This window comes from Hymenobacter pini (genome assembly GCF_020421205.1).
GTDB lineage: Bacteria > Bacteroidota > Bacteroidia > Cytophagales > Hymenobacteraceae > Hymenobacter > Hymenobacter pini.
The window spans coordinates 114,698-343,878 of record NZ_JAIZZH010000005.1; the positions used below are offsets into that span (position 1 = coordinate 114,698).

Sequence of the window (229,181 nt, forward strand, 5' to 3'; positions counted from 1 at the left end):
AAGGTAAAACCGGGCCCCAGCCGGGGTAAGCTGTAGCAGGTAAACGGCCTGGCTGATGTTTCCATACGGATGGCAACGGACGCGCACCAGCCACCGACCCGATTGGTGCGGCACTGCCTGGATATCCTGCATGCTAGAAGCTACTGAATCAAACGAACACACGTTTTGTGGCAACAGGAGCTGCCCGCGGTACCGGACCTCGAAACTCAGTGTATCATACGAGGTAAAGATGAACAGATTGGTGGTTTTGCGCACGTGGTAGCGCAAAACTAGTGGGGCGTACCTGGAGGTATTCTCGGCTGTGAACTCAGACGTGGAGCAAGCCCCGAACACCAGTACCACCAGCAAGCCGCCCAGCAGCAGGCGGGCGCGCCACGGGGCCGGACGGGCAGAAGCTGATTTCGGCATAGCAACTGAACAGGATAAACGCGCAGGTTGGGCCCAAGATAGGACCTGCGCACAATTCGGCGCGGCCACAACTACCCGCCAAAGCTGCGCGTTACCTTCGGGCAGATTTTCTTTCCCCTGCCTTCCCGCTCATGCGCTACCTGCTCCGCAACTGCACCATTTATACCGGCTCTACCGTACTGCCCCATCATACGCTGCTCATCCACAACGGCCTCATTGAAGCGGTGCTACCCGAGGTAGCTGCCCCTACTGACGTGCCCACCGTAGATGGCGGGGGCCTGAACGTAGCGCCCGGCTTGCTGGATTTGCAGGTATACGGGGCCGAGCAGCAGCTCTTTTCCGTGACGCCCACCCAGGCGGCCCTAACTACACTTACCCAGTTTGCTTTCCGGCAAGGTACTACCGGCGTGCTGGCCACCATGCCCACCAACTCCTGGGATATGATGCGGCAGGCGCTAGAAGCCGGTCGGGAGTTTTGCCGGGAGCAACCAGGCCTGCTGGGCATTCATCTGGAGGGACCCTACATCAACCCGCTCAAGAAAGGCGCACACCAGGCCGAATTCATCCGGGAGCCTACAGTATCTGAGGTGGAAGAGCTGCTGCAGCTGGGTGGGGGAATCCTGAAAATGATAACGCTGGCCCCCGAAATGGCCTCGGCGGCGGTAGTAGCCCGCCTGCGCGAGGCCGATGTAGTCGTGTCGGCCGGGCACTCCAATGCTACCTACGAGCAGGCCACGGCGGGTTTCCGGCAGGGCTTTTCGGCGGCTACGCACTTGTTTAATGCCATGTCGGCGCTGCAGGGGCGGGAGCCGGGCATGGTGGGAGCGGTGTATGATTCGGCTACGGCCTACGCCAGCATTATTGCGGATGGAGTACACTGCAGCTACGACGCCGTGCGCATCAGCCAAAAACTGCTGCGGGAGCGGTTGTTCCTGATTACCGATGCCGTGACCGACAGCCAGCAAGGCGCTTATCAGTTCCGGCGCGAAGGCAACCACTTCGTGGATGCCCAGGGTACGCTGGCCGGCTCGGCCCTGACGCTGCCAGAGGCCATCCGCAACTGCGCGCGGCACGTGGGGTTGCCTTTGGAGGAAGCTTTACGGATGGCCTCCCTGTATCCGGCCCAGGTACTGGGCCTCGACCACGAGCTAGGCTACCTCAGCAGCTCCTACCGTGCCGATTTCTGGCTGTTTGACAACGACCTAACGCCGCACGCCACCGCCCGGGCGGGTGAGCTAACCTGGCACTAGCGCTTCAGATCATCTTCAGAAACGCTCCGGATGTTTGCGCTATCATCTGCTCAACTGCTTATGCGTTTCATTTTACTATTCGGGCTACTATTGCTGGCCCCGGCCGCCTGGGCCCAATACACAGTGCAGGTACAGGTGCGCGACTCCGTAACCCGGCAGCCGCTGCCGGCCGTGAGTGGGGCCATTCGGGGCACGGCGCTGGGTGCCTCTTCCGATGCCCAGGGCCAGCTCACTATTCCCAACGTACCCGGCCCCACGGTCGAGGTGGTGCTGAGCTTTATTGGCTATAAGCTGAAGACGGTGCGGGTGAATCTGCCCCAGTTGGCTCCGGCCACGGTACTGCTGGCCCCGGATGCCAATGCTCTGGATGAAGTAATAGTAACCAGCACCCGCACCAACTCACGCATTGAGGACCTGCCCACCCGGGTAGAGGTGCTGGGCGAGGAGGAGCTGCAGGAGGAAAACGCCATCAAACCCGGCAACATTGCCTCGTTGCTGGGCGATATTGCCGGCACCCAGATTCAGCCCACCCAGCCCACCACCGGCAACGCCGATTTGCGCATCCAGGGCCTGCAGGGCCGCTACTCGCAGATGCTGCGCGACGGGCTGCCGCTGTTTGGGGGCTACGCCGGCTCCTTCGGGATTTTGCAGGTGCCCCCGCTAGATTTGCGGCAGATTGAGCTGATTAAGGGCTCCAGCAGCACACTGTACGGGGGCGGGGCTATTGCCGGCCTAGTGAACCTCATCAGCAAGCAGCCCCGCCTGGGTAGTCCGGAGCGCAGCCTCACCCTCAACCAGAGCACCCTGCGCGAAACCAACCTCAACGGATTCGTATCGGGCCGCAACCAGCGGGTGGGCTACACCTTGTTTGCGGGCGGCACCCGCCAGCAGGACGTGGATGTGGATGGCGACGGGTTCACCGACGTGCCCCGCCTGCGCAACTTCACGGTGCACCCGCGGCTGTTTTACTACCCCAACCGCCTGGGCCAGCTGGCCGTGGGCTACACCAGCACCGTGGAGGACCGCCGTGGCGGCGACCAGCAGGTGGTGCGCGCCGGCCCCGACGCGCTGCACCAGTACTTCGTGACCAACCGCATGCAGCGCCACACCGCCGACCTAGTGTACACCCAGGACAGCGTGGGTGGCGGCAGCCTAACAGTAAAAGGCACCGCGAGCAGCTTCGATAGGCGCGTGACCACCAATACCGTGGGGTTTCGGGCCCGGCAGCTGTCGTATTTCTCGGAGTTGAGCTACCTGCACCGCCTGGGCCGGCAGCACACCGTGGTAGCAGGCCTGAACGTTAACGGCGAGCAGCTGCGGCCCCAGGATGGCCCTTCGGCCCTGCCGGCCGGCAACTACACGTATAGCACGGTGGGCGGCTTTGTGCAGGATGACTGGCAACCCGTGCCCCAGCTCACGGTGCAGGGCGGCCTGCGCCTCGACCACCATAACCAGTACGGTAACTTCCTGCTGCCCCGGCTGGCGCTGCTGTACCGGTTTTCCGAAAGCGTAACGTCGCGCCTCAACGGCGGCCTGGGCTACCGCGTGCCCGTGCCCTACGTGAACGACCTAGATGAGCGGGACTACCCGCAACTGCAGCCCCTGGTGGGCCTGCGGGCGGAGCGCTCCACCGGCCTGAACTGGGACGTGAACTATCAGCACCATGCTGGCGAGCTGACCCTGACTCTCAACCAGTCGTTCTTCTACACCCGCCTCAACTCCCCGCTGGTGCTGCCCGATTACGGCCTCACGCCCGGCAGTACACCGCTGGCCTGGTACAACGCCGGCCAGCCCGTGGTGAGCCAGGGCTTTGAAACCTACGTGCGCCTGCGCCAGGACGAAACCGAGCTGTACCTGGGCTACGTGTTTACGGACGCCCGCCGCCGCTATGACCCGGTGAACCCACACGTGGAGCTGGCTGCCCGCCATAAGCTGGCCGCCGTGGCCACCCAGGAGTTTACCGAGCACTTTGCCGCCGGCATTGAGGCCAGCTACACCGGCCAGCAATACCTTTCCGATGGCCGCCGCACGCCGGGTTACCCCATTGTGGCCGCGCTGCTGCGCTACACCCAAGGCCCGCTCACGCTGGTGCTCAACGGCGAAAACCTGCTCGACTACCGCCAGACGCGCCGGGAAAGCGTGGTTTTAGGCTCCCGCCTCAACCCCAACTTCCCCCAGCTCTGGGCTCCGGTGGAAGGGCGGGTACTGAACCTATCGGCCACGGTAAAGTTCTAAAACTTGCGCGGCCTTTCTGGGCAATTGAGTATCTTGGCGAAGAAAGCTGGTGCATCGGCTTACCCGTTGTCCTATCATTATGTATTTCTTTACCACCGTTGCCAGCAGACGTTGCGGCTTGCTATTCCTGTTGCTGATACTGGCCGGTGCGGCCCGGGCCCAGTTGGGCGAGCCGGGCCCTATGCCGGAGCAGCCTGCACCCTACGAATTCCGGCTTACGGAAGCATCTTTTGAGGAGGCCTACGGGTTTAATGATACTGCCCGGGCAGTTATCCGGCTATACTACAGCAAGTGGAACACCGGGCGCCGCATCATGCAGTTTGCCGGCTACCCAGTACCGTTGGTATCGGCCGTAGGGCGACACATGGGAGAAACCACCACCAGCTCCGGCGTCATCGTACCCAACGCTGGCACATATTACTACGACCCCTGGGTGGCCCCAGTGGCGTTCAGCCTGTTGGGCGTATCGGCGTTTGGTTTGGGCAAAGCCACCGCCTGGAACCGTCGGCAACTGTACACGGCCATCCGGCAGTACCGGCTCACGCATAAGCTGCCAGCCCAGGTAACAGCCCGGCTGCTGGCTCCTTATCTGCAGGCAGTGCAGCAGGATGGCTACGTGCCGTTGCCTACTGCTCCCGCTGCCGTACCGCCTCGAAAGTAAGAATGGCGGTGGCGGTGCTGACGTTCAACGAATCAATGGCGCCGCGCATGGGGATGATGATGGTCTGGTCGCAGGCTTGCATGAGCTCGGGCGTGAGGCCGTCGGCTTCAGTGCCCATTACCAGGGCCGTGGGGCCGCGGAAGTCGCAGGTGGTGTAGGGTACGGCCGCATCGGTGAGGGCCGCGGCGTACGTACGAATGCCGTGGCGCTGGCACCAGGCCAGCAGTTCGGGGCGGGTGGTGGCAATGGTGGGCACCGTGAACGAACACCCAATGCTGCTGCGGATGGCGTTGGGGTTAAACAAATCGGTGCGGGGGTCGCACACCACTACGGCCGTGGCCTGGGCCGCGTCGGCGGTGCGCAGAATGGCCCCCAGGTTGCCGGGTTTCTCCACGGCTTCCAGCACCAGCAGCAGCGGGTTGGTCGGCAAAGGCAGCGTGTCCAGCGTGAGGTGGGGCGGGCGGGCCAGGGCCAGCACGCCGTCGGAGCCTTCCCGGTAGGCCACTTTCTCAAACACAGCCTTCGACACCTCAAACCAGTCCGTAGGCCCGTTGCCGAATAGCTCCTGCAGCTGCTGCAGCCGCTGCGGACCGGCCAGATCGGAGCACACGAATAGCGCGGTAATGCCCACCCCGGCCCCCTGGGCAATGGTTAGCTCCCGCAGGCCCTCAATGATGGTGAGTCCCTGGGCCCGCCGCTCCGACGATTTCTGCTGCAGCTTCAGTAGGTTTTTGATGCGCGGATTCTGGGGGCTGGTAATGGGGTCGAGGGGCATGTGATGAGCAGTTGAGCGGCCGGCTGGAAAAGTGGGCAAAGATACGGAGGCCAACTTGCGCGGCCTACGGGCCGTTGTAGGCTCAACTATAGCCGCGGCAGTATCTTGCGGCGGTTATTTCGCGCGTTTTTTTGCTTCTGTTCTATGGGCCTCAAGCTCAATACCAAAATCATTCTCGGGTTTGTTATTGCTGTAGGCGTGCTGCTGCTCACCTCGGCCGTGGCCTGGTACAGCATTCAGCAGCTTGGCTACTACACTCGCCAGGTAGAGCACACTTACCGGGTGCTGGAAAGCGCCTCCAGCCTGCGCGGCCACCTGCGCGACGCCCAAAGCCAGGTACGCGGCTACCTACTCCTGAGCGACTCCACCTACCTGCCGGGCTTCGCCGAAAGCCGGACGTTGCTTGACGAGGATTTTGACGCGTTGCAACTCCTCACCTTGGATAATCCCCAGCAGCAGAGCCGGTTGGACACCCTGCAGCGCGGTTTGCGGGACGAAATGGTATTTCTGGAGCGTTGGTCCAAGCTGCCCCCTTCCACTGAGGCCGTACGCCAGTTGGTGCGCGAGGACCGGGTAAAGCAAATGGCACTTCGGGGAGTTATTGCCCGCATCCAGACGGATGAGAAGGTGCTGCTGAAGGAGCGCCAGCGGCGGCAGGATTTCTTCGAGAATACCACCCCGGCGGCCATCGTCATTTCGGCGGTGCTGGCTACCCTGATTGTGGCCTGGCTGTTCACCAAAATCAACCGGGAGCTGCAGGCCAACGAGGCCCTGCAGCTGGAACTGCAGCGCACCAACGCCGATGTGGCCCGCCGCATCAGCATCATTGAAGCCCTGGCTAACCGCGTGGTGGCGGGCGACTACACCGTCAAAATATCCGACCAGGAGCAGGACAGCCTGGGCAACTTGGCTACCTCCCTCAACCACATGACGCAGGCGCTGGACACCAGCTTCACGGCCCTGGAAAACCGCAACCGGGAGCTGGATCAGTTTGCCTACGTGGCCTCCCACGACTTGAAAGCCCCGCTGCGCGGGGTGGTAACGGTGGTGAAGTGGATTGAGGACGAGCTGCCCCACGAGCTCAGCCCCCAGATGCGCCAGTACCTGGACATGATGAAGGGCCGCCTGCACCGCCTCGAAGACCTGATTAACGGCCTGCTGGCCTACGCCCGCGCCGGCCGTACCGAGCGCAAACTAGAGGAAGTAGACGTGCAGCAGCTGGTAGCCGAGGTAACTGAATTGGTAGTTCCGCCCACCTTTCGGGTAGAGACGCCCACACCTCTGCCCGTGCTCCACACCGACCGCCTCAGCCTGCAGCAGGTGTTCACCAACCTCATCGGCAACGCGGCCAAGTACCACAACCGCCCCGATGGCCTTATCACGGTATCGGCCCGCGACCTGGGCTCCTGCTATGAGTTTCGGGTGCAGGACGATGGGCCCGGCATTGCCCCGCAGTTCCAGCAAAAGGTGTTTCTGATGTTCCAGACACTGCGCGACCGAAACACGGCCGAAAGCACCGGCATCGGCCTCAGCATTGTGAAGCGCATTGTGGAGGAGCAGCGCGGCACCATTCACATCGAATCCGAAGAAGGCCAGGGCGCCGCCTTTGTGTTCACCTGGCACAAATAAGCGCCGCGGCCCGGCGGTGCTGTGCTTGCACTAGCCGGCGCTTTCACCGTTTCATCACGCAGTGTTTCTTATTTCACTGCCTCACCATCTCACCTTTCCCGTATGCGCTCCGTCCTGCTCGTTGAAGACGACTTTTTTGATACCATGACGGCCCAGAAGGCCTTCGAGAAGTTCAATGTTCCCCACAAGCTGTACACGGCCTTTAATGGTCTGGAGGCGCTGGATTTGCTGCTGGGCCGCAACGGAGCGGAGCCCATTCGCCCCCTGCCTGAGGTGATTCTGCTGGATTTGAACATGCCCAAAATGAACGGCCACGAGTTTCTGGCCGAAATCCGCAACAACCCGGAGCTGCGGGATATTCCGGTATTCATCACTACCACCTCCGGCATGGATGTGGACCGCCTCAATGCCCAAAACCTGGGCGTCAGCGGCTACATCCTGAAACCCCTCGATTTTGAGTCCAGCTCCGATATGGTAGACAGCATGAACCTGCTGGAAAAGCTGCTCCGCTAAGCCCCTCCCCCACTCCCACCCGCCTCCCACCTATGCAACCCCTATTCGAAAACGAGCATTGTACTATTTATTTTGACGAGAGCGTGCCGGCCATCCATCAGGTGTGGCGGGGCTTTGCCTCGGGTGAGCTGCTGCGCGAGGCCCACGATGCCACCGTGCAGCAGGTGCGGGCCCACAAAGCACACTGCCTGCTGGCTGATACGCGGCAGATGCGCGTGATTTCGCGCACCGACCAACAGTGGATTACGGACAGCTACTTTCCGCGGGTAATTGCGGCTGGGTGCCGGCGCATTGCCATTGTGCAGTCGGAGGATATCTTCAACCAAACCTCGGTGCAGCACATCATGACCGACGTTATCAAGAACTCGCTGGTAACTGCCGAGCATTTTCAGACGGTGGAGGCTGGGCGAATCTGGCTACGGGAGAACTGCTAATTCCGCGCCCCATGCAACGCCGCTCGGCGGCCGAGGCCTCTCTCCTGTGGGGCACGGTCTTCGTGAAATAAGCGGGCGGCTACATTTGACTGGAAGAACTTGTAATATGGGCCGCTAACCGGGCACTTTCGGCCGGGCACCGTAGTTCCTCCGACAAGTTGGCCCCGGCCCGACAGGCAGTTCAGGCGTGCTCACAGTATCCTCACGCCCGGGGCTGATATTTCGTTCTTTCCGCCTTTCTTTATCCTCTATGTTGCTCCGCTCTCTCCCGCTTTTGGCCCTGTGCGCGCTGGCCGCCCCGGCCCTGGCTCAGCAGACGCCCCGCGAGCTGAACACGCTGCCCGGCGCCCCGGCTCCGCAGCCTGCTCCGGTTACGCCCGCGCCTGCTGCTCCCGCCCCAGCTCCCGTTACCACCGCCCCACCCGCCGACACCGTGCGTCGCGCCCTGGCCCCTCGCACGCTGGCCTCCCCCCCGGCCGTACCCGATTCAGTGCGCAGCCAGCAGCGGCAGGTGCAATTGCCACCCGCCAACACTACCCGCTACGCCGTGGGCCTAAAATCGGGACAGGTGCTGCGGGGCTACGATGTGGAGCTGAAGCAGCCGGTATTCGGCCGCACCTTTTTGCTGGTAGATGGCCAGCAGCGCCTCGATTTGAACGACGTGCGCTACTACGAGGACGAAAGCGGCTTCTACGTGCGCACCACCCTGCCCGGCCGGTCCAAGCGCGAAACCACACTCCGCCGCGACCGGGTGGGTCGCATCAGCCTATACTCCATCACCACGCAGCAGTACATGAGCAACCCCGGCGGGTTTAGCCCTTACGGCTACGGCCGCTACGGCGGGTTTGGCTACCCCTACGGCGGCTATGGCGGTTATGGTGGCTACCGCACGGTGCGTACCGAGTACTTCAGCAAGGATAACGGCCCCATCGAAGACCTGAGCATCCGCAACCTGCAGCTGGCCACCCAGGATAACCCCGGTTCCCAGCAGCTACTGGCCGATGCCCGGCGCTTTCAACGCATTACTACCCTCAGCTACGTAGGAGCCGGCGCGCTGTTCTTGGCGGGCACGCTTTCCAGTTTTAGCGGCAGCAACGGCTTTTCGGTGTCGCCGCTGATGTACGCGGCCATTCCGCTGGCTATTGTGCCGCTGGCCATTGGCGGCAAGTCACAGAACAGCGTGAAACAGGCCATTCTGCTCTATAACCGGGGGCAGCAATAAGGTTATCTGGTTTATGAAATGCAAAAAAACCTCAACTGTGGTTGAGGTTTTTTTATGCACTGTGCATACGCTTACCCCGGCACCTTTCAGCCTTCAACAAGCTGGATTGCGTAGAGAAGCAGGTGAATACAACCGCTACTCCCACCACCCTACCCGAGCGCCGGGAGCTGGCTTTATGGGTGCACGAAAAGCTCTGCGCTGCGTATGGCGCCCCGTTTGCGTTTTTCAGCACCAAAGACCCGCTCAGTGAGCTCATCAGCTCGTTGCTTTCCCACCGCACCCGCAACCAGGACTCGCACCGCGCCTACCAGCAGCTACGCGCCCGTTTCCCGACGTGGGAGCAGGTGCTTGATGCGCCCACGGCGGAAGTGGAGGCGGCCATCCGCCCGTGCACCTGGCCGGAGCAGAAAGCACCCCGGCTGCAGCAGGTGCTGCGGGAAGTGAGCAGCCGCTGCAATGGCCCCTGCCACCTGGAGTTCCTGGCCGATTTGCCGATTCCGGAGGCCCGGGCCTGGCTGGAGCAACTGCCGGGCGTGGGGCCCAAAACCAGCGCCGCCGTATTGCTGTTCAGTACCCTGCGTCGCCCCGCTATGCCCGTGGATAGTCACCATCACCGCGTGGCGCAGCGCCTGGGCCTCATTGGCCCGAAGGTGGGCGAGGCCGCAGCTCACGCCCAACTGGCTGCCCTATTGCCACCCGACTGGGATGCCCAGCAGGTGTACGACCACCACGAGGCACTCATGTTTCACGGCCAAAAGTGCTGCTATTTTCACACGCCGGCCTGCGGGCGGTGCGTGGTGCTGAGCCGCTGTCCGTTTGGGCAGGCGCGAGTCGGCAATTTTTCCCAACTTCCCGCTTCTTCAACTCTCCCGCTATGAAACCGACCTACGGCGTACCCGCTCTGCTTTCCGTATTCGTGCCCGGCCTGGGCCAGCTTATCAAAGGCCAGATTCTGAAAGCCTTTGTGATTTGGGTAGTAGGTGGACTGGTAGGCTTTTTTCTGTTCTGGACGGTTATAATCCCGTTCATTGTGTGGGCCTGGAACGTGTACGACGCCTACAACGACCCCGCCTAGCCGTGGCGGTGCTGCACCTGAAAGCCAAGCCCAACAGCCGCCGCACCCAGCTGGAGCGTGCCCCCGATGGCAGCCTGCTCGTACGCCTGCAGGCCCCCGCCCAGGATGGCAAGGCCAATGCGTGTTTGCTGGCGTACCTGGCCGAAGTATTTGGGGTGAGCAAATCTGGTGTTACGTTGCTGAGCGGGCACACGGCTCCTTTCAAAAAGGTAGAAATAGAAGGCCGCACCGATGCGGAACTGACGGCAGTTTTGCAGCAGCTGCGGCTGGCGTAGCCGTATCTTTTACCGAGCGTTTGGCGTTGAACGGGCACGCTGCCTTGGTGGCAGCAGCTACGGCTCCTTCTCTCCCCTCTTTCTATGTCGTTTTTTCCTACCTGGGCCGTGGCTGGCTTCTGGGGCCTGGTATCCGGCTCAGCGCTACTGCTGGGCGCGGCCGTGGGCTATTTTACCCACATTCCGCAGCGGCTGATTGCCGCTATCATGGCCTTTGGCAGCGGCGTGCTGATTTCAACGCTTTCCCTGGAGCTAATGGAGGAAGCCTACCGCAAAGGCGGCTTCGACTCCACGGGGCTGGGGTTTGTGGGCGGCGCGGCGGCGTACACGCTGGCGAACTGGCTGCTGGCCCGCTACGGCGCCAAGCACCGCAAGCGCTCCGGCGACCAGCAAACCCAGGAGCGCAACGCCGTGCAAAAAGGCCACACTGAGGGCAACTCCGCCGGCGACGACAACGGACTGGCCCTGGCTATTGGAGCGCTGCTGGATGGCATTCCGGAAAGTATTGTGATTGGCCTGAGCATGCTGGCTGGCGGGGGCGTGAGCATGGTAGCCGTGGTGGCCATCTTCCTGAGCAACCTGCCCGAGGGCCTGAGCAGCGCCGCTGGCATGCGCAAAGCGGGCCGCAAGCCAGCCTACGTGCTGGGCTTGTGGGCTGGCATAGCCCTTATTTCCGGCATTTCTTCGCTGGTAGGCTATTCGGTATTCAGTGGGTTCTCGCCGGAAGTGGTGGCGGCTACCACCGCCGTATCGGCCGGGGCCGTGCTGGCCATGATTGCCGATACCATGATTCCGGAAGCATTTGAGGTGGCCCATAATTTCACGGGGCTCATCACCGTCATCGGCTTTCTGGTTTCGTTTGTGCTGAGCAAGTTGGGCGGCTAAGCGTTTGCCTCTTAACCCTGAAAAAGACGAAGGCCACCGGATTCCCCGCCGGTGGCCTTCTACATAAAATAATCCCCTCATTCCTTCTCTAACCCACCAGCTGCCGAGGGGGGATCTGCCGCAACTTTTTCCGGAGGTTGCGACAAGAGCGGCTGATGTTTCCTTACACACTTTCCGGCACTACGTCGCGGCGGTAGGTGCGTTCAAATGCTTCATCAACGTGGTACGTGGACTCCTCGTGTTGGCTGAGGTCGAGTCCTAACTCCTCATCCTGGAGTTTTACGCGCAACCCAAAAATACGGTCAGTTATTTTCAATAAAATCCACGCCCCGACGAACGAGTACGAAATGACGATGAACAGGCCCAGCAGGTGGTAGCCAAAGGTGGTAAAGGTGCCGTGAATCAGTCCCACCTTATCGGCAAATACCCCCGTGAGCAGCATGCCCACAATGCCGCCCAGTCCGTGGCACGGAAATACATCCAGCGTATCATCAATGGTGGTACGCGAGTTTTGCCAGTGCACGGCGGCGTGGCTGATAAAGGATGCCAGTACCCCGAACAGGATGCTTTGCCCATAACCAACGTAACCGGCGGCGGGCGTAATGGCCACCAGTCCCACTACAGCGCCGGTGCAGGCCCCCACCGCCGTGGGCTTACCGCCCCGCACAATTTCAATCAGAATCCAGGCAATGAGGGCTGCCGCCGAGGCTAGGTTGGTGTTCACAAACGACAGCGCCGCCAGCTCATTAGCACCCAGCGCCGAGCCCGCATTGAAGCCAAACCACCCAAACCACAGCAGCCCGGTACCTAGCAGCACGTAAGGCACATTGGGCGTAGAAAACGAGGAAGGCCGCAGGTTGGCTGAGCGCCGGCCCAGTACCATTGCGCCGGCCAAAGCGGCTACCCCCGCCGAAATGTGCACCACGGTGCCCCCCGCAAAATCCAGCACGCCCCACTTGCGCAGGAAGCCCTCGGGGTGCCACGTCCAGTGAGCCAGCGGGCAGTAGATGAACAGGCTGAACAGCACCATAAAGGCCAGGTAGCCTTTAAACCGCACCCGCTCGGCAAACGAGCCGGTAATCAGGGCTGGGGTGATGATGGCAAACTTAAGCTGAAAAGCGAAGTATAGAATGAACGGGATGGTAGTGGCAAACGCCGGGTTGGGAGCCGTACCTACGTTGCGCAGCAGGGCAAACGTGAAGGGGTTACCGATAAGCCCGTGCCAGGAGTCGCCGTAGCAAAGCGAGAACCCCACAAAGTAGAACAGCACCGAAATAACGCCCAGCGCCACAAAGCTCTGCAACATGGTGCTAATCACGTTTTTGGGCCGCACCATACCGCCATAAAAGAACGACAGTCCCGGCGTCATAATCAGCACGAAGGCCGTGGCCGTGAGCATCCAGGCTACATCGGCCCCGTTAAGGGTACCGGGGGCGGCGGCCGGATGCGGTACCTGCACCAAAGCTGCCACCACTGACAGCAGTAACAGCACGCCCAGCGCAAACAAACTTTTGCTAGGTCGGACAGAAGCAGATGTCGGAGTCATCACAAATATGTTTTGGGGTTACCCTTCGTTTGTCATGCCAATATACGCTAACAATATAGTTTTATCCTGCATGCACCCTTTGTTTTAAGGTATCTGTTCTAAAATATGATATAATTTCCGTAATCATATATTCGTTCTTTATACCTATTTCTAAAAAACACCCATAAATAGAGATGATAGTCTATCGATTCACTGTGAGTCCATGCATGCAAGTTGATAGAGGCAAAACCGTAGCTTGCGGCTTCCATTAGCAGATATATCTATGGCGGCTTTACCCAACCCCTCCGATTTGCAACCCTTGCTCGATGCGCTGGCGTTTTCGCCTGAAAATGTTCCTCTGCGCCGTCACGTAGCTTCCTTGCTCAGGCAGGCCGGGCGGCTTGGTGAGGCGGAAGAACACTACCGCCTGGGTCTGCGCCAAGCCCCCGAGGATGAGGAGCTACAGCTCGGGCTGGCCGAAACGTACGCCGGTCTGCAGAAAACCTCGGCGGCACTGGTAGTGCTGGAAGAAGTGCTGCGCGCCCACCCCAACCACGCCCGAGCCCATCTGCTCCACGCCCGCGTGCTGGCCCGCGCCGGCGGACCGCCCGATGAAGCCCGGGCGGCCTACCAGCAAGCCTTGCAACTGGATGCCAGCCTGCGCGACGCCGCCCTAGATGAACAGTTGGGCCTGCGCCCGGCCGCCCAACCAGCCAGCGGCGGCGCTCCGGCCGACTACAACGCCACCCACGTTTCGGATATGGGGCTGGATGAGCAGGCGTTGTTTGCTGGGCTGGAAAAGCCCAAAATCACGTTTCAGGACGTGGGCGGCATGGAGGCAGTGAAGGAAGAAATTCGCCTCAAAATCATCCACCCACTCCAGTACCCCGATCTGTATAAGGCGTATGGCAAGGCGGCCGGCGGCGGACTGCTGCTGTACGGCCCACCCGGCTGCGGCAAAACGCATCTGGCCCGCGCCACGGCCGGCGAGGTGCAGGCCTCGTTCATTCACGTGGGCATCAACGACATTCTGGACATGTGGATGGGCCAGAGTGAAAAGAAGCTGCACGAGCTGTTTGAGCTGGCCCGCGTGCAGGCGCCCTGCGTGCTGTTTTTTGACGAGGTGGACGCTCTGGCCGCCAACCGCCACGACCTGCGCCAAAGCGCCGGCCGTACCCTCATCAACCAGTTTCTGGAGGAGCTGGATGGGGCCCGCAGCTCTAACGACGGCGTGCTGATACTGGCCGCTACCAACGCCCCCTGGCAATTGGACCCCGCCTTCCGCCGCCCCGGCCGCTTCGATAAAATCGTGCTGGTAACCCCACCCGATGAAACTGCCCGCGTGGCCATCTTGGAAGTGTTACTGCGCGGCAAGCCCCTGGCCGACAACATCAACCTCTCGGCCCTAGCTACTCAGACCGCCGGCCTCTCCGGCGCCGATTTGCAGGCCGTGGTAGACCAGGCCGTGGAAGCCTGCCTGCGCGAATCGATGAAAGCGGGCCGGCCGCAGCCGGTGCAGCAGAGCCATTTGCTGGCCGCGGCCCGGCAGGTGCGCCCCAGCACCAAGGAGTGGTTTGCCACGGCCAAAAACTACGCCCTCTACTCCAACGAAGGCGGTACCTACGACGACATCCTGACTTACCTGGGCATCAAAAAGTAACGGTGCTATGCGGCCCGAACCCCCAGCTACGCGGTGGCAGGATGCCGTGCAGAACCTGCTGGACATCAACCGGCCGGAGCAAGCTGAGCAGTTAGTCAGACAGCGGCTGGCGCACAATCCGCGGGAAGCGCTGGCTTACATCCTGCTCGGCTTTGCGCTGTACCGGCAAAATCGACTGTCAGAAGCTCGGGTTGTCATTCGGGAGGCGCTAGTGCTCGATCCGGCCGCCAGCGAGGCTTTTTATGTGCTGTTTCTGATAGAAGATGAAGCCGGGCAGGCCCCTGCCCGGGCCAGGGCATTGCGCGAAGCCCTGCGTCTGCAGCCCTTCAACCCGAAGTATCTGGCGGCGCAGGCGCAGCTTTACTTGCTCCAACAACAGCCCGCCGCGGCGCAGCAGGCGGCCGCGCGGGGCCTGGCCCACCGCCCCGACCATACTGGCTGCCTGATTGCGCTGGCCACTGCGCTGCACGAGCAGCAGCACTGGTCCGACTTAGCACCCGTCCTGCAGCAGCTGGTAGCCAGCCATCCGAACCTTCCGAAGGCGCACCAGCTGCTGGGCCGGGAAGCCATGCGGCAGAAGCATTACGCGGCGGCTCAGGCGCATTTTCAGGAGGCGCTGCGCCTGGCTCCTACCAATGCTACGGCCTTGCAGGGAGCTAGTCAGGCAATCCGCCGCCAGCTCTGGATTGGCCGGCTGGCCGTGTGGCTGGACACCTACCTGACATTCATATCAGAAGGCACCAAACAAAGGAAGCTGAAAGCGTGGGGCCACTTTCTGCTAATTCTGATTCCGCTGAGTTTATTGTGCATTCCGCTGCTACTGTTCATGGGTTTTGAGGCCGGGTACTGGCGGCTACACCCGCAGGTGCGACGGTTACGCAACCGCCCCGACCAGAACCTATTCTACGCGCAGCAAACACTCTGGCGGTACGGGCCGGTGGCGGCTTTTACGTTGTTGCTGCTGGCCTGGCTAACAACAGTTTTCTGGCTGCTGGTGTGGCTGGGTGTGCCGGAAAGCAGCCTAGGTCCGGGCCTCACGGGTGGACTTACCACGGTGGCTATGGCCATTTGGGCCGCTTTCAAACACGCTTCGAATCAACCATTGCCCGAAAAATCATCCCTGCGGAAGATGCTGGCAGCCCTGCTGGCGCTGGCCGTCAGTATCACGAGCGTAAGTTGGCCGGCAACCTGGCCTTACGGTCCGCTGGCAGTTCTGGGCCTCACCAGCTGGGCTGGGTTTTTGATTTTCCGCCAAACCCCGCCGCCGAAACAGTAGCCGCCGCTTTTGCCTTCTCCACCATGCATTCCACCAATATCTCTCAGCTGCGCCGGATTCAGGTTTTACTCCGTCAGTCACGCCCCGACCTAGCCGAAGCAGAAGCCCGGCGCCAATTAGCTCAATTTCCGGAGTCCAGCCAGGGGCAGGCGCTGCTGGGGCTGAGTCTGATTCGTCAGCACAAGCCGGCTGAAAGCCAGCCACCCGCCGAGCGCGCCGTGGCACTGGATGCACAAAACGACTTTGCCTTTTACGTGCTCAGCCTGTCCTGCCTGCAGAGCGGACAGCTACAGCCAGCCGCCCAACACATTGCCACGGCCTTGCAGCTGCAGCCCACCGTACCTGACTACCATTTTATTCAGGGCTCCGTGGCCTTTGCTGAAGGACGGGCGGAGGCCGCCCTAACTGCCGCCGACCAGGGTCTACTTTTTAATCCGCAGCACGTGCAATGCCTCAACCTGCGGGCCCGGGCTTTGTCGAGGCTAGCCACCGGGGCCGACTGGCAGCCTGAGTACCAGCAGGCGCTGCGTGAGGCACCTTTGTTTGCCCCCACGCACGTTAATCTGGGATTCAGCCATCTGGAGCACGCGCAATTTGAGCAGGCTGAGGCACACTTTCTGCAGGCTCTGGCGCTCGACCCAACCTCGCACGAAGCTCGGGCGGGTGTAGTATCAGCGGCGGTATCAAGAGCAGGACTAGCTCCCCGGCCCAAGCCGCTCAAGCCGTGGTTTGTGGAGGATAAACGCGCCGGCTTTTTGCTGATTGGCCCGTTCGTTCTACTTCTTCTGTTAACGCTTTACGCTGTGCTGGATGAGGTGGAAGCTGCCACTCTGCGGCAGTATGTGCTGCCGGTGCTGGCCGGGGCAGTGCTGCTTTTTCTCTCGCCGGCCCTGTTAATTGCCAGCTTCAAAACGCTGCACCTGAGTTGGCAGTTACTGCGGCCCGCCACCCGCCATGTGCTACCGCTCCCGTTGCGCCAGCTGCTGGTAGCTGAAGCCGGGGCCATCGTTGCATTCTATCTGACCCTCGCCGCGCTGCTGCTGCCGGCTGCTACTGTGGTGGCTTGGGTACTTGTAGCAGTAAGCCTGGCGGCAGTGCTGCTTGGCCAGCAGACGCTCGTCAGTGTGCGAGGCCGCCGCGCCGGTTACCTTTACGGGACAGGTTTACTATTACTGGCAGCAGTGCTGGCGGCGTTTCAACTGGAATATAGTTTCAGCAACCGGGCAGTTATGCTCTGGTTCAACCTAGGTATTTGGGTGTATCTGCCGGCGTTTTCCTATCTCGAATAACCGCTCTTTTGGGTTTTAAGAATTAAGATGAACTCTACCCAGTATATCAGCCGTGTGCAGTTGCTGCTCCAGCACAAGCGGCCGCAAGAAGCCGAGCAGGAAGCCCGCCGTCTGCTCCGCGACGAGCCCGATAATAGCTACCTGCACTGCCTGCTGGCTCTGGCCTTGCTGGAGCTGGCGCGCCTACCCGAAGCCCAGGCTGAAGCCCAGCAAGCCATCCACCTCGACCCCGAAAACAGCTTTGCCTTCTACGTGTTGAGCGCCGCTTTGCAGCGCCAGCACGAGCTACCGGCGGCCTTACAGGCCATCGAAGAAGCCCTGGCCCTAGACCCCGAGGATGCCGATTATCAGCACGTGCTGGGCCAAATCCGGTTTCAGCAGGGCCAGGTGCACGGCGCGCTGCGGGCCGCCGAGGCCGGCCTGCAGGCCGACCCCACTCACGTTGACTGCCTCGGTTTGCGGGCCCGCTGCCTCAGCCGCCTCGGCCGCCGCTCCGAAGCTGCCGCCGACTTCGACGAAGCTCTCCGGCAAAGCCCCTCCGACGCGGGCACGCACGCCGACCTGGGCTGGGTGGCCCTGGAGCGGGGCCGCGCAAAGGAGGCAGCCAGTCATTTCCGGGAGGCCCTGCGCCTCAACCCATCGTCCAACTATGCCCGTGAAGGGCTGGTATCGGCCCTAAAGGCCCGTTTCTGGCTATACAACTGGTTTTACCGCTTCATGGTCTGGACCCAGACGCTGAGCCCCAACATGCGGCAAGGCCTGTTCATTGGCCTGTTCGTATTGTCGCGCTTCGTGCCCGGGCTGTTGCCGCTGTATCTGGTGCTGGTATACATGAGCTGGTTTGCCGAGCCCGTATTCAACTCGCTGCTCCGCCTCAACCGCTACGGCCGCTTCGCCCTCAGCGAGGCCGATACGCAACATTCCAACAAGTTCCTGCTCCTCTCACTTAGTGGCTTGGCCTTGCTAGTAGCCGGACACTATTGGCCCGGCTTTGCGCTTACCACGGCCGGCGTTGTGCTACTAGGGCTGCTTTTCCCGCTGGTGGGCACATATAACCAGTGGCAGCCGAAGCGACGGCAACAGTCGAGGTGGTTTGGCTGGGCGCTGGCGGCCGTAGGTACGCTGGCCGTGGTGCTGGAGGCTATTGCCAGTCCCGGCAGCGGCACTGTTTTTACAGTTTTTCTGGGTGGTACGTTGGTATACATCTGGACGCTGGCCCTGCGAGGATAGAAGGTTTACCTCTAGCACGCCTCACAGAAGCAAAGGCGAAGCCTACCGCTTGTTTTGTTTTTAGAAACAAAGAGGCCCAGCCTGTTGCGTATCTCACCCTAGAAATCAAAAATGAACTGTCATTCTGAGCGAAGCGGGAAACCTGAGTTAGCTCTTAGTGAATAACCCAGATTCCTCACTTCGCTAAGGATGATAGTTCTTTCAGCCATCATTACTAAAAGGCCGGATGCTCACTCCGCAGCCCGGCCCAGCACGTTGTCTAGGTACTTCTGGGCCGAACCGGTATTGAGCAACAGAATCTGCTCCTCGGGCCGGATTTGGCCGGTACGCAGCAGGTGCCTGGCTGCACTCCAGAGCGCCCCACCTTCTGGCGCGACGAACAGCCCTTCCTGGTGGCTCAATTCCCGCATCCCGGCCAGCATCTGCTCGTCGGTGATGGCCAGGGCCAGACCATCGGATTCGGCCAGCACCTCCAGCATCAGCGGTTCGCCCAGCGGGCGGGGCACGGCCAGGCCGTTGGCAATGGAGGGCTGGCCCACGTAGGCGTGGCAGCTGGGCTGGCGGCCAGCGCGGGTTTCCACCAATGGGCAGCAGCTGGCGGCCTGCACGGCTATCATGCGGGGCAGCTTGGCATGGCGCGACAACCAGCCCAGCTCCTGCATTTCGCGCAGGGCCTTCCAGATACCAATAAGACCGGTGCCGCCCCCGGCCGGGTAGAGCAGCACGTCGGGCAACGACCAGTTGAGCTGTTCGGCCAATTCGTAGCCCATAGTTTTCTTGCCTTCGAGGCGGTAGGGCTCCTTAAGGGTAGATACATCAAGTAGCTCGCCGGCGGCATTCAGTTCCTGCACCCGGGCGGCGCAGTCGTTGATGAGACCATCCACGAGGTGTACCTCGGCGCCGTACCAGTAGCATTCTTCCTTGAAGGCCGTGGGCGTGTGGCGGGGCATCACCACCACGCAGCGCAGGCTGGCCCGGGCGCAGTAGGCGGCCAGCGCCACGCCCGCGTTGCCGGCCGTGGGAATAATGCAGCCCGTTGCGCCCAGCTCTTTGGCTTTCGATACCGCCATGCTCAGGCCCCGGGCTTTGAATGATCCGGTGGGGTTTTGGCCTTCGTCTTTGAGCAGCAGGCTACGTAGGCCGTGACGGGCGGCCAAGCGGGGCAGCGGCAGCAGCGGCGTCCAGCCCTCCCCCAGCGTCACGAGGTTGTTGTTATCCAGTAGCGGCAACAGTGCCCGATAGCGCCACATGGAGTTATCGGCGGGGTTAATAACCTCGGCGCAGCTTAGCGGCTCGCTTAGGTCGTAGCGGGCTAGTAGTGGCTGGCTGCAGCAGTCCGAAACACGTTGCAGGGTGAAGGCATCGTGGGGGGCATGGCAAGCGGCGCAGTGCAGCGCGTGCAGGCGGGATTGGGTAGTAATTTCGAGGGTGGTCATAGCGCAGAGTACAACGCAAAACTCTCCACTGCTTATGCCACAGGCAAACGCCTTCTTGGAATAGCCTATGCCTGTTTGGAATAATGAACTGTGTAGAGGCCCATATAGTTGGAGTCCCTCCACCGTTCAGTACAGACAACATCAGCGCACACGATTCCTCGCAGGCTCGGAATGACGTCCTGAGTTTACTCCTGCTTTACTGCCGTTGCGCGTTGCCGTAGTAGCGCCGGGCGAACTGCACGAAGGTTTTATAGGGCTGGTTGTTTTCGGTACCCTTGCGCTGCACGAAATCGAAGTGGCGCACTAGGTTCAGGTCGCGCACGGGCACTTCCACCAGCTCACCGGCGGCCAGCTCCTTCATCACCGATTGCCGGGGCAGGAACGCCAGGCAGGTATCTACCCGCACAAAGTTTTTAAGGGCCTCGGTGCCGCCCAGGCGCACTTTCACCGGCAAATCGGTAAGGCGGATGCCGTGGGTTTGCAGGGCTTCTTCCAGCACGGCCAGCGTGCCCGAGCCGGTTTCGCGCAGGGCTACGGGTGTACGGCGCAAATCCTGGGCCTCCAGCTCGCGGCGGTGCAGCGGGTTGCGGGCCGAGCACACGGCCACCACCTCATCGGTAAGCAGTGGCGTGTAGGTTACATTGCTGACTTTGTGGATACCCTCGATAATGCCCAGGTCGATTTCGTGCTCTAGCAAAGCCTTGAGGATGTTTTCGGAGTTGCGGTTTTTGAGCGTGAGCTGGGTGTGGGGGTAGCGGCCCAGGTAGGCCGAGAGCACCGGCGGAATAACGTAGAGCGAAATGGTGGTGCTGGCCCCGATTACCATCTGCTGGCGCGGCTGAAACCCGGGGCTCAGCTCGGTGAATTCCTGCTCCAGTTCGTGCTGCAGCTGCCGGGCCAGCAGCAGCTTGCGGTACAGCAGCTCGCCGGCCGCCGTGAGTTGCACCGCGTTGCCGAGTCGCTCGAACAGGCCCGTTTTGTAGTGCTCCTCCAGCGCCCGTACCCGCTTGCTCACCGCCGACTGGCTCAGAAACAGCGTCTGCCCCGCTTTGGTGAAGCTCAGCTGCCGGGCAACTTCCAGAAAAACTTCATGGGCGTGGGAAAGCATAGCTGTGAAGGTACGGGCCTAGCTGATTCTTGGGCGGGTTCGGAGTAGCTGGCGCGAGTGTAGCGCAACGTAACTCGTGCCAAGGCTTGCCGCGAGTTTTCAACTCACTCGCCAGCTCGGCTAATCCAAGTGGCGCAATACAGGCTTTTCGCGTCGCGGCAGTGGGTACACAGCCTCCTCTGCATGAGCACGAGTTGGTTACGAGGTGTGCTGCGCTACACTCACGTTAGTGACTCAATTGAACCGCTCAAATTGCAACGTGTAAAATTTTGTCATTTTAATTAGGATTATCCGCCGTAGTTCCGGTACTTTTCAGTCCATTAGCTATAGCGGATTGCAGATGGCTGCCGGATTTTTCAGCGCCCCCACCGCCCTGTTATCGGCCGTCTGACCACGGCCACTTTGTGTTTTATCTCTTACGGACTTCCCCTATGAGCACCTCCCTGCTGATGCTGACGGTCATTGTACTGGCCGTACTGTATCAGAACATCAGCAAACGGCTGCGCGACCTGACCGACCGGCTGCAGCAGCGCGAAGACGCCCACGTCGAACTGCAGATTACGGTGGAGCAGCTACGTCAGCAGCTGCTTCGGCTACCCCGCGCTACTGACGCGGCCCCAACGGCTGCCGCCCCAATTGAGGCCACCCCCGCGCCAGATGCGCAACGGGAACCAGTACCGCCAGTAGCCGCCGTTGGTACCGCCCCACTTGCGGCGGCGCTGAGTGTGACAACTTCAAGCGAGACAACACAAACTGTCCCACCCAAAATTGTTACACCTCCGCCGGCTGCAGCACCAGGCCCGGTGGTACCGCCCGTTGCGCCCGCATTACCAGCTCCGGCTCCGGTGGCAGCGGCTGTTACGCCCGCTCCGGTTGCCGCTACCCCATCACCCATTGCCGATGCGCCAGTGGTTGCCCCGGTTACCCCGCAGGTTGCCGGCCCGGCGCCGGCTTCTCAACCGGACCGGGTACCGACCTTGCGCCCCGTACCCACCCGCCCGCAACCCACCCAGCCCGCCGCCCCTACCTGGTGGGACCGGACCGAGCAGCTGCTGCTGGATAACTGGACGGGTGTGCTTGGGGCGGTGGTCCTCGTGACCGGCATTGGCTTTCTGGGCATTTACACGGCCCTGCGGGTGAGTGCCCCGGCCCGCTTCGGTATGATTACCGGCTTCGCGGCGGTGCTGCTGGGGCTGCACTACTACCTGCGGCCCCGGCCGTTTGCAGCGAAGCTGCACGTGTGGCTGCAGAGCAGCGCGGCGGCGGTGTTTCTAATTGCCTGCGTGGGGGCCGTGAGCGTACCAGGGTTGCGGTGGGCCGGGCCGCCGCTCAGCTACCTGCTGCTGCTGGCCGGCGTAACCGTGAACCTGTGGCTGGCCTGGGATGCCCGCCGGGAAACCGTAGCCACTTTACACGGCGTGCTGAGCCTGGTGGCTCTGGCCGTATTGCCGCATAACCTGCTCACGCTAGCGGCGGCGGCCGGCGTTACGGTCTTCAGCATTGGTATTACGTACCGGCAACGCTGGAAATACCAGTTGCTGCTGAGCATTCTGAGCTTTTTTGCCTTTCACCAGTATTGGTACCAGGGCTTTACCGAGGTAACAACGGGCGCGCTGCCCGTGGCAGTGCGGCTGCCCGCCATGGCGCTGGTGCTGCTGGTAGGAGTGGCGGGCGCCGTGGTGCAGTACCGCCGGGTGTACGCCACCGTCCGCTTCGATGCGCTGCTGTTTGCGGCCCACGTGCTTAACTGGACCTGCCTGGGCATCAACCTGTACCGCTACAGCACCGGCTCGCCCTGGAAAACCGTGCCGCTGGGTCTGGGGGCGCTGTTCACGTTCTGGGTGGCGCGGCGGGCCCGGCAGCTGGGCATCGGGTGGCTGTTTCGTACGGATAGCATCATTTCCCTGATGTTGGCCCTGTTTACCGCTTTTTCTTTGCAGGGCTGGCACGTCTCGGGCACGCTCATTCTGCTGTTTATGCTGTTGGAAACCATGCTGGTGGCCTTCGTGATGGCACGGGAGCAGGAGAAAGTGGTGTTTCAGGTGGCTTCGGTGGGGGCGCTGCTGGCCGGAATAGGGCTAGTATTGCTTAACCTGACGCAGCTCAGCACCTACACTGCGGCCGAGCTGCCCCGCAATGCGTTTCTGCTGCTGCTGGCCGGCTTGCTGGGCGCGGCCTATTACCTGATGCTCCAGCAAGCCCCTTGGCTGACGGAAGAAACAGAAAGCCGAAGCCGCGACATGCAGCAGACGTTCGGCGGGGTCGTAGGGGCACTTTATCTGGGTGCGGGTGCGCTGCTGGCCAAAGCCATTTTTGGCTTTGCGCAGCCGCCCTTGTTTGCCCTGCTGAGCGGTACGCTGGCGGCGACCGGGGCCGTGTTTGGGGTGGCGTGGTGGCTGCGGACCACGGGCGGCTGGTTTCGCACACTGCATCTGCTGTGCGGGCAGGCCTTGCTACTGGTGGTCATCCTCGGCCTGCACGAAGCGGGCTTGAGCTGGCCCACTACCTTGCTGCTACTATACCTGGAAACCCTGCTGCTGGCCGGAGCCTGTGGGTGGGCCCGCGAAGCCAACGCCTACCGTACCCTGCTGGGCGCGGCACTACTCAGTGGCCTCGTTTTCCTGCTGGCATGTACCGGCGCGGTTCGCGAGCTGGAAGCTGGGGAATTACACCGGCGCTTGCTACTGCTGTTTGCGGCCGGCCTCAGCAGCTCCGTACTGCTAATGCTGCCCGTGCTGCGCCCAACCTGGCAACGGCTGCTGACTCCCGCTCACAGTACTTCCCTACAACAGACCTTGTGCGGCCTTACGCTGCTGCTCTACCTGGGCGCGACGGGCCTGTTTGTGCAGGCCGTATTTGGACAAGCTCAACCACCGCTGGGGGCTCTGTTGGGCGGCGGCAGTGCGGCGGCCGGCTTGCTGTTCGGGCTGGCGTACTGGTGGCGCGGGCAGCGGGGCTGGTTCCGGCCGGCGCACCTGCTGCTGGGGCAGCTGGTGCTGGCCGTTAGTATGCTGGGGCTGCACGAGCTGGGGCTCAGCTGGCCCGCCACCGTTACACTGCTATATGCGGAGCTCCTACTATTTACGCTGGCCCTGGCCGGGCAACGGGAAACCGGCCTGTACCGGGGGCTGCTGCTGTTTACCATGGTCCTAGCCGCCGTGCTGCCCTTCCTGATCTGCCGCCTGGATTCGCTTATTGATCTGCAACGGGCGGCTTTGCTGGTGGGGGCGGCCCTGGCCACGGTAGCGGCCCAGCGCTGGCTGCACTGGCAACAGGCCCCGGTGCTCGATGCCGTGCCGCTTTCCGATGACCCGCAACACCGGGTGCGGCTGCTGGGGCTGCTGCCAGCCATGCAGCTGTTGACGGCAGGCGGCTTGGTGTACGAGCATACCTGGGCCGGCTGGGTAGCGGCGGGCCTGTTGACCGGTTTGCTGCTGGTGCGCCGCCGGTTTGCCGTTCCCGGCCTGTGGCTGGGCATAGTGCTGACTACTATTGGCTACCAACTGCTGCAATGGAACCATGCCCTGCCAACCACGGCAGTTTTTCAGCCGCTGCATGTGCTGAGCTACTTGGCGCCATTGCTGCTGGTGGCCGCTACGGGGCTGTTTACCTCGTGGTGGCCGGCGGCCGAACAGCAGGTGCGCGCACCGTGGCTGTATCTGCTGGGCGTGCAGGCTACGCTGCTCAGCTGGGCGGTCTTTGCCCCGCGAGCCGAGGCGTTACCGGTGCTGCTCTGGCTGTTGCTGGCGGCCCTGGCCGCTACCGCCGCCCATTGGGCCCGCCGCCACTACGCTACTCCCGAAGCCCTGCGCCGCGCCGGCTCCCCCGACCGATTCCTGCTCCACCTCACCTACGCACTACTTGCGCTGGGCCTGTTGGGCCACTTATACGTGCTGCTGGATAACCCGACTAACCTGTTGCCGGGACTGCCGGACCGCCGCCTCACGGCCGGCGCGGTGCTGCTGCTACTCGGAGGGCTGGCTTGGCAGCGGCCGCCCGCATCGGAACCGCTTTACCGTTCCTGGCGCTACCTGCAGCCGCTACTGCCCGAGGCACTGCTGCTGTTCGCCAGCTTCACCATCGGCTATGAAATCCGGACCGAATGGCTGCCTCTGCTCTGGGTGGCCGGGGCGTTCGGGCTGACGCTGGGCGGAGCCCGCCTGCCCTGGCGCCTGCGCCGGGTGCAGGAGTACGGGCTACTGTTTTTTGGGGCGGCGGTGCTGGGCAGCGGCTACGTTTCGCTGCGCTACCTGGCTCCCGGCCAGCTGCTCACGGTGCCGTGGCTGGTGTCGTTTGGGGCGGTGGCGCTGCTGTTTGCCTATGTGGCCGTGCGGTTGCAGCCCGACGCCGGACGCCCGGCCTACTGGCCCCCGGTACTGGTCCCCTTGGCCGGGCTGGGCCGCCTCTCGCCGGCCGTCCTTATTCCGCTGCTGCTCTACCCCGCCTTCGGGGCCCTTACGCTGCTGCTGGTGCAGTCCTTCGACCGCTCGGTACTCACGGTGCTGCTGATGATGGAAGTAGTGGCCGCCTTCGTGTGCAGCTTGTTGCTGCGCCGGCAGGATTTGCGATACGTGGCCCTGGCCGGTATGGCACTGAGCCTGGCCCGGCTCCTGTTCTTCGATATGCGCCAGAGCGGCACCATCACCCGGGCGGTAGTCTTCATTTTGATGGGGCTGCTGCTGCTGGGCATGAATGCGCTGTACGCCCGCTTCAAGGACCGGCTGGCACCGCAACCCATTGCTAACGAGCCTGAGGAACCCGAGCTTCCCTCCGACCCGCTTCCGTCGCTGGAGTAAGGCTGCCAACCACCAAGGCCCGGCGGGTACAGCTCGCCGGGCCCCGGTTGTCGGGCTATTTTTCAGGAAACTGATTCAGCCGCTTACAAGCCCAGAATAGCCGCGTATGCCCCGTTCACCACTTCGGCCATGCGCCGGAAATCCAGCGTATCGATGGTGTCGGAGGCTTCGTGGTAGTTGTCGTTGCGCAGAAAGGACGTGTCGGTGAGCATCAGGCCCTCGTAGCCGAAGTGCCAGTAGTTGCGGTGGTCGGAGAGGTTGGCCAGAGCAGTGCCGACGGGCAAATTGATGAGCTGCACATTGATATCAGCGTTGGCTTGCATCAGGTTGTGTACTTTTTCAGTGAGAGGCTCCTGACCGGTGCACCCTACTACCGTGATGAAATTGTCGGTGCTGGGGTAAAGGGCGGCCAGTTGTTGGTTAGGGAAGCGCTGTGAGCCGGGCTCGTCGCGGAAGTAGCCAATCATTTCGTAGCAGAGCATGGCCCGCACCGGCGTACCCGCCTCGTGCAGCGACTTGGCGTGCACGTAGCTGCCCATGTCTTCGGTGGCAAAGTAGGGCGGCTCCTCGTTGGGGTAGGCCACCAGCTCCACGCAGTAGCGCAACGGGGGCCGGCGGGCGTGCAGCAGCCGGGCCGTTTCCAGCAGCCCCGCCACGGCGCTGGCGTTATCGTCGGCCCCGGCATGGTCGCCGAACACGTCGTAGTGCGCGCCCACTACCAGGCGCGGGGCATCGGCCGGGCCCAGGCGCAGGATAATGTTGCGGTAGCGGCGGCCATCGGCCTCGAAGGGCTGCTCCACTACCTTGCCGCCAAGCTTGCTGAACTCGGCTTTGATGTAATCGGCGGCTTGGTTCAGCGACGCCAGATTTTCGTAGTTGCGGGCGGGGCGCAGCGAAGTCAGAAACTCCACATCAGCATAGAGGCGCTGGGGGTTGGCTTTAGTGGCAGGCATAACGGATGAAGAACGGACAGGACGCAGCACATAAAAAGCCAGCCCCACCACCAGTAAAAACGCAGCAAATACCCAATAGAAAGCGGGACGGGACATGAAGGCAATGTAATACGGTGCTGGCTTATGGAGCTATTTTGCCTACGCCCGGCCTCATTCCGGTGCACACGCTGTCTGGGTTTGGCATTGAGTGGGCGGAGGTGTTTGAGGGGGTGTAGGGCTATTCATCAGTATATTCCTCATCCTCTCCTGCCACAAGAGGGAACTGTTGCCAATCCCAATACGCCAACAGCTCTCGAATAGCCACATCATTTTCATTATGGAAGTGGTGACCATGAGGGTAAGGAAAATCAAATTCTTCCTGCTTATAGCCTTGATTTAGCAGTACAGTCAGGTACTTATCTATAGGACCGTAAGCATAGATAACGTTATGCTTATCGTAAATAATGAGTCCATCATTATTTGCATTACCTATCCAGACATGATGTCTCCCATCCGTCTCTATGGGTTCTTTAAAATCCAGGAAGAAGTCAACTAGTGCTGTGCGACTTTCTATAGGTGGAGACTGATACCGTCCTGATACAGACATCCCATCACGGGGCGTCACCAGCACATACAAAACAAAGTAAGGAGCATCCAGACACGCACTTAATTCCAGCATCATCTGAACTTGGTCAGTACTCGCTCCAATCTCCAAACGGGTGTAGTTCTCCGTTTCCTCTAACTGATAAATTTCCCCATAATTGTAAACAGATTCATTATTGAGAGCATCGAAGGCAGTAAACTTTGGCAGCATGGACATTTATTAATTATTCCCACTCAAACCTATACAAAACCTAGCAGAAACGCCGTTTCTCACTACCTTCCGGCGTCCCTTTAAGCTCCTCCCCTTCCATGCTATCGAAAACACTTTCCCGCCTGCCGCTGCTGGTGTTGCTGGCGGTGCTGTGCGCCTGCTCCAAGTCTGGCTCTGATGCCGGCCAGGACCCCAACGGTGAGGAAATAGACCCGTACCAGAACCTCGTATTCCAGTTTGCCGATGCCGTGGTGACGCCCGAGCTGCAGGACCACTGGGATACGGTGCAGGTAGTGAGCTTCGAGCCGGCCGTGCGCGGCAAATTCAAGTGGACATCGGATCGGGAGCTGATTTTCTCGCCCAGCACGCCCTTTAAGCCCAGCACCAACTTCACGGCCACGCTACGTAAGGAGGCGCTACCGGAAGGCAAGCGCAACGCCGAGCTACCCGAGAACCGCCAGAAATTCCACACGCCCTACCTGGAAATGCAGGAGCCGCAGGCGTTCTGGGGCCGCTCGAGCCGGGCCGCCGGCACCGCCGAGATGCGCGTGGAGCTGCCCTTTAACTACCCCGTAAAGCCCGCCGACGTGAAGCCCCTGCTGCGCGTGACCCAGGACGGCCAGCCCGTAGCCTTTGAGGTGAGCGGGGAGCCAGGCGAGGTGGTGCGCGTGAGCCTCAACCAGCAAGTACGCCCCGGCACACCGCTCACGGTGGCGCTGGCCCAGGGCCTGCACGCCGTGGGCAGCGACCAGCCCAGCACCGCCGACTACGAAACCCAGGTGACCGTGCCCGACCCCGAGGCCCTGCAGGTAACCACCATCGAAGGCTCGCTGAAAAACGCCGACCCGGTGGTGCTCATCACCACCAGCCAGCCCGTAACGGCCGCCGATATCCAGAGCTACCTCACCGTGTCGCCGCAGGTGGCCTACGAGGTGGAGGAAGTGGAAAACGGCGTGCGGCTGAAGGGCGGCTTCGAGGTGGGCCGCAGCTACCAGATTGGCGTGAACCAGGGCCTGCGCGGGGCGCTGGGCGGGATGCTCAGTGAGGGTGTGTCGCAGTCGGTGAGCTTTTCCGACGAGCGGCCCACCATCAGCTTCGGCAGCGCCGAGAAGGCCATGTACCTCGATGCTTTGGGCTCGCGCAACCTGGGCGTGCGCATCAACGAGGTAAACCAGGTGAAGGTGACCATTGCCAAGGTGTACGCCAACAACATCCAGCAGCTGCTGCGCGGCGGCAGCCAGTACGGCTACCCCGAGTACGACGGCGGGGAAAGCAGCGAGGAAGAAGGCGACGGCGGCGAGTACGTGGACCGCTCCTTCCAGTATTACGACGTGGAGAACCTGGGCAACGTGCTCACCGAGCGCACCTACACCGTGTCGGGGCTGCCGAAGGCGCAGGGGCTGCGGCTGCTGAACCTGAACCTGAAGGACCTGGAGTTTTCGGGCGGGCTGAAGGGCCTGTACGTGATAAAGGTGCAGGACACCGAGCGGCAGTGGCTGCAGGTGAGCAAGCTGGTGGCCGTGTCGGATATCGGGCTGATTGTGAAGCAGGGCAAAGGCGGCAGCACGCTGGTGTTTGCCAACTCCATCCGCAACGCCAAGCCGCTTGTCGGCGTGGAGCTGCGCTACATCAGCACCAACAACCAGGTGATGGGCACCGGCCTCAGCAACCACGAGGGCGTGGCCCGCTTCGACAGCACCGCCGCCAATGGCCGCTTTAAGCTGGGCATGGTGATGGCCCAGCAGGGCAACGACTTCACCTTCCTCGACCTGAGCCGCAGCCGCGTGGAAACCTCCCGCTTCGAGGTGGGCGGCCTGCAAACCAATGCCGCCCGCTACCAGGCCTTCCTCTACGGCGACCGGGACCTGTACCGCCCCGGCGACACCATCCAGACCAACACCGTCCTGCGCACCGACACCTGGCAGGCCCCGCCTAAAGGGCTGCCGGTGAAAATCCGGCTGCTGTTGCCCACCGGCAAGGAGTACGCCAGTCTGCAAAAAACGCTGAACGCGGCCGGCTCCTTCGAGGCCCGCTTCATCCTGCCCCCGGCCGTAATGACCGGTCTATACACCCTGGAAGTGCTGACCGGCAACGATGTGCTGCTGACGTCGCGCCAGCTGTCGGTAGAGGAGTTTATTCCGGACCGCATGAAGGTGACGGTGAAGGCCGACCGCGCCGTGGTGAAGCCCAGTCAGTCGGTTTCGGCCCAGATTACGGCCCAGAACCTGTTTGGCCCGCCCGCTGCCGACCGCAAGTTTGAAGTGGAATTTTCGCTGAAGGAAAAGGCCTTCAACCCCAAAGGCTTCGAGCAGTTCACCTTCGCCATCAACAGCGGGGAGCGGCGGCGCGGCAACTACGGCGACCTGGAATCGACGCCCATCTCCGACCGGTTCGAGAAAACCACCCGCGAAGGCACCACCGACGCCGCCGGCCGCGGCACCGCCACCTACCAGGTACCCGACTACACCGACCTGGGCACGCTGGAAGGCACGGCCTTCACCACCGTATTCGACGAAACCGGCCGCCCCGTAAACCGCTTGGCCACCTTCGAGGTGCAGACCCAGCCGGTGCTGTTCGGCATCCGGAGCGCCGACGATCTAGTGAGCACCGGCAAGCCGCTGGCCGTGCAGCTGGTGGCCCTCACGCCGGCCGGCAAGCCCACCCAGGCCCAGGCGCAGGTGCAAATCGTGCGTTTGCTCTGGGAAACGGTGATTGAGCGCCAGGGCGGCCGCTACGTGTACAACTCGCAGAAGCGCGAGGAAGTGGTGCTCAACCGCACCATTCCGGTGTACGGCAGCAGCACCTCCGATGCCAACCTGGGCTTTTCGCCCACCTACTCCGGCGAGTACGAAATTCGGGTGGCGCGGCCCGGAGCCAGCACCTACGTGGCCCGGCGCGTGTACGCCTACGGCTACGGCGACACCCAGAGCAATTCCTTCGAGGTGAACAACGAGGGCGAGGTGACCATTGAGGCCGACAAGCCCAAATACGAGCCCGGCGACGTGGCCCACCTGCTGCTGAAAACGCCCTTCCCCGGCCGCGTGCTCGTGACCGTGGAGCGCGACCGGGTGCTCGACCACTTCTACGTGACCACCGACGAGAAATCGGCCAAGGTGGACGTGCCCATCCGGGGTAACCACGTGCCCAACATCTACGTGACGGCCACCGCCATCCGCGAAATCAAGGACAACCGCCTGCCGCTCACCGTGGCCCGGGGCTTTGTGCCGCTGACGGTGGAAAAGCCCGGCGCCCGCCTGCAAGTCGCCATAAAAGCGCCCGCCCAAAGCCGCTCCCAAACCGCCCAGACAATCGAAGTGACCACCGCCCCCGGCGCGCAGGTGACGCTGGCCATGGTGGACGAGGGCATTCTGCAGATGAAGGACTACCGCACGCCCGACCCCTACGGCTACTTCTACCAGAAGCGCGCCCTGGAAGTGCAGGCCTACGACGTGTACCCCTTCCTGCTGCCCGAGCTGGGCACCAGCAGCACCGGCGGCGACGGTTACGACCTCTCGCGCCGCACCACGCCCGTGCCCAACCGCCGCGTGCGCCTGCTGGCCAAATGGAGCGGCGTACTCACCGCCGATGCCAGCGGCAAGGTGCGCTACAAGCTGCAAATCCCGCAGTTCAGCGGGGCCATCCGCATCATGGCCGTAGCCTACAAAGGCGACGCTTTCGGCTCCGCCGAACACACCATGCGCGTGGCCGACCCGGTAGTTATTTCCACGGCCCTCCCCCGCTTCCTCAGCCCCGGCGACACGATTGATGTGCCGGTAACGCTGACGAACACGACGAAAGAAAAGATGCAGGTTGCTGTGCAAAGTGAGTTGCAAGGGGCGTTGAAGTCAGCTCAGCTTTTGGTAACCACTCGTGCTCGTCCTATTGCAATGCCATCTGAACTTCAGACTTCTATTACGCTGCTTCCCGGTCAAGAAAGTAGAACTCTGTTTCATTTCGCAGCGGGTTCGGTAATTGGTAATGGCAGTGTAAAAATCATAGCAAGAGTTCTACCTAAAGTTCCCAACGGAACGTCGGTTGAAACCTTCACCGAAACCATCGAGCTACCCATTCGCCCCGCTTCGCCGCTACAGAAGCGCACGGGGGCGGGCGTGGTGGCGGGCGGTGCGGCCCAGCAGCTGAACCTGCGCACCGACTTCCTGCCTTCCTCTCTGCGGAGCCAGCTGGTGGTGAGTCGCTCCCCGATGACGGAGTTTGCCAAGGACCTGCGCTACCTGCTGCAATACCCCTACGGCTGCCTGGAGCAAACCGTGTCGGCCGCCTTCCCGCAACTGTACTATGGCGACCTAGCCGCCACCCTGGGCCAGAAGAACGGCCCAGTCACTAAGCACCAGGCACTGAGCACTAAATATAACCCGAATTATCATGTGCAGGAAGCCATCCGCAAGGTGGAAGCCCAGCAGATGTATAACGGCAGCCTCAGCTACTGGCCCGGCGGCGACTACGACAACTGGTGGGCCACAGCCTACGCCGCCCACTTCCTGCTAGAAGCCCAGCAAGCCGGCTTCGACGTGAACAAGAACGTACTCGACCGGGTACTCCGCTACCTGCAGGCCCGCGTCCGCAAGCGTGAAACCGACACCTACAACATCATCCAGACCGGCGGCGTGATTCAGCCCGTGACGCTGGCCAAGAAGGAAATTGCCTACTCGCTCTACGTGCTGGCCCTGGCCGGCCGCCCCGATGCCGTGGGCCTGAACTACTACAAAGCCAACCGCAAGCTGCTGCCCGAAGATTCGCGCTGGGTGCTGGCCTGCGCCTTCGCCCTGAGCGGCAACCAGCGCAGCTACCGGGAGGCGCTGCCCACCCGCTTCGGGGTGCAGTCTATAGCCGGCCGCCAGCTCGGCGACGCCTTTTCCTCCCCCATCCGCGACGAGGCCCTGGTGCTCAACGCCCTGCTCGCCGCCGACCCCGCCAACGCCCAGGTGAACGTGCTGGCCCGCCAGCTCAGCCGCCAAGTGAAGCAGGCCGGCTGGCTCAGCACCCAGGAACGCGCCTTCGCGCTGCTGGCCCTGGGCAAGCTGGCCCGCAAAAACGCCGGCAGCACCGTCACGGCCAGTCTGCTGGCCGACGGCAAGGCTATCGGCAACTTCTCGGGCAAGGACCTTACGGTAAGCAACGTGGCCAACCGCCAGCTGCAACTGCGCACCAGCGGCCGGGGCAGCCTCTACTACTTCTGGGAAACCGAGGGCATCTCGCCCACCGGCCAGGTGCGCGAGGAAGATGCCTACCTGCAGGTGCGCCGCCAGTTCCTTAACCGCAACGGCCAGCCCGTGGGCAGCACCAGCTTCCGCCAGAACGATTTGGTAGTCGTGAAAATCACCATCCAGTCGGCCGAGTCGGCGGGTGAAGTCAAGAACGTAGCCATCACCGACCTGCTCCCCGCCGGCCTGGAAATCGAAAACCCACGCATCGGCGCCGTGCGGGAGCTAACCTGGGCCACCGACGCCGCCCAACCCGACTACCTCGACGTGCGCGACGACCGAATCAACCTGTTCACCACCGTCACGCCCACCTCCAAGTCTTTCTACTACCTCTGCCGTGCCGTAAGCAAAGGCACCTTTAAGCTCGGCCCCGTCAGCGCCGACGCCATGTACAACGCCGAGTATCACAGCTACGCCGGCAGCGGCGTGGTGCGGGTGCGGTAACCCAAAAAACCTGTCATCCTGAGCGGAGCGAAGGACCTTACTACGCAGGAGTTTTACCCACGTAATAAGGTCCTTCGCTGTGCTCAGGATGACAGTATTGGGATTACGCTATATCCCTTCAAACACCTCCGCCCATTCCAACTCCACGCCGGGCAGGGTGGCTACCGGAATCAGGCCGGGCTGATAAAACTCACCCTGCAAGTCATATTCTCCTGTTTCGCCCAGCGTGTACACGACTATATTTTTCAGGCCGGGGTCCACCATCCAGTATTCCAGCACGCCGTTTTCCTCGTAGAGGTCGAACTTGGTTTTGCTGTCGTGGGCGGTGTTGCCGGGGCTCAGGATTTCGATAATCCAGTCGGGGGCACCCACGCAGCCGAATTCGTCGAGCTTAGCCGGATTGCACACCACGCAGAGGTCGGGCTGCACGACGGTGGTAATCTGGGCGTCGCCGTTGGGCGTGGCTTTCAGCAGCCGCACATCAAACGGCGCGGCGAAACCCTGACAGGTTTTACCACGCAGGGCGGTTCCGATAAGCGTGTTCAGCCGAAAGGACACTTGCTGATGGCGCACGCGCGGCGCGGGGCTCATCCGGCGCACTTTGCCTCTGATCAGCTCCACTGTTCCTTCCAACCGCCACGTCAGGTAGTCGGCGTAGGTGTACGTTTTGGTGAGGTCGAGCTGGGAAATATCGGTGATGACAGCCATAGTGACAGCGCGAAAGAACAGAACGAATATACGGTTCAAGGCCGTGTAAAGGCCCAGCATACCCCCGCTTCTGTTATCCAAACCCTACTCCCATCAACCAACAGGCCGGCCCCAATGGAGCCGGCCTGTTGGTTGAAATGCTACCCGGTGCTTATTGCAGCACGAGGCGTTGGGTGGTAACGGCAGCACCGCTTTTCACTTTGAACAAGTAGGTGCCCCGGGCCATGTTACCGGCGTCGAAACGTACTTGGTGCAGCCCCGCCTCTTCGGTGCCGGCTACCAGGGTGCGCACTTTCACGCCCAACGTATTATACACCTCCACACTCACCGGGCCGGGCTGAGCCAGGTGGTAGCTGATGGTAGTAGAGCCGCTGAAGGGGTTCGGGTACGCCACGGTGCTGCGGTCCAGCAGAGTAGCAGCCGTGGTAGCCGTAGTAGTGGTGCTGGCCGTGCCGCGGGCAGCGGTAGGCTGCGTTACGGCATCGTACTGCGGGAACGTGCGGCTCACGATGACGGCAAAATCGGCGCGGGTTACGTTCTGACTGGGCTTGAAGGTAGCGTGCAGCGTGGGCTGCAGGTCGTAGGGGCCCTGCTTGAGCGTATAGTACGCATTGATAAGGTTCAGATCCAGGGCAATGCTCACGTAGCCTTTCAGCGCGGCCGGAATCGAGCCTTCATCGTCTACTGCAATAGTTTGACCGTTTACCTGCACCGTGAGGGGCTGGTTGTTGCGGGCCAGGGCCTGCTGCTCGAAGCCCAGGCTCTGCACCAGGGAGTACGCCAACGAAGCCCGGTTTACCTGCGCATTGGGCGAGAACGTGCCAGTAGCCGTGGGCAGCATCACGCCGCCGTACTGGTGGAACCGGTCACGCTGGGCCGCGCCTTTGGCTACCACCGATTCCGTCAGGAGCACATCGGCGGTCGAGGACACGTCGGTAAACGAACGGGCGCCGCTGAAGGGCAGCAACTGCCGAATGCCCTGGCCCATCAGCAGGTAATCGGCCAGCTGAATGCGGGTAAGCGGGGCATCGGGGCGGAAGCCGTTGCTGAGGCCATCGACCAAGCGGTTGGTTACGGCCAGCTTAATGGCGGCTTCGGCCGGGTGGCCCACAATATCATTGAGATTTGTGGTGCCGGAAGCCGTGAGCAGCGAGATAGTACCGCTTACGGTTTCGGGCGCAGCTACCCCGCGTACACCTTCTACCTGCACCTTCCAGGTGCCCGCAACGGGCGATGCTACGGCCACACTACGGTCGGTGGTTAGCGTGAACGTGACGGGCGTGCCGGAGCTGTAGCGCACTCCGTTGGGGTCCAGCAGCACCAGGTTGGTCAGGTTGCCCGTTTCTCCCAGAATACCCTTCGACGAAATCTTTACTTCCAGGCTGTTGGTGCCGGCACTCACCGGAAACGACACGCTGTTACCCGTGGTAATAGCCGGGTTGAAGTTAATGGTGAACGGGACCGTAGTGGATTGAGCATTTACGCTGCTATTGAAGCGGCGGGCGGCGTTTACCGTGGAGCCATAAAAGCTGGAGCGGAAGGCCTGATCCACGGCGGCGTAGGCATTCACGTAGCCTGCACCCACTTCCCACGACTCGCGGCCGGGCATGTTGGTGGCCGTTTTCTGCAGCAGCTCCTTCACCTGAGCGGGGCTCAAAGAGGGCTTGGCTTCCAGCAGCAGCGCCACAATGCCGGCCACGTGCGGCGTAGCCATGGAAGTGCCGCTGCTGTGGGTGTAGAACGGTACTTCACTGGGCTGCAACACCTCAACATCCTGCTGCGCGCCCAACGACGAAACCGGGGCAATAGCGCGAGTAGACACCACATCAACGCCGGGCGCTACTACCACTGGTTCGTTCTTGAAGGTCCAGGTTTCGCCGTCCATCACAAACGTGCCTTGCTCGCCCCGCACGCCGCGTGAGGAGAAATCGGCCAGCAGCCCGTTCCGGTCGCCGGCACCCACCGAAATAGTCCAGGGCGCAATGGCGTAAGGGTTGTGCGTATCGGCACCGGGGCCTTCGTTGCCGGCCGCAAACACTACTACCATACCCCGGTCGTAGCACTTTTTGGTGGCCACGTTCAGCGGGTTGTTGGGGTCAAAGTCGCCGCTGCTGCCGAAGGAGTTGCTGATAACGCGGATGTTGTACTGAAACTGGTGCGTGAGGGCGTAGTCGAAGCCGCCCATAGCATCGAGCACCAACAGCGCTCCGCCCGAGCCGTAGCCCAGCAAGGAGGCCCCGGGCGCTACACCCTCATACTTGCCGTTGGAGCGGGCTCCGTTACCCCCCACCGTACCGGCGCAGTGCGTGCCGTGGCCGGAGTTGGTATCAGTGTTTGGCACGCCCTCAATGTACGTTACCGGCAGCAGGGTGCTGAGCGAGTTGAGGTTAGTAGAACCCAGCGTATTCTGCACCAGGTGCGAGCCAAACTTGATGTCCTCGTGGGTGCCATCTACGCCGCTGTCGTTGATGAGCACTCCTACTCCCTTACCCGACACGGGCAGGCCGCCGTTGCGGGCCGTCATCTGCTTATCGGTGCGCAGGCGCTTCACACCCGTCAGGTTGGTATCGTCGAAGTTGTAGTAATCGAGCTTTTTGTTGATGTAGAGGGAGCGAACTGCCGGGTTTTGGGCCAGTGCATCTACCTGGGCGGCCGTGGCAATTACCCCCGCCACCGGTAGGGCCTGCAGCGTAACGCCGCGCGTAATGCCCAACCGCTGCAGCAACGACAACTGAGCCAGGCCCGGTGCCCCACTACCATTAAAGGTTACAATTACCTGCGCCGTAGGATTGGTGGCAAGCGCGCTCCGCAGCTCGGGGTCGACGACGGCTTGGGCAAACGACGCACTGATGCCTGTGCCCAACAGCACCAGGGTGAGGTAGAACTTGTTTTTCATGTAGGGTTGCGGTAATAGAAAGGGAGTGAGTGAACGAAGGCGCAACTGCCACTGCAACTTGCAAAACCCACGCGCCCGACTGGCCAGTCTCCGGTGCGTAAAACGTCCTGCATGCAGTTCGTTGCTGTTGCTTCATCTACGCTGCCCTTAGGGGGCCGGATTTTTGGGCAATGAATATTTTTCAATAAAAAGCGTATTTGTTTAAATTATCCACAACAAAAACCACATATAACTACATAAATTCATTCTATAAATTCAAAAATTACTATTTACCAGCACCGTTGAGGCGTAGGTGTATATTTGAGCTATGAATCGGCGCTTCGCCTTTCGGCTTTCTGTGGGCTTGGGCCTATTGCTTTTGCTCCTGTTAGGGCTGGATATGGCCTTCCCGCTGCCGCCCGCGCCGTTGTATTCGCCCATTGTACTGGCCCAGGATGGCACCGTGCTGCACGCCTACCTCAACCCCACCCAAAAGTGGCGGATGAAAACCGAGCTGCGCGAGATTACGCCGGTATTGCGCACGGCCATTCTGGAGAAAGAAGACCGGTGGTTTCAGTGGCATTTTGGAGTGAATCCGGTGGCCTTGGTGCAAGCGGCAGGGCGCAATTTGTTTGGCCAGGGGCGCACCACGGGGGCCAGCACCATCACCATGCAGGTGGCCCGGTTGCTGGAGCCAAAAGAGCGGACTTTCCCGAACAAGCTGCTGGAAATGGCCCGGGCCGTGCAGCTGGAAGCCCATTACAGCAAGGATGAGATTCTGCAGCTCTACCTGAACCTAGTGCCTTACGGGGGCAACGTAGAGGGCGTGAAGTCAGCGGCGCTGCTCTACTTCCAACAGACACCCGACTATCTCTCCCTGGCCCAAACCGTCACACTGGCTATCATCCCGAACCGCCCGCGCGGGCTGGTGCTGGGCAAGAACAATGCGGCCGTGCTGCGGGAGCGGAACCGGTGGCTGCGGCGTTTTGGGGCGGCCGGGCTATTCCCAAAGGAAACCGTGGAAGATGCCCTGCTGGAACCCCTGGACGTGCAGCGCCACCCCGCCCCCACCCTGGCCCCGCACCTTTCGAGGCGGCTGGTGCGGCAGTTTCCGCACCAGGCCATCATTCGCAGCAGCTTGCAGCGCAGCAAGCAAAGCAAGGCCGAAGACCTGACCCTGGGCTACGTGCGCCGCCTCCACGAACTAGGTATTTCGCAGGCGGCTGTGCTGGTGGTGAACAACCGCACCCGGCAGGTGGAGGCATACGTGGGCTCAGCGGATTTCCGGGACTTCGGCAGCCAGGGCCAGAACGACGGGGTGGTGGCGGTCCGCTCCCCGGGCAGCACGCTCAAGCCGTTTCTGTATGCGCTGGCCATGGACCGGGGCTTGGTTACGCCCAAGCAGATGCTGCCCGACGTGCCCACCAACTTCCAGGGCTACCGCCCCGAGAACTTCGATAAACGCTGCAACGGGGAGGTGACGCTGGAGCGGGCCCTGGCCTACTCGCTCAACATTCCGGCCGTGCGCGTGCTTAACCAGCTCGGCGTACCCACCTTCACCGAGAAGCTGCAACAGGCCGGGTTTCAGAATGTGAAGCGTAACCGGGCGCAACTGGGCCTGAGCAGCATTCTGGGTGGTTGCGGGGCTTCATTGGAAGAACTGACGGGGCTGTACGTGACGCTGGCCGATGCCGGGCAGTACGCGCCCCTGCAGCTTACGGCTGGGCGGCAGCGTTCGGCTGGCACCTCGCTCATTTCTGAGTCGGCGGCTTTTTTGACTACCGATATTTTGGCCCAACTCACCCGGCCCGATTTACCGCTGGGGGCGGCCAGCAGCATGCATCTGCCCAAAGTGGCCTGGAAAACCGGCACCAGCTACGGCCGCCGCGACGCCTGGAGCATCGGCTACAACAAGCAGTACACCGTGGGCGTGTGGGTGGGCAACTTCAGCGGCCAGGGCAGCCCCGCCCTTACCGGCGCCGACGTGGCCACGCCCCTGCTGTTCGACCTGTTCAATGCCTTGGCCTACAACTCGCCCAACGACTGGTTTGTGCCCCCCGCCGCGCTGGACTTCCGGCTGGTGTGCGCGGAAAGCGGGCTGGTACCGGGCGAAAACTGCCCCAATCAGGTTATCGACTATTTCCTGCCCAACGTGAGCAGCGGGCTGCGCTGCCAGCACCTGCGCGAAGTATTGATGTCGGCGGATGGCAGCTTCACGTACTGCCGGGCCTGCGCGCCGGCAGCTGGTTACCGGCGGGAGCTGTACCCAAATTTGCTGCCCGAGGTGGCGGCCTATAAGGAAGCCCAGGGCATCCCGTACCGCCGCCTGCCGCCCCATAACCCCCAGTGCCAGTTGGTGCGCGGCGGACCGGAACTAGCTCCCACCATCACCTCGCCCACGGCCAACACCGAATACGTGCTGAACAAGCATGAGCAGCAACAACTGCTGCTCAGCTGCACTACCAACAGCGAAGTGCGCCAGGTGCACTGGTACGTGAACGACCAGTTTCTGCGGACGGCGGCGGCTACCGAGCGGGTATTTTTCCGGCCCCAGCCGGGCCCGCTGAAAATATCCTGCGCCGATGACCACGGCCGCAATACCGACGTGCTGGTAACCGTCACGGAGCTGGAGTAAGGCCAAAAATCTGCTTGTAACAACGTGCAGCAGCCTTTTTTGTGGATGCCATAACCTTTTAGGGCAGCGGCTGGTTTACCCAACTTGTATTCCGTCTGGTTCTGTTGCAACGTAGTGCTGCCGTGGTGTTCAGCCTCAGTTCTCAGATGAATACGCACTGTTATTAGCCGGTCCTTATCCACCCGCTGGCTGATTTCAGGCTCCGCTGGATGCATGCAGCCTACTCCGGACTGGCTGCGTCCATGGAGCAGCCGCTCTATCTACCCCTAGTGGGTCCCCAGCCCTATACCTACCGATTACGCTTCGGCGTAGCCGCTCTTCCTTCCATATGAAACACGTACACCAGACGCTTCGGCTTCTGTTGGGCATTTTGTGGCTGGCCCCTGCCTGGGCACTGGCCCAGCCCACGTCCCCCGTTTTGCCCGCCGATACGGTGCTTACCCTGAATCAGTGCCTGAATGTGGCCCTGGTAAATCAGCCATTAGTACGCCAGGCCCGCATCGACCAGGAAATTACCCGCTCCCAAAACCAGATTGCCTTGGCGGGCTGGCTGCCGCAGGTGGGGCTGCAGGGCACGGCGCAGCACTATTTTCAGCTGCCCTTTACCATCTTCCCCGACCCTACCACCGGCGTGCCTACTCCCCGCCAATTGGGCGTGCGCAACGTAACTACGGTGGGGCTGAGCGGCACGCAGGCCATCTATAACAATGATGTGTACCTGGCCGCCCGTAGCAAGCGGTTCAATAACCAGGCCGCTGAGCAGAACACGGTGAACGTGAAGATTTCCACCGTGTCGGATGTCAGCAAGAGCTTCTACGACGTGCTGCTGGCCCAGCGCCAGCTGGATGTGTTCAGCCAAGATATTGCCCGCCTGCAGCGTAATTACCGCGACGCCCGGGCCCGCTACGACACCGGCATTGCCGACAAAACCGAGTACCTGCAGGCGGAAGTGTCGCTGAATAACTCCCTGGCCGGCCGCAAGCAGGCCCAGGAGGCTATTAAGTCGCGGCTGGCGTACCTGAAGCAGCTGATGGGCCTGCCGCCCGAGCGCCGCCTGGCTTTGCTGTACGACACCCTGCAGCTGGAGTTGGAAGCCACCGCCGATACGGCTGCGGCCCTGAACATCAGCAACCGCATCGAAATTCAGCAGCTGCAAACCGAAAAATCCTTGCAGAACCTGACGGTGGATTACTACCGCTTTGGGTTCCTGCCCTCGTTATCGGCATTTGCCAACTACAACTCGGTGTTTCAGAACAACCAGGTGAGCGAGCAGTACCGCACGCGCTTCCCTAACTCCTATGCCGGCTTGCAGTTGGGCTTGCCCATTTTCACCGGTTTCCGGCGCACCCAGAATATCCGCCGCGCCCGCCTGCAGAATACCCGCCTCGACGAGGATATCACCAACACCCGCAACCAGATTAACACGGAGTACGCCACGGCGCTGGCCAACTATAAGGGCTACTACACGCAGTACGTGCTGGGCAAGCGCAACCTGGAAGCCTCCAAGGAAGTGTACAACGTCATCAACCTGCAGTATCGGGAGGGCATCCGGGCCTACATCGACCTGATTGTGGCCCAAACCACGCTGCGCACTTCCCAGCTTAACTACTATACCGCCCTGTTTCAGCTGCTGAGCAGCAAAGTGGACCTGCTGCGGGCCCGTGGCGAATTGTCTACTGAGTACTAAGAACGTCATGCTGAGCTTGCCGAAGCATCTCTACCGCTTCGTTGCAATGCTGATTAGTTAGCCAGAGGTAGAGATGCTTCGGCTGCGCTCAGCATGACGCACTGAAACACATCTGCTCCAACCACACTCTCCCCTTCCTTTCCGCTGCTCTTAGTTTTTGATATGAACAAGTACCTCCTCAGCCTCTCGTACGCCGCTGGTTTGCTGGCCCTGGCGAGCTGTGGCAAAAAAGAAGATGAAAAAGCCGCCGGTCCGCCGCCGGCCACGCCCGTAACGCTGGTGGACGCCCGCACCACTGAAGCGGTGTACTATGATGAGTACCCCGCCACCGTGGTAGCCCTCAACAACGTGGAGCTGCGCAGCCAGGTGGCCGGCTTTATCACGGGCATTTTCTTTAAGGAAGGCGACGTGGTGCAGAAGGGCAAGCCGCTCTATGAAATTGATCGGCGCAAATACCAGGCCGCCTACCAGCAGGCCCTGGCCGGTCTGCGTAGCACCCAGGCTACCGTGCAGAACGCTAAGGTGAACCTAGACCGGTACCAGCGCCTGGCTCAGCAGGATGCCATTGCCCGTCAGATTGTGGACAATGCCGCTACCAATTACGCTACCACCCAAGCCCAAGTAGCCGAAGCCCAGGCCCAAGTAGCCCTGGCCCGCACCGACCTCGACTACTCCGTAATTAAAGCGCCCTTTACCGGCCGCATCGGCATTTCGCAGGTGCGCCTGGGGGCGCAGGTGAGTCCCGGCACCACTCTGCTCAACACGCTCAGCGCCGAAGACCCCATGGGCGTTGACTTCGTGATTCCCGATACTGACCTGAGCCGCTTTGCCGAGTTGCAACGCCAGGGCGGTGGTCGTGGCGATTCTACCTTCCGCCTGGAGCTGCCCGATGGTACCCGCTACAACCAGCCGGGCCGCATTCTGGCCATTGACCGGGGTGTGGACCAGCAAACGGCCACTGTAACCATCCGAGTGCAGTTTGCCAACCCCGAGCGCAAGCTGAAAGATGGCATGAGCACCGTGCTGCACGTACTCAACCGGCAGTCGGGCCGCCGCCTGGTAATTCCCTACAAAGCCGTGGTGGAGCAGATGGGCGAGAACTTTGTATTTGTGGCCGGGGACAGCAGCAAGGCCGTGCAGCGCAAAGTGCAGCTGGGCCCCCGCCTCCGCGACCAGATTGTCATTATGAACGGCATCAAGGAAGGCGACAAAGTAGTAACTGAGGGCCTGAACCGCCTCCGCGACGGGGGTAAAATCACCACGGCCCCGCCCGCAGCGGCCGGTGCCCCAGCCGCCGGTGCGGCCAAGTAAGCAACTGAACGTCATGCTGAGCTTGCCGAAGCATCTCTACCTCTGGCTAGGCAACACTGCAACGAAGCGGGAGAGATGCTTCGACAAGCTCAGCATGACAGCCTGACGCACTACTAAGCACTAGGCACCACGCACTAAGCACTACAACATGATTGCAGAAACCTTTATCCGGCGTCCCGTCACGGCCATTGTTACCTCGTTGGTAATTGTGCTGGTGGGGGTGCTGGCCATCCTGAACCTGCCCGTGGGGCAGTACCCGGAAATTACCCCGCCCACCGTATCGGTGAGCGGCACCTATACCGGGGCCGACGCCCAAACCGTGGAGCAAACTGTAGCTACGCCCGTGGAGGTGCAGGTGAACGGTACGCCCGGCATGACCTACCTGCAGAGCAACAGCACCAGCAACGGGCAGATGAGCATGACGGTGAACTTCGAAGTGGGCACCGACATCAACATTGCCGCCCTCGACGTGCAGAACCGCGTGGGTATTGCCCTACCCACTCTGCCCCAGGAAGTGCAGCGCCTGGGCCTTACGGTGCGCAAGCGTAACCCCAGCATTCTGATGCTGGTGGCCCTGTACGCGCCCAAAGGCAGCCACAACACCACCTTTCTTGATAACTACGCCAACGTATTCATCAAGGACGCTTTGCTCCGCACTAAGGGCGTGGGCGACATTGTGAGCCGCGCCGACGACTTCTCGATGCGCGTGTGGCTCAACCCCGATAAACTCTCCCAGCTGGGCGTAACGGCCCAGGAGGTATCGGCCGCTATACAGGAGCAGAACGCGCAGATTGCCGCCGGCTCCATTGGAGCCCCGCCCGCCCAAACCGGCCAGACCTTTGAGTACATCGTGTTTGTAAAAGGTCGCCTCACCAACACCGAGGAGTTCGGCAACATCATCGTCAAAACCCGGCCTACGGATGGCTCGGTGGTGTACCTGAAGGACGTGGCCCGGCTGGAGCTGGGCAAGTTCAACTATGCCTCCAACTCCTTCGTGGATGGCAAGCGGGCCGCCTACCTTCTGGTGTATCAAGCCCCCGGTGCCAACGCCCTCGAAACCTTCGAGAATGTGAACAAGACCATGACGGAGCTGAAAAAGAGCTTCCCTACGGACTTGGATTACGTGGTACCCTTCGAGGCGGCTACCGTGGTGAAGGTGTCGATTGAGGAAGTACTACACACGCTTGTAGAGGCCCTGGTGCTGGTGGTTATTGTGGTGTACCTGTTTCTGCAGAGCTGGCGCTCCACCCTCATTCCGGTGCTGGCCATTCCGGTGTCTATCATCGGCACGTTCCTGTTCTTTATCCCGCTGCACTTCACCATCAACACGCTTACCATGTTCGGCTTCGTGCTGGCCATTGGTATTGTAGTGGACGACGCCATTGTGGTGGTGGAAGCCGTGGAGCACAACATGAACGAGCGGGGCATGAGCCCCCTGGATGCCACGCTGGCGGCCATGCACGAAATTTCGGCCCCGGTTATTGCCATTGCCCTCATTCTGGCCGCCGTGTTTGTGCCGGTGGGCTTCATCCCCGGCATCACGGGCCGTTTGTACCAGCAGTTTGCCATTACCATTGCCATTTCGGTGCTGATTTCGGCCTTCGTGGCGCTTTCGCTCACGCCCGCGCTGTGCGTGCTGCTGCTCAAGCCCCACAAGCGCGACGAACACTCCAAGGGCATTGACCGGCTGTTCTACAAGTTCAACACCTGGTTTGATAAGGTCACCAACAAGTACGGTAACGGCGTGGGACGCGGCATCCGCCACTCCCGCTTCGTGGTGATAATTCTGGTGTGCATTGTGGCCGGTACCGGGCTGCTGTTTGCCAATAAGCCTTCGGGCTTTATCCCCACGGAAGACGAAGGCCGCCTGATTGTGACCTTCAACCTGCCCGAAGCGGCTTCCACGGAGCGTACCGTAACCACGCTCAAGGAAATCATGAAGGAACTGAGCCAGGTGAAGGGTATCCGGCACTACGCCGGTCTAGGCGGCCTGAACGCCGTGAACTTCTCCTCCAAATCCAACAGCGGTACGGTGTTCTGCCAGCTGCAGCCCTGGGATGATCGCAAGGACAAAGAACAGCAGCTGCAGGGCCTGATTGCCACCGTGCAGCAGCGCCTCAGCCGCCTGCGCGAGGCCAACGTGGTGGTGATTTCGCCGCCCGCTATTCCGGGTTTGGGCAACACCGGCGGTTTCTCGTTTATCCTGCAGGAGCGCGAGGCCGGCGGCGACGTGAAGGTGTTTGACGCTAACCTCCAGAACTTCCTGGGGGCCCTGCGCAAACGGCCCGAAATTGCCGCCCCGTTCTCGTTCTTCACCGCCAACACGCCCGGCTACCAGCTTACCATTGACCGGGAAAAAGCCAAGAAGCTGGGCGTATCCATTTCCGACATCGGTACGGCCCTGCGCACCTACCTGGGCTCGGCCTACGTGAACGACTTTACGGTGTACGGCCGCAACTTCCGGGTAGTAACCCAGGCCGACAGCATGTACCGCACCGATATCAGCAACCTGGGCCAGTACTACGTGCGCAACACCTCCGGTGGTATGGTGCCGCTGAGCGCCGTAACCAGCTACAAGCGCACCGAGTCGGCTCCGCTGATTTCGCACTATAACCTGTTCCGCTCGGCCGAAATCAACGGCAACGCCGCCCCCGGCTATAGCTCCGGCGACGCCATCAAGGCCCTGCAGGAAACGGCCGCTCAGAGCCTACCCCAGGGTTATGGTTTCGAGTTTTCGGGCCTGAGCCGGGAAGAACTGCTGGCCGGGGGCCAGACGGTGTATATCTTCGCTCTGTCTCTGATTTTCGTATTCCTTTTCTTGGCGGCGCTGTATGAAAGCTGGTCGGTGCCCTTCTCGGTACTGCTGGCCGTGCCGGTGGGCGCGTTCGGGGCTATTCTGGCCCTCACCTTCCTGCCCAAACTCACCAACAACGTGTACGCCCAAATTGGTCTGATTACCCTGATTGGTTTGTCGGCCAAAAACGCCATTCTGATTATCGAGTTTGCCAAGGAGCGGGTGGATAAAGGCATGCCGCTGGTAGATGCCACCCTGGAAGCCGTACGCCTCCGCCTCCGCCCCATCGTTATGACCTCGCTGGCCTTTATCCTGGGCGTGTTGCCGCTGGTGTTTGCCTCCGGCGCGGGTGCGCAAAGCCGCCAAACCATCGGCTGGACGGTACTGGGCGGGATGCTCTCGGCTACGCTGCTGGCCATTTTCATCGTACCGGTGCTGTACGTGCTGATTACGCGCTTTGCTTACGGTAAGGAGAAGCTGGCCGAGCTGGAAGCCAACTACAAGCCCGATGAGGAGCACGGCGGCCCCAAAGAGGAAGGCCCCGGCGAAGGTGACCACTCAGCCGTGCCGCAACCGGCGTAGTAACTGGCCTGTTTGTAAATCATCAAAGTCCCGACAGCATCCGCAGTCGGGGCTTTTTGTTAGCTTATCTCACGGTTTGAGTGGCTCTCATTTAATATAGCTTACGAAATTCACTACCAATTTTTTGCCAGATACCCCGGTAATTGAACAGCCATAGTCGTCCTCTTCCATCGCACCGCAAGTAGGCTTGATCCAACTCTTTCCGGAGCCGAAGCGTATCGGCGGGCTGTTGCGGGCCATTGGCGGTTAATAGGTAATCCGGCGAGTCGCCATAGGCACTACCTTGGCTAGTGAAGTAGATTCGGCCGTTACAAGCACAGACATCGTGTAATTCATTCACTAACGTGGTTACTCCTACCACTTGCCAGCCCCTCTGGTTTCTCTGAAGTAATTGCCCCTGCTTCAGAAATTTGAACTGGTGCTTTGCAAAATAGAAATCGTCTGAAATAGTGTCATTCACCGTGTAATCAAGCTCGGGCAAATGCTGTACTGGCCGCCATGCGCTACCAATCTGGTCCTGCAACTGGTACACGGTTCCGCTATAGGTAACCACTTGTAGCCGTTGACTAGGCTGCGAGTAGATAGAATAAGGAAAGAATATCTGGGGGTCAAACTCGTGCTTAAACCACGTTTTCCCGAAATCAGTGGACAACATCAGGCGAGCATAATCCACCTCGTGTATGCCGCCCCAGCTGTCTAGGCCCCACAACACGCCCTGCTCGTCAATAGTCAGACTTTTGAAGAACACGAAATCAAGGTGGCTTTCTCTATCGTGGAGATGTTGCCAGTGGGTTCCACCATCCGTTGTCAGGGCCAAACCACCACCATGTTTTACGGCTATCAGCGTATCTGCCCCAACCGGCAGTAAATCCGATACCCCACCATTCTGATTCCGGGCGGGTTCCGTGAAAATAAGCACCTCGGAAGGTAAAGCTTCCTTTTGCTGCCTTTCACTTTCCTGACGAGTAGTGCAGGATACCGCTAGTAGAAATAAAGTTACTGCGAATAGCTGATTCATTGGGCGAATCCATTAGGCAAATTCATTTATTAAGCTTAGCAATCAGCTACATAGCCCCAGAACTTAACGAATGGTGATACCAGAATCTTGTCAGCCTGGTAGTAGCACTTGTAATAGATAAGGTACAGAATCAATCCTCACTTATACTTGCGCTGCGTGAAACTACTTTTTTTGGTTTTGGGGTTTGTTGCCCTGTCATCATTTATGGCTTCTGCCCAAACCCAGCCCGTATTACCGCTATATACTGGCCCGGTACCCAACTCCAGACCCAGCAAGGTGCGGGAGGTGGTGGAAAAACAGGCGGGCGGCAGCATCCGGATTTCCAACGTCACGGAGCCGACGCTTACTGTCTTTCGGCCCGCGCAGCCCAACGGCACGGCCATCATCATCTGCCCCGGGGGTGGCTACGCCCGCCTGGCCATGGACCACGAGGGCTACAATGTGGCCCGCCGCCTCACCGACTGGGGTATTACCGCCTTCGTGCTGAAATACCGCCTGCCCAACGCCGAAAGCCAACTGGACAAGTCTACCGCCCCGCTGCTGGACGCCCAACAGGCCCTGCGGCTGGTGCGGCAGCGCAGCCAGGAGTACGGCCTAAATCCTGCGCGCATCGGGCTGATGGGCTTCTCGGCGGGTGGGCACTTGGCCGCCACGGCTGGCACGTTCAGCGCTACGTCTGTCGCGCCTGATTTTCTCGTGCTGCTCTACCCGGTTATCAACTTCTCGGATAGTCTGGCGCATCTGGGTTCCCGCACCAATCTGTTGGGCGAATACCCCACCGCCGCTCAAATTCAGCTGTATTCCGCCGATGCCCAGGTAACGGCCCAAACGCCGCCGGTCTTTCTGGTGCACGCCCAGGATGATGCCGTAGTGAAAGTGCAGAATAGCCTGCGGTTTTACGAAGCCTGCCTGCACCACCAGGTGCCCGTGGAAATGCACCTGTACCCCAAGGGCGGCCACGGTTTCGGTATGCACAACACTACCACCAAAGATGAGTGGATGGACCGCCTACGCAACTGGCTGACGGCCGGCGGCTGGCTGCGCTAGAAAAGCTCCTCCCAACTGGCCTCTTGCCCATTCCACCACACCTGGGTTCCTGGCAAAACAGGCTCGGCACCTTCCTGGGTGAGCAGCAATGCGCGGGTTTCGGGCTCGTTGGGGCGGCTGATTTCCTCCACACTGGCTACTGCCATAGTCTGCTGGCCGTTGGGCAGCCGCAGTTGCACCTTTAGTGCCGTGTGCAAGTCTAAAAGTTGCAGCGTCGGCACCGCCGCAGTAGGTAACAACAGCACTCCTAAGCCTGTCAGAGAAAAACTTTCGGCTACCTCAAAAAGTTGTTGTTCATTCATTCCGTGGAATACGCAAAACTTGCTTTATCAGCCGTCTACGGGCCTTTTATGATGAATTACACTTGCTGGGTCTACTACCTAATTGCGGGTGCAGTTGAGCTAAACCTGAGGCTGGTTCTGGCCGTATTGGCATGGTGCTTGCAAAACCACGTTCAGGGTCACAACACAACCGGCCCGCTGAACCTAATATTCTCTCGACATGAAAAAGGTAAGTTTGCTTCTCGCCCTGGTTATGTTCTTCACCACCATTGCCAGCAGCTTTGCGCAGGACCGCAAGGTTAGCTCCAGTGCCAAAGGCGCCATCATTGGCGGTTTGGGTGGCGCTGCCGCTGGTGCCCTTATTAACAAAAAGAACCGTGTAGTAGGTGGCGCCGTAGGTGGCGTAGCCGGTGGTGCCATTGGCTACAGCATTGGCCGCAACGCCGATAACAAGCGCCGCGCCGAAGCGGCCCGCGTAGCCGCCGCCCGTCGGGCCGAAGCTCGTCGTGCCGCTGCGTACCGCCAGGGTATTGCCCAGGGCCGCAGCCAGGCCGCTGCCCGTGCTGCTGCCGTAGCCGCCGCTCCTGCCGCTACCGCTCCAGCCATGATGAGCAGCTTCTCGGCTCCCGGTGCCGCTCCTACCACGCTGGCTATGAGCTCGGCCTACCTGCCGAACACCGCCTATGGTGCCCGCGACGCCGCTTACCCTACGTCGGAAGTTCGTCGTAAGAGCTGGTAATCCGGTTTCCTTCGTTAGCTTCAAAGCCCAGGCCCCCGGGCCTGGGCTTTCTGTTCCCCTTGCTTTTCTCCCGTTCAGCCCTCACCTAACCTCTGTTCCCATGAAACCCATTTTTGGTTTTCTGCTAGCCGGCGCTGTGCTGGCTTCCTGCTCCACGCCCAAAGCCGATGATGCTGCCGCTGCTGTAAACGTGCAAAGCCTCAATCAGCAGTTCATTGGTGCTTGGAATGCAAAAAATACCGCTCAATTGGACACCCTGCTGGCCGACGACGTGCAATATGCCCAGGGCGCCACGCGCTTCAACGGCAAGTCGGAAGTGTCGGATAAATGGGTACGGGCCACGCTCGGCACCATTTCTAACCTAAAAACCTACACCACTTCCACCGGCACCGATGCTAATACCGCCTACGAAGCGGGCACCTTCTCTACCGACGTAGAGCCCGAAGGCCCCGGCCAACCCCGCGGCGAAGGTGAAGGCAACTTCATTCTGCTGTGGAAGAAGAATAAGAAAAATGCCTGGAAGCTCAGCTACGTGCAGCTCGAAGGCCTACCGGTGAAAGTGGCCAACTAGGCTACCTTTCCCCATAAACGACAAGCCCCGACCAGATTGGTCGGGGCTTGTCGTTTATGGTCACTACATTAATGGGCTACTAGTGGTCTTTCTGGCTGGAGTGGTGGCCGCCACTGCCGCCGAGTGCGCCCTCAATTTTGGTGGTTACCGTCCCAATCAACGAGTCTACGGTAGTCATCTGCTCTTTCTGGGCGAAGGCGCTGGGCACGGGCGGTGCCAGCTTCGGAACTCCACCTAGTGGGGCGGCCTTCTCAACGTGGAACTCGCCTTTGCCATCCAAGGACGGACCCTGCGTCCAGCGGCCGCCCGTGGTGGTTTCGTTGCCAATATAGGTGCTTACGAAGGCATAGTTGAAGCCCTGCACTTCCTCGCTCTGCGGGAAGCTATTAGGCACCGGCAGGGCATTCAGACCACCATTTTCTTCGATTACGGCCAGCCACTGCTGCTGGTGCATGGTGTCGCGGGCAATCAGGAAGGATAGGAAGTCTTTCATCCCGGCGTCATCCGTCATGTGCCAGAGGCGGGTGGCCAGGGTGCGGCCCGTAGCTTCGGCGGCCACGTTGCTGTACATATCGGCCACAATATTGCCGCTGCCTACTATCCAAGAGCCATTGAAGGGCACGCCGTTGGTATCCGTAGCCAGGGCCGCCATACCCGACGAGAGGATGTGGCGCGGGTCCATGCCACCCAGGATAGCGCCTACTACCTTGTCCCCGGCAAATTCCTCCTGCAAACTGGTGGGGGCACCTTCCAGGTTGAGCGCTACGGCCGTGGCCAGCATCTCAATGTGGCTGATTTCCTCGGTGCCGGTTTCCAGCAGCATGTTGCGGTATTTCTCGGGGCCGCGGGAGCCCCAGGCTTGAAACAGGTACTGCAGGCACACCCGAATTTCACCTTCGATGCCGCCAATGGCTTGCTGCAGCATGCGGGCAAATGCCGGGTTGGGTTTGTCAACACGGACTTTGTACTGGAGCTCTCTATCGTGGTAAAACATACGCTTAGGTGGTGATTGGTACTTCTACAGCCTGGCTTCCCCGTGAAGCAGACAGTAAGAGTACGCCTCCCAAACGCCTTATAACCACTCAATAACTACGGATTTCTCTGGTACCTTTTACGGATTTCGGTGGTATTACCACGTACAATCTCCGCCGTACCCAGGCTCCTTACAACCTTTCTGATGGCCGGTGCTCGTACTCTTCCCCATCATACACCGGGGCCATGTTCTGCTCTTCCTCCTCCGTAAACAGCCGGGACCGAATGAGAAACCGTACACCCAACGGAATTTCCAGCGAGAAGCTGGCCCCGCGGCCCTTCACCACGTCTATCGTGAGCTGGGTATGTTTCCAGTACTCAAACTGCGAGGCGCTCATGAAAAAGTCGCAGCCGTGAATCTGACCCAGCCACACGTCGTTGCTGCCTACCCGGAATTCGCCTTTAGCAAAGCACATAGGCGAGGATCCGTCGCAACAGCCCCCGCTCTGGTGGAACATCAGCGGCCCGTGCTCCTCACGGAGCAGGTCGATGGTAGCCTCGGCGGCGGGTGTTACCAATACACGGGCGGTAGGTTCGGTAGTCATAGAAAAGGCTGTTGAAAAATACCAGTACGTCATGCTGAGCTTGCCGAAGCATCTCTACCGTGCAACTAACTAAGATGTAGCATTGCAGTAGAGATGCTTCGACAAGCTCAGCATGACGTTCCTATTTTAGCGCAATCTGCTGTTCAGCCTAAAAGAAGCCCAGCTTCTGCTGGCTGTAGCTGATGAGCATGTTTTTGTTCTGCCGGTAATGGGCCAGCATCATCTTGTGGTTTTCGCGACCAAAACCGGAGGCTTTGTAGCCGCCGAAGGGCGCGCCGGCGGGGTAGTCGTGGTAGCAGTTTACCCACACGCGGCCGGCCTGAATGGCGCGGGGCACCTCGTACAGCTCGTGGGCGTCGCGCGTCCAGACGCCGGCCCCGAGGCCGTAGAGGGTGTCGTTGGCAATTTCCAGGGCTTCTTCCACCGTTTTGAAGGTCGTTACCGATACTACTGGCCCAAAGATTTCCTCCTGGAAGATGCGCATTTTGTTATGGCCCCGGAACATGGTGGGCTGGATGTAGTAGCCCTCGGCTAGCGCCCCATCTTCCTGCTGATACGCATCGCCACCGCAGAGCACCTCCGCGCCTTCGGCTTTGCCGATTTCCAGGTAACTCAGGATTTTCTCGAACTGGTCGTTACTGGCCTGGGCGCCCATCATGGTTTCCATATCCAGCGGGTTGCCCAGCTTAATGGCCTTTACGCGGGCAATTACTCGTTCGATGAACTCGTCATAAATGTCCTCCTGAATGAGCATGCGCGAGGGACAGGTGCAGATTTCGCCCTGGTTCAGGGCAAACATGACGGCTCCTTCGATGGCTTTGTCAAGGAAGTCGTCGTCGGCGTCCATCACGCTCTTGAAGAAGATGTTCGGCGACTTGCCACCCAGCTCCATCGTCACCGGAATCAGATTTTCGGCGGCGTACTGCATAATGAGGCGGCCCGTGGTGGTTTCGCCCGTGAAGGAAGCCTTCTGGATGCGCGGCGACGATGCCAGCGGCTTGCCGGCTTCCAGCCCGAACCCATTTACCACGTTCACTACCCCGGCCGGCAGCACGTCTTGCAGCAGCTCCATCAGCACCATAATACTCGCGGGCGTCTGCTCGGCGGGCTTCATCACCACGCAGCAGCCGGCGGCCAGGGCCGGGGCCAGCTTCCAGGTAGCCATCAGCAGCGGGAAGTTCCAAGGGATAATCTGGCCCACCACGCCCAGCGGCTCGTGGATGTTCAGCGACAAGGTGGTGGAGTTCAGCTCGGTGGCGGTACCCTCTTCGGCCCGAATTACGCTGGCGAAGTAGCGGAAGTGGTCCACGCACAGGGGCAAGTCGGCCAGGGTGGTTTCCCGGATGGGCTTACCATTCTCCACGCACTCCACGGCGGCTAGGTGCGGGAGGTTTTTCTCCATGATGTCGGCAATCTTGATGAGCAGATTGCTCCGCTCCGTGGCCGAGGTTTTGCCCCAGGTTTTGAAAGCTTCGTGGGCGGCATCCAGCGCCAGCTCGATGTCCTCTTTCGAGCTACGGGCCACCTTGGTGAAGGCCTGCCCGTCAATTGGGGAGATATTCTCGAAGTACTGGCCTTTCACCGGTGCCACCCACTTACCCCCAATAAAGTTGTCGTAGTGGGATTTAAACTTCGGCCGATCAACCAGCGTGGTGGGTTTTTCCAGGGTTTCCATTCGCAGTAGAGTTGGTGGGTTATTGGATAGGCCAAGCTAGGCCCCGATGAGCCGGAAACAACTCTACTATTCTCTCAATAAACCACGCTTATTGTCGCAACTTGTAAGTACTCACTTACTATAATCTGCAACTATATAGCAGCCCCGCTGGTTGACCACATACGGGAGAACAGTGGAGCTATTGATTTCTGGCTGAACTGTTTCTAGCTTTAGCTGCCGCCGGTTGGATGGCTGCTTACCCACTGCTCGGATGCCTCACCTCACGCTCGTAGTATGACTTATGTGCCCGCTCCCATTGCCCTCCGCCAGCCCGAGCAGCTCACTACGTTAGTCGAAAACCGGACGGTGTACACGCTGGAGGCTTTTGAGCTGAACGTGTTCGAAACGCACCGCACGGCCCACCAGGTACCGCTGAGTATGGGCCACGTGGTGCTGACCACCATGCTGCAGGGCAAGAAAGTGATGCACTTGCCCGGCCAGACGGCGTTTGAGTACCTGCCGGGCGAGTCGGTAGTGGTGGGCGAGAATGAGACGATGGTCATCGACTTTCCGGAGGCCGATGAGCAGCACCCCACGCAGTGCCTGGCCGTGGCCATTCCCACCGATACCATCCGCCAGACGGTGGACTTGCTTAACGAAGAACAGCCCCGGGCCGAGGCCCACCTCCCCTGGCACCTCGATACCCTGGAGCACGCGCACTTCCGGAACACGCCCGAACTCACCGGTACCCTGGAGCGCCTCGTGCAGCTCTCCCGCGACACCGGCCGGATAAAGGATGTGCTGGCCGGCTTTACCATTCAGGAAATGCTGGTGCGCCTCATGCAAACCCAGGCTCGGCAGCTGCTCTTTCACAACTATCAGCAGCACGCAACCTCCCACCGCTTCGCGGCCGTGGTGCAGTACATCAAGCAGCACCTCACCGAGCAGATTACCGTGGAAAAGCTGGCCGAACTGGCCTGCATGAGCAAAGCCACGTTCTTCCGGGTATTCAAGCGGGAGCTGGGCCTCACTCCCGTAGAATACATTATTCAGGAGCGCCTGCAGGAAGCCAAGCGCCTGCTGCGCAACCCGCTGGTAAAAGTGGCCGACGTGTGCTTCCGGGCCGGTTTCAACAACACCGCTTACTTCCAGAAAATCTTCAAGCAGTACGAAGGCGTCACGCCCGGCATGTATAAGCGCCAAGCGTTGGTGTGAGTAAGTGGCCGTCATTGCGAGCGAAGCGAAGCAATCCTTCCTGTTCAGGGTGCTCAACGCTGACCTAACGAAAAGCCCTTGGTGTTTGTGCAGACGTCAGGGGCTTTTGAGTAAATCAAGGGTTCATGCTTCGAATAGGAAGGATTGCTTCGAATAGGAAGGATTGCTTCGACTACGCCTCGCAATGACGTTCACTCACTTCCGCTACAACCTTCCGGTACAGTTAGCAGTTTCTGCTACTCATACTCACGCCGCCGCACACTACGTCCGGCGGTTTTTGCTTTTCATGAGAGAATCTATTGCTGAGGTGCAGCCCGTAACGGAACAACCCGTTACAACGGCTCGCATGGCGCCCGGACTGGTGTGGCTGATGGCCATTACCTGTGGGCTGGTGGTGGCCAATATCTACTACAATCAACCCCTACTGGCCGAAATCGGGCGCACGTTTGGCCTGTCAGAAAGTGCGGCTAGCCTGGTGGCCACGGTTACGCAGGTAGGCTATACGCTGGGCCTGTTGCTGGTGGTGCCCCTCGGCGACAAGCGGGAGCGGAAAAGCCTGACGCTGGCCTTGCTGCTGTGCTCGGCCGGGTGCATGGCCGGGGCGGCCCTGGCACCTTCCTTCGAACTACTGGCCGCCGCTAGCCTGCTGACTGGTATCTTCTCGGCGGTGCCGCAACTGCTGATTCCAATGGCAGCTTCGTTGGCCTCGGATGAGGAGCGGGGGCAGGTAGTGGGCAAAGTAATGAGCGGGCTGCTGATTGGGGTTCTGCTTTCCCGTACCGTGAGCGGGTATGTAGGGGCGCATTTTGGATGGCGCACTATGTTTTGGGTGGGTGCAGTCCTGATGATACTGCTTACCGCCATTCTGGCCCGGATGCTGCCCCGCAACCAGCCGCAGTTTGCGGGTAGCTATGGTAGCTTGCTCCGCTCTCTGGGCACGCTGGTGCGGGAGCTGCCGGTGCTGCGTCGCTCGGCCTTGGTTGGCGCGTGCATGTTCGGGGGTTTTAGCGCGTTCTGGACTACACTGGTATTCTTCCTGGAAAGCCCCGCCTATCGTTACGGTGCCGAGGTGGCCGGTCTGTTTGGCCTGATTGGAGCCAGTGGAGCCTTTGCGGCCTCCTTCGCCGGAAAATCCGCCGACCGGAAAGGGGCTGATTACGCCCTGAACCTGGGGATTCTGCTGTTCCTGGGAGCGTACGTGCTACTGGGCTTCGGCGGCATGTATCTGGCAGGCTTGGTTGTGGGTGTTATCATCCTCGATGTAGGCCAGCAGATGACCCACATTTCCAACCAAGCCCGCATTTTCAGCCTCCGCCCCGAGGCCCGCAGCCGCCTCAACACCGTGTACATGACGGCCTGCTTCATCGGAGCCTCCGCCGGTTCCTTCCTCGGCGGCCTCGCCTGGGACCATTTCCAGTGGCCCGGCGTCTGCGCAGTGGGCCTGGGGTTGGTGGTGCTGGCGTATCTGGCGAATCGGTTTTATGGGCGGGCGTAGTTTTAAGAAATTTATATCCGACCCTACTAAATGCTACTCCCTCAAAGGCACTCTAATTTTCTTACCCATGACTGTAACACCTGTAGTTAAAGCATAAGTAATTCCAGCCTGAGCAGCTGTATTACAATGCGTTTTTAGATTTTCAAAATTAAAATCACATAAAATAGACTCATACCATTTCTTAGCATCTTTAGACTCTTTTAAAAAGATAATATTTTGCAAATCAACACCCCAATCTACTCGATATACAGACGGAATGGGCAAATGAATTGTCACCCATTTCTCTTTTAGCACAGGATTGGATTTGTTTCGCAAATAGACTCTAATATCATCTATCCCTCCATTAAGTATAAATTCAAAAAACAAGGTCCATTCATTTAATGCTAAACCTTCTACTTTACCATCTACTATCTTAAAAGTTTCAGCTAATGAATTGGATATATAATTTGCATCTAAAATATTAGACACACCTATCACATATGAATGAACAGGTTGTATAATTATTTTCACAATAATCTCTTCAACATAATCAATGCCATAACTCACCTAGCAATCTGGTTCTACTTCAGCCGCCCCATACACACCTTTAGGCTCTCGCGCCAATGCGGAATGGCGAGGCCAAGCTCAGTTTTAGCTTTGGTTTTGTCCATCACTGAGAAAGACGGACGAGTGGCCTTGGTGGGGTACTCGGCGGTGCGAATGGGCACGGTGCGGGTGGGCAGGCCGCCCAGCTCGAAAATGGCTACTGCGAAATCGTACCAGGAGGTGACGCCTTCGTTGCTGTAGTGATAGATGCCATACTCCGTGCTGCCTGTTTGGATGATGTGGAGTAGGACTCCGGCCAAATCAATGGCGTAGGTGGGTGTGCCCAGCTGGTCCCAAATCACGCGCATTTCCTCCCGTTCCTTACCGAAGCGCAGCATCGTTTTCACGAAGTTGTTGGCGTACTCCGAGTACAGCCAGCTGGTGCGCAGAATGAAATACTGGCTGGTGTGCGGCGGAATTACCTGCTCGCCTTCCAGCTTGGTGAGGCCGTACACACTGATGGGCTCAGCGGGGTCAGTTTCCGTGAGCGGCTGGTTGCCAGTGCCGGCAAACACGAAGTCGGTGGAAACGTGCAGCAGCGTGGTGTTGAACTCCCCGCACAGGCGGGCCAGGTTTTCCACCCCGTCCCGGTTTACCTTGCGGGCAATATCCACCTCATCCTCGGCCTTGTCCACGGCTGTATAGGCGGCACAGTTGATGATGTACGCGGGCTGATGCTGCTCGAAAGTGGCACGCAGCACCTCGGGGTTCAGGATGTTGGCCTGCTCCTCGGGCAGAAACACAATGCCGGTGATGCCGCGCTGTTGCGCTACGTGTTGCAGACACTGGCCCAGTTGGCCGCTACCACCGAAAACAAGAATCGAACCCATAGAAATACTGAAGAGAAGCCGAAATGGAAGAACGGGCGCAAATTACGAAGCGCTATACGAAGTCAACATAACAAATCGAACGTCATGCTTCAGCCTCCGGCCTCTGCATGACGTTCTGCTATTTTCAAGACAGATTATGCCTCTTTCCAGCCTCTCCTACTCCGCTGCTGCCGCACCCGCTCCCAGAGCCGGGCCACCGGGCTGCACTGGGCGCTTGTTCCGGATGGGCTCGAAACGCTGCTCCCGGGGCTGTTTTTCGCTCAGGTATTTCCAGTAGCGCAACGGCATGTGGCGACGGTGCAGCTTCAGGTTTTTCCGCTCCGGAATGTTCACATGGTCGAAATACGCCTGCCAGAGCAGCTTGTACAGCGGCTCCCGCTCATCCAGTACCGTGGCCGACACGGCCGTGCTGCGCTGGGGCGCGGTGCCGGCATCGAACTGCACAATGTCGGTGCGGTGCAGGTCGTAGTAGAGGCCGTAGTGTCGGCGCCGGTCATAAATCAGCCAGCGCTGGTCGGCGTAGCGCTTGGTGAAGTGGGCCGCAATAAGCGGCAGCACATCGAAGTCGGGTTCAATGGTGGCGTGAAACAGACCGTCCTGGGTTTTCTCGAAGCGCACGAAAGCCTCCATGCGGTGCTTTTCCCGGTACATCTGCTGGGCCAGCCGCTGCACCCGGCGCACGTTGTCATCGGCGTAATGCTCCGATATGTCGCGGCCGGCGCGCATAGCCAGGTCGGCGTAGCGGAAAATAACCAGTTCCCGGTCGGGCTGCTCACTGAGGAAGGTGTGAAACAACCGGGTCCGCGCCTCGGCATCCATGTACTGCAATAAGCCCTTCCACACGCGGGCGGCGGTGGCCTCATCGGTTGCTACCTCCACTGGCTGGGCAAATAAGCCGCCCTGCACCGCACCCAGCGGCTGAATGCTGTTGGGTGCCGACTTCCGGTCGTAAATACTAAACAGCACTGACAGCAGCCCCTCAAACGTACCATCATAGGCGTAATCGAGGGGCGAGTTGGTGAGCTGCGGGGCAGGACGTTGCCGGACAGCTGGTGCACCAACTGCTCCCGCCTTTCCCGAAAATCGAGCTAGTGCCATACGTAAGCAGGGTTAGGTGATAATGGTGCCGGCGCAACCGTTTCAGGCCGCCTCCGACGACTGCGCGCTTACCTTGCCCCGTGCCTGGGCAGTTTCCCGATGCATCTGCTGCACCAACGGCAACAGATCAGACAGCTTGCAGCAACAGGCCACCCGGGCCACTTTCACGGGTTTTGGGGCGGAGGCAGTAGCGGCCGACGCGTCGGCAGCGCGATGAGAAACGGTCATGGTAGTTGAGTTTTCAGTTGCCGGTTATCAGTTGCCAGTTGCCAGTATAAACCTGACAACTCGTAACTGGCAACCGGTAACTCGTTTAGGAGGCTTGGGCGAATAGATCAAGTTGTTGAGTGACCAGGGCGGAGCGGACGGAGCCCGAACCGAAAAGAATCTGGCGGCGAATGGTCTGCTCGTCGTAGTCGCGCTTCTCCAGCGCCTGCCCGCGGCAGGTCAGGAAAAACTTGGCCCGCTTGAGCACCACCCCAAACTTGTGCAGGTGGTCGAGACTGAGGGGCCCGAAGCGGCGGGCAGCCACGATGCGCTTGGCCGAGCGCGCGCCTACGCCGGGTATGCGCAGAATCATCTCGTAGTCGGCTACGTTGATATCCACTGGAAACACGTGGCGGTTGCGCAGGGCCCAGGCCAGCTTGGGGTCAATTTCCAAATCCAGGAAAGGGTGCGCCGGGTCCAGGATTTCGTCGGCCTGGAAGCCGTAGAAGCGCATCAGCCAGTCCGTTTGGTACAGGCGATGCTCCCGTATCATGGGCGGCTGCGTTACCTGCGGCAGGCGGGCGTCGTCGGTTACGGGGATATAGCCGGAGTAGTACACCCGCTTCAGGCCGTAGCCTTTGTAGAGCTGGTCGGAGAGGTTGATGATTTGGAGGTCGTTTTCCTGGGAAGCGCCCACGATCAGTTGGGTACTTTGGCCGGCGGTAGCAAACTGCGGCACTTTCTTGAAGAGTGCCTTCTCTTCCTTATTCTGAATGATGCCGTCCCGGATCTGGGCCATCGGCGTCAGAATTTCCTCGTAGTTCTTCTCGGGGGCCAGATTCTGCAGGGCCATTTCCGAGGGCAGCTCGATGTTCACGCTCAGGCGGTCAGCATAGAGGCCCGCTTCCTGAATCAGCTCTTCCGAAGCACCCGGAATGGCCTTCACGTGGATATAGCCGTTGAACTTATGCTCCGTGCGCAGCTTTTTGATGATGCGCACCAGCCGCTCCATCGTATAGTCGGGCGAGGAGAAAATGCCGCTACTCAGGAACAGGCCCTCGATGTAGTTGCGGCGGTAGAAGTTCATGGTCAGCTCTACCACTTCATCTACCGTAAAGGCAGCCCGTTTCACATCGTTGGAGCGGCGCGACACGCAGTAGGCACAGTCGAAGATGCAGTGGTTGGTGAGCAGAATCTTCAGCAGGGATACGCAGCGGCCGTCCTCGGTGTAGCTGTGGCAGATGCCCATACCCTCGGCGTTGCCCAAGCCTTTGTCTTCGTTTTTACGCTTGCCGCCGCTGCTGGAGCACGAAACGTCGTACTTGGCGGCATCAGCCAAAATACTTAGCTTTTCCTGTATCCGCTGGTCGTTCATAGGGTACTTTCTCGGCTTAAAAATAGAAGTTTGGACATTGCCATCCAATATACTACAAGGCTAATTTTTTTAGAATTGTTCCCTATATACAAGAATTGTCGAGTATGCGCTTTGGGGGCTTTTTGCTAACAAAAAGGTAGCACACCAACTGGCCCGTTAGTGGCGTTGAAGCTCCAGCGCGTTGTATCTTGCCAGACTTGGCGCTGGCTACATAATGAAATATCTGTTCTGGCTTGGGGGGTTGCTGTTTTGTTGGGCCTGCACATTGCGTGCAGCCGCCCAAACCCCGGCCATGCCCACGCGCGACACCACCCGCCTCAGCAAAGCCCGCCCCGACTCCCTGCGCCGCCGCTTCGATGAGGAGCGCATGCTCAATACGTTAAAGGCCTACACCAGGCGCAAAACCATTGCGGGCAAAGCCGCTTCGGCGCTGTTCAACTTCACGGAGCGCCGCGAGGACCGAGCCGGGCTGGATGCCAAGCTGCTGGATCGGCAGTTTGACCAGCACAACTACAAAATTGTGCGGCGCATCAATATCCGCACGCTCGACGCCTTTGGCTTCAGCATTTCCGATACCACCCGGGTGCCGCGCAACATCCTGGAAAAAGCCGGCAACACACTGCACATCAAAACCACTAAGGCGCGGGTGCGGCAGGTGCTCCTGTTCCGGGAGGGCGAGGAGCTGGAACCCCAGGATTTATCGGAATCGGAGCGTCTGCTGCGCCAAACCTCGGAAATCCTGGACGCCCGCGTGTACGTACTGGAACGCTCTTCCACGGCCGATAGCGTGGATATTCAGGTAATTACCAAGGACATTTTCAGCATCAGCGGCTCGCTGCAGTTGCGCGACGTGCAGGCCGGTGTAATTGGGCTGCGCGACGTGAACTTTCTGGGCCAGGGCCACCAATTCCGCAACCGCCTGGAATACGGCCGCGGCGATGATGGGCCTCAGTCTCAGAGTTGGCGCTACTTGGGCAGCTACCTGGTGCCGTTCCGCAACTTCGTGTACGGGCAGGGCCGCTACCTGAATGAAACCCGCAACCGGGAGGCTGGGGTGCGCTTCACCCGTGACTTTTACTCGGTGAACACTCGCTACGCCGGGGCCCTAAGCTATGACTACTTTGACCGACTGGTGGCTATTGATGGGGATGGCTCGGAGGAATATCCCTACATATTCCGGCAGCTGCGCTACAACGTACAGGATGCTTGGGTAGGCCGGGCCCTGCGGCTGAAAAGCTACGATTTGGGCTACGAAAACCCCGGCCGCATGATTGTGTCGGCCCGCACCATTCGCACCAGCTTCAGCAAAAAGCCCACCCCTGACTACGAAAGCGCCGACCTGCTGCTAGGTACTATCGGCTACAGCGTGCGGCGTTATTACAAAGACAAATACCTGTTCGGTTTTGGCCGCACCGAGGACATTCCGACGGGGACGCTAGCCAGCTTCACGGCTGGCTACGAGTTCAACGAAGTGACGGACCGCCGCTACCTGGGCCTGCGCCTGGCCTACGCCGGCTATCATCCGCAGCGGGGCTACCTGTATTTAAATGGGGAGTTTGGCTCCTTTATCCGGGGACGTAGCAACGACTGGCAGCAGGGTATTGTGAACGGAGAGCTGCTTTATTTCACCCGCCTGTACCACACCGGCAACTACCAGTGGCGGCATTTCTTGTGGCAGCGCAACGCCATTGGCTTTAACCGCAGGCCCGGGGAGCAGCCCTTGGCCATTGACGGGGAACGGGGCCTACGAGGCTTCCAGCCCAACGGACTGCTGACGGGCACCAGCCGCGTTACGCTGAACTACGAGGTAACCATGTTCACGCCCGTATCCTTCCTGGGCTTCCGGATGGCGGCGCTGGCCTTTGCCGACGTGGCCTGGCTGAACGCCCGCACCCTCAACCGGGTACTCCCTTTTTCCGAGGCTCCTTACACCGGCTTTGGGCTGGGCCTGCGCTTCCGCAACGAGTACGCCGCCCTGCGCACCTTCCAGATTACGTTCGGCTTCTATCCGCGCGGCATGACCTCTCCCAACGGCATCCGCATCTTTGAAAACGCCCGCGCTTACTACGACTTCTCCGATTTTAGCTTCGGCCAGCCGGGCATTGTGCGGTATCAGTGATGCGCCGCCAGCCGGAAAAAATGGACGAGCAGAGTTGCTATCCGGGCGCTTATGCGGACTTTTGCCGGTGAAACAACCCGCCGATTGCCCGTACCTACGCACTTCGCGCCCGTACATGACGGCTGGCTTCGTTTTTCATTACTCTTCTTGACTTTCCGCCATGAACCTTGGTGACTTTAACGACCTGGAAGTAGCCCGCGAGGTGGATTTCGGCATGTACCTCTCCTCCGACGACGGCGACCTGCTGATTCCGCGCAAGTACATTCCGGCCGGTACCCAGGTGGGCGATGTGCTGCGCGTGTTTGTGTACCGCGACTCAGAAGACCGCCTCATTGCCACCACGCTGGAGCCGTACGTGCGCGTAGGGCAGTTTGCCGCCCTATCCGTGCGCGACGTGAGCAGCAACGGAGCTTTCCTGGACTGGGGACTGGAGAAAGACCTGTTCCTGCCCTACCGCAACCAGCGCCGCAACCTGCGCCCCGGCGAGCGGGTGACGGTGTTTGTGTACCTAGATGATACGTCTGACCGCATTGTAGCCTCCGCTAAGTGGGAGTGGTTCCTGAGCGACCAGCCCTTCCCTGGCAAAGCCGGCGACGCGGCCAACCTGTTTGTGGCTGAGGAAACCGACCTGGGCTATAAAATGATTGTGGACGGCACCCACCAAGGCGTGGTGTACCACAACGAGGTGTTCCGCCCCCTGCGCCTCGGGGATGTACTCACTGGCTACATCAAGCAAGTGCGCCCCGATGGCAAACTGGACCTGAGCCTTCAGAAACCCGGCTACGACGAAGCCCTGGCCGCCGCCGAAACCCTGCTCACGCACCTGCGCAACGCGCCTAACGGCCTGCTGCCGCTGGGCGACAAAAGCGAGCCGGATACCATTTACCGCCGCTTGGGCATGAGCAAGAAAGTGTTCAAGAAAGCCCTGGGTGCTCTGTATAAGCAAGGCCTAGTGCAACTGGCACCCGAGCATACCCAACTGCTACACGCCCAGGAATAAGCTGGCAATATTTTGCTAAAAGACCCCCGGCCCATTTTTGAAGCGGCTGGGGGCTTTCAGTTACTAATGGCGGCGTGTATCGGCAGACTGCTGCAGATTAACAAGCCAGTTTGTACTTTTGCCGGATAACCATTTGTACCATTTTGCATGAAGCAGTTGTTAGTAGGCGCCGTAGCGCTGGGGTTGGTAGTGGCAACGGGCGAAGGAGTACAGGCCCAGAGCCGCAAGAAGGGCAGCGCGGGTGCGGGTTATGAAACCGGTATTGGCCTGCGGGGCGGTGGCTGGTCGTCGGGCCTCACGTTCAAGCACTTCCTGAGCGGCAAGAACAATGTAGCATTTGAAGGCCTGCTCACCCGCGAGTATCAGGCCCGCGGCGGTCGGCTCACGCTACTGCTGGAAAAGCACCTACCTATTTCTGATTTCAAAGGCCTGCAGTTTTATTACGGCGCGGGCGGGCACATTGGCTCCTACCGGGGTCGGTATTACGTGTTGGATAGCCGTTTCGTGCGGGGCCGTAAGGAGCGGGACTTCTACTACGTGTATTACCGCGACGATACCAACTACATTGTAGGCGGGGCCGACCTGGTGTTGGGTCTGGAGTATAAAATGGAGGACTTGCCGTTCACTGTTGGCGTGGATTACAAACCCTTCTTCGAGGTATTCGACGGCTACACCGGCTTCTACAACGACGCAGCCGTGAGCCTGCGCTTTGCCTTCTAAGCATCCGGTTTCCGCTTCATAAAGAGGCGCTTTCACCTGTTGCTGATTTATATCGAAAACGGCTGCTTACTTGAGCAGCCGTTTTTATTTTGATTATTTTAAATATAAATTTTCCTGTAATATCCAGCAGTAAAGTTGTATATTCTGGTAAGCCAATGTTGGTAGCTAAGGCCCTAGCACTGCTCCGGCCACGCATTAGCTCAGTCGTATTGGCTTTTCCTTTTTTATCCGGTGCAGGAAAGCACTGGCTGCAACTGGCTTCGCACTATGAAAACACAGTGTTTACTGGCATTAGTAATGAGTGGCTTGGTGCTACCGGCTGCGGCCCAGCGGCTTCCTGAAGCGCTACACCAACCACACCCGGTTACGGCCACCGCTTCTCGCTCGGCGCGTACTACCGCCGCCCAACCTTGGCAGCAGGTACGCTACAGCTGGGATGCGCCGCAGGCGGCCTGGGTTCAGCCGTTGCTGGACCGGCTCACATACACTTCCTCGGGTCAGCTTGCCGAGCGTGTCACGGCCGACTCGGCCACGGCTACGGCGTTTCAGCGGGAGGTGTACAGCTACGACGGGCAAGGTAATTTGGTGGAGGATGTACTGCAAACCGGCAACGGAACTCCCTGGATAAATGAGTTTCGTTACCTCTATAGTTACGACGCCCGCCAGCAGCTAACCGAGCAGCTCAGCCAAACCTGGGCTAACGGCGCCTGGCAAACCACTGACGGGTACCGCTACCAGAACACCTATACCGGCCCGGCACTCACGGAACGAGTAGTGCAGCTCTTCAAAAACGGAGTGTTTGTGGATGACACGCGTTTCCAGTACCAGCTCAGTAATGGCCAGTGGAGCGAGGCCGTATCCCAGCATTGGAATGGCATTGCTTGGGTGAATGAGGAGCACCTTGTGGACCTAACATGGTACAACTGGGCCACGCAGCAACCGGCCGGTTTCCGGGTGCAGCAGTGGCAAAGCGCGGGCCAGTGGCAGGACTTTCAGCGACATGCCATCAGCTATGCCCCAACGGGCACGGTGGTACAGTTGATTGAGGAAGCCACTGCGGGCGGCTGGCAAAACCTCATGCGTTATACGCAGCCCATTGACGCCCAGGGTAACAGCACCGGCTTCCGGCAGGAAGATTGGGCCAATGGCATCTGGGTGCTTACCAGTGAGCAACGTGCGCAACTCCGCTACGATGCGCAAAGCCGCCTTATTCGCCGCACCGAGCAACTGTACGTGCCCTTGCTGGCCCAATTCGTCAACCAGCGGCGCACTAATTACAGCGACTTTCAGCTTATTACGCCTGCCGCTAGACCTATGCTGGCCACCCAACAGCTGCGGCTGTTCCCCCAACCCGCCACTGACATGCTGGAGTTGGAGGCCGATAATTTGACGCCGCAGGCCGTTACGCTGGAAATCCGCGCCGCTACGGGCCAGCTGGTGCAGCGCCTATCGGCCCAACTCCGGGCGGGCGAACTGCGCATGCAGCTACCGGTGCACAACCTTGTGCCAGGGTGGTACAGCCTGCATATACTCATGGGCCAGGGCTCCGCCGTACGAAGATTTATCAAGGAATAATCCACAAAAAAGCCCTGCCGAATACGATGGCAGGGCTTTTTGTGGAAGAGAGACAGTGTTACCGGACCCGATAATACCGATGTGGGCGGTAGTTGTAATACGGACGCGGAGCGGGCGTCACAGTTATCGGGCGCGGGGCTACCACTACCGGTGCGGGGCGGTAGTAAGGGCGGTACGGACGGTAATAGGGCCGATAGTAGGGACGCGGCTGCACTACTACATCCGTGGTAGGAACAGTGGCTACGCAGCTCGTCAGCAGAGAGCCTACTAACAGCAAAACGACCACCAAAACCGGAAATTTCAACAGATTTTTCATCGTCAGTGAAAGGCGTATCAGGAGCCGCTCTTGCGTGGAGCAGCTGAACTGGTAGTTAGACGCCGCTCACTGCGGGAGGTTTAACGCATCAGCGGCCCGGCTTGCTGGGAAACCGAGCCGCTGGGCAAAAGCAGGATAGGCAGGCTATTATTTCGCGCCCCGGTACTCGTCGTTGAGATGCTTGAGCACGGTACTGGTAATGTCGAGGTCTTTGCGGCCGTAGGCAATGGTACCACTGGGGGCGGCAATCAAAATCAACCGGTAGCCGTTGCTCTTGCCGTATTTTTCAATCTGCTTGTTGATGCGCTCCAGCACCTGCTGGGTCATCTTGGCTTCTTCTTCCTGGGCCTGGCGCTGCAGCTTTTCCTGCTCCTGGCCCACCTGCATCTGGCGCTGCTGCAGTTGCTGCTCGGTAGCGGCCCGCTGCTCCTGAGTCATGCTTTCGGCCTTTTGCTGATACTGCTGCACCGCCGTTTGGAAGCCGCGCACCAGCGTCTGGTTCTGGGCTTCCCAGCGGCGAGCCTTGGCCTCGAAGCTCTTGCGGGCGTCTTTCATGCCCTGGTAGCCGTCCAGCAGCTTGCCCGATTCCACGTAGGCTACCTTGTTGGTATCGGCCACAGCGGCCTCACTGGCGGGCTCCTCTTCCTCGGCAGGGGCAGTGGTTACGGTACCGGTTGAGTCGGTGGTTTGCACCACGGCAGCTGGTTTGCGGGCTGGGGTGGTTGGCTTGCTGGCAAAATGGAGGTAGAACAGTACGGCCACGGCAATGGCCAGCACGGCATTAATGGCTAGTTGAAGCGAATTTTTCATTCAGATAATGAGGAAACAGGAAGATTGCCGCAGGTTGGGCGGGCCAAAGTACGGGAAAGTTGCTGACAGCGCGACGGTGCACTTCACCAGCAGGTTGCACCATGCTTGACTAGTTGCTGGCAACCGGCCGCGTAGCTAATGGATTTCCTCCTCGCCGGCTTCCTCATCTTCCTCCGTTTCTACTTCGGTGGGCTTCGTAGGTTTCTCGTCGAAGGGCGCTGCCAGGTCGGTGCGACTGGGCGTCATGTCGGTGCGGCCTACGTGTACCAGCGCGTCGCCCTGGTTGACTACGGGCATGTGGTTGAGGCCGATGATATAGCCCGCCACCGGCGACTCCAGCCGCACGGAATGCTCGCCGTAGGGGTCGGCCACGGAGCCAAATATTTCCCCCTTCTCGATATACTGCCCCAGCTTTACCACGCTGCGGAACAGGCCGGCATATTTAGCCCGCAACCAGCTGGAACGCATGCACACCACCGTGGGCCGGGCCGGCAGTGCGGTTTCGGGCAGCATTTCCAAGTGATGCAGCACCCGCAGCGTACCGGCAATACCCAGGTCAATGCCCTCTTCATCCAGCCGCAACGATTCGCCGGTTTCGTACACAATAATGCGGCGGCCTTCCTGCATGGCGGTTTCGCGCAGGGAACCAGGGCGCAGGCCGGCGTGCAGCGTGAACGGCGCGCCAAATGCTTCGGCCAAGGCATCGGTTTCGGCATCCTGGTGCAGCAGGCAGCGGATTTGCGGAATATTGGCCCGCGCCGCGCCGCCCGTGTGGAAGTCAATGCCGTAATCAATGAGCGGCATAATTTCGCGCATAAAGCGGTGCGCTACGCGGCTGGCCAAAGAGCCGCGCGGGTTGCCCGGAAACGACCGGTTCACGTCCTTACCATCAGGCACCTCCCGCGAGAAATTCAGAAACCCGTAGATGTTGAGGATGGGGATGGCAATGATGGTGCCCCGCAGCGGCTGCAGCATGTCGCGCCGAATCATGCGGCGAATGGTTTCAATCCCATTTACCTCGTCGCCGTGCATACCAGCCATCAACAGTACCGTGGGACCCGGCTCCCGAGAGCGAAACACATGCACCGGAATATCGATGACGGTACCCGAGGGCAGCCGCGAAATAACCAGCCGCGTGAGCACCCGCTCGCCGGGCTGGATGGTAAGACCGTTTAGACAAAGAGGCTCGGGCGTGGTAGCAGGCAACGGCGGCGGCGTTTGGCCCAGGCCTCCAGCCCCGAACCGGTGAGGTAGTCACGAACAGAAGCGCCCTGCTGGAGCCCGGCACTGCGGTAGACCAACGGATATGCACCTTCCCCCTACCCTCTGCACCAGCATACCCACTTTGCGGTACCACTCAGGGAAGATAGGCGTTTTTTAATAGACCTACTGGCTACTCCGGCTGTACGTCGGCCTGCGTATCGGGCAAGGGCGCGGCGGCACTGATGCTGGCCGGCTTCTTGCCTTTTTTCTTCTTGGCCAGATCTACGGTGTACTCTATGATTTTGCCGGCAATATCGAGGCCGGTAGCTTTTTCAATGCCCTCCAGGCCAGGCGAGGAATTCACCTCCAGCACCAGCGGCCCCCGCTTGCTTTGCAGCATATCCACGCCGGCAATGCCCAGACCCAGGGCTTTGGTTGCCAGCAGAGCGGCGGCTTTTTCGGCGCGGCTGAGTTTTACTAAGGTGCCCGAGCCGCCGCGGTGCAGGTTGGAGCGGAACTCGCCCTCCTTGCCCTGGCGCTTCATGGCTCCTACTACTTCGCCGTTTACCACGAAGGCCCGCAGGTCGGCGCCTTTGCTTTCGGCAATAAACTCCTGCACAATGATGCGGGCCTTGAGGTTGTGAAAGGCCTCAATAACCGACTGCGCCGCTTTTTCCGACTCGGCCAGTACCACGCCCAGGCCCTGCGTGCCTTCCAGTAGCTTAATGATAACCGGGGCCCCGCCTACCTGCTGAATCATGGCCGGCACCTCGTCGGAGTAGTTGGTGAAGGCCGTTTTGGGCATGCCCACGCCCGCCCGGGCCAGAATCTGCATCGAGCGGAGCTTGTCCCGGCTGCGCACGATGGCCTGGCTTTCCACGGCGGTGCGCACCTTCATCATCTCAAACTGCCGCACCACGGCACAGCCATAAAACGTCACGGAGGCCCCAATACGCGGAATAATGGCATCGAAGTCTTCCAGCTTCCGGCCTTCGTAAAGGATGCCGGGCTTGCCCTTCTCCAACACCAGGTTGCAGTGCAGGTGGTCAACCACTTCGGCCTGGTGGCCGCGCTGCTCGGCGGCCTCTACCAATCGGGTGGTAGAATATAGCTTCGGCTCACGCGACAGGATAGCCAGTTTCATGGGGCAGGAATAGAGAATGGAAAGGAATACAGGCCGAAGCGCCCTGCAAAGATAGGCGGCCCCGGGGGCATGCTCCACGCTTTTTAGCGGGCTAGGCGCTGTTTTTTGTAGGAAAGATTGCGCCGGGCTACATCTACCACCAACCGCGCCTGCCGCAGCAGCACCCGCCCAATCAGCACCGGGTATTTCATATCGGAGCGGTCAGAAAGGGAAAAATCCGTCTCAAAATCTTCGCCAAACAGCCGGATGCGCGCCCGGATAACGTACCGCTCCTGCACGTCGCCGTTGGAGGAACGGATGTCGCGCAGGGAAAACTGCTCGAAGCGCATGGGGGTTCCGTCGAAGTTGGAGTGCGAGGGGTCCAGCAGCTGCACATGCAGGCAGGAACGGCCAGCCGCGTTGGTTTCCACGTGAATGTTGGAGCAGTGAATAGCCCCGGTATATGCGCCGGTATCCACTTTGGCCTCCACGCCCCAGAGCTGAAAATCCGGAAAATCAACCAATTCCCGCCGCCCTACTATTTGCTTCGGTCCGCGCTGCTTCATCAGGTGGTGCAATAGTGAAATGATGCGTTTGCCGTACTGCTGGCGCAATATGCACAAACGAAGCGGTTGCAACAGCCAGGGCCATTCACATAGGGGATTGGTTAGCAGAAATCCGCTTGACGGGAACGTCATAAAGCGCCAAAGCTTACGCAGGCCCCCGGCCACATCTGCCATAAACAAGCTGACGTGGTAGGGTCATGCATAAGCTCAGGATAACACATGTACTAACCAGAACGGTTGCCGCACCGGCAACGGGGCGCTATATCCGGTCGTCGCGCTGGCGCAGCAGGCGCTCATACTCCCGCTCAGAGAGCTGCGACTTGCCAAGGCCGCCGTACACGCCCACGCCGTTCATGAATACGCCAATGCCCCAGAACACCGTCGACCACACGGGCCACGGAATACCGCCGTGGCTATGGCGGTCCGTGAGCAGCCAAATCGTCCAGAGCAGCGCGTTGACGGCCACGTACGTGAACAGGTGAGATTTGAATTTGGCGCGGGCTTTTGCCATCCGCCACAGTTGGGGGTCACGAGCCGGGGTTTCCATGAGAGTAGGTAGCTTGAGTAGTATGATGCTGTAAACCTATGATTTCCCGCAGCATATCAAAACTCTATGTTTCCCAAGCGGTAGTTTAGCCGCCCTGAACCGTCGAAAGCGAGTACTGAACCGTAATGCAACCTCTACCCCAGCCGCGAGACGCCTCCGGATACGATGAACTTCATCACCTCGGAGCTAGGCAAATCCAGGTACGTGATGTTCTGCACGGGCACCAGCACCAACTCACCCGAGAAGTTGTAGGAGTGCGGGAAATACACGGCCAGCAGGTCGTCGCGGTGAATCATGGCCATGCTGGGCTGCGTTACGAAACCCATTTTAAAGGTCTGGTCCGTACTGCTCATGCGCACCAGGACCGGGCGGTTGAACTTCTGGTTGTCGCCGACGAAGGCGTCGAACAGGTCTTTGAGGCTGGAATAGATGATGCTCACCAGCGGCGTGCGGTGCAGCAGCCGCTCAGTAATAATCAGGAATGGCCGCACCAGAAACGATTTGGCCACGAAGCCCACCGCCGTTACCAGCGCCACGGCTACCACCAGCCCCAGGCCGGGCACGTCAAAACTCAGGCCGGCAAACAGCTCGTTGAGCCAGCGTAGCAGCGCGTACAGGATGTAGATGGTCAGCCCAATGGGGGCCACAATCAGAAAGCCGCTGAGAAAGTAGTTGAGGATGCGCCGCATGAAAAGATGAATAGGCCGGCAAGTTAAAACGAGTACCCCCGAAGCTGCGCTTCGGCCCGCATCAGAGGGTAATTACCTTCTTACGCGGACCGATGCGCAGCTTCGGGGTACAACTTTTGGTGGAGCTACGCTCGGTTACGCTACGTGCTCGGCCACTTCTTCAATGCGGTCCTTTACGCGCTGCATCAGCCACATGGGCGTGCTGGTAGCCCCGCAAATGCCCACGGATTCGGCTCCGTGGAACCACTCATCCTGCAGTTCCTGCTCATTTTCCACGAAGTAGCTGCGTGGGTTGGTTTTGTTGACTACCGAGAACAGCGCCTTGCCGTTGGAGCTTTTGCGGCCACTCACGAAGATGATGACGTCGTGCTGGGTGGCAAACTTGGCCAAGGCAGGCTCCCGGTTGCTTACCTGTCGGCAAATGCTGTCGTTGGCGTCAAAAGCATCCAGCGAGCCGCCAGCGGCTGTAATCCGGTCTTCTATCACCTGCTTCATGTGATAGAAACCGGCGGTACTCTTGGTAGTTTGGCTAAACAGCGTAACGGGCCGCGAGAAGTCAATCTGGTCCAGGTCCTCCTCCGTCATCACAATGATGGCCTGGTTGAGCGTCTGACCGGCGAGGCCGGTAACCTCTGCGTGGCCGGGCTGGCCATAAATTACAATCTGGCCGTTCTGGCGGGTGGTCGAGTCGAAAGCGTGTTTCACGCGGTTCTGCAGCTTCAGCACCACCGGGCAGGAGGCGTCAATCAGCTCGATGTTGTTGCGCAAAGCCAGCTCGTAGGTAGCTGGCGGCTCCCCGTGGGCCCGAATCAGCACCTTGGCGTCGTGAATTTCCTCCAGCTGTTCCCGGTCGATGATGCGCAGGCCCAGCGCGTGCAGGCGTTCCACCTCCATGCGGTTGTGCACAATATCACCGAGGCAGTATAGTGTATCCTGCTGGGCCAGCTCGTCTTCGGCCATCTGAATGGCAAACTCAACGCCAAAACAGTAGCCAGAATTTTTATCGATGATGACGTTCATGAGCTCCTTTACGTGGTGGAAGCACCGGGCCAATCTGGTCCGGTAAGACCGGGGATGCAGCGAATCCTGTGCCGCAATTCAAATGAAACAACCACAGGGCCGCTTTTGTCTCCGCTGATACGAGTAGTACGCGGATTAGCGACTACTTGGTAGCATTTTGGGCCCACTCAACCGCGGCCCGCGAGAATAACGAGGCCGATACCCGCTCCAGCACAAAATCTACCTGCTCGTCGATGAGCATATGAGTGGTATCGAGTAGCACGGCATCGGGGGCGCGTCGCAAGGGGCTTTCCGTGCGGGTAGAGTCGAGGTAGTCCCGTTTGCTGAGGTTTTCCACGATGTCTTCTACCGAAACCTGCTCACCCTTCACGGCCAGTTCTTCCTGTCGGCGCAGGGCCCGCGTGAGCACATCGGCCGTCATAAAAACCTTCACTTCGGCATCCGGAAAAACGGTGGTACCAATGTCGCGCCCGTCCATCACCACGCCCCGCTTGCGGCCCATACGCTGCTGCTGTCGCACCATGGCGTGGCGCACCGCCGGGATGCCCGACACCTCGCTTACGAGGTTGGAAATGCGCATTTGCCTGATTTCATCTTCCCGAATTGCCCCGTCGAGACACAATTCGTTGCGGCCGGTTTTACGATTGCGCTTGAAGCTGATGTGCATCTCGTGCAGGGCTTGCTCCACGCGGGGCAAATCGTCGAAGGCAATATCGTGCTCCAGCAGGTAGAGCGTGACGGCCCGGTACATGGCCCCGGTATCGATGTAGGCGTAGCCCAGCTCGGCGGCCACGGCCTTGGCCGTGGTGCTTTTACCGCAGGAAGAATAGCCGTCGATGGCAATGACGATTTTTCGCATGACAGATTCGCTGCTTGGCTCAGGCTGACGAAAAGGACTCACTAAATCCAGGTTTTACGGCTTGGCTTTACAGCCAGGCGCTCGGGTAAGCCCGCAAAAAACGTAGCAACCGACTGGCTCAGGCCTTTGGTCAGCTGCTCACTTACGCGGTAGAAAGGGTTAAAAAAATGCACGTCGTTGATGCCCACACCAGTGGTACCGTCGCGGCCGGTAGCCCATTCGCCCTGGTAGGTATGTACCATGCACTGGCCCAGAAAGCAGCCTAAGGCAGTAATCACGCCCTGGCGCTCGGCTTCTTTAATGGATGGGCGTTGCTGCTCGATAAACTCGGCGAGGCGCTGCACTGAGGCGGCATCATAGGTGTTCACGTGGAGCTGCTGGCGCACGGCTTCGGCGGCGGTTACCAGCGTAGCCAGAGGATTCTCGTCGGGCATACGAAATAGGTTAATGACTTTCGCAGGGACAGGGCAGCTTGCCGAATTTGGCTTTGCGCTTGATGGAGGCCGTTTTTTTCTGCTGCGGACTGCGGGCAGCACACCCGGCCGTTAGCAGGCCCGTGCCCCCCAGCAGGGCAGCCAGTAGCAAAGTCACAATCTTTCTCACGGCGCGGATTTTCGGCAAATATACGGTTCTTTACCCGTTAGCCGCCCGACAATAGTACTTTTCACTGAGCCCCGCCCCTACCCTATGTCCGCCGATTTTCAGCTCCGCTCCAATGTTATCAATCTGTTTGACAACACCATAGCCCCCGCTACCCTGCACGTAATCGGCGGCCGTATCGGGCGCATCGAGTATACCGGAGCTACGGCCCCCGATGCCGCGCTGCCCTACGCCCTGCCAGGCTTTGTGGATGCCCACGTGCACGTGGAAAGCTCCCTGCTGGTGCCCTCCGAGTTTGCCCGCCTCGCCGTGGTGCACGGCACGGTAGCCACCGTCTCGGACCCCCACGAAATTGGCAACGTGCTGGGCGTGGCGGGGGTGCAGTACATGCTGCGCAACGGCGCGCAGGTGCCGTTCAAGTTTTGTTTTGGGGCCCCCTCGTGCGTGCCGGCCACGCCCTTCGAAACCGCCGGAGCCGAAATTACCGCCCAGGATATTGAGTTGCTGTTCCGCGACCATCCCGAAATTGGCTACCTGGCCGAGATGATGAACTGGCCGGGCGTATTGAACCGGGACGAGCAGGTGATGGAGAAAATTCGGCTGGCCCAGCAGTACAACCGCCCCGTAGATGGCCACGCCCCCGGCCTGCGGGGCGAGGATGCTGCCCGCTACGCCTCGGCTGGCATCAGCACCGACCACGAGTGTTTTACAGCCGAAGAAGCCCTGGACAAGCTGGCGGTCGGCATGAAGGTGCTCATTCGGGAAGGCTCGGCGGCCCGCAACTTCGAGGCCCTTATTGATTTGCTGCCGGAGCACTACGAGAATCTCATGTTCTGCTCCGACGACAAGCACCCCGACACCTTAGTGCTGGGCCACATCAACCAACTGGTGCAGCAGGCCGTGGCCCGGGGCCAGGACGTGCTGCAGGTGCTGCGCGTAGCCTGTCGTAACCCCGTGGAGCATTACCGCCTGCCCGTGGGCCTGCTCCGGGAGGGCGACCCGGCCGACTTTATCGTGGTGGATAACCTGCGCGATTTCACGGTTCAGCAAACCTACCTCAACGGCGAGTTGGTAGCGGAAAACGGGTGCTCCCTGATTGACGGCGTACCCGTATCCGTCATCAATAACTTTAACACCAACCCCATACTGCCCACCGATTTCCAGCTGCCGGCGCCTCAGCAAGCCGCTACCATCCGTGTGATTGAGTGCTTTGATGGACAGCTTATTACGGCCCGCCACGATGTGCCGGCCCGCGTAGAAAAAGGCTTGGTGCTGCCCAACATAGCACAGGATGTGTTGAAGCTCACCGTGGTAAACCGGTACCAACCGGCCCCGCCAGCGGTAGCCTTCATTCAGGGCTTTGGACTGCAGGGCGGGGCACTGGCCAGCAGTGTAGGCCACGACTCGCACAATATTACGGCCGTAGGCTGCGACGACGAGAGCCTTGCCCGCGCCGTAAACATGGTGATTGAGGCCCGCGGCGGCTTAGCCGTAGTAGCCCCCGATGGCCGGGAGCTGATTTTGCCCTTGCCAGTGGCCGGCCTCATGTCGGACCAGCCCGGAGCCGCCGTGGCGGCTGCGTACACCGCCGTGGATGCGCTGGCCAAGGAGCTAGGCTCTACGCTACAGGCTCCATTCATGACGCTTTCCTTTATGGCCCTGCTGGTTATTCCCAGCCTTAAGCTCAGCGATAAAGGCCTGTTTGACGGCGAGGCCTTCCGGTTTGTGGAGGCCGTAGTGTAACCCATGTAAAGCAAAAAAAGGCGACGTTCCTGTACATAGGAACGCCGCTTTTTTTTGCTTTACACGGGTTAAAACCGCTTTTGCAGCAGCTTTTCCATTTTTTCCTCGGTGAGCGGTTTGGCCAGATACTCAACGCCTTCATACTGCGCCACGCGGGCCGTATCGGCCGCGTGCATCGACGTAGTTAGCACGGCCAGCACGGTCTTCTCGCGCACTTCCTCGGGCAGAGAGCTATAGAGCTTCAGAAACTCAAACCCATCCATGCCGGGCATTTTCAAATCGACGAATACCAGGTCCGGAGGCGTGGCGGCCTGCTCGTTGCCGGGGCCGCCCCATAGCTCCTGGTACGCCTGCTCGGCCCGAAAATACGTGAGCACCTGGTCGGCTACGTCTAACCGACTCAGCAGGCGGTTATTCAGGAAACACGTCGTTTCGTTATCATCCACCAGAACTACGGTGCGCAACTTCTTCGTCATATAGTAGAAAGAAGATCCATGAACGATTAGCTCCTATAGCCAGCCTTGCTCACGCATCCAGTCGTCGTTATAAATTTTGCCGAGGTAGCGCGTACCGTGGTCAGGCAGAACGATGACCATGGTGTCTTCTTCCTTCAGATGCTCTTTGGCATATTCCAGGGCACCGTGCACAGCTGAGCCGCACGACCACCCCACAAACAAGCCTTCTTCTTTGGCCAAGCGACGTGTCATCAACGCGGCATCCTGGTCGGTTACCTTGATGAACAGGTCAATAAGGTCAAAGTTTACATTTTTAGGAAGAATATCTTCCCCAATGCCTTCCGTTTTGTACGGGTATATTTCGTTCTCGTCGAAGATGCCCGTCTCCTTGTATTTCTTGAATACGGAGCCATATGTATCCAGGCCCACGGTTACCAGCGCGGGGTTTTGCTCTTTCAGGTACTTAGCCGAGCCGCAAATAGTGCCACCCGTGCCCACACCCGCCGCAAAGTGCGTGATTTTACCTTCCGTCTGCTGCCAAATTTCGGGGCCAGTGGTTTCGTAGTGCGCCGCCGTATTCGACATGTTGTCGTACTGGTTGGGGTAGAACGAGTTGGGTGTTTCCTCGCTCAGGCGCTTGGCTACCGAGTAGTAGGACCGGGGGTCTTCGGGGGCCACATCTACGGGGCATACCACTACTTCGGCACCCACGGCCCGCAGAATGTCCTGCTTTTCCTTGCTCTGCTTGTCGCTCATCACGAAGATGCACTTGTAACCCTTGGCAATGGCAGCCAGGGCCAGGCCCATACCTGTGTTGCCGCTGGTACCCTCAATGATGGTGCCGCCGGGCTGGAGCAAACCGGCCTTCTCGGCGTCTTCCACCATTTTAATGGCCATGCGGTCTTTCACCGAGTTGCCGGGGTTCAGGTATTCTACCTTTACCAAAACGGTGCCTTTAATGCCGGCCGCCAGTTTATTGAGCTTCACCAGAGGCGTGTTGCCCACGGCTTCTATAATGTTATTCAGGTACATACTGCGGGTGAGAGAGGTAAGTGGTTCTGAGAGAGAGGCCGCAAAGGTACGGATTCCGGACGGGAGCCGAAGGCTGGGTCCCGAAGTTTGCCGACGGTGGACCAACCGCCCGCTCCATAGCTCATAAGCGGCCGAAAAGCGCCTCCTGAGCACTATCCGGCCACCGCGCGCCGATAAATCCGCCATTCCCTTCGCCCGACAGGCAAAAACATCTACTTTTGCCCCGCCGCCGGCCCGGCCGCTGCGGCAGCATCCCACCCCACACATCAGCATCTTCCGCTAACCCCACTTCTTCTCATGAGTGTTCTGGTAAACAAGGATTCCAAAGTGATTGTGCAGGGCTTTACGGGCTCCGAAGGCTCGTTCCATGCCCAGCAGATGATTGAGTACGGCACCAACGTGGTGGGCGGCGTAACGCCCGGCAAAGGCGGCACCCAGCACCTCGACCGGCCCGTGTTCAACACCGTAGCCGAAGCCGTGCAGCAAACCGGCGCCGATACCAGCATCATCTTCGTGCCGCCGGCATTTGCCGCCGACGCCATCATGGAAGCTGCTGATGCCGGCATCAAGGTGATTGTAACCATCACCGAAGGCATCCCCACCAAGGACATGATTGCCGTGAAGGAGTACCTGAAAGGCCGCGAAGGCCTGCGCATGATTGGCCCCAACTGCCCCGGCGTAATGACCGCCGGCGAGTGCAAAGTAGGTATCATGCCCGGCTTCATCTTCCAGAAAGGCCGCGTAGGCATCGTGTCCAAATCGGGTACCCTGACCTACGAAGCCGTTGACCAACTCACCAAAGCTGGCCTAGGCCAAACCACGGCTATCGGCATCGGTGGTGACCCTATCATTGGCACCACCACCAAGGAAGCCGTGGAACTGCTCATGAACGACCCCGAAACCGAGGGCATCGTAATGATTGGCGAAATTGGCGGTGGCATGGAAGCTGAAGCAGCTCGCTGGATCAAGGAGACCGGCAACAAGAAACCCGTTGTGGGCTTCATTGCCGGCCAGACCGCCCCTCCCGGCCGCCGCATGGGCCACGCTGGGGCCATCGTAGGCGGTGCCGATGATACGGCTGCGGCTAAAATGGCCATCATGCGCGAGTGCGGCATCCACGTAGTAGACTCGCCCGCCGAAATTGGCGACACGATGCTGCGCGTGCTAGGCAGCAAATAATACCAGCTTTGTATTGAAAGCAAAAAGCGGCGCCCGGTACCAGGCACCGCTTTTTGCTTTTATGACTATTGGGCCGATTACCGCATGCTGATGAGTGGCGAAGAAAGCTTGTACAACCCTTCTGTATCAGCCATTGAGCGACTAATACCGTGCGTTGGCCATCATATTTAGGCTATTGGCCAGTAGCGCAAAAAAATAGCATAGATTCTTGGAGCCAGAACAATAACTTTGGAAACAACGGTGACGTTATTTCGCTACCGTTGCTCCGGCCCCGTATGAGAAAACTGCTATTCTGGATTTTCCTGACAGGAGTACTATGCCAGCTGCCCGGCTTTGCACGGGCTCAATCGACTGCGGGCGGCACTACGCCTTCTAGCCAGACGAAGAATACGCCGAAGTGGACTGCTGTGCTCACGGCTCATCCTGATGACTGGCAGCTGTTCATGGGTTCGGCCATCTGCGAGGAACTCAAGAACACGCGTCGCAAAGTTGTCTTCATCTGCCTGTCGGGCGGGCAGGCCGATATGCCCTCCGACAGCTATTGGCAGGGGCGCGAATCGGGCCACCGGGCATCCGTGCAACAAGCCGGCGATTTGCTTTCCCCGATAACGGCAACTAGCGTATCAGAAAAAGTAACGGTTAACGGCCATGCTATTGACACGTACCGCTCCCGTAACTCGGTAGCGTTTTACCTGCACCTGCCCGATGGTGGTGCGGGTGGCAAAGGCTTTGCGCGGGGCGGATTTCAAAGCCTTAAGCAGCTCTATGACCGAAACCTGCAACTCAAGCCGCTTGATGGAGCTGCTCCTTATACTTCCTGGGAGGATCTGAAAAAAACCATCCTGGGGTTGCTGGCGCACGAAGCTATCCTAGGGCAGCTTACCATGCACATTCCGTCAACGGACACGCGCTGCAACCCCGGTGACCATTCGGACCATTACATGGCTGGCTTGCTGGCTCAGCAGGCCATTGGTCAGTTAGAGTGTCGCTTTTTCCAGTACGTGGGTTACAACATCAGCAAACGCCCCGTTAATCTGACTGAGGCCCAAATTGCCAACCAGCGCCAAGTATACCGGGCTTATTGCCAGACGATGGTAGCGCAAGGGCAGGAAGACCCCTGGGATGCCAAGCACTTAGCGTTTGTGGGCCACCAGTACATGCAGGTAAAGCACCAGGCAGGCCCGCAGCTGCAACCGACTGCCCCCGTTGCTAGCCAGCCCGCTACCCCGGATATGGATGACGACCAGCTGCTAGACGCCTACGTGGTATTCCAGCCTCCGCATCCCAATCCATTATCAGTTTCCTCCCAGTTGGTATTCAGCCTGCCCATCCCCTCAGCCGTATGGCTCCGGGTGCTGGACTCGCAGGGTCGTGAGATTATGAACCTGCTGCAAGGCGACCGGCAGTCGGCCGGCCAGCATGAGCAATGGCTGGATGTGCAGCGCTTTCCGGCGTCGGGAATGTACATTGCGGAGCTTCGGGTGGGCAAGCACTTGTGGCGGCAACGGGTGATAGTAGCCCGCTAGCCTTTTACCGGCCCGGACCGAGTACTGCGCCGTTCACCTAGTTTTTCCGTTTATGCGTACTACGCTTGCCGCTTTCTGGCGCTGGCGCCCTTCTTTTCTTGCTCTACTACTGTTGGCCCTGCTGGTGCAGGCGCTGTTTGTGTTGCGGGCCTTTGGGGCGCTGCTACTGGAGCCCGGACAGCATTTGCTGGTAACCACCCAGGACGGAGCCAAGAACTACTACACATTTCAGGCATACATTCAGCAGCCTTGGCCGAACGGGCTGACGTGGTTTGGCATGATGAACTATCCCTTCGGGGATTACCTGTTCTTCACCGACAATACCCCTCCCCTGGCCGTACTGGCCCGCCTCTGGTCGCACTACGTTTCCGACCTGACTCCGCACGCGCTGGACGTGTACCATGCCCTGCTGCTCGTTGGCTTTTTTCTGAGCACTGCCTTGCTGGTTGCTATTCTGCGGCGGCTGGTAAAGCACTGGGGGCTGATTCTGGTATTTACCGTGGTACTGCCGTGGCTGAATCCGCAAACCAGCCGCCTGTTGGTAGGTCATTTTAACCTGTCGTACAGCTGGATTGTGCTGCTGGTGGTATGGGGCCTGTTGGGCCTGTACGAGCGGGCCCAAGCCAACCGGCCGCTTCGCCCCTGGACGCTGGCCCTGCTCCTTGGCTCCGTACTGGCCGGACTGATCCACTTGTATTATTTGCCGCTGCTGGCGCTTACGGTAGCTGGCTTTTTTGCCGCGTGGCTGCTACCCAAAAAGCAATGGCAAACCCGCCCGGCGCTGCTTGGCGTAGGCGCTCTGCTCACGCTGCTACCCACGGCTATTTGCTACGTGCTCGTTTTGCTCACCGACGGGTATCGGGTGCAACGGAGCATGCAGGCTACCGGCTTCAACTATGCGCCCTGGAAGCTGCAACTGTCGGCACTGCTGAAGCCGGGCAGCTACCAAACCGTGCATTTCTGGCTGGAGCCGAAAGGCCAGCCTACCTACGAATCGGTAGCTTACTTGGGCGCATTCGCCTTGTTTGGGTTAACGTTGGCGGGCGTAACGTGGCTGGTGCGCCGCCCCGCGGTGCAGGCCTTCTGGCACTCCTGGAAGGTAACGCCCGAGTGGCGCTTTCTGCGGCTGTGGCTGTTGGCCTCACTGGTTGGGCTGGGCGTCTCCCTGGGCACCGAATATGCCGTGGCCAACGACCAGTACATTTTCCAGAATTACTTCAGCGCGTTTTACTATCTGCAGAAAATCACCAAAGTCGTGACCCATTTCCGGGCAGTGGCGCGCTTTAGCTGGCCCTTCTTCTGGGCAGTTAACCTGCTGGTGCTGGTGGCGGTGGATTTCTGGCTGCGCCGAAGTAAGTGGAAAGGCCGCTGGGTGGTGGCCCTGGGGCTGGTTACGCTGGCCCTGCTGGATACGCGCGACACTCTGAAGCACTACCGCAAATCTTTATTGCCAAACCTGCTCACTAACGAGCAGACCTTTCCGGAATTGCAGCCGCTACTGCGGGGCCTGCAGCCGGCTCAGTACCAGGCTATCTTGCCGGTACCATTCTTTCACGTGGGCAGCGAGAACCTGGAACTGACGGTAGACGATGACAATGCGCATTCCCTGCATGCCTACGAGCTGGCACTCCGCACCAATCTGCCACTGATGGCCAGCAAACTCTCGCGCACTCCCGAGGAGCATGTGAAGCAGCTACGGAGCATTTTCGACGCGCAGGGCCCTATTCCACAACTTCGGCAACAGTTACGGCAAGCCGGCAAGCCCGTGCTAGTGCTGCTAGACGAGCGGTTTTACACCGGAGCAGACACCACTTTCAAATACCAGCAGCACAATCCCCTGGCCGAGCAGCTCATCCAGTCCGGAGCCACCTTACCGCAGCGGCTCCAACTCACGCCACTGGCCAGCAGCGGCACGCTACGGCTGTACCGCTGGGACGTACGCTAACTGCCTAGTCCCGCCGCCGACGGCCGAGGATACGGATTAGGTTGGTGGTTTCGGTGAGCAGAATCCGTGGGTTAAGCCGCGAGAAAATAATTCCGGGCTTCAGCTCCACCACTTGGGGAACTACGCGCAGGTGTTTCAGGCGCGAGGCCAGTAGCAACAGCTCCAAATCGAAGAGATAACGCTGCGTGGTGGTGCGCAAGAACAACTGCCGCCCCGTTGTGTTAAAGCCTTTGAGTCCGCACTGGGTGTCTTCCACCGGCAAGCGCAGTACGTGGCGCGTTACGCGCCGTAGCAGCTTAGATACGCGGCGCCGGGCCGGAGGTACCTGCGCATAATACGCGTCGTCGCGCACGCCCACTACGATATCAGCGCCCGACTGTACCAGCAGCCGATACACAGCCGCCATACTGTGTTCTTGGTAGGGGAAATCAATATCCGTGAACAGGCAGTAGGGTTCCTGTACCTCGGCCATGCCTTTACGCAGAGCGTGCCCCTTACCGTGGTTGTTGGGATAGGCGAGGTACGTAAACCGATCCGTCAGCGCGTTCTGCAGCAGCTGAATATCAGCTTCCGTTACGGCGGCTTCAGCCCCATCATTCACAACGTACAAATGCACCACTACATGCGCTGGCAGTAGCCCTTGCAGCCGTTGCAGGCTGGTTAGAATGTTGGCGGCCCAGTCGTCGGGGGGTCGGTAACAGGGCAGCACTATGGCCAGCGTGGAAGAAGGCGCCGGGTGGGAGAAGGGCATAGGGAAAATGCAGAAACTGCCGTAAAAATACAGTTCAGCTTTTGACAATCGGCAGAAACCGGCCAGTGGGTATGGTGGCTGGCTTAATCTACCAGAATTCCCTACAACCGATTACTTGCCCCCGCTCTGCCCGCCTACGTTCACCACCAGCCCAAACTGAAACACTGAGTTGGCCGCTTTCAGGTAGCGCCGGTGCCGCAGCCCAAAGTTGCTGCCGCTGATGAGTTGAAAATCAATGGGACCCACCAAATTGACGCGGGTGTAGGTAATGGGCTCCAGAAATACGTTATCCTCGGGCGAGTGAGGCTGCCCGTCGAGCCGGAAGTTGGTGAGCGTAACGTAACTGGCGCGCAGGGCCGTGCCGTAAGTCACGGGCCAGTCGCGGCCCAGCACGTGGTAGGTTTTCTTGTCCTTGGAGGTATAGTTTACTTGCACGAAATACTTGTCGAGGCTGCCTTCCAGGGTGCGGGTAATGCCCTCGGTGGGGGTGCGCTCCACGCGCTTGGTGTGACCCAGGCCGTAGCCCCCGTACACCTCCAGCACCCGCTTATCGCGCAGGCGGGTGTAGTAGCCCAGGCCCAGCTCGCCGAAGTCGTGGTCTTCGGCTCGTTTCTTTTTATCAGTATGCAGAAAGGAGGCCGAACCCATCACGCCCAGGTGGTCCGACACGGCATAGGCCCCCTGCACGGCGGTGTTCTGGCTGAAATTGGTGTGTAGGCCTCCGCTCCACTCACCCTTCTGGGTAAGCAGCGGCACCTGGGGCGGCGGCGGGAAATACAACGACGAGCAGCCCGCCAGCAGCGGCAAAACCAGTAGGAGCACAGCACAGCGAAGCAGGTGTAGCATAGGCAACCGGAAGTTAGAGAGTTGCCCCCAAAACGTCGGCATCGGGGTTTCGTTGTGCAGCTTTCGGGCTTAGCTCAGCAGTTTGCGGTGCCAGCGCGTATAGAAGGTGAGTAACTGACCTGCAGCCAGCTTATTTCCTCCGCGTTTGCCCATGCCCCGTCCTACCCGTTTCGACGCTATTATTATTGGTTCCGGCCAAGCCGGTAACCCGCTGGCCACTGCCCTGGCCGATGCCGGCCGCCGGGTTGCCGTTATTGAAAAATACCTGTTAGGTGGCTCCTGTATTAATTACGGCTGTTCACCCGTTAAGGCGCTGCTGGCCTCGGCCGAGCGGGTGCATCAGGTAGCCACGGCCGCCGACTACGGCATTAAAGCCAGTGTACCCAAGCCCGACTTCAAGGCTATTGTCGCCCGCAAAAACACCATCATTCAGCACAAGCGCGACGGGGTGCGCAGCAACTTGCTGCGGGAGCACAGCAACATCACCGTACTCATGGGCGAGGCTAGCTTTACCGGGCCGCGGGCGGTGCGGGTAGTATTGAACACCGGGGGCGAGCAGCACCTTACGGCCCCGCTCATCTTCATCAACACGGGTACGCGCGCTACCATTCCTCCCATTGAGGGGTTGGTAGACAGCGGCTACCTCACCAATGTTGAAATTCTGGACCTCAAGCAGTTGCCCGAACACCTGCTGATTCTGGGTGGGGGCTACATTGGATTGGAGTTTGGGCAGATGTTCCGGCGCTTCGGTAGCCGCGTAACGATTATCGACGCGGCCAAGAATCTGCTGGAACGGGAAGATGACGACGTATGCCAGGCTATGCGCACGCAGCTGGAGGCCGACGGGGTCGAGTTTGTGCTGGAAGCCGAGGCGCGTCGCGTGTCGCGCAATGCTGATGGTGAGTACACCCTTACGGCCAGCACACCCACCGGCGAGCGGCGCCTGCGGGGCTCCCATCTATTAGTGGCCGTGGGCCGGGAGCCCAACTCCGACACCCTGAATCTGGAAGCAGCCGGCGTAGCAACCGACGAGCATGGCTATGTGCTGGTAACCGAGCGGCTGCAAACTAACGTGCGCGGCATCTACGCCCTCGGCGACGCCCACCCCGGCCCCCAATTCACCCACCTAGCCTATGACGACTACCGCGTAGTGCGCGACAATATTCTACACCGCAAGCGTCGCTCCGCTAAGGCCCGCCCCCTACCCTACGTAGTATTCACGCAGCCCCAGCTGGGCCGCATCGGGCTCAGTGAAAAGCAGGCCCGGCACGAAAAGCTGAATTACCGCGTGGCCACTATGCCAGTGCGCGTGGTAGGCCGAGCTCAGGAAACCGGCCTGACTACTGGCTTCATGAAAGTGCTGGTTGATGAGCGGGACCACGTTATCGGGGCTACCATTTTTTGCGAGCAAGGCGGCGAAATCATGAGCATGCTGCAGCTGGCTATGGCCGGCGGCCTCACCTGCGACGACCTGCAGAACACCGTATTTGCCCACCCCACCTGGGCCGAGGCCCTCAATAACCTATTTGCTAAGCTGACGAAGGCTAAGTAAGTCGCTTACTCTTTGAACAGGTGCGGGTAGATGACCAAGCCCATTGAGGTAAACAGCCGGCCTTCCTTAGTATCCCGGATGCGTTCATCGGGCGAGGGCTGGCGCCGTTCGTCGGGCGAGTAGGAAAGGCTGGTCATTAGTTGCAGCTGCAGCCAGGGGAGCACGCTGGGGTTGCGGAAGCGCACGAACAGCATGGGCTCGGCGCGCACCATGTAACGCAGCGGAATGGGCTGGCCCGCATCGGTGAGTGTTCGGAAGTTCACCCGCGACACCCGGAAGGCCCCGCCGGCACTCACAAAAAGGCCCTCGTAGGCCGCGTACACCTCGCCGTGCAGCTTGCGAAAACGGGCATCGTAGGTGCGGGTGCGCACCGTATCCCAGCGCGGCTCAAAGCCCCCATCCACAAACCGCCGCCCGCTGCGCCCACTTCCGTAGCCCACCATCGTGCCCAGCACCCAGTCACCGGCCAGAGGGCGATACACACCCACCGCGCCTTCTAGCTGCCGGATGCGGAAGTACGAGGAGTCACCGCCCCCGGGCCGCAACCCGCCGGCCGCCCGCACTACCACGTATTTTAGCGGCGAGTAAGCCGCCGAGGCTTCCAGGCGGCCGTTGAGGTAGCCACTAGCCACTACTTCGGCTTCACCCCGCTTCTGGATGGTGGGGGCCGCCGGCTGCAGCGGGGCGTATACCGAGCAGCTGGCCAGCACCACCCCTGCGGCTGGTATACTGGCGCGGCGCAGCAGCTTTCCTGCGTAAACTTGTAGCATATGTCTGACGGCTATAGCCGACAGAGCCCGTTTGCCGCACCAGGGTTGCATCCTCTGCTCCTGTCCTTCTCCTATTTATGCCGCACTTCAACCTTTTCCTCGCCCTGCTCCTGGCAGGTAGCGTAACCGCCTGCCAACTTGGTTCATTCACTACAAACCCTGACTCGGCAGCCGCTCCAGCGCAACCCACAGCCAGCGCGTCAACCACGCCCCAACCCGTGTACGCGGGCACCTACACCGTGCGGGATTCCACAGACTGTTCGTTGTCCATCACCATCACCCGGCAAGGCCCGGGCTACGCGTTTTCCTGCTCCAATGGCCGCACTGTGCAGGGCACGGTGGAAATTAGCGAGGAAGCGGACGGTACATATTTCACCTTCGTCGGGCTGAAGGGCGACGACCCGGAAGAGGACATACCCGCACTCTGGCAGGACAGCGTGTTGCTTATCCAGAACTATGGCAACTCCATGAACGAGTACACCCGGTTCAGTAACTGCGAGGCCAAGTATCTGGAGCTGTACCGTCGGTAGTACCCACCAACGACAACCGCCCCCGTAGCCGAAGCTGCGGGGGCGGTTGTCGTTAAAAAGGCAGTCGGTTACTTGGCGTAGGCCACGGCGCGCATTTCGCGGATTACGGTGATTTTGATCTGACCGGGGTACTGCATTTCCTTCTCGATTTTCTGCGAGATTTCGTAGCTCAGCTCGGCGGCGCGTTCGTCGGTTACGTTCTCGGCGTCCACCATCACGCGCAGCTCGCGGCCGGCCTGAATGGCGAAGCACTGATTCACGCCCTTGAACGAGTTGGCCGTTTCCTCCAGCTGCTTCAGGCGCTTGATGTAGCTTTCCATCATCTCGCGGCGGGCACCGGGGCGCGAGCCACTGATGGCGTCGCAGGCCTGCACTAGGGGCGAAATCATGGCCGTCATTTCGATTTCGTCGTGGTGGGCACCGATGGCGTTAACCACATCGGGGTGCTCCTTATACTTCTTGGCCATTTCCATGCCCAGGATGGCGTGGGGCAGTTCAGGCTCCTCGGTGCTCACTTTTCCAATGTCGTGGAGCAGGCCGGCGCGCTTGGCGTGCTTCACGTTCAGGCCCAGCTCGGCGGCCATAGTGGCGCACAGGTTGGCTACTTCGCGACTATGCTGCAGCAGGTTCTGGCCATAGCTGGAGCGGAAACGCATGCGGCCCACCATCTTAATCAGCTCGGGGTGCAGGCCGTGGATGCCCAGGTCGATGATGGTTTTCTCCCCGATTTCGACGATTTCCTCGTCAATGTTCTTGCGGGTTTTCGCCACAATCTCCTCGATGCGGGCCGGGTGAATCCGGCCGTCCTTCACCAGCAAGTGCAGGCTCAGGCGAGCCACCTCGCGGCGCACCGGGTCGAAGCCTGAAATGATGATGGCCTCGGGCGTGTCGTCCACGATGATTTCGACGCCGGTAGCGGCTTCCAGGGCCCGGATGTTACGGCCCTCGCGGCCGATAATCTTGCCCTTCACGTCGTCCGATTCAATGTTAAACACGGATACGCAGTTCTCAATGGCGTGCTCGGCGGCAGTGCGCTGGATGGTTTCCAGCACTACTTTCTTGGCATCTTTGGTGGCCGTGAGCTTGGCCTGGGCCACCACGTCCTTGATGTAGGAGCTGGCCTGAATCTGGGCTTCGTTGCGGAGGCTGTCTACCAGCTGCTCGCGGGCTTCGTCGGCGGTGAGGCCCGAAATAGTTTCGAGCTGGGCAGTTACCTGCTGCAGCTTGGTTTGCAGATCTTGGCGGGTTTCTTCCAGCTCCTGCTCTACTTCCTGCTCGCGCTGCTCCAGCTTAGCCAGCTGAGTTTCCAGAGTAGCTTTGCGCTTCTCTTCCTGGGCTTCCAGCCGCTCGCGCTGCTGCTGCGCCTGGGTTTCAATCCGCTCCCGGGTGGCATCCAGCTCTTTTTCCTTGCGCTGAATCTGCTCCAGCTGCTTCTGGGTGGTTTGGGTGAGCTGCTTGATGCTCTGCTCCTGCTCCACTACGGCGGCGCGGCGCTCGGTCAGTTCCTGGTCGAGGGCCTGCTTCTGGCGGCGGCTTTCCTGTTCAAATTCCTGCTTGAGGGTGCGGAATTTATCTTTCGACTGCTGAATCCGCTCGTCGCGGGTGCGGGTGGCCTGGGCTTCGGCCTCGGCCAGCAGCTGCTGGGCGCGGGCTTTAGCGTCGGCTTCGTGGTCCTGCCGGGCTTTGCCAGCCAGCAGGCGCCCCAGCACCACGCCTACCACAAGGGCAAGCACGGCAGCCAGGACAATATAGAGAGGTTCGGACATGAGCTATAAAAGGGGGTTAAAAGAGAAACAAACCCATAGCTCCGTAGAAACGCCAATGCCCGCGCAGGCAGCGGGGCCGTTTGCCCCACCCTGCTCGGGCTGAACTTTCGCGCTGCTGGTAGCCGCAGCTATACCAGCACCACTCCCCGCAGTAGCTCGTCGAGGCGCGTGAGGCGCTCGGTCAGAGCCGCATCGGTCCCGTCCTTTTCCTTGCTGACCTTGAGGCGGTCAGCCATTGTCGATAATGCAATCATGGCCAGCAGGTCCTGCTTGTCCTGAATGCCGTACTGTTCCCGAAATTCCTTCAGCCGCTCGTTTAGCAGCCGGCCCGCCAGACGCAGGCGTTCCTCATCCTGGGGGCTTACCCGCATGGGATAGTCCCGGTCAGCAACGCGGATTTTAATGGATAATTCGGTCATCAGTAGCCAGAGGGCGGTGGGGGTAGCGTGGGGTTGGTGGTTACTCCTTCAAATAGGCAAGGCACTTATCTATTTCGCGGATGTATTCGTTGAGGCGAAGTTTCAGCTCGTTGACATTGGCCGGTTCCCCGGCTATGGTATTGACAAGTTTAGTGATATTCTCCTGATTCTGGAAATCCTTCAACTGCCGCTCCCGGTCGCGCACGTCGGCCTGGAGTTGCTGAATGGTGGTCTGCGAATCGGCCAGCTCCTCGCGCAACTGCTGATAGGCAGCCACTAAGGTGGTTACCTGCCGCTCTAGGCGGTCGAGTTGCGCAAGCTGCTGGGTAGAGGCCATTTTTTAGGAAGTTTCTGGTTTCTGGTTGCTAGTTTCTGGTTCGTGTAGCCATTAGAGCCTGAGGCGAGGTTTCGTGCAACCTTCAGGTTAGTCAGCTGATTGACAATTGGCTGCTCAACCTGAACGTCTAAACTAGAAACAAGCAACCAGAAACCAGAAACTTATTTCCGAATCAGGGCGCCGGCCTGCTGCTCAAACTGCTGAATGAGGCGCGTCATCACTTGGTCAATGGCTTGGTCGGTGAGGGTTTGGGTGGGGTCCTGGAGCAGGAAGCTCACAGAGTAGGACTTTTTGCCTTGGCCCAGGTTGTCGCCCTCGTACACGTCGAACACGTTCACCTGCTGCAGCAGCTTTTTCTCGGTGCGGCGGGCAATCTGCTGGAGCTGGTCGAAGGTCACGGTTTTATCCACCACCAACGACAAGTCGCGACGCACTTCCGGGAACTTGGGCAGCTCGCGGGCTACCAGCGCGTTCTTGTACTTGCGCATCAGCCAGTCCCAGTCCAGCTCGGCGTACCACACGGGTTGGCTCACGTCGAGGCGCTTCAGAATGGCCGTTGATACCGCACCCAGTTGGGCTACCGGCTGGTTCTGGGCCAGCAGCGTGAGGCCACCGGCCAGGTATGGGTGCTGCACCGGCTGCGAGGTGGGCTGCGGGAATCCCAGCGAGGCCAGCACCTGCTGCACCGCGCCGGCCAGCTGGTGGAAGCCGCTCTTCTCCGATTTCTGCTGCCAGGTTTCGGCGGCGGTGTTGCCGGTGAAGTAGATGACCAGCTTGTTAAACTCCTCGTACTGGCCGCCGGCCTTCTGGCGGTAGGCTTTGCCGAACTCGTACAGCTTCAGGTCGCGCTGGCGGCGGTTCACATTGTGGCGGATTACCTCCAGGCCGCTGTGCAGCAGCGTGGGCCGCATGATGTTCAGCTCGGCGCTGTTGAAGTTGAGCAGGCGCACCAGCGTCTCGTCCTTCTCCCCTTCCTTCTCGAAGTACAGCGAGTTGGTGATGGAGTTGGTAATGATTTCCGAAAAGCCCTGGCCGCTGAGCAGGCGGGCCGTGTTCTGGCGGATGATTTCGGGGTCGGGGTTGGGGAACTGGGCCAGGTACGTAGCCGAGTTGTGGGGGCGCAGGGCCACGTGGTTGTAGCCGTAGATGCGCAGGATTTCCTCAATTACGTCAGCCTCCCGGGTCACATCCACCTTGTGCGGCGGCACCGACAAGATCCATTCGACGTGGCCGGCTTCGTCGGTCAACTCTTCCGCAATGAGGATATCGAGGTCGGTGAGGATCTGGCGGATGCGCTCGGGGGCAATGAACTGGCCCACCAACTTCTCCACGCGGGGCAGGCGCAGGCGCACCGGCGTGTGGCCGATGTGGGTGGGGTACTCGTCCACCACGGGAGCGGCCACGGTAGCGCCGGCCACTTCCTGCAGCAGCAGCGCCGCCCGCTTCAGCCCAATAAGCACCATGTTGGGGTCGGTGCCCCGCTCGAAGCGGAAGGAGGCGTCGGTTTTGAGCTTATGGTCCTGTGATGTCAGTCGAACAACACTGGGCTCGAAATAAGCACTCTCGAGAAATACACGAGTGGTAGAATTTGTCACACCTGAATGAGCCCCTCCAAACACGCCAGCTAAAGCCATTGGTGTTCCAGAACCATCAGCAATGATCAAATCACCGTAATTCAGTTCTCGCTCAACCCCATCCAAGGTGGTCAGCTTATCCCAAGCTTCTGCCCGCTTCACGCGCACCTGGTTGCCGCTGATCTGGTCGGCGTCGAAGGCATGCAGGGGCTGGCCCAGTTCGTGCAGCACGAAGTTGGTCACGTCCACCACGTTGTTGATGGGCGAAAGGCCGATGCTGCGCAGGCGGCGCTGCAGCCACTCGGGCGAGGGGCCCACCTGCACGTTTTCGAGCAGCAGACCGGCGTAGCGCGGGGCAGCGGCGGCATCTTCCAAGGTTACCGTGATGGGCGCGGCGGCCGAAGCCGGGGCGTGGAAGCCGCTGATGTCGGGCAGGTGGCAGGGCTGGCGCAGCAGGGCGCGCAGCTCGCGGGCCACCCCGTAGTGCGAGGCGGCGTCGGCGCGGTTCGGGGTCAGGCCGATTTCCAGTACCGAATCGGAGCCCAGGCCGAAGTACTCGGCGGCGGGCGTGCCGTTGGGCAGGTCGGTGGTAAGCACCATAATACCGGCATGGCTCTGGCCCAGGCCAATTTCATCCTCGGCGCAAATCATGCCCTCGGAGGCCAGGCCCCGGATTTTGGACTTCTTGATTTTGAACGGTTCCCCTTCGGAAGGGTGCAGCACGGCTCCGTCGAGGGCAACTACTACGCGCTGGCCGGCGGCCACATTGGGGGCACCGCACACAATCTGACGGATGGTGCCGTCGCCCACATCCACGGTAGTTACGCTGAGCTTGTCGGCGTCGGGGTGCTTTTCGCGGGTGAGTACCGTGCCCAGCACTACACCGCGCAGGCCGCCAGGTACGCTTTCCAGCTCCTCAATACCTTCTACCTCCAGCCCGGAGCCGGTGAGCAGCTTGCCAATTTCCTCGGCGGGTTTATCGGTAGGAATGAGGGTACGGAGCCAGTCGAGGGATATTTTCATCAGTTGGGAGTTGCAGGTTGTCGGGTGGCCTGCTGTGGGTTGTCAGGTGCCGGACAGCAATGCTCTACTGATATCTAGCGCCTGACAACCCGCAACGGGCCACTGCTGACAAAGGTACGGATTCGGGCGGGCGGCGGAAATGGTAACAGTGGGAACTCCGAACCCCAATCCGCGCTTTGCCCTAATACAGCTGAACAGATGATGCGGGAAGCGGGGCATTTGCCGTACTTGCGCCGGCATTGCTGGTTGTCTGGCGGTTGCTATTCCCCTCATTTCTTTCTGCATGAAAAAACTCGTACTCTGGCTGCCAGCCCTGTTGGCGGGCGCGTATTCGGCCAATGGGCAGGTATTTGTGAAGAACGCCGGGCCGGCTCCTACTACCGTTTGCTACGCTTCTGCTGAAGACCAACACTCACGCCTACCGCTGCCCGCCGCCTTTGTGCAGCAGAAAAATACCGGTCAGCGGCGCGCCGGTGCGGCCCGCATCGAGGTTACCTATTCTGGCTTTACGCCACAGGCCCAGGCGGCTTTCCAGTACGCGGTAGATATCTGGCAGTCGCTGCTGACTTCGCCCGTTACCATCCGGGTGCAGGCTACCTGGACGCCGCTGGGTGCCGGGGTGCTGGGCTCGGCCGGGGCCACTGCGTACTACTCGGACATTAGCAGCTCCGTGCGCAACGGAGCAGCGTACCCGGTGGCACTGGCTGAGAAACTCAGCGGCCGGGACCTGAATCCTGCTACCGAGGCCGATATTAGCGCCCGGTTCAGCAGCAGCTTCAACTGGTACTACGGTACCGATGGCAACGTACCCACCGGGCAGTACGATCTGGTTTCGGTGGTGCTGCACGAGCTGGGCCACGGGCTGGGCTTCATTGCCAGCACGGGCTACAGCAACGGCCAGGGCGGTTACGCCACGCCCCCGTCCGTTTTCGGCACCTACATCGAAAACCTCAACAACGAGCCGCTCATCAACAACCCCACGTACCCGAATAGCTCGAAGGCGCTGGGTACCCAGTTTACCAGCGCGCAGGTGTATTTCAACAGTGCCCTGGCCAAGAGCGTGAACGGCGGTGTCCGCCCGCGCTTGTACGCCCCCAGCACGTATTCGGCGGGGTCCAGTATCTCCCACCTCAACGAGAGCACCTACCCGGCTACCAACATCAACTCGCTGATGACGCCGCAGATTGGCGCTTCGGAGGCCATGCACAACCCCGGGCCCATTACCCTCAAGATGTTTGCGGAAATGGGCTGGTTCAATACGGCCATCCGCCACACTCCCCTCCCCGATACCGAAACCGCGCAGGACTTCCCAATAACGGCCCTTGTGGAAAGCGACGGTACCATTACCCCGGGCTCGGTGAAGCTGAATTACAAGATTGACAACGGAGCCCTCACCACGGTAGCCATGGCGGCCGTGGTCGGCAACCAATACCAGGCTGTTATTCCCAACCCGGGCCTGAACCACACGGTAAGCTACTACCTCACGGCGGCTGACAACGAAACCGGCCGGACGTATACCGCTCCGGCCCAGTATCAGCCCATACTGAACAAGGCCGATGTATACAGCTTCGTGGTAGGCCCCGATCAAACGGCTCCTATCGTGCGCCACCGCGCCCCCACGTACGTGTTTGCCGACCAGCTACCTTACCAGTTTGTGGTGCAGGCGACGGACAACCTAGGCGTGGCCAGCGTAACGATGGAATACGCCGTTAACGGTACGTCCCGGCCGGCGCTAACCCTCACCCGCCAGGGCACGTCCAGCACCTACACCGGTTTGTTGAGCACGGCTGCCGGGGCCCTGACGGCCGGCGACGTGGTGACGTACCGCCTAGTAACCCGCGACGCCGCCAAAACGACCAACCAAACGCTGACGCCCGCCAGCGGTACGCAAACCGTGAACATTGTCAGCTTTAAGCCCGCCCAGGCCAGCTACCTCAACACGTTCAACAGCACCGGCCCGCTTGATTTTGTGGGGGAAGGGTTCCAGATTGCGCAGCCCGATAATTTTACCAATCCGGCCATCCACTCCGTCCATCCCTATACCAACGATTCGACCCTGATTTACCAGATGCTGGTACCTATTCGGATGACGGATGCCGATGTGCTGCTGACGTTTGATGAAGTGGTGCTGGCCGAACCCGGCGAAGCAGGCAGCCCCTACGGCAGCCCCGATTTTTACGATTACGTGGTGGTAGAAGGCAGTGCCGATAAGGGCCTTACCTGGAAGCCGCTGGCCGATGGCTACGATTCCCGCCTACAGACCGACTGGCTGGCCGCCTGGAATGCCCAACTCACCGCCGACGGCAACTCGACGGCGGCGGGAAGCGCTAGCCTGTACAAGCCCCATTCCTTCAACCTACGCTCCGTGTTTCAGCGCGGCGACGAAGTGCGGCTGCGCTTCCGTCTGTATGCCGATGCGGGAGCTAATGGCTGGGGTTGGGCCATCGACAACGTGAACGTGCAAACGGTGATTACCAGCACCGCCGCTCAGCTGCAGAAAGCCGGCGGCCTGAGCCTGTACCCCAATCCTACCACGGGCCGCTTCACGCTGAAAGCCACGCTGCCTGCTGCCACTGCCGGCCTGGAGCTGCTGGTGCGCAACAGCCTGGGCCAGGTAGTATACCGCCAGCCCGTAGCTGCTCCGGGCGGCCAAGTGAATGCCGCTGTGGATCTAACGCACCTAACCAGCGGCCTGTACCAAGTAAGCTTGGGCACGCCCGCTGACGCCGCCTTCCGCAAAGTATTGATTCAGCGCTAAGCCTGCGCTTCACGCTTACCTAACGATGGAGCCCCGAGAAACAGCTTTTCTGCTATCAGCAGGCGGGCTGTTCCTCGGGTCTCCGGTGTTGTGGCGGGCGTTAGGTTACTTGTAGGCTTTCTCGCCAGCCTTAATTTCCACGGTCAACCGGTTATCGGCTGGAGGTACGGGGCACGCGTAACCGTCGGCGTAGGCGCAATAGGGGTTGTATGCTTCGTTGAAGTCCAGCACTACTTCGGTATCGTCGGCGGCGGGCAGGGGCGCGTCGAGGTAGCGGCCGCCGCCGTAGGTGGCAAAGCCGTTGGTGCGGTCGGTGAAGGGCACAAACAGCGTGGTGTCCTTGCCATCGGCTTTCAGAAACAGGGTGAGCTTGTACTCCTGCTTGTCCAGAATAAAGCTAGCCCGGCCCCAACGCAGGTACTTATCGGCCTTACCATCAGTAAGCGGCATTTCTACCGTGTCGCGCTTGGTGAATGGCTCCAATTGGGCCTCAAAGCGGTAATCTGTGTTGGGGGCGTAGTATTTCAGGCTGTCGAAGGTCTGACGCTGCTCGGAACTCAGGGGAGAATCCTCGGCCCGACGGAAGCCGGTGTTTTTGGCTTCCCGGGCCTTGCGCAGCCGGGCGGCGTACTGGTCGTCGTTGAAGAGAATATCCTTGGCGAAATACCCGAACACGAGCAGCAGACCAAGGGCAATGAACAATTTAGGATTGAGACGCATAGCGCAAAAGTACGGCGAGAGTTCCGGCTTCGTAGCGCGCAGCTCCGCTTCGCGCACGTGCGGAGCGAGTACGGGGCGTGTAGTGCTTATGCGTGGGGACTCGCCGGTGGCTCGTGCGCGCAGCTCTGCTTCGCGCACGAGCCGGTATGCTACAGCATGCTTTCATCGGCGAAGCTGTAGTAGCCGTTGTCGGTGTAGATGAGGTGGTCGAGGATGGGCAAATCCAGGAACTGACCGGCCTCCTTGAGCTTACGGGTGAGAGCAATATCGGCGGCCGAGGGGTTCTTGTTGCCGCTGGGGTGGTTGTGCACCAGAATAATACTGCTGGCCAGTTGCTCCAGGGCCTCCTTAAAAATCAATTTAGGGTCGGCGACGGTGCCGGCCACCCCACCCCGACTGATGCTCACGGTGCGCATTACCACGTTGGCCCGGTTCAGGAGTACCACCCAAAACTCTTCGTGGGGTAAATCCTGCAAATGGGGCCGCACCACGCGGTAAATGTCGCGGGAGTTGGTGATGGTGGGGCGGGCGGGGGCGTCGGCTTCCTTGCGGCGGCGGCCCAACTCCAGGGCAGCTATAATGGTAATGGCTTTGGCTTCTCCTATCCCCTTCTGGCGCATGAGTTCTTTCAGAGAGAAGCGGGCCAGGGTGTTCAGGTCGTTTTGGGCGGCGTTGAGCACCAGCTTGGCTACATCTACGGCCGAGAGCTTGGCGGTGCCTGAGCCCAGTAAAATAGCCAGCAGTTCGGCGTCCGACAGGGCGGCGCGGCCCTTCTGCATGAGTTTTTCGCGGGGCCGATCTTCCTCGGCCCAACTCTTGATGCCGAATGCCGTTGGCGTTTCGTAGGGCTGAGCTGGGGTGCCCGGCTTAGCAGGTAGTTGGATATTTTCGGTCAGATTGTCAAACTCTTGCATAGGGCACCGTTGTTGTTAGCTCCGGAAAATAAAGCAAAAACCCCGCAACCCCGTCTTACCCTGTAGCAACCCGCTCCGAAACATGTTCTGGCAGGCGGGTTGAGTTGTTTCTGTATGCGTAGTCCTTCCTTTTTCGTGTTCTTTCTGGGCCTACTGGCCGTGGCCGAGTGGTACGGTTTCCAGGCGTTTCGCACTGTTTTTCAACACGCCGCACCGGGCACCCGGCGGCTGGTAGCCCTGCTGTACTGGGTACTGTCGGTGGGTATTTGGGTGGTGGGTTTCTGGGCCATCCGGAACCGCCACGAGCATCCTTCTTTCAAATCCTACCTGGGCGGCCTGCTATTGGCCGTGTTGGCCGCTAAGATTGTCATTCTGATTCCGCTGTTGCTGGAAGACCTCACCCGCCTGGCTCGCTGGGCCCTGCAGCTGGGCAGCCGCCCGGCCGGCAATGCCGGCACTAGCATTTCGCGTAGCGAGTTTCTGAGCAAAGCGGCGCTGGTATTGGGCGCTATTCCGTTCGTGTCGCTCATCTGGGGCATGGCCAAGGGCGGCACCGATTACACCGTGCGCCGCGTAACGCTGCGGTTCCCCAACCTACCCGCTTCGTTTGATGGGTTTAAGCTGCTGCAGATTTCTGACCTGCACACGGGCTCCTTTCACTCCAAGGAGCCACTGCAACGGGCTGTCAAAATCATCAACGACCAGCAAGCCGACCAGATTTTCATGACCGGCGACCTGGTGAACAACTACGCCACCGAGGTAGAAGAGCACATTGATACGCTGGCCGGCATTCAGTCCAAGCTGCCCATCTATTCCATTCTCGGCAACCACGACTATGGCGACTACGTGCCGGAATTTAAGGAAGACCGTTCTTTGTGGGAGGCCAACCTAGCCCGATTGAAGCAGAATCACGCCAAAATTGGTTGGCAATTGCTGTTGGACGAGGCCCGCACCGTGGAGCGCAACGGGGAAAAAATTGCCATCCTGGGCGTGCAGAACTGGGGGGCTCGGGGCTTCGCGCAATACGGCAACTTAGCCAAAGCCCACGCTGCTGCCGATGCTGATGCGCCGTTCAAAATCCTGCTCAGCCACGACCCTTCGCACTGGGATGGGCAGGTGCACCAGTATGAGGATATTGACCTGACGCTTTCGGGCCACACGCACGGCATGCAGTTCGGCGTGAACCTGCCGTTTCTGAAGTGGAGCCCGGTGCAATACGCCTATAAGCAGTGGGCGGGCCTATACCAGCGTGGAAAGCAGTACTTGTACGTGAATGCTGGCTTAGGCTTTATCGGCTACCACGGTCGGGTGGGCTTCCTACCCGAAATTACAGTATTTGAGCTTCGGCGCGGGTAACCGTCTGACGTGTTGCATGCTACAAAAAACCACTTCGGAATACCGAAGTGGTTTTTTGTTTGCCGCAGCGGTAACCGGCTGAGCTTGCACTCCGTATAGCTCGCATTAGATTTTTCCTACCCTCTTCTCTCCCTTCAACTTTCTCTCAAGCCATGAAAAAGACCCTGTTAATGCTTTCCGCCGCCGCGGCTTTCCTGATGGCCTCGTGCTCGGAAAATAAAACCACGGATACTGCCACGACGACCTCGCCCGATGGCATGACCACAACCACTACGACCACCACGCAGACCTCCTACACGCCGGAAGCCATTGAGCGCCGCGCCGACCGGATGGCCGCGGACATGGCCGCCAAAATGAAGTTTGACGACGCCACTCGCACCAAAGTGCGCACCGTGTACGTAACCCGTGGCCAGCGCATTGCCGAGCTGCAGAACAAATATGCCAATGATACCACGGGTATGGCTGCTGCCATGCGCGGCGTATACACGGATACCGACGCGGAGATGAAAACCATCTTCACCGACCCCACGCAGTACTCAGCCTACGAATCGAGCCGGACCGATTACTACGACGACCGGTACATGGATGACAACTCGATGTCGAGTTCGTCGGATATGTCCTCGGATACGTCCAACATGAGCACGATGTCCAGCTCATCGGACATGAGCAACACCTCGGGTAGCATGGAATCGGGCACGAGCGTGAGCAAGATGAAAGCTAAAGCCGAAGACGGTAGCAAAATCAAGGTAAAAGATAACGGCAAGGTTAAAACCAAGGACGCCGACGGCGAGAAAACCAAAATGTAGGTTTAGCCGGCTTTTAGCCTCAGCACAGAAACGCCACGCCCTTACAAGTGTGGCGTTTCTTTTTTGCGCCGGAAGTGGGCTGCAACGTTGGGGAGCCTTTTTGTCTCCTTTCCGCGTTGCTTGGTCGATAATGCGCGGAAGCCGGTAGGTTTTCTGGGGTTATCCGGCCGGAGTGCGTTAGTTTGCTGCCTGATGAAGTTGTGTGTTCTTTTCACTCGCCACGCGCGGAGCTGGTTTCTGCTGCTGCCGCTGCTGCTTATGGCGGCCCTGGTTACGGCGCAGGTGCGCGTTACGGGCAGCATTTCCGATGGTGCCAGCCGCCGCCCCATACCCGGTGCTACTGTGCTGGTGCAGCGCACTCGCGCCGGTGTGGTAGCCAACAAGGACGGTGACTTCAACATTACCGCCAACAGCTCCGATACGCTGGTATTTCGGGCAGTGGGCTTCAAGGCGCAGCGGCTGCCGCTGGGCGGCACCGGCCTCTCACAGCTTATCGTGCAGATTAAGCTGCAACAGGACACCGTGCAGCTGGGTGAGGTGCGCGTAACGGAAGGGCGCCCCGACCGGGCCACCATCAACCGGGCATTGCGCAACATCAAGCGGCCCAGTACCGCTCCAACCAGCGCCGTGAAGCGCCCGCCCGCGCCCAAGCCCCTGTTCCCCGTCGACTCAGCGGCCCCCAAGGCCCCGGTGCCTACCTTGGCCAGCCCGGTGAGCCTGTTGTATGAGCAGTTTTCGCGGGAAGGCAAGCAGCGCCGCAAAATGGAGGAAATAAACCGGGAGGAAGCTGCCGAAAAAGCCCGGCAGGTACAGCGCCGCTACAACAAGAACTTCAAGGATAACACCGGCTACGAGGTGGAGTAGCAGTGAAATTGTGAAGTGGTGAATTTGTGGAACGAGCGGTAGGCACGCCTACGTTCCGCCTACTGTTTCATCATCTCACAAATTCACCACTTCACAATTTCACCTTTCTCGTATACCTGGGATATGAAGATTGGATATCCCTGCGTAAACGAATCCCTGGACTGCACTACCACCAGCACGTTCCGGCTGGCCTCGTACTCCGATGAGCGGGTAGAGACGGCCGTAAGCAATAATCTGCGCTGTTTGCTGCGCATTCTGGCCTGGAACGTGGAGCAGGGGCTCCTGTTTTTTCGCATCGGCTCGGGCGTGGTACCGTTCGGCTCCCACCCCATCAACACCTTCCCCTGGCAGACGCGCTTTGCCGCCGAGTTTCAGAAAGTCGGCGACTTCGTGAAGGCCAACGGCATGCGCATTTCCTTCCACCCCGATCAGTTTGTGGTACTCAACTCACCCAGCGAGGATATTGTGGAGCGCAGTATTCAGGAACTCGTCTACCAAGGCTCAATGCTGGATTTGATGGGCCTCGACAGCACCCATAAACTCCAGATTCACGTGGGCGGCCTCTACGGCGACCGGGAGTTGGCCATCAGCCGCTTTATTGCTACGTATGAGCGGCTGCCCGAGGCGGTACGGGCCCGGCTAGTTATCGAAAACGATGACCGGCTGTTCAGCTTGCAGGACTGCCTGCGCGTGCACCGGGCCGTGGGCATCCCCATTCTGTTCGACAACTTCCACCATGAATGCCTGAACCACGGCGAGCCGATGCGCGAAGCCCTACGCCTGGCCGCCGCCACCTGGCAACCCGCCCGCGACGGGGTAATGATGATGGATTACAGCTCGCAGGCGCACGGAGAGCGGAAGGGCAAGCACACGGCCTCTTTGGAAGAAGAGCTGTTTCACGGCTTTTTGCAGGATTTAGGCGACCTGGACGTGGACATTATGCTTGAAATAAAAGACAAGGAAGCCAGCGCCGGCCGGGCCTGCGGCATCCTGCGCAACCTCGGCCGCATTGCCGTAGCCGAGGCATCTTGAAAACCGGCCGCGACACACGGATGCTTAACCTGCAGCAGCGGCGGGCCGTATTGCTTCGGGAGCCACCTGCCGGTTTACCTTCACCTACTTCTCTCCTACCCATGGTATTCACTGATCTGCTCAACGCCACCACTCACTCCCTCAGCAACGGCCTGACGGGCATTCCGCTTACCGCCGCCATGGATAACACCGAAACTTGGCAGCAACACCTGCTGCAAAGCGGCGAACCAGCCCTCCAGGACATCGGCCGCGAGCTGGGTAACCTGCAGTCGTTGCTGACGGCCGGCGAGGCCGGGCTTAACGGGGTCGCCATTGGCCGTTCCCTAAGCATGCTGGGCAGCCAGGTAGCCGAGGTAGTTCGCACGGCCCCCGACGAGGTGCGTAGCGGTCTTTCCTCCCTCTCCGACCAGTTGCTGAAAGCCGGTGGCCAGTTGGAGCAGAGTCACTAAATCAATCTTTTTGCGCTTAACAACAACGCCGCCCCGCTATGCAGCAGGGCGGCGTTGTTGCTTTTTTCGCGGCTAGCTTACCGGATGGTACCGGCCGGCGTGGCGGAGGTACCGGGCACTGTACGTACGCGGCGGTCCGTGGCGGTAGCGCGGCGGGGGGCCGTGGCAGGCGAGGTAACGCGGCGTACCTCACCGGGCGTAACTACCGGAGCTGTGGTGGGGCGCTGGTCGATAGTGCCCAATACGCCGGTTTGCGTGGGGTTAGTAGTGGTGGGAGTGCGCTGGTCAATAGTACCTGGATTAGTGGCGGGATTGGCAGGGTTAGGCGGCTGCACCGTAGTTTGGTTGAGCGTACCACCACGCTGGGGCTCTGATGGTGAAATCTGAGCGGAAGCGGCCGTAGTGCCTAACAATAAGCCAGTAGCCAGAAGCAGGAAAGTTTTCATGACAAGTAAGAATCAGGTGGAGAAAAAATCGTGCAGCAGGGCCGCCCTTTTTGCTTATACGCGCATTCCTTACTACCTACCTGCTGCCTGCCGAAAAGCGCAAAATATTATCCGTTGCCCTTTCCAGCCTTACCCAATTCCTTGCATGTGATGCCCGTTCTCAAAAGCCATCAGCCCGTAACCGCTTGTAAACTGTTTAACAACAAAAAACCCGCTCTACCAGTGGCAAAGCGGGTTTCCGTGGAGCCGCAGGGATTCGAACCCTGGTCCAGACAAGGAAGGCGTCGAGCTTTCTACGTGTGTATCTATGCTTGGATTTTCGAAGGAAACCAGGCGCACATCAGGCCCTTGATTTCCCCTTATCTGTTTGAGTTTCGCGCAGGCGTCACAGCGCCACCTGCACTATCCTAACTCTTACGACGCCCCGAACTCACCCGTGAGCAGGAATACGGGTGCGGGACGATGGCAGTGCGTAGTTCTAAACTAGGCAGCCATGGCGTAGCTATACTCGCCAGTTATTGTTCGGACGGCTTTTTTTACGGGAGATTCATCCAACTCCCGACACGCTTACTCGCGACATGCACGAGCTGTCAATTCCGGTCGGCCCCAATTGAGAAAGAACGAGCCCGCCACCGAAGCAGCGGGGTGCGAATGTACGCACATCAGCCATAAAACGTTGCTAACGGCCGAAAATGTTCCCGTTTGCTCTGCCAATCGGAGCGAAGAATGCATGTAAGTCTCTAATGATCTTTCTATACTCTTCACTCCAACTGGCAGACCACACGAGGCTACTTCACGGCTACTTTGGGAGCCTGATAGCCGGCCGCTCCGGTTTGCCACAGGCCAAAGGCCATCAGGTCGGCAATGCTTTCAAACTGCTTGAGGCGGGAGTCGCCCATGCCGTGGCCAGCTTCGTAGTCAGTGAAGAACAACACTGGTTTGCCGCTGGTGTTGCTGGCCTGTAAGCGGGCTGCAAACTTGGCCGGTTGCCAGGCAATAACGCGAGGGTCGTTGAAGCCGGCCGTAACCAGCGTGGCGGGATAGGCAGTACCTGGTTTAAGATGGTGATAGGCATCCATTTCCAGCAGGGCTTTGGCCTCATCCTCCTTGGCCATCGTGCCAAACTCGGGCACATTTACGGGGCCGTTGGGTGAGTTTTCCATGCGCACGGCATTCAGGCACCCTACTTCCGGAATGGCCACCGCAAACAGATCGGGGCGCTCCGTCATGGCCCGACCAATCAGAATACCGCCGGCGCTGCCGCCGTTTATGGCCACTTTACCCGGTGAGGTGTACTGGTTTTTCGTCAGGTACTCGGTGCAGGCAATGAGGTCTTTCCAAGTGTTGGGCTTGGTGGCTTTCTGCCCGGCTTTGTGCCAGGCTTCGCCCAGCTCTCCTCCGCCCCGCACGTGCGGTATTGCCAACACGCCTCCTTGCGCCGCCCACAGTAGGAAGGGTGGCATTAAAGTAGGCTCCAACGCCCGCGAGTACGCTCCGTAGCCAACCAACAGGGTCGGGGCCTGCCCGTTTCGCGGCATATCCTTCTTGTATATCACCGATAACGGCACGAGTACGCCATCATGCGAGGGCACCATCAGCTCTTCCACCACCAAATCGGCAAACTCCGGGTACTGGGCTTCTGATGATAAGGGCTCTGGGGTAAACTGCCCGGTGCCGGGCGTGTAGCGGTAGCGCTGCCGGTCCGTTGTCCATCCGCCCAGCGTTACCCACAGGTCCGAGGATTGGGCATTCTTAGCCGTCAGCTCGATACGGCCGGCAGCTTGTGGGAGCTTCACCTCCTGCACGGTTTTGGTGCCACGGGGCAGGAAATACAGCTTGGCTTGCACCCCATTTCTCACCCGTACAAAATACACCCCGTCTTTCGTCGCCTTCAGCTGTTCGTCGTTGATGGATTCGTCGGGGGACTCGGGTACCAGCAGCTCCGCCGTAACCAACTCGGGCTTGGCGGCCGACATCCGCATGATTTTTTGGTGGGGCGTGTTTTTGGAGGTTACGAAGTAGAAATTCTGCTCATCAGTTACGAAATTGGTGACTTCATCGGTGGGACGAAACAGAGGTTTCCAGGGCACATTAGGCGCGGATAGCGCAGCGGCCGGGGCATAAAAGCCGTTGAGGTATCGGTCTACCGAATACAGGATACCGTAGGCGAGCTTGGTGTCCCGGTCGATGCCGGCGTACGGATAGTCGGAGGGCTTGATGCCGAGCTTTGGGTACAGCTGGTTGGAGAATACCACCCGGTCCTGGGCGACGGGCGTACCCACGCGGTGCAAACGGCACTGGGTGTTCTGGCGGGCCGCCATATTGGTCAGGTCGCCGTTGTTGTAGGGCAGGTACACCAGCGTCTGGTTGTCGGGTAGCCACTCTCCGCCGCCCCGGTTCAGCGGAATCTGCTCCGGGTACAGCTTGCGGGTTTTCACGTCCATGATCAGCGTGCGGCCCAGCTCAGAGCCTTTCTCGCTGATACCGAACGATACCTTGGATCCGTCGTTGGTGGGCGCGAAGCCGTTGATGTTATACACCTTGCCCGCCTCGTAGTTTTCCGGGTCGAAGAGCAACTCTTCCGCACCCTTGTACCCGTCGCGGCAGTAGAGCTTGGGCTGTTGGTCCTGGGGGCGGGACTTGAAGTAGAAGTACCGGTCGTTGTCGGCCACGCGTAAGTCGGTAATGCGGGCGGCTTTGCGCTTGTCTATCTCCAGCATCTTATTCAATAGCTCCTGCCGGCCCGGAATGGCGTCCAGGGTTTGGCGGGCGTACTGGCTCTGGACTTTCATCCAGGAAGCCACGGCCGGGTCCTGCAGATTCTCCAGGTTGCGGTATGGGTCCGTTACGGTGGTACCAAAGTACGTATCGGTGGCCGGCACTGAAGGCGCGGCCGGCACTCCCGATTGTGCCTGGCTTAGCTGGGGAAGTGCTCCTGCAACCAGCAGGGAAAACAGAACAATGTGCTTCATGATAGCGCAGAAAAAAAGATGAGAAAAGGATAATCAGACAAACTGCTTGCTTCTTGGTAGTCAACGTTCTATGTCACCGACCAAGCTGCACAATGGCTTTGTACTTGCTAGTAGCGTACCGACAAAGGGCCCACAAAGAACCCTAACACAAATAGAAAATAAATTCTATTTAATATAATCATAATCACATCATTGTGTGATGCGGTTTCTCCCGGAACAGTAGGCTGCCATCCGGCGGATACCTGCGCGGCAAGGGCGGAAACGGGCGGGGCTTTGCGTATCTTTGTAGCTAGTAGCTATGGAGAATTTCGTTGTTTCGGCCCGGAAGTACCGCCCGGCCACGTTTCGCAGCGTGGTGGGGCAGCAGCACGTAACCACCACCCTGCAAAACGCCATTGCCTCGCAGCACCTGGCTCAGGCGTTCCTGTTTTGCGGCCCCCGGGGTGTTGGCAAAACCACCTGCGCCCGCATTCTGGCCAAAACCATCAACTGCGAGTTTGTAGAGGAGCACGTGCGCAAAAGCCGGCCGGTTTCGGAGCTGATTAAGAGCCAGCCCGACATTGTGCCCGACGCCCTGCTGCAGGCCGCCGACCCCGACAATACGCCGTTTGAGCTGGAAGCCTGCGGCAAGTGCGCCTCCTGCCGGGCCTTCCAGGAAAACGCCTCCTTCAACGTGCACGAGCTGGACGCGGCCTCCAACAACTCCGTGGAGGACATTCGTAGCCTCGTGGAGCAGGTGCGCTACGCCCCGCAGCAGGGCCGCTTCAAGGTGTACATCATCGACGAAGTGCACATGCTCTCGAATGCGGCCTTCAACGCGTTTCTGAAAACGCTGGAGGAGCCGCCGAGCTACGCCATCTTCATCCTGGCCACCACCGAGCGGCACAAGATTATCCCCACCATTCTGTCGCGGTGTCAGATTTTCGACTTCAACCGCATTAAGGTGGACGACATGCGCAACCACCTGCGCTACGTGGCTACCCAGGAGCACATTCAGGCCGAAGACGACGCCCTGCACCTACTGGCTCAGAAGGCCGACGGCGGCCTGCGCGACGCCCTGAGCATGTTCGACCAGATGGTGACCTTCTCGGGCCACAATCTGCGCTATCAGGACGTGGTGCAGAACCTGCACATTCTGGATTATGAGTACTATTTCCGGCTGATTGACGCCCTGCTGACCGAGAACCTGTCGGCTACGCTGCTCTTGCTGGATGAGGTGATGCAGCAGGGTTTCGACCTGCACAACTTTGTGGTAGGTGCTGCCGAGCACCTGCGCGGCCTGCTGGTGTGCAAAGACCCCGTAACGGTGCAGCTGCTGGAAGTGTCCGACAACATCCGCAGCCGCTACGTGCAGCAGGCCCAGGCTTCGCCCCTCCCCTTCCTGCTCTCGGCCCTGAACCTAGTGAGCCTCTGCGACCGGGAGTTTAAGCAGGCAAAAAACCAGCGGCTGCACGTGGAGCTCACGCTCATGAAGCTGGCCTACCTCAACAGCGCCGTGCAGTTTGCCCGCGACCTGCAGGGCGGCGTGGCCCTGCCGGCCGCCAACGGCGAGGCGAAAAAAAAAAGCCCTGATGCAGCCGTAGCACCAGTTGCCTCTACACCAGTGGTACCGGCCCCCAACGGCCGCTTGGTTGCTGACGGCACCGCCGAAACAGCCGCCCCCTATAGCGTTGCAAACAGCACGGCCTCGCCCGCAAACCAGAAACCAGAAACCAGAAACCAGAAACTCGCTCACGCCCCCGCCGACCCCGAGCCCATTGTGCCGGTAGAAAGTGGCGTGGAGGAGTTGCACGACACGCCCAGCATTGAGGATGAAGCGGCTACCCAGGTACCGCCGACGCCTACGCTGCGCGACTCGGTGCCCCACGTGGAAATTGGCAAGCCCAGCGTGGCCGGCCACGAGCCGGGACAAACGCCCGTAACGGCGGCCCCGCTTCCACCACCCCGACCAGGCCTGGCTGGCAAAACCAGCGGTACCAAGCTACCCGGCCTGGGCAGCCTCTCGGCCATGAAGGCCCAGTTGGCCCAGCAGGCCGCCGCTACCAAATCGGTGGTTGATGTGGAGCCTACTGGCCCCGTTACCGGCCTGCCTGCCATCAATGATGCCCGCCTGCAGCAGGTATGGGCCGAGCTGAAGGAGGAGCGCAAGGCAATCAGCATGAGCCAGTACAGTTTGCTGAACCGCCCTGTGCAGGCCAATGAGCAGCACGTCATTCTGCTGCGCGTGGACAACCCCGTGCAGGAGGACCAGTTCAACGAGTTTCGGGCCGATTTTCTGGCCGAGCTGCGCCGCCGCACTGGTTATCCGCGCCTGAACGTGCAGGTGGAAATAGTAGAGCGCCAGGACACTGGCCGCAAGCTTTACACTTCCTCCGATAAGCTGGAGTACCTGATGGAGAAATACCCCATGCTGGTAGAAATGAAGCAGAAGCTGGGCCTCGACGCGGATTTCTAGACCACTGATTTCACGGATTTCGCGCGGATTCCACAGATTTTGTGGACGGATTGTAGCTGGGTACCACGCGCCCGTTCCTGACACTGTATAGAGCCTAAAAGGCTTGACCTGCGCCAAGTGCTTCATGCGTTGATACCGCAGGTGAATCGTCCACAAAATCTGTGGAATCCGCGCGAAATCCGTGAAATCAGTGGTTCTCTATACGCATTTTTTCGCACTTTGCGCCGCCGGGCCTCCGGCGGCGCTTTTTATTCCCGGGGGGGCCGCCTATCTTTGGCATCTTGTCCTTGCCCTGCTCTGCTTTCCGCGTCTGCTTTCCCGTGAAAAAACCGCTGCTGATTCTCGTTCCGGCCCTGGCTACGCTGGGCCTCACCCAATGCCAGACGAGTAAACCGGCCGCTGCCACGGCTACCGCTCCTACTGAAACCGCCGCTACTCCGGCCCCTCAGCAGAAGAAATACCGGTATGAAACAGTAGAAGGCGACCCGCTGAAAGCCCGCATCTACACCCTCGACAACGGCCTGACGGTGTACCTATCGGACTACGACGATGCCCCCCGCATCCAAACGTACATTGCCGTGCGGGCCGGCTCCAAGAACGACCCCCACACTGCTACTGGCCTGGCCCACTACTTGGAGCACATGGTGTTCAAGGGCACCTCTCGGCTGGGCACCCAGAACTGGGCGGCCGAAAAGTCGGAGCTGGACAAGATTGAGGCCCTGTACGAGCAGTACCGCGCCACCCGCGACGCGGCCCAGCGCAAGAAGCTTTACCACCAAATTGACTCGATTTCCAGCGTAGCGGCCAAGTATGCCGTAGCCAACGAGTACGACAAGGTAATGGGTGCCATCGGGGCCAAGGGCTCCAACGCCTATACCTCGGTGGAGCAGACGGTGTACCAGGAGGATATTCCGAGCAACCAGCTGGAAAAGTGGGCCGCCGTACAGGCGGAGCGCATGGGCGAAATGGTACCCCGCCTCTTCCACACCGAGCTGGAAGCCGTGTACGAGGAGAAAAACCGGGGCCTGGACTCCGACTTCCGTAAGGAGTTCGAGGCCCTGAATGCCAGCCTCTACCAGAAGCACGAGTACGGCACCCAAACCACCATTGGGACCATCGAGCACCTGCAGAACCCATCCATTACCGAAATCAAAAAGTATTTCGGCCAGTACTACGTGCCCAATAACGTGGCCCTGTGCCTGAGCGGTGACCTGGACTACGACCAGACCATCCGGCTGATTGACCAGTACTTCGGTAAGCTGCAGAGCAAGCCGGTGCCGGCCTTCACGCCCGCCCAGGAAGCACCCATGACGGCCCCCGTTGTAAAGCAGGTGCTGGGCCCCGACGCCGAAAACGTGATGCTCGGCTTCCGCCTGCCCGGCACCACTACCCGTGAGGCGCTGGTGCTGCGCATGATTGACAAAATCCTGAGCAACGGTCAGGCCGGGCTGATTGACCTCGACCTGAACCAGAAGCAGGCCGTGCTCAGCGCCGCCTCGTTTACCGACATCAACAACGATTACTCCTCGCACATCCTCTACGCCACGCCCCGCCAAGGCCAGAAGCTGGAGCAGGTGCGCGACCTGCTGCTGGCCGAGCTGAACAAGGTGAAAAAGGGCGACTTCCCGGAGTGGCTGATTCCGGCCATCATCAACAACGAGCAGCTCCAGCGCACCAAGAGCTACGAGAGCAACGAGGCTCGCGCCGGTGCCTTCGTGGCCGCCTTCGTGGCCCGCGAGGACTGGAAGGACTACCTCAAGCAGACGGACGACTTCGGCACCATCACCAAGGAGGAAGTGATGCGCGTGGCCAACCAGTACTACGGCCCCGGCTACGCCCTGGTGTACAAGCGCACCGGCCAGGACCCCAACAAGGTGAAGGTGGTGAAGCCCGCCATTACGCCTGTGCCTGTGAACCGGGACGCGGCGTCCAGCTTCTACAAAGAGGTAACGGCCAAAACCTCGCCTGCCCTGCAGCCGGTGTTCCTCGATTACAAAAAGGACATTCAGGAAACGAAGCTGGCCTCGGGCGTGCCGGTGTATTACACCCACAACGAGGAAAATAACCTCTTCAACCTGTACTACGTGCTCGACCTGGGCACGAACAACGACCCCAAGCTGGGCCTCGCCACCGACTACCTGCAGTACCTGGGCACCGGTAAATACAGCGCCGCTCAGCTCCAGCAGGGGTTCTACAAGCTGGGCTGCTCCTTCGCCGTGCAGAGCGGGCAGGACCGCACCTTCGTGAGCCTCTCCGGCCTCGACAGCAACTTTGAAGCAGCTTTGCAGCTATTCGAAAGCCTGCTAGCCGCGCCCAAGCCCGATGCTGCCGCTCTCAAGAATATGGTGGCCGGCGTACTCAAAGCCCGCCAGGATGCCAAGCTCAACAAAGGCGTGATTCTGAACCAAGCCCTGGTGAACTACGCTAAGTACGGCCCCAAAAACCCTTTCACCAGCCAGCTGAGCGAGAAAGAGTTGAAAGCCCTAAAACCCGAGCAGCTCACCAGCCTTATCCAGAAGCTGACGACCTACCAGCACCGCGTGCTGTACTACGGGCCGCGTGAACTTATGAAGCACAGTAGTGACAGTGCAGCTGTCAACGCTGGTATGAAGAAAGCGCTAGTATCCAGTTCAATTCCCCCAACTATTAGTGGTGAAGGCTTACTGGAAACTTTGACTGTTATTCATCGCACACCCGCCAAGCTCACGCCAACCCCAGCCGCCAAGGACTTTGCCGAGCAGCCGCTGACGGAGCGCAAGGTGTACTGGGTGGATTACAACATGGTGCAGGCTGAAATCCTGTTCCTGAGCAAAGGCCCCATGTACGACAAGGGCCTGGTGCCCACCACCAGCCTCTACAACGAGTACTTCGGCGGCAGCATGGGCAGCATCGTGTTTCAGGAATTGCGCGAGTCGAAGGCTCTGGCCTATTCGGCTTCCTCGCGCTTCGCCTCGGCCGATAAGGCCGGCCGCAGCTCCTACAACCTCAGCTACATCGGTACCCAAAGCGACAAGCTGCCCGAGGCCATGGCCGGCATGAACGCCTTGCTCAATGACATGCCCGCGGCCGAAGCCAACCTGCAGATTGCCAAGGACGCCATCCGCAACAGCATTGCCACGGAGCGCATCACCAAATCGGACGTGCTGTTCAGCTACGAGCGGGCCCGCCGCCTCGGCCTCGACTACGACGTGCGCCGCGACGTGTACGAGCAGACCCCCAACATGAGCTTCCAGGATTTGTTGAAGTTTCAGCAGGCCCGCGTGAAAGGCCAGCCGCAAACCATTCTGGTTATCGGCAGCAAAGACCGCCTCAATTTCAAGGAGCTGGCCAAATACGGCCAGGTTCAGCAACTCACCCTAAAAGAAATTTTTGGGTATTAGTGCTTCTAGAACGTCATTCCGAGCGCAGCCGAGGAATCTCGCGTGCTGACGTTGCGGAGTAATCTGATTACTCACGAGCGAGATTCCTCGACTACGCTCGGAATGACGTTCCGGGAGTTCAACCAACTCAACCATAACAACCCTAAGTACCCAAGTACCTTTTCAACAATGGCAGAAAAAATCACCATCAAAGGCGGCAAGCTGAATGTGCCGGACCAACCAATTATCCCGTTCATCGAAGGCGACGGCACGGGTCCGGACATCTGGGCAGCTTCCGTGCGTGTGTTTGACGCGGCAGTAGAAAAAGCCTACGGCGGCTCGCGCAAGCTGGTGTGGAAAGAAGTGCTGGCCGGCGAGAAGTCGTTCAAGCAAACCGGCAACTGGCTGCCCAACGAAACCCTCGACGCTTTCCGCGAATACTTGGTGGGCATCAAAGGCCCCCTGACCACGCCCGTGGGCGGTGGCATCCGCTCCCTGAACGTGGCCCTGCGCCAGGAGTTGGACCTGTACGCTTGCGTGCGCCCCGTGCGCTGGTTTGAAGGCGTACCCTCGCCCGTAAAACAGCCCAACCTCACCGACATGGTAATCTTCCGCGAAAACACGGAGGACATCTACGCCGGTATCGAGTACATGAACGGCACGCCTCAGGCGCAGAAAATGCTGGAATTCCTGCAGGATGAAATGGGCGTGAAGAAAATCCGCTTCCCCGAATCGTCCTCGTTCGGCATCAAGCCGGTGTCGAAAGAAGGCACCGAGCGTTTGGTACGCGCGGCCATCGAGTACGCCATTACCCACAACAAGCCTTCGGTGACGCTGGTGCACAAAGGCAACATTATGAAGTTCACCGAAGGTGCCTTCAAAACCTGGGGCTACGAGCTGGCTGAGCGCGAGTTCGGTGACAAAGTATACACCTGGGCTCAGTACGACAAAACAGCCGCTAAGCAAGGCCAGGAAGTAGCCGACGCCCAGCAGAAAGCAGCTCTGGAAAGCGGCAAAATCCTTATCAAGGACAGCATTGCTGACGCCTTCCTGCAGCAGATCCTGCTCCGTCCCGCCGAGTACTCGGTAGTAGCTACCCTGAACCTGAACGGCGACTATATTTCCGACGCTCTGGCTGCCATTGTAGGCGGTATCGGCATTGCCCCCGGTGCCAACATCAACTACGTAACCGGCCACGCCATTTTTGAAGCTACCCATGGCACTGCGCCCAAGTACGCCAACCTCGATAAAGTGAACCCCGGCTCGGTTATCCTCTCGGGTGCCATGATGCTGGAGTACATGGGCTGGCAGGAAGCCGCCGACCTGATCTACAAAGGTCTGGAAGCGGCTATTGCCTCGAAGCGGGTAACCTACGACTTCGAACGTCTGATGGAAGGCGCCACCCTGCTAAAATGCTCGGAGTTCGGCGACGAAATCATCAAGGATATGTAAGCTTACCAGGCGCAAGCCAAATGAGTACACGAAAAACCCCGCGTTGGCTGCAAGGCCGGCGCGGGGTTTTTATGTGTTGCATGAACTACTTGTTCACTAACGTATCCGAAGCGTAGTTCGCCAGGCAACTTACCTATGGTTGCTTGTAGTCTTACAGCAGTTGCTAGACTAGGTCTACTGGTGGGGAGAGGCAGTTGGATTGCTATTAAGTGCCCCCTGCTCGGGAGAGGGTGTAACAGCGGGGGTGGGAAATTCTTGGTCTTTAGCGCAGGAGGCTAACAGAACGGCAGATAAGGCGAGAAGTACAAGCTGTTTCATTGGATAAAAAAAAGAAAGAAATAGTTGACTTATTAGGAACCAAACTCTATGCCATCTTTGTACACACCCGCTTAATCATAGATGCTTGCTACCGCCCTTGCTACGAAATACCTTGCCCTATTCAAGGGACCAATAACCGGCGGTTCTGCAATAAATACCCACCTTATCAAGGCCTTACAGCAACGCCTGACAGCTTATACATATTGCCATCCACGATAAGCAATGAGCATAAAAAAACGGTCCTCTTATATATAAGAAAGACCGTTGATGAAATACCGGATGATAATTGCTTACGTGTTTAGGACCTCTCCCCCATTGGGATGCAGGGCCTGCCCGGTGATATAAGAAGCGTCATCGGAGGCAAGGAATACGTAGCAGGGGCCTACTTCAGAAGGCTGGCCAGGGCGCTTCATAGTAGTGTCCTTGCCAAAGGCAGCTACTTTATCGGGCGGAAAGCTGGCGGGGATGAGGGGAGTCCAAATGGGCCCGGGCGCCACGGTATTAGCCCGAATTTTCTTGTCGGCTAGTTGCTGGGCAATGGAGCGGGTGTAAGCGGTTATAGCTCCTTTGGTAGAAGAATAATCAACTAGCTGCTCATTGCCGCGGTAGGCATTTACGGAAGAGGTGTTGATAATGGCGTCGCCGGCCGTGAGATGGGATAAGGCGGCTTGCGTCACGCGCACGAAGGAGAAAAAGTTAACCTGGAATGTGTCTTCGAACTGCTCATAGGGCAGCGTTGCTAGGTCTTTGCTCACGAACTGCTCCGCGGCATTGTTCACCAGAATATTCAGCTTGCCCAGTTCCTGCACCGTTTGATCTACAATAAACTGGCAAAACTCGGGGCGGCGCAGGTCACCGGGCAAAGTAAGGCAACGGCGGCCCTCCGCCTCCACCAGCTGGCGGGTAGCGTAGGCATCCTGCTCTTCGTGTGGCATATAGGTAATGGCTACATCAGCCCCTTCACGGGCAAAGTGCACGGCTACGGAGCGGCCAATGCCCGAGTCGCCCCCAGTGATGAGGGCTACCTTGTCCTGCAGCTTGCCACTGCCTTTATATCCCGGCCGAATGTACTCCGGCTGAGGCGTCATTTCCTGTTCCAAGCCCGGCTGTTGGTCTTGGTGTTGGGGTGGTAAAGTCGTGGGTTTGGTTTCCATAGAGAAGTTGACGAAAGGTCTTACATATGCCAACGGAACCCACTTCCGGTTAGTTATAGACGACCTTGCTCCACTTACTCAGCAATGCGTAGCGGGCAGCCGTGCACGCTTTCGATAACTCTCCTTGTTCGGAACGGGCAATACTCAGTGATAAGAAGCGACGGCGCGGCTTGCCTGCGCAACTCGTGCCGTTACCAGCAACTGGCCTACATGGCGCGTCGTGTGCTCGGCGGCGTGCACCAGCAAGCCCATTACCGTGCTGGGCAACGCCTGCCGCCCCACCGGCCGAAACTCCGGTAACGTGGCCTCCGAGGTAGTCCGCAGTGTGCTCAGCATGGCATCTACGGCAGCCGAAAATTGCTGGAGCAACCCGGTTACGGTATCCGGCGGCGTAGGTCCATCTTTCTCCTGCGCCAGAAACGCAAATTGCACCGGGCTAAGGGGCTCCTGCCGGGCATAGGTTTGCATCCGGTCGAGTACGCCTGCCAAGTGGCGCAGGTGAAACCCTACGGAGGCTACCCCAGCCGGCCGCGCTGCTAGCAGCTCATCAGGAAAATGGGCCAGTGCGGCGTGTAGCTCCTCGCGGGCCTGCAACAGGGCGTGGGCTACAGGTTGCAACAGCGGCGGTACGCCGGGCACGGGGCCACGTAACCATACTTCGGGTTGAGAAACGGGAGCCATATCAGCAGCAACCCCTAGCGAGGCCAAAAGTTCTGCGCCCGTTGCCGCAGGCTATTTTCTAAGAGAGGCATTAGGTTTCCGTAATGGTCGGCCTATCTTTAAGCCCATGCTGCAACTTTCCCAGCGTGGAGCGGCCCTACCGCCTTCCCCCTACCGCAAACTCACTCCCTTCGCCGAAGCTGCCCGCCGCCGCGGCCTCACGGTGCATCCACTCAATATTGGTCAGCCGGATATTGAAACGCCACCGGCCATGCTGGCGGCTGTGCAGCGTGCCAGCATTCAGGTGCTGGAGTATAGCCCTACGGCTGGCTATCCGAGCTACCGGGCCAAATTGGCCGAATATTATCAGCGCCTGGGCCTGCCCATTGATGCGGATGATATTATTGTAACCACGGGCGGCAGCGAGGCCATTTCGTTTGCGCTGCTGGGCTGCCTTAACCCCGGCGACGAATTCATTGTGCCCGAACCGTTCTACGGGCCCTACTCGGCGTTTGCCATTGCTACCGGCACCCACGTAGTGTCCGTCACCTCGCACCTGGAGGATGGCTTTGCCTTACCGCCCATTCACGAGTTTGAGCAGAAGATTACCCCTCGGACTAAGGCCATTCTTATTTGCAGCCCCAACAACCCCACCGGCTACGTGTACAGCCGGCAGGAAATGGAGCAACTGAAGGAGCTATGCGTGCGCCACAGCTTGTATTTACTGTCGGATGAGGCCTACCGGGAGTTTTGCTACGACACCGAGTACACTAGTGCTCTACACCTCACTGGTGCCGATGATAACATTGTGCTGCTGGATACCATTTCCAAGCGCTACAGTTCCTGTGGGGCGCGAATCGGGGCAATTGTCACGAAAAACCATGCCCTGCGCGACGTATTCTTCAAGCTGGCCCAACTGCGGGTAAGTCCGCCCGGCCTGGGCCAACTGCTGGCGGAGGCCGCCGCCGACTTGCCGGAAACTTACTTCGACCACACCAAAGCCGAGTACCAAGCCCGCCGCGACTTAATGCTGCAACGACTACGGGCCATGCCCGGCGTGCGGGTGCCCACACCCAGCGGGGCCTTTTACGTTATCTGCCACCTACCCGTGGATGATGCCGACCGGTTTGCCCATTGGCTCTTGGAGGAGTTCAGCCACGAAGGCCAGACGCTCATGGTTTCGCCGGCCTCTGGGTTTTATAGCACACCCGGCTTGGGCCGCCAGCAGGTGCGTATGGCCTACGTAGTCAACCAGCACGTTATCAACCAGGCTATGGACTGCCTAGCAGCCGCTCTGCAGCAGTACCCGGGCCGGCAGGAGTAATTGCCTTCTTACCCAGAGCGGGGCAAGGAAGTCGGGGGTATTGTTGAAACGGTATACGTAGATTCCTCGTCCCGCTTCGGACTACCGGGCGTAAAGGTGTATCTTCTGGGCTGATTCTTGCCTTCATTCCCGCATGATACGCCTGCTTCCGCTTTTACTTCTCCTGCCCGCTCTTGGCCTTGTGCCCAAACGGCCGGCACCCAACACGCCCTTTCCTTCCGCTTCGGTGCGGCAGCTCACGTTGCGCATCAACGGCCAGCCTGTAGCCGCTGATACCAGTAGCTCCCGCTTCTTTCTGAGCCAGGACCACGCCTTGCGCCTCAACGTAGTGCGCCAGGACGACCCCGACGGCGAAGGGCTTACCATCATCATCGACCGGTTCCCGATTCAGACGGGCAGCTACACCTTTCAGGAGATTCTGAGCGGCCGCAACCGGGACGCGTCGTACCGCTACGGCGCGGTGGTGGCCTACTCCAAATCCTGCGGCCAGAACACGGGCAGCGTGGTGATTACCGGCGTGAATGCCGAGAAGCACTGGCTGCGCGGCACCTACCGCTGCCAGGTATGCGAGGCCGGCCGCGGCGCCCGCCGCTTCACGCTGGAGGGGGAGTTTGAGTACCCTGTGGAGAAGGAGTGAGAAAACGAAATATTGCACCACGCTAGCCGTTAGTCCTTTATAGCCTATTCTATCAACTATGCTTTATCAGATTCCCGGTTTTCCAGTATTGGTAACGCTAGCCCTCGACTTCGGAGTTCTTGCACTGCTCATGCAGCTGTGGCGGCACCCGCGTAGCGGCCCGGCCAGATGGTCGGCGGCAATTGGGGTAGTGCTGGTATTTCTGCCATTATGCGGCCTCAAACTGCTGTTTGGTACCCCAGGCTCCTTGGCTTCTACCCCCGGCCAGTTTACCATCCGCAACCCGGAACACCGGCACGATAGGGTATACTACCTGACGCAGGACCAGACCGGTGCCTGGCACGTGAGATGGGCCGAGTATATGTGGGGCTCCGCTAAAACGGCGGTAATCGAAGTGGAAGGTACTTCGGCAGTGCAGGCCGCCGTTTGGGAGGCTGGCCAGTGGCACTATACTCCCATTCACTTTCAGGAGCTGAACACCAGCCCCGACCTGATGTTACCTCACAGCTTTACGCAGGTTGACGCTACCGGCCGCATTGCTGCAGCCGTGGCCGCCTACCGCCCTACTGAATACGCTAACTTGGCCTCTGCCCTGCTCACCCTTAGCTGCGTAGGCCTGCTGGGCGCAGTTATTACCCGGCAATTCGTGCAGCGCCAAGCCAGCCGTAACCAGCAACCAACAAGATCTGTCGCATTAAGCTGATCGGGTTGGCAGAGCTACTGAGGGATTTTTAAGCACGGTAAGAGCCCAATGTTGTGTGGGTTTTAGCTATGTAGCAGGCATAATCCGTAGCGGTTGAGTAGCTTTCTGCTCTCTGTTCCGTTTCTGTATGCGCCTCCCCTCTTTTTCCCGCCTGCTGGCGGCTGCCGGTTTGCTGCTCAGCGCCGTACCGGCCTCTCTTGCCCAAACCTCCACCCTACCCAACCGCTTCGTCACCGACAGCCTCGACAGCTACATCCGGCGCGGTATGCAGCGTTGGCAGGTACCGGGGCTGGCTATTGTGGTGGTGAAGGACGGGAAAGTGGTGGTGCAGAAAGGCTACGGTGTGCGCGAGGTGGGCAAACCGGCCCCGGTAGATGCCAACACGCTCTTCATGATTGCCTCCAACACCAAGCTGTTCACGGGTACGGCCCTAGCGAAGCTGGATGGGGAGAAGAAAATCAACCTCGATGAGAAAGTAACCCGCTACCTGCCCGATTACCGGCTCTACGATTCGCTGGCCTCGCAGCTGGTTACGGTGCGCGACCTGATGAGCCACCATTTCGGCTTCAAAACCTTTCAGGGAGACTTCACCTTTTTCAAATCCAACCTGGAGCGGAAGGAGATTGTGCGACGTATGCGGCTGATGAAGCCCGGCGGCCAGTTCCGGCGCGACTATGGTTACAGCAACTCCGGTTTTGTGGCGGCCGGCGAGGTAATTCCGGCGGCTACTGGCGGCACTACCTGGGAAACGTACGTGCAGCAAAACCTGCTGCAGCCGTTGGGCATGACCAACACGTTTGTATCGTCGGCGGGCTTTGCGCAGCGGCCCAACAACGCCCACGCCTATTCCAACACCTTCGGGCCGCTGGCGGAAGTGCCGTTTGATAACTGGGACAACATGGCCCCGGCTGCCAGCATGGTTTCCAACGTGACGGACCTGGCCAAATGGCTCCAATTTCAGCTGGATAGTGGCCGCTACCAGGGCAACCAGGTGGTACCCTGGGCCGCCCTGCGCAAAACCCGCGACGCCAACACCGTTATTACCAGCCGCAAATCCCCGGTTTATCCCACGCACTTCATTACTTACGGCCTGGGCGTGGAAGCTGCCGATTACAACGGCAAGCAGGTATTCTGGCACACCGGCGGCGCCTCGGGCCAGGTGAGCAACGTGTGCTTTGTGCCGGAGGCCGGCCTGGGCATTGCCGTACTCACCAACAACGACAACCAGAGCTTTTTTGAACTGCTGCGTTACCAGCTGCTCGACAGCTACCTGGGTACGCCCTACGTGGACCGGAGCGCCCAGGGCCTGAAGCGCAAGCAGCAAGCCGAAGCCACCAAAATCGATCCTACTAAGGAACTGGCGGCTCGGGTGAGCAAAAAGAACAAGCTACCCTTGCCACTGAAAGCGTACGTGGGCGAGTATGAAAACCCGCTGTTTGGCCGCATCAACATCCGCCAGAAGGGCAAGCAGCTGCTCATCACTATGCCCAACCACCCCGACCTCACCGCCACCCTCGACTACATGGACGGGCAGGAATTTCGCGCCACCTACTCCGACCTCGTATTCGGGGTGATGCCCGCCAAGTTTGTAGTAGATGGCAGCACCGTAAAAACCGTGGAGCTGCGCGTGAACGACTACGTGGAATACGACCCGTACGTGTTCAACAAGCTATAGCCAGTACGTCATTGCGAGCCAGAGGCGAAGCAATCCTTCCCTCACTGAGCGCAATATGTTGACCTACGCAAAAGCCCCTGATGCCATACTTAGGCATCAGGGGCTTTTCGTTTCTTGAGGATTTGAGAAACACAGACTGCCTGTGCTTCTGGCCTCACTATGGCGTGGTGATTTCCCTCGCCTTTATTTTATCACCTTACAGCGTAGCTAGGTCCAGCACGAAGCGGTACTTCACGTCAGACTTCAGCATCCGCTCGTAGGCCTCGTTGATGTAGTCCATTCGGATTACTTCCACGTCGCTCATTACGTTGTGCTCGGCGCAGAAGTCCAGCATTTCCTGGGTTTCCTGAATGCCGCCAATAAGCGAGCCGGCAATGCGGCGGCGCTTGGCAATGAGGTTGAAGGCATGCAGCTGCGGCGCTTCCGGCGGCACACCCAGCAGCACCATCGTGCCATCGAGGCGCAGGGTGCCGATATAGGGAGTCAGGTCCATCGGGGCCGACACGGTGTTGATGATCAGGTCGAAGTAGTTGCGGATGCCTTTCATGGCCTCAGCGTCTTTGGTTACCACAAACTTGTGGGCTCCCAGGGCACGGGCGTCGGCCTCTTTGTTAGGTGAGGTGCTGAGCACGGTTACCTCGCAGCCCATGGCGGCGGCAAACTTCACGGCCATGTGGCCCAGTCCGCCCAGGCCCATTACCGCTACCCGGTCGCCTTCCTTGGCGTTCCACTGCCGCAGCGGCGACCAAGTGGTGATGCCGGCGCACAGCAGCGGGGCTACGCGGGCCAAGTCCAGCTTTTCGGATACGCGCAGCACGAATTTCTCCGTTACCACGATGCTGTTGGAGTAACCGCCGTAGGTAGGCTGGCCGTCTTTGCCGATGGCATTGTACGTGCCGGTGAAGCCATTGTCGCAATACTGCTCCAGGCCCTCGGCGCATTCAGCGCAGTGTTGGCAGGAGTCCACCATGCAGCCTACGCCGGCCAAATCACCGGCCTTAAAGCCTTTCACGTGGGCCCCTACTTCCGTTACACGGCCCACAATTTCGTGGCCGGGCACCATCGGAAAAATGGAGCCGCCCCACTCGTCGCGCACCTGGTGCACATCGGAGTGACACACGCCACAGAACAGAATTTCAATGCGCACATCGTGCGGGCCTACTTCGCGGCGCTCAAAGGAGAAAGGAACGAGGGGAGCATGCGCCGCCGGGGCGGCATAGCCTTTGGCTGCTGACATAAAAGTTGGTTGTAGAGAGAAGTGAAATCGTAGAACAGAACTCCCTAAACTCACTGCCTACCCGGAATGTTTTGCGCTGCAGCTATAGGACCAGCTTTCAGACGAGTAAATCTGCGCGCCACCGCTTACCTTACCGGCTCAACCCGATTTCTCCCCTCCTCATCTGTACATGGCAACTCCGAACTATTCCGCTTCCGCCCCGGTAACGGCCGGCCCCAAACGTAACTCCCTGGGCCTGCGCATCTGGCACTGGTCCAGCAGCGGGCTGATTCTCTTTCAACTCCTGACTATCCTGTTCCTGTTTGTAGTGCTGAAAGTGCGTGAACTGGCCCCGGAGTTCAGCAAAGTGCTGGCCGAAAAAGGCGTGACCATGGCCCCCGACCAATTGCGAGGCCTCACGCGCATTGTGGCGCACCGCATCTGGGACTGGCACATTTGGGTGGGCCTAGCTATTTCCATCATGCTGGCCTACCGGGTGCTAGTGAGCTTCCGGCAACGGGGCGGGCAGCGCACGGCTGCCAAGATTGCCCACTTAAAGGCCCAGGCAGCCCAAGGCGACGCCGCTGCTAAAAAGGGCGTTCTGATCCGCTATTCGTACCGGGTTTTCTATGTGGTGCTGGCCGTAATGGTGCTCACGGGGCTGGTACTGGTGTTCGAAGATTACTTCCGCTCAATTGAGCACCTATGCAAGGAAATCCACGAGGTATCCATGTACGCCGTTATTGCCTTCGTGGTAGCGCACATTTTTGGCGTATTCCGCGCCGAGGTAACCGATGCGCCCGGCATTGTGTCGGGTATGATTAACGGCGGCGAGCAGGTGGAATAGCAATGGCATTTAGCGGCTTGGGTCGGAGGCGGGTGCTTCTGTGCAGCATGCTAGTAGTATGCGTTGCCCTGCTTTCCGCTTTTACCCCGCTCACGTTTACGTCCTTATTTCTCAGAAACGCTTGCTGGCTTCTGGCACTGATAGTACTGTGCATACTGCCATCTGTAGCATGCAGCGGTTCATACTACAGATGGCGCAGAACAGCTCAATTCACGCTGTTTGGCATATTGGGCATACTCCTAGCACCTATTGCTACTTCACCCAACTTCCCACTGCATGCTATTAGCGGATTATGCAGTCATTGGGAAACAGTTTCGATAACTCACCGTTTGCGCCAGAACCCCTCAATACACATTGCTAATCAGATGTTTGATGTGGGCAGCCTGGGATATCGAAAACGTACTGTATGTATCCATTCGGTAACGCCATTGTTCTATTGGTATGAACAGACTCCCTCACAGCTTAGCCCAGATAAGTGGGAGCCCGTGAACGAAGAGTATAACCCATTTGGGTGGAAATGAGAATCTACTGATTAGGTTGGTTCTCTTCCAGCTGCTCCTGCGCTTTTTCGTGCGAGGATACGGCTTGTACCGGTGGTGCCTGCTGCGCTGCCGGGCTCGTCCAGCCTTTCCGCAGCATTTCCTGCACCTGCTCCCGTAGCCGCTTCAACGACTGGTGCGCAAACCGCTTTTGTAGCATCCGCCCAAACAGCCGAAACCCAAGCCAGTAAATGGGGTTCCGGATACGGCCCGTTTGGGAGTAGGCGTGGATGTGAAACCATACCCGGCCAGTAGTCAGGTGTTTGTGCACGGAGAAATCAATCTGCCCCCGCTCAAAATGGCCTTCCAGAGTACGGTAATTATAGCCCCACACCTGCTCCTGACTACCATCGGGCAATGTGCGAGTTTCGTCGGTTACACCTCCTATCCGGACCCCGAACCAAAAGGTAAACAGCAGAAACTGACCCCGCAATACCATCACGCGCTGGTCCAGGGGTTTGTCGGGCAGGAAAATGCCGGTTATCAAGTCAGGTGGTGGAAAGGTGTAGTTGCGCAGCACCTCCCGGGCCGCCGCCCAAGCCCCGTGCGGATCAGCCGGACCGGGAGCTTCGGCCGGCAATTCGGTTTCGTAGTCATCCACGCGCCAGCCAGTAGCCGGCGTGTACTCGGCCGCTTTACTGGGGTCGAAGTTGTAGCCAGCGTGGGCGTAGGCTTCAAGCCGGGCTTTCTGCAACTCGTACAGGGGTGGGCGGTCAGGCATCTTGGGTTATTTCAGTGTGCGAATCCGTTTGCTTGATGGTTTCGACCTGCACGGGTACCAGCGGCAGCCCCCCACTCCGTTCAGCTACTCGTTGGCAAAACTCTTCCCAGGTTTTCTGCTGCACCCGGCGGCCAAACCCCAGCGTGTCATACGTAAAGCTCACCAGCCCGTCGCGGGAGCGGGCCCGGGAGTGAATCTCAAACCGGAACGTATCGGGCAGATTTGGGTGCCGAGTCAGGCCAAACCAGATACGGCCGGCTTCCGGGTGGCTTTCCAGCGTGGCCAGCTCAAAGCCCTCGTCCGTCACCCGCATCACCCTCACGTCACCGTTCCAGGGCCCCAGAATCCGAATCCCGAACTCGTCACCTTCCGTCAGACAATGGTGCCGGCCCTTGGTTTTGTAGAAATCAGCCAACACTTCCGGGGCGTAGTCGGGCAAATGGCACTGGATGTGCGTCAATAGCTCATCCAACGATAAATGAGGCCGTTGTATATCCACCCAGTACCGCCGCTCAAACAGCGGCCCGCTGCCCGTGTGGGCGGGTTGCTCAGGTTTGTCCATGGCTGAATACGTAGTATAACTAAGGGATAACGTACCCGCAGGCCGGAGGTTCTACAACATCCCGGCGCCATGGGCAGTACATCCGCCTATATCCTACCCATACTCCCATGGCTTACTACCGTCCCCCCGGCCCCGCCCCTGACCCGCTCTTGGTCCGCGACCTGACCCGCCTGCAGGATGAGCTACGCACCCGCATCCGCCTGGAGCCGCTGCCTATTGAGCCCCGCCTGATTGCCGGCTGCGACTCCTCCTTCCCTACTCCCGACACGGTATTATCGGTTTTTGTGCTGCTTCGGTTTCCTTCCCTGGAACTGGTAGAGAAGGTATATCACGTTGGCCCCGTTACCCTGCCCTACATTCCGGGCCTGCTGGCTTTCCGCGAAGCACCCAACCTGCTGCTGGCCTTTGAAAAGCTCACTCAGAAACCAGATGTTGTAATGGTTGATGGCCACGGCATTGCACACCCCCGGCGCATGGGTATTGCCGCGCACCTAGGCGTGGAGCTAGACATTCCCACTTTCGGCGTGGCTAAGCAAAAGCTCACCGGTAATTACACGGAGCCGGCCCTATTAAAAGGTAGCATTTCTCCGCTTACAGATAAACAAGGACAGCTCATTGGCGAAGTGATTCGCAGCAAGGACAAGATCAACCCGCTATTTGTGAGCCCCGGCCACCGCTGCGACCAAGCCACCGCCACCCGCCTCACCCTGGCCTGCCTACGCGGCTACAAACTCCCCGAGCCCACCCGCCTGGCCGACTACTGGGCCGAACAGTTTAAAAAAGAGCTGTAATTGTTTTGCACAACGCGAATAGCCCGGCCTTAAAACAAAGGAGGCCGGGCTATTCGCGTTGTGCGGTGTCGAGTCATCCTATATATCATTAAAATATGCTTTTAGGAGCCTCAATAATTGTACAAATCCAACAAGACGCTTTTTCATATTTTCAGGCCCTTACTCCGGAATCCTATCACTCAGTATATATTTTTAACACTATTTTAATTCAAAACGGTCGTTTTTATTAAAAACTCATTAATTCGTCATGAATTTTGGCATGTTCGCCGAATTCCATTGTTCTGATTACAATTATTGTCTTTATTAGCCCTCAACATCATTCATTAAACTTCCTGCATTTGCATGAAAAGAATTTTACCTATCATTCCACTGGCTGCGCTGGCTATAGGTAGCCATACCGCCCAGGCGCAAACCCGGACAGTTTCGGGTCGGGTAACTGACCGCTCTACCGGAGAGGGACTGCCAGGTGTAACGGTGTTGCTGAAAGGCACCAGCAATGGTGTTTCTACAAATTCTGATGGCACATACACTCTATCGGTACCAGCGGCGGCAAGTGGCAAACTTGTTTTCTCCTCCGTTGGCTACGTTAGCGTAGAGCAGGATTTGGGTTCGGGCAGCACCCTGAACGCTTCCCTCGCTACTGATTCAAAAGCACTAAGTGAAGTAGTAGTAGTGGGCTACGGGGCCACTCAGAGCCGCCGCGAACTGACGGGTTCGGTGGCTACTGTAACGGCTGAGCAGATTGCCAACAAGCCGGTACAAAGCTTCGAACAAGCTTTGCAAGGTCAAGCGGCGGGGGTAAATATCACTACGCCTAACGGCGTTCTGAACAACCCGCCAGTAGTGCGCATCCGCGGTGTGAACTCCATTAGCCTTTCCTCACAGCCGCTGTACGTAATTGATGGTATTCCAGCATTCAGCGGCAACAGCTCAGCCGTAGGCAGCGTACCCAACAACCCCTTGGGTAACATCAACCCGAACGACATTGAGAACGTGGAAGTTCTCAAAGACGCTTCTGCCACAGCCATTTATGGCTCGCGCGCCGCAGCCGGGGTTATTCTGGTAACGACGAAGAAAGGCCGGCGCGGTCAGAGCAAAGTATCGCTCGATTCGTGGGTAGGCTGGACTAAGCCGGTGCGCTTACTCGACATTCTGGGTGCTCAGGATTACATGAACATCAAGAATGAGGCTGTTAGAAACCTGAACGCTAACCGGGTGGCCATCAACCAGCCTGGTACGGCAGTAGAGGGATTCAAGCCGACCCTGGACGCCAACGGTAACACAGTAGATACCAAATGGTACGACTACATCTACCGCACGGGCTTCTCCTCGTCGAACAACCTGAACTTCAGCGGTGGCACCGATAAAACCACCTACTATACTTCGGTCGGTTACACTGATCAGAAGGGTATGCTGGTTGGCAACTCTTTTAAGCGGGCTTCGGCTCGTCTCAACATTGACCATAAGGTATTTTCGCGCCTGTCGCTTGGTGCCCGGGTTGGTTACTCTAATACCCGCAACGCATCGCCTAACTCTGGCTCCGTAGCTGATGGAGCTTTCGGCACGGCTGGTTTGGGTCGATTGCCCCTGGTACTCCCCCCGAACGTAGCTCCTCGCAATCCTGATGGCAGCTATAACGTCAGCGGTGCCGGTATCGGCCCGGGAGCAAACATCAACCCCACTGGGGTGAATGGTGCCCCGCTGCTCCCGGGTTACTACAACCCCCTCGTGGATTTGGAAAACAACTATTTCCGCTCCGAGGGCAATGAAATCCAAGGTAGTGTGTATGGCACCCTGGAAGTTGTGAAGAATCTGCGGTTGCGCACCAACTACGGTATTTACAACATCAACTTTGAGGATATAGCCTTCTATACTCCTATTGCTGGTGACGGCTACTCCGCAGTAGGACAAGCCCTCAACTACTACCGTACCAACAAGCGCTGGAACTGGCAGAATACTGCCCAGTACGATGCAACGCTGGCTGAGAAGCACAATATCTCGCTGTTGGTTGGTACAGAGCAGCAGCACACCACCATCGACCGTTGGGGTGCTAACCGTACTGGGGTGGCTGACCCGTTCTTTACCACCTTCCAGGGCAACTACACCAACATTGCAGCTTCCGGTAACTATCAGGGCGAAAACTATCTGCTCTCCTACTTTGGCCGGGCTGATTACAACTTTGCCAAACGCTATCTGCTGTCGGCCAACTTCCGCCGCGACGGTTACTCGGCGTGGGCACAGAAATGGGGTAACTTCTACGGGGCTTCAGCTGGCTATATTATTTCGGAGGAAAACTTCTGGAAAAATTCAAGCGCACTCAGCCGGATCAACTTCCTGAAGTTAACGGGTAGCTACGGTGAGGTTGGTAACAGCCAAGGCATCGATGACTTCGTAGCACTGAACTTATATGGCTCGGGCTTGTACGCTGCAGCCCCTACCCTTGGCTTTGTTAACGCCGGCAACACCCGCCTAACCTGGGAAACTAGCAAGAAAACAGATGTTGGCGTTTCATTTGCCATTCTGAATGAGCGTATCCAGGGTGATGTAGGCTACTACAAAAACCTGGTTGATGGCCTGATTCTGGGTGTACCCCAACCTCTGTCGAAGGGTATCCCCAACAATCAGATTTTTGCCAACGTGGGCTCAATGCAGAATACCGGCATTGAGTTGAACCTTCGCACCACGGCCATCCAGAAAGATAAATTCAGCTGGAATGTTAATGCTAACCTCACTACCCTCAAAAATGAGGTACTGAAGCTGGCTACCGAAGGCCAGCGTATTGGTACGGCTACCGCAACCCTCGAGACAGTAAACTTTACGGAAGTTGGTCGCTCAGTGGGCGAATTACTTGCAGTAGAGTCTTTGGGTGTAAACCCAGCAAATGGGCAGCGTATGATCCGCAAGGCTGATGGTACTGTGGTGCAATACAACCACTTGGGCACCACCGGCGTTGGCTCTACCGGCTGGACGACGATGGACGGCAAAAATACCACTGGTCCTTCGCAGGCCGTTGATGGTAAATATTACGGCCCAGTACTGCCCAAATGGTATGGTGGTTTTGACAACACCTTCCGCTACGCCAATTTCGACCTAGGTGTATTCTTACAATTCTCTGGAGGCAACTACATCTACAACGGTACTAAAGCCGGTTTGCACGATCAGCGCTTCTGGAATAACGCCACCGATATCCTAGACCGGTGGACGCCAGAAACCCCCAATGCCAAATGGCCCCGCGTAGTGTACGGTGACAACGTATCCAATGGCTCGGCACTGATTATGTCGTCCAACATTGAAAAGGGTGACTTCCTGCGCTTACGTAACGTGTCGCTGGGATACTCGCTGCCGCAGGACATCCTCACGCGTTTAAGCATGAGTTCGGCCCGCTTCTATGTGCAGGTTCAGAACGCTGCGCTCTGGACGAAATATTCGGGTATCGACCCCGAAATTTCAACCAACGGTAGTGCTAACCTGGGAGCAGGCGTAGACCGCAACTCTATCGGGCAAGCTCGCACTTACACTGTGGGCTTCAACATCGGATTCTAACATTTCATTTGCTTTTCTGTCTGATGAAGACCTTTTCTTATAAACTGACTCTGGGGCTATGCACTGCACTACTCAGCGTAGGAACTATATCCTGCAAAGAGGAACTGCTAGACCCCACTCCTAAAACTCAGCTCTTCAGCGGTGTAGCTTTTGATACTCCCACCCGGATTCTGCTGCAGGTGAACAACCTGTATGACTTTGTGAAAGCAGGTAGCTTCATGGGAGGACGTTATCAGGTGTATGGTGATATCCGTGCCAACGATTTCCTGAACCGTACCAGCAACCTCGTAACTGGGGCTGCTGTATGGCAGCACACTATCACTGAAACATCGGCCAACGATGTGGTGGCAATGTGGGGTGCCGCTTACCAGGCCATCAACCAGATCAACGTATTTCTGGATGGTATGGAGGCCAATAACGGCAAGTTTGTAGCTCCCACATTCCCTTCGGATTTTGCAGCTACTGCTAATGCGTATAAGGCCGAAGCCCGTTTCCTGCGCGCTCTGTGCTACTATTCGCTGCTGCAATACTACGCCCGTCCGTACGCCGATGGTGCAGGCAGTAAGCCGGGCCTGCCGCTACGTCTGAAAGGTGAAACCGGACAGGATGGCAACGACCTTGCACGTAGCTCGGTAGCGGAGGTGTACACCCAGATTCTGGCTGACCTCAACTTTGCTGAGCAAAACTTACCCGCTACTTACACTGCTGCTGCAAACGGTATTCCCGTATCAACGCTGCTTAGCACCCGTGCCCACCGTAACACGGCTATTGCCCTGAAAACTCGGGTGTACCTGAGCATGGGCCGTTACAGCGACGTAGTGACGGAAGGCAACAAAATTGTTTCTACGGCTGCTCCGTTTACAGCTACTAGTGGTGTGAATCACCGACTTGATGCCTCAGTGGCTACTGTATTTGCGGCGCCCCAGGAAACCAGCGAGATGATTTTTGGCTTCCCCTTTACTGCGCAGGATCCTCCAGGCACTCAAAACCAGTTAGCATATTATTTCTTGCCCGCTTCGCAGGGTGGCAACGGCGAATACAGCCTGAACCCGGCCGGTATTCTGGCTAACCCCACGTTTACGGCCGCCCTCGATGCTCGTCGCTCAGCATTGGTTACAACGTCAGGAACCGAAACTTTCCTGAAAAAGTACGCGACTCCCTCGCCCTACACTGACAAGGCCCCGGTTATGCGTTATGCCGAGGTACTATTGAATTTGTCAGAAGCACTGGCTCGTGCCAATGCTGCCGATACCCGTGCGCTGGCACTGCTCAATGCTGTGCGGGGCCGCTCCAACCCAACCGGAGTGTACACAGCCGCCAGCTTCAGCTCGTCGTTTACCATCATCGATGCTATCCTGCTGGAGCGCCGTATAGAGTTCTTAGGTGAAGGTTTGCGCACTATTGACCTGATGCGCCTCCTGCAACCCATTCCGGGCAAGGGTACGGTTAGCGCCGTTAACACGACCGACCCGCTGTACATCTGGCCAATTCCTCAGTCGGAGTTGCTGTACAACAAGCTCATGACTCAGAACTAGGTTCTGTACCTGATCTGAATTGAAAAAACACCCCGGTCAAAATGATCGGGGTGTTTTTTTTATCAGCATACTGACCTTTTGCACGGGTTCCTGCAGAAGAGTAGCTACTGCTTGGTACACCACCTGAGGAGAGCTAACCTCCTCCACAATACCGCGCTGGTGACTGGCCTGAGTAGATTTGGATAGTTTCGCTCCCTGCGAATCCAATATCAAGCCGTGGTGCAGGAACTGTGTAGTTATGAAGTTTTGCTGCCCCGGTAAATACTGAGAAAGCCACAATTGAGCGGCGGTACTGGGCAACAGGTCTTGGCCGCGCACGATGAGGGTAACGCCCAGGCGTACATCATCCACTACCGACGCTACCTGGTACGCCGCAAAGCCGTCTTTCTTCCGCACAATAAAGTCCCCTAGTTCCGTTGCCAACTGAGCCTTTACGGGGCCCAGGGCCAGATCAGGAAAGGCTACTTCTGTTTGATTCGGCACATGAGCGCGCCACGCGGTATTGGTTGCGGTCAGAGGAATTTGAGCGGCCTGGCAGGTGCCGGGGTAAAGGCCGCTCGGTAATGCCTGGCGAGCCAACTCGGTGCGGGAGCAACGGCAGGCATAGAAAAACTCAGGGTGGGCAACGCGAGCGGCCTGTAATACGGCTTCGTATTCGGGCAGGCGGTGTTGCTGAGAGAAATTCTGCTCAAAATCGGTGGGGCCTGTGGGTCCGTGGTCATAGTCAAGACCCAGCCATTCCAACGTACGGAATATATTCTCCAGGTAAACAGGCCGGAACCGGGCCCGGTCCAAATCGTCGATGCGCAGGTGCAGCGTACCACCGGCCCGGCGCGTGAGCAGCCAAGTAAGCGTGAAATTGACGGCGTTGCCCAAATGCAGGAAACCACTGGGTGTAGGTGCCAGTCGGGTAACAACGGGTGGAGAAGGATACTGTAGCATTGACAAGGCGAAAAATACACAGCCTCGACAACTCCCGGACAACTGCCGACAGGGCTATGGCTATTCCCTAAACTTAATTAAGCAGTTTACTATACTTCTGCTTTAAACCATCTGGCTTACGCGCAATCCATATATAAAATACTATATTTTTCCTACGCTTATGAAACACCTGTTACGCTGCTTTTGCCTGCTGTTGCTTACGGTACTTGCTGCCCGTGCCCAACAGCCCACGCTGTACTTCCCACCTACTCCGGCCTCAACGAGCAATTGGGCCACCACTTCGTCCCAGAGCCTGGGCTGGTGTCAGCCTCAACTCGATTCACTTCTGAACTTCCTCGGCCGCAAAGGCACTAAATCATTCATCGTGCTGAAGAACGGGCGCATAGTGGTGGAGCGGTACTACGGCACCTTCACGCAGGATTCCGTGTGGTACTGGGCATCGGCGGGCAAATCACTTACCGCTACGCTGGTGGGGTTGGCCCGGCAAGACGGCGTGCTTGCATTACCCGACAGTGTGAACCGATTTCTGGGTCGGGGCTGGTCGGCAGCGCCAGTCGCCAAGGAACGTCTTATCACGCTGCGGCATCTGCTCACCATGACCTCGGGGCTCAATGACGTTCCCCCTGCCCCTTGCGACAACGAGAGTAGCTCAGCCGGCTGCCTGCTCTACCGCGCCGATGCCGGTACCCGCTGGGCCTACCACACCGGAGCCTACCGCCAGCTGCAAACGGTACTGGCCCGCGCCAGTGGCCTCACACTGAACCAGTACACCAACCAACGACTAGCCAACCGAATAGGGATGCAGGGACTTTGGGTGCAGGATGTGTATTACAGCCGGGCGCGCGACATGGCCAGGTTCGGGCTGTTTGCGCTGGCCCGGGGCAACTGGAACGGCACCCAAATTCTGACTGATACTGCCTATTTCCGGCAAATGACGACTTCTTCCCAGCCTTTTAACCGCAGCTACGGTTACCTGTGGTGGCTAAATGGCCAAGCCTCGTACATGCTGCCGGGCCCGCAACAAACGGTTTTGCCAGGTAGCACCACCCCGACTGCCCCGGCTGATATGTTTGCCGCTTTGGGCAAAAATGACCAGAAGATTTACGTAGTGCCTAGCCTGGGCTTGGTGGTAGTGCGGCAAGGTAATTCGGCTGATAGTCCACGGTTGGCTGTGTCCTCGTTTGATACGCAGCTTTGGCGCTACCTGATGGCGGCAATACAGTGCCGGCCGCTGGCCGCAGCAGCTGGCTCAGCGCCATCATCTTTCCAACTGCATCCTAACCCAGCCAGTAGCACGGTGCAGGTGCAGCTACCCGCTTACCATGGCACCCTTACCCTGCTCGATATGCAGGGGCGAGTAGTGCGGCGGCAGCCCGCGGTACCCGCCATACCGTTGCAAGGCATACCCTCCGGCGCGTATTTAGTGCGGTGGCAACCCAGCAAAACAACCCCTCCAGTAGTGCGCCGCCTAGTTGTGCAATGAGCCGCAAAGCCCCCTTTTCAGGCATCTTCTGCCTTTGTCAGCCCTAGCCCACGGTTATCATGTTTTAAGAAAATATAGAAGCAATAGAATTTTTTGTTTTTAATTGATGTATGTACATATATTTGCGTCACTCTTAAAATAGCTCTGTATGCAAACCATCCTCGATAAAGCCGGAACCCGTGGCCACGCCAATCATGGCTGGCTGAACTCATACCATACCTTCAGCTTTGCGGGCTACCAAAACCCGGCCCGGGTGCACTTTGGTGCGCTGCGGGTACTGAACGATGACACCGTGGCTGGCGGCATGGGCTTTGGCACCCATCCGCACGATAACATGGAAATCATCAGCATCCCGCTTAGCGGCACCTTGGAGCACAAGGATAGCGCTGGTAACCATGGCGTCATCCAGAGTGGCGACGTGCAGGTGATGAGTGCTGGCACCGGTATTGCGCACAGCGAGAAAAACCATAGCACCACCGAGCCGGTCCAGTTCCTGCAGATCTGGGTGTTTCCCAACCAGCGCAACGTCACGCCCCGCTACGACCAGCAGACGTTCCGGGTAGAGGACCGCCGCAACCAGTTTCAGCAGGTGCTTTCTCCTAACCCCGACGATGCCGGGGTGTGGATTCATCAGGATGCGTGGTTTCACCTGGCCGATTTTGACGCCGGTTTTGCGGCCGAATATCAGTTAAAGAAAGCCGGGAACGGCGTGTACGTGTTTGTATTGGAAGGCGAGGCTACCGTGGCCGGCCAGTCTTTGGGCCGCCGCGACGGCCTGGGCGTTTGGGATACCTCGACGTTGCAGGTGCAGGCTGGCAGCGCCACCCGGCTGTTGCTGATGGAAGTGCCCATGCAGTTCTAACCCCGCCAAAGCATTTACCCGTACAACGTCCGCTTTTCTTCAAGGCCTGCTCTCCAGCCTCTTTTCCCTCAGATATGAAACACGCCCCCACCACGTTTCCGGTTCAGGAAACCATTCGGAAGCGCTGGAGCCCCCGCGCTTTTGCCAGCTACCCGGTAGCCCCCGACACGCTGCAGCAGATTTTTGAAGCTGCTTCCTGGGCCGCCAGCGCCATGAACGAGCAGCCCTGGCGCTACATCTACGCCCACCACGCCGATACCGAGGCCTTTCAGCAGCTGGTAGATTGCCTGATGCCCGGCAACCAACCCTGGGCCCGCAACGCGCCGGTGCTGATTTTGGCCCTGGCTAAAACCCAGTACGATAATGGCACCCCCAACGGCGCTGCACTGCACGACCTGGGCCTTGCTAATGGCAATTTGATTCTGGAAGCAACAGCCCTGGGGCTGCACGGCCACTTCATGGGCGGCTTTGACCGGGCCAAGGCGCAGGAAACTTTTCATCTGCCCGAGAATTTGCAACCCGCCGTGATGATTGCCCTGGGTTACCTCGGCGACGCCGAGCAGTTGGAAGAGCCTTTCCTGAGCCGCGAGAAAGCGCCCCGGCAGCGTAAGCCGCTCTCTGAAACGGTTTTTCACAAGCAACTACCAGCTTAACCGCCGTCTAAAACAAGCACGACCTAACGAACCAGCGGCTCAGAAAAGGCTGCCGGCAATTGAATTTTTAGGATTTCAGAAAAAAGCCCCGTCCGTTTGGCGGGGCTTTTTTTGTGCTTTTTACTCGAGTAAACATCATAGTACGGTACACTTTATGAACAAGTTACAACCAGCAGTAGCGAATTTGCCGGATTGTACCGTCCTTTGTATATAGGATTTAGTTGCTTACCGTTTTTGTATGAAAATACTTCGACTCACGCTGGCTTTGTGCGTGGCTACCGCTGGCATGGCCGGAGCGCAGGATCTTCCTTACCAGACGCCGCCGCGGGCCATTGCTACGCTGGTAGATGCCCCCGTGACGCCCCGCGTTAGCTTTGCCTCCAACGGGCAGTGGATGCTGCTGATGGATGTGCGGGATATGCCCTCCATTGCTGAGCTTAGCCAACCGGAAATGCGCTTGGCCGGCGTACGCATCAACCCCCGCACCAACGGGGCCAGCCGCGTGAGCTACGCGTCGTCGTTGCGGTTGCACCGCTTGCCCGAGGGCAAAGAGATGCTGGTGCAGGGCCTGCCCTCCAACGCCCGCATCAGCGACGTGCAATGGTCGCCGGATAACACCAAAATAGCCTTTACGCACACCACCAACAACCACGTAGAGCTGTGGCTGGTTGACGTGGCTTCGGCCACGGCCAAGCTGGTACCCAACCTGTTCCTGAATGGGGTGCTGGGCACGCCGTACGAGTGGGTTTCGGACAGCAAAACCATCATTGCCCGGGCAGTAGTGGGTGGCCGGGGCGAAGCTCCTAACCCTACTGCGCCCCCTACTGGTCCTACCATTCAGCAGAACGTGGGCCGCACCTCGGCGGCCCGCACGTACCAGGATTTGCTGAAAAACCCCGTTGATGAGCGGCTGTTCGATTACTACGCCCTCACGCAGGTAGTGAAAGTAGGCCTCGATGGCCGCATGGCTCCGTTGGGGCAGCCCGGCGTAATTGAGCAGGCCCTACCCTCTCCCAGCGGCAAATATGTGTTGGTGAGCACCCGCCACCGGCCGTACTCCTACACGCTCCCCCTGAACAGCTTCCCGCTACGCCTGGATGTGCTGAATATGGAAGGCCTCGTGGTGAAGGAAATTGCCAACCTACCCCTGGCCGATAACGTGCCCACCAGCTTTGACGCCGTGCCCACCGGCCCGCGCAACGTGAGCTGGCGCGAAGACGCTCCCAACACCCTCTTTTGGGTGGAAGCCCAGGATGGTGGCGACCCCAAAACGGAAGCTCCGGTGCGCGACAAACTCTTCGCCCTGGGGGCTCCGTTTGACGGACAACCCCAGGAGCTGGCGTCGTTGCCGCTACGCTTCAGCCGCATCTACTGGAGCGGCTCCGATAAACTGGCCTTGGTAGGCGGCTACCGCTGGGCCGACCGCAAAGAGGCTCTCTGGACCCTCGACCTGGCTACCAAAACCTCCCTAACGCCGCTGTTCGAGCGTTCTTCGCAGGATACCTACACCGACCCCGGCACTCCGTTCGTGCGCCGCAACGAGCAAGGCCGCCGGGTGCTGGCTACCGATGCCAACGCTGATATGGTGTACTTCATCGGGGCTGGGGCTTCGCCGGAAGGTGACCGGCCGTTTGTGGACGAAATGAACGTGCGCACCAAAAAGAGCGCCCGGTGGTGGCGTTCGGAAGCACCGTACTACGAGGCCCCAGTTACCATTCTGGACGCCAACAAGCACGTGTTTGTAACGCGCCGCGAGTCGCAGACGGAAGCCCCCAACTACTTCCTGCGCGACGCACCCAACCCCAAGCCGGTTCAACTGACCAAGTTCCCGAACCCCTACGCCACGCTGGGCAACCTGCAGAAGCAGGTGCTCAAATACAAGCGGGCTGATGGCGTGGACCTGACGGCAAACCTCTATTTACCCCCGAACTACAAGAAGGAAGATGGCCCGCTGCCCACGTTGATAGAGGCCTATCCGGTAGAGTTCAAAGACAAGAAAGACGCCGGGCAGGTGAAAGGCTCGCCTTATACCTTCACCCGCTTCAGCTGGGGCTCGCCCGTATTCTGGGTAACGCAAGGCTACGCCGTACTGCAGGGAGCCAGCATTCCGATTGTGGGTGAGGGCGATAAGCAGCCCAACGACACGTACGTGGAGCAACTGACCTCCTCGGCCAAAGCGGCTATTGATGAAGGCAAGCGCCTGGGTGTGGTAGACCCAAATCGGGTGGCCGTAATGGGCCACAGCTATGGTGCCTTCATGACGGCCAACCTGCTGGCCCACACCAACCTGTTTAAAGCTGGTATTGCCCGTAGTGGCGCCTACAACCGCACCCTCACGCCGTTCGGCTTCCAGGGCGAGGAGCGCACCTATTGGGAAGCCCCGCAGGTGTACAACGCTATGTCGCCGTTCAACTACGCCGACAAGATTAAAACGCCGCTGCTGCTGATTCATGGGGAAGCCGACAACAACTCGGGCACTTTCCCCATCCAGAGTGAGCGGTTCTACAATGCCCTGAAAGGCAATGGTGCTACCGTGCGCTACGTAGTGCTGCCGGCCGAAGCCCACGGTTACGCCGCCCATGAGTCCATCATGCACATGCTGTGGGAAATGAACACTTGGTTGGACACGTATGTGAAGAAAGCCGGTACCGCAACGCCCACATCTGATACCAAAGCAGACGCACGCTAAGAAGCAAAAGCCTGTTTTGTTGCAAAAAGCCCCGGTTGCCAGTTGGCAGTCGGGGCTTTTTGCATATAGTATTTTCGGTATTAAACAAGGGGCTTTCGTACAAAATTTTGCCCAAACCTTAACCTCTACTGCGGCGCTTCGTTAAAACCAACAAATACTCTCACACGAGTTTAACTGCTTCTGACCATGAAAACGCTCAAGATATATGCGGCCATGCTTACGGCCCTGTTTGTACTGGAAAGCACTGTAACGGTAACCGACGCCGACGCCCAGACGAGACCCAGAAAAACCTGGAGTAAAAAAGCCAAAGGCGCAGCCATTGGCGGTGGTGCAGGCGCCGTGACGGGTGCCGTAGTAGGTGGCGGTAAAGGCGCTGTACTTGGCGGCGTAGCAGGCGCAGCCGCCGGTGGTATTATTGGCCGCAAAAAAGATAAGAAGAAAGACCCCGTACGCTACGAACAATACTCGCGTAAGGACTAGCCCAAGTAACCCAGTGAGGCTACACACCTCATTAGCGAAAAGCTCCGAACCAACCGGTACGGGGCTTTTTGCCGTTTATACCGCATGGGCGCTGCTGCTGAAAATCCAAAACCCAGACGCACTGCTGCGGGTACAGTACCCATGCGATTATTTGTGTATTCTGCCCTTTCTAACAAGGCCCGCGCTGAGCTATTGCAGCAGCTGCCCCCAGAGGTTACCACCACCTTCAGAACCGATTTAGCTGTTGCAGACCAGCAAACGGCGCTGCAGGCCGCCGAGCTATTGTTAGGCAACCCGCCCGCCGCATGGCTGCAGGAAAGTCTGCCCCCATACCTACGCTTCTGGCAGATTGACTCGGCCGGCATTGACCAGTACCGGCAAGTGCAGCCCCACTTTCCGGTAGCCAATATGGGCGACTTTTTTGCCTGGGCCTGCGCCGAAACGATGGTGGCGGGGTTGCTGGCGCTGTTACGTTACATCCCGGAGCTGGCGGTGTGGCAAACCCAGCGCCACTGGGAAGGTGCCGCATTACGCTCTCGTATGGGCCTGCTCCGGCACCGACGGATAATTATTCTGGGCCGAGGTACCATTGGGCTGGCGGTAGCGCGGCAGCTGCAGGGGTTTGATTGCCCGGTGCAGTTCCTGGCACGCACCGATGCCAACGCTCAACTGCACACGCGTGACCAACTACTGGCCGCCTTACCCCACACCGACATTCTCATAAACTGCCTCCCAGGTGCCGCCGGACAGGTTGTGACGCGGGAGGTATTAGCAGCCCTACCGGCTCACGCCATATACGCCAGCGTAGGCCGGGGCAACACTACCGACGAGCCTGCCCTGATTGAGGCGCTTACAACCCAACGGCTGGCTGGCGCCGTGCTGGACGTAACAGCTCAGGAGCCGTTACCCGCCGATAGTCCACTCTGGCACTTGCCCCGCGTGTTGCTTACCCAGCACAGCGGTGGCGGCCAGCCCCACGAGGATGAGGGCAAAGTGGCGCTATTCCTGCGTAACCTGCGGCATGTACGCCAGCAGGAGCCGCTGGAAAACCCAGTACAGCTGCACCGCGGGTATTAGGCTGCCAGGCAGCTCCTTGCGAAGCAACAGGTGCATGCAACCATTTGGCCACAGGCAGGCTCCTCACCCACCATCTTATCTGCCTGTGCTATGCGGAAGCTATACATGTTATTGCTGGGGAGCGGCTTGCTCCTGAGCTTAAGTGCCTGCCCGGGCATTATCGACCCGGCCGAGCGGATACCCTTACCGCGCTATAAGCCGTTGCTGATGGCCCGTTCGCAACTGGAGCAGGCCGTGGCCGTTTTGCCGCCGCGAGAACTGCACAATACCGGCAAAATCTACCTCCGCGACCCATACGTGCTGATCAACGAGCAATACGAAGGGGTACACATTATCAACAACCAGGACCCCGAGCACCCAACGCCCGTGGCGTTTCTGCGGATTCCGGGCAACGTGGACGTGGCCATGAAAGGCGCGTTGCTTTACGCCGACAGTGGCTCCGACCTGCTGACCTTTGACCTGAGCAACATTACGGCCGCAAAGCTGCTGAGCCGGGTGCGCGGGGCGGTGCCGGAGCTACCCATGCCCGAAAACGGCGAAGTTCCGGCTGAATATCAACCACAAAACCGCCCGGCCGATGCCGTGGTGGTGGGCTGGCAGAAACTATAAGCTACCAAGCCGATGAAGCTATTCTACTCTTTTTTGGGCCTCTTGGGCCTAGTATCCTTGGGAAGCTGCAGCAACAGCAGCGACGTGAGCCCCAGTAATGCGGATAACGGCCAGGGTGGTTCGCTTGCCCGTTTTACCGTGCTCGACAACACTCTGTACGTGGTGGATAATAGCAGCCTGCGCACCTTCAGCCTTGCCGATGCGGCCCATCCCAAACAAGGCACGGTTGTACCACTGGGTGCAGGCATTGAAACCATTTATCCCCGCTCGCCTTACCTGTTTCTGGGCACCCAGCGCGGCATGTTCATCTTTGATGCCACCGTGCCCAACCAGCCCCGCCAGGTAGCCTATTACCAGCACGTGGTGAGCTGTGACCCAGTGGTGGTGGACGAGCGGTTTGCATACGTAACCCTGCGCGACGGCCGCACTTGCGGCGGAGGCCCCAACCAGTTACAGGTAGTGGACCTCACCAATCTGAGCAACCCTTGGCTGGCGCAAACTTACCCCATGCAACACCCGCTGGGTTTAGGCGTGGATAGCACCTTGCTGTTTGTGTGCGATAAGGACCAGTTGAAAGTATTCGACACCCGCCAAGCCCCTGTACTGCCCGCTCCGCAAACTTTTCCGGTGACGGTATCGGATGTGATTCCGCACCGGGGGCTGCTGCTGGCCGTGGGCCCCGATGGCTTGTACCAGTACCGCTACCGAAAGGGGGCGCTTAGCCTGCTAAGCAAACTACCCGTTACCCCTACCCGCTAATGCGCCGGCTGTTCATACTGCTACCGGCTTTGTGGCTCCCCATTCGGCTCTCCGCCCAAACGGCGGCTACTACGCCGCCTGCCCGGCAGTGGGGCGTGTCGGCCAACCTATTTCCGCTGATAGCCAGCGGCTACCACGTAAGCGTGGAGCGACGGTGGCACCCTGCATCCCGCAGCAGCGTGGTACTAACGCCGCAGTGGTACCGGGGCCCCGTAAATGACTTCACCTCTGACCTGCACGACGCTGGCGCTGACCGGGTGCAGGGCTTCGGCGCGGAGTTGCAGCACCGTATCTACCTAGGGCCCGAGTCGGCTCCGCTGGATGGGTTTTATGTCAGCTACGGGGCCAGCTACCAGCATTTCCGGATGCAGTTCCGGGCTGCTAGCTGGCAACCCGAGCTGGGCCCCGATGGCCTGTACTATTACGAGTACCGCCAGCGCCCTCAAACAGAAACCATTGACCGGTTTGGCGCCGTAGCAGTGCTGGGCCGGCAGTGGGTATTTCCGGGTAGTCCGTTTTTCCTGGATGCCTACCTAGGCATGGGCCTGCGCACGGCCGGCTCCCGGGCAACGCTGCCCGGCAACCACTTCGCTACCTCCATGAGCGACTATGGGCACGAGGGCTATTATTTACCGGTGGGCTTCCGGCTGGGAGTTATGCTGTAAGGCAGCCAGTGCCGCTGTTCTGCGCCCGGAGCACAACCCGGAGCGGGCAGTGGCAGTAGAAAAACCTGGACTTACTCCCTCTCACATGGAAACCCCTCGCGCCTTCCGGGCCAGCTCAGAAACTGACCTCTGGCAGCAAGTAGCCACTGACCTGGAAGGCCAAGCCGACCTGTTTGACTACCGCGCAGATTTGCACCAGAACGGCTACCATGTGCGGTTAGAGTATGATATTGACCTGGGCGGCGGCTTTGAGGGCGGTTACGAACTAACAACCCTCACGGCAGACCTGCCGGCTGATACGGCGTTTCACTTTGCCCTGCATGAGCAGGATTGGGTGCACGAGATTGGTAAGCTACTGGGCCTGCAGGATGTAGAGGTAGGCGACGCCGAGCTGGACAAGACATTTATCATCACCACCAACCAGCCTGACACGCTAAGCCCCTTGCTGCTGCAGCCAGAAGTACGCGCTGCGTTGCTGCGTCACCCGGCCGGCCGTTTGGTCCTCGCCCCGGCCTCATCGGAAGCAGGCGTGCCGGTGCAGCTCACGTTTTCGGAAGAGCGCGCTCTGACCGACCTGGGCGAGTTACAGGAAATATATCACGCGTTAGTCGTTATTTTGCAGCAACTGCAGCCAGCATTGGGTAGCAAGTAGCCTGATACCAAACACTCCGGCCTGGGCAGCACCGCATTCTGCACTGCTGCCCAGGCCGGAGTGTACCCAGATGCGGCATATTGCACTACCCCGGAATGGCACCCAGAAAATGTAGTACCCAGCCAAACAGATACACGCCGGGAATAAACAGGGCGTAGGCCCACCACGGCAACCGGTTGAGATGCAGCCCGCGCTGAACGGGCCAATTGTTGCGTACTTCCATAGCTAGTGAGGCTGTAGGGTGAGTTGATACGAGGAATATACGAAAACCCTCGCAAATTTCCCGGTAACTAGCAGGCAACCAGCTTATCATACAACGCATCCAGCGTGGTGGCAGCATCCTCACACAGGCCCGGGTGCACCGGCGAGGTCTGCACAATAGTACTGCGCATGGCCGTTAGCCACCGAAACCGGGACGCAACTGGCAGTTGCCCAATGGGCCCACCTTCGCGCCGCCCCTGGCAGATACGCTCAAACGCCCGCAACCGGGCCCGCAGGTCGTCCACATCGAGGTTGGGGCAGGCAAAGGCCTGCAAGCGGGCTTCGGGCAGGTGGCAGCGGGTTTGCAGAAACCCTTGGCTGGCGCAATACAGAATCACGCCTACATTCAAAAACTCTTCGCGCTCCACGCGGGGCACCACGCGCAGCACGGCATACTCAAACAAGTGCATTGCGGGCAGATTGGGCTTCCTGAACAAATGACGATGACGCGGCCAGCCGGGTGGTCAGGAACTCCACGTACTGGGCGCGCTGCTCCTCGGGGCTGAGGTCGGGCTCTTGGAGCCACTCATCGGGCACCAGGGCCACAATAGCCGCCAGAATTTCCGGTGAGAGGCGGGCACTGGCTTCGGCGTCAACGGCTGCCAGCTCCGTAGCCTGGGGCAGCAGTACGTGGTCCTTGAGCTGCGGAAACGGGCGGGTAGCCTTGGCGGCCCAGCCGGGCCCGCTGTGGTGCACGTACAGCGCCGCACCGTGGTCGATGAGCCATAGCTCCCGGTGCCACATCAGCATATTGGTGTTGCGGGCGGTGCGGTCCACGTTCAGGGTAAGGCAATCCAGCCACACTACCAGCGAGGCCAGCCGCGCGTCCACGTCATTGATGATAGGGTCGAAGGTGACAGCACCGGCCAGGAAGTGCAGGGCCAGGTTGAGGCCGGTACTGAAACGCAGCAGGTCCTGAATTTCCTCGTCGGGCTCGGTGCGGCCAAAGGCTTCGCTTAGGTAGATGAACACCAGCTCGGGCACACGCAAACCGAGCTGCCGGGCAATTTCGCCCACAATCAGCTCGGCAATCAGCGCCTTGGGGCCTTGGCCCGCGCCCCGAAACTTCACCACGTACATAAAGCCGTCGTCGGCCTCCACCAGCGCGGGCAGGGAGCCGCCCTCCCGCAATGGAATGATGTAGCGCGTTACGTCAACGGTTCGGAGGGCAAGTTCGGGAGCAGGCATAGGCCTCAGGAGAAGTCAATGGAAAGGCAAAGCAACGGATAAATCGGCCGGTTGTTGGCAGCCCGGCCCGCGGAGGCCAACTTTTCGGGCGGTCCGTAGTACAGGTACTGGTTCTTCTGCTTTGTTTAGCCCGTTTCCTATGCCGCGCATCGTCACGCTCACGCTCAGCCCCACCGTCGATAAAAGCACCACCGCCGACCACATCGTGCCCGACCAGAAACTGCGGTGCGCAGCTCCCAAGTTTGAGCCCGGCGGCGGCGGCATCAACGTGAGCCGGGCCTTGCGGCGGCTGGGCTCTGAGTCGGTGGCGGTGTTTCCGGCGGGCGGCCCCACCGGGCAGCGCCTGCAGGAGCTGCTTACGCAGGAGCACATCAGCTGCCGCGCCGTGCCAACCCAGGCCGACACCCGCGAAAACTTCATCGTGGTAGACAGCAGTAGTAGCCAGCAGTACCGCTTCGGTATGCCCGGCACCGAGCTACGGCCCGAGGAGCAGCAGCGCATTCTGGATGAGATGCGCGCCCTGCCCGAAAAACCCGAGTTTCTGGTTATCAGCGGCAGCCTGCCCCCGGGCGTGGAGCCGGAGTTTGTGGTGCGCGTGGTGCGGGCCGCCAAGCAAATGGGCGTGAAGGTGGTGGCCGATACCTCGGGCCCGGCCCTGCAGGCGGTGTTGCAGGAAGGCGTGTACCTGGCCAAGCCCAATGTGGGCGAGCTAAGCAAACTAGCCGGCGTGGATGAGCTGGACAATGAAGCCGTGGCCCAGGCCGCCCGCCAGCTGGTACATAACGGGCAGGCGGAAATACTGGTAGTGTCGCTGGGGCCGCAGGGGGCTTGCCTGGTTTCCCGGGAGCAGATTGACCACGTACCGGCTCCCGCCGTGAAGCGGCGCAGCACCGTGGGAGCCGGCGACAGCATGGTAGCCGGCTTGGTGCATGGCCTGAGCACCGGCTTGAGCCTGCCCGAAGTGGCACGCCTCGGCGTGGCCTGCGGCTCGGCTGCTACCATGAATCCCGGCACCGAGCTGTTCCGCAAGGAGGATGTTGACCGCCTGTACCAATGGCTACTCCAGACGCTACCTGCTCGGGCCGCGTAAGACTGCAATGTCCTTATCCAATCGTCATTCCTCGTTCACTGGCTTGATGCGCCACATGCTTGGAATGACGTTCTATTAGCTCAGCGAAATACTGCCTGGCCTACTCCCGTTTTAGCCCCAGCCGCTCCACTGTTTCACCTTCAAAGTCGAACTCAATGAGAATGGCGGGCTCCTCCCCTATCACCCAGCCGTCGTGACCGGGCGCAATGGCTACTACCTGCGGGGCCGTGTATTCTTCGCGGGCTCCGTCGGCGTATTCAATGCCCAACCGGCCGGCGGCCAGAAACCCAACGTGCGCGTGCTGGCACAGTTCGCCGCCCACTACGGGCCGCATATCCTTTGACCACCGAAAGCCCGCCGGATACACTACCCGCTTCACGCGGGAGTTGCCGGTGCGCACTACATCAACCTGCACGCCGCCAACTTCGCGGCGGGTGGCGCCCTTCAGTGGGCCTAAAAGCTGATTCACGTCCATATTAAAAGGGCAATAAGGGTTTGACTTTCAATCCGGGAAGCTGAATATACCAAAGCTCGGCGAAGGTTAAGCAGGCGAAATTTTTGTCAATACTTTGAATTACAAAGTTCTTTTATATCCTTTGCAATGCTGGCTGTTTGAAGTGCCACATACCGGTCTTCTTCAACACTATTATCGGCTCCAACCCTTTAACGCATACCACTATGTCACTCCCCAAAAGCCTTTCGCTCGTTGCTGCAGTTACCGGGCTCCTGTTGCTTGTTCCGCTGGTAGCCATGCAGTTTAGCGCCGAAGTCAACTGGACTCTCTCCGACTTTGTGTTTGCCGCCGTGTTACTGTTTGGCGCAGGTGCCACCTTCGTGCTCATCGCCCGCGCAGCTACAAACAACACGTATCGGGTGGCCGCCGGAGTTGCGGTACTGGCCGGGCTGATGATGGTGTGGGCCAACGCAGCCGTGGGCTTGGTTGGTAGCGGGGATAACCCGGTAAATATGCTCTACGCCGCGGTGCTGCTGGTAGCTCTAGGCGGTGCTATTGCGGCCCGATTCCGGCCGCTGGGCACCTCCAACGCCATGTTTGCCGCCTCCCTCACCTATCTGGTGGTTACTGCTCTGGCCCTGTTTGTATGGAAGCCCACGGGTGCGGCTGCCGAACCTTCGGCCCCATTCCTGAACGTACTGGTGGCCAATGTGGTGTTTGCCGGCGTCTGGGCGGTGGCGGGCCTGCTGTTCCGTCGGGCTAGTGGCTCGGTATCGGGCCGGCAGTTGGCTTAACGTCATAGTTGCCCTGTGTTGTCCTAATATTTTAATCCATACACCCATGAGCATTGCCCCCTTTGTTATTGCCGGCCTTTTGTTGCTGGTAGCGGGCCTTTTGACGCTGCTGGTAGCCAGCCGGGGCCGTAGCGGCTCCTATAAGCTGGCTGCTGGCATTGCTGCAGGGGCTGCCCTCCTACTGGTGTGGGGCAATCTGGCCGTGGGCTTCATCGGCAGCGAGGACAACCCCATGAACCTGCTGTTTGGGGCGGTGCTGGTGGTGAGCTTTGTGGGGGCCGCAGTGGCCCGGCTGCAGCCGCTGGGCATGGCCCGCGCCCTATTCGCGGCGGCATTTACGCAGTTTGCTGTGCCCTTCGTGGCGCTACTCATTAAGCAGCCCCCGCTGACGATGGGCGTGCTCTGGGTGATTGTGCTGAACACCCTCTTCGCCGGGCTGTGGGTACTGGCGGGGTGGCTGTTTCGGCGGGCGGCGGGGGCTGGTGTAGCAGCCTGAATATTGCCCTCCTGTGGCCTTTTTGGCAAAGTGTAACCGAATCAGGTAGCAGATAGGAGATTATTCATCGTTCACGCGTTTACCTGCTATCTTCAGGAATATGAAACTCGCCCTCGAACTGGAATTTCCCGACGACCAGGCCGCCAACGTGCTCCGGCTGCTCCAAAGCGTGCCCAACGTAACAGCCCGCATTCTGACGCATCCGGCCTCCAGGCCCTACGGAGCGTCAGCCACGGTTCCCAAATCAGAAGCTGAATTAGAGCAGCTATTCCAACGGTTGGCTGGGGCCTGGCAGTCGGAGGAAAGCGGCGAAGAGTTAGCCCGGCAGTTACAGCAGGACCGGCAGGACACACCGCGGGACATTGCGCTATGAAGCAGTTCTTGCTCGATACCAACATCTGTGTTTACCTGTCCAAAAATGAATTTGGCGTGGCTTCCAAGCTTCGGCAGGTCGGCTACGCCAATTGTTTTCTATCGGAATTAACCGTTGCCGAGCTGCTGTACGGAGTAGCCCGTAGTGCCCCAATAAAGCAAGCGGCCAACCAGCAATTCCTACAAGACCTGCGAGAAGTTTTTGCCGGCCGCATTCTACCAATCAGCAGCTGCTTTGAGATATATGCTGCGCAAAAAGCCCACCTCAAAAGTATCGGCCGCTTACAGGGTGAGTTCGACCTGCTCATCGGCTGCACCGCCCTGGCCCACGGCCTCACCCTCGCCACCCGCAACACCCGCCACTTCGCGGAGTTGCAAGGCATCCGGCTGGAGAATTGGATTGACGACGTTTCGGAAACAGCAGCGGCTGGCAACGTGTAACACTCCACCCTAATTCCTCTTCCGCCCTCAGCGACACGTTGCCAGCTGATGGTTCGTTCCGCCGATTAAGGTTAGGTGTAGTTATACTCTTGATGAATTATTCCTTTATTTTCTAATGAAGCATTTATTACTCTCACTTTCGTTCTTTTTAACTCCTTTTATTGCTGTTTTAGCTCAGTCTTCTACTAACGAAATATTCCGGCGCATTCAGCGCGCAACTGACGACACGCTCGACGCGGGCCTTTGTACTGAATACATAGCTGACGCGCAACGTGAAACAGCACGTGGAAGGCTACATCTTGATTATTCTATCCTGCCCAGTACTATTGACGACAGTCCTACTTTCCGGGAAATTCTGGCGCGGCAGTACGGCATTACTGCAATTTTTATCAATGAAGGGGATGTTGTTCCTCAAGAAACTGCCTGCTACAACGAATACATGATTGCGGCCATTGAATCTAGGTTCGGTCGGGGTATTGTTCGGCGTGTCGCCCTGCGCGCCGATAGTCTCCACCGAATCGGCAAAGGCTTTCGTAATGCTCATCCGGTCGGCGTAGCTAAAGCAGAGGATCTTTTCATCCAGCAGTTTGCCTACAAATCCGATTTCAGGAAGAATCGTCAGTTGCAGGTCACTATCACTTTCAACGTAGACGGCGGTGGGCAAGTCAGCAGCCTACGCCTGCAGCAGTGTACTACGGGCACTGGACCGATGCATAAGTTTGTTCCTTTACCCATCACCCACCGCTATTATACTGAAGCCTACCGTATCCTGCGTAGTCGTCGCTGGCAAGTTGCTACTCTGGAAGCTAAGTCGGTAACAACCACTCATCATATCCGACTTGTATGCTATAATTTCTTACCTAATATGCCATTATGACCAATTATTATCCTATTAAATCGTTGATTTAAGCCAAAAAGTCAGTAAATATACCTTTGCACCCCGTTTGCTAAACGTCTCGTAGAACTTCCTAACCCGAAGCACCTACCTACGACGAAAGCAACCCATGAACTTTAATAACTATACCATCAAGGCACAGGAGGCCGTGCAGAAGGCCACTGAAATTGCCGGGGGCAACCAGCAGCAGGCCATTGAAACCGGCCACCTGCTGAAAGGCCTCTTCCAGAGCGACGAGAACGTGCTGTCGTTTCTGGCCAAGAAGCTGGGCGTGAACCTGAACATCCTCACGCCCCGCCTCGATGCCATTATAACGGCCTACCCCAAAGTGAGCGGGGGCTCGCCCTACCTCTCCAACGAGGCCGCCGCCGCCTTGCAGCGCGCCACGGGCTTCCTGAAGGAGTTCGACGACGAATACGTGTCGGTGGAGCACCTGCTGCTGGGGCTGCTGGGCGGCAAGGATGCCGTGGCTACCCTGATGAAGGATGCCGGCTTCAACGAAAAAGACCTAAAAGCCGCCATTAAGGAGCTGCGCGGGGGCCGCAAGGTCACCAGCCAGTCGGCCGAGGACCAGTACCAGAGCCTAAACCGCTACGCCATCAACCTCAACGAGCGGGTGCGCTCGGGCAAGATGGACCCGGTTATCGGCCGCGACGAGGAAATCCGGCGGGTACTGCAGATTCTGAGCCGCCGCACCAAGAACAACCCGGTGCTGCTGGGCGAACCGGGCGTGGGCAAAACCGCCATTGCCGAGGGCCTGGCCCAGCGCATCGTGGCCGGCGACGTGCCCGAAAACCTCAAGGACAAAACCCTGATGAGTCTGGACCTGGGCCTGCTGGTGGCCGGGGCCAAGTATAAGGGCGAGTTTGAGGAGCGCCTCAAGGCCGTTATCAAGGAAGTAACCGACTCGGACGGGCAGATTGTGCTGTTCATTGATGAGATACACACCCTGATTGGTGCCGGCGGCGGTGGCGAAGGCGCCATGGACGCCGCCAACCTGCTCAAGCCCGCCCTGGCGCGGGGCGAACTGCACGCCATTGGGGCCACCACGCTCAAGGAATACCAGAAGTACATTGAGAAAGACAAGGCCCTGGAGCGCCGTTTCCAGGCCGTGGTGGTGGATGAGCCCACCGTGCCCGACGCCATCAGCATCCTGCGCGGCATCAAGGAAAAGTACGAGCTGCACCACGGCGTGCGGATTACGGACGACGCCGTAATTGCCGCCGTGGAGCTGAGCAGCCGCTACATTACCGACCGGTTTCTGCCCGACAAGGCTATTGACCTGATGGACGAGGCGGCCGCCAAGCTGCGCATCGAGCTGAACTCCATGCCCGTGGAGCTGGACGAGGTGCAGCGCCGCATCATGCAGCTGGAAATTGAGCGCGAGGCCATCCGGCGCGAGGAAAACCACGACCGGGAAAATGTGCTCAACAAGGAAATTGCCGACCTCTCGGCCCAGCGCGACACGCTGAAAGCGCAGTGGGAAAACGAGAAATCGGCTCTCACCAGCGTGCAGACGGAGAAAGAGAACATTGAGCGCTACAAGCTGGAAGCCGAGCAGGCCGAACGCCAGGGCGACTACGGCCGCGTGGCGGAGCTGCGCTACGGCAAAATTCAGGAAGCCGAAGCCAAGCTGAAGGAGCTGCAGGCCCAGGCCGAAGCCCAGAAGGACGGCGGCTCGATGCTGCAGGAAGTGGTAACCTCCGAGGACATTGCCGAGGTGGTAGCTAAGTGGACCGGTATTCCGGTGAGCAAGATGCTGCAGTCGGACCGGGACAAGCTACTGAACCTGGAAAACGAGCTGGGCCGGCGCGTGGCGGGCCAATCGGAGGCCATTGCGGCTATTTCGGATGCGGTGCGCCGCTCCCGGGCGGGCTTGCAGGACCCCAAGCGGCCCATCGGCTCGTTCATCTTCCTGGGTACTACCGGCGTGGGTAAAACCGAGCTGGCCAAGGCCCTGGCCGAGTACCTGTTCAACGATGAAAACGCCATGGTGCGCATCGACATGAGCGAGTTTCAGGAGCGCCACGCCGTGTCGCGCCTGATTGGGGCACCTCCCGGCTACGTGGGCTACGACGAAGGCGGGCAGCTGACCGAGGCCGTGCGCCGCAAGCCCTACTCGGTGGTGCTGCTCGACGAAATCGAAAAGGCCCACCCCGACGTGTTCAACATCTTGCTGCAAGTGCTGGATGACGGCCGCCTCACCGACAACAAAGGCCGGGTGGCGAACTTCAAGAACACCATCATCATCATGACCTCCAACACCGGGGCCGACATCATTCAGAAGAACTTCAAGGAGCTGAATGAGTACAACCACGAGGAGGTGATTGACCGCACCCGCGAGGAAGTGGTGGACCGCCTGAAGCAGCACATGCGCCCTGAGTTCCTGAACCGCATCGACGAAATTGTGATGTTCCAGCCCCTGAAGCGCAAGGAAATCCGCAAGATTGTTGATATCCAGTTCCGCCAGATTCAGCAGCGCCTGGAAGAAGCCGGCATCCGCCTGGAAGCCACCGACGAGGTGCTCGACTACCTGGGCGAGCAGGGCTTCGACCCCACCTTCGGGGCTCGGCCGCTGAAGCGCGTATTGCAGCGCATGGTGCTCAACGAGCTGTCGAAAGACATCCTTTCGGGCCGCGTGAGTAAGGATGCTGTGGTAGAAGCCGTGCTCGAAGACGGGCACATCCGCTTCAACAACGTGGAAATTCCGACGGTTGGGTAACCACTGCTGATTAACTAAAAAACCTCGCTGGCACAGTGCCAGCGGGGTTTTTTGCTAATTACTTGTTGCGGTTTTTGCGAGCTTCGCGGCGGAGCATGCGGTTGCGCAGCTCCCGGCCTTGGTCGAAGTGCTTGGGCTTGAGTTGGGCGCGCCACTTGGCCGGAATCGGGGCTCCGGATTGCGAGGCCGTTACCAACTCGGCGTATTTGGCGTTGGAGTACGGTGCGTTGTGGATGAACATGTACGCCACACCGCCAATAGCCAGTCCCAACCCCGCAACCACTGCCCCGGCCGACGGCTTATTTTCCTCGTACTGCCCCGTGTACACGTTGTACTGCCGGTCGGCCTCACTGCTACCCGACAGCAGGCGGGCGGCGGGCAGCACCGCCAGCACCGGCAGCTGGCCTACCAGCCGTTTGTTCTGAAATAGCGCCGCCACGGCATCCAGCGAATCGGTGAGAGTGTAGCCGGAGGTAGCTACGCCCGCGAAGGGAATACTAATCTTAGTGGAAGCCGGGGCCGTGTCGGGCGCTACCGGTACGCCGGTTGACAGGAGCGGATTATACTCAGCGGCCAAACCGGGCAGAGGCTTGAAGTTGCCTTTGAGGCGGCGGGTAATGTTGGGCGGCAGGTGGCCGGTAGCGGCCAGTTCGCGCATTACTTTCCGCTCCTTACTCCACCAAAAACCAATACTCTTGTTCAAACCAATACCTACAAAAGCAGTACCGGCCACTACGCCCGGCGTCCAGACCCCGGCACTGGTGGACTGCTGAGCAGGTAAGATTGACGCCAGCAGGCTGGCAGTGCCCAACCCCAGCCACGCGGCCGCTCCACCACGCCGGCTTTTATATAGCTCATGCACCGCCCTTGCTGTGTCAGCGCGGGTGAGGGTTGCCTCCGACGGTGCCTGAAGCAGCGGCGTAGTGGTTTGAGCACGACTGGTGCCGGCCCCGGCCAGCCCGGCGAATGTCATTATCAGTAGCTGTTTTCTCATAACGTCAAATCAATCCGATAAGTCCGTAAAACTAGCGACAAAGGCCCAGCAAGCACTTATATTATTTAGCGAACAAACAGAATATTTACTCTATCTTACCGCATTCCATCCAAACCTTATTTTCTGTATTTCAACGCAAAATGTGCTTCTGAACAGAGGCCGCTTTCTGCTTGTGGTTTCGCTTTTGGGCGTCATCCCGCGTTTCAGCTTTTCTGTGATGTAGTGCCCTTAGCAGGTCTGCTTTACCCATTTTCCCACTCTTACCATTTTTTGCATGATTCTAACAGTACAGAATGCTCCAGCCAGACGAACGTCGGTTGGAAAACACCGCAGTTGGCTGCCCTTGCTGGCTACCACCTGCGGCCTGCTGATAAGCCCGCTCACCCAGGCCCAGCACCGACTGGGGTCGGAGGCGGCCCGCGTAACGGCCACCGCCGTTCCCCTGCCAGGCAGCAGTGCTGTCAGCAAAGCGCCGGTGCCGGCCACCGCCCAGAAAATCCGGGGGGTACAGGCCAGCATCAGCTCTACGGCTGCGGGGGGCAACTGGAGCAGCCCCGCTACCTGGGCGGGCGGCGTGGTACCCACTAGCGCCGATGATGTGACGATTGTGGGCGGAGCTACCGTAACGGTGGACGTGGCGGCCAGCTGCGCCTCGCTTACCATTAACAGCACCGGCTCTTTGCTTACCTCGGCCACCACGGCATACCAGGTGCAGGTAGGCGGCAGCGTCACCAACAACGGCACGCTGGATTTGAGCGCCAGCACCAGCGTAGGCTCTGACCTGCGTTTTACCGGGGCCGGCAACGCCACGTTCAGCGGTTCGGGCACCACCGATTTGCAGAGCGTAACCCTGGCCAAATCGGTGCGGGCCGATGTGGTAGAGATGAATCTGCCGGCTTTCACGGTGAAAGGAGCCGCCAGCACCGATGGTTTTCTGCTGACCCGCACTACGGGTACTACGCCGGTTGATGACATGACCGGTACCCTGAAAATTTCGGGCACCAACACGGTATCCAATAAAGTGTTTGGGGTAGTGTCGTACATTATTCCGGCTACCGGCGGCTTCTGGCTGAATAACCCCAACTTCACGGTAGTGGGCCAGACCGGCTCCGGCACCGTGAACGGCCTGTTGCGCGTATCGGCTGGCACTTACAACGTAGGTACCGGTGCAGGCAACTCACTGGTTTTTGGCGCAAATTCGGTGTACACGCAGGAAGGTGGTACTCTATCCACAACCGGGCGGTTCACCAATTTCACGGGGGCTTCCAGCGTATCGGGGACTATGACCTTCACAATGAGTGGTGGTACCCTGAATGTTGCTACGGTAGCCAATGCTTCCGGCACGCCTTCTCTTGGCGTAAATGGTCCCACTACTATTTCGGGGGGCACGATTAATCTGGTGCAGCGTAGCACGGCTACTACTCCGCTTGATTACTACTGGGCGGGCACCTATGGCTTTACCGGTGGCACCCTAAATATTGGTACTGCAGCTACGGCCACCAATTTCGATTTCCGCGTGCGGGGTAATATGCCCAACGTGGTGGTTACAGGAGGCAGCAGCGCGGTATTGCAGGGCCAGACGAACGTGTTTGGCAGCTTCCTGGTTAGCCCCACTGCTACCCTCAATCTGAATGGAGCCTTGTTGCTGCAACTTGGCTCAGGCATTACCAACAACGGTACCCTGAACGGCGCTACTACTGGCAGCACCATCTATTTCGGGGGCAGCATTCCGCAGGCACTGAGCGGAACCGGCACCTTTACGACTCCGTTGCGCACACTCACACTGGACAATAACGGCGGAGGTGTGACCCTGAATGTGCCCCTGACGGTGTACCGTACCAACTTCTTCACCGGGAACCTCATCAATTCCGGTAACCTCACCATTGGCGACGGCACGGCGGTGCTGGAGATTATTCAGATTGGCGTTACGGGGGCTACCAACCCGGCGGGCTCCTTTGATGTAGCGCCAAACTTTAATATCGGTAACGGCGCTCTGCAGGTACTGTACGCCCAGGAAACGATGGGACGTACCACGGGCTTTGAAATTCCTGCGAACCGTACTATTGACTACCTCACTATTGCGAACAGTAACGGCGTAACGCTGGCAGGCGGCAACCTGACCGTGCGCGGTGATGCTACGCAGTCGTTGTTCCTGACTAGCGGCGTTCTGAGTACTTCGCCGGCCAACACCCTGATTCTGGCCGCTACGGTAGGTGCGCCGCCTACTGGCTCGGCCACCAGTTACGTGCGTGGCCCCCTGGCTATTACCGTGAACAGCACTACCCCCGTAAGCCGCACGTTTGCCATTGGCGACGGTCCGGGCTGGCGCCCGGTATTAGTAGGCGGCATCACCACTTCCGGAGCCCAGACCTTTACGGCTACCATTGTGAGCGGAGCTACAGGTGGCACGGGCACGGGCGGGGTATCGTTCCTGAACCCCACGCGCTACGTGCGCCTGCAGAACACGGCGGCCCTACCGGCTTCGGCCACAGTGCAGCTCAGCTACGGCGGCGACGATATCGTGGGTGGCTCGCAGACCACCGTGGTAGCGCAGGCAGCTACTGCCAACGGCGCCTATGCCAGCATTGGTGGCGCAGCAGCCTCCACGCCCACTACGGGCATTGTTTCGACGCAGCCTATTACGCCGGGCAACGACTTCTTTGTGCTGGCGAATACGGAAGGCGGTACGCTGACTTCCTCGGTGGCCAGCGTGTGCAGCGGCACCAACTCGGGCACGCTGACGCTTACAGGCTACACGGGCACCATTACGGGGTACGAGGCCAACACGGGCAGCGGCTTTACAGCCGTGCCCGGCACCAATACCGGCGCTACTCTGGCCTTCAACAACCTGACCCAGACCACTACTTTCCGCGCCGTTATTCAGACGGCCGACAACCGGATTGTGTATTCCTCGCTGGTAACGGTGACGGTAACAGCTGGACCCACAGCCACCCTCACGGCGGCTACCCCCACTACCTTCTGCGGTTCGGGCACGCTCACGCTGAACGCCACGCCGGTGACGGGTGCTTCCTACCAGTTCCTGCTGAACGGCCAACCCATCAGCGGGGCTACTGCGGCCACGTACACGGCTACTGTATCAGCTAGCGGCGCGTATTCAGTGGTGGTTACCACGGGTTCGTGCTCGGCCACGTCGGCCGCGGTGCAGGTAACGGTGAATCCGGCCACTACGGCTACGTTCAGCTACGCCAGCAACGCCTTCTGCCAGAGCGGCACCAACCCCACGCCTACCATCACGGGCACCACGGGCGGTACCTTCAGCAGCACCACGGGCTTGGCCATTGATGCCGCCACCGGCACCATCAACCTAGCCGCCAGCACGCCCGGCACCTACACCGTTACGTACTCGGTAAGCGGTACCTGCCCGTCGTCGGCTACAACTCAGGTAACCATTACCAACGCGGTATCGGCGACTTTCAGCTACGCAGCTACTTCGTACTGCACCAGCGCTACCGGCACGGTAGCACCCACATTGGCCAGCGGCGCTACGGCCGGCACCTTCAGCAGCACTACGGGCCTAACCATTGATGCTACCACCGGTGTCATCACGCCGAGCACCTCTACCCCCGGCACCTACACCGTGACCAACACGGTAGCCGCTTCGGGTAGCTGTGCAGCGGCTTCGGCTACGTTCCAGGTAACCATTACCGCTCCTGCTACCGCCGGCTTCAGCTATGCCAGCACCAGCTACTGCACCTCGGCTTCGGGAACGATTACGCCTACTCTGGCTAGCGGCGCTACCGCTGGTGCCTTCAGTTCCACCAACGGACTGACCATTAATGCTCAGACGGGCGCTATTACGCCGAGCACTTCAACGCCGGGCACCTATACGGTAACCAACACCGTGGCCGCTTCGGGCGCTTGCGCCGCCGTTACGGCCACAACCCAAGTGACGATTACGGCACCGGCTACGGCGGGCTTCAGCTACGCTAGCGTCAGCTATTGCACCACAACCAGCGGAAGCGTAACGCCCACACTGGCTACTGGCGCTACGGCTGGCACCTTTACATCTGCCACGGGCCTGAGCCTCAATGGTACGACGGGTGCCATCACGCCGAGCACCTCGACTCCCGGTACTTACACGGTAACGAATACAGTAGCGGCCTCGGGTGGTTGCGCCGCCGTTTCGGCTACGTTCCAGGTAACCATTACGGCTCCGGCTACGGCGGGCTTCAGCTACGCCAGCGCCAGCTATTGCACTTCGGCTTCGGGTTCGGTTACGCCTACTCTGGCTAGCGGTGCCAGCGCCGGCACGTTCAGCTCTGCTACCGGCCTCACGCTCAACGCTACTACCGGGGCCATCACGCCGGGCACCTCTACCCCGGGCACTTACACCGTGACCAATACCGTAGCTGCTTCGGGCGGCTGCAGCGCAGTTACGGCCACAACTCAGGTAACCATTACTGCTGCACCGGTGGCTACGTTCAGCTACCCCAATGCCAGCTACTGCACCAGCGCTACCGGCACGGTGGCACCCACGTTGGCTAGCGGCGCTACGGCCGGCACCTTCAGCAGCACCACGGGTCTGACTATTGATGCTACCACCGGGGCCATCACGCCTTCGACCAGCACCGCTGGCACCTACACGGTAACCAACACGGTAGCTGCTTCGGGTGGCTGCGGCGCGGTTTCGGCTACCTTCCAGGTAACCATCAACGCCACCCCTGCCCGCCCGACGGTGACGGCGCAGTACGCTGGCTCCGTAACTACGCTCACCAGCAGCGCCCCCACCGGAAACCAGTGGTACCTGAACGGCACGGCCATTACCGGTGCTACGGGCCAGACGTACGTAGTGAATTCGGCTGCGCAGTTCGGCAATTACACGGTCGTAACCACCTCAGCAGCGGGTTGCGCTTCGGCGGCTTCTCTACCGCTGGTAGTAACGGCTGCGGCCAAACCGCTGGCGGGCACCACGCTCACGCTCTACCCCAACCCCACCACCGATGGGCTCCTGACGGTAAAGCTGGCCGGTTACACGCAAGCAGTGGAGCTGACGGTGTACAACGCAGTAGGCCAGCAGGTGCGTACCGTAACGGTACCGGCCGGCCGCCTGGAGCAGCCGCTCAACTTGTCACAGCTACCTTCCGGCGTGTACGTGCTACGCGCCCGTACTGAGGGCGGCACGGATGTGCGGCGCATTGTGAAGGAATAACCTTTGGGTTTCTCCATTAAAAAGCTCCCTGCTGGCAAGGCCAGCAGGGAGCTTTTTTTGCTGGCTACTTCAGCAGCCGATAAGGTCAACTTCGGCCTTTGTGCTGATATATATCACAGGATGATGATATTTGAGCACTTGCCTCTCCCCGTCAGCGCTCCGCATGTCCGTTTTCAGCACTTATCTACAACTCGGGTTTCATCACATTTTCAATCTGCGGGCCTACGACCACCTGGTGTTTCTGCTGGCGCTATGCGCGTCCTACGTGTTGCAGGACTGGCGGCGGGTAGTAGCGCTGGTTACCAGCTTCACGGTAGGCCACTCCATCACGCTGGCCCTGGCTACGCTGAACGTGGTGCAATACTCACCCAAGCTGATTGAAACGCTGATTCCGATAACCATTGTGCTGACCTGCCTGCTGAATCTGGCGCGGGCTGGTAGTGCAACGAACCGGCTGCCTGAGCGCACTGGCCCGCAGCCTATTATTCTGACCCTGCCCAATTTGCTGGCCATGATATTCGGGCTGATTCATGGGCTTGGCTTTTCCAGCTACCTGCGCGAACTGCTGGGCCGCCAGAGCCGGCCGATGCTGGAGCTGTTAAGCTTCAACCTGGGCGTGGAGCTGGGCCAGCTGGTGATTGTGCTGCTGATTTTGCTGCTGGGCTTTGTACTGCTGCGCGGCCTGCGCGTGCACCGCCGCGACTGGCTGCTGACTACCAGCGGCGCGGCGCTGGGCATTGCCATTATTCTGCTACTAGGGCAATTTCTGGGGTAATCGAGGTTGCTGAATTAAACTCTACAACAAAAAAGACGAGTGGAGCCAAATGGCTCCACTCGTCCCATACGATTTCATGTAAGCAGTGCTAACTGCTAGTAGCTGGCCCGGAAGTAGTATACCTCACCCGGCGCATAAGGGTCCTGCTGGTTTTGCGGCCAGTGGGGGTCGTAGTAGTTTACAAATTGCTCGCCCATCCGCTCATCGTTGGAGCCAATCGTCGGGTTGAACGTTATAACTACTCCCTTAGGCAGCGTTACTGATAGATTCAGTCGGATATTCGGACCAAAATCCCGCTCAACCCAAATGTCGCGGAAGGTTGACCCGTAGGAATTCAGGTACCAGTAATAGAGCAGATTTCCAGTGCTAATCCACTGCCCGTTTTTCACGGAGTTGCGGCTGGGATTCTGCGACCAAGTGCCCATTTGGTAAGGTGCCACAGCCGGCTGATATGGTGGCGGCCCGCCGTAATTAGGCATCGGCGCTACCCAGTACTGCATCTGCAGTTCAGGGCCACCCAATGCCCAGTGCTCAATGGCGCTAATATCCCGGATTTTGTAACGCTCAAGGCGTTCCATAGCGCCGTTGTAGCGGTTAGCCGTGGTAACGGTTTCATCAACCTCACCTTTCTCGTTTACCCGCTCATTGCTACCAATTACGACCACCGGGTATTCTGGCTCCACGCTGGCAGGCAGCACATCTTCCTTTCCGTCCCGATTAAACGTGCGGAAAGACTCCACCTTCATATCGTCGAAATCGACTGGCAGCGCAAATACTACTGGGGAGTACGACTCGTCCCATTTTTCGCACAGCACGGGTACCGAAAACTGGCAGAGTGGAATACCGCCAATGGTGCGCTGTACCCAGCTTCGGGCTTCATCAACGGAAACATCACGACCTTGCTGCTTTGCCTGATTGGCGTATTGCCGCGTGAAAATGTCTTCCAGTGTTTCTCCCCCGATACTCTCGCCTGCTACGCGCTGATATAGCACGTCGTAGTCCCCATCAAACTGAGCCAATGCCTGCTCCCGTAAAAAACCACGCAGCTTGTCATTGCTACCCAGCTCTACGGCCAGCAATAACGCGAGATGGTTGCGGTCCTCGGTGGAGGTAACTTCCTCGCCCTCCGTGCTAGAGGAACGAGCTACTAAGGCGCCTTTCGAGGGTACCACATCCTGCTGTTCGCAGGCTATAGTCCCGAGGCCCAACGCTGCTAGAAAAGCTAGCTGCGTAACGCGTTTTGTAAACATAGTTAGTGTAGGCGTTATGGTTGACAGAAAGCCGTATTCTTCCACAAACACCTTATGCACAGCGCTATACAAAGTCTATTTGCGGATAGAATATTCCAAACCTACAGGGGCCATACCAGCTAAAAAAAAGTATTACACCAATACGCCTGTTCGCTACACCAACGCCCTTTTGCTGTATTTTTACTACCTGGTCAATAGCTCCCGCACCATATCCCATTGTGGTAGCTTAGCCCACATCTCAAATCAGTATTTGCTGCGTTCATCTCACTGCAACCTCGCTCTGCAAGCTGCGTCTTTCGCCGCATGCGGCGCTAGTAGGTTACGCCGCTGCTTTCATTCGTTGCTGTAACGCCTTTTTCTCCCCTTTTCCTGTATGTTGAAACAACCACTGCTGGCCGCCGGGCTGGCGGCGCTGCTGGCCCTACCGGCCGCGGCCCAGAACACCAACTCCGGCACCGACAAATTTGCGCAGCTGGAAACCCTGCTGCCCACGCCCAACACCTACCGCACGGCCTCCGGAGCCCCCGGCAACCAGTACTGGCAACAGCGCGCCGACTACAACATTCGGGTGAAGCTGGATGACGCTAAGCAGGCCATCAGCGGCGACGAGGACATCACCTACACCAACCTCTCGCCCGACGTGCTCACCTACCTCTGGGTGCAGCTCGACCAGAACATCCTGGATAAGAACTCCATTACTACTGCCACCGAGGTAGGCCAGATTCAGCAGCGCATGCCGTTTCAGGCCTTGGACTACCTGCAGAAAAGCGAGTTTGATGGCGGTTTCAAGATTGCGGAGGTGAAGATGAAGGGCGGCAAGGCCCTGCCCTACGTGATTAACCACACCATGATGCGCGTGGACCTGCCCACGCCGCTGCGGCCCAAGCAGGCTGTGACGTTCAGCATCAAGTGGAGCTACAATATCAACGACCAGACCAAAATTAACCAACGCTCGGGCTACGAGTATTTCCCGGAGGATAAGAACTACCTCTACGAAATTGCTCAATTCTACCCCCGCATGGCGGTGTACTCCGACAACCAGGGCTGGCAGCACAAGCAGTTCCTGGGCAACGGCGAGTTTGCCCTGCCCTTCGGTGATTACCGCGTGAGCATCACCGCCCCCGCCGACCACGTGGTGGGCGCTACCGGCACGCTGCAGAACGCCTCAGAGGTACTTTCTTCGGCCCAGCGCCAGCGCCTGGAGCAAGCCAAGAACTCCAACAAGCCGGTGCTCATCGTGTCGCCGATGGAGGCGGAGCGCGCCGAGCAGAACCGCGCCAAAGGCACCAAAACCTGGACGTACGCCGCCAAAAACGTGCGTGACTTCGCCTGGGCTTCCTCGCGCAAGTTCATTTGGGATGCCATGGGCATCAAACAGAACGGGGTGCCGGTGATGTGCATGAGCTACTATCCCAAGGAGGGCAACCCACTATGGGGCAAGTACTCCACTGAAGTGGTGGCACACACCATCAAAACTTACTCGAAATTCACCATTCCGTACCAGTACCCGGTGGCCATTTCGGTGCACGGGCCGGTGGGCGGCATGGAGTACCCCATGCTGTGCTTCAACGGCGGCCGCCCCGAGAAGGACGGTACCTACTCGGCTGACCGGAAGTACGGCATGATTTCGGTGATTATTCACGAGGTGGGCCACAACTTCTTCCCCATGATTGTGAACTCCGACGAGCGGCAGTGGACGTGGATGGACGAAGGCCTGAACACCTTTGTGCAGTACCTCACCGAGCAGGAGTGGGAGCGTAACTACCCCTCCCGCCGCGGCGAACCGGCCAACATCGTGGACTACATGCGCACCGATAAGAGCTTGCAGACCCCGATTATGACCAACTCGGAGTCGGTGCTGCAGTTCGGCAACAACGCCTACGGCAAGCCCGCCACCGGCCTGAACATTCTGCGCGAGACCATTATGGGCCGCCAGCTGTTCGACTACGCCTTTAAGGAATACGCCACCCGCTGGGCCTACAAGCACCCCACCCCCGCCGACTTCTTCCGCACCATGGAAGACGCCTCGGGCGTGGACCTGGACTGGTTCTGGCGCGGCTGGTTCTACACCGTGGACAAGACTGACCTGGCCATCGACGGCGTGAAGTGGTACACCGTGGACTCGAAGAACCCCGAAATTGAGAATGCCCGCAAGCGGGAAATGATCAACAAAGCGCCCCAGAGCATTTCGCAGCAGCGCAATCTGCAGGACATTCAGAAAACCCTGGTGGATGAGAAGCCTGAACTCAAGGACTTCTATAACAGCTACGACCCGCTGGCTACCACCGACGCCGACAAGCAGCGCTATCAGCAAATGGTGAAGGCCATGAGCCCCGAGCAGCAGCAGCGCCTCAACAACGGCCTGAACTTCTACGAGGTGAGCCTGAAAAACAAGGGCGGCCTCACCATGCCGGTGATTGTGCAGATGACTTACGAGGACGGCAAGCAGGAAGTAATGAACATTCCGGCCGAAATCTGGCGCAAAAACAACGCCGAGGTAACCAAGGTGTTCATCACCGAGAAACCCGTGGTGAGCTTCGTGCTAGACCCCTACCTGCAAACCGCCGATACGGACCTGAGCAATAACAGCTGGCCCCAGAAGGCCGCGCCCTCGCGCTTCGAACTGTTCGAGTATCAGCAGCGGGCCCAGCCTAACCCCATGCAGCAGCAGTCGGCCCTGCAACAGAAAGAGCAGAAGCCGATTAACTCCACCGGCGGCACCAACTAACCATTGGCCCCCAGTAAGCATAAAAAAAGCGCCCGATTTCCATCAGGCGCTTTTTTTATGCTCCGGTTGCAACCTCTTATTTGCCGGGTTACTCTTCCCTGGGTACTGCTTAACCAGGTGTTGCATGAAGAACTATGTACTCATTGCCAGCGGCTTATTGTTGGCTATCGGAAGCTCAAGCTGCAAGGAAAAGGCCGTTCCCTGCGTGATGGGCACGTTGCTAGGCAGCACGTGTGCCGGCGGCTACCTGATTCAGGTTGATACCACTTCCCAACACACTATCGGCCAAAATGTGGCTTTTCAGGGCGATGCTGGTAGACCTTTGCCCGGCCCGGCTGCCAAAGCCCGGGTGTACAGCAACGTAATAATGACGTACTCTTCCCTTCCCCCGGAAATGCCACGAGGACAGAAATTCTATTTTCAGTATAAGTCGGACACGGACAAAAGCTCCCGAATCTGCACGGCCAACGTATCCTGGTATCAGGCTCCTTTGTACAAGTTGCTAGGCACTTCCACGGCATCATGCGCCGCACTGCTTCCTGAATAAAGATGTAGGAACTCTCTGGGAATGGTTGCAGGTAGTTACTGCCCTTTCCCGGGTAAATTTCCGCAGCCGGTTCCGCTGGGACCGGCTGCTTTTTGTTTTTCGTTGATGTATAGCTGAAGTATGCCGTCCTGCTGCTTCATACCGACATACCCTGGCAAAGCCTAAGCTTCCAGCACTACCGCGGCGAGCCAGCAATACCAGATAAACCCTAAGCCGTGGTTGCAGGCCAGTAGTCGCGGAGTAGGCTCTGCAGATGCCCCACGGTGAGCAAGGCGGAGCGAAAGTGCAGCAGCGGGGTGTGCACATCACCCACAACAACTTCGATTTCAGATGAATCGGCGTACCACAAGATGCTAATCAGGGCGTGCCCAAAGTCCCGACAAACCACTTGCCCTTTGTTTTGCCACGCTTCGGGGCATTCAGCAGAATCGCGGAAGCCTAATTCCAGTAAATCAGCAAGTTTCATGGGCAAAATGCGTTGGAACAAAAGGCAAAATTGCACGGTACCAACGTGGTAAGCAACAAAAGTCGGGCCGCAGGCCGGAAGCAACGGCCCAATTTTCCGGGCCAGCATTTTCTTGTTAGCTTCCCTCTCCCTTTCCACCTTTTACCCCTTCATCACCATGGGAATTCTTGATGGCCTATTAGGCAATGCCTCTGAGACTGACGCGCAGGATGTGCAGCTGGAGCTGCAACAAGTGTTGGCCCCCGGCGAAACCGTGCGCGGTGCCTACGCCGTGTTCCGCGACCTGCTGGTATTCACCACCAAACGCCTAATTCTGGTGGATAAGCAGGGTGTAACGGGCAAGAAACGGGAATACCTGAGCGTACCCTACCGCAGCATTGAGCGGTTTAGCATGGAAACCACCGGGCATTTTGACCTGGAATCGGAGCTAAAAATCTGGGTACGGGGGCTGGCGGATCCTATTAGCAAAACCTTCCGCAACGATAAAAACATTCACGAAGTGGCCCGCGCCCTAGCCGAATTTTCGCTGTAAGACGGCCAGTTGAAAGGGTGAGGTAACGAGTTTTTCGGCTGGGTTTCACCGTTTATCCGGCGCCTACGTAGAACTCCTACCTCACCCTTTTACTGCCGCATCCCATGCCCCGCTTCACTGCCGCCCATGCCTTGGAACAGGCTCGTCAGCACCCGCTGATTCCGGTTTTCTACCATGCTCAGGAGGACTACGCCCGGCAAGTGCTGGCGGCCTCCTACGAGGCAGGAGTGCGCCTGTTTGAGTTCACCAACCGGGGCCCGCAGGCCCTGGATGTTTTTGAGCGCCTCCAACGCTTTGTGGAGGCCGATTACCCCGATTTGCTGCTGGGAGCCGGCACTATCTTCACGGCGGAGGAAGCCGGTCGTTTTATTGATGCCGGGGCCGACTTCATTATCCAGCCCATTACCAGCCCGGATGTAGCCGCCGTATGCCGCAGCAACAACTTGGCGTGGCTGCCCGGTGCCCAAACCCTGAACGAGGTGTATGAAGCTCATCGGCTGGGCGCTACGTTGGTAAAACTGTTCCCCTCAGCTTACCTCACCCCTGCTTACCTCACTATTCTGCGGGGCCCACTGCCACAGGTACCCATTATGGTTACGGGGGGCATCAAACCCACCACCTCCTGCATGCACGAGTGGAAAACGGCCGGGGCCACCTGCATTGGAATTGATGCCCGCCTCCTCGACACCTCCGATGAAACCCTGCTCACAGCTCAGGTGCGGGAGCTACTCATGGTGTTGCAACCAGAGCCGGTACTGGTACGGTAATTCTACCGAGCGCACCAAAGGCAGAATTTCCCAAAAACCGCTTCATCTTTATGACTTAGCGTCTGGATGATGTCGGATTCAACAACCTGGAGTGAACTGGAAGTAACGGCCGTGCGCGGTCAGTCGGTGCTTACGCGTAGCCGGAGTGTACAACCGCTGAAGCTGCTAAATCCGAGAGCTACGGGTGCTAGCTGTCACGTAGTGCTATCCAGTTATGGCGGCGGTTTGCTGGCCGGCGACGCCGTGCAGTTACGGCTTAGCGTGCAGCCTGCGGCTCGGCTATTGCTTGGAACGCAGGCCAACACCCGCGTATACCGTTCAGAGAACGGGGCCACGGCTGAGCAGGTGGTAGAAGGGTTTGTCGGCCAGGATGCTCTGGCTGTGGTACTGCCCGACCCAGTAGTAGTGCAAGCAGCCAGCCGCTACCGGCAGAAACAGCACTGGCATCTGCAGCCTGGCGCGGTTCTGCTCCTCGCCGACTGGCTCCACTCAGGCCGAATGGACAGCGGCGAGCAGTTTGCTTTCACGGCGCTGGAATCGGAAATACGGGTGAGTAATGCCGGGCGCCTGATAGTGCTGGACCGGTTTGCCTTCCGACCGGAACAGCATATTGCCGCCTCGCCCGCCCATTTTGGACCGCACCAGACAACCTTATCCGTGTATGTAGTTGGCACCCCCACCGATGCGCGGTACCAGCAACTAGCGGCTGTACTAGCGGCCCAGCAACCGTACTCCCGCACTGAACTCTCGCCCAATATAGCGGAGCGGCCGGCTATTATTGCGCACACCGAAGTTCGGCCCGGTATTCAACTGCTGCGAGCCGCAGGACGCAACCGGGCCGCCTTACAACCTATTTACGAGGCATTGTATGCAGCGTTGGCCGCTCCGGAACTGCTCGGGTTTCATGCCGGGCACCGGAAGTATTAGCGCCGCTCCGGCCCTACGGCCTCCAGGGCGCGGGCTTTGGCTTGGTGAATGTGCTGGATAATGTCGGCCAAGCCGTCGCCGTGCAGGGCGCGGGCAAACAGAAACGGGCCCTCCCCGCGCATGCGGCGGGCGTCCCGGTCCATTACTCCCAGGTCGGCGCGTACCAGCTCGGCCAGGTCCGTTTTGTTGATAACCAATAAATCTGCCTGGGTGATGCCGGGGCCACCTTTCCGGGGCACCTTGTCGCCGCCCGCTACGTCGATAACGTAAATGGAATAGTCGACCAGCTCGCGGCTGAAGTGGGCGGCCAGGTTGTCGCCCCCGCTTTCCACGAACAGGTAGTCTAGCTTCTGGTCAAAGCGCTTCATCAGGCCTTCCAGCGCGTCCATGTTCAGGGAAATATCCTCCCGGATGGCGGCATGGGGGCAGCCCCCGGTTTCCACGCCCACAATCCGATCTTCGCTCAGGGCACTGTGCCGGATGAGAAACTCGGCGTCCTCGCTGGTGAAGATGTCGTTGGTAACCACGCCCAGCTCGAACTCGTGGCGCAGCCGCTCGCACAGGGCCTTCAGCAGCGCCGTTTTGCCCGTGCCCACCGGTCCGCCAATACCCACCGTAAAGGCCCGCTGCCGGAAGTTGCGGTGCGACGGCAGCCGCCGGGTTTCCCGCTGGGCAAAGTCGCCGGGCGACTCGTAGTACTCGTGGGTGTGGCCGTGGAGCAGCAGGGCAAGTTTGTCAATGAAGGGCATGGATGTGAATGGCTGGATTGGTGGATGCATAACCCCACCCCAATCCCTCCCCTCCGGGAGAGGGGCTTACATTACCATTGCAACGGCTTCACATAGAGTCGTTGTCAAAGTAAAATAAGCCCCTCTCCCGGAGGGGAGGGATTGGGGTGGGGTTCAATTCTGAAACAGGCGAGAGTACACCTGTTCGTGCAGCATCTGGGCGGCGTCGAGCAGGACGGCGGAGCGGGTGGCGTGGCGGTGGTCGAGGGCGTCGGCCCCGAGCAGCAGGTCGTCGAAGATGGCGTAGAACTCGTGCTGCAGGCGGTGGCCTTCCATGGAACCCAGGCAGCCCAGCCGGATGGCCGCACTGATTTGGTCGCGCAGAGCCAGGTGCAGGTAAAGCGTGTGGATTTCGGGCAGGGTATAGTCGAGGCGGCGCAGGCTCAGGGCCAGCAGGGGCACGAAGTGTAGCGGCAGTTCCTCGGCCGCCAGCCACTCGCCCAGGGCGGGCAGACCGGCGGCCGGGTAAAACGAGTGCAGCAGCCGCAGCCAGGTTTTACCCTGCGTGAGGCTGCCCCGGTGCAGGGCTGGCACTAGCAGCTGGGCGTCGTATTCCTGCACAATGGTGCGCAGCGCCTCAGCTCCGGCGGGCAAAGCGGCCCGGTAGCAGGCGTTCAGAAACGGTACCTCCAGCCCCACCGCCTGCTGCAGAAACGAGTACAGGTAATTCCGCAGCCCGCTTTCCGACTGCACCAGCCCAAACGTGCGGCTGCTCTCCAGCCCATACGAATACGCAAACCCACCCGTCGGCAGGGCTGAGTCGGCCAGGTGAAGCAAACGGGCAAGACGGGTAGACAATTTCAGGAGTTAGAAGTGAGAAATAAGGAGCTAGGAGTTAGCAACTAGCTCCCCTCCTTGGAAAGGAGGGGATGGGGGTGGTTGACGACGGTCGAACGATACTAGAACTAGAACTGGAGCTAGATGATGTTCAACGATTGTCAACCACCCCTAGCCCCTCCTTTCCAAGGAGGGGAACTAGCTTTCTAGCACTAGAACAGGTTATACAGCTGCGTCAGGGGCAGCGTGTCCACCGGCTCGCAGGTGATGTGCAAGCCGTCGACGGTGACGCGGTAGGTTTCGGGGTCTACATCGATGTTGGGCAGGTAGTCGTTCAGGGCCATGTCCTTTTTCTGCACCGTGCGGCAGCCCTGCACGGCTACCACCTGCTTTTTCAGTCCATACGAAGTACGCACGTGCTCCACCGATGCGCCTGATACAAAGGCCAGAGAAGTCGGGCCTACCGCCCCGCCGAAGGCCCCGAACATGGGCCGCGAAAACGAGGGCTGGGGCGTGGGAATAGAGGCGTTGGCGTCGCCCATCTGGCTGCGCACGATGACGCCGCCTTTAATCACCATTTCGGGCCGGGAGCCGAAGAAAGCGGGTTTCCAGAGTACCAGGTCGGCCAGCTTGCCCAGCTCTACGGAGCCAATGTGCTGCGCAAAGCCGTGGGCGCGGGCCGGGTTGATGGTGTACTTGGCCACGTAGCGCCGGGCCCGGAAATTGTCGCAGCCGCGGGCGGCGTCTTCAGGCAGCAGGCCGCGCTGCTGGCGCATCTTGTGGGCCGTTTGCCAGGTGCGCGTCACCATCTCGCCCACCCGGCCCATGGCCTGCGAGTCGGAGCTGATGATGCTGAGCGCGCCCAGATCGTGCAGCACGTCCTCGGCGGCAATGGTTTCGCCCCGGATGCGGCTTTCGGCAAAGGCCACGTCCTCGGGAATGTTACGGTCGAGGTGGTGGCACACCATGAGCATGTCGAGGTGCTCGTCGATGGTGTTCTTGGTGAAGGGCCGGGTGGGGTTCGTGGACGAGGGAATGACGTTCGGCTCGCCGCAGATTTTGATGATGTCGGGGGCGTGGCCACCGCCCGCGCCCTCGGTGTGGTAGCTGTGGATGGTGCGGCCCTTGAACGCACCCACCGAGTTTTCCACGAAGCCGCTTTCGTTGAGCGTATCGGTGTGGATGCACACCTGCACGTCGTACTCCTCGGCCACCTGCAGGCAGGTATCGATAGTAGCGGGGGTGGTGCCCCAGTCCTCGTGGAGCTTGAAGCCCAGGGCCCCGGCTTCCAGCTGCTCGCGCAGCCCCTCGGGACGGGAAGTGTTGCCTTTGCCCAGAAAGCCGAAGTTGAGCGGAAACGCATCGGTGGCCTTCAGCATCATTTCGATGTAGAACGCGCCCGGCGTGCAGGTAGTGGCGCTGGTGCCCGCCGACGGTCCCGTGCCGCCGCCCAGCATGGTGGTGAGCCCGGCGGCCAGGGCTTCGTCAATCTGCTGGGGGCAGATGAAGTGGATGTGGCAGTCGATGCCGCCGGCCGTGAGGATGAGCCCCTCCCCCGCCACCACTTCGGTGGTTACGCCTACCGTCATGCCCGGCGTCACGCCCGGCATAATGTGCGGGTTGCCGGCCTTCCCGATACCCGCAATGCGCCCGTTCTTCACCCCGATGTCGGCCTTATAGATGCCGGTGTAGTCGAGCACGAGGGCGTTGGTGATGAGCAGATCCAGGGCCTCCGTCTGGGAAACGCCGGCGGCCTGGCCCATACCGTCGCGCAGCACCTTGCCGCCCCCGAACTTGCACTCCTCGCCGTACACGCAGTAGTCGTGCTCCACCTCAATTACGAGGTCGGTATCACCCAGCCGCACCCGGTCGCCGGTGGTAGGGCCGTACATATCGGCGTACGCGCGCCGTGAGATGGGAAGGGACATGGCTTCAGTGTATTTTTAGTCAAAAAGCTCAGGCTTAATCCTATTGATTACTTTTTGAGCATTTATTCTTTCTTCAACGCTAAGATCATTTATTGCTGCTTGTGCTTCAGAACGAATAGCAGATATTTCTTTTTGTCTTTCCGCGCCTTTCAGGATTGATAAATCTTCACTAAATCCATGCACAAGCGCATTTTCCAGACAATGCAACTGCTTTAAATAGCAAATCTTGAAAAAATATTTTTTATTAAAATTATACATCTCAACAACTCCCATCGAAATTTCTTCAGATGAATCACCATCAGAAACGCAAGCAACTGAATCGGCTTTAACTAACTGAGAAGCTTCCTTTTTGACTTGATATTCACTTATTAATTTATCGACAAAATTTTTATCTAAATTATTTAACTGCCTATGTTTAATATCTACAACTTTTTCATTTTTCGATTGAACATCTTTTTTATTTTCACATCCACATAAAATCAAAGCTAGCAAGCCAATGATTATATATTTACGGTTAATTTTCATGTCATATTTCATTGACTATCCAGCTTCAACAACCTTCTTTTCTTCTTTCCAGCGCCCTCAATCCACCTTCCCATTAATCCGCGCGTTGCCGCCGTACACGATTCTCTCCCCGGCCAGCGCCACCAGCGTTACGGACTTCCGCTCGCCGGGCTCGAAGCGGACGGCGGTACCGGCGGGGATGTTGAGGCGGAATCCCCGGGCGGCGGCGCGGTCGAAGTTGAGGGCGGCGTTGGTTTCGAAGAACGGGTAGTGCGAGCCCACCTGGATGGGCCGGTCGCCGCGGTTGAGCACGTCGAGGGTCAGGGTTTCGCGGCCTTCGTTGAGCTGTAGGCCTTCGGCGGCCAGCTGGTACTCGCCGGGCGCGGGCGGAATAGTTTCGGGCGTGGCGGAGGCCTGGCGCGGGGTGCGCACGAGGCCGGAGCCATAAAGGGCCAGTTCGGCGGAGCCGGTTTCGCGGCAGATGGGGTGATGCACCGTCACGAGCTTGGTGCCGTCGGGGAAGGTGCCTTCCACTTGCACCTCGGCCACCAGCGCGGCCACGCCCGGCAGCACGTCCTGCAGCCCCAGAATCTGCTTGCCCTTGTCCATCAACTCCGCCACCGACTCCCCGTCGCGGATAAACTCCAGCAGCTGGGTAGCCAGCAGCGCCACCGCCTCGGGGTAATTCAGGGCCAGGCCGCGGGCGTAGCGTTTCTGGGCCACCACGCCGGCCTGGTGCAACACCAGCTTATCGAGGTCTTTGGGGGAGAGGTGCATCTTTTAGAAGTTCAGTGTTGCGCAAGAATAAACCCCACCCCCAGCCCCTCCCCTCCGGGAGAGGGGTGCGTTCAACGAATCAGAATTCATAAACTCGCGTCTGGCACCCCTCTCCTGGAGGGGAGGGGCCGGGGGTGGGGTGCTGACGACAGGCTCAGACCTAAACAGATTCCCATACACCATCCACCCGCCGTACCCGATGCTGAGTAGGGCCGAGACGATGACCAGGCCGGCGCGCAGGTTGCGGCTGAAGCGCATGCGCTGGGTGAAGGGCACGCTCATCAGGCCGGTGGCGCCCAGCATACCTACCACCGAGCCCAGCCCGAACAGCCCCAAATAGGCCACACCCAGCCAGGCGGAGCGCAGACTCCCCATCAGCAGTAGCACCAGGGCCCCGCTACCGGCCAGCCCGTGCACGAGGCCCACGGCGTAGGCCGTGCCCCGGCGGTAGCGCGGCGGGGCGGTCTGGTAGTAGCTTTTATCAGTGAGGCGGCTCAGGCCCATCACCAGCAGCAGCGCGCCCACGGCGGCCTCGAAGTAGTTGGTGTGGGTGATGAGGGAACGGCTCAGCAGCAGCGCCCCCCCGAACACCACCAGCGTGGTGGTGTGGCCCAGGCCCCAGAACAGCCCCTCGCGCACAGCGTCGCGGCGGTGGTCGTGGCGGGCTACCAGGGTGCTCACGGCAATGAGGTGGTCGGCCTCGAAGGCGTGTCCGGTGCCGGCTAGCAGGGCGAAGGAAAGCGGCAGGGCCTCTTGCATGAAAACGGGCGCATCAGGGGGTTTGGGGTGGTAATCTAAGCGTAACGCTGTAAAATCAATACACTGTTCTCCCATTACCCCTAAAAAAATAACCCTGCTACCAGAGCAGGGCTATCTAATTTCGATAAACCACCTTCCAAACACTACCCTCCCACCACCGGAGCATTAGGGGCAGGTACAGAGGGGTTGTACTGGGGCGTGGCGGCGTTGTGGATGGCGGTGGCCAGGCCCTTGTCCGATTTGAAGTCGTTGCGCTTATAGGGGCGGATGATGAGGCGCAGGGCCTTATCGGAGCTGAAGTAGCTGATGGCCCAGCCCACCAGCGTAACCACCTTGTTGCGGAAGCCCACCAGCGTCATCAGGTGAACAAACAGCCAGGTAAGCCATCCGAAGAATCCCCCGAAGTGCTTGTTACCGGGCAAATCCACCACGGCGCGGTTGCGGCCCACAATGGCCATGCTGCCCTTGTTGGTGTACTTGAACGGCTTGAGTGTTTCGCCGCGCAAGAGGCGCTTGAAGTTGTCGGCCAGCTGCTCGGCCTGCTGAATGGCCACGGGGGCCAGCATGGGGTAGCCGCGGGGCATTTCGTCGGTGACCATGTTGGCCACGTCGCCGATGGCGTACACGTTCTGGAAGCCCACCACCCGGTTCACGGTATCCACGTTAACGCGCTTGTTGCGGGCCACGGCGGCTTCGGGCAAGCCTTCCAGCGCCGCCCCGTTCACGCCAGCCGCCCAAATCAGGTTTTCGGTGCGGATGAACTCGGTGTCGGAGTAATACAGCTTGCCGTCCTCGAAGTGTTTGGCCTGCGTGTTGAGGCGCACGTGGATGCCCATTTCCTCCAGGTAACGCTTGGCCTGCACCTGCGAGTCCTTACTCATGGGTCCCAGCACTTCCCCGCCAGATTCCACGAGGTAGATTTCCATCATCTTCAAGTCGAGCTCAGGATAATCTTTGGGCAGCACGTCCTTGCGCATTTCGGCTAGGGAGCCGCAAATTTCTACCCCCGTGGGGCCGCCGCCTACTACCACTACGTTCATTAGAGCCTGGCGCTGGGCGGGGTCTTCGGTAAGAATGGCTTTTTCAAAACTCTGGAACAGGTAGCTTCGCAGGTTCAGCGCGTTGGGCACGCTCTTGATCTGCATGGCGTTCTGCTCGATACTGGTAAGGCCAAAAAAGTTGGTGAGCGAGCCGGTAGCCACCACCAGGTGGTCGTAGCGGATGTCGCCGATATTGGTGGTGAGCGTGCTGGTAGCCGGGTCCACTCGCTGCACGTCGGCCATGCGGTAGAAAAAGTTGTGCTGGCCGGCGAAGATTTTGCGGATGGGGTACGCAATGCTATCCGCTTCCAGCGCGCCGGTAGCTACCTGGTACAGCAGCGGCTGAAAGTTGTGGTAGTTGTTGCGGTCCACCACCACCACTTGCACCGGCGCGTCGGCCAAGTCTTTGGCCAGCCGCAGCCCGGCAAAGCCACAGCCGATGATAACGATACGAGGTTGGGAGGTACGCGGTAAGTTGGTATCCATAGCGGCAGTGCGAAGGTCAAACAGTGGATGTACTGAATATAGGAGGGAATGGTTGAATAGGTAGGTAGATGTTTGAACTGTTGAATGGCTGGATTGCAGAATAGCTGGATGATAGAACGGTCATTGCGAGCAGCGCGAAGCAATCTGTCCTTCCCAGAGCGCTACACCCCGAAGAAGCAGAAAGCCCCTGACGCCAGCACGGCCGTCAGGGGCTTTTAAGTAATGCAGAGAGTTGCGCTTCGAAAAGGATGGATTGCTTCGCGCTGCTCGCACTGACCGCTCAACTATACACCCAACTCAATAATCCACCCCTTCCTTCTTCTTAAACTCGCCGCTCTTCACCTGGTTGATGAGCTGCAGCCAGCTGAAGGGGTTTAGCAGCGGGTTGTTGGTAGCGGGCGTAGCTCCCATGCCCATGCGGCGCTGGTAGTCATTTTGCTGGGCCTGCATGGTTTGGCGGTAGTTGCCCATGCTGGTCACGGGCAGCGTGTTAAACATGCGGCGCATCACCTGCTCGTTCAGCTTCTCGGCCGGGGTACGGTCGGCTTCCGATGGAGCTTTCATGGCCAGAAAGGCTTCTTTAAAGGCCTTTTCAGTGGCATAGGGAAAGATGCGTACCTCGGGTAGCACCGTGGCGTCTTCCTTTAACTGCACAATAACGGAGTAGCTCTGGCGGGGGTAGCTTTCCGGGATAATAACGTACTGGTTGCGGTAGCCCAGGCTGCGAATCACGATACTGTCGCCGGCCAGCACGGGCAGGGAGAAGTAGCCGTAGGGGTTACTGGTGGTACCGCGCCCCGCCTTAGGCACGAAGATGGCCGCTCCGGGCACGCCCAGCAGGGAGTCGCCGGAGGCCACAATACCGGTAAACTGCACCACCCGGCGCTGGCCCTGCGCCTGCACCTTGCCGGGCACCAGCACCAACGCAGCCAACAGCACGCCCATTACGGCAAGAAACAACAGGAAACGAAATCGGGCCACAACAGACATACAAAGGGTTACGGTTACCAAAGATACGGCACTTTCGGGGGCCGCTGCGGGGTTTGTGTATAAATTCGGGCTCGGGCTGCACGTCAGCCTCCTTCTTGCCTTTTCCTAAAGATGCGTCTGAAACACTTCACCGTTGCATTTGGCCAGCAACTCTTCAAAGCCCTCGGCGACGAATCCCGGGTGCGCATCCTGCACTTGCTCTGGCGCAACCAGGAAATGTGCATTTCAGACTTGGAACAGGTGCTGGATTTCAGCCAGACCAAAACCTCCCGGCAATTAGCATACCTGAAAAATGCTGGGCTGGTGAACTTCCGCCGCCTTGATAACTGGGTGTTCTACTTCATCAAGGACGAAGCCCAGGACTTTCTGCACCAGTTGCTGAGCTATATGGAGCGGGACCAGCAGTTGGTGCACGACCAGAAGATTTACCAAACGCTCTGGTCGAATCGGGAGTTGGCCGCGTATAAGCTCCAAAACCGCCGCTGGACCGGAAATCAATAACACACGCTTAAGTTGATTTCCGCTGGTTCCTCCTCCCCTTTTGTCGTTGCCTCGTGAAATCCGCTGATTCTATTGTCCGTTTGTTTGTATGTACCGCCCAGAAGGACGAGGTGGGCAAAGACGTAGCCCGGGCCCTGAAGATTGAGCTGAAAAAACAGGGTCTCAAAAAACTCCTGACCGGCGGCGAAAAGCGAAAAGTGCGGGTACAAACCTGCAACTGCCTCGACCTGTGCAAGCAGTGCAAGAAAGGCCCCGGTGCCGCCCTCGTTGTTTATCCCGACGGCACCACCTACGGCAACGTGCGCCCCAAAGACGCCGCCGATATTGTGCAGCACCTGGGTGAAGGCCGCCCCGTGGAACGGCTACGGCTTGAATAGCCAGTGTCAGCCCACTGTATATTTTAACTTCTCTACTTCATTACCTCACCAGTGAAATACCGCCACCTCTTTTTTGACCTCGACCATACGCTGTGGGATTTTGAAGCCAACGCCGACGAAACGCTGCGCCACCTGTTTGAGCAGCACAACTTGGCCCGGCATGGCATTACGGTGGAGAAATTCATTGAAGTGTATTCGGAGGTGAATCACGGGCTGTGGCGCCTGTACCAGAGCAATAAAATCAACCAGCAGCAGCTGCGCACGGTGCGGTTTCCGCGCACATTTGTGCAGCTGGGCCTGCGCGAGGAAGACTCGCCGGCGGGCATTTCAGAGCAGTTCACGGATATTCTGCCCCAGAAGTCGGCGGTGTTTCCGTATACCTACGAGGTACTGGACTACCTGCGCGACAAGGGCTACCAGTTGCATCTAATTACCAACGGCTTCCGCGACATTCAGCACGTAAAGCTGGCCTCGTCGCAGCTGACGGACTATTTTCAGGAGATGGTTACCTCCGAGTGTTGCGGCCACCTCAAGCCCGATACCCGCATTTTCCAGCACGCCCTGGAGCGCACCGGGGCCACGGCCGCCGAGAGCCTCATGATTGGTGACAACCTGGAATGCGACGTACTGGGTGCCTACAACGCCGGCCTCGACCAAGTGTATTTCAACCCCGACAAGCGCCGCCACTTCAACCAGATTACCTACGAAATCAGCTGCCTTAGTGAGCTGAAGGAGATTTTGTAAGCCTGCGTCGGCCACGCTCCTATCGACTGTCCTCTTGCGACGCGCTTAGGAGAGCAGCTGTTAGAGGAATCTCAGCGCCTACCTTTGCCGCATGATTCGCTTACTTGGTTTTTCGGGCCGGCGCGGCAGTGGTAAAGACACCGTAGCCCGGCTTATTCAGCAGTTGCAACCTCAGCAGCGCTGGCACATTCGCTCGGTGGGTGAGCCCATTAAAGCCGTATGCGCCGCGTTGGCTGGCGAAGGCACGGCCCCGTATTTCTCCCAGCAGGGCAAAGCTGAGAAGCTGCCCGCCTTTGGGCGTACCCGGGGCGAGATGCTGCAACAAGTAGGCCTGGCCCTGCGCCAGTGGGAGCCGGATATCTGGGTGCAGGCCTTCTTCTCCACGCTGCCCACCGACAAGCACACCCTGATTCCGGATGTGCGCTTTCCCAATGAAGCCGACCTCATCCGCAGCCGGGGCGGCCTGATGGTGCGCGTGGAAGGTGACCCGCTGCTCCAGCGCGGCGACGGTACCCGCGACGACCAACACCCCAGCGAAACCGCCCTGGACCACTACCCCAACTTCGACTTCACCATTCACAACACCGGCTCCCTGGCCGATTTGGAGTGGCAGGTGAGGGCGTTGCTGGGGCGATTATAGAAACCTTTTATCTATTCCGCTCATGGCGCGTGAGTCTAGTTTTAGCTTCTGGCTTAGAGCATGGGTGCAACCGCTTATAGCGTCTGCCTTTTTATTAAGCATGCTGTGGCTGGCGGCGCAGCGTTGGCGCACTTTGCATGGAACTCCTGCTACTGCCATCGTACACGCGTTACCCGGCCGGATTGGTTCAGGCAAAAGCAGCACCTACGAGGTGGTAGTAAATTACGAACTGCCGCAGGAGCGCCTCAGGCTTGCCCGCGTACTCACCAATCAGAGTGCTTTCGAACAACTGACGTTAGGCGATACGGTTGGTGTTCGTTACGCCAAAAATCAAGCAAAAAAGCCGCTGCTGGCTTCCGAATGGAGTTTTAGTGGCGGAATGATTGTGCTTTCACTTGGGTCATTATTCTTCTTTTTCACAGGCCTACAGGCAAATAAGGACTGGCGTGGACGCCGTCGAGCGGGATATTTGCCTTAACTCAACCTACCGGTACCTGCTGCTCCTGCCACGAAGGCGTGCCGCCCGACGCGAGGCGCGGCCAGCCATCCACGTATTCCAGCCGGTCGAGTAGCAGCACGCGGCGCGAATAGCCCTGCTCGTCGTCAATAGCATCAAAGGTAAGCTGTTGGGGGTCGATGGCGTGGTAGGCAAGCCAGTCGTGGCCAGCGGCATCGGTTACCACGCAGTTGTGACCGGGCGCGTGCCAGTGGCGGTCAGCCTCGAGCAAGGTGGCGTAAGGATTGCCAGCAGCTTCGGCCAGCGTTTCGAAGGGGCCGAGGGCGTGGCGGGAACGGGCCACCAGCACGGCGTAGTGGGCATCGGGTCCGCAGCAGTTATTGCCTGAGCAAAACAAGTAATACCAGCCCTGGCGCAGAATTACCCAACTGCCTTCCAGCAATTGGTCGTAGCGGCGCGGGTCGCCGGCTCCGGCCGGGTGCAGCAGCTTGCGGGTTTTGCTGTTGGGCTTGAATGATATCCGGTCTTCGGCCAGCTCCCGCACCCGCAGCGGCCCAAAGCCTGAGCCCCAGTATATCAGCCGCTTGCCCGTAGCCGGGTCGTCGAAGGCCATGGGGTCAATGTCCTCAAAGCCCTTGCCGCGCCGCAGCGGAGCGCCTATATCCCGGAACGGGCCGGCGGGCTCGGTGGCCGTGGCCACAGCTAGGCAAAGCCCGGTGCCTCGGTCGGGCTTTGCAGAATAGTACAGGTAAAAAGTGCCTTGGTGCTCCGACACGTGCGGAGCCCAGAACTTCTGCGTGCGGCTGGCCCAGCTGGGTTTTTCCGGCAATCCTTCGCCCAGATACTCCCACTGCACTAAATCCTGCGAGCGGGCCACTTGTAGGTTGATAATTGCCCCGCCAGGGCGCTTGGTTTGGGTACCGTAGGCGTAATAGTAGCCGTCGGAAGCCCGGATAATGGTGGGGTCAGGAAAGTCAAAATCCCACACGGGATTTTGATACGTGGTGGCCGTTTTGGTCATTTGAATACGAGGCAGTAGGCTGGCTGCACAAACGAATTCTACCCGCAATAGATACAGTTCGACGCTACGGTTCTGCGTTGCTACTTCCGCCAATACCCTACCCTTCAGCAATCCGCTATATCCCGTATGAAGCGCAAGAAACTCCTGCTGCCCCCGATACTCAGTCTGCTTCTGTTTTTCTGCTGGCCCACCCCGGCCCGGCGCACCGTACTGCACGCTTACTCCGATAATGCCTTTGGCATGTGGGGCCTCACTCTGTATCTAGATGGACATTTTGACGTTTACCTGCCTACTAACCAGAGCAGCGGCCGGTTCCGGCTAACCGGCGACACTATTGAGCTGTACTACTCTGAGAAAAGCGCTGGCTTTCCGGCAGCCTACCTCATCAACCGGCAACAACAGCGGCTGGATAAGCTGGAAAATCACCAAGGCAAATGGGTAAACAGTCCGAATACCAATTGGATGGCCTTAACATTCGACTCTACCCGCCACTACTTCCGGTAACTTGAGCCGGCCTTCCTACCTTTGCCTTCTCCATCCTAGCACCTCAAACCATCACCCAACTATGGCGAACGGCTTTTTTAACGTACCCACCCCGATAAACGAGCCCGTGAAGGGCTACGCCCCCAACTCGCCCGAGCGTACCGAGCTGCTCAAAACCCTAAAAGAGCTTAAGCAGCAGCAGCGCGATATTCCCATGCACATTGGCGGCCAAGAAGTGCGCACCGGCCAAACCCAGCGCATCAGCCCGCCCCACGACCACCAGCATACCCTGGGCCACTTCCACGAGGGCTCGGCTGAGCACGTACAGCAGGCCATCGACGCCGCCCTGGCCGCCCGCCCTCGCTGGGCCGACATGGCCTGGGAACAGCGCGCCGCCATTTTCCTGAAGGCCGCCGACCTGCTGGCCGGCCCCTACCGGGCCCGTATCAACGCGGCCACTATGCTGGGCCAGAGCAAAAACGCTTTCCAGGCCGAAATTGACGCCGCCTGCGAGTTGATCGACTTCTTCCGCTTCAACGTGCACTTCATGCAGGAGCTCTACCGGCAGCAGCCCCAGAGCCAGCCCGGCATGTGGAACCGCCTGGAGCACCGCCCGCTGGAGGGCTTCGTGTTTGCCCTCACTCCCTTCAACTTCACTTCTATTGCCGCCAACCTGCCTTCCTCGGCCGCTATGATGGGCAACGTGGTGGTGTGGAAACCCGCCAACACCCAGATCTACTCGGCTCAGGTGCTGATGGAACTGTTCAAGGAAGCCGGCGTGCCCGACGGCGTGATCAACTTGGTATACGTAGACGGCCCCACCGCTGGCAAGGTCATCTTCGAGCACCCCGAGTTTGCCGGCATCCACTTCACCGGCTCCACGGGCGTGTTCCAGAACATCTGGCAGACGATTGGCCAGAACATCAAGCGCTACAAAAGCTACCCCCGCATCGTGGGCGAAACCGGTGGCAAAGACTTCATCGTGGCCCACAAATCGGCGCACGCTAAGGCCGTGGCCGTGGGCATCAGCCGGGGTGCGTTTGAGTACCAGGGCCAGAAGTGCTCGGCCGCCTCGCGCGTGTACCTGCCCAGCAACCTCGCCGACGAGATTCTGGGCTACGTGAAGGAAGACCTCAAGTCGTTCAAAATGGGCGACGTGGAGGACTTCTCAAACTTCATCAACGCCGTTATCGACGAGAAGTCGTTCGATAAGCTGGCTAAGTTCATCGACGGCGCCAAGGCTGATGCCAACGCCGAAATCGTGGCCGGCGGCAACTACGATAAATCGAAAGGCTACTTCATCGAGCCCACGGTTATTGTTACCAAAGACCCCAAGTACGTGACCATGTGCGAGGAGCTGTTTGGGCCGGTGGTAACGGTATTCGTGTACGAAGCCGACGAGTTTGAGCAGACGCTGGAGCTGGTGGATAGCACTTCGCCCTACGCCCTCACCGGCGCCATCTTCGCCCAGGACCGCTACGCCGTGGACCTGGCCTCGAAGAAGCTGGTGCAGGCCGCCGGTAACTTCTACATCAACGACAAGCCCACCGGGGCCGTGGTAGGGCAGCAGCCCTTCGGCGGGGCCCGCGCATCCGGCACCAACGATAAGGCCGGCTCCCTGCTGAACCTGCTCCGCTGGGTGTCGCCGCGCGCTATCAAGGAAACCTTCGTGCCGCCCGTTGATTACCGTTACCCCTTCCTGGGCGTAGAAACCGGTGAAAACCTGCAAACCGACAAAGGGCTGTAGGCTTTCGTAACTATTTAAAAGGCCGCCTCCCAATACTCGGGGGCGGCCTTTTTAGTATTATATACGCTGGTAAATGACAGAAACATCAACGCCTAACTTCTGCTGAAATCGACTTATAAAATACTCGGTCAAGTTAGGCCAATTCCAGAATTTGAAGCCTAAATCACTGAAACCCCATTGCGGTATAAACCGAAATTGATGAATGCTATTTGTAGTGTTACAAACTGGACAAACTATGTTATCCATGTCACTCTCATACCAGTCTTCCAGAAAACTCAGGTCCTCTTCTGCCAAATTTTGGTAACAGGTGGGACAGTGTATTTTATCTATCCCATTGCCACCAGTATCGAAGATGTACCTCTCCGTGATAATCTCTAGTCCATTTATATTCAAGCTAAAAATATGATTAATAGCCGATTCGGTTACTTGCTTGGCCCCATCCGATATTGCATAACCCTTATTAGGGTTTAGAATACAGTGTGTAGATGTAGGCTTTACTATATCATCTACAACTAGCCAGTGTAAAATTTCCTTTGCCTTCGTTATTCTATCAGGGTAGATTGATACTTGCGGAACAATTGCAATACTGTAGTCACTCATTAATTTTCCGGCTTTATTGTTTCGCGAATATCCGGAAGCCGCGGCTGTAACAGCGGCACCGCCACCTCATCATACATATCGGCCACCAGCAGTGTGATGCACAGCTCGGGCAGCTCCAGCGTATCCGTCAGCTCAGCCAACGGCGTGAAGGACCATACCCCGCTCGGCTCCCGCCGAAACCACTCCACCAAGCAGGTGTGCTGCGTTACCAACACGTAGTGCTGCAACGACGCTAGCTGTTTATACTGGTTGAATTTCCAGCTCCGGTCGTGGTCAGCCGTTGATGGCGACAGGATTTCGATGATTAGTACCGGATGGCGCATGATGCGTTCTTCCCGCAAATCATCGGGGTGGCATGTCACGAATACATCTGGATAGGTGTAGTAGCGCCCTTCGGATACGGCCAGTTGCATTCCCTCGTCAAACACTTTGCAGCCACGTCCACGCAGGCCGCTTCGCAGGGTGATAACACAGTTTTGCCGGATGGTGTGATGCGTTGCCGAAGCCCCCGACATGGCAAACACCTCTCCCTCGAAGAACTCGTGGCGCTGCTGCGAGGCAGCTTCAAGCTCTTGGTATTCCGCTACCGTATAGCGGGCCGAGGGCGTGGATTGAGGCTGAGCCATGGAAGTATCGGTCTGGTTGCTCCCAAAGATACACCTTTCCACCCCCAGCCTGATTTCGCGTTTGTTCCGCCCGCATTTCGTGGTACCTTTGCCTTCCATGCCGTTTTTGCACGGCATTTATCCGCTGATGCCTATGCTTCTCGCTGTTCCAACCAACTACCAGCCCGCTGATTTTCTGCCGATTGTGGTGCAGTTCGTGCTGGCCCTGGCCTTCGTGGCGTTTTCAATGGTAGCCTCCCACTTGCTGGGGCCGCGCCGCACCAGCCGCGTAAAGGATGAAGCCTTTGAGTGCGGTATTGAGTCGGTGGGTAACGCCCGCACGCCTATTTCGGTGAAATACTTCCTCACGGCCATCCTGTTCGTGCTCTTCGACGTGGAAGTTATCTTCATGTACCCCTGGGCCGTGAATTTCCGCGCGCTGGGCACTACCGGCTTTTATGAGATGATTGTATTCCTGGCGCTGCTGATGGCAGGCTTCGCATACGTCATCAAAAAAGGCGTATTGCGCTGGAACGAGTCGCGTTAAGGCAACCTTTGGGCACTTCCCAGTGTTGCCTTTTTGAAGCTTTTGGCTTCACCTCAATTGACTGACCTCATGGAAAATAGAGCTCCTGAAATTAAAATGGTGGATGCCCCCGAGGGCATGGAGGGCGCCGGCTTCTTCGCCACCTCCCTGGAAAAGGTAGTGGGCATTGCCCGCGCCAACTCTCTCTGGCCACTGCCCTTTGCCACCTCGTGCTGCGGCATCGAGTTTATGGCTACCATGGGCTCCCGCTACGATATCTCCCGCTTCGGTTCCGAGCGTCCCTCCTTCTCGCCCCGGCAGGCCGACCTGCTGATGGTGATGGGTACCATTGCCAAGAAGATGGCCCCGGTAGTAAAGCAGGTATACGAGCAGATGGCCGAGCCCCGCTGGGTACTGGCCATGGGTGCCTGCGCCTGTTCGGGCGGCATCTTCGATACCTACTCCGTGCTGCAGGGCATCGACCGGATTATTCCGGTAGACGTGTACATCCCCGGCTGCCCGCCCCGCCCCGAGCAGGTGCTCGACGGCCTGATGCGCATTCAGGACCTGGCCAAAAACGAGTCGCTGCGCCGCCGCAACTCCCCCGAATACCAGGCTCTGCTGGCGTCTTACAATATCAAGTAAGCCGATTATAGAGCTTAGATGCTAGAGCTTGGAACGTAGAAGTTCAGCGCCACTAACATCTAAGCTCTATGATCTAAGCTCTAAGCTCTATTTAAATGGCTGACCAGAACGAATCCATTCCGGCCCAGGAAGCTGCCGCTGCGCAGGACCCCGCCGCGCAGAAGAACGCGCAGCTGCTGGCCCTGCTGCACCGCCTGTTCGGGGCCGATGCCTTCACCGATGTGGAGGAGCCCTACGGCCTGCTCACCGCCACCACCACGCGGGAGCGGATTCACGATATCATTGCCGGCCTGCAGCAGGACCAGGAGCTGCAGGTGAACTTCCTGACTACCATGTGCGGCATGCACTGGCCCGAGCAGGAAGGCCGCGAGTTGGGCATGGTGTACCACCTGCATAGCCTGGTGCACAACGTGCGCCTGCGCCTGAAAATCTTCTTCCCGATTGCCGACCCCGTGGTGCCTACCATGACGGACCTGTACGCCACGGCTAACTGGATGGAGCGCGAAGCCTACGACTTCTACGGCATTCAGTTCCCCGGCCACCCCAACCTGCTGCGCATCCTGAACGTGGAGGACATGGACTACCACCCTATGCGCAAGCAGTACGCCCTGGAAGACGGCACCCGTGAAGACAAAACCGACCTGTTTTTCGGACGATAGTTTTTAGTGCCTGGTGCTTGGTGCTTCGAGCGTAGCTCAGCAACCGGCACTCCCCCAAGCACTAAGCACTAGCAACTAAGCACTACCAACATGGCAGTAAACGACGCGCTGGAAGGCACGCACAAAATAATCGAGGAGGCCGAAGAACAACGGCCGCGCCTGCATCCGCTGGCTCCTTCCGTCAACGACTTCAACCAGGAGCTAACCACGCTGAACCTGGGCCCCACCCACCCCGCTACCCACGGCATCTTCCAGAACATTCTGCAGATGGACGGCGAGCGGATTGTGACCGGTGTGCCCACTATCGGCTACATCCACCGAGCGTTTGAGAAGATTGCCGAGCGGCGGCCCTTCTACCAGATTACGCCACTCACCGACCGCATGAACTACTGCTCCAGCCCCATCAACAACATGGGCTGGCACATGACGGTGGAGAAGCTGCTGGGCGTGCAGGTGCCCAAGCGCGCTCAGTACATGCGCGTGATTCTGATGGAGCTGGCCCGCATTTCCGACCACCTCATCTGCAACGGCATTCTGGGCGTGGATACGGGGGCTTTTACCGGCTTCCTGTACCTGATGGACGAGCGAGAGAAGATTTACGAAATCTACGAGGAAGTAAGCGGCGCCCGCCTCACCACCAACATGGGCCGCGTGGGTGGCATGGAGCGCGACTTCTCCGACGCCGCTATTCAGAAGCTGCGTAAGTGGCTGAAGGAATTCCCGGCCGTGATGACGGAGTTCGAGAAGATGTTCAACCGGAACCGCATCTTCATGGACCGCGTGGTGGACGTGGGCGGCATCTCGGCCGAGCGTGCCCTCAACTACGGCTTTACCGGTCCCAACCTGCGCGCCGCCGGCGTCGACTACGACGTACGGGTGATGAATCCCTACTCATCGTACGAAGACTTCGAGTTTGAAATTCCGGTAGGCACTAAGGGCGATACTTACGACCGGTTCATGGTGCGCAACGAGGAAATCTGGCAGAGCCTGCGCATCATCAACCAGGCGCTGGAAAACCTGCCCCAAGGCCCCTACCACGCCGATGCGCCCCACTACTACCTGCCGCCCAAGCAGGCCGTGTACAAAAACATGGAAGCCCTCATTTATCACTTCAAGATTGTGATGGGCGAAATTGACGCGCCGGTGGGCGAAGTGTACCACTCGGTAGAGGGTGGCAACGGTGAGCTGGGCTTCTACCTGGTATCCGACGGTGGCCGCACGCCCTACCGCCTGCATTTCCGCCGCCCCTGCTTCATTTACTACCAGGCCTACACCGAAATGGTAACCGGCCAGACGCTCTCCGACGCCATCGTGACGCTGTCGTCGATGAACGTAATTGCCGGGGAGCTGGACGCGTAGTTTTTTGCTGAATTTGACCCTTATGGAGACGACTGCCGCCAAGCCGCAATTTTCCGAAGCCGCGCAGGCCGAAATCAAGCGCCTCATTGCCCATTACCCCGAGGACCGCAAAAAATCGGCCCTGCTGCCGGTGCTGCACATTGCCCAGGCCGAATTTGGCGGCTGGGTAAGCCCCGAAGTGCAGAACCTGGTGGCCGAAACGCTGGACCTCAAGCCCATCGAGGTGTACGAGGTAGCCACGTTCTACACCATGTTCAACCTGAAGCCGGTGGGTAAGCACGTGCTGGAAATCTGCCGCACGGGCCCCTGCATGCTGCGCGGCTCCGACGAGCTGACGGCTCACCTGGAGCGCATCACCGGGGCTACAGTGGGTGGTCCGGCTTCGGCCGACGGCCTGTTCACCCTGAAAGAAGTGGAGTGCTTGGCCGCCTGCGGCTTTGCCCCCATCGTGCAGGTGCGGGAGAAGTACTACGAGCAGCTGGATACCCCGGAGGCCGTGGACGCCATGCTCACCGAGCTGCGCAACCAGGTACACCGCCCGGCCCTGCCCTGGGAAGAAACCGGCCTGCCCAACGCCCTGGCCAACAACTAACGTCTTTTCGGCTTACCGCTCAGAACTTATGGGACGCAAACTGCTGACCGAACATATCAACGTTGAAGGCATCGACACCTTTGAAGTGTACCGCAAGCACGGCGGCTACCGCTCGGTGGAGAAGGCCCTCAAAACCATGACCCCCGACGAGGTGGTGGAAGAGGTGAAGAAGTCGGGCCTGCGGGGCCGCGGCGGCGCCGGCTTCCCCACGGGCATGAAGTGGAGCTTCCTGGCCAAGCCCGAGGGCGTGCCGCGCTACCTTGTGTGCAACGCCGACGAATCGGAGCCGGGCACCTTCAAGGACCGGCAGCTGATGTCACGGCTGCCCCACCTGCTCATCGAGGGTATGATTACAAGCTCCTACGCGCTGGGGGCCAACACCTCGTATATCTACATCCGGGGCGAGCTGTTGTACGTGCTGCGCATCCTGGAAAAAGCCATTGCCGAGGCCTACGCGGCTGGTTTCCTGGGCAAGAACATCCTGGGCTCGGGCTACGACCTGGACCTGCACGTGCACCCCGGCGGCGGCGCCTACATCTGCGGTGAGGAAACCGCCCTGCTGGAATCGTTGGAAGGCAAGCGGGGCAACCCGCGCAACAAGCCCCCATTCCCGGCTGTGCAGGGCCTCTACGCCCGCCCCACGGTGGTAAACAACGTGGAATCCATTGCCGCCGTGCCGGTGATTGTAAACGACGGTGGCGACGAGTACGCCAAAATTGGCATCGGCCGGAGCACCGGTACCAAGCTGATTTCGGCCTGCGGCCACCTCAACAAGCCGGGTATCTACGAAATTGAGCTGGGTGTGCCCGTGGAGGAGTTTATCTATTCCGACGAGTACTGCGGCGGCATCTGGAAAGGCCGCGACCTGAAGGCTGTAGTAGCCGGCGGCTCGTCCGTTCCGATTCTGCCTAAGGAGCTCATCCTGAAAACAGCCGCCGGTGAAGACCGCCTGATGACCTACGAATCGCTCAACGACGGGGGCTTCGTAACGGGTACCATGCTGGGCTCGGGGGGCTTTATTGCCATGGACGAGACGACCTGCATCGTGCGCAATACCTGGAACTTCAGCCGCTTCTACCACCACGAGTCGTGCGGGCAATGCTCGCCCTGCCGTGAGGGTACGGGCTGGATGGAAAAGGTGCTGCACCGCCTCGAGCACGGCCACGGCCACATGGAGGACATCGACCTGCTGGTGAGCGTGGCCAAGCAAATCGAGGGCAACACCATCTGCCCCCTCGGCGAAGCCGCCGCCTGGCCGGTAGCCGCCGCCGTGCGCCACTTCCGCCACGAGTTTGAGTGGCACGTGACCCACGCCAAGGAAGCCGCCCAGCCCGGCGCGGTGTACCGGGCAAACGGTGTATTGGCGTAGTAACAGAACGTCATGCTGAGCTTGCCGAAGCATCTCTACCGCTTCGTTGCAAGACCATTTTATTACCCCCGGTAGAGATGCTTCGGCAAGCTCAGCATGACGTTCTTTGTTGTGCAGAACAGTCGAAATCCTAACGATTTCAACCAACAATGGCTAAAATAACCTTCGACGGCATCGAGGTGGAAGTTCCGGACGGAACCACCATCCTGAATGCAGCCCGCCAGATTGGCGGCAGCATTGTGCCCCCGGCCATGTGCTACTACACCCCGCTGAAAGGCTCGGGCGGCAAGTGCCGCGCCTGCCTGGTGCGCGTGGCAGCCGGTTCGGCCAAAGACCCGCGCCCCATGCCCAAGCTGGTGGCCTCGTGCGTAACGCCGGTACAGGACGGGATGGTGGTGGAAAACACTACCAACGAACAGGTGCTAAATGTGCGCAAGGGCATTGTGGAGATGCTGCTCATCAATCACCCCCTCGACTGCCCGGTGTGCGACCAGGCCGGGGAGTGCGACCTGCAGAACTTCGCCTTCGAGCACGGCGTGAGCACCACCCGCTACCAGGAAGAACGCCGCACCTTCGAGAAAATCGATATCGGGCCGCTGATTCAGCTGCACATGACGCGCTGCATCCTGTGCTACCGCTGCGTGTTCACGGCTAACCAGATTACCGATAACCGGGTGCACGGGGTACTGGGCCGCGGCGACGCCGCCGAAATCGGCACCTACATCGAGAACATCATCGACAACGACTTCTCCGGCAACGTGATTGACGTGTGCCCGGTAGGTGCCCTCACCGATAAGACGTTCCGCTTCAAGTCGCGCGTGTGGTTCACCAAGCCGGTGAATGCCCACCGGGACTGCCCCAAGTGCTCGGGCAACGTGGTGCTGTGGTACAAAGGCAAGGACGTGCTGCGTACCACCGCCCGCAAAGACCAGTACGGCGAGGTGAAGGAGTGGATTTGCAACGAGTGCCGCTTCGAGAAGAAGGACACTGCCGACTGGACCATTGAGGGTCCCGCCCACATCGACCGGTCATCGGTAATTTCGGCCAACCACTACGAGCTGCCTGTGCTCAACCAGTCGGTAGTAGCCGACCTGCCCGAAAGCACCGTGCGCGACCTGCAGAAGAACCCACCGCTGAAATTAGGCAACTAGTTTTCAGTTGCCAGTTGCGAGTTGCCAGTTACCTTATTCTGTAACTATGGCCCTCATCAAACTGGCAACTCGCAACTGACAACTCTCAACTAAAATGATTGAACTACCCGCCCTCGGCTGGCAATCCATTGTCATCTTTGTCGTATTTGCGCTTTCGCTGCTGATTGCGACGTACTGCACCTACGCCGAGCGCGTAATTGCGGCCTTCCTGCAGGACCGTGTGGGCCCCGACCGCGCCGGCCCTTACGGCCTGCTACAGCCCCTGGCCGACGCCGTGAAAATGTTCACGAAGGAGGAATTCTTCCCCGGCGGGGCCAACAAAGCCCTGTTCGTGTTCGGCCCCTGCCTGGCCATGGTAACGGCCCTGATGTCGTCGGCGGTAATCCCGTTCGGCAATACCATGAGCTTCGGCAACAACGCCTTCTTCCTGCAGGGCATTGAGGTGAACGTGGGCATGCTGTGGGTGTTCGGCGTGGTGTCGCTGGGCGTGTACGGCATCATGATTGGCGGCTGGGCCTCCAACAACAAGTTCTCGCTGCTGGGCGCTATCCGGGCGGCTTCGCAGAACATCAGCTACGAGTTGGCTATGGGCATGGCCCTGATTGCCGTGCTGATGATGTCGGGCACGCTGAGCCTGCGCGAAATCACGCTGCAGCAGTCGGTAGCCGGCGAGTGGCACTTCTGGAACATCGTGAAGCAACCGCTGGGCTTTATCATCTTTTGCGTGTGCGCCTTCGCCGAAACCAACCGTACCCCCTTCGACTTGCCCGAGTGCGAAACCGAGCTGGTGGGTGGCTACCACACCGAATACTCCTCGATGAAGCTGGGCCTGTACCTGTTTGCCGAGTATATCAACATCTTCGTGGCCTCGGCCGTGATGAGCGTACTGTACTTCGGTGGCTTCAACTTCCCCTTCCAATATGAGCTGCGCGACTGGTTTGTGAACAGCCAGGGCTGGGGGCTGGCTTCGGCCCAGAACCTGATTACCCTGCTGGGTACTGTGGGCCTGTTCCTGAAAATTTTCGCCTTCATCTTCTTCTTCATGTGGGTGCGCTGGACGCTGCCGCGCTTCCGCTACGACCAACTGATGCGCCTGGGCTGGACCATCCTCATTCCGCTGGCCGTCATCAACATCCTCATCACCGGCGGGCTCATCCTGTTCGGCGTGATTCAGTAACGACTTCATTTACTTTGTCGGCTGGTGCGTTGCGCCGGACGACAGTAGGTACTATAGCATGCAACTCACCAACCGAGCCAAGAAACTAGAGAAGAAGCCCATGACGCTGGCCGAGCGGGCCTACCTGCCGGCCATCTTCCAGGGCCTGAGCATCACGATGCGCCACTTCTTCATGAAGAAGGCTACCGTGCGCTACCCCGAGGAGGTACGTCCTTTTGCGCCGGTGTTCCGGGGCCTGCACGTGCTCAAGCGCGACGAGCAGGGCCGGGAGCGGTGCACGGCCTGTGGCCTGTGCGCGGTGGCCTGCCCCGCCGAAGCCATTACGATGGTGGCTGGTGAGCGGAAGAAAGGCGAAGAAGGCCTCTACCGGGAAGAGAAGTACGCCATCAGCTACGAAATCAACATGCTGCGCTGCATCTTCTGCGGCCTCTGCGAGGAGGCGTGCCCGAAGGCGGCCGTGTACCTGCAGCCGGATAAGATTGCGCCGCCGCGCTACGAGCGGGATGAGTTCATCTACGGCAAGGACCGCCTGGTGGAGCCCGTGTCGCCCGACCAACGCTCGGTGCGCGGCATTCAGCTCACCCCCGAGCAGGCCGACGCCTTGCGCGGTAAATTGGCGCAGCAGCCAGCGTAACTACAATTGTCATTCCGAGCAAAGCGAGGAATCTGAGTAAACCCGTTCCGGTAAGTAGCCCAGATTCCTCGCTTTGCTCGGAATGACACAATTGACTTCTCTATGTCTCCTCTTTTTCTCTTCCTCACGTTTGTGGCGCTGCTGAGCGCGTTGGGGGTGGTATTTGCCAAAAACCCGGTGCACAGCGTCCTGTTCCTGATTCTGACGTTCTTCTCACTGTCGGGGCACTATCTGCTGCTGAATGCGCAGTTTCTGGCGGCCGTGAACATCATCGTGTACGCCGGGGCCATCATGGTGCTGTTCCTGTTCGTGATTATGTTCCTGAACCTGAACGTGGACACCGAGCCGCACAAACCCGCGCTGGCTAAAATTGCAGCAGCCGTGGCCGGGGGCTCCCTCCTGCTGGTGCTGGTGGCCGCGCTGAAAGACGTGCGCCCCACCGGGGCCGACCTCGCCACCCTCGACTCGCAGATTGGCATGGTAGACCGCCTGGGCATTAAGCTCTACACCGAGTTTCTGCTCCCCTTTGAGCTGGCCTCCGTGCTGTTCCTCATTGCCATGGTAGGTGCCGTAATGCTCGGCAAACGCGAGGTAGGCGAACGGAATTTCTAGTTGCATTCATCTACTCTGGTAGATACCAAGCGCGGCGGCTGATGTATCAGCCGCCGCGCTTTTTTATGTTTATCAAATGGATTTTAACACCCTAGCCGAATACACCGCAGCCTGTCAGCTGCATTACGAGGAGTTCTTTGGAACACCAGGCCGAAAAATCATTTGGCGCGCTGGGCCTGTTGAGAAGCTGCATCCTTATTTCTACCTGTTGGAATTTGCTCCAACTACAGAGGAATCAGCGTGGACGTATTGCACCGTTGGTATGTCGTTAGATAGGCCAGCCGAAAGATCTATTGAATTATTTATTTTATCACCGCAGCAAGATGAGTCGTTAGCAGAGCTACTGCTTTTATGCGCCTCCTTTCACCGTAACAGCGCACAACTTGATCTTAACCACACAGTGAATATTGGGCGGCCGTGGTTAGCTGACTCCTGCTGCGACCACGCTTTTATCTCGCTACCATATCTGCACGGCGAAGCATTGGAGCTACTTGATTTTGCCAGCATCACAACTCATTGCTACTGGCTCATTCCGATAACTGAAGCGTAGAGAGACTACAAGAGTCAGCATGGAGCAGAGGCACTGGAGCACCTCTTCGAGCAGCAGGAATTGGATTACCTCAACCCAAAACGTAGCTGCCTGATTTCCTCCTAAACTAACAGCGGCCCCCGAGTACTCGGGGGCCGCTGTTAGTTTACGGCTCTCCACAACTGCCTATTCCGTTTCCGCGCTGCGGCGGCGCATCCAGGCGGGGCCGGTACAGACGCCTTCCATTTTCTGGCGGAACTTCTCCTTTTCCTCAGGGGTGAGACACTCGAGGCGGTTTTCCATCTGGTGCTTCCACTGCCGGCGTTTGCGGGCCCAGTCGGCGCGGTGGCCGCGGCCGCCCCAGCCGTTGAACAGGATACGGGAGAGCACCAGCAGCCCCATGGCCTGCCAGATGCTGATGGCGGGCACGGCAAACAGGTCGGGCAGCAGCCAGTTCCACAGCCGCATGGTCACGTAGCCCACTACGGTCAGGAACAGGACAATCAGCAACAGTATTTTAAGGCCGCGCAGCAGCCAAAAAGAGAGTTTCATTTCAGTTATCAGTTATTCGTTGCCAGTTGTCAGGAAACGGTGATTAGCCTCATCACTAGCTGCGAACTAATAACGAGCAACCAGTCATCAGCAACTAATCAGTGAACAGTTCGGTGTAGAGGGTGCGCAGGCGTTTGCGCAGGTGTTGCACGGCATAGTGCTTGCGCGAAATCAGCGTTTTGAGGGGTACGCCGGTTTCCTCTTCCATCTCGCGGAAGCTTTTGTCTTCCAACTCGTGCCAGATAAATACCTCGCGCTGGGCTGCCGGCAACTCGGCCAGTGCATCAGTGAGAGCCTCCATTAGGGTTTCGCGCAGCAGCCGGTTTTCGGGGGCATCGTCCACGGCGGGCAAAATATCAGCCAGCAGCAGGGCATTTTCATCCCCATCCGTGGCAAAGGCAGACAGCTCGTTTTCCAGCGAAACGGGCTTTTTCTTGCGGTAGAGGTCAGTAATCTTGTTGCGGGCTACCCGGAACAACCAAGCGGCGGCCTGCTCCACCGGTTTCATCAATCGGTAGCTTTCTACCAATTCCGCGAAAACGTCCTGCAGCACGTCTTCGGCCTCGGCTTCATCGGGAATGCGGCGGCGGATAAAAGCCAGCAGCCGCTTACGCTGGGTGCGCACGGCTTCCTGAATCTGCAGGTCCTGGTGGCCGGCCGTCATCCGTGAGGCGTCAAGAGGTAGAGCGAGGGTTTCCATTCTGCACAGGCAGACGGAATGCGCCGGAAGATACTTTACCGGCTGCTGAAATTTATTTTGGGTAGATAATAAAAGCCCGTCATTCCTCGGCTTCGCTCGAAATGGCGTTCTGTTGCCGAGGAGCCTTCCTACAAAAAGTGGTATAGGAACGTGATGATGCCGGTATAGGCAGGTTTACGCTGGCCTTCAATTTCGAGAATTACTTCGATGCGGGCTTTGGCAATGCCGCGCAGGTCTTTCACGGACAGCAGCTTGGCGCGCAGCCGCACTTGGCTGTCGACCGTCACGGCCTGGTTGAAGCGCAAACTTTCAATTTCATAGTTCACCTGCATCTTCAGGTTTTCGATGTGCGCGATTCGCGTCCAGAGGTAGGGCAATACCGCTACCGTCAGGTAGCCGTGGGCAATGGTTGTACCGAAAGGTGACTCTGCTTTGGCGCGCTCCGGCTCGGTGTGAATCCACTGAGAATCAAGGGTAGCCACGGCAAACTGGTTGATTTGCTCTTGAGTAATGGTGAGCCAGGGGGATACACCCAACTCCTGACCTTCGTACTGTTGCAGGGAGGCCAGACTGTTAATGGTAATGCTCATGGGAGGGAGTGATATACAGTTGAAGGGAGCTAAAGTACGGCTTGTGGGCGGTACCCAAGCCAGCAAGCTTGTTTTGCCGCCGGGCGCAGATGGAAGCTTCGCCAAAGCCAGCGAATCTTCGCCCCGCAACTGGGGGGATTGCCTTAACTTAAAGGGTGGCGTTTTCCGATTTTAGGGCTACTTTTGCCAGCTAATTGCCCCGTTGTGCCACTGGCCGTTGGGGCGTTGTTTCGCCGTCAGCCCTTCCGCATGAACCCGAACATACCCGAGGTTATCCAAACGGTTCCGCTTCATTATTACGTCTTCTTTGCCGCCACGCTGTTCAGCATCGGGGTACTGGGCGTGCTTACCCGGCGTAACGCCATCATCATATTTATGTGCGTGGAGTTGATGCTCAACGCCGTAAACGTGCTGCTGACGGCCTTTTCGGCCTACCGCGCCGATGCCAACGGGCAGGTATTCGTGTTCTTCATCATGGCTGTAGCCGCCGCCGAAGTGGCCGTGGGTCTGGCCATTATTGTGATGATTTACCGGAATCTGCAGAATACCGACGTTAACCTGCTCAACCGCCTGAAATTCTAGGTAAGGGACTCAGAAGCTTAGGGACTTAGGGACTTGCCATTGGCCGGTCTGAGTTCCCAGGTCCCCGAGTCCCCAAGTCCCTGACTATATGCAAGAACAAGTAATACCCGCTGCCGGCGCGCCGTACTCCACGTTTCTGTACGTGCTTATTCCGCTGCTGCCGTTTCTGGGCTTTCTGATTAACGGGCTGCTCAACCGCCGGCTGTCGGGCACGGTAGCGGGGCTGATTGGCTCGGCGGCGGTGCTGGGCTCGTTTGCCATTTCGCTCACGCTGTTCCTGAACTTCCAGTATCCCTACACCGTCACGCTGTTCGACTGGATTACGGTCGGTTCGCTGCAGATTCCGTTCAGCTACCAGATTGACCAGCTTAGCCTGATTATGCTGCTGCTGGTAACGGGCGTGGGCTTCCTGATTCACGTGTACAGCATCGGCTACATGCACCACGATGAGAACGTGGGCAAGTTTTTCAGCTTCTTGAACCTGTTCGTTTTCAGCATGCTGGTGCTGGTATTGGGCTCCAACTTTGTGATTCTGTTCATCGGTTGGGAAGGCGTGGGGCTGTGCTCCTACTTGCTCATCGGCTTCTGGAACAAGAACACCGCCTATAACAACGCCGCCAAGAAAGCCTTCATCATCAACCGCGTGGGTGACCTGGGCTTCCTGCTGGGTATCTTCCTGATTTACGCCGCCTTTGGCTCCGTACAGTTCGGCGAAGTATTCCAGAAGGCTCACCTCAACCAGTTTGGCCCTTACTCGGTGAGCATCGTCACGGTGATTACGCTGCTGCTGTTCGTGGGTGCTACCGGTAAATCGGCCCAGCTGCCGCTTTATACCTGGCTGCCCGACGCCATGGCTGGCCCCACCCCGGTTTCGGCCCTGATTCACGCCGCTACCATGGTAACGGCCGGTATCTACATGATTTTGCGCGCCAACGTGCTGTTCACGCTGGCCCCCGATACCCTCGAAGTTATTGCCATCATTGGCGCGGCTACAGCTTTGTTTGCCGCCACCATCGGCCTGGCCCAGAACGACATTAAAAAGGTGCTGGCTTATTCCACCGTTTCGCAGCTGGGCTACATGTTCCTGGCGCTGGGCGTGATGGGCTACAGCACTTCCCTGTTCCACGTGCTCACGCACGCCTTCTTCAAGGCCCTGATGTTCCTGGGCGCGGGCTCCGTGATTCACGCTATGAGCAACGAGCAGGACATGCGCCGTATGGGCGGCCTGCGCAAAGCCTTGCCCATTACGTTCATCACCTTCTTCGTAGGCTGTCTGGCCATTGCCGGTATCCCACCCTTCTCGGGCTTCTTCTCCAAAGACGAAATCCTACTGCACGCCTTCGAGCACAGCAAGGCGCTGTATGCGGTGGGCCTGTTCACGGCTTTCCTGACGGCCTTCTACATGTTCCGTCTACTGTTCCTTACCTTCTTCGGCGAGTTCCGCGGCACTGAGGAGCAGAAACACCACCTGCACGAGTCGCCGGCTTCCATGACGCTGCCGCTCATCGTGCTGGCTATTCTGGCCGCCGTGGGTGGTTTCATGAACGCGCCTTTCTTCCTGGGTGAGGAAAACGCCTACCTAGCCAACTATCTCGCGCCGCTGTTCACTTATTCCAAGCAGCTGAACCCGGCTGCCTTCGGTGTGCACGCCGACCACGCCACCGAGCTCATGCTCATCGGCCTCTCGGTGGGCGCGGGCGTGCTGGGCATCATCCTGGCCTACGTGCAGTACGTGAGCCGCGGGGTGCGCCCGGTGGAAAATGGCGAGTCGCGCGGTTTTCTCGAAAACCTGATTTACCATAAGTACTACATCGACGAGCTGTACAACGCCCTGTTCGTGCGCCCCATCATGTGGCTCTCGCGTGGCCTGTTCCGCTACGTGGAAAACGGCATCATCGACCCCATCGTGAACGGCTTCGGCCGCCTGACCATGGGCGGAGGCCAGCTCCTGCGCTACGTGCAAACCGGCTCCGTGGAAACCTACCTTATCCTGATGGTGGTGGGCATCGTGCTGGTGATGGCGCTGAACTACGTGAAGTTTTAGGTGTATGCTGGGCGTCCTGTTTTTAGCGGATGTTTTTGAGCCAGGAGTTTCCTTCCCAGGAATCCTGCTTGCATTAGCTTGCTACCTGATGCCCGCTATTATCGGCCGCGACCAGCAAAACATCCGCGGCATATTCCTTCTGAATTTACTTCTGGGCTGGACTATCATCGGATGGTTTTTCGCCTTACATCTTGCGCTTAAAGTGTCGTTTGCTGACCGGGAAGCAGTTGCTTCTCGTCGGCTCGGACGTCATCGGAACAACCTGATTAGCTAATGCTGACTGTCCTTCTTCTACTCTGGCCCGTGGCGGCCGCCCTGCTGCTGCACTTCTTCAAAGGCCGTGCGGCCCGGGTTCCGGCGCTGGGCGCGGCCCTGGTTGAATTTGCGCTGGCAGCTTATGCCGCCTTCACCTTCAATGCCAACCACAGCGGCCAATTTTCCTACAACCTCAACTGGATTCCCTCGGCGGGCATTCAGTTTGCGGTGGGTATGGACGGGCTGAGCCTGCTGCTGGTGCTGCTGACGGCCGTGCTGGTGCCGGTTATCCTGCTGAGCGCCTTCCGCCGCAACTTCGAGAACGAGTCGGTGTTTTACGCGCTGGTGCTGTTCATGCAAACCGGGCTGGTGGGCGTGTTCACGGCCCAGGATGCTTTCCTGTTCTACTTCATGTGGGAAGTGGCCCTGATTCCGATTTACTTCCTGGCCGGCGTGTGGGGCGGCGTGAACCGGGCCCGCGTCACGTTCAAGTTCTTCCTGTACACCATCATCGGCTCGCTGTTCATGCTGGCCGGCTTCGTGTACCTCTACTTCCAGACCGGCCCTTCGGCCGACGGCCTCTCGGCTCACAACTCGGCGCTGGCTTCGTTCTACAATCTGAACCTGCCGGCCGCAACGCAGGTGTGGCTGTTCTGGCTGATTTTTGCGGCCTTTGCCGTGAAGATGCCCATCTTCCCCTTCCACACCTGGCAGCCCGACACCTACACCGAGGCCCCGGCCCCGGCTACTATGCTGCTCTCGGGCATTATGCTGAAAATGGGTATCTACGGCTGCATGCGCTGGCTGCTGCCGGTGGTGCCGGTAGGCACTGATTATTGGCAGAAACTGGTACTGATTCTGGCCATCATCGGCATCATCTACGGCGCCATCATTGCCATCCGCCAACAGGACGCGAAGCGGCTCATTGCCTACTCGTCCCTGTCGCACGTGGGTTTGATGATTGCCGGCGTGTTCTCCCTGACCCAGATGGGCATGCAGGGTGCCAGCATTCAGATGCTGGCTCACGGTGTGAACGTGGTGGGCATGTTCTTCATTGCCGACGCCATTGAGCGCCGCACCGGCACCCGCAACATTGCTGACTTGGGCGGCCTCACCCGCAAAGCGCCCGTGCTCACGGTGTGCTTCCTGGTGCTGCTGCTGGGCACGGTGGCCCTGCCCCTCACCAACGGTTTCGTGGGCGAGTTCCTGCTGCTGGGCGGCGTGTACCAGTTCAACCACTGGATGGGCGCCGTAGCTGGCGTAACCATCATTCTGGGCGCGGTGTACCTGTTGCGCATGTTCCAGCGCGTGATGCTCGGCCCCGATTCGTCGTTCACCGAAACCTTCACCGACCTTACTGGCTCGGAGCTGGCCCTGCTGGTGCCACTCATTGTGCTGGTATTCTGGATTGGCTTGTTCCCCAACACGTTCCTGCACCTGTCGGAAGGCAGCGTGATGAACATTCTGAACGAGGTAGTAAAACGCTAAACGGCTAGTGGTCTGCGGCCGAGCCCGTGGCAACTACATTCTCTGCTAATGAATTCCATCATTCTACTTTCCGTTCTGGGCCTGGGTAACCTGTTTCTCGGGTTCCGCCAATCCAACCGGCTGCTACTGCCCGTGATGATGCTCATCCTGGGCGGCATCCTGACGGTGAATTTCATCGATTGGGGCACTACTGAGTCGTACTTCAACGGCATGCTCACCATCGACAACTTCTCGGTGGCTTTCACGGGCATTGTGCTGCTGACGGCGCTGGTGCTGATTCCCTTCTCCCAGAAGTATGTGCTCGACGGCGAGGCCAACCTGGCCGAATATTACTCGCTGCTGCTGTTCTCGCTGGTAGGTGCCATCATGCTGGTGAGCTACAACCACCTGCTGATGCTGTTCCTGGGCATCGAAATCCTGAGCGTGGCCATGTACGTGCTGGCCGGCTCCGATAAGCGCAACCTGCGCTCCAACGAGGCCGCGCTAAAGTATTTTCTGATGGGCGCATTCTTCACCGGCATCCTGCTGTTTGGCGTGGCGTTGGTGTACGGAGCTACCGGCACCTTCGAGCTGAGCAAAATCAGCTTCGCAGTGCAGAATCCTACCAATGCCTCGTTGCGGCCCATGCTCTACATCGGCATGCTGATGATGTTCATTGGTATGGGCTTCAAGGTTTCGGCCGCGCCGTTCCACTTCTGGACGCCCGACGTGTACGAGGGTACGCCCACGTTCTTCACGGCCTTCATGAGCACCATCGTGAAAACGGCCGGTTTTGCCGCCTTCCTGAAGCTGCTGGTGCAGGCCTTCCCGGCCGCCAATGCCCAGGGTATCTGGCTGCCCACCCTCACCGCCATGTGCGTGCTCACCCTGCTCATCGGCAACGTGGGCGCCGTGGCTCAGACCAGCGCCAAACGCATGCTGGCCTACTCCAGCGTATCGCACGCGGGCTACCTGCTGATTGCCCTAGTGGCCTTCAACGGGGAGTTGCTCGGTGCTTCGGCCAACGGCATCCTGTTCTATTCGCTGGCGTACTCGGTAGCCACGGTGGCTGCCTTTGGCGTGCTGAAGCTGGTGGCCGACGCCCGCCAGCGCGAAGATTACGACGCCTTCAACGGCCTGGCCAAAACCAATCCGCTGCTGGCGTTTTCGCTCACGGTATCCATGCTGAGCCTGGCTGGTATTCCGCTCACAGGTGGCTTCTTCGGTAAGTTCTTCGTGTTTTCGGCCGCCGTGGAGAATGGCTACATCGGCCTCGTGGTGTTTGCTGTGGTGATGTCGATGGTGAGCATCTACTACTACCTGCGCCCCATCATTGCCATGTACATGCACGACGCCGACGCCACCACCGCCGAGGCCGTGCCCGTTACGCCGTTCCAGAGTGCCGCCCTGTTGCTGCTGGCCGCCCTCACGGTACTGCTGGGTGTGCTGCCCGGTCTGGTGGCCGGCGTGCTGTAAGCAGCCCAACTCCGTTCGGTTTTCTACTCTCGCAACGCCTCGGCCCTCCGGCCGGGGCGTTTTGCGTTGCGGGCCGTGCTCCTTCGTTTTCCCCAAAATGGACGCGCTGACGTAGTAAAAGCCCACGCGGAGCCGGCAAACCCTCCTGCTACGGTGTGGCATAGGCACGCTACCCTGGCAAAGTCTCGCGCCACCTCCGGGAGGCCCGCGCTAACGAGGCAAACCCTCGCGCCAAAGTTGCGAGGTGTAGAGACGTGTATTCGCGTCTCCCACCAGAACGTCCGGCACCGCACCGTCTGAACAACACTAACAACGAGGAGACGCGAATACGCGTCTCTACATTCTGACCTAAGTGGAAAAAGGACTCGGAGCAAACCTAACCGGCAGCAGCCGGGCCGGTGTTTCTCAACCAGCAGGCCGGTGCCGTAGCTTTACTTCTTAATCACCCGAATGCTGATGCGGCGGTTGAGGGCGCGGCCTCCGGGCGTAGTGTTGGGCGTGATGAAGTACTTGCCGCCGTAGCCTTTGGCCTGCACCCGATTGATATCGACGCCCATGCCGGCAATAGCCAGCATAGCGGTTTTGGCCCGCTCCTCGCTGAGCTGAAAGTTTTTGAGCGGGTTGCCGGTGCTGTCGGTGTAGCCGCCAATCTTCACTACCGAAGCGGGGAATGTTTTGAGGATGCTAGCCACGTTGCGCAGCTGCAGAAATGACTCATCGGTGAGCGTGGTGGAGCCGGGCTCGAAATACACCCTGTCGAAGTTAATCCAGCCCTTGGTGCGGTTAACGGAATCGACCTGCTGGGTGGGGTCGGCTAGGAAGGTGTAGAGGCGGTTTTCGGTGGAGGTGGCCCCTACTTTCTGGGTAGTACCGTCGGCCAGGTGCAGAATGAGGGGCTGGCCGGTGTCGTAGATGTAGTTGCCGCTGCTGGCATCGTAGCGGCCGGCTTGTCCGGCCGGGGCGGTAACGCCGTTGGGGACCGTGGGCGCGGCGGCGGTATTGGCCGCACCCAGCGGGTTTGTGCTTTGCCCGAAGAACAGTTCGCGCCAGTTACCGAACAGGTAGCCCAACGCTACGGCCGCTAGCAGCAGTGCCCCCCACTGCCACCGCACCGGTGTGCGCGCCGGCGGCGCCGGTACCGGGGCCGTGTACGTGTGGCCCCCTCCTACCGATGCCCATACCCCGGCCGGAAGATTCGCCGGAACTGGTACGGCATCCGGACCGGGCACGGCGGGCGGCGCGGACGTTTCCGCCAGCAGCGCCCCCGACAGCCGGCTGCCTTCCTGCACCAGCCACGCCGCCAGGGCTTCGGGCGTGAGGCTATGCTCCTGGCTATGCTCTCCGATAACGCCCAGTGCCGCCACGGCGGCCGCGCTCAGCACCCGCTCGGCGGCCGGCAGCCCAATAGTGGCAGCCGTAGCCACCCGCAAAGCCGTGAAGTGGTAGGTTTCGCCCAGCAGCCCGCGCATCAATGATTCGCCGCGGGCAATCCAGCCTTGGTGGGTTTCGGCGGCCATCGGCTCTAGTACGCTGGCTCCGTAGGCTTCGCGCCCCAGCTTCCAGATGGTGGCCGGGCCGTCGGGACCACTCACCCGGCCGGCCAGGGCCTGCACGGCTACCGGCACGGCCCGCGTGAGGGCTGCGCGGAGGGCTTCAATACTTTCCTGGGTTTCCTGCGCCAGCTGTTCCAGCAGGTCATTGCTGAAAGAGAATCGGGTAACGCTTGTCAGTGTCTGTTCCATTCTTACCATCCCTGTATATCCAACATAAATAAAACTACATTTTTTATTTAAATATTTATCATAAAAAAACAAAAAAACCGCCGATTCTCCGGTGAAGTCGGCGGTTACTACGTGAGGCAGCGCGGGTGTCAGGCGCGGCGGAGCATCACGGTTTCCTCGTTGGCGTACGCCACGGCCTCATCCGGGAAAGGCTCCTCGCCCCGGAATTTCTGGAGCAGCCGGGCCGTGGTGATAATGTCCTTCTGGCAGTAGCGAGCAATGCGGGGCAGGTCGTTTTCTTCGTAGTACACCCGCGCCACGTCCTTGCCCTGAATATCGTCTTTGGGCGTAGGAATACCGAACATGGCCGCCAGCAAGCTTAGAGAAGTGAAGGATTTTCGGTCACCGAACTTCCAGAGCTCCATCGTATCGAGGTGGGCTACTTCCCATGGCTTTTTGCCGGCTGTGTCAAGGTGGGGTGGCAGCTCCAGGCCGTTGATAAGGATGCGGCGCGAGAGGTAGGGCAAATCGAACTCCTTGGCATTATGGCCGCACAGCCGGAACTGAGGTCGTTGGCTGATAACGGCGCTGAACTCGCGCAGCAGCTGCCGCTCATCGTGCCCATAAAAAGATTTTACGCTGAAGGATACTCCTCCGCTGGCCGCCGTGCGGAAGCGGCCCAGCGAGATACACACCACCCGCCCGAATTCGGCGTAAATGCCGGCCTGTTCAAACAACGCCGCCGCGTGCAGGGCATCGGGCAGGGGGGCAATGTGGTCGTGGTGCGAAATCCAACCTTTCTCGCGGCGCAGGGCGTGGCATTTGTGCTCCCACAGCTCCTTCAGCATCTCGTGCAGGTCGTCGTGGTGGCCCACGCAGGGCACGGTTTCGATGTCAAGCACAAACACTTCATCGAGCTTCAGGTCGCGGAGCAGGCGCATGGCGGCAGTTCTAAAAAGGCAGTCGAATAGGGTAATATAGCGTTTCCCTAACCAAAAAGCCTTCTCAGTGCCTCCTTTGCTACATTATGCCGGCATCAGGCCAGCGCGGGGCGGTTGGTAAGCCAGAGCCCGAGCAAGGTAATCAGCAGCTGACGACGTGGTTTGCGCATGACGGTACGGTAGTATGATGGCAGCCCTCAACATGCGGCCCACACAGCCGCCGAACACCCGGATAAGATACTCAACACCGCCGGCCCTGGCAATAACATATTGATGTGAGGGTCCTCCGCCTACGCGCTAGGCGAGCCCCTGGCGCAGGGCCTTACTTACAGCCTCCGTCATGGAGCGCACGTGCAGCTTCTCGTAGATTTTTTTGATGTGGGAGCGTACCGTATCGATGCTGATGCCCCGGTCGGCGGCAATCATCTTGTAGCTGTATCCTTCTACCAGCAGGCGTAAGATTTCCTGTTCGCGGGTGCTGAGCGTACCCAGCTGTTCTTCGGGTTGGCGCGGGGCTGGTTTCGGGAACAGCCGCAGTACCTGCCGGGCAATGGCGGGCGTCATGGGAGCTCCGCCGTTCCGCACTTCACCAATGGCCTCCAGTATCTTACTGGGCGGGGTTTTCTTGAGCAGATATCCATCGGCACCGGCGCACACGGCCTCAAACACCCGGTCGTTATCCTCGAATACGGTGAGCATTACTACCTGCACCTGCGGGGCCACTTGCTTAATACGCCGCAACCCCTCAATGCCGGTGCAGCCAGGCATGTCAATGTCCATCAGAACCACGTCCGGACGGTACTGGCTCACGTCGGTTTCGGCTTGGGTGCAGTTGCCCAATGCAGCCGTTAGCTCCAAACTCGGGTCACTGCTAAGCAACTGACTTAAGCCGGCGCGCAGGTCGGGGTTGTCTTCGTAGAGTAGGATGCGGGTGGTATCAGGCATATAGGTGGGGCGCAGTGCCGGGAGTTAACGAAAATACGCAGCCCACTATGCGGATGCTACTGCATAATGATGTGAGGGTGCTAGAGCTTAGAATTGAGAACTGAGAGCCTAGAGTTGAGAAGTGGACGCGGGCCTGGTTCTTATGTTCAGCCTGTGTTCACCTTTTGTTTCTAGACCCTCGGTTCTCAATTCTAAGTTTTCAATTCCAAGCTCTCACACAGGCACGCTCAATTGCAGCGTGGTTCCCTGGCCGGGGGCCGAATGAATGGTGAGTTGGCCCCGCATGGCCGCGGCCCGGGCGCGCATATTGACTAGGCCGTTGCCGCTGCCCCGCGCCGGTGCAGTCGGGTCGAAGCCCACGCCGTCATCGTGCACGGTGAGTAATAGTCTTCCCTGTTCATATTCCAGGGTAATGGTAGCGTGCTGGCAGCGGGCGTATTTTACCAGGTTGTTGAGGGCTTCCTTGAACAGCAGAAAAAACTCGCGGCGGGTGCGCATATCAAACCGCAGGCCCGGCAGCACCGCGTCATCGGCCCGGAAGGTTAGCTCCACTCCCGCCGCTTCCAGCATTTCGGAAGCCAGCCGCCGCATACGGGCAGTTACATCGTCGAGGCCATCGTGGGCGGGGTTGATGGCCCACACAATATCGTCCATGGCATCCAGCATCCGGCGCGACGATTCTCCTATTTGCTCCAGCACGGCGGCGGCCTGCTCGGGCCGGTGCTGGCGCTGGTGGTTGCGGGCAATCTGGCTCAGGATGGAGATGCTGCTGAGCGTGGAGCCCATATCGTCGTGCAGGTCGCGGGCAATACCGTGGCGCACCCGCTCTAGGGCCAGCAGCTGGCGCACCCGAAGCCGGTACAACAGAAAGAGTCCCGCCAGCACTATCCAGCTCAGTCCAATCCGAAACCACCAGGTTCCGTACCAGGGTGGGTCTACTAAAATGCGCAGGCTGGTTCCCACCGGGCTCCATACCCCGTCGTTGTTAGCGGCCCGCACCCGAAAGGTGTAGGTGCCGGGGTCGAGGTTGGTATAGGTAACCTCATGCCGGTTGCCCGCCTCAATCCAAGCGGGGTCAAAGCCTTCCAGCCGGTAGGCATACCGGTTTTTCTCGGGCTGCCGATAGTTGAGCGCCGCAAATTCCAGCGTAAATACATAGTCCTCGGGGGCCAGGCGCAACTTGCGCCGCTCGGTGATGGTAGTATCGGCTAGCTCTACGGGCTGGTTGAAACGCCGCAGGGCCGTGAGTACCACGGGCGGCGGCACCGGGTTGGTACGCACAGCTTCGGGTCGAAAAGCCACCACCCCGTTCACTCCCCCAAAGTACAAGCTGCCCGCCGCCGAGCGGTGGCAGGCTGCGGCGTTGAACTCATCCTGCAGCAGCCCGTCGCGCGAGTCGAACGTGAGAAACTGCCGGGTGCGGGGCGTGAAGCGGGCCAGCCCTTGGTTGGTAGCCAGCCACAGGTTACCCCGGGCGTCTTCCAGCATGCTGTACACCACGTCATTGGGCAGGCCCTGGGCTTCCCGTAAAGTGGTGAAGCGGCCCCGCACCGGGTCGTCGAGCCGGGCAAAGCCGCCCCCTTCCGTGCCCACCCACAACGTGCCCTGCCGGTCCTGCAACACGCTGCGCACCGAGTTGCTGCTTAGCCCGTTGGCAGTGCGCTCATCTACCCGAAAAGTGGTAAAACGGCCCGTAGCGGGGTTGAAGCGCGAGAGTCCGCCGCCTCCGGTAGCCACCCAAAAACGCCCCTGCCGGTCCTGCAGCGTGGCCCGCACGTAGTTGTTCGGCAAACTGCCGGGGTTGGCGGGGTCGTGGCGGAAGGCGGTGAAGCGGCCGGTAGCCGGGTTATAACACGACAGCCCGCCGCCATTGTGCCCCACCCACAGCTTGCCCTGCGGGTCCTCGTACACCGATTGAATTAGGTCATCGGCCAGTGAATACGGGTTGGCCGGATCGTGACGAAAACGCACAAACCGCTTGCTACCCGGCTCCAGGCAGTTGAGCCCCTGGCTTTGCGTGCCCACCCACAACCGGCCACGCCGGTCGAAACACAGCGCCCGCACATAGTCCTGGCTGAGGCTGCCTGGGTCGGTGGGGTTGTGCCGAAACTGCTGCTGCTGGCCCGTAGCGGGGTCGTAGCACAGCACGCCCTGCTGCTCGGTGCCCAGCCACACCCGGCCGGCAGCATCGGAGGCTATGGCCCATACCGGCCCGGTAGCCACGGCGGTGGGCACGCTCCCAAACACGGACGGACGCAAATCGGCCCGGCTCAGACCGGCTTCCGTGCCTACCCACAGCATCCCGGCCTGATCCTGAAATATCGCCTGCACCGTGTTATCGGGCAGACTTTGGGGGTTACGGGGTTGGTGCTGCTGAAACCGGAACGTGCCAGTTGGCGCATCGTAGCGGGCCAGCCCGGCACCTGTGCCAATCCACAAGGTGCCGGCCCGGTCTTCAAAAATCGTTTTAATGCTAATGGTGCCTGATTTGCCGCGAGTAACGGCGGCTAGGGTTACCACCCGGGCCGCGCCTCCCCCGGGAGGCAGGTAGTGCAGCGCCCCGGTTTCGGTGCCTACCCACAGTCCGCCTCGGTGGTCGGCGCACAGTGCTTTGATGGGGCCAGCGGCCGGCAGGCGGGTATCGGGCACCAGGCAGTTGCGCACGGTGTCCAGCCAGCTCACACCGCCTTCGCCGGTGCCGGCCCACAGCCGCCCGGCCCGGTCTTGGGCCAGTGCCCGCACCGCATTGCGCCGGACGCTGCCGCCCGGCCCCGCCTGGTGCCGGAACGACGTAAAGCGCTGCGTAGCGGCCTGGAAGCGGTGCAGCCCACTTTCGGTGCCGGCCCACACGCGCCCTTGCCGGTCGCATAGTACCGTCAGCACAAAGTTGTCGGGCAGGCCGCTGGCGTCGCCGGGGGCGGCCCGAAACGTGCGAAACCGGCCGGTAGCAGGATCATAGCGCGACAGGCCCCCACCGGTACCGGCCCACAGGTACCCCGCCGAATCCTGACACAACGCCAGCACGAAATTGCTGCCCAGGCTGGCGGACTGCCGGGCATCGTTCCGGAATGTGCGGAAGCTCACCCCATCATAGCGCGAAAGGCCATCCTGGGTAGCAACCCACAAAAAGCCCCGCCGGTCCTGCACCACCGCATACACGCTGTTTTCGGCCAGGCCATCCTGCGCGGTGAGGGTGCGAAATGCCAGCGCCGGCTGGCTTGCCGCGGGCCGGCTCAGGAGCAGCCCAACCAGCCCGAGCAAAAGCGCACATACAGGAATGAGACGTTTCATAACAGCGGCACCAATCAGCGGCTGAATCTACCGAATTGCCAGTATGTATGCACCAAGTTCTATATAGTGCATGGTGCGGCGGGTTTTTGACAGTATTCCAGCCCTTGCCACACAGCTTACCATGCCTGAAACCACGACACAACAGTATCTACCCTGCGGGGTTGGCAGGGTGCTGGCGGCGGCGTACCTTGCTCCCACTCGCATTCCTTTTCTTTATGGCAGCCTCTATATCCCGTTCTATCAGCAACAGTCAACCGGCGTCTTCAACTGTCAGTCCGCAGGAAACCGGTGAGTTAGGCATTCAATACCTGAAACATTTCTGGGCGCGCATACTGGCGCAACGCAACGGCGAGTTTGTACCGCCCACCGAGCAAAGCTGGCGCTTCGACAATTTGTTGCTGAACGGTTTGGGCCTGCCGCTGGAAGAAACCATGCAGTATCTGGGACGGCAGGTGCCCAGTTTTTCGGAGTTCGAGCAGTGGATATTGGGGAAGCACAACGGGCAGCTTGATGCGCTCCAGATTGACCGGCTGAACAGCCTGTTCTCCGGCCAGCCGTACCCAGCAGCCTTGCTGGAAAGCTTACACGAGCTAGAGCAGGAACCCGACGTACTCAGCCCCGACGACCTCGCTTTCTGGGAGGAAAATGGCTACGTGATAGTACGGGAGGCTATTTTGCGGGAGCAGGCCCAGGCCACGGAGCTGGCCGTCTGGGACGCGCTGGGCATGGACCCGCTCAACCCGGCTACCTGGTATGAGCGGCCCATTGGGAAGGGTATTATGATGGAGTTCTACCACCATCCTACCCTGCAGGCTAACCGACAATCCAAGCGTATCCACAAGGCCTTCGCTCAGCTCTGGGGCACCACCGACCTCTGGAAGACTACCGACCGCACCAGCTTCAACCCGCCCGAAACCCCGAACCTGCCTTTCCAAGGCCCCTATTTGCATTGGGATATGAGCCTGGAACCCCCGTTCCGCTTTGGTACCCAAGGTCTGCTCTACCTCTGCGACACTCCCGCCGAGCAAGGGGCTTTCTGCTGCGTGCCCGGCTTCCACCGCACGCTGGAATCCTGGCTGAACAGCCTCCCGCCTGGTACCGACCCGCGCCGCGCGAACCTAGATGCGCAAGCCGTACCCATTGCCGCTAACGCCGGAGATTTTGTCATCTGGCACCACTTCCTGCCCCACGGCAGCAGCCCCAACCGCGGCACCTACCCCCGCATCGTGCAGTACCTGAACATGTACCCGGTGGAGTTCAAGGAGAATATGGCGTGGCGGTAAGTAGATGTTAAAACATCTTGAAGCGTCAGAAGCCGCTCATAAGCTTAGATATTCATTGTATGGAGCTTCGCCCAAGTAATAGATGAACTCGCACTGTCCGAATATCAGTACGATGGCTTCGGTGTACGCTACAATCTCAGCCAGAGCATCTTTGACAGGCATCTGCCTACCATCTAAAGCTGAGTTGACGGAAATGATGTAACAGGAAGTGATTTGACTACCCTCTATTCGTTTTGCTATTTCTGTTTCAGAATGGCCTATCAATGGCTTAAGCTTGCCTTTATCAAGATCCTTTCCATGATAAAGCATTTCAAGAAACGTCTTTCTCCGCTTCGGTGACTTAATAAAATCTAGGTAGCGCTGGCGCTTATTCTTCACCACATATTCGTTGATGAAGGCACTTTCTAAATCAATATTCATACACTGAAAGTAATAGAAACAAAAAGCGGCACCTGATGCATCGGGTGCCGCTTTTTGTTGTTCAAGCAATTATCAGGAGAGTTCACCTTCGGTGTAATTCTTTAACCACACCTGCAAGGTTCGTTCATCTACGGCCAGATCATCAACTACTAGGCTTTGCAGTTCCATTGTTTTGCTGCCGCGTTGTAGGATAGATAAGCGGTTTGACGTGTTACCTCGGGTACCCACATGTACCTCAATCGTTGCAGTAACCTGATGCCAGGTTCTCAGCCCAAGCTTCTCAGTCCATATTCCTGCACGGCCAAACCTTAGGGCTGGTCCAGTAACCTGTGCTCGTTTTACGGCACGAAATACAGTGAACAATGCAGCCCCACTGAAAAACAGCCCTCCCCAGTAGTTCCCAATTATTGCTATCCAGATATCTATTCCAAGAAAAAGCAAAGCCAAAATCCCATCAACTACAATGCTACTCCGCGAGTAGTATATCTCGTGCTCGAAAGTCTGCTGCTTACCCTTCCTCGGTTTTTGACTCATTGATTACTTACCCGCTGCCATATCGGCACTAATCCTTAGTACCTTCAGCTGTACGTCCTAAATCGGAGAGAGAATTAATTATCAGGTTGCGGCCGGAATGGTTTTAGTCTATTGTCAGATTAACCGCTTCGTGTGGCTGAGAATACTGCTGATACAGCTGTTGCAAACGATGGCCACCAATGGCCAGCTCATACAGTTGCCAACGGATATAAGCAGGTTTCACGGACGCATCGACGTAATACAATGATACCGCCCCGTGCCAACGAGCAATTACCAAACTAACCTGGGACCAAGGCAGCCAACCAGTCTGGGCTGTCCAAACTCCCATTGTGCTCAACTGCAAGGCAGGCTGCGTGGCTTGACGACGTTGGACCCAATGCCACATCTCCCACCCCGCAAAGGCCGCTGCCAGAATCCACAGCACTAACAATGCATAATTGCGCTGCAGGTCAGCCGCACAAATTACGCAGTACGAGAAAAAGCGGTAGATATCCCAACACACCCATACTAAAAACACCACTGCCAGCAGTAACGAGAAGGTTGGTCCGCGCGAGTAGCGCACTTCTGTTACTGCTGGTAATGCTGAACTTCTATCCACAACGGCTTACTTGCCCGCTACTACATCGGTTTTGATGCTCAGCTCCTTCAACTGCGCGTCCGAAATCTGGGAGGGCGAGTCAATCATCACGTCGCGGCCGGAGTTGTTTTTGGGGAAGGCAATGAAGTCGCGGATGCTGTCGGCGCCGCCGAAGAGGCTGCAGAGACGGTCGAAGCCGAAGGCAATACCACCGTGGGGCGGCGCACCGTACTCGAAGGCGTCGAGCAGGAAGCCGAACTGGGCCTGGGCCTCCTCGGGGCTGAAGCCGAGCAGCCCAAACATCTGAGCCTGCACCGAGCGGTCGTGGATGCGGATGGAGCCGCCGCCCACTTCCACGCCATTAATCACCATATCGTAGGCGTTGGCGCGCACCTCCCCAATTGTGTCGGGCGAGGCCAGCAGGGGCACGTCCTCGGGCTTGGGCGAGGTAAAGGGGTGGTGCATGGCGAAGTAGCGGCCTTCTTCCTCGATGTACTCGAGCAGGGGGAAATCAACCACCCACAGGGCCGAGAAAGTGTCTTTGTCGCGCAGGCCAAGGCGTTGGCCCATTTCCAGGCGCAGCTCCGAGAGGGCCTTGCGGGTTTTGTTCGGCTCGCCAGCCAAAATCAGCAGCAAGTCGCCGGGCTGAGCGTTGAAGGCGGCCTTCCACTGCTGCAGCGCCTCCTGCGAGTAAAATTTATCTACCGACGATTTCACCGAGCCATCGGCTTCCACGCGGGCGTACACCAGGCCGGTGGCGCCAATCTGGGGGCGTTTTACGTATTCAGTCAGCTCGTCGAGCTGCTTGCGGGTGTAGCTGGCCGCGCCAGTAGCGCAGATGCCCACTACCAGCCCGGCAGCTTCAAACACCGGGAAGCCGTAGCCCTTGGCCACGTCGTTCAGCTCCACAAACTTCATCTCGAAGCGCGTGTCGGGCTTGTCGTTGCCGTAGTAGCGCATGGCGTCGGCGTAAGTCATGCGGGGCAGCTGGCCAATTTCCAGGCCCTTCACCTCCCGGAACAGGTACTGCACCAGCCCTTCGAAGGTGTTGAGGATGTCCTCCTGCTCCACAAACGACATTTCGCAGTCAATCTGCGTAAATTCGGGCTGACGGTCGGCCCGCAAGTCCTCGTCGCGGAAGCATTTTACAATCTGGAAGTACCGGTCAAAGCCCGATACCATCAGCAGCTGCTTGAAGGTTTGGGGGCTCTGGGGCAGGGCGTAGAACTCGCCGGGGTTCATGCGGGAAGGCACCACAAAGTCGCGGGCGCCTTCGGGCGTACTCTTAATGAGCACCGGGGTTTCCACTTCGATGAAGTCCTGGCCGTCGAGGTAGCGGCGGGTGGCCTGGGCCACGCGGTGGCGCAGCATCAGGTTCTGGCGCACGGGCGTGCGGCGCAGGTCCAGGTAGCGGTACTTCATCCGCAGGTCGTCGCCGCCGTCGGTGTCATCCTCAATCAGGAAAGGCGGCAGCTTGGCGGGGTTGAGCACCTCCAGTTTTTCCACCCGAATTTCAATGGCCCCGGTGGGCATTTTGTCGTTTTTGGAGTGGCGTTCGGCTACTTTACCGGTCACGCACACCACAAACTCGCGGCCCAGTTGCCGGGCCTGCTCGCGCACCTCGGCCGTTTCCACGCCTTCTTCCAGGGCCAGCTGCGTGAGGCCATACCGGTCGCGCAGGTCCACCCACAGAATACCGCCTTTGTCGCGGGTGCGCTGCACCCAGCCGCAGAGCGTAACGGTTTGACCAACGTGTTCGGGGCGCAATTCGCCGCAGGTATGAGTCCGGAGCATTTCGGTAGAACTGAGAAGTGAGACCTTAGAGCTGAGTAAGCATGTAGTTGGCACAGGTCCGTTACTTCTCTTGCTTCCTATTTCTCAGCTCTGAGTTCTGGTAAGAATAGCGAAGGTAGGCAGGAAAAATAAGTAGGGTCGGAAAAATTAGGGGCTGTAGCTGCCACACCCGCGCTTTCTCGAAGCTGTAAAAGCCGTATTTCGGCGGCTTACAGTGGTTTTGCGTAAGCTTGCGCAAAATTGGTACGGAGTATGCAAACAGGCTCTCCTAACCAGCATTCTTTCGTCAACTACCTTCTGTACTCCATATGAAACGCCCCGTTCTGCTCGCCTTGGCCGCCACGCTCCTCTCCTTCTCGGCCGCGCAGGCTCAGACCAAGGTGAAAACCAAAACCAAATCGGCCACCGGCACCGAAGTAAAAACTAAGTCGGAAGCCGAACCTGTAACGCTCAACGGCCCCATCAAGCGCGTAGAAACGCTGTCGGGTATTGACGTATTTCCGTCGTCGAGTGGGCAAAGCATCATGCTCAGCTTCACCCAGCAGTTCACCAAGCCCGGCACGCTGGTGATGACCAACTACAAAAAGCAGCCCGTGTACACCACCGCCCTCGACCCGGCTAACAACACCGGCGAGCCCGTGGACCTGGGCCGCATTCCGGCCGGCACCTACCTCATCGAGGCCAAAACTGGCAACTACGTGTACTGGAAGAAGGTGAGCATCAAGTATCCGTCGGTGGCTACCACTAAAAAACGCCGCTAACTGTCATTCCGAACGAAGGGAGGAATCTGGGTTTAATACCTGAACGGACTAACCCAGATTCCTCCCTTCGTTCGGAATGACACTGATATAAGCTCCGAGGTCGTTGAGGCCTCGGAGCTTTGCATTTGAACGCGGCGGTGCTTTGCCGGCGTTTTCTACTTTCACCCAATCACCCTGCGCCCGGCTGCTTGCGGCGGGTTGCGTTACTTTACACCATGAAACTACTTCGTTTTGCCCCGTTGCTGCTGGTGCTGGGGGCGCTGCTGGCCTTCGCCGGCCCCAAGCTCAAGAAAACCGCCGTGGGCAAGAACATTACCCTCGGCGTGCCCGAGAGCTTTGCCGCTTTGCCCGATGACGGTATTGCCGCCAAGTACCCCTCGCCCCGCAAGCCGCTGGCCGTGTTCAGCAACCCCAGTGGCCGCGTGGACCTGAGCGTGCAGCAAAAACCCACCACCTTCACCAACCGGGACTACGCCCTGCTGCTGAAAATCTACAAAGCCAGCATTCAGAATATGTACGGCAAGGTGCAGTTCCTGCGCGAGGACATTCAGACGGTGAACAAGCGGGATTTTGTGGTGCTGGAGTTTGTGTCGACGGTGACCGACAACCGCCGCGGCGGCAACCTCGCCCCCATCCGCAAATACCAGTTGGTGCAGTACGCCATTGAGGGCGACCAGCTTTACGTATTCACCTTCGATGCCCCCGCCGACGAGCAGGCCCAGTGGCAGCCCACCGCCCAGGCCGTGATGCAGAGCATTGTGATGAAATAATAATTGAGTTCGTCATTCCGAGCGAAGCCGAGGAATCTCGCGTGCTGATGTTGGGTTTACTTCCATAACGTCAGCACGCGAGATTCCTCGGTTTCGCTCGGAATGACGTCTTTTTCCACCTATCACTTCAACATGACACTCTCCCTCTACTCCGACGAGCAATACATCCGGGAGGCGCTGAAGCAGGCCCGGTATGCATTTGAGGAAGATGAAATTCCGATTGGGGCCGTGGTGGTGCTGGATAAGCGCATTATTGCCCGCGCCTACAACCAAACCGAGCGGCTGCAGGACGTAACTGCCCACGCCGAAATGCTGGCCCTGACAGCAGCAGCTAACAACCTCGGCAATAAATATCTGCAGGAGTGCACTCTGTACGTAACGGTGGAGCCCTGCGTGATGTGCGCCGGGGCCACGGCCTGGGCCCAGGTGCGCCGGGTGGTATATGGGGCCGCCGAGCCCAAATTCGGGTACCGCCGCCACGGCCAGCTGCTGCACCCCAAGGCCGAGGTAGTGAGCGGCGTGCTGGCCGATGAGTGCGAGGCGCTGATGCGGGACTTCTTCGCCCGGAAGCGGAAATAATCTACTTTTGGCCGCTTCCGCGTAACCCTACACCGGGTACAACGGTTGTACATGCGGCGGCGCCCGGCGCTACGCTATGCACGTATTGCTCTCCCTTTTTCACCCCAAACCATTCTGTATTATGGCTTTCGAACTGCCCAAACTGCCCTACGCCTACGATGCCCTGGAGCCGCACTTTGATGCGCAAACCATGGAAATCCACCACAGCAAGCACCACCAGGCTTACGTTACCAACCTCAACAACGCCATTGCCGGCACTGAGCTGGAAGGCAAGAGCCTGGAAGACCTGCTGCAGAACATTGCCTCGGCCCCCGCGCCGGTGCGCAACAACGGCGGCGGCCACTGGAACCACTCGTTCTTCTGGCAGATTCTGAGCCCCAATGGCGGCGGTGAGCCCACCGGGGCCGTTGGCGAGGCCATCAATAAGGCTTTCGGTAGCTATGAGAAGTTCAAGGAAGAATTCACCAAAGCCGCCGTAGGCCGCTTCGGCTCGGGCTGGGCGTGGCTGTGCAAGCAGGCCGATGGCTCGGTGCAAATATGCTCTACCCCCAACCAGGACAACCCGCTGATGCCCGACTCCGGCTGCAAAGGCACCCCGGTACTGGGCCTCGATGTGTGGGAGCACGCCTACTACCTGAAATACCAAAACCGTCGCCCCGACTTCATTGCCGCCTTCTTCAACCTCATCAACTGGGACGAGGTGAACAAGCGCTTCGCCGAGGCCGCCTAAGCGCCCTTTATCACGCCGATTATCAGGAAGGCTGCCGCTTCGGTAGCCTTCTTTTTTGCCCCGTGGGCCCGGCCGCTGGAGCCGGCCCGGGCGGGTAATTTTTCTTATCTTGCTTGTCTATGGATACGCAACTGGTGGCCAAATCGGCCGGAGCATTAGCAGATAAGTACCGGCTCAATATCGTATTGGCCCTCAGCCAACAAGACCAGCTGGCCTTTGCCGAAGTACAGGAGCTGACGGGCCTCTCCCAGCCCTGCGTATCGCACCACCTCAAGATCTTGGCCGACAGCGGGCTGGTGCAAACTCAGAAGTGTGGCCGGTGCGTGAACATTACCCTGAACCGGGAGGCTCTGCGCGGGCTGGCCTCGTTTTTCGACACGTTGGGCTAGCCGCAAAAAATTTCCCCAAACCCATCGAAACATTTCAATTAGTTGATGCTTTATAGCCGCGTTAACCCTCAGCATCAACTGCACATGGCAACCAAGAAGCTCTTCTCGCCCGCCAAACTGGGCAACCTCACGCTCCAGAATCATATTGTAATGGCCCCCATGACGCGCAGCCGCGCCCTGGGCAACGTGCCCGGCCCCCTAGAAGCCGAATATTACGCCCAGCGCGCCACGGCTGGCCTCATCGTTACGGAAGGCACCTCGCCCTCAGCCAACGGCCTGGGCTACGCCCGCATCCCCGGCTTGTTCTCGCCTGAGCAGGTAGCGGGCTGGAAGCTGGTAACCGACGCCGTGCACGCCAAGGACGGCCGTATCTTCGTGCAAATGATGCACACGGGCCGCATTTCGCACCCGCTGAACATGCCCGAGGGTGCCGAGATTATTGCCCCCTCGGCCGTGGCCGCCGCCGGCGACATGTGGACCGACCAGCAGCAGATGCAGCCCCAGCCCACTCCGCGCGAGCTGACCACCGCCGAGGTGAAGGAAGTGGTGCAGGAGTACATCAACTCGGCTAAGCTGGCCGTGGAAGCGGGTTTTGATGGCGTAGAAATCCACGCCGCCAACGGCTACCTCATCGACCAGTTCCTGAACCCCAAGAGCAACCAGCGCACCGATGAGTATGGCGGCTCCCTCGAGAACCGGGCCCGCTTTGTGCTGGAAATTGCTCAGGGCATGGTAGCCGCCATCGGGGCGGAGCGCGTGGGCATCCGCGTATCGCCCTACGGTGCCTTCAACGATGTAGCCCCCACCTTCGACGACATCGACGCGCTGTATCTGCACCTGGCCGCTGAGCTCCAGAAGCTGAACCTGGTGTACCTGCACATCGTGAACCACGAGAGCATGGGCGCGCCGGCCGTACCGGCCAGCATCATTGCCGGCCTGCGCGAGAAGTTCACCAACACGCTCATCCTGAGCGGCGGCTACGACGTGGACCGCGCCGAAGCCGACCTGCAGAGCGGCCGCGCCGACCTCGTGGCCTTTGGCCGCGCCTTCATTGCCAACCCCGACCTGGTAGCTCGTCTGGAGCAGGGTGCCGAACTCACCCAGCCCGACCCCTCTACCTTCTACGCTCCCGGCCCCGAAGGCTTCCACCAGGGCTACACCGATTACCCCGCGCTGGCGACGGCTCAGGCCTAAGCCCACTCGGGGCCTGTCGCTTCAGCTGCCCTCCGGCCTTCGGGTTGGGGGGCAGTTTGCGTTCTGGACATTCTTACAGCCCGTCGGGGCGAATTTTCACCGCAGAGAATTCTTGTATCTTTAGGTTTCAAATTGTGTCCCCCCACTTTTCCCAACAGTAGTTACATGAGTACCAAGTTGCGTCTCACTATTCTGAGCTTCCTGCAGTTTTTTATCTGGGGCTCATGGCTGATAACTATCGGCGCGTACTGGTTCCAGACGAAGCAATGGTCGGGGGCGCAGTTTGGGGCCATTTTCTCCACGATGGGCATTGCCTCCATCTTCATGCCCTCCATTATGGGCATCATTGCCGATAAGTATGTGAATGCCGAGAAACTCTACGGCATCCTGCACATTCTGGGCGGGATAGTGCTGTGCACGGTACCCATGGTAACGGACCCCGGCACCTTCTTCTGGGTGATTCTGCTGAACATGATTTTCTACATGCCCACGCTGGCCCTCAGCATTGCCGTATCGTACTCGGTGCTGAAGCGCCAGGGCCTGGATGTGGTAAAGGACTACCCGCCCATCCGGGTGTGGGGCACCATCGGCTTCATTGTAGCTATGTGGACGGTGAGCTTGCTGGGCTTCGAGAAATCGGCCAGCCAGTTCTACGTGGCCGCCGCCGCGGCTTTTGCGCTGGGTATCTACTCGTTTACGCTGCCCGCTTGCCCGCCCACGGCCAAAGACACGCCCAGCCGCTCATTGGTTGATGTGATGGGCCTGAAGTCGTTTGCGCTGCTGCGCGACACCAAGATGCTCACCTTCTTCCTGTTCGCGCTGCTGCTGGGTGCCGCCCTGCAGCTCACCAACGCCTACGGCGACACCTTCCTGCACGATTTCGACAAAGTACCCGCCTACAAGGACACGTTTGCCGTGAAGTACCCGGCTATCATCATGTCCATCTCGCAGGTATCGGAAACGCTGTTTATTCTGGCTATTCCGTTCTTCCTGCGCCGCTTTGGTATCAAGCAGGTAATGCTGTTCAGCATGATTGCCTGGGTGCTGCGCTTCGGCCTGCTGGCCTTCGGCACCCCCGATTTCCCCGGCATCACGCTGGTTATCCTCTCGTGCATCGTGTACGGCATGGCCTTCGACTTCTTCAACATCTCGGGCTCGTTGTTCGTGGAAACCCAGACGGCTTCCAGCATCCGGGCCAGTGCCCAAGGCCTGTTCATGATGATGACCAACGGTTTCGGGGCCGTGCTGGGCAGCTCGGTGAGCGGCATCGTCATCGAGAAATACTTCACCGCCGCCGATGGTGTAACCAAGGACTGGCAGGGCATCTGGCTCACGTTTGCCGCCTACGCCCTCGTTATTGCCGTGCTGTTCGTGCTCCTGTTCAAGCACAAGCACACGCCCCAGGAAGCCACCACTGATGCCGAGCACGTAGAGCCCGTTCTGAGCGTAGAAAACGCCTAAATCACAGATTTAGACGGATGTTGAGGATGACACGGATTTGTATAACCGCTGCGCCTAACAATAATGTAGAACAACAAAAAGCCCGCTTGCAGCAGCAAGCGGGCTTTTTGTTGGCAGACTTTTCAGACAAACCACGAATCCAGAACGAATCCGTGTCATCCTCAACATCCGTCTAAATCCGTGATTTAGAATTGCTCGTCGGCGGTGAAATAGAAGTCACCTTCGATTTTGGCGTTTTCATCGGAATCCGAACCGTGTACGGCGTTGGCTTCGATGCTCTTAGCGTACTTCTTCCGGATGGTGCCTTCGGCGGCCTGGGCGGGGTTGGTAGCGCCAATCAGGGTGCGGAAATCAGCCACGGCGTTGTCTTTTTCGAGAATAGCCGCTACGATGGGGCCCGACGACATGTATTTCACCAGGTCGCCGTAGAAGGGACGCTCTTTGTGTACGGCGTAGAACTCACCGGCGCGCTCGGGGGTCAGCTGTACTTTTTTCAGGGCTACGATGCGGAAGCCGCCCTCCTCAATCATGCTCAGGATACCACCAATGTGGTTGTCCTGGGTGGCGTCGGGCTTAATCATCGTGAATGTGCGGTTCGTGGCCATGGGCTTCGTATAGTTGGGGTTGAAATGAATGCGGTTGCAGTGCAAACGGCAGGCGTTTGCGGCCGCAAAAGTACGGAATGAATTGATGGAATACGGTAGAGCTGTTTACCGCAGCCGGCTGGTCACCCATCTTTTTTCATCTTTGTCAGCGCATTGAGTAGTACACTGCTCATATTCAACTCCACATTTCCCATATTTTTTCAGCCCCGGAACATTCCCACGGCCGGCAACCTTACAGTCGTCTACATTGCGGCTGCACCTTTCTGCAAGCCGTTTTGTTGAAAGCCAGAATATTTCCGACTTTTGCCGCCTTTGTACGCGGCCTAACCGACCGAAATTCAGTCACCTACCCCGTAGGCAATGTCCACAATATCTGAGCTGAAGGAGCTGCTGGCGCAACCCCGACAGATTTTCATCACCACCCACCACAAGCCCGACGCTGACGCCCTGGGCTCCTCGCTAGGCCTGGCCGGCTACCTCCGCAAGAAGGGCCACAGCGTAACGGTGGTTACCCCTTCCGACTACCCCAACTTCTTGGCCTGGATGCCCGGCAACGAGGAAGTGGTGGTGTACGAGCCCCGCCAGAACGACGCCCAGGTGCGCGACATCATTGCGCGGGCTGAGGTGCTGTTCTGCCTCGACTTCAGCTGTCTGGGCCGCATTAACGAGTTGGGCGAGTACGTGCGCAACGCCAAGGGCACCAAGGTGCTCATTGACCACCACCAGGAGCCCGAGGACTTCGCGCAGCTCGATTATTCCAACCCCAAAGCCGCCGCTACGGCCGAGCTGGTGTTTGAGGTAATCCGCGACCTGGGCGACCAGGACCTGATTGACACTGGTATCGGGGAGTGCCTGTACGCGGGCATTATGACGGATACCGGTTCATTCCGCCACCCCAGCACCTCGCGCAACGTGCACCTGATTATTGCCGAGCTGCTCAACGCCGGCATCAACCTCTCCGATGTGCACCGCCGCATCTACGACTCGCACTCTGAGGAGCGGCTGCGCTTCCTGGGCTTTGTGCTGAAGGATAAGCTGACGGTGCTGCGCGAGTACAACACGGCCTACATTGCCATTACGGCCGACGAACTGCGCCAGTATCACTCTAAAACCGGTGACACTGAGGGGCTTGTAAACTTCGCCCTGAGCATCGAGGGCATTGTGTTTGCCGCCATTCTGATTGACCGCACTCAGGCCGTGAAAATTTCCTTCCGCTCGGTGGGCGACTTCTCGGTAAGCGAGTTTTCGCGCCGTCACTTCAACGGCGGAGGCCACCACAATGCTGCTGGCGGCATCAGCCACGACTCGCTCAACAGCACTGTGGAGCGTTTTCTGAGCTTGCTGCCCGAGTATCAGACCCAACTTGTGACGGCCCCGCTGGCTCCGGTAGCACCATCGGTATAATTCGGTGTAACTTGGGCGCTCATTCTGTCTTCTAACCCGCAAACCCGTTCATGTCCTTTACCCGCAACTTTCTGAGCCTGGCCCTCGCTGCCGGCGTTCTGGGCCTCGCCTCCTGCAATAAAGGCGGTGATTTCAGCAAGACCAAGTCAGGAATCGAATACAAAGTTTTCAAGAGCAACGGCAAGAGCTACGACGCCCGCGAAATTGGGGCTGAGGGCGACGCCACCTACAAGGAGCGCATCGGCAAAATCATGGCCCTGCACGTAGAGTACCGTACGGCTAAGGACTCCATCCTGTTCAACTCGCGCAAGCAGCAAATGGGCTTCCCGGTGCGCGTGCCCCTGGATTCTATCCGCAAGCAGCAGCGTGGTGGTCTGGAAGAGGCCATCAGCCTGCTGCAACCCGGCGACTCGGCCGTATTCCGCTTCAACGTGGATACCATCTTCGCCAAGTCGTTCCGTCAGCCGGTGCCGCCATTCATGCAGAAAGCCGGCAAGACCATGACCATGTACGTGAAGGTGGACAAGGTGCAGACCCGCGACGAGGCCATGGCCGACGTGCAGAAGATGCAGGTGGAGCAGGCAGCTAAAATGAAGCTGCACGCCAAGCAGCAACTGAAGGCTGACGATGCGAAGCTGCAGGAGTACATCAAGAAAAACAACCTGACGGCCCAGCGTGATACCTCAGGCGTGTACTACGTGGTGACTTCGCCCGGCACCGGACCAAAGCCGAAAGTTGGGCAGGTGGTAGCGGTACAGTACAAAGGCACGCTGCTGGAGAACGGCAAAGAGTTTGACTCTTCGGCCAAAGGCAACGGTGGCAAACCAATTGAATTCCCGATTGGTGTAGGCCAAGTAATTCCGGGCTGGGACAAGGCCATTCCGATGCTGAACAAAGGCTCGAAAGCGGTTCTGCTGATTCCGTCGTCGCTGGCCTACGGGCAGCGCGGGGCTGGTGCCGACATTCCGGCTGACGCCATCCTGCGCTTCGACGTGGAACTGGTAGACATTAAGGATGCTCCCAAGCAACCCCAGGTAAGCCAGGAAGATATTCAGCGCCAGCTCCAGGCCCTGCAGCAGCAAGCCCAGCAGCAACAGGGCAAATAAGCGCACGATTGGCGCTAGCCCGTTGTTACGTAAAAGCCCCCGACCCGGTGCAACCGAGCCGGGGGCTTTTGACTCTTCATCTCAGCACTAATTCGCGTTTCTTATGGTAGCGTCTCTTTTTCGTCGGCCGGTAGCTGGCCTTGGGTTGTTTTTGCTTACGCTGGGCGGCGTCCTCACTGGCTGCCAGAAAACCGACACCCCCGCGCTGGATACCACCGATTATACCCAGAAAGACGAAGACCTGATTACTGCCTACATCAAGGACAACAACCTGACTGGCTTTAAGAAGGATACGCTGGGCCTCTACATTGCGGTAACGCAGCCCGGCAACGGCGTAAAAATCAACAAACGCCAGAGTGTATCGGCCCTGTATACGGGTATGCTGCTGGATAACCGGGTGTTCGACTCCACCGGCAGCCGCAACAACCAGCCTTTTACCTTTACCATTGGTATCGGCCAGGTAATTGCGGGCTGGGACCTAGGTTTTGCGCGGCTGAGCAAAGGTGCCAAGGCCACCCTGCTGGTACCCTCCCGGTTGGGCTATGGCCCTTATGCCGTTGGGCCTATTCCCCCAAACTCCGTGCTGCGGTTTGATGTGGAGGTGAAGGATGTTCAATAACCGCCCGCCTTTTTTACTACCCCTATGAAGTTTCGCTTTGCTTACTTTTTCCTGCTGCTGTTTGGCTTGACAGCCGCTTTGCTCACGGCCTGCAAGGATAAAGAAACGCCAACCCCTGACTACACCGCTCAGGACGACGCTACTATTCAGCAGTACATCAAAGACAAGAACCTGACGGGCTTTACCAAAGACACTTCGGGTGTGTACGTGAGCATTACGCAGCCCGGTACCGGCCCCAATGCAGTTCGGAAGCAGGTAGTGAAAGCCCTATACACGGGTACTCTGCTGGACGGCACCGTATTTGACAGCAACCTGACTACGCTGGGCCTACCGTTTGTGCTGGGCCAGGAGCGCGTTATCATGGGTTGGGACAAGGGCTTTCAGTATTTCAACAAAGGCGCCAAAGGAATTCTACTAGTTCCGTCGAAGCTGGCTTACGGCTCAAACGCTACCGGTAAAATTCCGGCCAATGCCATTCTGCGCTTTGACGTTGAAGTAGTTGACATCAAATAAATTACCGCTGACTTTAGTTGAGCTTGGCATGAAAAAATTTGTTTTAAATGCAGCGCTGCTGCTGGCTGGTTTCAGCGTACCGGCCCTTACCAGCTGCAACACGGAGCCTTCTTACGTGAAGCAAGCCCGAGAAGTAGAGGAAGCCCAGAAGAAAACGGACGACTCCAACATTCAGGCTTACCTCACGCGCCGCGCCATCACCAATTATACCCGGCTGGAATCGGGCATCTACCTAATTCCTATTACGGATGGCCCTGCTTCTAATCCACTTATCAAAGCGGGCCAGAAAGTAACGACCAACTACGTGGGACGGTTTATGCTGGCCGAGAACGACGGACTGGTTTTCGATGCTTCCAGCAACAACCACACCACCTGCGGGTGTCTGGGCTTTATCAATGGTTCCGGACAACTGGTAAAGGGCTGGGACCAAGCCACGCTGCAAATGCGCAAAGGTGACCGGAAAATAGCCCTGATACCGTCGTATCTGCTGCTGACCAGCTCGGGCGGCTTCCTAATTAACGCCTCCACCTATCAGCCGCTAGCTTTCGATATTGAAATCCTCAACGTAGAGTAGCTTTTCCGATGGCCGGTTCCTGCGTAATGCGTTACGGTATAGCTGCGTTGTGTATGCTGCCTCTGCTGGGCCGGGCGCAACGCACCCTCACCACCACGGCCATACCCGCCACCACTGACAGCCTGCTGAGCCGGGCCATTACTACGGCATCGGGCCTGCGCTACGCTATCCGGCAGCCGGGTACCGGCCCCCTCCCCCAACCCGGCGACCGGGTAACGGTGCATTACACCGGGCTGCTGGCCGCCGATGGACGCATCTTCGACACCTCGGTGCAGCAAGGCGGGCCGTTAAAGCTGAAAGTTGGGCGGGGCGAGGTTATCAAGGGGTTTGATGAGGCGCTACTGCTGCTGCCGGTGGGTAGCCGGGTGCGCGTCTGGATTCCGGCGGCGTTGGCCTACGGCGCCAAGGGCCGCCCCGACCCCGATGATGAAGCCGGTAAGCGTTACCTGATTCCGCCCAACGCCGATCTTATTTTCGAGCTCGAAGTTTTGAAGATTAAATAAACCCGGCCTCTTCCGTGACAGGAAGGGGCCGGCTTCGTTTAAAGCGTTGGGGCACAAGTGTCGGGTATCCTTGCCATCTTGCTGCCATTCTTCGATTTGCTTTCCTATCTGATGCTTTCTTTTGCCCGTTTTCTGAGTGCAGCGGTGTTTTCCTTGACGGTGGTCTGCTGGCCATCGGGGGTTGCCCGCGCACAAACCGTCCCACCCGCTTTCAATCGGCTTAGCTCGAGGCTCGAATACCGCATTTATCGCCCCGAAAACGGCCGTTACGCGCTGCAACCGGCCCTACCGGCCACCGGCAACCCCGCGTATTCAGCCCGTATCGGGCAGATACTAAGCGCCCATCTGCAGTTCCGGACGGCTACCGACTCGGTACTGATGCACTCGCGCCGCCAGAACCGCAACCAGCCTGTGCGCATTCCGCTGGATACGGTGCGCCGGCAGCAGCGCGGCACGGTGGAAGAAGCCCTTTCCCTGCTACAGCCCGGCGACTCAGGGGTGTTCCGGCTGAACCTGGATACTGTGTTTCTGAAGTCGTTCCGGCAGCCGGTGCCGCCGTTCATTCGCCGGGCAGGCTCTACGCTCACGGTGCTGGCGAAGGCAGAGAAGATCCAGACGCAGGAACAGGCCATGCAGGATTTCCAGCAGGAGCAGCTGCGGGCCCAGCAAGAGGCCAAGAAACAGGCTGCCGCGCTGGCCCTCAAACAGGACGCTCAGATTCAGGCCTACCTGAAGCAGAATAAGCTGAAAGGCATCAAAACTCCCAGTGGGCTGTATTATGCTATTACCAAAGCCGGTACCGGGGCCAAGCCCAAAGCCGGTCAAACAGTATCGGTGCTGTACACGGGCATGCTCCTAAACGGCAAAGTATTCGATGCTTCCTCGCGTAATGGCAACAAGCCCATTGAGTTTCCCCTGGGCCAGGGCCGCGTTATTCCGGGCTGGGACCAGGGTATTGCCCTGCTACCCAAAGGCTCCAAAGCAGTACTCCTGATTCCCTCGGCGCTGGCTTACGGCCCCCAGGGCGCAGGGGGTGATATCCCGCCCAACAGCATTTTGCGCTTCAATGTGGAGCTGGTGGGCGTGAAATAAGCAAGAAGGGGTGGCAGTGTAGTACTGCCGCCCCTTCTTGCTTATTTCACGCCCTACAACTCGGCCAATACCTCCGACAGTACGGCCAGGGAGCGGACGTCGCCGAGGTGCTCCACGTGCAGCTGGTAGTAGCGAATGAGCACATCCAGCAGCTCGCGCCGGATGCGGCCGTTTGGAATAGCCGCAGCACCAGGCTGGTGTAGCAGCGCATCAAAATACTGCTCAAACTCCTGAAAACGCATAGCAGCCGGAGTGTGGCGCACAACTGAGGTACTGTTGCCACCTTCGGCGGCAAACGCAACCTGCGAGGTAATTTCCTCACCGGTTTCGGGGCCAAAACCCAAATAGTGGCTGAGTTGTAGCAAAAACTCCAGCGCAAAATTCTCAAAGCCGGTTTCCTGCTGGTCGAATGCTTGGATGGCGTCGTGCAAGAAGGCGAAAAGTGGTTCGTTCTGCTCTTCTTCCTGCAATACCCGCCCCACAATTTCTGATAGAAAAAGGGCCACACTGCTCTTGCGCACATCGTAGGGCAGGGTGCGGAACGGCTCGGAGCACCGGTACTCAGAGAGCCGGGTGAGGCCACCGCTCCGGGAGGTATAGGCCACCAAATCGAGCAGCGTGAACGGTTGAAACAGGGCAATGCGGCCGGGGGGCTTGGCTTTGCGCACCCCATTCACCACGTAGCTCTGCAGCCCTAACTGCTCGGTGTACACGCGGGCAATGATGCTGGTTTCGCGGTAACGCAGGTAGCTGAGCACAATGCCCCGGGTTTTGATGAGCATACCGAAACGGATGGAAAGAGGGAAAAGAACGTAACAGCGCTACGCGGCTTTTAATTTCGGGTTTACCGCTCTACCACCGCTATTTTGCTCACGCACCCGTTCTTGCCATCCGCATCCGACGACAGCACCAGATACACGCCTGATTGCACGCGGCGGCCGTTGTAGTCCTGCAGATTCCAGGTAACGGCTCCACCGTTGGCACGGGTCTGGTACACCAGCTTGCCAGCTACGTCGGTGATTTTGATGGTGCCGTTGTTGGCCAGCCCGGTAATGCCCACCTGGCCCGCAAAATCGGTGCGCACGGGATTGGGGAATACTTTGGCGCAGCTGGGTTTGCCCTCCGTCACGGTAGCGTCGCCGCGGTAGGATACGGTGCCGGCATCCGTCACCACAAATACTTCCCCGGTTTTGTCGTTGACTTCCACATCCACAATCTGGTTGGAAGGCAGCGGGCTGTTATCGGTGGTGAAGTGCAGCAGGGCCTCACTGGCGTCGTTATTGAACAGCCACAGGCCCCGGTCGGTGCCAAACCATTTGCGGTTACCGCCATCCACGCCAATAGCCCGAATCCGCTCATTAAACAATGCCGGAAAGCCCGTACCAGCCCCACGGCGCACGTAGGGCAAGCTGAATTTCAGGTCGAGGCTGGGCTGGAACACGCTGGCAGCATCGTTGAATACCACCGGGCCTTTGTCAGTAGCCACCCAGATGTTACCGGTGCGGTCTTTCACGATGTCATAAGCCTCCCGCATGTTGGTGGAGGTGTTATCGAAACCGTACGCCTCACTGAAATAGCGCACTTCTTTGGTAGTAGGCTGATAGGCTACCGTGCCCGTGCCGCTGCGGCGGCTACCAGTGGCCCACAACGTGCCGGCATCATCCAGCACCAGCCGCTCCAGGTTTTCACTGCCCCCGAAGTAATCCTGCACCTGCCACGTGCTGGTGGCCGGGCTAAACACGTACACCCCCGACTGCCCGGCTATCTGGTGGCGGTTGAGTACCCACACGTTGCCCTCTACGTCGGTAGTTAGGTCGGGTACGCGGGTATAGTTGGGGTCCGAAATGGCGCTTTTCAGCGGGTTAGGCTGGTTGGTGGTGGGGTTGAACAGCCGAAACTCCCCGGGGCCTTTCCACTCCAGCAGGCCATTACCGTAACTGCCCACGTACAAGGTGCCATCGGGGGTGCGGGTACCGCGCGTGAGGTCCTTGGGGTTGGGGTACTGGGCTGGGCTGGGCTGCGTTGCCGAGGTTACGTTGGTCCAGCGGTTGCCGGCGTACTCCGCAAAGCCCCGGTATAAGTCGCTTTGCACGTAGTTTTCGCCGTAGCCGCCCGTAAACAGGTTCACCTTACTGGAGCGGGCATCGGCCAGTACGCTGAAAGCCTGGGCAAAAGCCGGGGCGTTGGTTGTAAACTGCTCGGCTTGGGTGCCATCGGTAGTCCGGAGCAGGCCGTTGGCGTAATCGGCCAGGTAGTAGCTTCCGTCGCGGCTGCGCAGGGCCGCCTGCGGGTTGAGCAGCTGCGCCGGCCGCAGCACCCGGCTGGCCACACCGGTGGTCAGGTTCAGTACGGTTACCTGCCGGTTATCGGTGATGAGCAGGCCGACCCGGGAAGGCGTCAGCATCCGATATTCCACGCCGGTGGGGGCTCCGGCCACCGTTTGCCAGCCGCTGCCAGCCACATAGGTAGCCAGCCGCTCCCCGTTGATGCCCGCCACCACCCGACCATCCTGCACGGTCAGCGTGCGGTACGGGTCACCACCACGGGCGGGCAGGTCGGTAGTCCAGTTGCGGTAATCGAGAGGGTTAGCGCTGAGGCTGGTGCGCATCAGCCCATTGGAGGTAGCCGCAAACAGCGTCCCATTAGCAATGGCCGTGGCATATACCCGCACCACTGCGCCAGCTGGGCCAATGTTGGTGTAAGAGTCTCGGATTTCGTGCTTGTCTAGGTCCACCACCACAATGCCGAAGCTGGTAGCCAGATAGGCCCGCCGGGCATTGATGTAGATGTGGTTGATGGTTTTCGCGCCGCTGATTTCCTTGCGGGTGATGTCGCTGAGGTTGATAATGGCCCCATCCTTCAGCCGCAGAATATCCAAGTTGGTGCTACGGTACGCTACTACCAGTTGCTGACTCACCGAATCGTAGGCCAGCGTACTCACGCCGGCATCGTTCAGGCCGTCGCGCTTCGACAGCAGCTGCGTCGTGTTCAACTGCTTATCGAAGTAAAACAAAGCGTTTTCGGCCGCTACGTACACGCGGTTGCCGGCTTCGGCCAACGCGCGGGCCTGGTTGGTGGGCAGGTGCAACTGCCAGTCGCCGTAGCCCACGGGGTCCTGCGCCTGAACGGTGGCGGCAGTCAGCAGGAAAGCAGCAAGGCAGGTTCCGCGCAGCAGGCGTAGCACTGAAATCATGGGCAGAAAGTAGCGGCGAGACGAAGGAAAGCGGCAAGATAACGCCACTGGCCGGGCTTTAGTGCGAAGCCCGGAGCCAGTCAGATTTCTGTGCGGCCAGCTTTTCCCTTTGCCTTGATTATCCGGGCTGGCTTAGGCGCCGCGCAGGGCTTTCTCTACGGCGGGCTCGGTAGTTTTTTCCTTCATGCCCTCCTGAAAGCACACCCGGCAGCGGGCCTCGTAGGCGTCGGTTTCGCCCAGCAGAATTTTGTCTTCGGAAGCCGTTACGCGGAAGGAGTACGAGGCCAGCTCGCCGCAGCACACGCAAATGGCGTGTACTTTGGTCACAAACTCAGCCACGGCCATCAAGGCGGGCATGGGGCCAAAGGGCTGGCCCTGAAAGTCCATATCCAGCCCGGCCACAATTACGCGGGTGCCCCGGTTGGCCAGCTGCACGCACACTTCCACCAGCGACTCATCGAAGAACTGGGCTTCGTCCACACCCACCACGTCGCAGCCGGCGGCCAGCAGCAGCATCTCCTGAGCCACTGGTACCGGGGTGGAGCGGATGCTGTTCTGGTTATGCGACACCACATCTTCGGCGTGGTAGCGCGTATCCAGCGCGGGCTTGAAGATTTCCACGTGCTGGCGGGCAATTTTGGCCCGGTTCAGCCGCCGGATCAGCTCCTCCGTTTTGCCCGAAAACATCGAGCCGCACACTACCTCAATCCAGCCCCGGCGTGCCACGCCGGAGCCCGTAATAACGCGGGGTTCAATGAACATAGACTAGGAGAAGTTGCGACGAAAAAAGCGGGTGAGTATCCTTCAAAGTACGGGGTTCAGGCGGTTCGCTCCAACCCCCTTTTGTGTATTCAGGAACCCCTATTTTTCTAGCTTGCTGACTGTGAACCGGCTACCGGAGTCAATTACTGCATTAGATGTACTGAACGTGCGGAAGCTGGGTGGCCAGGGGCACGCGCACCGTAACGGAACCCTCGGGCAGCCGGGCTTGGCAGGTAAGACGCTCATTAGGCAGCAGGCGGCCAGCCTCCCGGTAACGCAACTCGGCGGGGGTAAGGGGCGTTAGGAGGTCGAGCCCACCGAGCACCTGCACCCGGCAGGTGGTGCAGCGGCCCCGGGCCCCACAGGCGTGCAGCCAGTCGTGGCCGGCGGCCTGAATGGCGGCCAGCAGCGTGGCGCCGGAGGGCACCGAAATAGCCCCGGAAGGCAGATTTTCAATCAGTAGAGTGGGCATCTTTCCCTAACTTGCCCGCCAGAATCAGGCATTCAATGAAGACCCAATATAGCCACGCCAAGCGTGAACAATACGGCCGCCTGCTGGCTGCGCTGCTCTGCGACGATTACTTCGGGGCCCGCCCCACGGCCACTCTCGACGGGCCAGCGGTACTGCGCTTCACCCCCATCCGGCAGGTAAACCTGTTTGTAGTGCAGCAGCTGTTGCAGAAGTGGACGGCCGAAATGGCCCAGCTCCGCAGCCCATATTTCGATTTTGAGGATGCGGACGTGCGCCAGGCGCTCACGCAGTTCATGAACGTACTGTCGAGGCGCATCAAAATCAGCCGGCCCGCTTTCGAGCCGCTGTTGGCTGAGGCCATTACCGATACGCTGAACGGCTGCCTCGACCCGACCGATACCTTTGCCCGCAAGCTGCTGGGCGACTCTACCGGCCATACTCCCGAAAAGCTCCGCGAAGCCCTGCGCTACCTCGATATAAATAAGTCAGTGTTCGAAGGCTTTTTGAGTGCTTTGCCGGCGGGCCAGGAGATGGAGCGGGATTATCTGCTGAGCCGGTTCCGGTTGCATTGCGAGTCCGATCAGCAGCTTCACCCCGTCACGTCGCTGGTGGAACAGTTCAACGAACTGCTCCCACTCACGGAGGAGGAACTGTACGAAAACCGCCCCGCTGAGCAAGCAGCCCCAGCAGCTGCGCCAACTGCAGCTACCCCACCGGCTGCAGCTCCAGTTGCGGCCGCAGCTGCGCCGGTGCCAACTCCGGAGGCCTCGGCTACTCCCGAAGCTCCCGCCACAGAACCGGAACCTGCAAAGCCCGCTCAAGCCATCAACCCACTGCCCGCCGAGCAGCCAGCGCCTACCCCAGCAGCCCCGCCGGCGCCGCAACCGGAGCCAGCCGCTTCTCAGCCTGAAGCCGCCCCGGACAACGTACCGCTGTACCAGAAGCTGAAAGCCGAGCAGCCAGCTGCACCTTCCCTAAGCGAAACTCTGCGCCAGGAGCGCGCCGCCACACTGGCCGACAAAGCACCCAAAGTAGAGTCGCTCCGCGAGGCCATTTCCATCAATCAGCGGTTCAGCTTTATCAATGAGCTGTTCAACGGCGAGAACATGGAGTATCACGCCGCTATTCAACATCTGGACACCATGCCCAACGCGGATTTGGCCCGCCAGTACGTGACGGAGGATTTGGCTGGTAAATACCAGTGGGTACGCAAGGATGAGCACGTGGCCAAGCTCCTGAAGCTCATTGACCGAAAATTCAACGGGTAGGCTTTTCTGAACCGCTTGTACTTCCGCCGTCCGATGTTACATCGGGCGGCGGAGTTGTTTTGGTGGCTTACCTTGCAGCATATGGTACCTGCTGTTTCGTTGCGCTGGCCCCGGTGGCTGGTGGTGTATGTGCTGGCGCTGGGGCTGGTAGCCGGCCCGGCTTATACCATGTACGTGCACTATAATTTCTCCCACTCCCTGGATACCCGCAGCTACTTGAGCATGGCGCGGGGGCAGTTTGACGGGGTAAGTATTACGCGGCGCTACCGGGTGCTGGTGCCCGCCGCCGCTGCCACCGTAGCATGGCCCATAGAGCAAGTGTACGGCCGAATATGGCCCCAGCGCGCCACTTCCGAGTGGCCCTTGCGGCTGGCTTTTTACATGGTGAACTGCCTGCTGATGGCTGGGGTAGGCTTGGTACTGTTCCGTACGTGCCTACTGTACGGGGCCGCGCCTCCGGCCGCAGTGCTAGCCGTAGCTGCCGTGCTGGCGAGCCGCTGGGCCGTGTATATGGCGGGGTTGCCTCTGGTGGACAGCTTGTACCTGCTAGTATGTGCGCTGGCCTTCTACGGGGTGAAGGCCCGCTCCGCGGCAGCGCTGGTTGCCGTGTATCTGCTGGCTCCGCAGGCCAAGGAATCGGCTGTTTTCTTGGTGCCGTGGCTGCTGCTGTACGGCCGGCCGGCGCTACGGTGGCCGGCGCAGCTGGCGTGGCTGGCGGTGGGCGGCGCAGCGGCGGTGGCCGTGCGGTTCTGGATTGACAACCAAGTAGGAGCCCCACCCGCCGAAAGCGTGCACAACGCCCTGGCTCATATCGAGAACCTCACGTACTCGCTACGGCGGCTGGCTTCGGTGAAAGGAATAGGCGAAATCTTCAGCATTTTCGGGTTTTTCAGCCTGGTGCTGGTGGCGGGTGGGCGCTCGGCAAGCAGCCGGCAGCACTGGATTCCGGCCCTGGGTTGGCCGGGGCTGGGCGTGGTACTGGTGGTGGGCGTGCACATGCTGCTCTCCGGCGACCTGGGCCGGATGGGCTACCTCGCGGCCCCGGTGTTTGCCGTAGCCTGTGCCCGCATTCTCACCTACGACCCACTATTCCGCTGGTTGAGTAGCACGCCGGACGCTACACCCGGCCAAGATGCCTCGTAGCTGGCAGCCCCGCCCCGGCAGCCGCCAACAGCAGTGGCAGTATCGGTACAACAAACCGGGCGGCCCCTAGCGGCCCCGTGAGCAGGGCCACATAGGCCACCAGTCCCAGTATTACCAACCGCATGGCCCGCGGGTACACCCGCGTCAGCCCAAACCGGATTATCAGCCCCAGCCGCGCTACGTTTGCCAAAAATATCAACCCCAACCCCAGCAGTAGGCCCACCGGCAATTGCTGCAGTTGTTGCGCGGCCGCTATGTACTGGCCTTGGTTGAGTAGGCGCAGAAGACTCGTGGTAGTGGGTTGCGACAGACGCAGAAAGTGTACGGCGTCAAAGCGGCCGGGGTCGAGCAGCAGCGTGAGCATACCTCGTAGGTGCTGACCGGTATAGGCCACCGGATGGCGCAACAGCGCAGCCATACCAGCGTGCTGCACATACTGCTGCTGCTCGGCAAATGTGGGCCGTTGATTGGCGGCAGCCAGCGTGCCATGCACGAATTTCTCGGCGGCAGCCGGGCCTTCGGTAGTTTGCAGCACGCCCCGCACGTTGTAGCGCAGCAGGTTGATTTCGGTGATGCTAGAGAAGTGGAAATAGCCGGTACGGGCTTCGTTGCGGGCCATCCATCCCAGCGTTGCTACCACCGGCAAGGCAGCTACCACTACCAGCCACGGCCGACGCTGCCGCCAGCTAATTACCCCTACCAGCACCAACAACAGCAGCGCAAATGGGCCGAACACTGGTTTGGTGAGTAGTGCCAGCATGGTGGCCCCCGCCGCCCAAGCCAAGTGCCGAGCCTGCCAGCCCTCCGTACAGAAAGCCACCAAACTCAGCCATAGTCCCACCACTGCCGTTTGCAGCAGTACTTCGCTCATCAGTACATTAGCGTAGATGAACTGTGCCGGGGCCGCGGCAGTCAGCAACAGCACCAACGCCCACTGCCGCTGGTTTAGGCCGCCGGTTTGTGCTACCAGCCACCGTAGCGCCAAACCCAGGTTTAGCAGGCTCAGCAGGTTTTGTAGCAACAGTGTCCCCCACGGAAAGCCCTGGCCCGCCCCACCTGTCAGCCACAACCACACCGGGTAAGCTGGTGGGCGGATGCTGTACTCCTGTAACTGCAGAGGCTTCTCACTGAGCGGCAGCGCGTACAGCACGCCTGCGTCGCGCAGGTTACGCGCCGCCTGCACGTACCGGTCAGAATCCGGAAAAAAGGGCTGCCGATGGCAGAGCTGCCACCCCAGCGCCAGTAGATGCAGCAGTACCAGCCAGCCCCACACCCAGCGGGGCACGGCCGGCCGGCAAGCACACAGCGGCAAGGAAGTAGCAGTCATGCTTGCAAAGAAACAGCCCAGAATGAGAAGCTGTGAATTACATTTCACCCCAAGCTTCGGCCCTGCCCTTCCTAATACCGCTCCAAGTCCTGCTTGCGGTAGGCATCAATGGCCAGCAGGATGAACAGCAGCGTGGTGAACGACCAGAGCGAGGAGCCGCCGTAGCTGAAGAACGGTAGCGGAATACCTACCACCGGGGCCAGCCCGATGGTCATCCCAATATTCACGCAGAAGTGAAAGAAGATGATACTGGCCACACAGTACCCGTAGGTTCGGCCGAATACCGATTTCTGCCGCTCGGCTACGTACACAATGCGCGCCAGCAGCACCATGAAGAGGACTATGGTTACGGTAGTACCCAGCCAGCCCCACTCCTCGCCTACCGTGCAGAAAATGAAGTCGGTACTCTGGGCCGGTACGAAGTCGAACTTGGTTTGGGTACCCTGCAGAAAGCCCTTGCCGGCAAACCCGCCCGAGCCAATAGCAATTTTCGACTGTGTGACGTTCCAGCCCACGCCCAGGGGGTCGGCTGAGGGGTTGATAAGCACTTCAATGCGCTTGCGCTGGTGCGGCTGCAGTACGTTGTTAAAGAAAAAGTCAACCCCGAACACCATCCCAATCACCACCGCCCACACGCTCAGTGACAAGGGTAAATGGTGCCGCCACAGTTTGGAGTTGAAGCCAAAGGCTACCGCCAGAATCAGGGTAAACGTCCCAATCAGCCATAGCTTGGGTACCAGCAGCGCCAAAATCAGGATAACTCCGCCGGCGGCCAGAATCACCAGAATCAGCGGCGACATACCTTCCCGGAAATAGGCCAGCAGAAAGGCGGCAAATACCAAGGCCTGCCCGGTTTCGTTGGCGGCCAGGATGAGCAGCGGGGGCAGCAGTGTGATGCCGGCCAGCACCAGCTGGTCGCGGAAGTTCTGCTGGCGCAGGTTGATGCTGGCCATGTAGCGCGAGGCCGCCAGCGCCGTAATAAACTTGGCAAACTCGGCCGGTTGCAGGCGCATGGGTCCCAGCTCCAGCCAGGAGCGGGACCCTCCTATGGGCCGGGCAATAAACGGCGTGATGATGAGCAGCACAATCATGCCGCCATACAGCGCGAAGGCAAACGTGTCGTAGGCTTTATAGTTGATAACCAACAATATCACAATGAGTGCCACGGCAGTAGCAACCCACAGTATCTGCTTAAACCAATCGTAGGCCATCAGCTCCGAAAAGCCCAAGCTGCTCAGAGGGTTAGCGGGAGCATCAGGCGAGTAGCTGGCCGCGTACACGTTCAGCCAGCCCACGCCTACCATAACCAGGTAAATGAGCACCGTTACCCAATCGATGCTGCGGCTATAACGGGCAGGAGAAGTTGGCATAGGAGAACGTCATTCCAAGGTAAGCAAGAAGCCAGGGTGTACTGCTTTGCAAGCGGCTTAGAAGCCCGGCTATACCTGGAGTATCAGTTAATGATGTTTAACAAATCGTTCGGCGGGGCCGGGCAGCCACTCTTCCCAGCGGTGTCGCCAGGGGGCCACTTTGCCGCGCAGGTATTTTTCCATGACCAGCGAGGCCAGTGGCGCGGCCGAGCTACCCCCAAAGCCGGCGTTTTCGATGAAGACCACAATAGCAATCTTGGGGTCCTCGGCCGGGGCAAAGGCGGCAAACGTAGCGTGGTCGTCGCCGTGGGGGTTTTGCACGGTACCGGTTTTGCCGGCTACTGAAATACCTACATCGAGCAGGCTGGCGGCGCTGCCCGTACCGCCGCGGCCGTCCACTACGCCCTGCATACCGGGAATAATTTCCTCGAAGTGGATGGGGTCGACGCCCACGGTATGTTTCACCTGGAATTGGGGTAGCGGCCCGCCCTGCCCAATGCCTTTCACGAAGTGCGGGGTGTAGTACCAGCCCCGGTTGGCAATGGTAGCCATTACATTGGCCATCTGCAGGCCCGTAATGCCCACCTCGCCCTGCCCGATGCTGAGTGAGTACACCGTGCGGAAGTTCCAGCGGTGGTAGCCGTTGCGCTTGTCGTAGAAGTCGGAGGACGGAATCAGGCCCTTCTTCTCCTGCGACATATCCACGCCCAGCTTCTCGCCCAGCCCAAACTTCATTACCTGCCGCCGCCACTCGGCCAGGCCCAAGCGGGCATCCTCGAAGCGGTTGGTGGAGCGCCCGCGCATCACGGCGGTGCGCATCACCTGGTAGAAATAGGGGTTACAGCTGTTTTTGATGGCAATGCCCACGTTGCTGGGGTACTCGTGGCGGTGGGTGCAGCGCACCAGCTTCCAGTTGCACGGAAACCCGGTTTGCGGCGATACCACGCCCATCTGCAGCGCCACCAGCTCGTTCACCAGCTTAAAGGTGGAGCCGGGCGGGTAGGTGGCCATGAGGGGACGGTTGAACAGGGGCCGCTCGGGGTTATTAAGCAGCTCCATGTACCGGTTGCCCATACCCTTGCCCGACAGCGTAGCGGGGTCGAACGACGGGGCCGACACAAACACCAGGATTTCGCCGGTTTTGGGGTCGAGGGCTACCACGGAGCCCCGCTTGCCGGCCATCAGCTTCTCAGCATACTCCTGCAGCTCTGAGTCGAGGCTCAGGTGCAAATCCTGCCCGGCTACCGACAGCGTATCAAACTCGCCGCCCCGGAAGGCGCCTTTTTCGATGCCCCGCACGTTCACCATACGGTACTGCACGCCGCGCCGGCCCATCAGCTTATCCTCGTAATACGACTCCAACCCCGTGATGCCTAGAAACTCGCCGGGCTGGTACTTGGCGTACTTGGGCTTCTCCAGGAAGGCTGGGGTAATGGCGCCCACATAGCCCAGAGCGTGGGCCATGTTGTGGGTGTTGTAGGAGCGGGCCATGCGGGCTTTCACGCTGAAGCCCGGAAAGTCGATAAGATTGTCCTGAATGGCGGCCAGCTCGGGCGTGCTCAGGTTTTGCACCAGCGGTGAGGCTTTCACCCGGCTGAAGGCTTTGGCAGCTTTCAGGCTTTCGCGCACCTCCTCCACGGGCAGCTGCAGCAGTTGGCAGAAGCGGGCGGTATCCAGCTGTTTCACCTCGCGGGGCACCACCATCAGGTCGTACACCGGCGTGTTCTGCACCAGAATCTGGCCCTTCCGGTCGTAGATGAGGCCCCGGTAGGGCGTTTGCACAATACGCTGGAGCGTGTTGCGGTCGGCGGCTAGCTTGTAGCTACCATCCAGCACCTGGATATAAAAGAGGCGGGCCGCAAACACCAGCGCGACGGTCAGGAAGATTGCCTGAACTACGTACTTGCGGCCTTCAAGGTATTGCAAAGCGGAAAAGTCTGAAAAGAAATGAGTTCCGACGCTTCCGTCGGAACCACAAAGATACTTCAGGAAGTGATGAGCACCTACCGGCTCCGGCGCCGCGTGGGGAAGAATACCAACTGAATAATCAGCAGCGTGAGGCCGGTGTAGAGCGTACTCACCACAATTTTGGCCAGCGTAATACCCGGCACGCGGAAAGAACCCAGCTCAAGCAGAAAAAATGCCACGTGGTGAATACTTATCAGCATCGCCAGGTACACCACCATCCACTGCCAGCCCATTTGGTGGATGTTCACCGCATCCTGGGAGTCGTACCCGTCGCGGGGCGTAAGCAACCGCAACACCCAGGGCCTCAAGTACATAATCAGCACGGCGGCGGCCGCATGTACGCCCCCGGTATCAAATACGGTATCCAGAGTGATGCCCGTGAGGAAGCCCAGCAGCAGCTGTACCACAATGGGCGTATTGATAGGCAGAAACAGCAAAAAGCCCAGATAAATCAGGCACCAGCCCAGGTTGAACAGCACAAAATCGGTGCCGCTGATGAGCAGCACATAGAGCGCCAGGTACAGAATACCCCGGCCGGCCTGCCACAATATTTCCAGTACGCCGCCTCTCATGGTCGTTCCTCTGCTTCGGGTTTAATGCCGGCCCGGGCTTCTACCGTATCTCGCTCGGCCTTGGGGCGACTGGTTACCAGGTACACATACGTCAGGCGGGAGAAATCCACGGCCAGCCGCACCTGCACCGTCCAAAAGTTCTTATCCGGCTCCTTCACAAACGACTCAATAGTGCCGATGCGTACGCCCTCCGGGAATACGGCATTGTAGCCCGAGGTAACCACCGTGTCGCCGCGCACCAGCTTGTTCTGGCGGGGTACGTTGTCGAGCAGCACGTGCGTGGGGTCGTCGCCCAGCCAGCGTACGGTGCCAATCGTACCATCACGCTGAATGCGGGCCGAAATAGCTGATTTAGAATGTAGAACTGAGGTAATGGTAGTGTAGTGCGGGGACGCTACTTTCACGCGGCCCACTACGCCCTCAGCCGATATCACCCCCATGCCCAGTTTCACGCCATCTACCGTGCCCACATTCAAGGTTAGGTAGTTATCCACGCGGCGTTGCGTGCTACTTACCACCCGGGCCGGAATCAGCGGGTAGTCGGGGTCATGAGCGGCCAGCTGGCGCAAGCCCAGCAATAATGAGTCAGGACGGCCCAGCAACCGCAGGCGGGCCTGCGTTACGCTGTCTTTGCTAACCGGCAGCGAATCGGCTTGGCGGCGGCCTAAATCAGAAGGGTACAACTGTTGGCGCAGGCGGGCATTTTCGTGCATCAACTCCCGGTTCACGTCAATCAGCCGGAAATAGTCCTGCACCTGCGTGCGCCAATCCAGCACCTGCCCTACATAGGCGTTGGCCGAGTTGAAAAACGCCGCCCGCTGGTAGGAGCTGTTGCGCACCAGCAGGTACAAGCTCAATACTTCCAGCACCGCAAATACCAAGATGCCCCGGTAGCGAAACAGAAAGTTGAGCAGGTTATTCATGGAAATGAGACATAAGACAGTGAGAAGTGAGAAGTGAGACTTCGTTCAACCACTCCCACACGGGAACCGGAACGAAAATCTCACTTCTCACTTCTCACTGTCTCGCTTCTAAACTACGTCAGCAGTACGCTGCGGAAGGCGGGGATATTTTTGATGGCGGCACCGGTGCCGCGCACTACGGCGCGCAACGGGTCCTCGGCAATGTGAATGGGCAGCTTGGTTTTGGCCGCCAGGCGCTTATCCAGCCCGCGCAGCAACGCGCCACCACCGGTCAGATGAATCCCGTTTTCGTAGATGTCGGCCGACAACTCGGGCGGCGAAATTTCCAGGGCCTTTAGTACGGCTTCCTCAATTTTGGCCACCGATTTATCCAGGGCAATGGCAATTTCCGAGGAGGTTACTTTGATAACCTTCGGAATACCCGTCATCAAATCCCGGCCGCGCACTTCGAAATCGGGGGGTGTTTGCTCCAGCTCGGTGAGGGCCGCGCCCACTTCAATCTTGATGCGCTCGGCGGAACGCTCGCCGATGAGCAGGTTGTGCTGGCGGCGCATGTAGTCCAGAATATCCTGGTTGAATACGTCGCCGGCGGTTTTGATGCTCTGGTCGCACACGATACCCGACAGGGCAATTACCGCAATTTCGGTGGTGCCCCCTCCTATGTCGATAATCATGGAGCCCACGGGCTGCTCCACGTCGATGCCGATGCCGAT

The 229,181-nt window shown here is 59.1% G+C and carries 202 protein-coding genes, 1 other RNA gene and 1 pseudogene (2 of these 204 running past the window's edge); 116 read left to right on the plus strand and 88 right to left on the minus strand.

Going from position 1 to position 229,181, the window contains the following annotated elements; all coding sequences use genetic code 11:
• A protein-coding gene (locus LF252_RS18530; RefSeq protein ID WP_226271082.1) for a hypothetical protein crosses the window boundary here: on the minus strand, positions 1-408 show its 5' portion. The gene continues 450 nt to the left of window position 1, outside the view; the window shows 408 of its 858 coding nt (coding positions 1-408); it begins with the start codon at positions 406-408; its stop codon lies beyond the left edge, outside the window.
• 131 nt (positions 409-539) lie between these two features.
• Between LF252_RS18530 and nagA the strand changes: the two genes are divergently transcribed.
• The 3 genes from nagA (at position 540) to LF252_RS18545 (ending at position 4,554) form a co-directional block, all read left to right on the plus strand.
• The gene (gene nagA, locus LF252_RS18535) at positions 540-1,658 is read left to right on the plus strand and encodes an N-acetylglucosamine-6-phosphate deacetylase (RefSeq protein WP_226271083.1); all 1,119 of its coding nucleotides are present in this window, start codon (positions 540-542) and stop codon (positions 1,656-1,658) included.
• Positions 1,659-1,718: 60 nt separating this feature from the next.
• The gene (locus LF252_RS18540; RefSeq protein ID WP_226271084.1) at positions 1,719-3,893 is read left to right on the plus strand and encodes a TonB-dependent receptor; all 2,175 of its coding nucleotides are present in this window, start codon (positions 1,719-1,721) and stop codon (positions 3,891-3,893) included.
• Between the two features lie 79 nt (positions 3,894-3,972).
• On the plus strand, positions 3,973-4,554 hold the full coding sequence (locus LF252_RS18545) for a hypothetical protein (RefSeq protein ID WP_226271085.1): 582 nt from the start codon (positions 3,973-3,975) through the stop codon (positions 4,552-4,554).
• Here the strand turns inward: LF252_RS18545 and LF252_RS18550 are convergent.
• Positions 4,520-5,329 (minus strand): TrmH family RNA methyltransferase, encoded by an 810-nt coding sequence (locus LF252_RS18550; protein WP_226271086.1) that lies wholly within the window; start codon positions 5,327-5,329, stop codon positions 4,520-4,522. The genes LF252_RS18545 and LF252_RS18550 overlap by 35 nt on opposite strands.
• Positions 5,330-5,473: 144 nt before the next feature.
• On the opposite strand from LF252_RS18550, the gene LF252_RS18555 reads away from it, so the two are divergent.
• From LF252_RS18555 to LF252_RS18590, 8 genes are all read left to right on the plus strand, one after another.
• Positions 5,474-6,958, plus strand: a complete 1,485-nt coding sequence (locus tag LF252_RS18555; protein WP_226271087.1) for a sensor histidine kinase — start codon at positions 5,474-5,476, stop codon at positions 6,956-6,958.
• Between the two features lie 102 nt (positions 6,959-7,060).
• Positions 7,061-7,471 (plus strand): response regulator, encoded by a 411-nt coding sequence (locus LF252_RS18560; RefSeq protein ID WP_226271088.1) that lies wholly within the window; start codon positions 7,061-7,063, stop codon positions 7,469-7,471.
• Positions 7,472-7,503: 32 nt separating this feature from the next.
• Entirely contained in the window at positions 7,504-7,905 is a 402-nt protein-coding gene (locus tag LF252_RS18565) for a hypothetical protein (protein ID WP_226271089.1), read from the plus strand.
• 250 nt (positions 7,906-8,155) lie between these two features.
• Positions 8,156-9,127 carry a hypothetical protein gene (locus tag LF252_RS18570; protein WP_226271090.1) on the plus strand — a complete coding sequence of 324 codons (972 nt, stop codon included), beginning with the start codon at positions 8,156-8,158 and terminating at the stop codon, positions 9,125-9,127.
• A gap of 122 nt (positions 9,128-9,249) precedes the next feature.
• Positions 9,250-10,005, plus strand: coding sequence for an endonuclease III domain-containing protein (locus tag LF252_RS18575; RefSeq protein WP_226271091.1), 756 nt, complete (start codon positions 9,250-9,252; stop codon positions 10,003-10,005).
• A complete protein-coding gene (locus LF252_RS18580) occupies positions 10,002-10,202 on the plus strand; it encodes a hypothetical protein (protein WP_226271092.1) in 201 nt (66 codons plus the stop codon). The genes LF252_RS18575 and LF252_RS18580 overlap by 4 nt, the downstream gene beginning before the upstream one ends.
• A gap of 2 nt (positions 10,203-10,204) precedes the next feature.
• A complete protein-coding gene (locus LF252_RS18585; RefSeq protein ID WP_226271093.1) occupies positions 10,205-10,477 on the plus strand; it encodes a DUF167 domain-containing protein in 273 nt (90 codons plus the stop codon).
• Positions 10,478-10,561: 84 nt separating this feature from the next.
• Entirely contained in the window at positions 10,562-11,362 is an 801-nt protein-coding gene (locus LF252_RS18590) for a ZIP family metal transporter (protein ID WP_226271094.1), read from the plus strand.
• Positions 11,363-11,525: 163 nt separating this feature from the next.
• On the opposite strand, the gene LF252_RS18595 is transcribed toward LF252_RS18590, so the two are convergent.
• A complete protein-coding gene (locus tag LF252_RS18595) occupies positions 11,526-12,908 on the minus strand; it encodes an ammonium transporter (protein ID WP_226271095.1) in 1,383 nt (460 codons plus the stop codon).
• Between the two features lie 262 nt (positions 12,909-13,170).
• On the opposite strand from LF252_RS18595, the gene LF252_RS18600 reads away from it, so the two are divergent.
• The 4 genes from LF252_RS18600 to LF252_RS18615 are packed head-to-tail and all read left to right on the plus strand — an operon-like array spanning position 13,171 to position 18,342.
• On the plus strand, positions 13,171-14,547 hold the full coding sequence (locus LF252_RS18600; RefSeq protein ID WP_226271096.1) for an ATP-binding protein: 1,377 nt from the start codon (positions 13,171-13,173) through the stop codon (positions 14,545-14,547).
• Positions 14,548-14,554: 7 nt separating this feature from the next.
• Positions 14,555-15,823, plus strand: a complete 1,269-nt coding sequence (locus tag LF252_RS18605) for a tetratricopeptide repeat protein (RefSeq protein WP_226271097.1) — start codon at positions 14,555-14,557, stop codon at positions 15,821-15,823.
• Between the two features lie 23 nt (positions 15,824-15,846).
• Entirely contained in the window at positions 15,847-17,112 is a 1,266-nt protein-coding gene (locus LF252_RS18610; protein WP_226271098.1) for a tetratricopeptide repeat protein, read from the plus strand.
• Between the two features lie 27 nt (positions 17,113-17,139).
• Complete coding sequence (locus tag LF252_RS18615) at positions 17,140-18,342, plus strand: tetratricopeptide repeat protein (RefSeq protein WP_226271099.1); 1,203 nt, start codon at positions 17,140-17,142, stop codon at positions 18,340-18,342.
• A gap of 230 nt (positions 18,343-18,572) precedes the next feature.
• On the opposite strand, the gene LF252_RS18620 is transcribed toward LF252_RS18615, so the two are convergent.
• On the minus strand, positions 18,573-19,778 hold the full coding sequence (locus tag LF252_RS18620) for a threonine synthase (protein WP_226271100.1): 1,206 nt from the start codon (positions 19,776-19,778) through the stop codon (positions 18,573-18,575).
• 196 nt (positions 19,779-19,974) lie between these two features.
• Entirely contained in the window at positions 19,975-20,886 is a 912-nt protein-coding gene (locus tag LF252_RS18625; RefSeq protein ID WP_226271101.1) for a LysR substrate-binding domain-containing protein, read from the minus strand.
• A gap of 431 nt (positions 20,887-21,317) precedes the next feature.
• Here LF252_RS18625 and LF252_RS18630 point away from each other — a divergent pair, with 431 nt between their 5' ends.
• Positions 21,318-25,682, plus strand: a complete 4,365-nt coding sequence (locus tag LF252_RS18630; RefSeq protein WP_226271102.1) for a DUF2339 domain-containing protein — start codon at positions 21,318-21,320, stop codon at positions 25,680-25,682.
• A gap of 83 nt (positions 25,683-25,765) precedes the next feature.
• Here the strand turns inward: LF252_RS18630 and LF252_RS18635 are convergent, their stop codons facing one another.
• Complete coding sequence (locus LF252_RS18635) at positions 25,766-26,731, minus strand: M28 family peptidase (protein ID WP_226271103.1); 966 nt, start codon at positions 26,729-26,731, stop codon at positions 25,766-25,768.
• A gap of 121 nt (positions 26,732-26,852) precedes the next feature.
• Complete coding sequence (locus tag LF252_RS18640) at positions 26,853-27,428, minus strand: hypothetical protein (protein ID WP_226271104.1); 576 nt, start codon at positions 27,426-27,428, stop codon at positions 26,853-26,855.
• A gap of 98 nt (positions 27,429-27,526) precedes the next feature.
• Between LF252_RS18640 and LF252_RS18645 the strand changes: the two genes are divergently transcribed.
• On the plus strand, positions 27,527-33,094 hold the full coding sequence (locus LF252_RS18645; RefSeq protein ID WP_226271105.1) for an alpha-2-macroglobulin family protein: 5,568 nt from the start codon (positions 27,527-27,529) through the stop codon (positions 33,092-33,094).
• A 108-nt stretch (positions 33,095-33,202) separates the two neighbouring features.
• On the opposite strand, the gene LF252_RS18650 is transcribed toward LF252_RS18645, so the two are convergent.
• Positions 33,203-33,802 carry a Uma2 family endonuclease gene (locus LF252_RS18650; protein WP_226271106.1) on the minus strand — a complete coding sequence of 200 codons (600 nt, stop codon included), beginning with the start codon at positions 33,800-33,802 and terminating at the stop codon, positions 33,203-33,205.
• A 151-nt stretch (positions 33,803-33,953) separates the two neighbouring features.
• The gene (locus tag LF252_RS18655) at positions 33,954-36,698 is read right to left on the minus strand and encodes a S8 family serine peptidase (RefSeq protein ID WP_226271107.1); all 2,745 of its coding nucleotides are present in this window, start codon (positions 36,696-36,698) and stop codon (positions 33,954-33,956) included.
• Between the two features lie 358 nt (positions 36,699-37,056).
• Here LF252_RS18655 and pbpC point away from each other — a divergent pair, with 358 nt between their 5' ends.
• The 4 genes from pbpC to LF252_RS18675 all read left to right on the plus strand — a co-directional run bounded on the left by pbpC (position 37,057) and on the right by LF252_RS18675 (position 45,686).
• Positions 37,057-39,312: a penicillin-binding protein 1C gene (pbpC, locus tag LF252_RS18660; protein ID WP_226271108.1), complete on the plus strand. Its 2,256-nt coding sequence runs from the start codon at positions 37,057-37,059 to the stop codon at positions 39,310-39,312.
• Between the two features lie 328 nt (positions 39,313-39,640).
• Positions 39,641-40,999 (plus strand): TolC family protein, encoded by a 1,359-nt coding sequence (locus LF252_RS18665; RefSeq protein WP_226271109.1) that lies wholly within the window; start codon positions 39,641-39,643, stop codon positions 40,997-40,999.
• A 162-nt stretch (positions 41,000-41,161) separates the two neighbouring features.
• On the plus strand, positions 41,162-42,310 hold the full coding sequence (locus tag LF252_RS18670; protein ID WP_226271110.1) for an efflux RND transporter periplasmic adaptor subunit: 1,149 nt from the start codon (positions 41,162-41,164) through the stop codon (positions 42,308-42,310).
• Positions 42,311-42,458: 148 nt separating this feature from the next.
• On the plus strand, positions 42,459-45,686 hold the full coding sequence (locus LF252_RS18675; protein ID WP_226271111.1) for an efflux RND transporter permease subunit: 3,228 nt from the start codon (positions 42,459-42,461) through the stop codon (positions 45,684-45,686).
• A 91-nt stretch (positions 45,687-45,777) separates the two neighbouring features.
• Here LF252_RS18675 and LF252_RS18680 read toward each other — a convergent pair whose 3' ends face one another.
• Positions 45,778-46,704 (minus strand): WD40/YVTN/BNR-like repeat-containing protein, encoded by a 927-nt coding sequence (locus LF252_RS18680; RefSeq protein ID WP_226271112.1) that lies wholly within the window; start codon positions 46,702-46,704, stop codon positions 45,778-45,780.
• Positions 46,705-46,908: 204 nt separating this feature from the next.
• Here LF252_RS18680 and LF252_RS18685 point away from each other — a divergent pair, with 204 nt between their 5' ends.
• A complete protein-coding gene (locus tag LF252_RS18685; protein WP_226271113.1) occupies positions 46,909-47,751 on the plus strand; it encodes an alpha/beta hydrolase in 843 nt (280 codons plus the stop codon).
• On the opposite strand, the gene LF252_RS18690 is transcribed toward LF252_RS18685, so the two are convergent.
• Positions 47,748-47,948: a hypothetical protein gene (locus tag LF252_RS18690; protein ID WP_226271114.1), complete on the minus strand. Its 201-nt coding sequence runs from the start codon at positions 47,946-47,948 to the stop codon at positions 47,748-47,750. The genes LF252_RS18685 and LF252_RS18690 overlap by 4 nt on opposite strands.
• A 304-nt stretch (positions 47,949-48,252) precedes the next feature.
• On the opposite strand from LF252_RS18690, the gene LF252_RS18695 reads away from it, so the two are divergent.
• On the plus strand, positions 48,253-48,771 hold the full coding sequence (locus tag LF252_RS18695) for a YMGG-like glycine zipper-containing protein (RefSeq protein WP_226271115.1): 519 nt from the start codon (positions 48,253-48,255) through the stop codon (positions 48,769-48,771).
• A 100-nt stretch (positions 48,772-48,871) separates the two neighbouring features.
• Positions 48,872-49,342 carry a nuclear transport factor 2 family protein gene (locus LF252_RS18700; protein ID WP_226271116.1) on the plus strand — a complete coding sequence of 157 codons (471 nt, stop codon included), beginning with the start codon at positions 48,872-48,874 and terminating at the stop codon, positions 49,340-49,342.
• A gap of 79 nt (positions 49,343-49,421) precedes the next feature.
• Here LF252_RS18700 and LF252_RS18705 read toward each other — a convergent pair whose 3' ends face one another.
• From LF252_RS18705 to LF252_RS18715, 3 genes are all read right to left on the minus strand, one after another.
• Positions 49,422-50,336 carry a manganese catalase family protein gene (locus tag LF252_RS18705; RefSeq protein WP_226271117.1) on the minus strand — a complete coding sequence of 305 codons (915 nt, stop codon included), beginning with the start codon at positions 50,334-50,336 and terminating at the stop codon, positions 49,422-49,424.
• Between the two features lie 169 nt (positions 50,337-50,505).
• Positions 50,506-50,919 carry a DUF779 domain-containing protein gene (locus tag LF252_RS18710; protein WP_226271118.1) on the minus strand — a complete coding sequence of 138 codons (414 nt, stop codon included), beginning with the start codon at positions 50,917-50,919 and terminating at the stop codon, positions 50,506-50,508.
• A 148-nt stretch (positions 50,920-51,067) separates the two neighbouring features.
• Positions 51,068-52,594 carry an aldehyde dehydrogenase family protein gene (locus tag LF252_RS18715; protein WP_226271119.1) on the minus strand — a complete coding sequence of 509 codons (1,527 nt, stop codon included), beginning with the start codon at positions 52,592-52,594 and terminating at the stop codon, positions 51,068-51,070.
• A 273-nt stretch (positions 52,595-52,867) separates the two neighbouring features.
• Here LF252_RS18715 and LF252_RS18720 point away from each other — a divergent pair, with 273 nt between their 5' ends.
• Positions 52,868-53,788 (plus strand): AraC family transcriptional regulator, encoded by a 921-nt coding sequence (locus LF252_RS18720; protein ID WP_226271120.1) that lies wholly within the window; start codon positions 52,868-52,870, stop codon positions 53,786-53,788.
• A 286-nt stretch (positions 53,789-54,074) separates the two neighbouring features.
• A complete protein-coding gene (locus tag LF252_RS18725) occupies positions 54,075-55,283 on the plus strand; it encodes an MFS transporter (protein WP_226271121.1) in 1,209 nt (402 codons plus the stop codon).
• A gap of 33 nt (positions 55,284-55,316) precedes the next feature.
• Here LF252_RS18725 and imm9 read toward each other — a convergent pair whose 3' ends face one another.
• The 5 genes from imm9 to LF252_RS18750 form a co-directional block, all read right to left on the minus strand.
• Positions 55,317-55,829, minus strand: coding sequence for an Imm9 family immunity protein (gene imm9 / locus LF252_RS18730; RefSeq protein ID WP_226271122.1), 513 nt, complete (start codon positions 55,827-55,829; stop codon positions 55,317-55,319).
• Positions 55,830-55,843: 14 nt separating this feature from the next.
• A complete protein-coding gene (gene rfbD, locus LF252_RS18735) occupies positions 55,844-56,698 on the minus strand; it encodes a dTDP-4-dehydrorhamnose reductase (RefSeq protein ID WP_226271123.1) in 855 nt (284 codons plus the stop codon).
• 156 nt (positions 56,699-56,854) lie between these two features.
• Entirely contained in the window at positions 56,855-57,796 is a 942-nt protein-coding gene (locus tag LF252_RS18740) for a TIGR03915 family putative DNA repair protein (RefSeq protein WP_226271124.1), read from the minus strand.
• 42 nt (positions 57,797-57,838) lie between these two features.
• Complete coding sequence (locus LF252_RS18745; RefSeq protein WP_226271125.1) at positions 57,839-58,024, minus strand: hypothetical protein; 186 nt, start codon at positions 58,022-58,024, stop codon at positions 57,839-57,841.
• Positions 58,025-58,109: 85 nt separating this feature from the next.
• Positions 58,110-59,378, minus strand: a complete 1,269-nt coding sequence (locus LF252_RS18750; protein WP_226271126.1) for a putative DNA modification/repair radical SAM protein — start codon at positions 59,376-59,378, stop codon at positions 58,110-58,112.
• 265 nt (positions 59,379-59,643) lie between these two features.
• Between LF252_RS18750 and LF252_RS18755 the strand changes: the two genes are divergently transcribed.
• From LF252_RS18755 to LF252_RS18770, 4 genes are all read left to right on the plus strand, one after another.
• Positions 59,644-61,497, plus strand: coding sequence for a BamA/TamA family outer membrane protein (locus tag LF252_RS18755; RefSeq protein ID WP_226271127.1), 1,854 nt, complete (start codon positions 59,644-59,646; stop codon positions 61,495-61,497).
• Between the two features lie 160 nt (positions 61,498-61,657).
• Positions 61,658-62,497 (plus strand): CvfB family protein, encoded by an 840-nt coding sequence (locus tag LF252_RS18760; RefSeq protein WP_226271128.1) that lies wholly within the window; start codon positions 61,658-61,660, stop codon positions 62,495-62,497.
• A 147-nt stretch (positions 62,498-62,644) separates the two neighbouring features.
• Positions 62,645-63,217 (plus strand): hypothetical protein, encoded by a 573-nt coding sequence (locus LF252_RS18765; protein WP_226271129.1) that lies wholly within the window; start codon positions 62,645-62,647, stop codon positions 63,215-63,217.
• 267 nt (positions 63,218-63,484) lie between these two features.
• Positions 63,485-64,792: a T9SS type A sorting domain-containing protein gene (locus LF252_RS18770; RefSeq protein WP_226271130.1), complete on the plus strand. Its 1,308-nt coding sequence runs from the start codon at positions 63,485-63,487 to the stop codon at positions 64,790-64,792.
• Between the two features lie 58 nt (positions 64,793-64,850).
• Here LF252_RS18770 and LF252_RS18775 read toward each other — a convergent pair whose 3' ends face one another.
• From LF252_RS18775 to LF252_RS18825, 11 genes are all read right to left on the minus strand, one after another.
• A complete protein-coding gene (locus LF252_RS18775; protein WP_226271131.1) occupies positions 64,851-65,108 on the minus strand; it encodes a hypothetical protein in 258 nt (85 codons plus the stop codon).
• Positions 65,109-65,255: 147 nt separating this feature from the next.
• Complete coding sequence (locus tag LF252_RS18780; RefSeq protein ID WP_226271132.1) at positions 65,256-65,918, minus strand: OmpH family outer membrane protein; 663 nt, start codon at positions 65,916-65,918, stop codon at positions 65,256-65,258.
• 135 nt (positions 65,919-66,053) lie between these two features.
• Complete coding sequence (locus tag LF252_RS18785; protein WP_226271133.1) at positions 66,054-67,124, minus strand: succinylglutamate desuccinylase/aspartoacylase family protein; 1,071 nt, start codon at positions 67,122-67,124, stop codon at positions 66,054-66,056.
• Between the two features lie 187 nt (positions 67,125-67,311).
• Positions 67,312-68,265, minus strand: coding sequence for a 30S ribosomal protein S6--L-glutamate ligase (rimK, locus tag LF252_RS18790; protein WP_226271134.1), 954 nt, complete (start codon positions 68,263-68,265; stop codon positions 67,312-67,314).
• A gap of 83 nt (positions 68,266-68,348) precedes the next feature.
• Complete coding sequence (locus tag LF252_RS18795; RefSeq protein WP_226271135.1) at positions 68,349-68,810, minus strand: ATP-dependent zinc protease family protein; 462 nt, start codon at positions 68,808-68,810, stop codon at positions 68,349-68,351.
• Positions 68,811-69,069: 259 nt separating this feature from the next.
• Complete coding sequence (locus tag LF252_RS18800) at positions 69,070-69,357, minus strand: 2TM domain-containing protein (RefSeq protein ID WP_226271136.1); 288 nt, start codon at positions 69,355-69,357, stop codon at positions 69,070-69,072.
• 134 nt (positions 69,358-69,491) lie between these two features.
• Positions 69,492-70,046 carry a DUF502 domain-containing protein gene (locus tag LF252_RS18805; protein ID WP_226271137.1) on the minus strand — a complete coding sequence of 185 codons (555 nt, stop codon included), beginning with the start codon at positions 70,044-70,046 and terminating at the stop codon, positions 69,492-69,494.
• 135 nt (positions 70,047-70,181) lie between these two features.
• Positions 70,182-71,066 (minus strand): 4-hydroxy-3-methylbut-2-enyl diphosphate reductase, encoded by an 885-nt coding sequence (locus LF252_RS18810; protein ID WP_226271138.1) that lies wholly within the window; start codon positions 71,064-71,066, stop codon positions 70,182-70,184.
• A 142-nt stretch (positions 71,067-71,208) separates the two neighbouring features.
• A complete protein-coding gene (cmk, locus tag LF252_RS18815) occupies positions 71,209-71,925 on the minus strand; it encodes a (d)CMP kinase (RefSeq protein WP_226271139.1) in 717 nt (238 codons plus the stop codon).
• Between the two features lie 41 nt (positions 71,926-71,966).
• On the minus strand, positions 71,967-72,359 hold the full coding sequence (locus tag LF252_RS18820; protein ID WP_226271140.1) for a hypothetical protein: 393 nt from the start codon (positions 72,357-72,359) through the stop codon (positions 71,967-71,969).
• Positions 72,360-72,369: 10 nt separating this feature from the next.
• The gene (locus tag LF252_RS18825; RefSeq protein ID WP_226271141.1) at positions 72,370-72,528 is read right to left on the minus strand and encodes a hypothetical protein; all 159 of its coding nucleotides are present in this window, start codon (positions 72,526-72,528) and stop codon (positions 72,370-72,372) included.
• An 84-nt stretch (positions 72,529-72,612) separates the two neighbouring features.
• On the opposite strand from LF252_RS18825, the gene ade reads away from it, so the two are divergent.
• The gene (ade, locus tag LF252_RS18830; RefSeq protein ID WP_226271142.1) at positions 72,613-74,268 is read left to right on the plus strand and encodes an adenine deaminase; all 1,656 of its coding nucleotides are present in this window, start codon (positions 72,613-72,615) and stop codon (positions 74,266-74,268) included.
• A 68-nt stretch (positions 74,269-74,336) separates the two neighbouring features.
• On the opposite strand, the gene LF252_RS18835 is transcribed toward ade, so the two are convergent.
• Both LF252_RS18835 and LF252_RS18840 read right to left on the minus strand, forming a co-directional pair.
• Positions 74,337-74,744 (minus strand): response regulator, encoded by a 408-nt coding sequence (locus LF252_RS18835; protein WP_226271143.1) that lies wholly within the window; start codon positions 74,742-74,744, stop codon positions 74,337-74,339.
• A 36-nt stretch (positions 74,745-74,780) separates the two neighbouring features.
• Positions 74,781-75,755: pseudogene (locus LF252_RS18840) on the minus strand (PLP-dependent cysteine synthase family protein); the annotation flags it as partial.
• Between the two features lie 297 nt (positions 75,756-76,052).
• Between LF252_RS18840 and sucD the strand changes: the two are divergent.
• The 3 genes from sucD (at position 76,053) to LF252_RS18855 (ending at position 80,405) form a co-directional block, all read left to right on the plus strand.
• Positions 76,053-76,934, plus strand: coding sequence for a succinate--CoA ligase subunit alpha (gene sucD / locus LF252_RS18845; protein WP_226271144.1), 882 nt, complete (start codon positions 76,053-76,055; stop codon positions 76,932-76,934).
• Between the two features lie 275 nt (positions 76,935-77,209).
• The gene (locus tag LF252_RS18850; protein WP_226271145.1) at positions 77,210-78,460 is read left to right on the plus strand and encodes a T9SS type A sorting domain-containing protein; all 1,251 of its coding nucleotides are present in this window, start codon (positions 77,210-77,212) and stop codon (positions 78,458-78,460) included.
• Between the two features lie 52 nt (positions 78,461-78,512).
• Positions 78,513-80,405, plus strand: coding sequence for a hypothetical protein (locus LF252_RS18855; protein ID WP_226271146.1), 1,893 nt, complete (start codon positions 78,513-78,515; stop codon positions 80,403-80,405).
• A gap of 4 nt (positions 80,406-80,409) precedes the next feature.
• Here LF252_RS18855 and LF252_RS18860 read toward each other — a convergent pair whose 3' ends face one another.
• Both LF252_RS18860 and LF252_RS18865 read right to left on the minus strand, forming a co-directional pair.
• Positions 80,410-81,156, minus strand: a complete 747-nt coding sequence (locus LF252_RS18860; protein ID WP_226271147.1) for a glycosyltransferase family 2 protein — start codon at positions 81,154-81,156, stop codon at positions 80,410-80,412.
• Between the two features lie 111 nt (positions 81,157-81,267).
• Positions 81,268-81,978 carry an outer membrane beta-barrel protein gene (locus LF252_RS18865; protein WP_226271148.1) on the minus strand — a complete coding sequence of 237 codons (711 nt, stop codon included), beginning with the start codon at positions 81,976-81,978 and terminating at the stop codon, positions 81,268-81,270.
• 175 nt (positions 81,979-82,153) lie between these two features.
• On the opposite strand from LF252_RS18865, the gene LF252_RS18870 reads away from it, so the two are divergent.
• Complete coding sequence (locus tag LF252_RS18870; RefSeq protein WP_226271149.1) at positions 82,154-83,554, plus strand: mercuric reductase; 1,401 nt, start codon at positions 82,154-82,156, stop codon at positions 83,552-83,554.
• 5 nt (positions 83,555-83,559) lie between these two features.
• Here the strand turns inward: LF252_RS18870 and LF252_RS18875 are convergent, their stop codons facing one another.
• On the minus strand, positions 83,560-84,324 hold the full coding sequence (locus LF252_RS18875) for a hypothetical protein (RefSeq protein WP_226271150.1): 765 nt from the start codon (positions 84,322-84,324) through the stop codon (positions 83,560-83,562).
• A gap of 77 nt (positions 84,325-84,401) precedes the next feature.
• On the opposite strand from LF252_RS18875, the gene LF252_RS18880 reads away from it, so the two are divergent.
• A complete protein-coding gene (locus LF252_RS18880) occupies positions 84,402-84,854 on the plus strand; it encodes a hypothetical protein (RefSeq protein ID WP_226271151.1) in 453 nt (150 codons plus the stop codon).
• Between the two features lie 68 nt (positions 84,855-84,922).
• On the opposite strand, the gene rny is transcribed toward LF252_RS18880, so the two are convergent.
• From rny to pheT, 4 genes are all read right to left on the minus strand, one after another.
• On the minus strand, positions 84,923-86,620 hold the full coding sequence (gene rny / locus LF252_RS18885) for a ribonuclease Y (protein ID WP_226271152.1): 1,698 nt from the start codon (positions 86,618-86,620) through the stop codon (positions 84,923-84,925).
• A gap of 128 nt (positions 86,621-86,748) precedes the next feature.
• Complete coding sequence (locus LF252_RS18890) at positions 86,749-87,039, minus strand: cell division protein ZapA (protein ID WP_226271153.1); 291 nt, start codon at positions 87,037-87,039, stop codon at positions 86,749-86,751.
• Between the two features lie 40 nt (positions 87,040-87,079).
• Positions 87,080-87,376, minus strand: a complete 297-nt coding sequence (locus LF252_RS18895; RefSeq protein ID WP_226271154.1) for a hypothetical protein — start codon at positions 87,374-87,376, stop codon at positions 87,080-87,082.
• Positions 87,377-87,537: 161 nt separating this feature from the next.
• Positions 87,538-89,973, minus strand: coding sequence for a phenylalanine--tRNA ligase subunit beta (pheT, locus tag LF252_RS18900; protein WP_226271155.1), 2,436 nt, complete (start codon positions 89,971-89,973; stop codon positions 87,538-87,540).
• A gap of 283 nt (positions 89,974-90,256) precedes the next feature.
• Here pheT and LF252_RS18905 point away from each other — a divergent pair, with 283 nt between their 5' ends.
• Positions 90,257-92,731, plus strand: coding sequence for a T9SS type A sorting domain-containing protein (locus LF252_RS18905; protein WP_226271156.1), 2,475 nt, complete (start codon positions 90,257-90,259; stop codon positions 92,729-92,731).
• A gap of 105 nt (positions 92,732-92,836) precedes the next feature.
• On the opposite strand, the gene LF252_RS18910 is transcribed toward LF252_RS18905, so the two are convergent.
• Complete coding sequence (locus LF252_RS18910) at positions 92,837-93,451, minus strand: DUF1684 domain-containing protein (protein ID WP_226271157.1); 615 nt, start codon at positions 93,449-93,451, stop codon at positions 92,837-92,839.
• Between the two features lie 149 nt (positions 93,452-93,600).
• The gene (gene radC, locus LF252_RS18915; protein WP_226271158.1) at positions 93,601-94,365 is read right to left on the minus strand and encodes a RadC family protein; all 765 of its coding nucleotides are present in this window, start codon (positions 94,363-94,365) and stop codon (positions 93,601-93,603) included.
• Between the two features lie 114 nt (positions 94,366-94,479).
• Here radC and LF252_RS18920 point away from each other — a divergent pair, with 114 nt between their 5' ends.
• From LF252_RS18920 to LF252_RS18940, 5 genes are all read left to right on the plus strand, one after another.
• Positions 94,480-95,721, plus strand: coding sequence for a metallophosphoesterase (locus LF252_RS18920; RefSeq protein ID WP_226271159.1), 1,242 nt, complete (start codon positions 94,480-94,482; stop codon positions 95,719-95,721).
• A 152-nt stretch (positions 95,722-95,873) separates the two neighbouring features.
• Entirely contained in the window at positions 95,874-96,527 is a 654-nt protein-coding gene (locus tag LF252_RS18925; RefSeq protein WP_226271160.1) for a hypothetical protein, read from the plus strand.
• Between the two features lie 192 nt (positions 96,528-96,719).
• The gene (locus LF252_RS18930; RefSeq protein WP_226271161.1) at positions 96,720-97,391 is read left to right on the plus strand and encodes a carboxypeptidase-like regulatory domain-containing protein; all 672 of its coding nucleotides are present in this window, start codon (positions 96,720-96,722) and stop codon (positions 97,389-97,391) included.
• Positions 97,392-97,514: 123 nt separating this feature from the next.
• The gene (gene uvsE, locus LF252_RS18935; RefSeq protein ID WP_226271162.1) at positions 97,515-98,423 is read left to right on the plus strand and encodes a UV DNA damage repair endonuclease UvsE; all 909 of its coding nucleotides are present in this window, start codon (positions 97,515-97,517) and stop codon (positions 98,421-98,423) included.
• A 101-nt stretch (positions 98,424-98,524) separates the two neighbouring features.
• Positions 98,525-98,872, plus strand: a complete 348-nt coding sequence (locus LF252_RS18940; RefSeq protein ID WP_226271163.1) for a hypothetical protein — start codon at positions 98,525-98,527, stop codon at positions 98,870-98,872.
• A 77-nt stretch (positions 98,873-98,949) separates the two neighbouring features.
• Here the strand turns inward: LF252_RS18940 and LF252_RS18945 are convergent, their stop codons facing one another.
• From LF252_RS18945 to LF252_RS18955, 3 genes are all read right to left on the minus strand, one after another.
• Entirely contained in the window at positions 98,950-99,318 is a 369-nt protein-coding gene (locus tag LF252_RS18945; RefSeq protein ID WP_226271164.1) for a hypothetical protein, read from the minus strand.
• Positions 99,319-99,556: 238 nt separating this feature from the next.
• Positions 99,557-99,926: a transfer-messenger RNA gene (gene ssrA / locus LF252_RS18950) on the minus strand.
• Between the two features lie 180 nt (positions 99,927-100,106).
• Positions 100,107-102,290, minus strand: a complete 2,184-nt coding sequence (locus tag LF252_RS18955) for a prolyl oligopeptidase family serine peptidase (protein ID WP_226271165.1) — start codon at positions 102,288-102,290, stop codon at positions 100,107-100,109.
• A gap of 298 nt (positions 102,291-102,588) precedes the next feature.
• Between LF252_RS18955 and dnaX the strand changes: the two genes are divergently transcribed.
• The 3 genes from dnaX to icd all read left to right on the plus strand — a co-directional run bounded on the left by dnaX (position 102,589) and on the right by icd (position 109,556).
• Positions 102,589-104,745 carry a DNA polymerase III subunit gamma/tau gene (dnaX, locus tag LF252_RS18960; RefSeq protein ID WP_226271166.1) on the plus strand — a complete coding sequence of 719 codons (2,157 nt, stop codon included), beginning with the start codon at positions 102,589-102,591 and terminating at the stop codon, positions 104,743-104,745.
• 320 nt (positions 104,746-105,065) lie between these two features.
• Complete coding sequence (locus tag LF252_RS18965) at positions 105,066-108,125, plus strand: M16 family metallopeptidase (RefSeq protein WP_226271167.1); 3,060 nt, start codon at positions 105,066-105,068, stop codon at positions 108,123-108,125.
• A gap of 168 nt (positions 108,126-108,293) precedes the next feature.
• On the plus strand, positions 108,294-109,556 hold the full coding sequence (gene icd / locus LF252_RS18970; protein ID WP_226271168.1) for an NADP-dependent isocitrate dehydrogenase: 1,263 nt from the start codon (positions 108,294-108,296) through the stop codon (positions 109,554-109,556).
• Between the two features lie 608 nt (positions 109,557-110,164).
• Here the strand turns inward: icd and LF252_RS18975 are convergent.
• Together LF252_RS18975 and LF252_RS18980 are read right to left on the minus strand one after the other, a co-directional pair.
• Complete coding sequence (locus LF252_RS18975; RefSeq protein WP_226271169.1) at positions 110,165-111,028, minus strand: SDR family oxidoreductase; 864 nt, start codon at positions 111,026-111,028, stop codon at positions 110,165-110,167.
• Between the two features lie 144 nt (positions 111,029-111,172).
• Positions 111,173-111,709: a DinB family protein gene (locus LF252_RS18980; protein WP_226271170.1), complete on the minus strand. Its 537-nt coding sequence runs from the start codon at positions 111,707-111,709 to the stop codon at positions 111,173-111,175.
• A 106-nt stretch (positions 111,710-111,815) separates the two neighbouring features.
• Between LF252_RS18980 and LF252_RS18985 the strand changes: the two genes are divergently transcribed.
• The 4 genes from LF252_RS18985 to LF252_RS19000 all read left to right on the plus strand — a co-directional run bounded on the left by LF252_RS18985 (position 111,816) and on the right by LF252_RS19000 (position 116,027).
• Complete coding sequence (locus tag LF252_RS18985; RefSeq protein ID WP_226271171.1) at positions 111,816-113,012, plus strand: pyridoxal phosphate-dependent aminotransferase; 1,197 nt, start codon at positions 111,816-111,818, stop codon at positions 113,010-113,012.
• Positions 113,013-113,145: 133 nt separating this feature from the next.
• A complete protein-coding gene (locus LF252_RS18990) occupies positions 113,146-113,649 on the plus strand; it encodes a hypothetical protein (protein ID WP_226271172.1) in 504 nt (167 codons plus the stop codon).
• Between the two features lie 58 nt (positions 113,650-113,707).
• Positions 113,708-114,352 (plus strand): hypothetical protein, encoded by a 645-nt coding sequence (locus LF252_RS18995; RefSeq protein WP_226271173.1) that lies wholly within the window; start codon positions 113,708-113,710, stop codon positions 114,350-114,352.
• Between the two features lie 127 nt (positions 114,353-114,479).
• The gene (locus LF252_RS19000) at positions 114,480-116,027 is read left to right on the plus strand and encodes a serine hydrolase (RefSeq protein WP_226271174.1); all 1,548 of its coding nucleotides are present in this window, start codon (positions 114,480-114,482) and stop codon (positions 116,025-116,027) included.
• A 196-nt stretch (positions 116,028-116,223) separates the two neighbouring features.
• Here LF252_RS19000 and LF252_RS19005 read toward each other — a convergent pair whose 3' ends face one another.
• Positions 116,224-117,264, minus strand: coding sequence for an NAD(P)-dependent alcohol dehydrogenase (locus tag LF252_RS19005; protein ID WP_226271175.1), 1,041 nt, complete (start codon positions 117,262-117,264; stop codon positions 116,224-116,226).
• A gap of 169 nt (positions 117,265-117,433) precedes the next feature.
• On the opposite strand from LF252_RS19005, the gene LF252_RS19010 reads away from it, so the two are divergent.
• Entirely contained in the window at positions 117,434-118,090 is a 657-nt protein-coding gene (locus LF252_RS19010; protein WP_226271176.1) for a cytochrome b/b6 domain-containing protein, read from the plus strand.
• A gap of 525 nt (positions 118,091-118,615) precedes the next feature.
• Here LF252_RS19010 and LF252_RS19015 read toward each other — a convergent pair.
• On the minus strand, positions 118,616-119,350 hold the full coding sequence (locus LF252_RS19015; RefSeq protein WP_226271177.1) for a DUF1990 domain-containing protein: 735 nt from the start codon (positions 119,348-119,350) through the stop codon (positions 118,616-118,618).
• On the minus strand, positions 119,343-119,912 hold the full coding sequence (locus tag LF252_RS19020) for a DUF1990 family protein (RefSeq protein WP_226271178.1): 570 nt from the start codon (positions 119,910-119,912) through the stop codon (positions 119,343-119,345). The genes LF252_RS19015 and LF252_RS19020 overlap by 8 nt, the downstream gene beginning before the upstream one ends.
• Before the next feature lie 107 nt (positions 119,913-120,019).
• Here LF252_RS19020 and nfi point away from each other — a divergent pair, with 107 nt between their 5' ends.
• The 3 genes from nfi (at position 120,020) to LF252_RS19035 (ending at position 125,781) form a co-directional block, all read left to right on the plus strand.
• A complete protein-coding gene (nfi, locus tag LF252_RS19025) occupies positions 120,020-120,703 on the plus strand; it encodes a deoxyribonuclease V (protein WP_226271179.1) in 684 nt (227 codons plus the stop codon).
• Between the two features lie 342 nt (positions 120,704-121,045).
• Positions 121,046-124,246, plus strand: coding sequence for a SusC/RagA family TonB-linked outer membrane protein (locus LF252_RS19030; RefSeq protein ID WP_226271180.1), 3,201 nt, complete (start codon positions 121,046-121,048; stop codon positions 124,244-124,246).
• A 23-nt stretch (positions 124,247-124,269) separates the two neighbouring features.
• On the plus strand, positions 124,270-125,781 hold the full coding sequence (locus tag LF252_RS19035) for a RagB/SusD family nutrient uptake outer membrane protein (RefSeq protein ID WP_226271181.1): 1,512 nt from the start codon (positions 124,270-124,272) through the stop codon (positions 125,779-125,781).
• Between the two features lie 36 nt (positions 125,782-125,817).
• Here the strand turns inward: LF252_RS19035 and LF252_RS19040 are convergent, their stop codons facing one another.
• Positions 125,818-126,723 (minus strand): glutamate--tRNA ligase family protein, encoded by a 906-nt coding sequence (locus tag LF252_RS19040; protein ID WP_226271182.1) that lies wholly within the window; start codon positions 126,721-126,723, stop codon positions 125,818-125,820.
• 160 nt (positions 126,724-126,883) lie between these two features.
• Between LF252_RS19040 and LF252_RS19045 the strand changes: the two genes are divergently transcribed.
• From LF252_RS19045 to LF252_RS19090, 10 genes are all read left to right on the plus strand, one after another.
• Positions 126,884-128,206, plus strand: coding sequence for a serine hydrolase (locus LF252_RS19045; protein WP_226271183.1), 1,323 nt, complete (start codon positions 126,884-126,886; stop codon positions 128,204-128,206).
• A 148-nt stretch (positions 128,207-128,354) separates the two neighbouring features.
• Positions 128,355-129,068 carry a pirin family protein gene (locus tag LF252_RS19050; protein WP_226271184.1) on the plus strand — a complete coding sequence of 238 codons (714 nt, stop codon included), beginning with the start codon at positions 128,355-128,357 and terminating at the stop codon, positions 129,066-129,068.
• 74 nt (positions 129,069-129,142) lie between these two features.
• Positions 129,143-129,721: a nitroreductase family protein gene (locus tag LF252_RS19055; RefSeq protein ID WP_226271185.1), complete on the plus strand. Its 579-nt coding sequence runs from the start codon at positions 129,143-129,145 to the stop codon at positions 129,719-129,721.
• 238 nt (positions 129,722-129,959) lie between these two features.
• Positions 129,960-132,410, plus strand: a complete 2,451-nt coding sequence (locus LF252_RS19060) for an alpha/beta hydrolase family protein (RefSeq protein WP_226271186.1) — start codon at positions 129,960-129,962, stop codon at positions 132,408-132,410.
• 186 nt (positions 132,411-132,596) lie between these two features.
• Entirely contained in the window at positions 132,597-132,890 is a 294-nt protein-coding gene (locus LF252_RS19065; protein ID WP_226271187.1) for a YMGG-like glycine zipper-containing protein, read from the plus strand.
• 153 nt (positions 132,891-133,043) lie between these two features.
• The gene (locus LF252_RS19070) at positions 133,044-133,967 is read left to right on the plus strand and encodes an NAD(P)-dependent oxidoreductase (protein WP_317197871.1); all 924 of its coding nucleotides are present in this window, start codon (positions 133,044-133,046) and stop codon (positions 133,965-133,967) included.
• Between the two features lie 90 nt (positions 133,968-134,057).
• A complete protein-coding gene (locus LF252_RS19075) occupies positions 134,058-134,576 on the plus strand; it encodes an LVIVD repeat-containing protein (RefSeq protein WP_226271189.1) in 519 nt (172 codons plus the stop codon).
• Positions 134,577-134,714: 138 nt separating this feature from the next.
• Positions 134,715-135,335 (plus strand): LVIVD repeat-containing protein, encoded by a 621-nt coding sequence (locus LF252_RS19080; protein WP_226271190.1) that lies wholly within the window; start codon positions 134,715-134,717, stop codon positions 135,333-135,335.
• The gene (locus LF252_RS19085) at positions 135,335-136,000 is read left to right on the plus strand and encodes a hypothetical protein (protein WP_226271191.1); all 666 of its coding nucleotides are present in this window, start codon (positions 135,335-135,337) and stop codon (positions 135,998-136,000) included. Before LF252_RS19080 ends, LF252_RS19085 begins: the two co-directional genes overlap by 1 nt.
• Before the next feature lie 85 nt (positions 136,001-136,085).
• Positions 136,086-136,652 carry a hypothetical protein gene (locus LF252_RS19090; protein WP_226271192.1) on the plus strand — a complete coding sequence of 189 codons (567 nt, stop codon included), beginning with the start codon at positions 136,086-136,088 and terminating at the stop codon, positions 136,650-136,652.
• Positions 136,653-136,737: 85 nt separating this feature from the next.
• Here LF252_RS19090 and LF252_RS19095 read toward each other — a convergent pair whose 3' ends face one another.
• From LF252_RS19095 to LF252_RS19105, 3 genes are all read right to left on the minus strand, one after another.
• Entirely contained in the window at positions 136,738-136,875 is a 138-nt protein-coding gene (locus tag LF252_RS19095; RefSeq protein ID WP_226271193.1) for a hypothetical protein, read from the minus strand.
• A gap of 67 nt (positions 136,876-136,942) precedes the next feature.
• The gene (locus tag LF252_RS19100; protein ID WP_226271303.1) at positions 136,943-137,332 is read right to left on the minus strand and encodes a DUF3037 domain-containing protein; all 390 of its coding nucleotides are present in this window, start codon (positions 137,330-137,332) and stop codon (positions 136,943-136,945) included.
• Positions 137,310-138,101, minus strand: a complete 792-nt coding sequence (locus LF252_RS19105) for a HipA family kinase (protein ID WP_226271194.1) — start codon at positions 138,099-138,101, stop codon at positions 137,310-137,312. Before LF252_RS19105 ends, LF252_RS19100 begins: the two co-directional genes overlap by 23 nt.
• Positions 138,102-138,240: 139 nt before the next feature.
• Between LF252_RS19105 and LF252_RS19110 the strand changes: the two genes are divergently transcribed.
• Complete coding sequence (locus LF252_RS19110; protein ID WP_226271195.1) at positions 138,241-139,191, plus strand: 1-phosphofructokinase family hexose kinase; 951 nt, start codon at positions 138,241-138,243, stop codon at positions 139,189-139,191.
• 100 nt (positions 139,192-139,291) lie between these two features.
• On the opposite strand, the gene LF252_RS19115 is transcribed toward LF252_RS19110, so the two are convergent.
• A complete protein-coding gene (locus tag LF252_RS19115) occupies positions 139,292-139,660 on the minus strand; it encodes a cupin domain-containing protein (protein WP_226271196.1) in 369 nt (122 codons plus the stop codon).
• Between the two features lie 209 nt (positions 139,661-139,869).
• Between LF252_RS19115 and LF252_RS19120 the strand changes: the two genes are divergently transcribed.
• The 6 genes from LF252_RS19120 (at position 139,870) to clpB (ending at position 145,365) form a co-directional block, all read left to right on the plus strand.
• Positions 139,870-140,439: a hypothetical protein gene (locus LF252_RS19120; RefSeq protein ID WP_226271197.1), complete on the plus strand. Its 570-nt coding sequence runs from the start codon at positions 139,870-139,872 to the stop codon at positions 140,437-140,439.
• Between the two features lie 46 nt (positions 140,440-140,485).
• The gene (locus tag LF252_RS19125; protein ID WP_226271198.1) at positions 140,486-140,935 is read left to right on the plus strand and encodes a hypothetical protein; all 450 of its coding nucleotides are present in this window, start codon (positions 140,486-140,488) and stop codon (positions 140,933-140,935) included.
• Positions 140,936-141,035: 100 nt separating this feature from the next.
• Positions 141,036-141,308 (plus strand): hypothetical protein, encoded by a 273-nt coding sequence (locus LF252_RS19130; RefSeq protein ID WP_226271199.1) that lies wholly within the window; start codon positions 141,036-141,038, stop codon positions 141,306-141,308.
• Complete coding sequence (locus LF252_RS19135; protein ID WP_226271200.1) at positions 141,305-141,748, plus strand: type II toxin-antitoxin system VapC family toxin; 444 nt, start codon at positions 141,305-141,307, stop codon at positions 141,746-141,748. Before LF252_RS19130 ends, LF252_RS19135 begins: the two co-directional genes overlap by 4 nt.
• A gap of 115 nt (positions 141,749-141,863) precedes the next feature.
• A complete protein-coding gene (locus LF252_RS19140) occupies positions 141,864-142,625 on the plus strand; it encodes a hypothetical protein (RefSeq protein WP_226271201.1) in 762 nt (253 codons plus the stop codon).
• Positions 142,626-142,752: 127 nt separating this feature from the next.
• Positions 142,753-145,365, plus strand: a complete 2,613-nt coding sequence (gene clpB, locus LF252_RS19145; RefSeq protein WP_226271202.1) for an ATP-dependent chaperone ClpB — start codon at positions 142,753-142,755, stop codon at positions 145,363-145,365.
• A 58-nt stretch (positions 145,366-145,423) separates the two neighbouring features.
• On the opposite strand, the gene LF252_RS19150 is transcribed toward clpB, so the two are convergent.
• Positions 145,424-146,359 carry a hypothetical protein gene (locus tag LF252_RS19150; protein ID WP_226271203.1) on the minus strand — a complete coding sequence of 312 codons (936 nt, stop codon included), beginning with the start codon at positions 146,357-146,359 and terminating at the stop codon, positions 145,424-145,426.
• A 274-nt stretch (positions 146,360-146,633) separates the two neighbouring features.
• On the opposite strand from LF252_RS19150, the gene LF252_RS19155 reads away from it, so the two are divergent.
• Both LF252_RS19155 and LF252_RS19160 read left to right on the plus strand, forming a co-directional pair.
• Positions 146,634-151,529 carry a beta strand repeat-containing protein gene (locus LF252_RS19155; RefSeq protein ID WP_226271204.1) on the plus strand — a complete coding sequence of 1,632 codons (4,896 nt, stop codon included), beginning with the start codon at positions 146,634-146,636 and terminating at the stop codon, positions 151,527-151,529.
• Between the two features lie 163 nt (positions 151,530-151,692).
• Complete coding sequence (locus LF252_RS19160; protein ID WP_226271205.1) at positions 151,693-152,304, plus strand: HupE/UreJ family protein; 612 nt, start codon at positions 151,693-151,695, stop codon at positions 152,302-152,304.
• A 95-nt stretch (positions 152,305-152,399) separates the two neighbouring features.
• On the opposite strand, the gene LF252_RS19165 is transcribed toward LF252_RS19160, so the two are convergent.
• Entirely contained in the window at positions 152,400-153,554 is a 1,155-nt protein-coding gene (locus LF252_RS19165) for a hypothetical protein (RefSeq protein ID WP_226271206.1), read from the minus strand.
• Positions 153,555-153,927: 373 nt separating this feature from the next.
• Here LF252_RS19165 and LF252_RS19170 point away from each other — a divergent pair, with 373 nt between their 5' ends.
• Positions 153,928-156,282 (plus strand): M1 family metallopeptidase, encoded by a 2,355-nt coding sequence (locus LF252_RS19170; RefSeq protein ID WP_226271207.1) that lies wholly within the window; start codon positions 153,928-153,930, stop codon positions 156,280-156,282.
• Positions 156,283-157,037: 755 nt separating this feature from the next.
• On the opposite strand, the gene LF252_RS19175 is transcribed toward LF252_RS19170, so the two are convergent.
• On the minus strand, positions 157,038-157,295 hold the full coding sequence (locus LF252_RS19175) for a hypothetical protein (RefSeq protein WP_226271208.1): 258 nt from the start codon (positions 157,293-157,295) through the stop codon (positions 157,038-157,040).
• A 157-nt stretch (positions 157,296-157,452) separates the two neighbouring features.
• On the opposite strand from LF252_RS19175, the gene LF252_RS19180 reads away from it, so the two are divergent.
• The 3 genes from LF252_RS19180 to LF252_RS19190 all read left to right on the plus strand — a co-directional run bounded on the left by LF252_RS19180 (position 157,453) and on the right by LF252_RS19190 (position 159,521).
• On the plus strand, positions 157,453-157,827 hold the full coding sequence (locus tag LF252_RS19180) for a PH domain-containing protein (protein ID WP_226271209.1): 375 nt from the start codon (positions 157,453-157,455) through the stop codon (positions 157,825-157,827).
• A gap of 104 nt (positions 157,828-157,931) precedes the next feature.
• Complete coding sequence (locus LF252_RS19185; RefSeq protein ID WP_226271210.1) at positions 157,932-158,594, plus strand: bifunctional 4-hydroxy-2-oxoglutarate aldolase/2-dehydro-3-deoxy-phosphogluconate aldolase; 663 nt, start codon at positions 157,932-157,934, stop codon at positions 158,592-158,594.
• A 201-nt stretch (positions 158,595-158,795) separates the two neighbouring features.
• The gene (locus LF252_RS19190; RefSeq protein ID WP_317197872.1) at positions 158,796-159,521 is read left to right on the plus strand and encodes an urease accessory protein UreD; all 726 of its coding nucleotides are present in this window, start codon (positions 158,796-158,798) and stop codon (positions 159,519-159,521) included.
• Here the strand turns inward: LF252_RS19190 and ureG are convergent.
• From ureG to LF252_RS19230, 8 genes are all read right to left on the minus strand, one after another.
• On the minus strand, positions 159,518-160,270 hold the full coding sequence (gene ureG / locus LF252_RS19195) for an urease accessory protein UreG (protein ID WP_226271212.1): 753 nt from the start codon (positions 160,268-160,270) through the stop codon (positions 159,518-159,520). The two genes, LF252_RS19190 and ureG, sit on opposite strands and share 4 nt — an antisense overlap.
• A gap of 153 nt (positions 160,271-160,423) precedes the next feature.
• On the minus strand, positions 160,424-161,107 hold the full coding sequence (locus tag LF252_RS19200; protein WP_226271213.1) for an urease accessory protein UreF: 684 nt from the start codon (positions 161,105-161,107) through the stop codon (positions 160,424-160,426).
• Positions 161,108-161,298: 191 nt separating this feature from the next.
• A complete protein-coding gene (ureC, locus tag LF252_RS19205; protein ID WP_226271214.1) occupies positions 161,299-163,014 on the minus strand; it encodes an urease subunit alpha in 1,716 nt (571 codons plus the stop codon).
• A gap of 15 nt (positions 163,015-163,029) precedes the next feature.
• The gene (locus LF252_RS19210) at positions 163,030-163,539 is read right to left on the minus strand and encodes a hypothetical protein (RefSeq protein ID WP_226271215.1); all 510 of its coding nucleotides are present in this window, start codon (positions 163,537-163,539) and stop codon (positions 163,030-163,032) included.
• A 57-nt stretch (positions 163,540-163,596) separates the two neighbouring features.
• Positions 163,597-164,295, minus strand: a complete 699-nt coding sequence (locus tag LF252_RS19215; protein WP_226271216.1) for an urease subunit beta — start codon at positions 164,293-164,295, stop codon at positions 163,597-163,599.
• Between the two features lie 3 nt (positions 164,296-164,298).
• Positions 164,299-165,054, minus strand: a complete 756-nt coding sequence (locus LF252_RS19220; RefSeq protein WP_226271217.1) for a sulfite exporter TauE/SafE family protein — start codon at positions 165,052-165,054, stop codon at positions 164,299-164,301.
• A gap of 143 nt (positions 165,055-165,197) precedes the next feature.
• Positions 165,198-166,580: an NAD(P)/FAD-dependent oxidoreductase gene (locus LF252_RS19225; RefSeq protein ID WP_226271218.1), complete on the minus strand. Its 1,383-nt coding sequence runs from the start codon at positions 166,578-166,580 to the stop codon at positions 165,198-165,200.
• A 297-nt stretch (positions 166,581-166,877) separates the two neighbouring features.
• Positions 166,878-167,570, minus strand: a complete 693-nt coding sequence (locus tag LF252_RS19230; RefSeq protein ID WP_226271219.1) for a carboxypeptidase-like regulatory domain-containing protein — start codon at positions 167,568-167,570, stop codon at positions 166,878-166,880.
• Between the two features lie 111 nt (positions 167,571-167,681).
• Here LF252_RS19230 and LF252_RS19235 point away from each other — a divergent pair, with 111 nt between their 5' ends.
• The 5 genes from LF252_RS19235 to LF252_RS19255 all read left to right on the plus strand — a co-directional run bounded on the left by LF252_RS19235 (position 167,682) and on the right by LF252_RS19255 (position 170,310).
• Complete coding sequence (locus tag LF252_RS19235) at positions 167,682-168,071, plus strand: ArsR/SmtB family transcription factor (protein WP_226271220.1); 390 nt, start codon at positions 167,682-167,684, stop codon at positions 168,069-168,071.
• Between the two features lie 53 nt (positions 168,072-168,124).
• Positions 168,125-168,448, plus strand: a complete 324-nt coding sequence (locus LF252_RS19240; RefSeq protein ID WP_226271221.1) for a (2Fe-2S) ferredoxin domain-containing protein — start codon at positions 168,125-168,127, stop codon at positions 168,446-168,448.
• Positions 168,449-168,499: 51 nt separating this feature from the next.
• Complete coding sequence (locus LF252_RS19245; RefSeq protein ID WP_226271222.1) at positions 168,500-169,192, plus strand: YjjG family noncanonical pyrimidine nucleotidase; 693 nt, start codon at positions 168,500-168,502, stop codon at positions 169,190-169,192.
• Positions 169,193-169,283: 91 nt separating this feature from the next.
• Complete coding sequence (locus tag LF252_RS19250; protein WP_226271223.1) at positions 169,284-169,832, plus strand: hypothetical protein; 549 nt, start codon at positions 169,284-169,286, stop codon at positions 169,830-169,832.
• 22 nt (positions 169,833-169,854) lie between these two features.
• Positions 169,855-170,310, plus strand: a complete 456-nt coding sequence (locus LF252_RS19255) for a DUF3592 domain-containing protein (protein ID WP_226271224.1) — start codon at positions 169,855-169,857, stop codon at positions 170,308-170,310.
• A 1-nt stretch (position 170,311) separates the two neighbouring features.
• Here LF252_RS19255 and LF252_RS19260 read toward each other — a convergent pair whose 3' ends face one another.
• Positions 170,312-171,310 carry a glycoside hydrolase family 43 protein gene (locus LF252_RS19260; RefSeq protein WP_226271225.1) on the minus strand — a complete coding sequence of 333 codons (999 nt, stop codon included), beginning with the start codon at positions 171,308-171,310 and terminating at the stop codon, positions 170,312-170,314.
• A 126-nt stretch (positions 171,311-171,436) separates the two neighbouring features.
• Here LF252_RS19260 and LF252_RS19265 point away from each other — a divergent pair, with 126 nt between their 5' ends.
• A complete protein-coding gene (locus LF252_RS19265; RefSeq protein ID WP_226271226.1) occupies positions 171,437-171,814 on the plus strand; it encodes a hypothetical protein in 378 nt (125 codons plus the stop codon).
• Between the two features lie 61 nt (positions 171,815-171,875).
• Positions 171,876-173,540 (plus strand): L-glutamate gamma-semialdehyde dehydrogenase, encoded by a 1,665-nt coding sequence (gene pruA, locus LF252_RS19270; RefSeq protein ID WP_226271227.1) that lies wholly within the window; start codon positions 171,876-171,878, stop codon positions 173,538-173,540.
• Positions 173,541-174,139: 599 nt separating this feature from the next.
• Here the strand turns inward: pruA and LF252_RS19275 are convergent.
• Positions 174,140-174,766: a Uma2 family endonuclease gene (locus LF252_RS19275; RefSeq protein ID WP_226271228.1), complete on the minus strand. Its 627-nt coding sequence runs from the start codon at positions 174,764-174,766 to the stop codon at positions 174,140-174,142.
• Positions 174,767-174,899: 133 nt separating this feature from the next.
• On the opposite strand from LF252_RS19275, the gene LF252_RS19280 reads away from it, so the two are divergent.
• The 11 genes from LF252_RS19280 to LF252_RS19330 all read left to right on the plus strand — a co-directional run bounded on the left by LF252_RS19280 (position 174,900) and on the right by LF252_RS19330 (position 184,019).
• A complete protein-coding gene (locus LF252_RS19280; protein WP_226271229.1) occupies positions 174,900-175,292 on the plus strand; it encodes an NADH-quinone oxidoreductase subunit A in 393 nt (130 codons plus the stop codon).
• 69 nt (positions 175,293-175,361) lie between these two features.
• Positions 175,362-175,916: an NADH-quinone oxidoreductase subunit B gene (locus tag LF252_RS19285; RefSeq protein ID WP_317197873.1), complete on the plus strand. Its 555-nt coding sequence runs from the start codon at positions 175,362-175,364 to the stop codon at positions 175,914-175,916.
• Between the two features lie 95 nt (positions 175,917-176,011).
• Positions 176,012-176,575: an NADH-quinone oxidoreductase subunit C gene (locus tag LF252_RS19290; protein WP_226271230.1), complete on the plus strand. Its 564-nt coding sequence runs from the start codon at positions 176,012-176,014 to the stop codon at positions 176,573-176,575.
• Between the two features lie 90 nt (positions 176,576-176,665).
• Positions 176,666-177,934: an NADH-quinone oxidoreductase subunit D gene (locus tag LF252_RS19295; protein ID WP_226271231.1), complete on the plus strand. Its 1,269-nt coding sequence runs from the start codon at positions 176,666-176,668 to the stop codon at positions 177,932-177,934.
• Between the two features lie 22 nt (positions 177,935-177,956).
• A complete protein-coding gene (locus LF252_RS19300; protein WP_226271232.1) occupies positions 177,957-178,526 on the plus strand; it encodes an NADH-quinone oxidoreductase subunit NuoE family protein in 570 nt (189 codons plus the stop codon).
• Between the two features lie 28 nt (positions 178,527-178,554).
• Positions 178,555-179,895 carry an NADH-quinone oxidoreductase subunit NuoF gene (gene nuoF, locus LF252_RS19305; RefSeq protein WP_226271233.1) on the plus strand — a complete coding sequence of 447 codons (1,341 nt, stop codon included), beginning with the start codon at positions 178,555-178,557 and terminating at the stop codon, positions 179,893-179,895.
• A gap of 149 nt (positions 179,896-180,044) precedes the next feature.
• Positions 180,045-181,046 (plus strand): 2Fe-2S iron-sulfur cluster-binding protein, encoded by a 1,002-nt coding sequence (locus tag LF252_RS19310; RefSeq protein WP_226271234.1) that lies wholly within the window; start codon positions 180,045-180,047, stop codon positions 181,044-181,046.
• Between the two features lie 94 nt (positions 181,047-181,140).
• Positions 181,141-182,223, plus strand: coding sequence for an NADH-quinone oxidoreductase subunit NuoH (gene nuoH, locus LF252_RS19315; RefSeq protein ID WP_262905024.1), 1,083 nt, complete (start codon positions 181,141-181,143; stop codon positions 182,221-182,223).
• A gap of 58 nt (positions 182,224-182,281) precedes the next feature.
• Positions 182,282-182,857, plus strand: coding sequence for a NuoI/complex I 23 kDa subunit family protein (locus LF252_RS19320; RefSeq protein ID WP_226271235.1), 576 nt, complete (start codon positions 182,282-182,284; stop codon positions 182,855-182,857).
• 102 nt (positions 182,858-182,959) lie between these two features.
• Positions 182,960-183,469: an NADH-quinone oxidoreductase subunit J family protein gene (locus LF252_RS19325; RefSeq protein WP_226271236.1), complete on the plus strand. Its 510-nt coding sequence runs from the start codon at positions 182,960-182,962 to the stop codon at positions 183,467-183,469.
• Between the two features lie 76 nt (positions 183,470-183,545).
• Positions 183,546-184,019, plus strand: a complete 474-nt coding sequence (locus tag LF252_RS19330; RefSeq protein WP_226271237.1) for a suppressor of fused domain protein — start codon at positions 183,546-183,548, stop codon at positions 184,017-184,019.
• 165 nt (positions 184,020-184,184) lie between these two features.
• On the opposite strand, the gene LF252_RS19335 is transcribed toward LF252_RS19330, so the two are convergent.
• The 3 genes from LF252_RS19335 to LF252_RS19345 all read right to left on the minus strand — a co-directional run bounded on the left by LF252_RS19335 (position 184,185) and on the right by LF252_RS19345 (position 185,840).
• Complete coding sequence (locus LF252_RS19335) at positions 184,185-184,550, minus strand: hypothetical protein (RefSeq protein ID WP_226271238.1); 366 nt, start codon at positions 184,548-184,550, stop codon at positions 184,185-184,187.
• Between the two features lie 94 nt (positions 184,551-184,644).
• Positions 184,645-185,250 (minus strand): RNA polymerase sigma factor, encoded by a 606-nt coding sequence (locus tag LF252_RS19340; protein ID WP_226271239.1) that lies wholly within the window; start codon positions 185,248-185,250, stop codon positions 184,645-184,647.
• A 128-nt stretch (positions 185,251-185,378) separates the two neighbouring features.
• Positions 185,379-185,840, minus strand: coding sequence for a MaoC family dehydratase (locus tag LF252_RS19345; RefSeq protein WP_226271240.1), 462 nt, complete (start codon positions 185,838-185,840; stop codon positions 185,379-185,381).
• Between the two features lie 249 nt (positions 185,841-186,089).
• Between LF252_RS19345 and nuoK the strand changes: the two genes are divergently transcribed.
• From nuoK to LF252_RS19370, 5 genes are all read left to right on the plus strand, one after another.
• On the plus strand, positions 186,090-186,422 hold the full coding sequence (gene nuoK / locus LF252_RS19350) for an NADH-quinone oxidoreductase subunit NuoK (protein WP_226271241.1): 333 nt from the start codon (positions 186,090-186,092) through the stop codon (positions 186,420-186,422).
• An 88-nt stretch (positions 186,423-186,510) separates the two neighbouring features.
• Positions 186,511-188,466, plus strand: coding sequence for an NADH-quinone oxidoreductase subunit L (gene nuoL, locus LF252_RS19355; RefSeq protein ID WP_226271242.1), 1,956 nt, complete (start codon positions 186,511-186,513; stop codon positions 188,464-188,466).
• Between the two features lie 4 nt (positions 188,467-188,470).
• Positions 188,471-188,740 carry a superinfection immunity protein gene (locus LF252_RS19360; protein WP_226271243.1) on the plus strand — a complete coding sequence of 90 codons (270 nt, stop codon included), beginning with the start codon at positions 188,471-188,473 and terminating at the stop codon, positions 188,738-188,740.
• The gene (locus tag LF252_RS19365) at positions 188,740-190,209 is read left to right on the plus strand and encodes a complex I subunit 4 family protein (protein ID WP_226271244.1); all 1,470 of its coding nucleotides are present in this window, start codon (positions 188,740-188,742) and stop codon (positions 190,207-190,209) included. The genes LF252_RS19360 and LF252_RS19365 overlap by 1 nt, the downstream gene beginning before the upstream one ends.
• 48 nt (positions 190,210-190,257) lie before the next feature.
• Positions 190,258-191,664, plus strand: coding sequence for an NADH-quinone oxidoreductase subunit N (locus LF252_RS19370; protein WP_226271245.1), 1,407 nt, complete (start codon positions 190,258-190,260; stop codon positions 191,662-191,664).
• Between the two features lie 431 nt (positions 191,665-192,095).
• On the opposite strand, the gene LF252_RS19375 is transcribed toward LF252_RS19370, so the two are convergent.
• The 4 genes from LF252_RS19375 to LF252_RS19390 form a co-directional block, all read right to left on the minus strand.
• Positions 192,096-193,406: an OmpA family protein gene (locus tag LF252_RS19375; protein ID WP_226271246.1), complete on the minus strand. Its 1,311-nt coding sequence runs from the start codon at positions 193,404-193,406 to the stop codon at positions 192,096-192,098.
• 128 nt (positions 193,407-193,534) lie between these two features.
• Complete coding sequence (locus LF252_RS19380) at positions 193,535-194,326, minus strand: 3'-5' exonuclease (protein ID WP_226271247.1); 792 nt, start codon at positions 194,324-194,326, stop codon at positions 193,535-193,537.
• A gap of 297 nt (positions 194,327-194,623) precedes the next feature.
• Complete coding sequence (locus LF252_RS19385; protein ID WP_226271248.1) at positions 194,624-195,271, minus strand: response regulator; 648 nt, start codon at positions 195,269-195,271, stop codon at positions 194,624-194,626.
• A gap of 213 nt (positions 195,272-195,484) precedes the next feature.
• Positions 195,485-198,562, minus strand: a complete 3,078-nt coding sequence (locus LF252_RS19390) for a sensor histidine kinase (RefSeq protein ID WP_226271249.1) — start codon at positions 198,560-198,562, stop codon at positions 195,485-195,487.
• A 215-nt stretch (positions 198,563-198,777) separates the two neighbouring features.
• Here LF252_RS19390 and LF252_RS19395 point away from each other — a divergent pair, with 215 nt between their 5' ends.
• Positions 198,778-199,845, plus strand: coding sequence for a phytanoyl-CoA dioxygenase family protein (locus tag LF252_RS19395; protein WP_226271250.1), 1,068 nt, complete (start codon positions 198,778-198,780; stop codon positions 199,843-199,845).
• A 36-nt stretch (positions 199,846-199,881) separates the two neighbouring features.
• Here the strand turns inward: LF252_RS19395 and LF252_RS19400 are convergent, their stop codons facing one another.
• The 3 genes from LF252_RS19400 to aspS all read right to left on the minus strand — a co-directional run bounded on the left by LF252_RS19400 (position 199,882) and on the right by aspS (position 203,170).
• Entirely contained in the window at positions 199,882-200,265 is a 384-nt protein-coding gene (locus LF252_RS19400) for a hypothetical protein (RefSeq protein WP_226271251.1), read from the minus strand.
• A 637-nt stretch (positions 200,266-200,902) separates the two neighbouring features.
• Complete coding sequence (locus LF252_RS19405; protein ID WP_226271252.1) at positions 200,903-201,361, minus strand: hypothetical protein; 459 nt, start codon at positions 201,359-201,361, stop codon at positions 200,903-200,905.
• Between the two features lie 42 nt (positions 201,362-201,403).
• Entirely contained in the window at positions 201,404-203,170 is a 1,767-nt protein-coding gene (aspS, locus tag LF252_RS19410) for an aspartate--tRNA ligase (protein ID WP_226271253.1), read from the minus strand.
• 308 nt (positions 203,171-203,478) lie between these two features.
• Here aspS and LF252_RS19415 point away from each other — a divergent pair, with 308 nt between their 5' ends.
• The 7 genes from LF252_RS19415 (at position 203,479) to LF252_RS19445 (ending at position 209,054) form a co-directional block, all read left to right on the plus strand.
• The gene (locus LF252_RS19415) at positions 203,479-203,931 is read left to right on the plus strand and encodes a hypothetical protein (protein WP_226271254.1); all 453 of its coding nucleotides are present in this window, start codon (positions 203,479-203,481) and stop codon (positions 203,929-203,931) included.
• A gap of 215 nt (positions 203,932-204,146) precedes the next feature.
• A complete protein-coding gene (locus LF252_RS19420) occupies positions 204,147-204,701 on the plus strand; it encodes a hypothetical protein (protein ID WP_226271255.1) in 555 nt (184 codons plus the stop codon).
• A gap of 132 nt (positions 204,702-204,833) precedes the next feature.
• Positions 204,834-205,280, plus strand: a complete 447-nt coding sequence (locus LF252_RS19425) for a nucleoside deaminase (protein WP_226271256.1) — start codon at positions 204,834-204,836, stop codon at positions 205,278-205,280.
• Positions 205,281-205,401: 121 nt separating this feature from the next.
• Entirely contained in the window at positions 205,402-206,010 is a 609-nt protein-coding gene (locus LF252_RS19430) for a superoxide dismutase (RefSeq protein WP_226271257.1), read from the plus strand.
• Between the two features lie 119 nt (positions 206,011-206,129).
• A complete protein-coding gene (locus LF252_RS19435; protein WP_125421841.1) occupies positions 206,130-206,399 on the plus strand; it encodes an ArsR/SmtB family transcription factor in 270 nt (89 codons plus the stop codon).
• Positions 206,400-206,483: 84 nt separating this feature from the next.
• Positions 206,484-207,593: an alkene reductase gene (locus tag LF252_RS19440; RefSeq protein ID WP_226271258.1), complete on the plus strand. Its 1,110-nt coding sequence runs from the start codon at positions 206,484-206,486 to the stop codon at positions 207,591-207,593.
• A gap of 165 nt (positions 207,594-207,758) precedes the next feature.
• Complete coding sequence (locus tag LF252_RS19445; RefSeq protein ID WP_226271259.1) at positions 207,759-209,054, plus strand: nucleoside permease; 1,296 nt, start codon at positions 207,759-207,761, stop codon at positions 209,052-209,054.
• A 185-nt stretch (positions 209,055-209,239) separates the two neighbouring features.
• Here LF252_RS19445 and LF252_RS19450 read toward each other — a convergent pair whose 3' ends face one another.
• A complete protein-coding gene (locus tag LF252_RS19450) occupies positions 209,240-209,659 on the minus strand; it encodes a nucleoside-diphosphate kinase (RefSeq protein WP_125421833.1) in 420 nt (139 codons plus the stop codon).
• A gap of 360 nt (positions 209,660-210,019) precedes the next feature.
• Here LF252_RS19450 and LF252_RS19455 point away from each other — a divergent pair, with 360 nt between their 5' ends.
• The 7 genes from LF252_RS19455 to LF252_RS19485 all read left to right on the plus strand — a co-directional run bounded on the left by LF252_RS19455 (position 210,020) and on the right by LF252_RS19485 (position 215,470).
• Positions 210,020-211,063 carry a DHH family phosphoesterase gene (locus LF252_RS19455; RefSeq protein WP_226271260.1) on the plus strand — a complete coding sequence of 348 codons (1,044 nt, stop codon included), beginning with the start codon at positions 210,020-210,022 and terminating at the stop codon, positions 211,061-211,063.
• Between the two features lie 50 nt (positions 211,064-211,113).
• A complete protein-coding gene (locus LF252_RS19460; RefSeq protein WP_226271261.1) occupies positions 211,114-212,169 on the plus strand; it encodes an FKBP-type peptidyl-prolyl cis-trans isomerase in 1,056 nt (351 codons plus the stop codon).
• A 103-nt stretch (positions 212,170-212,272) separates the two neighbouring features.
• Positions 212,273-212,788: an FKBP-type peptidyl-prolyl cis-trans isomerase gene (locus tag LF252_RS19465; protein WP_226271262.1), complete on the plus strand. Its 516-nt coding sequence runs from the start codon at positions 212,273-212,275 to the stop codon at positions 212,786-212,788.
• Positions 212,789-212,812: 24 nt separating this feature from the next.
• The gene (locus tag LF252_RS19470; RefSeq protein WP_226271263.1) at positions 212,813-213,301 is read left to right on the plus strand and encodes an FKBP-type peptidyl-prolyl cis-trans isomerase; all 489 of its coding nucleotides are present in this window, start codon (positions 212,813-212,815) and stop codon (positions 213,299-213,301) included.
• Positions 213,302-213,329: 28 nt separating this feature from the next.
• Positions 213,330-213,875, plus strand: coding sequence for an FKBP-type peptidyl-prolyl cis-trans isomerase (locus tag LF252_RS19475; protein WP_226271264.1), 546 nt, complete (start codon positions 213,330-213,332; stop codon positions 213,873-213,875).
• A gap of 53 nt (positions 213,876-213,928) precedes the next feature.
• Positions 213,929-214,378 (plus strand): FKBP-type peptidyl-prolyl cis-trans isomerase, encoded by a 450-nt coding sequence (locus tag LF252_RS19480; RefSeq protein ID WP_226271265.1) that lies wholly within the window; start codon positions 213,929-213,931, stop codon positions 214,376-214,378.
• A gap of 78 nt (positions 214,379-214,456) precedes the next feature.
• The gene (locus tag LF252_RS19485; protein WP_226271266.1) at positions 214,457-215,470 is read left to right on the plus strand and encodes an FKBP-type peptidyl-prolyl cis-trans isomerase; all 1,014 of its coding nucleotides are present in this window, start codon (positions 214,457-214,459) and stop codon (positions 215,468-215,470) included.
• A 53-nt stretch (positions 215,471-215,523) separates the two neighbouring features.
• Here LF252_RS19485 and recO read toward each other — a convergent pair whose 3' ends face one another.
• From recO to LF252_RS19505, 4 genes are all read right to left on the minus strand, one after another.
• Positions 215,524-216,252, minus strand: a complete 729-nt coding sequence (gene recO, locus LF252_RS19490; protein WP_226271267.1) for a DNA repair protein RecO — start codon at positions 216,250-216,252, stop codon at positions 215,524-215,526.
• Between the two features lie 62 nt (positions 216,253-216,314).
• Positions 216,315-218,663: a type IX secretion system anionic LPS delivery protein PorZ gene (gene porZ / locus LF252_RS19495; RefSeq protein WP_226271268.1), complete on the minus strand. Its 2,349-nt coding sequence runs from the start codon at positions 218,661-218,663 to the stop codon at positions 216,315-216,317.
• Positions 218,664-218,795: 132 nt separating this feature from the next.
• On the minus strand, positions 218,796-219,425 hold the full coding sequence (locus LF252_RS19500) for a thymidine kinase (RefSeq protein ID WP_226271269.1): 630 nt from the start codon (positions 219,423-219,425) through the stop codon (positions 218,796-218,798).
• Positions 219,426-219,576: 151 nt separating this feature from the next.
• Entirely contained in the window at positions 219,577-219,897 is a 321-nt protein-coding gene (locus LF252_RS19505) for a 2Fe-2S iron-sulfur cluster-binding protein (protein ID WP_226271270.1), read from the minus strand.
• Positions 219,898-219,932: 35 nt separating this feature from the next.
• Here LF252_RS19505 and LF252_RS19510 point away from each other — a divergent pair, with 35 nt between their 5' ends.
• Both LF252_RS19510 and LF252_RS19515 read left to right on the plus strand, forming a co-directional pair.
• Positions 219,933-221,165 carry a hypothetical protein gene (locus LF252_RS19510; RefSeq protein ID WP_226271271.1) on the plus strand — a complete coding sequence of 411 codons (1,233 nt, stop codon included), beginning with the start codon at positions 219,933-219,935 and terminating at the stop codon, positions 221,163-221,165.
• An 81-nt stretch (positions 221,166-221,246) separates the two neighbouring features.
• Positions 221,247-222,308, plus strand: coding sequence for a hypothetical protein (locus tag LF252_RS19515; protein WP_226271272.1), 1,062 nt, complete (start codon positions 221,247-221,249; stop codon positions 222,306-222,308).
• Here the strand turns inward: LF252_RS19515 and LF252_RS19520 are convergent.
• From LF252_RS19520 to LF252_RS19545, 6 genes are all read right to left on the minus strand, one after another.
• Positions 222,283-223,635 carry a hypothetical protein gene (locus LF252_RS19520; protein ID WP_226271273.1) on the minus strand — a complete coding sequence of 451 codons (1,353 nt, stop codon included), beginning with the start codon at positions 223,633-223,635 and terminating at the stop codon, positions 222,283-222,285. The two genes, LF252_RS19515 and LF252_RS19520, sit on opposite strands and share 26 nt — an antisense overlap.
• 71 nt (positions 223,636-223,706) lie before the next feature.
• Positions 223,707-225,005, minus strand: a complete 1,299-nt coding sequence (gene rodA / locus LF252_RS19525) for a rod shape-determining protein RodA (RefSeq protein WP_226271274.1) — start codon at positions 225,003-225,005, stop codon at positions 223,707-223,709.
• An 87-nt stretch (positions 225,006-225,092) separates the two neighbouring features.
• Positions 225,093-226,931 carry a penicillin-binding protein 2 gene (gene mrdA, locus LF252_RS19530; RefSeq protein ID WP_226271275.1) on the minus strand — a complete coding sequence of 613 codons (1,839 nt, stop codon included), beginning with the start codon at positions 226,929-226,931 and terminating at the stop codon, positions 225,093-225,095.
• A 77-nt stretch (positions 226,932-227,008) separates the two neighbouring features.
• Complete coding sequence (locus LF252_RS19535; RefSeq protein ID WP_226271276.1) at positions 227,009-227,545, minus strand: hypothetical protein; 537 nt, start codon at positions 227,543-227,545, stop codon at positions 227,009-227,011.
• Positions 227,542-228,468, minus strand: a complete 927-nt coding sequence (gene mreC / locus LF252_RS19540) for a rod shape-determining protein MreC (protein ID WP_226271277.1) — start codon at positions 228,466-228,468, stop codon at positions 227,542-227,544. Before mreC ends, LF252_RS19535 begins: the two co-directional genes overlap by 4 nt.
• Positions 228,469-228,581: 113 nt before the next feature.
• On the minus strand, positions 228,582-229,181 hold the 3' portion of the coding sequence (locus LF252_RS19545) for a rod shape-determining protein (protein WP_125430124.1). Its footprint extends 426 nt past the window's final position; the window shows 600 of its 1,026 coding nt (coding positions 427-1,026); its start codon lies beyond the right edge, outside the window; its stop codon occupies positions 228,582-228,584.

What these genes read in the sequence shown, in the direction of transcription:
- LF252_RS19345 (WP_226271240.1), bottom strand. Translation starts at nt 185,840, where the DNA reads ATGAGCATTACCATTAACAGTCTGGCCTCCCTGCAACAGTACGAAGGT.
- LF252_RS19135 (WP_226271200.1), top strand. Translation starts at nt 141,305, where the DNA reads ATGAAGCAGTTCTTGCTCGATACCAACATCTGTGTTTACCTGTCCAAA.
- dnaX (WP_226271166.1), top strand. Translation starts at nt 102,589, where the DNA reads ATGGAGAATTTCGTTGTTTCGGCCCGGAAGTACCGCCCGGCCACGTTT.
- icd (WP_226271168.1), top strand. Translation starts at nt 108,294, where the DNA reads ATGGCAGAAAAAATCACCATCAAAGGCGGCAAGCTGAATGTGCCGGAC.
- LF252_RS19075 (WP_226271189.1), top strand. Translation starts at nt 134,058, where the DNA reads ATGCGGAAGCTATACATGTTATTGCTGGGGAGCGGCTTGCTCCTGAGC.
- LF252_RS18985 (WP_226271171.1), top strand. Translation starts at nt 111,816, where the DNA reads ATGCTGCAACTTTCCCAGCGTGGAGCGGCCCTACCGCCTTCCCCCTAC.
- LF252_RS19470 (WP_226271263.1), top strand. Translation starts at nt 212,813, where the DNA reads ATGAAGTTTCGCTTTGCTTACTTTTTCCTGCTGCTGTTTGGCTTGACA.
- LF252_RS19250 (WP_226271223.1), top strand. Translation starts at nt 169,284, where the DNA reads ATGATTCGCTTACTTGGTTTTTCGGGCCGGCGCGGCAGTGGTAAAGAC.
- LF252_RS19090 (WP_226271192.1), top strand. Translation starts at nt 136,086, where the DNA reads ATGGAAACCCCTCGCGCCTTCCGGGCCAGCTCAGAAACTGACCTCTGG.
- LF252_RS19030 (WP_226271180.1), top strand. Translation starts at nt 121,046, where the DNA reads ATGAAAAGAATTTTACCTATCATTCCACTGGCTGCGCTGGCTATAGGT.
- LF252_RS18745 (WP_226271125.1), bottom strand. Translation starts at nt 58,024, where the DNA reads ATGACCGTTTCTCATCGCGCTGCCGACGCGTCGGCCGCTACTGCCTCC.
- recO (WP_226271267.1), bottom strand. Translation starts at nt 216,252, where the DNA reads ATGCTCATCAAAACCCGGGGCATTGTGCTCAGCTACCTGCGTTACCGC.
- LF252_RS18600 (WP_226271096.1), top strand. Translation starts at nt 13,171, where the DNA reads ATGGCGGCTTTACCCAACCCCTCCGATTTGCAACCCTTGCTCGATGCG.
- LF252_RS19385 (WP_226271248.1), bottom strand. Translation starts at nt 195,271, where the DNA reads ATGCCTGATACCACCCGCATCCTACTCTACGAAGACAACCCCGACCTG.
- LF252_RS19460 (WP_226271261.1), top strand. Translation starts at nt 211,114, where the DNA reads ATGTCCTTTACCCGCAACTTTCTGAGCCTGGCCCTCGCTGCCGGCGTT.
- clpB (WP_226271202.1), top strand. Translation starts at nt 142,753, where the DNA reads ATGAACTTTAATAACTATACCATCAAGGCACAGGAGGCCGTGCAGAAG.
- LF252_RS19330 (WP_226271237.1), top strand. Translation starts at nt 183,546, where the DNA reads ATGGATTTTAACACCCTAGCCGAATACACCGCAGCCTGTCAGCTGCAT.
- LF252_RS19150 (WP_226271203.1), bottom strand. Translation starts at nt 146,359, where the DNA reads ATGAGAAAACAGCTACTGATAATGACATTCGCCGGGCTGGCCGGGGCC.
- LF252_RS18820 (WP_226271140.1), bottom strand. Translation starts at nt 72,359, where the DNA reads ATGCCCGACGAGAATCCTCTGGCTACGCTGGTAACCGCCGCCGAAGCC.
- LF252_RS19055 (WP_226271185.1), top strand. Translation starts at nt 129,143, where the DNA reads ATGAAACACGCCCCCACCACGTTTCCGGTTCAGGAAACCATTCGGAAG.
- LF252_RS19395 (WP_226271250.1), top strand. Translation starts at nt 198,778, where the DNA reads ATGGCAGCCTCTATATCCCGTTCTATCAGCAACAGTCAACCGGCGTCT.
- LF252_RS18800 (WP_226271136.1), bottom strand. Translation starts at nt 69,357, where the DNA reads ATGGAAACCCCGGCTCGTGACCCCCAACTGTGGCGGATGGCAAAAGCC.
- LF252_RS18625 (WP_226271101.1), bottom strand. Translation starts at nt 20,886, where the DNA reads ATGCTTTCCCACGCCCATGAAGTTTTTCTGGAAGTTGCCCGGCAGCTG.
- LF252_RS19425 (WP_226271256.1), top strand. Translation starts at nt 204,834, where the DNA reads ATGACACTCTCCCTCTACTCCGACGAGCAATACATCCGGGAGGCGCTG.
- nuoK (WP_226271241.1), top strand. Translation starts at nt 186,090, where the DNA reads ATGAACCCGAACATACCCGAGGTTATCCAAACGGTTCCGCTTCATTAT.
- LF252_RS18540 (WP_226271084.1), top strand. Translation starts at nt 1,719, where the DNA reads ATGCGTTTCATTTTACTATTCGGGCTACTATTGCTGGCCCCGGCCGCC.
- LF252_RS19040 (WP_226271182.1), bottom strand. Translation starts at nt 126,723, where the DNA reads ATGCTACAGTATCCTTCTCCACCCGTTGTTACCCGACTGGCACCTACA.
- LF252_RS18615 (WP_226271099.1), top strand. Translation starts at nt 17,140, where the DNA reads ATGAACTCTACCCAGTATATCAGCCGTGTGCAGTTGCTGCTCCAGCAC.
- LF252_RS19280 (WP_226271229.1), top strand. Translation starts at nt 174,900, where the DNA reads ATGCTTCTCGCTGTTCCAACCAACTACCAGCCCGCTGATTTTCTGCCG.
- LF252_RS19265 (WP_226271226.1), top strand. Translation starts at nt 171,437, where the DNA reads ATGAAGCGCAAGAAACTCCTGCTGCCCCCGATACTCAGTCTGCTTCTG.
- LF252_RS18945 (WP_226271164.1), bottom strand. Translation starts at nt 99,318, where the DNA reads ATGAAAACTTTCCTGCTTCTGGCTACTGGCTTATTGTTAGGCACTACG.
- LF252_RS19140 (WP_226271201.1), top strand. Translation starts at nt 141,864, where the DNA reads ATGAAGCATTTATTACTCTCACTTTCGTTCTTTTTAACTCCTTTTATT.
- LF252_RS18795 (WP_226271135.1), bottom strand. Translation starts at nt 68,810, where the DNA reads ATGAAGCAGCGCGGACCGAAGCAAATAGTAGGGCGGCGGGAATTGGTT.
- LF252_RS18645 (WP_226271105.1), top strand. Translation starts at nt 27,527, where the DNA reads ATGCTATCGAAAACACTTTCCCGCCTGCCGCTGCTGGTGTTGCTGGCG.
- LF252_RS18725 (WP_226271121.1), top strand. Translation starts at nt 54,075, where the DNA reads ATGAGAGAATCTATTGCTGAGGTGCAGCCCGTAACGGAACAACCCGTT.
- LF252_RS19310 (WP_226271234.1), top strand. Translation starts at nt 180,045, where the DNA reads ATGGCTAAAATAACCTTCGACGGCATCGAGGTGGAAGTTCCGGACGGA.
- LF252_RS18860 (WP_226271147.1), bottom strand. Translation starts at nt 81,156, where the DNA reads ATGCCCTTCTCCCACCCGGCGCCTTCTTCCACGCTGGCCATAGTGCTG.
- LF252_RS19095 (WP_226271193.1), bottom strand. Translation starts at nt 136,875, where the DNA reads ATGGAAGTACGCAACAATTGGCCCGTTCAGCGCGGGCTGCATCTCAAC.
- LF252_RS19050 (WP_226271184.1), top strand. Translation starts at nt 128,355, where the DNA reads ATGCAAACCATCCTCGATAAAGCCGGAACCCGTGGCCACGCCAATCAT.
- LF252_RS18905 (WP_226271156.1), top strand. Translation starts at nt 90,257, where the DNA reads ATGAAAAAACTCGTACTCTGGCTGCCAGCCCTGTTGGCGGGCGCGTAT.
- LF252_RS19110 (WP_226271195.1), top strand. Translation starts at nt 138,241, where the DNA reads ATGCCGCGCATCGTCACGCTCACGCTCAGCCCCACCGTCGATAAAAGC.
- LF252_RS18760 (WP_226271128.1), top strand. Translation starts at nt 61,658, where the DNA reads ATGAACCTTGGTGACTTTAACGACCTGGAAGTAGCCCGCGAGGTGGAT.
- LF252_RS18610 (WP_226271098.1), top strand. Translation starts at nt 15,847, where the DNA reads ATGCATTCCACCAATATCTCTCAGCTGCGCCGGATTCAGGTTTTACTC.
- LF252_RS19510 (WP_226271271.1), top strand. Translation starts at nt 219,933, where the DNA reads ATGAAGACCCAATATAGCCACGCCAAGCGTGAACAATACGGCCGCCTG.
- LF252_RS19375 (WP_226271246.1), bottom strand. Translation starts at nt 193,406, where the DNA reads ATGGAACAGACACTGACAAGCGTTACCCGATTCTCTTTCAGCAATGAC.
- LF252_RS18895 (WP_226271154.1), bottom strand. Translation starts at nt 87,376, where the DNA reads ATGGCCTCTACCCAGCAGCTTGCGCAACTCGACCGCCTAGAGCGGCAG.
- LF252_RS19360 (WP_226271243.1), top strand. Translation starts at nt 188,471, where the DNA reads ATGCTGGGCGTCCTGTTTTTAGCGGATGTTTTTGAGCCAGGAGTTTCC.
- LF252_RS18835 (WP_226271143.1), bottom strand. Translation starts at nt 74,744, where the DNA reads ATGACGAAGAAGTTGCGCACCGTAGTTCTGGTGGATGATAACGAAACG.
- LF252_RS18975 (WP_226271169.1), bottom strand. Translation starts at nt 111,028, where the DNA reads ATGGAAACCAAACCCACGACTTTACCACCCCAACACCAAGACCAACAG.
- radC (WP_226271158.1), bottom strand. Translation starts at nt 94,365, where the DNA reads ATGCAAGAGTTTGACAATCTGACCGAAAATATCCAACTACCTGCTAAG.
- LF252_RS19480 (WP_226271265.1), top strand. Translation starts at nt 213,929, where the DNA reads ATGCTGCCTCTGCTGGGCCGGGCGCAACGCACCCTCACCACCACGGCC.
- LF252_RS18750 (WP_226271126.1), bottom strand. Translation starts at nt 59,378, where the DNA reads ATGAACGACCAGCGGATACAGGAAAAGCTAAGTATTTTGGCTGATGCC.
- LF252_RS18705 (WP_226271117.1), bottom strand. Translation starts at nt 50,336, where the DNA reads ATGTTTTACCACGATAGAGAGCTCCAGTACAAAGTCCGTGTTGACAAA.
- LF252_RS19010 (WP_226271176.1), top strand. Translation starts at nt 117,434, where the DNA reads ATGGCAACTCCGAACTATTCCGCTTCCGCCCCGGTAACGGCCGGCCCC.
- LF252_RS19260 (WP_226271225.1), bottom strand. Translation starts at nt 171,310, where the DNA reads ATGACCAAAACGGCCACCACGTATCAAAATCCCGTGTGGGATTTTGAC.
- LF252_RS19210 (WP_226271215.1), bottom strand. Translation starts at nt 163,539, where the DNA reads ATGAAAATTAACCGTAAATATATAATCATTGGCTTGCTAGCTTTGATT.
- LF252_RS18880 (WP_226271151.1), top strand. Translation starts at nt 84,402, where the DNA reads ATGCCGCACTTCAACCTTTTCCTCGCCCTGCTCCTGGCAGGTAGCGTA.
- LF252_RS19455 (WP_226271260.1), top strand. Translation starts at nt 210,020, where the DNA reads ATGTCCACAATATCTGAGCTGAAGGAGCTGCTGGCGCAACCCCGACAG.
- LF252_RS19060 (WP_226271186.1), top strand. Translation starts at nt 129,960, where the DNA reads ATGAAAATACTTCGACTCACGCTGGCTTTGTGCGTGGCTACCGCTGGC.
- LF252_RS19300 (WP_226271232.1), top strand. Translation starts at nt 177,957, where the DNA reads ATGGAGACGACTGCCGCCAAGCCGCAATTTTCCGAAGCCGCGCAGGCC.
- LF252_RS18870 (WP_226271149.1), top strand. Translation starts at nt 82,154, where the DNA reads ATGCCCCGTCCTACCCGTTTCGACGCTATTATTATTGGTTCCGGCCAA.
- LF252_RS18640 (WP_226271104.1), bottom strand. Translation starts at nt 27,428, where the DNA reads ATGCTGCCAAAGTTTACTGCCTTCGATGCTCTCAATAATGAATCTGTT.
- LF252_RS19465 (WP_226271262.1), top strand. Translation starts at nt 212,273, where the DNA reads ATGGTAGCGTCTCTTTTTCGTCGGCCGGTAGCTGGCCTTGGGTTGTTT.
- LF252_RS18630 (WP_226271102.1), top strand. Translation starts at nt 21,318, where the DNA reads ATGAGCACCTCCCTGCTGATGCTGACGGTCATTGTACTGGCCGTACTG.
- LF252_RS18770 (WP_226271130.1), top strand. Translation starts at nt 63,485, where the DNA reads ATGAAAACACAGTGTTTACTGGCATTAGTAATGAGTGGCTTGGTGCTA.
- LF252_RS18995 (WP_226271173.1), top strand. Translation starts at nt 113,708, where the DNA reads ATGCTTTATCAGATTCCCGGTTTTCCAGTATTGGTAACGCTAGCCCTC.
- rimK (WP_226271134.1), bottom strand. Translation starts at nt 68,265, where the DNA reads ATGAAACTGGCTATCCTGTCGCGTGAGCCGAAGCTATATTCTACCACC.
- LF252_RS19285 (WP_317197873.1), top strand. Translation starts at nt 175,362, where the DNA reads ATGGAAAATAGAGCTCCTGAAATTAAAATGGTGGATGCCCCCGAGGGC.
- pruA (WP_226271227.1), top strand. Translation starts at nt 171,876, where the DNA reads ATGGCGAACGGCTTTTTTAACGTACCCACCCCGATAAACGAGCCCGTG.
- LF252_RS18775 (WP_226271131.1), bottom strand. Translation starts at nt 65,108, where the DNA reads ATGAAAAATCTGTTGAAATTTCCGGTTTTGGTGGTCGTTTTGCTGTTA.
- LF252_RS18765 (WP_226271129.1), top strand. Translation starts at nt 62,645, where the DNA reads ATGAAGCAGTTGTTAGTAGGCGCCGTAGCGCTGGGGTTGGTAGTGGCA.
- sucD (WP_226271144.1), top strand. Translation starts at nt 76,053, where the DNA reads ATGAGTGTTCTGGTAAACAAGGATTCCAAAGTGATTGTGCAGGGCTTT.
- LF252_RS19215 (WP_226271216.1), bottom strand. Translation starts at nt 164,295, where the DNA reads ATGCACCTCTCCCCCAAAGACCTCGATAAGCTGGTGTTGCACCAGGCC.
- pheT (WP_226271155.1), bottom strand. Translation starts at nt 89,973, where the DNA reads ATGAAAATATCCCTCGACTGGCTCCGTACCCTCATTCCTACCGATAAA.
- rny (WP_226271152.1), bottom strand. Translation starts at nt 86,620, where the DNA reads ATGTCCGAACCTCTCTATATTGTCCTGGCTGCCGTGCTTGCCCTTGTG.
- rodA (WP_226271274.1), bottom strand. Translation starts at nt 225,005, where the DNA reads ATGCCAACTTCTCCTGCCCGTTATAGCCGCAGCATCGATTGGGTAACG.
- LF252_RS18805 (WP_226271137.1), bottom strand. Translation starts at nt 70,046, where the DNA reads ATGCGGCGCATCCTCAACTACTTTCTCAGCGGCTTTCTGATTGTGGCC.
- LF252_RS19520 (WP_226271273.1), bottom strand. Translation starts at nt 223,635, where the DNA reads ATGACTGCTACTTCCTTGCCGCTGTGTGCTTGCCGGCCGGCCGTGCCC.
- LF252_RS19065 (WP_226271187.1), top strand. Translation starts at nt 132,597, where the DNA reads ATGAAAACGCTCAAGATATATGCGGCCATGCTTACGGCCCTGTTTGTA.
- LF252_RS18910 (WP_226271157.1), bottom strand. Translation starts at nt 93,451, where the DNA reads ATGCGTCTCAATCCTAAATTGTTCATTGCCCTTGGTCTGCTGCTCGTG.
- LF252_RS19420 (WP_226271255.1), top strand. Translation starts at nt 204,147, where the DNA reads ATGAAACTACTTCGTTTTGCCCCGTTGCTGCTGGTGCTGGGGGCGCTG.
- LF252_RS18550 (WP_226271086.1), bottom strand. Translation starts at nt 5,329, where the DNA reads ATGCCCCTCGACCCCATTACCAGCCCCCAGAATCCGCGCATCAAAAAC.
- LF252_RS19500 (WP_226271269.1), bottom strand. Translation starts at nt 219,425, where the DNA reads ATGTTCATTGAACCCCGCGTTATTACGGGCTCCGGCGTGGCACGCCGG.
- LF252_RS18595 (WP_226271095.1), bottom strand. Translation starts at nt 12,908, where the DNA reads ATGACTCCGACATCTGCTTCTGTCCGACCTAGCAAAAGTTTGTTTGCG.
- LF252_RS18675 (WP_226271111.1), top strand. Translation starts at nt 42,459, where the DNA reads ATGATTGCAGAAACCTTTATCCGGCGTCCCGTCACGGCCATTGTTACC.
- LF252_RS18955 (WP_226271165.1), bottom strand. Translation starts at nt 102,290, where the DNA reads ATGAAGCACATTGTTCTGTTTTCCCTGCTGGTTGCAGGAGCACTTCCC.
- nuoL (WP_226271242.1), top strand. Translation starts at nt 186,511, where the DNA reads ATGCAAGAACAAGTAATACCCGCTGCCGGCGCGCCGTACTCCACGTTT.
- LF252_RS18875 (WP_226271150.1), bottom strand. Translation starts at nt 84,324, where the DNA reads ATGCTACAAGTTTACGCAGGAAAGCTGCTGCGCCGCGCCAGTATACCA.
- LF252_RS19015 (WP_226271177.1), bottom strand. Translation starts at nt 119,350, where the DNA reads ATGCCTGACCGCCCACCCCTGTACGAGTTGCAGAAAGCCCGGCTTGAA.
- LF252_RS18780 (WP_226271132.1), bottom strand. Translation starts at nt 65,918, where the DNA reads ATGAAAAATTCGCTTCAACTAGCCATTAATGCCGTGCTGGCCATTGCC.
- LF252_RS18925 (WP_226271160.1), top strand. Translation starts at nt 95,874, where the DNA reads ATGAAAAAGACCCTGTTAATGCTTTCCGCCGCCGCGGCTTTCCTGATG.
- LF252_RS19415 (WP_226271254.1), top strand. Translation starts at nt 203,479, where the DNA reads ATGAAACGCCCCGTTCTGCTCGCCTTGGCCGCCACGCTCCTCTCCTTC.
- LF252_RS18740 (WP_226271124.1), bottom strand. Translation starts at nt 57,796, where the DNA reads ATGGCACTAGCTCGATTTTCGGGAAAGGCGGGAGCAGTTGGTGCACCA.
- LF252_RS19170 (WP_226271207.1), top strand. Translation starts at nt 153,928, where the DNA reads ATGTTGAAACAACCACTGCTGGCCGCCGGGCTGGCGGCGCTGCTGGCC.
- LF252_RS19085 (WP_226271191.1), top strand. Translation starts at nt 135,335, where the DNA reads ATGCGCCGGCTGTTCATACTGCTACCGGCTTTGTGGCTCCCCATTCGG.
- LF252_RS18990 (WP_226271172.1), top strand. Translation starts at nt 113,146, where the DNA reads ATGATACGCCTGCTTCCGCTTTTACTTCTCCTGCCCGCTCTTGGCCTT.
- LF252_RS19430 (WP_226271257.1), top strand. Translation starts at nt 205,402, where the DNA reads ATGGCTTTCGAACTGCCCAAACTGCCCTACGCCTACGATGCCCTGGAG.
- LF252_RS19130 (WP_226271199.1), top strand. Translation starts at nt 141,036, where the DNA reads ATGAAACTCGCCCTCGAACTGGAATTTCCCGACGACCAGGCCGCCAAC.
- LF252_RS18650 (WP_226271106.1), bottom strand. Translation starts at nt 33,802, where the DNA reads ATGGCTGTCATCACCGATATTTCCCAGCTCGACCTCACCAAAACGTAC.
- LF252_RS19295 (WP_226271231.1), top strand. Translation starts at nt 176,666, where the DNA reads ATGGCAGTAAACGACGCGCTGGAAGGCACGCACAAAATAATCGAGGAG.
- LF252_RS18635 (WP_226271103.1), bottom strand. Translation starts at nt 26,731, where the DNA reads ATGTCCCGTCCCGCTTTCTATTGGGTATTTGCTGCGTTTTTACTGGTG.
- LF252_RS18555 (WP_226271087.1), top strand. Translation starts at nt 5,474, where the DNA reads ATGGGCCTCAAGCTCAATACCAAAATCATTCTCGGGTTTGTTATTGCT.
- LF252_RS18855 (WP_226271146.1), top strand. Translation starts at nt 78,513, where the DNA reads ATGCGTACTACGCTTGCCGCTTTCTGGCGCTGGCGCCCTTCTTTTCTT.
- aspS (WP_226271253.1), bottom strand. Translation starts at nt 203,170, where the DNA reads ATGCTCCGGACTCATACCTGCGGCGAATTGCGCCCCGAACACGTTGGT.
- rfbD (WP_226271123.1), bottom strand. Translation starts at nt 56,698, where the DNA reads ATGGGTTCGATTCTTGTTTTCGGTGGTAGCGGCCAACTGGGCCAGTGT.
- LF252_RS18980 (WP_226271170.1), bottom strand. Translation starts at nt 111,709, where the DNA reads ATGGCTCCCGTTTCTCAACCCGAAGTATGGTTACGTGGCCCCGTGCCC.
- LF252_RS18655 (WP_226271107.1), bottom strand. Translation starts at nt 36,698, where the DNA reads ATGAAAAACAAGTTCTACCTCACCCTGGTGCTGTTGGGCACAGGCATC.
- LF252_RS19175 (WP_226271208.1), bottom strand. Translation starts at nt 157,295, where the DNA reads ATGAAACTTGCTGATTTACTGGAATTAGGCTTCCGCGATTCTGCTGAA.
- LF252_RS19045 (WP_226271183.1), top strand. Translation starts at nt 126,884, where the DNA reads ATGAAACACCTGTTACGCTGCTTTTGCCTGCTGTTGCTTACGGTACTT.
- LF252_RS19185 (WP_226271210.1), top strand. Translation starts at nt 157,932, where the DNA reads ATGCCCCGCTTCACTGCCGCCCATGCCTTGGAACAGGCTCGTCAGCAC.
- LF252_RS18590 (WP_226271094.1), top strand. Translation starts at nt 10,562, where the DNA reads ATGTCGTTTTTTCCTACCTGGGCCGTGGCTGGCTTCTGGGGCCTGGTA.
- porZ (WP_226271268.1), bottom strand. Translation starts at nt 218,663, where the DNA reads ATGATTTCAGTGCTACGCCTGCTGCGCGGAACCTGCCTTGCTGCTTTC.
- LF252_RS19000 (WP_226271174.1), top strand. Translation starts at nt 114,480, where the DNA reads ATGCGCCTCCCCTCTTTTTCCCGCCTGCTGGCGGCTGCCGGTTTGCTG.
- LF252_RS19255 (WP_226271224.1), top strand. Translation starts at nt 169,855, where the DNA reads ATGGCGCGTGAGTCTAGTTTTAGCTTCTGGCTTAGAGCATGGGTGCAA.
- LF252_RS19155 (WP_226271204.1), top strand. Translation starts at nt 146,634, where the DNA reads ATGATTCTAACAGTACAGAATGCTCCAGCCAGACGAACGTCGGTTGGA.
- LF252_RS19125 (WP_226271198.1), top strand. Translation starts at nt 140,486, where the DNA reads ATGAGCATTGCCCCCTTTGTTATTGCCGGCCTTTTGTTGCTGGTAGCG.
- LF252_RS19340 (WP_226271239.1), bottom strand. Translation starts at nt 185,250, where the DNA reads ATGGAAACCCTCGCTCTACCTCTTGACGCCTCACGGATGACGGCCGGC.
- LF252_RS18720 (WP_226271120.1), top strand. Translation starts at nt 52,868, where the DNA reads ATGACTTATGTGCCCGCTCCCATTGCCCTCCGCCAGCCCGAGCAGCTC.
- LF252_RS19325 (WP_226271236.1), top strand. Translation starts at nt 182,960, where the DNA reads ATGTCTCCTCTTTTTCTCTTCCTCACGTTTGTGGCGCTGCTGAGCGCG.
- LF252_RS18605 (WP_226271097.1), top strand. Translation starts at nt 14,555, where the DNA reads ATGCGGCCCGAACCCCCAGCTACGCGGTGGCAGGATGCCGTGCAGAAC.
- nuoH (WP_262905024.1), top strand. Translation starts at nt 181,141, where the DNA reads ATGATTGAACTACCCGCCCTCGGCTGGCAATCCATTGTCATCTTTGTC.
- LF252_RS18920 (WP_226271159.1), top strand. Translation starts at nt 94,480, where the DNA reads ATGCGTAGTCCTTCCTTTTTCGTGTTCTTTCTGGGCCTACTGGCCGTG.
- LF252_RS19400 (WP_226271251.1), bottom strand. Translation starts at nt 200,265, where the DNA reads ATGAATATTGATTTAGAAAGTGCCTTCATCAACGAATATGTGGTGAAG.
- LF252_RS19105 (WP_226271194.1), bottom strand. Translation starts at nt 138,101, where the DNA reads ATGCCTGCTCCCGAACTTGCCCTCCGAACCGTTGACGTAACGCGCTAC.
- LF252_RS18620 (WP_226271100.1), bottom strand. Translation starts at nt 19,778, where the DNA reads ATGACCACCCTCGAAATTACTACCCAATCCCGCCTGCACGCGCTGCAC.
- LF252_RS18665 (WP_226271109.1), top strand. Translation starts at nt 39,641, where the DNA reads ATGAAACACGTACACCAGACGCTTCGGCTTCTGTTGGGCATTTTGTGG.
- LF252_RS18685 (WP_226271113.1), top strand. Translation starts at nt 46,909, where the DNA reads ATGGCTTCTGCCCAAACCCAGCCCGTATTACCGCTATATACTGGCCCG.
- ade (WP_226271142.1), top strand. Translation starts at nt 72,613, where the DNA reads ATGTCCGCCGATTTTCAGCTCCGCTCCAATGTTATCAATCTGTTTGAC.
- LF252_RS19275 (WP_226271228.1), bottom strand. Translation starts at nt 174,766, where the DNA reads ATGGCTCAGCCTCAATCCACGCCCTCGGCCCGCTATACGGTAGCGGAA.
- LF252_RS19365 (WP_226271244.1), top strand. Translation starts at nt 188,740, where the DNA reads ATGCTGACTGTCCTTCTTCTACTCTGGCCCGTGGCGGCCGCCCTGCTG.
- uvsE (WP_226271162.1), top strand. Translation starts at nt 97,515, where the DNA reads ATGAAGATTGGATATCCCTGCGTAAACGAATCCCTGGACTGCACTACC.
- LF252_RS19390 (WP_226271249.1), bottom strand. Translation starts at nt 198,562, where the DNA reads ATGAAACGTCTCATTCCTGTATGTGCGCTTTTGCTCGGGCTGGTTGGG.
- LF252_RS19335 (WP_226271238.1), bottom strand. Translation starts at nt 184,550, where the DNA reads ATGAAACTCTCTTTTTGGCTGCTGCGCGGCCTTAAAATACTGTTGCTG.
- LF252_RS19005 (WP_226271175.1), bottom strand. Translation starts at nt 117,264, where the DNA reads ATGTCAGCAGCCAAAGGCTATGCCGCCCCGGCGGCGCATGCTCCCCTC.
- LF252_RS19475 (WP_226271264.1), top strand. Translation starts at nt 213,330, where the DNA reads ATGAAAAAATTTGTTTTAAATGCAGCGCTGCTGCTGGCTGGTTTCAGC.
- LF252_RS19180 (WP_226271209.1), top strand. Translation starts at nt 157,453, where the DNA reads ATGGGAATTCTTGATGGCCTATTAGGCAATGCCTCTGAGACTGACGCG.
- LF252_RS19435 (WP_125421841.1), top strand. Translation starts at nt 206,130, where the DNA reads ATGGATACGCAACTGGTGGCCAAATCGGCCGGAGCATTAGCAGATAAG.
- LF252_RS19445 (WP_226271259.1), top strand. Translation starts at nt 207,759, where the DNA reads ATGAGTACCAAGTTGCGTCTCACTATTCTGAGCTTCCTGCAGTTTTTT.
- LF252_RS19235 (WP_226271220.1), top strand. Translation starts at nt 167,682, where the DNA reads ATGCGTCTGAAACACTTCACCGTTGCATTTGGCCAGCAACTCTTCAAA.
- nagA (WP_226271083.1), top strand. Translation starts at nt 540, where the DNA reads ATGCGCTACCTGCTCCGCAACTGCACCATTTATACCGGCTCTACCGTA.
- mreC (WP_226271277.1), bottom strand. Translation starts at nt 228,468, where the DNA reads ATGAATAACCTGCTCAACTTTCTGTTTCGCTACCGGGGCATCTTGGTA.
- LF252_RS19440 (WP_226271258.1), top strand. Translation starts at nt 206,484, where the DNA reads ATGGCAACCAAGAAGCTCTTCTCGCCCGCCAAACTGGGCAACCTCACG.
- LF252_RS19505 (WP_226271270.1), bottom strand. Translation starts at nt 219,897, where the DNA reads ATGCCCACTCTACTGATTGAAAATCTGCCTTCCGGGGCTATTTCGGTG.
- LF252_RS19020 (WP_226271178.1), bottom strand. Translation starts at nt 119,912, where the DNA reads ATGGACAAACCTGAGCAACCCGCCCACACGGGCAGCGGGCCGCTGTTT.
- LF252_RS19290 (WP_226271230.1), top strand. Translation starts at nt 176,012, where the DNA reads ATGGCTGACCAGAACGAATCCATTCCGGCCCAGGAAGCTGCCGCTGCG.
- LF252_RS19320 (WP_226271235.1), top strand. Translation starts at nt 182,282, where the DNA reads ATGCAACTCACCAACCGAGCCAAGAAACTAGAGAAGAAGCCCATGACG.
- LF252_RS18850 (WP_226271145.1), top strand. Translation starts at nt 77,210, where the DNA reads ATGAGAAAACTGCTATTCTGGATTTTCCTGACAGGAGTACTATGCCAG.
- LF252_RS18560 (WP_226271088.1), top strand. Translation starts at nt 7,061, where the DNA reads ATGCGCTCCGTCCTGCTCGTTGAAGACGACTTTTTTGATACCATGACG.
- ureG (WP_226271212.1), bottom strand. Translation starts at nt 160,270, where the DNA reads ATGCCCTTCATTGACAAACTTGCCCTGCTGCTCCACGGCCACACCCAC.
- LF252_RS19380 (WP_226271247.1), bottom strand. Translation starts at nt 194,326, where the DNA reads ATGCGCCTGCTCCGCGACCTGAAGCTCGATGAAGTGTTTGTGCTTGAC.
- cmk (WP_226271139.1), bottom strand. Translation starts at nt 71,925, where the DNA reads ATGCGAAAAATCGTCATTGCCATCGACGGCTATTCTTCCTGCGGTAAA.
- LF252_RS18565 (WP_226271089.1), top strand. Translation starts at nt 7,504, where the DNA reads ATGCAACCCCTATTCGAAAACGAGCATTGTACTATTTATTTTGACGAG.
- LF252_RS18545 (WP_226271085.1), top strand. Translation starts at nt 3,973, where the DNA reads ATGTATTTCTTTACCACCGTTGCCAGCAGACGTTGCGGCTTGCTATTC.
- LF252_RS18710 (WP_226271118.1), bottom strand. Translation starts at nt 50,919, where the DNA reads ATGACTACCGAACCTACCGCCCGTGTATTGGTAACACCCGCCGCCGAG.
- LF252_RS18570 (WP_226271090.1), top strand. Translation starts at nt 8,156, where the DNA reads ATGTTGCTCCGCTCTCTCCCGCTTTTGGCCCTGTGCGCGCTGGCCGCC.
- LF252_RS19230 (WP_226271219.1), bottom strand. Translation starts at nt 167,570, where the DNA reads ATGTCTGTTGTGGCCCGATTTCGTTTCCTGTTGTTTCTTGCCGTAATG.
- nuoF (WP_226271233.1), top strand. Translation starts at nt 178,555, where the DNA reads ATGGGACGCAAACTGCTGACCGAACATATCAACGTTGAAGGCATCGAC.
- LF252_RS19160 (WP_226271205.1), top strand. Translation starts at nt 151,693, where the DNA reads ATGTCCGTTTTCAGCACTTATCTACAACTCGGGTTTCATCACATTTTC.
- LF252_RS18695 (WP_226271115.1), top strand. Translation starts at nt 48,253, where the DNA reads ATGAAAAAGGTAAGTTTGCTTCTCGCCCTGGTTATGTTCTTCACCACC.
- LF252_RS18930 (WP_226271161.1), top strand. Translation starts at nt 96,720, where the DNA reads ATGAAGTTGTGTGTTCTTTTCACTCGCCACGCGCGGAGCTGGTTTCTG.
- LF252_RS19120 (WP_226271197.1), top strand. Translation starts at nt 139,870, where the DNA reads ATGTCACTCCCCAAAAGCCTTTCGCTCGTTGCTGCAGTTACCGGGCTC.
- LF252_RS18700 (WP_226271116.1), top strand. Translation starts at nt 48,872, where the DNA reads ATGAAACCCATTTTTGGTTTTCTGCTAGCCGGCGCTGTGCTGGCTTCC.
- LF252_RS19225 (WP_226271218.1), bottom strand. Translation starts at nt 166,580, where the DNA reads ATGGATACCAACTTACCGCGTACCTCCCAACCTCGTATCGTTATCATC.
- LF252_RS18715 (WP_226271119.1), bottom strand. Translation starts at nt 52,594, where the DNA reads ATGGAAACCCTGGAAAAACCCACCACGCTGGTTGATCGGCCGAAGTTT.
- nfi (WP_226271179.1), top strand. Translation starts at nt 120,020, where the DNA reads ATGGCTTACTACCGTCCCCCCGGCCCCGCCCCTGACCCGCTCTTGGTC.
- LF252_RS19515 (WP_226271272.1), top strand. Translation starts at nt 221,247, where the DNA reads ATGGTACCTGCTGTTTCGTTGCGCTGGCCCCGGTGGCTGGTGGTGTAT.
- LF252_RS18940 (WP_226271163.1), top strand. Translation starts at nt 98,525, where the DNA reads ATGGTATTCACTGATCTGCTCAACGCCACCACTCACTCCCTCAGCAAC.
- LF252_RS19165 (WP_226271206.1), bottom strand. Translation starts at nt 153,554, where the DNA reads ATGTTTACAAAACGCGTTACGCAGCTAGCTTTTCTAGCAGCGTTGGGC.
- LF252_RS19035 (WP_226271181.1), top strand. Translation starts at nt 124,270, where the DNA reads ATGAAGACCTTTTCTTATAAACTGACTCTGGGGCTATGCACTGCACTA.
- LF252_RS18810 (WP_226271138.1), bottom strand. Translation starts at nt 71,066, where the DNA reads ATGAACGTCATCATCGATAAAAATTCTGGCTACTGTTTTGGCGTTGAG.
- LF252_RS18680 (WP_226271112.1), bottom strand. Translation starts at nt 46,704, where the DNA reads ATGAATCAGCTATTCGCAGTAACTTTATTTCTACTAGCGGTATCCTGC.
- LF252_RS19370 (WP_226271245.1), top strand. Translation starts at nt 190,258, where the DNA reads ATGAATTCCATCATTCTACTTTCCGTTCTGGGCCTGGGTAACCTGTTT.
- LF252_RS19450 (WP_125421833.1), bottom strand. Translation starts at nt 209,659, where the DNA reads ATGGCCACGAACCGCACATTCACGATGATTAAGCCCGACGCCACCCAG.
- LF252_RS18580 (WP_226271092.1), top strand. Translation starts at nt 10,002, where the DNA reads ATGAAACCGACCTACGGCGTACCCGCTCTGCTTTCCGTATTCGTGCCC.
- LF252_RS19220 (WP_226271217.1), bottom strand. Translation starts at nt 165,054, where the DNA reads ATGCAAGAGGCCCTGCCGCTTTCCTTCGCCCTGCTAGCCGGCACCGGA.
- LF252_RS18670 (WP_226271110.1), top strand. Translation starts at nt 41,162, where the DNA reads ATGAACAAGTACCTCCTCAGCCTCTCGTACGCCGCTGGTTTGCTGGCC.
- ureC (WP_226271214.1), bottom strand. Translation starts at nt 163,014, where the DNA reads ATGTCCCTTCCCATCTCACGGCGCGCGTACGCCGATATGTACGGCCCT.
- LF252_RS18890 (WP_226271153.1), bottom strand. Translation starts at nt 87,039, where the DNA reads ATGACCGAATTATCCATTAAAATCCGCGTTGCTGACCGGGACTATCCC.
- LF252_RS19535 (WP_226271276.1), bottom strand. Translation starts at nt 227,545, where the DNA reads ATGAGAGGCGGCGTACTGGAAATATTGTGGCAGGCCGGCCGGGGTATT.